Below are 228392 nucleotides of genomic sequence, written 5' to 3'. Positions count from 1 at the left end.
CCAGCATGCCGGCACTGATCTGGCGGGACAAAGGCCCGTCACCCAGCGCGGCATATGCAGCCCCCCGGTCGACCGGTTCAGCGGCGGCCGCCGGTGCAGCAGAAGCGCTGGCATCGGTGGCCCGGTACACCCCCAGCTGCCGGTACAACGCAGCCAGGTCGGCCGAGGCTGCGGGGCGCTCGCCCGGGTACGGTGGCATCAGTTGCCACAGGCGCTCGGTATCCAGCGTTTTGGCGATGGACAGCCGCGCAAACTCGTTGCCCCAGTTGCCGCCCAGGTCCAGCGCCATCATCAGCGCCCAGCCCACGCTGTCCTCGGGCTCCCACACCGCGCCTGCGGCTCCACCGGGCTGAACGCCCAGGATGTGGAACTCAGGCGGCAGCGCCTGGGGGCGGTTCTGGTGGAAGGCATGAATGCCTTGGCTGTAAGCCTGCAGGGCCTCCCGGGCATACAACGGCAGGCCTGCGTACTGCCGCTTGGCCGTGCCCATGATGTCCAGCGTGCGCATGAGCTTGTCGGTCTCCAGCGTGGCGGGCCCGAACACCTCGGACAGCTCGCCATGCATCACGCGGCGGTTGAACTCCAGCTGCCAAGTGCGCTCCTGCGCGTGCACGTAGCCCATGGCAAACCAGGCATCCTGCGGGCTCTGCGCGCGGATGTGGGTCACATCGGCGCCATCGCGCTGCACCTGCACGGCCTGGCGCAGGCCCTTGACCACCAGCTTGCCATCCAGCGTCGCAAAGCTGCGCTGCACATACACGGCAGCCCCCGTGCCAGCCAGCAAGGCCGCCACCACCAGCCCGACGGCCGTTCGCTTCATCCACGCCATGTCTCGTGTCTCCTGATTGTTCTGGGTTGTTTGTGTTGGTTCGGAAGTGAAATGGCTGCACGCTGACCAGGAGCCCGCCGCACGGCAACAGCCGTCGGCCCCGGCCCAAGGCCTCAGCCCAGATGAACGCTGGTGCCGGACACCTGAAAGTTCATGACCGGGGCACTGGACTCGGTGAAAGGAACGCCCAGCGCAATCTGCCCCGTGCCATGCAGGATGCAGGCATCGCGGCGCAGCCGCACGGGCGAGTCGCTGCCGTCAAACCGCACCCAGGTGCCGAAGCTGCTCATGTCGGTCAGCACAAAGCCGCTGTTGCGCCAGTCGATGCGCGCATGCAGCCTGGAGACGCGGGGGTCGTTGATGCACAGCTGGGCATGGGTGGCACGCCCCACATGCACGGGCGCATCCGACGAGGTGAACGACATGTCCACGCCATGCCAGGAAAACTGGATCTGCCCCAGTATGGAATCGGCCGGTGCGAAGCTGCTGACCAGCGCCGCCTGCATGGTGAGCGAGTCAGGCTCTTCGTTCTCGCGCCATTCCACCTGGTAAAGCATCTGCAACTCGGCCTTGCCACGGATCTCCATGAGGCCGAGCTTGCGGTACCACACATCGGCCGCCGCCCCTGCCAGCAGCACCGCTGTCTCGGTGGCCCAGATTTCAGCCGGGCCTGCGCGCTCACACAGGCGGGAGGCCACATTGACGGCATCGCCATAGCAGTCACCGTCCACGTCCACCACCTCGCCACTGGCCACCCCCACACGGATGTCCATGCGCAGCGGCTGCGGCCACCGGTCCAGGCGCGCCTGGTGCTGGCGCAGCATGTGGGTGGTGGCGGTGACGGCACTGGCCGCGTCACCAAACACGCACAGCACCCCGTCGCCCAGCTTTTTGACGACGCGGCCCGCATGCGCCTCGATGGTGTCACTGATCCACTGCGTGACCTGGGTCACAGCCTCGGTGGCACGCTCGTTGCCCAGCGTTTCATACAACGAGGTGCTGCCCGAGATGTCTGCGAAGACCACCGTCGACAACACACTCATGAACGATGGCCGATAAGTAACATCATGTGAATCAGTTTAGTGCAAGCTCAACGAAGACGCACCTAACAAAGCGTCAACAATCCTTTGCCAAGGTCTTTGCAAGCCTGAGAGGCCTGCCGCCGCGACCCGGGCATCGGTTCGGAGGCGCTCTATGAGGGTGCCGGAGCGGCCACCTTCCTGCGCTCCCACCCTCGCCTTTGGCTGCACAACGGCTCGGCCGCCCCAGCCACGCTTGGCCCCCGCGAACGTTCGTGCGGAATGCGTAAAAGTTCGCAACAAACCGGGGCATCGTGTTGTCTTTATGCAAAAACAGGAGCGCCACCCTTGCGTCAATCCTGAGTCCCGCTTACTTTGATCGACCCTGTTACAAAAACCGCACTTCCCTCCGCACATGCGCTGGAACAAGCCCAATCTCCGCAACAACCTGCACGACCTGCTGGGCCGTGACAAGCCGTCTTCGACGGCGTGGGTGCGCGACCAGGGTCTGGAAGAGGTGCGGCGTGCCATGCTGCACAGCCTGATGGGGCTGACCGGGTGCGAAGTGGCGCGCATGAACATGCGCCTGCGCTACGCGGGCGATATTGAAGCGCTGTGGTACCTGCGCAGCGATTTGCTCGACACACTCACCCTGCTGCGCGGCGAGGCCATCGCGCAAACGGTGCTGGACCGGATCACACCGATGTTTCAGGGACAGTTGCCCCTGTCGCTGCGGGTGCCGCAAATGCCGCACACACCCCGCGCGCACCTCTGACATTCTGAAATTTCGGCCCTCAGTGCCTGGGCCCGTTCACCTTTGGCACCACGGTCAGGGCCGCCCCAGCGGAGGCCCTACCCCCTCAGTGCTGGTGCCCCCAATAGATCAGCGCGTCCCGCTCTTCCACTGACAACGACACCGTAGCGCCCACGGGCAGCAACACCTTGGTCTCGACATGCCCGAACGGCAGGTTGGTCAGCACGGGGGCCTTGATCTGGGTGCGCAGCCAGTCCACCACCGACTGCAGCTTGTAGCCCTTGTCATGCGGCGCCAGCTTGAAATTGGTGAACTGCCCCAGCACCACGGCCTTTTGCTGGGCCAGCACACCGGCGTGCAGCAGTTGGGTCAGCATGCGTTCAATGCGGTAGGGATGCTCGTGCACATCCTCTACAAACAGCACTCCGCCCTTGACCTGCGGGAAATAGGGCGTGCCCACCAGCGATGCCAGCACTGCGAGGTTGCCGCCCCACAGGGTGGCGCTTTTCACATAGACGTTGGGCACAGCCGGCTTGCCAGTGGTGGCATGGGGCTTTTCCTTGTGCATGCGCCAGCCAGTGCCCTCGCCGTGGCCGGTCAGCAGGTCGTCAAAGCAGGCTTCCATGATGTCGTCGGGCTCGCCCTCTACCCCAAAATCGGCCCCCAGTGAGGGCCCTGCCCAGGTGGTGGCCCCGGTTTTGGCCAACACGGCGGTCTGGAAGGCGGTGAAGTCGCTCACGCCCACAAAGTGCGTGCCCTTTTCGATGGCCTTGGCCACCACCTTGTAGCGGATGCCCGGCAGGATGCGCGTGAGGCCATAGCCCCCGCGAGAGATCAGCGCCACATCGGCGCCGCTGGCCGCTGCACGGTGGATAGCAGCCAGCCGGGTGGCGTCGTCACCCGCAAAACGCGTGTGCGTGGCCAGTGCGTCCACATCCACCTCCACCTCATGGCCCTGGGCCTTGAGCCGGGCAATGCCCCGCTTGAAGGCCGCCTTGTCGCGCACGGCGCTGGAGGGCGAATAAATGTAGATGTGCTTGGGACCGTGGTCGTGGTCGCACTGGGAGTGGTCGTGATGGTGGTCGTGCAAAGCGCTCAGGCCCCGATGGGGTCTGCTCCGTAAACAGGGGGAATGCCCGGCGCCCCATGCAGTCAGGCGGCACCAGCGGGCAGATCAGTGGGTGAAGTATTCCACAGCCCGTGCTGCGATGGCCTCGCCATGCTCCTGAACAAAGTGGCCCGCATGGGGCAGCACCACCGGTTCGGGGCATCCACGGATGTGGTGTTGCAGCGCCCGCATGGTGGGCAACCCCAACACCGGGTCTTGCGCCCCCACCGCCATCAGGCTGCGGCCTTGCCACTGGTGGTGCCAGAAATCGCGGGCTGCACGCGACAGCGCCGCGCCGGGGTCGTCCAAAGCGGCGGGGACACGTTCGGGAAACGCCCGCAGCGCGGCACGGTAGCCCTTGTCGGGAAAAGGTGCATCGTAGGCCGCGCACTCAGCGGGGCTGAGGTGCGGATTGCCGCGTGCCAACAGGCGCCCTACCCCGTACAGCGGCTTGTCGCGGCACATGGCGCGCCAGTCGACAAAGCCCTGCGGCAACGGCGCATCGCCCGTGGCCAGCAACGTGTTCATTACCAGCAGGCCGCCAAACCGCTCAGGCATCGCCATGGGCAGCGTGAGGCCCAGGATGCCGCCCCAGTCTTGCACCACCAGCACGACATTGCGCAGGTCCAGCCGCTCGACCAGCTCCAGCAGCACTTGGCGGTGCCATTCGAACTGGTGCGCACCCTCCTTCTTGGGCTTGTCGCTTTTGCCAAAACCGATCAGGTCGGGCGCCACCACGCGGTCGCCCGCAGCCAGAAAGGCGGGCAGCATGCGGCGATAGAGGTAGCTCCAGGCGGGGTTGCCATGCAGGCACAGCCAGGTGCGCGATGCGTCGCGAGGGCCCTCGTCCAGGTAGTGCAGACGCAAGCCCGCCAGACTGGGCAGGTCGCTGATGTAATGGGGAGCCCAAGGGTAGCCGGGCAGGTGGGCAAACGCCGCATCGGGCGTGCGCAAGGCGTCGTCACGCAACGGGTGGCGGGCCAATGCCTCGGCGCGCTGCTGGCGGCGGCGCTGCGCAAAAAAGCGGCTCAGCAGACCGCCACATTCTTCGGCCAGCACCCCGCCCTGCACCTCGGTCTGGTGGTTGATCTCGGCATGCCCGAACAGGTTGAGCACTGACCCAGCCGCCCCGGTCTTGGGCTCCGGCGCGCCATACACCACCCGCGCCAGCCGCGCGTGCAGCATGGCGCCACTGCACATGGCGCAGGGTTCCAGCGTGACGTACAGGCTGCAGCCGTCCAGCCGGTAGTTGCCCAGCCGCTGCGCAGCCGCACGCAGGGCGACGATCTCGGCATGGGCCGTGGGGTCGTGGCCCTCTACCGGGGCATTGCGGCCGGTGGCGATGACCTGACCGTCCTTGACCACGATGGCGCCCACAGGCACCTCGCCCGCGCTGGCTGCGGCTTGCGCCTCGGCCAGGGCCAGTCGCATCCAGTGCGCGTCGTCGACCATCTTCATTACTATATTTTCAATAGCATCCAAGGCATGAAATATGTGCGCTTAGCAGCAATTTGGCTTATTTTTTCTCGTCTTCGGGCATGGGGCGTGCCTGTTGCATCAGGCCTTCTACCTGCTGCTTGACCTGCTGCTGCATCTGCTGGCTCTGCTCACGCACCGTGCCGGTGGGTGCCGAAGCAGGGGCCGCCGCACCCGTGGCGGTCTGTAGCGCAGGCACGGGGGCACGCGTGGCCGCGAGTTGCTTCTTGGCCAGCAGGCCCACGATGGCCAGCACCACCACCAGTCCAACCAATCCAAACAGTGCGCGCATACCTGGGCTCCTTGGCGGGCACCGGCGGCCCGCGGGTTCTTGCAATGGGGCCTGACTGTAAAGCCAAACGCCGCATGAACGCCGAATGCAAAAACGGCCGCACAAGGCGGCCGTTGGGGCAAGAGTCGTTCGAGCCGCCGAGGCGAACGGCCTCAGTTCAACGCCACGCGGCTGCCGTCCTTGAAGGTATAGAGCGTCACGGCGGGCGTCGTCAGCTCGCCCTTGGCGGTGAAGGCGATGTTGGCGGTCACGCCCTTGTACTCGGTCTTGGCCAGGAAAGGCGTGAACACCTTGGGGTCCACCGAGTTGGCGCGCTTCATCGCGTCGGCCAGCACCATGGCAGCGTCATAGGCGTAGGGGCTGTAGATCTGGAACTGGCCGGGGAACTTGGCGTCGTAGCGCTTCTTCCAGTCCGAGCCGCCCTGCATCTTGTCCACCGATGCACCGCCGGTGGCGCAGGTCACGTTCTTCAGCGCGGGCGTCTTGCCCGACAGTTCGGGCAGCTTCTCGGTGCACAGGGCATCGCCGCCAAAGAACTTCACGTTGCCCAGGCCCAGCTGCTCCATCTGGCGCAGCATGGGGCCCGCCTGCGCGTCCAGGCCGCCGTAGAAGATCGCGTCGGGCTTCTTGTTCTTGATGGCGGTGAGGATGGCCATGAAGTCGGTGGCCTTGTCGTTGGTGAACTCCTCGGCCACCACCTTCAGGCCCTTTTGCTGTGCCGTGGCCTTGAAGACCGAGGCCACGCCCTGGCCGTAGGCCGTGCGGTCGTCGATGATGGCCACGTTCTTGAGCTTGAGGTGGTCCGCGCCAAACAGCGCCAGCGCAGCGCCCAGCGCGTTGTCGTTGGCGATCAGGCGGAAGGTGGTCTTGTGGCCGGGCTTGGTCAGGTCGGGGTTGGAGGCCGAGGCCGTGATGTGGGGCAGGTCGCACTTGGCGTAGACGGCCGACGCGGGAATGGACGTGCCCGACTGCAGGTGGCCCACCACGCCTGCCACCTTCTGGTCGCACAGCTTCTGCGCTACGGCGGTGGCCTGGCGTGGGTCGCCCGCGTCGTCTTCGGCCGCGATTTCAAACCTGATCTTCTTGCCGCCGATGACGAGGTTCTGGGCGTTCAGGTCGTCAATGGCCAGACGCACGCCGTTTTCCGTGTCCTTGCCGATGTGGGCAATGCCGCCCGACACCGGTCCTGCGTGGGCGATCTTGACGGTTTGCACGTCCTGGGCGGAGGCCAGGTTGGCCGCCAGCGCAAGGGCGGTCAGGGCAGAAATACGGAACAGGGGCGAAGAAGCGAAAACGGGGCGCAGCACAGTACAAAGTCTCCTGGGTCAGTCAAAGCATCCTGTTGTGCACCGAACTTGTACACAACAAACCCCGCATCGTAGCCACCTCAACCCTCATTTTCGCAAAATTACTAAGCAAACTTAGTAATTTGCTCCAGCATTAACCGGGCTAATGAGTCCGGCGCCCACCGCCCGGCAAGGCAGGCTGGGATAATCACGCCCCATGTCCCTCCTGCCCCACCAGCTCGAACTGCTCTCGCCTGCGCGCGACGCAGACATTGGCATCGAAGCCATCAACCACGGCGCCGACGCCGTATATATCGGCGGCCCGGCCTTTGGCGCGCGGGCCAGCGCGGGCAACGACATCCGGGACATTGAGCGCCTGGTCAAGCACGCGCACCGCTTCAACAGCCGCATCTTCATCACGCTCAACACCATCCTGCGCGACGATGAGCTGGAAGCCGCGCGCCAGATGGCCTGGCAGGTGTACGAGGCGGGCGCGGATGCATTGATCATCCAGGACATGGGCCTGCTCGAAATCGACCTGCCCCCCATCCAGCTGCACGCCAGCACCCAGACCGACATCCGCACGCCTGAAAAGGCGCGTTTTCTGCAAGACGCGGGCCTGTCGCAAATCGTGCTGGCGCGCGAGCTGACGGTGCAGCAGATAGCAGCAGTCCACAAAGCGCTGGGCCCGGTGGATGCGCCGGGCCGCGCCAACATCGAGTTCTTCATCCACGGCGCGCTGTGCGTGGCCTACAGCGGCCAGTGCAACATCAGCCATGCGCAAACGGGCCGCAGCGCCAACCGGGGCGACTGCAGCCAGGCCTGCCGCCTGCCCTACCAGGTGACGGACGCGCAGGGCCGCTTCATCGCGCATGACAAGCACGTGCTGAGCATGAAGGATAACAACCAGAGCGACAACCTGCGCGCCCTCATCGACGCAGGCGTGCGCAGCTTCAAGATCGAGGGGCGCTACAAGGACATGGGCTATGTGAAGAACATCACCGCCCACTACCGCACGCTGCTCGACGAGATCATCGAAGAGCGCGAGGCGCAAGGCCGGCCGCTGTCGCGCTCGTCCAGCGGGCGCACCACTTTCACATTCAAACCCGACCCGCTCCAGAACTTCAACCGCGAGTTCACCGACTACTTTGTCACCGGCCGCAAGGAAGACATCGGCGCCTTCGACACCCCCAAGAACCCCGGCCAGGCCATCGGCTGGGTGACCAAGGTGGGCCCCGACTTTGTGGAGTTGGAAGTGAGCGACCCCGCCACCGTGCTGCACAACGGCGACGGACTGTGCTACTACGACCTGCACAAGGAGCTGGTGGGCATGGCCATCAACGTGGCCGAGCCCGTGTCGGCACGCAGCGTCGGCCAGTGGCGGGTGTACCCCAAGGACCCAATGGAAGGCTTCAAGGACCTGCGCAAGGGCACCGAAGTCAACCGCAACCGCGACATGGACTGGGTGCGCACGCTGGAGAAAAAATCCAGCGACCGCCGCATCGGCCTGTGGGCGCACCTGAGCGAAACGCCCACCGGCTTTAGCCTGATGCTGACCGACGAAGACGGCAACGTGGGCAGTGCCGACGTGCAGCAGCCCCACCAACCCGCCACCGATCCGGCCAAGGCCGAAGCCAGCCTGCGCGAGCAACTGGGCCGCTTCGGCGCGACGGTGTTTGCGGTGCACGACATTGCACTGCAGCTGTCGCAGCCCTGGTTTGTGCCCGCCTCGGTGCTCAACGCGCTGCGCCGCGATGCCGTGGCCGACCTGGAGGCCAACCGCGCCCGCAACTTTGCCCGCCTGCCGCGTGCCACACCGGTGGAGCCCCCTGTGCCCTACCCCGAGGACACGCTCTCCTTCCTGGGCAATGTGTTCAACCACAAGGCCCATGACTTCTACGTGCGCCACGGTGTGAAGGTGATCGCTGCGGCCTACGAGGCGCATGAAGAAGAAGGCGAAGTCAGCCTCATGATCACCAAGCACTGCGTGCGCTTTTCCATGAGCCTGTGCCCCAAGCAGGCCAAGGGCGTGACGGGCGTGCAGGGCACCATCAAGGCCGAACCCTTGATGTTGATCAACGGCAAGGAGAAGCTGACCTTGCGCTTTGACTGCAAGCCCTGTGAAATGCACGTGGTGGGCAAGATCAAGCGCCAGGTGCTGAACCAGGTGCCAGAAGCCCCGCTCCAGTTCTACAAAGCCCGGCCGCAAGTCGCGCACTGATGCGAGGGCGTGCGGCCCGTTTCACCGTTCGCCGCATGTCCCCATCCACCGCGCCGCACCTGCACCCCACCGAGGCCGTCGCCCAGGCCCATGGCGTCGACCCTGACGCGGGCCTGCATGCCGACGAAGCGCAGCGCCGCAGCGCCACCCATGGCGCCAACGAGTTGGCCGCATCGCAGGACCGCCCCTGGTGGCGCCTGCTGGCCGACCAGTTCAAGGACTTCATGGTGCTGGTGCTGCTGGGCGCGGCCGTCATCTCGGGGCTGGTGGGTGAGGTCACCGACACGCTGGTCATCCTGATCATCGTGGTGCTCAATGCCGTCATCGGCTTTGTGCAGGCCTGGCGCGCCGACCAGGCCATGGCGGCGCTGCGCCAGCTGGCGGCGGCACACGCCACCGTGCTGCGCAGCGGTGCGGTGCAGGTGGTGCCTGCTACAGAGCTGGTGCCCGGCGACATCGTGCTGCTGGAGGCGGGCAACCAGATCCCGGCCGACCTGCGACTCATTGAGATTGCGCAGCTGCAGGTGGATGAATCGGCTCTCACGGGCGAGTCCGTCACCGTGGCCAAGCAGACCGAGGCCCTGGCGGCCGAAGACGTGGGCGCGCTGGGCGACCGCACCAACATGGCCTTCAAGGGCACCACGGCCACCCATGGCCGAGCGCGCGGGCTGGTGGTGGCCACCGGCATGCACACTGAGCTGGGCAAGGTGGCCACGCTGCTCGACGCAGGTGACCGCAGCACGCCGCTGCAGCTGCGGCTTGCGGCCTTTGGCAAGCGCCTGGCGATTGCGGTGCTGGGTATTTGTGCGGTGATCTTTGTGGTGGGTGTGCTGCGCGGCGAGGCACCGTTGCTCATGGCCCTCACCGCCATCAGCCTGGCCGTGGCTGCCATCCCCGAGGCCCTGCCCGCCGTGGTGACCGTGCTGCTGGCCCTGGGCGCACGCCGCATGGTGGCGGTGCGTGCGCTGGTGCGGCGCCTGCCGTCGGTGGAGACGCTGGGCTCGGTCACCACCATCTGCTCCGACAAAACCGGCACCCTGACCCAAAACCGCATGCACGCCGAGCTGCTGCTGGCCCACGGTGTGCGCTGGGTGCCCGGCGACCCCCTGCCCGGCCCCGCCCACGCCGAGGCCCTGCGCGCCGCCGCACTGTGCAACGACGCCACGCTGCAGGCAAAGAACGAAGAGGGTCCGTCAGGCACCCAGTGGCTGGGCGACCCCACCGAAACCGCGCTGGTGCTGGCCGCCCACGCGGGCGGGCTGGACAAGGCCCTGCTTGACGCCGCCAGCCCCCGCGTGCAGGAGCAGCCCTTTGACTCCGACCGCAAGCGCATGACGACCTTCCACCGTGCGGCGCAAGGCTTTGTGGCCTACACCAAGGGCGCACCCGAATCCGTACTGCCCCGCTGCACCGCCCACTGGACGCCCGAAGGCGCTGCCGCACTCGACACCGCCCAGGTCCTCGCCACCGCCCAGCAGCTCGCCGCCCAGGGCCTGCGCGTACTGGCCCTGGCCCGCCGCAGCCACGCCCGCCTGCCCGACACCAACGACATCGACGCGGTAGAAAACCAGCTGGAGCTGCTGGGCCTGATCGCCCTCATCGACCCACCCCGCCGTGAGGCCCAGGCCGCAGTGCGCGATTGCATCAGCGCGGGCATCACGCCAGTGATGATCACGGGCGACCACCCCGCCACCGCGCGCGCCATTGCGCACCGGCTGGGTATCGTGCGCAGTGCCGATGCTCCGGTGCTGACCGGCGCCGACCTGGCCACATTGGAAGATGCCGCGCTGCGGGCCAAGGTAGAGCAGGTGCAGGTCTACGCCCGCGTGGACCCGGCGCAGAAGATCCGCATCGTCGAGGCCCTGCAGGCCCAGGGCCACTTTGTGGCCATGACGGGCGATGGCGTGAACGACGCCCCGGCGCTCAAACGCGCCGACATCGGCGTGGCCATGGGCCAGGGCGGCACCGACGTGGCACGCGAGGCATCCAGCCTGGTGCTGCTGGACGACAACTTCGCCACCATCGTCGCGGCGGTGCGCGAGGGCCGCCGCATCTACGACAACATCCGCAAGTTCGTGCGCTACGCCATGACGGGCAACTCGGGCGAGATCTGGACGATCTTTCTGGCGCCGCTGCTGCTGTTGCCCATTCCGCTGCTACCCATCCACATCCTGTGGGTCAACCTCGTCACAGACGGCCTGCCCGGCCTGGCGCTGGCGGCCGAACCGGCCGAGCGCGGCATCATGCAGCGCCCGCCCCGCGCGCCGCGCGAGAGCCTGTTTGCCCACGGCATGTGGCAGCACATTCTGGGCGTGGGCCTGCTCATTGGCGGGCTGTGCCTGGCGGTGCAGGCCTGGGCGCTGCACACCGGCCATGCGCACTGGCAGACCATGGTGTTCACCGTGCTCACGCTGGCGCAGATGGCGCACGTGATCGCCATCCGGTCCGAGTCCGAGCCCATCTGGCGTCTGGGCCTGTGGAGCAACCGCCCGCTGCTGGGCGCCGTGCTGCTGACCTTTGCGCTGCAGTTGGCGACCATCTATGTGCCCTGGCTCAACCCCATCTTCCGCACCGAGCCGCTGAGCCTGGGCGAGCTGGCGCTGTGCATCGGCGCCGCGCTGGTGGTGCTGGTGGTGGTCGAGATCGAGAAGGCCTGGCGACGCAGCCACCCACAGCGGCGCACCACGCCAGAGTCCAGCGACAGCGCCCTGGACGAGCCTGCGACCTGAGGGCACTCCCGGCACGCAAGAACGTCATAAGCACATAGCCAACGATTCGATGACGCCGTGGGCCAGCGGTGCCAGAATGGCCCGCGCCATCGGCACATTCGGCTCCGCCCCAGCATGGGTGGAGGCCGGTTGCCCCAACTCCCTTCCCTTCAACGAAAGAGACAAGCTGCATGAAAATCGAAACCCTGGCCGTCCACGCTGGCTACAGCCCCGACCCCACCACCAAGGCCGTGGCCGTGCCCATCTACCAGACGGTGGCCTACGCGTTTGACAGCGCCCAGCATGGCGCGGACTTGTTCGACCTGAAGGTGCCGGGCAACATCTACACCCGCATCATGAACCCCACCACCGACGTGCTCGAAAAGCGCGTCGCGGCGCTCGAAGGTGGCATCGCCGCGCTGGCCGTCGCCTCGGGCATGGCGGCCATCACCTACGCCATCCAGACCATTGCCGAGGCGGGCGACAACATCGTGTCGGCCAGCACGCTGTATGGCGGCACCTACAACCTGTTTGCCCACACGCTGCCCCAGCAAGGCATCACCACCCGCTTTGCCGACCCGCGCGACCCGGCCAGCTTTGCGCAGCACATCGATGCGCGCACCAAGGCGATCTTCATCGAGTCCATCGGCAACCCGCTGGGCAACGTGACCGACATCGCGGCCATCGCCAAGGTGGCGCATGACCACGGCGTGCCGCTGATCGTGGACAACACCGTGCCCAGCCCCTACCTGCTGCGCCCCATCGAGCACGGCGCCGACATCGTGGTGCACTCGCTCACCAAGTACCTGGGCGGCCACGGCAACAGCGTGGGCGGCGCGATTGTGGACAGCGGCAAGTTCCCGTGGGCCGAGCACAAGGCGCGCTTCCCGCGACTGAACGAGCCCGATGTGAGCTATCACGGCGTGGTCTACACCGAAGCCCTGGGCCCTGCCGCCTTCATCGGCCGTGCGCGCGTGGTGCCGCTGCGCAACACCGGCGCGGCGCTGTCGCCGCAAAGCGCGTTCCTGATCCTGCAAGGCATCGAGACCCTGGCCCTGCGCATGGACCGCATCTGCGACAACACGCTGGCCATTGCCAAGTACCTGCAGAGCCACCCCAAGGTGGAATGGGTGCGCTACGCGGGCCTACCCGACCATCCGGACCACGCGGTGGTGCAACGCCAGTCGGGCGGCAAGGCCTCGGGCATCCTGAGCTTCAGCGTGAAGAACAACGATGCAGACCCGCGCGCGGCCGGTGCGCGCTTCCTGGATGCTTTGCAGCTCTTCACGCGCCTCGTCAACATTGGCGACGCGAAGTCGCTGGCCACGCACCCAGCCTCCACCACCCACCGCCAGCTCAACCCCGAAGAACTGGCCAAGGCCGGTGTGAGCGAAGGCATGGTGCGCCTGTCGGTCGGCATCGAGCACATCGACGACCTGCAGGCCGACCTGGCGCAGGCACTCGACAAGGTCTGATGTGCAAAGGGCCATGCGCCTCCCAAGCGCATGGCCAGGCACCCTTCAGCGTAGTTTTGAGGCTTTTTGCGTCCAAGCGCTAGTGGAATATGCGCTGCAAGCTACATATTTCATAGCAAACAGGTTCACAGCGCATGGCGACATCGTCATGCCTGCTCCAGCGCGACAGGTCGATGGCGGTCAGCGCCGGGCGCTGGCCGCCTTCACCCGAGGTCGCGTGCCAGCCGAATGCCCGTGAACTGCCAGCGCGCCGTGGCCGGGAAGAAGTTGCGGTAGGTCAGCCGCTCATGCCCTGGCGGCGTCGCGCTGGACGAACCCCGCAGCACGTACTGGTTTACCATGAACTTGCCGTTGTACTCACCCACGGCGCCTTCCGCCACCCGAAAGCCCGGGTATGGCGCGTAGCTGGACTGCGTCCACTGCCACGCAGCGCCGTGCCACTGCGCCATGCCTGCGGTACCCTGCGCGGCCGCATGCTCCCATTCGGCCTCGGTGGGCAGGCGCGCGCCAACCCAGCGCGCGTAGGCATCGGCCTCGTAGTACGACAGATGTACCACTGGCTGGTCGCCCTGCAGCGGCTGCAGCCCCGCCAGCGTGAAGTGGTGCCAGGCCCCGTCGATGCGGTGCCAGTACAGCGGCTGCTCCAGGCCCTGCGCCGCCCGCCAGTCCCAGCCTTCGGCCAGCCAGAGCAGCGGGTTGCGGTAGCCGCCCGCTTCCACAAACGCGAGATATTCAGCCTGCGTCACCAGCCGCGAGGCCAGTGCATACGGGTGCAGATACACCCGATGGCGCGGACCCTCGTTGTCAAAGGCAAAGCCGCTGCCAGCGTGGCCGATGTCGGTCAGCCCCGCGTCAAACGAGTGCCACGCCAGCGCCCCGGCGGGCTCCGGCGCCACGGCGTCAGACGCCTTGGCATAGGCGGGAAACAAGGGGTTGCAGGACAGCAGGTGCAGGATGTCGGTGAGCATCAGCTCCTGGTGTTGCTGCTCATGCTGCAGGCCCAGCTCGATCAGGCCGCGCAGCGCGTCGTCGTGCGCCACGGTGGGCACCCAGCGTGCCATGCGGGCGTCCACGTTGGCCCGGTAAGCGAGCACCTCCTCCAGCGATGGCCGCGTGAGCAGCCCGCGCTGCGGGCGCGGGTGCTTGGCGCCCACGCCGTTGTAGTACGAGTTGAACAGCACCCGGAACGCCGGTGCAAACGGCTGGAAACCGGGCTCGTGGGCTTCGAGCACAAAGGTTTCAAAGAACCAGGTGGTGTGGGCCAGGTGCCATTTGGTGGGACTGGCATCGGGCATGGACTGCGCGGCGCAGTCCTCGGGCGATAGCGGTGCCGCCAGGGCCAGCGAGCGGCCGCGCACAGCGGTGTAGCGCGCCAGCAGCGTATCGATTGCGGGGGATGTCACGACCATGAATACCACCGGTCAAGGACGGGCGTGGACCACGGCAAACCAGCCCCGCTCGTCCGTCCACGCCTGGGCCTGCGCAAAGCCGGCGCGCGCGAGCATGTCGGTGAACACGGGCAGCGGGTACTTGTAGCTGTTCTCGGTGTGGATGCGCTCACCCCGGTCGAACCTCCGGCCGCCGCCGGGCCAGCACACCTCGGTGTCAGTGGCCGCCTCCAGGTGCATCTCGATGCGCGACGCCTCGGTGTTGAAGAACGCGCGATGCTGCCACTGCGCTACGTCAAAGTCGCTGCCGATCAGGCGGTTCACATGCCGCAGCACATTGCGGTTGAACTCGGCAGTGACCCCTGCGGCATCGTCGTAGGCGGCTTCGAGCACCGCCACGTCCTTGGGCAAATCGATGCCGATCAGCAGACCACCATCATCGTCCACCAGTTCGCGCATGTGGGCCAGCAGATCCAGCGCGTGCGGCGGGTCGAAGTTGCCGATGGACGAGCCCGGGTAGAACACCAGGCGCCCGGTGCGGGGAATGTCGTCGGGCAGTGACACACCCAGCGTCATGTCACCCGCCAGCGCGCGGGCATCCAGCGCCGGAAACTCATCGCGCAGCCCCTGCACCGCCTGCTCCAGAAAATCCGCCGAAATGTCCACGCCCACAAAACAGGCCGGCTGCACCAAGCGGCACAGGGTGCGGGCCTTCTGGCAGTTGCCTGCGCCCAGCTCGATCAGGGTGCGCCCCGGGCCAATGGCATGGGCAATGCTGTCCGCATGCGCCTGCATCAGCGCCATCTCGGTGCGCGTGGGGTAGTACTCCGGCAGGCGCGTGATGGCCTCAAACAGCTGGGAGCCGTGCTGGTCGTAAAAGTACTTGGGGGAGATGCGTGCGGGCCGCTGAGTAAGCCCGTGCGTGATGTCGGAATAGCGAGGCAGGAGCATGGGTCGTCAAGACGTTGGTGCGGCAGCGCCGCCGGTGGGTCAAAAGCAGAGGCGCCTGGGATGCCCGCCTTGCGGCACACCCCACGCGCTCCCCTGCCCCTCTCCCCATTGTGCGTTGCCTCGCTGACAGCCGTGTGTAGGCCATTTCCGCACCTGCCAAAAAAAAGGGCTGGCGCAGGCGCCAGCCCCGCAGAGCCTGTTTACGATCTACCAGGGGTCGCGTTGGAACGCAATCGGGATGAGTGGACGCTTCGGGTGCGCCGCATGGGCTCATGCCCATGCAAGCAGCCGAGGCATTCAATCACCCGATTTCGCTCCAACCCTTCGGGCAGTGGTCTTTGCGGGCGGTCTGCGGCGTTGCGGCGCTTGCCAATAGCGGGGCTATTGGCGGCGCAACGTGCCTTGCATCCCATCCCGCAAAGACCACTGCGCGACCCCTGGTAGATCGTAAACAGGCTCTCAAACCCTTGGAGAACTTTATCGTCAGGAACGCAGGGCCCGCCTGGGCCCTGTGCCCTTAGAAGCGCCAGCCCAGACCCACGCCCACCAGAACGGGGTCTACCTTGAAGGTGCCCAGCTTGGCACCGCCTGCGCTCACGTCGGTCTTGATGAAAACCTTTTTCACGTCGAAGTTGAGGTACAGGTTCTTGGCCAGCGGAATGTCCACGCCCACTTGCAGCGCGGGGCCGAAGCTGTTGCGGTCAATGCTCACGCCTGCGGGCAGGTTCACGCTGGAGAAGCGCGTGTAGTTCAGGCCCGCGCCCACATAGGGCTTGAAGCCAGGGGCGTCAAAGTGGTACTGCGCCAGCAGTGTGGGAGGCAGGTGCTTGAGGGTGCCGATAGCGGCGCCACCAGCGCTGAGCGTGTGCTTTTGCGGCACCGTGAGGATCAGCTCGGCCGCGATGTTCTTGTTGAAGAAGTAGGTCACATCCACTTCAGGGATGGTCTTGTTGTTGACCGACAGGCCCAGCGGCGTGCTGTCCTTGTTGGCGCTGTCCAGGTGCACCGCGCGTGCACGGACCATCCAGGGGCCTTCAGCCTGTTGCGCCAGGGCAGCGCCAGAAGAGAGGGCACAGAGAACGGCGACAGCCAGCAGGTTCTTTTTCATGGTATTTCGCATCGGTTGGACGGGGACGACCCCCGTGCATGCATTGAACCGCTGCGGCCCCCACCCGGCCTTGCCTTACCTCAAGCCATCGGTAGTAACCCTTAGACCTAGATCAAGGAATACCCACTATCAGGCTGTGGACTTGCCCCGCAGGCGCTGCACCAGCGTCACCCCGGCCAGCACCAGGCCACCCGCCACGATGCCCACCACGGCGTTCAGCAGGTTGGGCACCAGCACCGCCCACAGCCCGCCCAACGGCCACTGCGCGGCCGCCGTACCTGTAGCCTCGACCGCGTGGTGCAGCACCGGCACTCCGTGCACCAGAATGCCGCCGCCCACCAGGAACATGGCAGCGGTGCCTGCAATCGACAGCCCCTTCATCAGCCAGGGCGCCGCGCGCAAGATGCCCGCGCCCAAGGCACGCGCCGCGCTGCTGGCCTTATTGCTGAGCCACAGGCCCAGGTCGTCCAGCTTGACGATGCCCGCCACCAGCCCATACACACCGATGGTCATGATGACCGCGATGCCCGACAGCACGGTCAACTGCTGCACAAAGGGCGCGGAGGCCACGGTGCCCAGCGTGATCGCGATGATTTCGGCCGACAGGATGAAGTCGGTGCGCACGGCGCCCTTGATCTTGTCCTTTTCAAACGCCACCAGATCCACCGCTGGGTTGGCATTGGCCTTGGCATGGCTCTCGCGTTCGGCCTCGTCCTCGTGCTGCGCGTGCAGCAGCTTGTGCGCCACCTTTTCAAAGCCTTCAAAGCACAGAAAGGCGCCCCCCACCATCAGCAGCGGCGTCACGGCCCAGGGCGCAAAGGCGCTGATCAGCAACGCGGCAGGCACCAGGATGACCTTGTTGATGAGCGAGCCCTTGGCCACCGCCCACACCACCGGAATCTCGCGCTCGGCGCGCACGCCGGTCACCTGCTGGGCATTGAGTGCCAGATCATCCCCCAGCACGCCCGCCGTCTTCTGCGCGGCCACCTTGGTCATCACCGACACATCGTCGGCCATGGCAGCGCTCTTCTTGGCCGCCACCTTGGTCATCAAGGCCACGTCGTCGAGGATGGTGGCGATGTCGTCGAGCAAAGCAAGCAGGCTGCCAGTGGCCATGAAGAGTCCTTGGGATGGGTCGTAAAAAAGCGGCCAACATGCCGCCGGTGTGCGCCGCACTATAGCAACGCACAGACACCCCAAGCGCCAGCAGCGGCGCCAGGTGTGCGTAGGAGAGCAGGAAAGCGCAGGCGACGTGCCCGCTCTGCCGCACCTCACCCAACGCGAGAAGGATGGTGCTAACCCTTGGCGCCTTTGGAAGCGTCCGCATGGAGGTCAAAAACCAGCGAGCGCAGCCACTGGTTCGCCGGGTCCTTGTGGAACTTGGCGTGCCAGAACATGTTGATGGCGATTTTGGGCAGCTTGACCGGGTGCGCCAGGTACCGCAGTTCAAAGGGGACGGCCATGCGCTCGGCCAGCCGCTCCGGCACCGTGGCCACCAGATCGGTGGACTGCAAGATGTGGCCCACAGCAACGAAGTGAGGCACTTTGAGTTTCACCTGCCGCTGCGGCGAGTGGTTGTCCAGTATCTCGTCCACCTGCCCATGGCCAGTGCCCGCAGAGACGATGGCCACATGGTCCGCACCGAAGAAGTCCTGCAGGCGGATCTTTTTCTGATCCAGCCGATGGCCTTTGCGAAACATGCAGACGTAGTTCTGCTCGAACAGACGGCGCTGAAAAAAGCCCGCCTTCAGCTGCGGCAGCAGGCCCACGGCCAGGTCCACCTGGCCCGACTCCATGGCGTCCTTCAGGTTGGTGGCCGTATTGCGCACGGTGCTGATGGTGACCGAGGGCGCGACTTCTTCGATGCGCTGCATCAGTTGCGGCAGAAAGTAGATCTCGCCAATGTCCGTCATGCCGACGGTGAAGCTGCGTTTGCTGGTGCGCGGGTCGAACGTGTTTCTGGCGTTCACGGCTCCATGAATCATGCCCAGCGCATACCCCACCGATTCCGCCAGTTGTTCTGCAAACGGCGTGGGCTGCATGCCGCTGGCCGTGCGGGTGAACAGCTCGTCGTCAAACAGCTTGCGCAGCCGCGCCAGCGCATTGCTCACCGCAGGCTGGCCAAGGCCCAGGTTTTCCGCCACCTTGGAAACCTTGCGTTCGGCCAGGAGCTGGTTGAAGACCACCAGAAGATTCAGATCAATGTCCTTCAGCTCCATCGATTGCCTCCGTAACTATTGATTTGGATGATATTCAACATTCACATCATCGCGTTGACTGATTTTCTCGCCGATCTGATCATCGCCTCCATCGACCCCTTCCCGGGGAATCGACCCACAAAAACATCAGAGACAACACCCGAGACAACGGACGATGGAAATCCACGTACGCCCCTTGCAGCGCACGCTCAACGTCGCTCCTGGCGCCAATCTGCTCGACGCGTTGCGCAACAACGATGTGCCGATTTCGCACAGCTGCATGGCCGGGCGGTGCGGCACCTGCCGCTGCAAGATCGTGGCAGGACAGGTGCTCGACTCAGGGCGCGAGGTCCAGCAACCGCTGACGGCACAAGACTCCTACGTCCTGGCCTGCCAGACCTTCGTGACGGAGCCCTGCACGGTAGAGATCCCCGAACCCGACGAAGTGGTCGTGCACACGGCACGCATCATCAAGGCCACGGTGGTGGCCATAGAAGATCCCACCCACGACATCAAGCGGCTGGTTCTCCAGCCCGCTAAAGCACTCGATTTTTCGCCCGGCCAGTATGCGCAGCTGCAGTTCACGCCAGCGCATGTGCGGCCCTATTCCATGGCGGGCACAGCCCAGGACGACATGCTGGAGTTCCACGTTCGACTGGTCCCGCAAGGCCGTGTCACCGGCTATGTGGCGAACGAGCTTCGCGTGGGCGATACGGTGCGCGTGAGCGGTCCGATGGGCTCTGCCTACCTGCGCCGCCAACACACAGGGCCCATGCTGTGCGTAGCAGGCGGCACAGGGCTGGCGCCGATTTTGTCCATCGTTCGCGGCGTGGTTGCCGCCGGCATGGGCAACCCCATCCACCTGTACTTCGGCGTGCGGTCCGAGCGCGATGTCTATGGCGTGGAATGGCTGCAAGCGCTACAGCGCCAGCACCCACAGCTTCAGGTGCACGTCGTGGTCGCGTCCGGCCCGGCACAAGGGCATCGCACCGGCCTGGTGACCGACGCCATTGCCCGGGACTGGCGCAGCCTGGAAGGCTTTCGCGCCTACCTCTGCGGCGCGCCGCCGATGGTCGAGGCCACTGCCTTGCTGGTAAGGCAAATGGGCGTGTTGCCAGAGCAGGTGTACGCGGATGCGTTTTATGCCAGTGGCACGTGAGCCCCACAAAACAACCCAGGAGACAGCAATGAGCACACCCGCCAAGGAAGTCTTTCCCAGCCAGATGCGATGGGAAACCGAAGGCAGCAGCCGAATACCGTTCATGGCCTACACCGGTGAAGACCTGCACAAGAAGGAGCTGGAGCGCTTCTTCTACCGGCAGCACTGGAACTATGTCGGGCTGGAGGCCGAGGTGCCGAACGTGGGCGACTTCAAGCGCACGGTAGTGGGAGAACGCTCGGTCATCATGGTCCGCGACGCGAGCGGCATCCAGGTGGTCGAGAACGTGTGCGCCCACCGCGGCATGCAGTTCTGCCGCGAGCGCCATGGCAACAAGAAGGACTTTGTCTGCCCCTACCACCAGTGGAGCTACACGCTACAAGGCGATCTGCAAGGGGTGCCCTTTCGCCGTGGCGTCAAGCAGGACGGCAAAATCAACGGGGGCATGCCAGCAGATTTCCAGACGGCGGACCATGGCCTCAACAAACTCAAGGTGGCCACCCGGGGCGGCGTGGTGTTTGCCAGTTTTGACCACGATGTGGAATCGCTCGAAAACTTTCTGGGGCCGGACATCCTGTCGTACTTTGACCGGCTCTTCAACGGCCGGCGCCTGACGATACTGGGCTACAACCGCCAGCGCATTCCGGGCAACTGGAAGCTCATGCAGGAGAACATCAAGGACCCCTACCACCCCGGCTTGCTGCACACCTGGTTTGTGACCTTTGGCCTCTGGCGGGCAGACAACAAGAGCGAGCTGAAGATGGATGCACGCCACCGGCATGCCGCCATGATCTCCACCCGGGGCCAAGCGGGAAAGGCCGAACAGGTCACCCAGGTGTCCAGCTTCAAGGAGAGCATGCAGCTCCACGACGCGCGGTTTCTGGACATCGTGCCCGAGCCCTGGTGGGGCGGGCCCACAGCGGTCATGATGACGGTGTTCCCCAGCGTCATCTTTCAGCAGCAGGTCAACAGCGTCTCCACGCGGCACATCCAGCCGGACGGGCACGGGGCCTTCGATTTCGTATGGACGCACTTCGGGTTTGAGGACGACAGCGCGGAGATGACACAGCGCCGTCTGCGGCAGGCCAACCTGTTCGGCCCGGCGGGGTTTGTGTCTGCCGACGACGGGGAGGTGATCGAGTTTTCGCAAGAAGGTTTTGAAAGCAAGCCCTACCACCGCGCCCTGGCCGAGTTGGGGGGAAAGACGGTGGAGAACACCGATCACATGGTGACCGAAACACTCATCCGCGGCATGTACGCTTACTGGCGTGAAGTGATGGAGGGCTGACCATGAGCACTACGCCCCACATTGCTTTTGATGATTACCTGGCCATCTCGCGCCTGTACTCCGAGTACGCACTGGCAGTGGACTCTGGTGACTGGGACCTGTGGCCCGAATTCTTCACGGAGGACTGCACGTACAAGCTGGTGCCCCGCGAGAACCACGAACGCGGATTCCCCCTCGCAACACTGCTGTTCGAAAGCAAAGGGATGCTCAAGGACCGCGTCTACGGCATCCGCGAAACGCTGTTCCACGACCCCTACTACCAGCGCCATGTGGTCAGCGCGCCCGTGGTCCTTGCCGCGAGCGAGAACCGTTTCGAGGCCCAGGCGAACTACGCAGTGTTCCGCACCAAGCTCTCGCGCGAGTCCACGGTGTTCAACGTGGGGCGGTACATCGACGTGATCGAACGCACCCCGGCAGGGCTCAAGTTCGCGACGCGCCTTTGTGTGTACGACAGCGAAATGATCCCCAACTCCATCATCTACCCCATCTGAACCACCATGAACGAATCATCCTGGATCGACGCCGCCAGCGAAGCCGAAGTACCCGACGACGATGTCATCGGGTTGCAGGTGGGTGAGCACAACATTGCGCTGTACAAGGTGGATGGCAGTGTGTTTGCGACCGACAACATCTGCACCCACGGGCACGCGCGCCTGTGCGATGGCTTTCTGGACGGCCATGAAATCGAGTGCCCCCTGCACCAGGGGAAGTTCGATGTCCGCAATGGCAGCCCCACCTGCGCACCGGTCACCGAGCCATTGAAGTGTTACCCCGTGCGCATCGACGGAGGGCGCGTGTTTCTTCAGATGGACGACAGGGCATGAACCCCACCTGAAGAAAACTGTAGCCGCTGAACCTGCGGTGTTCAGCGGCTACTGATATCAAGCATGAGCACCCTGCAGCGCAGGGTGCCTCAGCCCATCACCCCACCCACTTGCGCGCGTTGCGCCAGATGCGCATCCAGCCGCTGTACTGGGCCTTGTCCTCGCTGGTCCAGCTCATCTGCACGTTGCGGAACACGCGCTCGGGGTGCGGCATCATGGCCGTGAAGCGGCCGTCGGCCGTGGTCACTGCCGTCAAGCCACCCGCGCTGCCGTTGGGGTTGAACGGGTACTGCTCCGTCGCGCGGCCGTGGTTGTCCACGTAGCGCATCGCAGCAATGGCCTTGTCGGCGTTGCCCCGGTACTTGAAGTTGGCATAGCCCTCGCCGTGCGCCACCGCAATCGGCAGGCGGCTGCCTGCCATGCCTTGCAGGAACAGGCTGGGTGATTCCAGCACTTCCACCAGCGACAGGCGGGCCTCGAAGCGCTCGCTCTGGTTGGTGGTAAAGCGTGGCCAGTCTTGTGCACCGGGGATGATGTCCGCCAGCTCAGCAAACATCTGGCAGCCGTTGCAAACGCCCAGGCCGAACGTGTCGGTGCGACCGAAGAAGCCCTGGAACTGTGCGGCCAGCACCGGGTTGAAGGTGATGGACCGCGCCCAGCCAATGCCAGCGCCCAGCGTGTCGCCATAGCTGAAGCCGCCGCAGGCCACCACGCCCTTGAAGTCTTCGAGTTGGACGCGGCCGGTCTGCAGGTCGGTCATGTGCACGTCGTAGGCCTCGAAGCCCGCCTCGGTGAAGGCGTAGGCCATCTCGATGTGCGAGTTCACGCCCTGCTCGCGCAGGATGGCGACCTTGGGTTTGGCCAGGTTGAGGTAAGGCGCGGCCACGTTGTTGGCCGCGTCGAACGTCAGGTGCACGTGCAGGCCCGGGTCGGTGGGCTCACCCGCTGCAGCGTGCTCGGCATCGGCGTTGGCGGGGTTGTCGCGCTGCTGGCAGATCTTCCAGCTCACCGCATCCCACACCTGGTGCAGGTCGGCCAGCGAGGCACTGAACACGGCCTTGGCATCTCGCCAGACCTGGAGTTCGCCCTTGCCTGCGTCGATTTCGGACGACACTGGGCGCGTCTTGCCCACGAAGTGGCTGAATTTGGACAGGCCATGCTCGCGCAGCACCTGCATCACATCGTTGCGCTCGGCGGTGCGCACTTGCAGCAGCACACCCAGCTCTTCGTTGAACAGCGCCTTGAGCGTCAGTTCTTCACGGCGGGCACTGACCTGCTGCGCCCAGTTCTTGGCGTCACCGGTTTCCATGCGGCTGTCGCTGATGCCGTCGCCTTCAGTCACCAGCATGTCCACGTTGAGCGCCACGCCCACGTGGCCTGCAAAGGCCATTTCGGCTGCTGCGGCCAACAGGCCGCCATCGCTGCGGTCGTGGTAGGCCAGGATTTGGCCCTTGGCGCGCAGTGCGTTCACGGCGTTGACCAAGTTGACCAGGTCTTTGGGGTCGTCCACATCGGGCACCACGTTGCCACTTTGCTCCAGCGTCTGGCCCAGGATGCTGCCGCCCATGCGGTTCTGGCCCTTGCCCAGGTCGATCAGCACCAGCGTGGTGTCGGCCTCGGTGGCGTTGAGCTGGGGTGTGAGCGTGCCGCGCACGTCGGACAGTGAAGCGAATGCGCTCACGATCAGGCTGACGGGGGATGTGACTTTCTTCTTGTCCGCGCCTTCACTCCACTGCGTGCGCATGGACAGGCTGTCCTTGCCCACGGGGATGGAGACGCCCAGCGCCGGGCACAGCTCCATGCCCACGGCCTTCACGGTTTCGTACAGCGCAGCGTCTTCGCCCGGTTCCCCGCAGGCGGCCATCCAGTTGGCCGACAGCTTCACGCGGGGCAGCTCGATGGGTGCTGCCAGCAGGTTGGTGATGGCTTCTGCCACGGCCATGCGGCCCGAGGCGGGTGCGTTGATGGCGGCCAGCGGCGTGCGCTCGCCCATGCTCATGGCCTCGCCTGCAAAGCCCTTGTAATCGGCCAGCGTCACGGCGCAATCGGCCACGGGCACCTGCCAGGGGCCGACCATCTGGTCGCGGTGGCTGAGGCCGCCCACCGTGCGGTCGCCGATGGTGATGAGGAAACGCTTGGACGCCACCGTGGGGTGGGCCAGCACGTCGATCACGGCCTTTTGCAGCGGCACGCCGGTCAAGTCCATCGGTGCAAATTCGCGCACCACGGTCTTCACGTCGCGGTGCATCTTGGGCGGCTTGCCCAGCAGCACGTTCATCGGCATGTCCACGGGTAGCTTCTGGTCGTCGGCCGTGGCAGCGGGGTCGTGCAGCACCAGCTGGCGCTCTTCGGTGGCCGTGCCGATCACGGCAAACGGGCAGCGCTCGCGTTCACAAAAGGCTTTGAACTGCTCCAGCGATTCGGGCGCAATCGCCAGCACGTAGCGTTCTTGCGACTCGTTGCTCCAGATTTCCTTCGGGCTCATGCCGGACTCTTCGAGCTGCACGGCACGGAGGTCAAAGCGCGCGCCGCGGCCAGCATCATTGGTCAGCTCGGGGAAGGCGTTGGACAAACCGCCCGCGCCCACGTCGTGGATGGCCAGGATGGGGTTGTTCGTGCCCTGTGCCCAGCAGTGGTTGATGACCTCTTGTGCACGGCGCTCGATCTCAGGGTTGCCGCGCTGCACCGAGTCAAAGTCCAGCTCGGCCGCATTGGTGCCGGTGGCCATGGAGCTCGCCGCGCTGCCGCCCATGCCGATGCGCATGCCGGGGCCGCCCAGCTGAATCAGCAGCGAGCCGGCGGGAAACTCAATCTTCTTCGTCAGCTCGGCATCGATCACGCCCACGCCGCCCGCGATCATGATGGGCTTGTGGTAGCCGCGCTGCACGCCGCCCACGTTCTGCTCGTATTCGCGGAAGTAGCCGTTCAGGTTGGGGCGGCCGAACTCGTTGTTGAACGCGGCGCCGCCCAGGGGCCCTTCGACCATGATCTGCAGCGGGCTGGCAATGTGCTCAGGCTTGCCCACGGTGCTGCCCCAGAGCTTGGAGACGGTGAAGCCCGTCAGGCCCGCCTTGGGCTTGGAGCCCCGGCCGGTGGCGCCTTCGTCGCGGATCTCGCCGCCCGCGCCGGTCGATGCGCCTGGGAAGGGCGAGATGGCAGTGGGGTGGTTGTGCGTTTCCACCTTCATCAACACATGCTGGGTAACGCTACTTTTTTGATAGCTATTAGCGCTTGATTCACTAGCGCTTGCGGCCATTTTTGCCACAAAACGCTCCACCTGATGGCCTTCCATGACCGAGGCGTTGTCCGAATACGCGATCACCGTGTGCTGGGGCGCCAGCTGGTGCGTGTTGCGGATCATGCCGAACAGGCTCTTGCTCTGCGCCACGCCGTCAATGGTGAACTGGGCGTTGAAGATCTTGTGGCGGCAGTGTTCGCTGTTGGCCTGCGCGAACATCATCAGTTCCACGTCGGTGGGGTTGCGCTTCAGGCCCGTGAAGGCGGTCACGAGGTAGTCGATTTCATCGTCGGCCAGGGCCAGGCCGAAGCGGGTGTTGGCCGCTTCGAGTGCCGCGCGACCACCGGCCAGCACATCCACATGCTCCATGGGCGCGGGCTGCAGTTCGGTGAACAGGGCAGCTGCGGCGCTGCGGTCGGCCACCACCGATTCGGTCATGCGGTCATGCAGCAGGGCCGCGATCTGGCCCAGTTGCTCGGCCGTCAGCTCGGGTGTCTTGCCCAGCAGGCCGGATTTCAGGCTGATGCGGTACTCGGTGATGCGCTCGACACGGCGGATGGCGATGCCGCAGTTGCGCGCAATGTCGGTGGCCTTGGAGGCCCAGGGCGACAGCGTGCCCAGGCGGGGCGTGACGATGAGGACGGCGCCATCTTCGGGGCCTGCGTAGGGGTCGCCGTAGGTCAGCAGCGCGGCCAGACGTTCTTGTTCGGCGGGCGTGGGGGCCGCATCGGTGGCGACCAGATGCACGAAACGCGCTGCAATGCCACTGATCTTGGGGTGGATCGCCTCCAGGGCGGGTTGAAGTTGCTGAGCGCGGAAGGAGCTGAGGGCGTTGCCGCCCGCCAGCGTGGTCATGTGCAAGGTCACGGTAGCGGCCTGTTGGGGGGTGTCAGGGGTAGAGGGTGGCTCCGGGCGCCAGCGTGCAACCAGCACCGGAGCCCTCCATTTTACCGGGCATGGCCGGGCCGCCTGCGCAGCCGGGGGGCCAATGGGATAATTGCGCCATGAGCATCACCATCAAAAGCGCCGAGGACATCGAGGGCATGCGCCTGGCCTGCCGTCTGGCCTCCGAAGTGCTGGACTACATCACACCGCACATCAAGCCCGGCATCACCACCAAAGAAATCGATCGCCTGGGCGCCGAATGCATGGCCCAGCAGGGCACCATCTCGGCCACCGTGGGCTACCAGCCACCGGGCTACCCGCCCTACCCGGCTTCGCTGTGCACCTCGGTCAACCATGTGGTGTGCCACGGCATCCCCAACGACAAGCCGCTCAAGAAGGGCGACATCGTCAATGTGGACGTGACCGTGATCACCAAGGACGGCTGGTACGGCGACAACAGCCGTATGTTCCTGATCGGCGAATGCTCGATCGCCGCCAAGCGACTGTCAGCGCTGACCTTTGAAGCCATGTGGCACGGCATCGTGCAGGTCAAGCCCGGCGCACGGCTGGGGGATATCGGCCACGCAATCCAGAAGTTTGCCGAAGGGCACGGTTTTTCGGTGGTGCGCGAGTTCTGCGGCCACGGCATTGGCAAGAAGTTCCATGAAGAGCCGCAGGTGCTGCACTACGGAAAGCCTGGCACGCTCGAAGAGCTGGTGCCCGGCATGGTGTTCACCATCGAGCCCATGATCAATGCGGGCCGCCGCGAGGTGAAGGAACACGGCAACGACGGCTGGACCATCGTGACCAAGGACCACAGCCTGTCGGCCCAGTGGGAGCACACGGTGCTGGTCACTCCCACGGGGTATGAGGTGATGACGCTGTCGGCTGGATCGCCCCCCCTGCCGTCCTTTGTGACAGCCACCAAGACCTGAGGCGACGGCGGGGCCACCGGGTCCCGCGCCGCCGGCTGCCGCTTGCACAACTCTTGCATGGCTTTTTCATGGCCTCCCACGATACTTACCGACCATGACTGAACTCCATGCCCTGCGCGACGCCTATCGCAGCGACAAGGCTGCGCTGCTGGCTGCCATGCAATCCACCGGCGCATCAACGCGCAGCATCCGCGTGCTGCTGCGCAAGCTGTCGTCGCTGGCGGGCAACCTGCTGCAAACCCTGTGGCAACGCGCCCAGCTGCCCAATGACATGGCCCTGGTGGCGGTCGGCGGCTTCGGGCGTGACCAGCTGTTCCCCTACTCCGATGTCGATGTCCTGCTGCTACTGCCCGACGGCACGGCACCCGAGGCCGGCAGCGCCTTGCGCACCAAGCTCGAAGGCTTCATTGGCAGCTGCTGGGACACGGGCCTGGAGATCGGATCGAGCGTGCGCACGGTGGCCGAATGCCTGGCCGAGAGCGCGGGCGATGTCACCGTGCAGACCTCGCTGCTCGAATCCCGTCTGGTGTGCGGCAATGCCGCGCTGTTTGCAGAGTTCCAACGCCAGTACCGGGCGCAGATGAACCCCCAGGCGTTTCTGGTCGCCAAAACGCTCGAGATGCGCCAGCGCCACACCAAGTACGAGAACACCCCCTATTCGCTGGAGCCCAACTGCAAGGAGTCGCCCGGCGGGCTGCGCGACCTGCAGATGATCCTGTGGGTGTCCCAGGCGGCCGGGCTGGGCAGTAACTGGAAGGAGCTGGCCGCCAGCGGCATGGCCACGGCCTTCGAAGTGCGCCAGATCGAGCGCAACGAAGCGCTGCTCTGCCTGATCCGTGCCCGCCTGCATGCGGCGGCCGGGCGGCACGAAGACCGGCTGGTGTTCGACCTGCAGACGGCCGTGGCCGAGTCGTTCGGCTACCGCTCGCAGGCACCCGACGGATCGCGCCTGCCCATGCGGGCCAGCGAAAGCCTGATGCGCCGCTACTACTGGGCAGCCAAGGCGGTGTCGCAACTCAGCCAGATCCTGCTGCTCAACATTGAAGAGCGCCTGAACCCATCGACCCACGAGCCGCGTCCGATCAATGAGCGCTTCTTCGAGAAGGCGGGCCTCATCGAAGTGGCGAGTGACGACCTGTACACCCGCGACCCGCATGCGATCCTGGAAACCTTTCTGCTGTACCAGACCACGGTCGGGCTCAAGGACCTGTCGGCGCGCACCCTGCGCGCGCTGTACAACGCACGCGGCGTGATGGACAGCGCCTTCCGGCGCGACCCGGTCAACCGCGATGCCTTCATGCGCATCCTGCAGCAACCCTCGGGTATCACCCATGCCATGCGGCTGATGAACCAGACCTCGGTGCTGGGGCGCTACCTGTGGCCGTTTCGCCGCATCGTGGGACAGATGCAGCATGACCTGTTCCACGTCTACACGGTGGACCAGCACATCCTGATGGTGCTGCGCAACGTGCGCCGCTTCTTCATGGCCGAACATGCGCACGAATACCCGTTCTGCTCGCAGCTGGCGGGCGGCTGGGACAAGCCGTGGATCCTGTACGTGGCCGCGCTGTTCCACGACATTGGCAAGGGGCGCGGCGGCGACCACTCACAAATCGGCGCAGAGGAAGTGCGGCGCTTTTGCCGCCAGCACGGGGTGGACCGCGAAGACGGCCGACTCATCGAGTTTCTGGTGCGTGAGCACCTGACCATGAGCACCGTGGCGCAAAAGCAGGACCTGAGCGACCCGGATGTGATCGGCGCCTTTGCGCACCGTGTGGGCAACGAGCGCAACCTCACGGCGATGTACCTGCTCACCGTGGCGGACATCCGCGGCACCAGCCCCAAGGTCTGGAACGCCTGGAAGGGCAAGCTGCTGGAAGACCTGTACCGCGCCACGCTGCGCACCCTGGGTGGCCGCGCGCCCGACGCAGCCGCCGAGATCGAGGCCCGCAAACGCGAGGCACTGGTGCTGCTGGCGCTCAACGCCCTGCCCTTTGAAGCGCACAAGGCGCTGTGGGCCACGCTCGACGTGAGCTACTTCATGCGCCACGACGCCGCCGACATCGCCTGGCACACGCGCCACCTGTCGCGCTACGTGGGCGCGGCCAAACCGGTGGTGCGCGCCCGGCAGTCACTGGCGGGCGATGGCCTGCAGGTCATGGTCTACGCCGCTGATCAAGCCGACCTTTTCGCACGCATCTGCGGCTACTTCGATCGCGTTGGCTTCAGCATCCTGGACGCGCGGGTGCACACCGCCAATAACGGCTATGCGCTGGATACCTTCCAGGTTGTGGCCTCTTCCGCGTCTGAACAGCCCGGGCACTACCGCGAGCTGACCCACATGGTCGAGAGCGACCTGATGCGCGTGATTGAGGAAGGCGGCCCTCTACCCGAGCCCACCCGCAAGCGGGTATCACGCCGGGTCAAGAGCTTCCCGGTCGCCCCCCGCGTGACCCTGCGACCCGACGAAAAGGCGCAGCGTTGGCTGCTGGCCATCTCTGCCAGCGACCGTGCGGGCCTGCTGTATCTGGTGGCCCGCATCCTGGCGCAGCATCACCTGAGCGTGCAACTGGCCAAAGTGAGCACCCTGGGCGAACGGGTGGAAGACACCTTCCTCATCCAGGGCCCTGAGCTGCAGAACAACGCGCGCCAGATCCAGATCGAGACCGAGCTGCTGCAGGAACTGTCATCCTGACTTGGCGGGCGTGAGCCAAGGGTGGTGGGTCTGGCTCAGTCGTCCTCGTTGGCGCTGATCTCCGGGAACAGCACCTCGGTAAACCCGAACTGCGTGAAATCACGCACCCGCATGGGATACAGCTTGCCGATCAGATGGTCGCATTCGTGCTGTACGACGCGCGCATGAAAGCCGTCTACCGTGCGGTCAATGGGATCGCCATACAGGTCGAAGCCTGTGTAGCGGATGCGTGACCAGCGGGGCACCTTGCCACGCAAACCCGGCACGGAGAGGCACCCTTCCCAGTCTTCTTCCTCTTCTGTCCCCAGAGGCGTGATCACCGGGTTGAGCAGGACGGTGGGTGGCACCAGCGGCCGGTCCGGGTAACGCGGGTTGCGGTCGTTGGAGCCAAAGATGACCAGTTGCAGATCCACCCCGATCTGCGGTGCGGCCAGCCCCGCCCCATTCACCGACGCCATGGTCTCGAACATGTCGCGCACCAGCTGGTGCAATTCATCGGTATCGAATGCGGTCACTGGCTGGGCCACGCGCAGCAGGCGGGGGTCGCCCATTTTCAGGATGGTGTGGATGGTCATATCGTGAGGGAGTTGGATGCAACACAAGCCGCTCGCTGGGCAGGATACCGTTCAGCATAACGCGCAGTACGACTCCACGGCGCTGCACGGGCTTTTGAATGGACAGGGCTGTTTTTCGATTCGGGCCCAATTTTGTGTATATAATCTAAGTCTTGTTCCTCGATAGCTCAGTCGGTAGAGCGCCGGACTGTTAATCCGTAGGTCCCTGGTTCGAGCCCAGGTCGAGGAGCCAAGAATTTGCAGGCCCTGCATGAGTAAAGCGGGGCCTTTCAATTAGTTAGTCGATAAATACCGATCATTCCTCGATAGCTCAGTCGGTAGAGCGCCGGACTGTTAATCCGTAGGTCCCTGGTTCGAGCCCAGGTCGAGGAGCCAATCAAAAAAGCCCTGCACTTCCAAAGTGCGGGGCTTTTTTTTCGCCATCCCTGCCGCGGCGTGGCAAACGCTGCATGCCAGACAATGGTGGCTTTGCGCACCCAGCATGCCCCCGCAACTACCCTGGCTCGAACCCCACGCCCCCTTTCCCGCACCGACCCTCGCGTGGGGGGAAGACGATCCCGCGCCGGGCCTGCTGGCAGCAGGCGGCGCGCTGGATGTGGCCAGCCTGTGCGCTGCATATGCACAGGGCACCTTTCCCTGGTATGGCCCCGGTCAGCCCATCCTGTGGTGGGCACCTGATCCTCGCATGGTGCTGCCGGTGGCTGAGTTCAGGTTGCGCCGCTCGCTGCGCAAAAAGCTGCAGGCATTTCGCAGACAGGCGCGCTGCGAAATCCGCATCGACAGCGCGTTCCGGGACGTCATCACCGCCTGCTCCACCAAGGAACGCGAAGGCCAGGCTGGCACCTGGATCGTTCCGGAGATGGTCGACGCCTACACCGAACTGCATCTGGCAGGACATGCCCACAGCGTGGAAACCTGGGTCGATGGACAACTCGTGGGGGGCCTGTACTGCGTGGCGCTGGGTCGCGCGGTGTTCGGAGAGTCCATGTTTGCACATGAAACCGACGCCTCCAAGATCGCCCTGTCGGCCCTGGTCTGCCTGTGCCGCCGTCATGGCATCACCTTGATTGACTGCCAGCAAAACACGCAGCACCTCGCATCCCTGGGTGGACGGGAGATACCCCGGGCCGAGTTCCTGCGGCATGTGGACAGCGCGCGACAGCAGCCCCCCATCACATGGCAATTTGAGCCCGTATACTGGGACGAGCTGCTGCCACCCAAGACCGATCCGGCATGACGCAACTCAACGACCTTCCGCTGCAAACCCTGCAGTTTTACGCGACAGCGCCCTACCCCTGCAGTTACCTGCCGGACCGGCAGGCACGGTCTCAGGTCGCCACCCCCAGCCACCTGATCCAGAGCGATCTTTACTCCGATCTGGTCGCCAAGGGGTTTCGCCGCAGCGGCATGTTCACCTATCGCCCCTATTGCGACGGCTGTCAGGCCTGTACCCCGCTGCGGGTTCTTGTCAACGAGTTCAAGCCTGACCGCAGCCAACGGCGTGCTGCTGCGCGCCACGGCCAACTGCAGGCACGGGTGTTGCGGCTGTGTTTTGTGCCCGAGCACTACCAGTTGTACCTGCGCTACCAGAACGGTCGCCACGCGGGCGGCGGCATGGACCACGACAGCATCGACCAGTACACACAATTTCTGCTGCAAAGCAGGGTGAACTCCAGGTTGGTGGAGTTCCGCGAGACCGACGCGTCCGGCGAACCCGGCGCGCTCAAAATGGTCTCCATCCTCGATGTGCTCGATGACGGCCTGTCTGCCGTGTACACGTTCTACGAGCCAGAGCCCCATTGCAGCTACGGCACCTACAACGTCATGTGGCAGATCGCGCAAGCCCATTCACTGGGTCTGCCCCATGTGTACCTGGGTTACTGGATCGAAACCAGCCCCAAGATGAGCTACAAGGCACGCTTTCTGCCCCATGAAATCCGCACCGACGGGGCTTGGCACCGGGTCACAGGTACCGTGCAAGCGAGCCCCTGAACGCACATTCATATTTCACAAGATAAAATGCAGCGGCCCTTGCACCATTGCCGCTCATGAAAAAAACCGATCCCAGCATCTCCCCCAAACCCAGCGTTCAGGTGCTTGAGCGCATGTTCACACTGATCGACGTTCTGGCCTCACGGGAAGAAGCGATTTCCCTCAAGGAGATCAGCGAAAAAACCGGGCTGCATCCCTCCACCACACACCGCATCCTCAACGACCTGACCATCGGCCGTTTTGTTGACCGCCCCGAATCAGGCAGCTACCGATTGGGCATGCGACTGCTGGAGCTGGGCAACCTGGTGAAGGCACGTCTGAGCGTTCGTGATGCGGCGCTCACCCCCATGCGCGCGCTGCACAAACTGATCCAGCAGCCCGTGAACCTGAGCATGCGCCAGGGCGATGAGATCGTGTATGTAGAGCGTGCCTACAGCGAACGATCAGGCATGCAGGTGGTGCGCGCCATTGGCGGCAGAGCGCCTCTGCACCTGACCTCGACAGGCAAGCTCTTCCTTGCGCTGGATGACCCCCAACGCGTCCGCGCCTATGCCACCCGTACCGGTCTGGCAGGCCACACCCGCAACAGCATCACGCAGCTTCCGTTGCTGGAACGAGAACTGGCCAAGGCCCGCCAGTACGGTATTGCTCGCGACAACGAAGAGCTGGAGCTGGGGGTGCGCTGCATGGCCGCGGGCGTGTATGACGACCAGGGCAAACTGGTCGCAGGCCTCTCCATTTCGGCGCCTGCGGATCGTCTGGATGAAGGCTGGCTGCCCAAACTGCAGGCTACAGCGAATGAGATTTCACTGGCCTTGGGCTATACGCCACCGAGTGTCGAAGCCGGTCACCCATCCCTCACCAGTCAACGTACCGAATTGCGCTGACGCCCCAAGGAGGGCTAGGCAACGCCGCTCTGAGCGAGGCATCGGGAATGCATTGATGCAACCGGCCCAATAGCCGGTGCCGTCTGGCCGTCACGACTACACACCCTCGTATCAGCAAGGCGCACACAGCCCCGGCCTTCAGCTGCCGGCATAAGCGCATACCTGCCAAGGAGTCGCAAACGCAAAATAAAAACGCCTGACAGAACAGGCCTGTCAGGCGTATGCCGTGAATTCAGCAGATCAGCCGTTGGTGCTACGTGCTGCCTGCAAAGGGGCGGCCAACGCAGGGTTGGACTCCACCCAACGACGAACACGCTCAGCATCGCCCAGTCGGCTGAACTTGCCCGCAGAGTCAAGGAACACCATGATCAACTTGCGCCCCGCCACTTGGGCCTGCATCACCAAGCAACGGCCCGCCTCGGAGATATAGCCGGTCTTTTGCAGGCCGATATCCCAGGTGGGGTTCTTCACAAGTCCGTTGGTGTTGTTGTACTGGAGCGTCTTGTGCCCCACGGCCACCTCAAAGCCGGGCGATGTTGACAGTTCGCGCAGCAAGGGGTCTCCGTGCGCCACGCCCACCAGCGTCGCAAGGTCGCGGGCACTGGACTGGTTGCGGCTGGACAGGCCGGTGGGCTCGACGTAGTGGGTGTCGTTCATTCCCAGCGACTTGGCCTTGGCGTTCATCAGGGCCACAAAAACGTCCAGGCCACCCGGGTAGGTGCGGCCCAGCGCATGGGCGGCGCGGTTCTCACTGGACATCAGCGCCAGGTGCAGCATTTCGCCACGCGTGAGCGTCGTGCCCACTGTCAGGCGAGACCGGCTCCCCTTTTCGGTATCCACATCATCCTGGGTGATCGTGACAGGCTCATCCATGGGCAACTTGGCCTGGGAGATCAACATACCCGTCATGAGCTTGGTCAACGACGCAATCGGAAGCACCGCCTGATCGTTCTTGCGCAGCAAGACCTCGTGCGTATCTTGGTCTACCACCAAAGCCACGCTGGACTTGAGATCCAGGGGGTCATTGACTTCATGCAAGCCCGCCATCTGACCAAAAGAAGGCTTGGCAGGCACATACGCTACCTTGGTGGGTGCTTTGGCTGTGCGGGCGGCGACACGGGTAGGCTTGACGCTGGCAGCCACCTTGCGCTGTGCGACAGTACGCTTGGCGCTGGCTGCACTGACCTGCTGCTTTTTGGTCCCTTGTTTTTTGACATCTGCCGCGTGCGCGGCAGGCGAAATGAGGGCAGCGCTCACGAGCGCGAAACCCACCCACTGGAAAAATCGATTCACTGCAACGTTGCGGCGATGGTGCATCAAAGTGCTCCAAACGGTAAGAATTATGGGGCAGTGTACAGAATCAAAAAAAGTCGCGCAAGATCAATACCTTGCGCGACTTTCCGAGAAAGTGAGTGAATTATAAAGAGATCGTTCAGCCTTGTGCGGCCACGCGATCTGCTTTACTTTGTAACTTGTTCAAAGCGCTGAGATAGGCCTTCGCCGATGCCACGACGATGTCCGGATCTGCGCCCACCCCGTTCACGACACGCCCGCTGTTCTGCAACCGCACAGTGACCTCGCCCTGGCTCTCGGTGGAGCCACTGATGGCGTTGACGGAATACAGCACCATCTCGGCACCGCTTTTCACGTGCGATTCGATGGCCTTGAGCGAGGCATCAACCGGGCCGTTGCCCTCCGCCTCGCCGCGCACCTCTTGTCCATCCACCGTGAACACGATGCGCGCACGCGGCTGCTCTCCGGTTTCACTCTGCTGGAACAACGAGACAAAGCCGTATTGCTCCTTCTCTGCCGTCACGCTCTCGTCGCTGACCAGTGCGAGGATGTCCTCGTCAAAAATCTCGCTCTTGCGGTCGGCCAGTTCCTTGAACTTGGCAAAAGCCACATTGATTTCGGTTTCGCTGTCGAGCTGCACGCCCAGCTCCTGCAGGCGCTGCTTGAACGCGTTGCGGCCGCTGAGCTTGCCCAGCACGATCTTGTTGGCACTCCAACCCACGTCCTCGGCGCGCATGATTTCGTAGGTGTCGCGGGCCTTGAGCACGCCGTCCTGGTGGATACCGCTGGCATGCGCAAACGCATTGGCGCCCACCACGGCCTTATTGGGCTGCACCACGAAGCCTGTGGTCTGGCTGACCATGCGGCTGGCGGCCACGATGTGCTGGGTGTCGATCCCCAGATCCAGCCCGAAATAGTCCTTGCGGGTCTTCACAGCCATCACGATCTCTTCGAGCGAGCAGTTGCCAGCGCGCTCACCCAGACCGTTGATCGTGCACTCCACCTGGCGTGCGCCACCGATCTTCACGCCGGCCAACGAGTTGGCTACGGCCATGCCCAGATCGTTGTGGCAGTGCACGGACCAGATGGCCTTGTCGCTGTTGGGAATGCGTTCGCGCAGCGTCTTGATGAAGTTGCCGTACAGTTCGGGCACGGCATAGCCCACGGTGTCGGGTACGTTGATGGTGGTGGCGCCTTCGGCGATCACCGCTTCGAGCACGCGGCAGAGGAAGTCTGGGTCGCTGCGGTAGCCGTCTTCGGGGCTGAACTCGATGTCGGCAACAAGGTTGCGGGCAAAGCGCACGGATTGTTTGGCCTGCTCCAGCACCTGCTCCGGCGTCATGCGCAGCTTCTTCTCCATATGCAGTGCGCTGGTGGCAATGAACGTGTGAATGCGCGCGCTGTTGGCACCTTTGAGCGCTTCGGCCGCCCGCGAGATGTCGCGGTCGTTGGCGCGCGAGAGCGAGCAGATGGTCGAGTCCTTGATGGCGTTGGCAATGGCCTGCACCGCCTCGAAATCGCCGTTGGAGCTGGCGGCAAAACCGGCCTCGATCACATCCACCTTCAGACGCTCCAGCTGGCGCGCAATGCGCAGCTTTTCATCCTTGGTCATCGAGGCGCCGGGGGACTGCTCGCCATCGCGCAAGGTGGTATCGAAAATGATCAGTTTGTCTGCCATGTTGTTCTCCTGGTATCGGTGGGTGGGGACCCGCAACGTCAAAAATCTGTCGCCCAAAACAAAAGGCCCGTTGCGGGTGCATACGGGCCTTTGTGGAAAAAGTGTGCGCGTGCGCCTACTGTCTCCGCCCGTGGGGAGGTAGCAGTAGAGCCAATGCAAACTTGTTCATGCAACGCAATGTAGCACAACTGCGCGGCAGCGGAGGCGATGGTCACTTGTGCAACCCGCGCTCGTCGGGCTCATCGGTCGAGGTGCTGATCACGCTGCTGTGCTGGCCCTTGGCCTTGCGCCAGGCATACACGGCGTAACCAGACAGCCCATAAAAAACAAACACGCCAAACAGCACGATGGGAGGATGGATGTTGATGACGGCAATGCCCAGCGCAATCAGCACGATGGCGGCAAAGGGCACGCTCTTTTTCATCTGCACGTCCTTGAAGCTATAGAACGGCACATTGGTCACCATGGTGAGTCCTGCATACAGCGTGAAGGCAAACATGATCCATGTCACCTGACTCCAAGTCAGCCAGTGGTCTTCGCCTGGACGCACGCCCAACTCAGTCATCAACCAGATGAACCCGGCCACCAGAGCCGCGGCCGCCGGCGAAGGCAACCCCTGAAAGTAGCGCTTGTCCACCACGCCAGTGTTCACGTTGAAGCGAGCCAAGCGAAGCGCTGCACATGCACAGTACACAAAAGCGGCAATCCAGCCCCAGCGGCCCAGGCCCTGAAGTGACCACTCATAAGCAATCAGGGCCGGCGCAGCGCCAAAAGACACCATGTCCGACAGCGAATCCATCTGCTCGCCAAACGCACTCTGGGTGTTAGTCATGCGGGCCACGCGGCCGTCAAGGCTGTCGAGCACCATGGCGCAGAAAACGCCTACAGCCGCTTGGTCAAAGTGGCCATTCATCGCCATGACGATGGAATAAAAGCCACCAAATAGAGCCGCCAGCGTGAACAGGTTGGGAAGGATGTAGATGCCTTTGCGCCTTTTGCGCACCATCACACCGGGGTTCTCGGTGGACTCATTGCCGTCATGCATCAAACAGACCTCCAGCGCCCACGCACATTACGCAAGCAGCTATAAAATTTATAGTATTAAGCGAATTGTCGCAGGGACACAAGTCGCCCTGCGCGCAAAAGGCGAAGGCCGCAGTGTAGCGCCTGCGCATGGGCCGCCTGGCAACGAAAAAGGCCACCGAAGTGGCCTTGGGATGCTTCGCTCGGAAGTATCAGTTGCGGGTCTGGTCGACCAGCTTGTTCTTGGCGATCCAGGGCATCATGGCGCGCAGCTGGCTGCCCACCTTTTCGATGCTGTGGTCGGCCGTGTTGCGGCGGCGGGCCGTCATCGATGGGTAGTTCAGGCGGCCTTCCTGGATGAACATCTTGGCGTAGTCGCCGTTCTGGATGCGCTTCAGGGCATTGCGCATGGCGGCGCGCGACTGCTCGTTGATCACTTCAGGGCCGGTCACGTACTCGCCGTACTCGGCGTTGTTCGAGATCGAGTAGTTCATGTTGGCAATGCCGCCTTCGTAGATCAGGTCCACGATGAGCTTGAGCTCGTGCAGGCACTCGAAGTAGGCCATTTCAGGAGCGTAGCCAGCTTCGACCAGGGTTTCGTAACCCATCTTGATCAACTCGACGGCACCGCCACACAGCACGGCCTGTTCGCCGAACAGGTCGGTCTCGGTTTCTTCCTTGAAGTTGGTCTCGATGATGCCGGCCTTGCCGCCGCCGTTGGCAGCTGCGTAGCTCAAGGCCAGGTCACGGGCCTTGCCGGACTTGTCCTGGTGCACAGCGACCAGGTGGGGCACGCCGCCGCCTTGGGTGTAGGTGTTGCGCACGGTGTGGCCTGGGGCCTTGGGGGCCACCATCCACACGTCCAGGTCAGCGCGGGGCACGACCTGGTTGTAGTGCACGTTGAAGCCATGGGCAAAGGCCAGCGAAGCGCCTTGCTTGATGTTGGGTTCCACGTTGTTCTTGTACACGGCTGCGATGTCTTCGTCGGGCAGCAGGATCATGACCACGTCAGCGGCCTTCACGGCGTCGTTGACTTCCATCACCGTCAGGCCAGCCTTGCCAACCTTGTCCCACGATGCACCGCCCTTGCGCAGGCCGACCACAACCTTCACGCCACTGTCGTTCAGGTTTTGTGCGTGGGCGTGGCCTTGGCTGCCGTAACCAATGATGGCCACGGTCTTGCCCTTGATCAGGCTCAGGTCGGTGTCTTTGTCGTAGAAAACTTTCATGGGTCGCTCCGGTTGAAATGCGTTGTTGGGGGTTGAAATGGGGAAAAAACGGGGTGAATTGTCTTACACGCGCAGAATGCGCTCGCCGCGGCCGATGCCGCTGGCACCCGTGCGCACGGTTTCGAGGATGGCCGTGCGGTCAATGGCCTGCAGGAAGGCGTCGTTCTTGGACTGGTCGCCCGTCAGCTCGATGGTGTAGCTCTTCTCGGTCACGTCGATGATGCGGCCACGGAAGATGTCGGCCATGCGCTTCATCTCCTCGCGCTCCTTACCCACGGCACGCACCTTCACCATCATGAGCTCGCGCTCGGTGTAGGCGCCTTCGGTGAGGTCCACTACCTTCACGACTTCGATCAGGCGGTTCAGGTGCTTGGTGATCTGCTCGATCACGTCGTCGGAGCCCGTGGTCTGGATGGTCATGCGCGACAGCGATGCATCCTCGGTGGGCGCCACGGTGAGCGATTCGATGTTGTAACCACGGGCCGAGAAGAGGCCCACGACGCGGGAAAGAGCGCCAGGCTCGTTTTCCAGCAAGACAGCAATGATGTGTTTCATGGTGAAGAGATTCCTCTTTTCGCTGCCCTCCCCCATGCACGGTAATGCATGGGCTTGGCAGGCAATAGATTCGTCAAAAAAATGGACGCTATCTATTCGATAGCTGATAGCGCATGAAAAACGTGCGCTTGGGGCTGATTTGGCTTAAAGGTCTTCCGACCCCAGCAGCATTTCGGTGATGCCCTTGCCGGCCTGCACCATCGGGAACACGTTCTCGGTGGGGTCGGTGCGGAAGTCCATGAACACCGTGCGGTCCTTGAGCTTGCGGGCCTCGCGCAGCGCCGGCTCCACGTCTTGAGGACGCTCGATCAGCATGCCCACGTGGCCATAGGCCTCGGCCAGCTTCACGAAGTTGGGCAACGCATCCATGTAGCTGTGGCTGTAGCGGCCGGAGTACTCGATCTCTTGCCACTGGCGCACCATGCCCAGGTAGCGGTTGTTCAGCGAGCAGATCTTGATCGGCGTGTTGTACTGCAGGCAGGTAGACAGTTCCTGGATGTTCATCTGCACCGAGCCTTCGCCGGTAATACAGAACACTTCGGACTGCGGCTTGGCCAGCTTGATGCCCATGGCGTAAGGAATGCCCACACCCATGGTGCCCAGGCCACCGGAGTTGATCCAGCGACGGGGTTCGTCAAAGCGGTAGTACTGCGCCGCCCACATCTGGTGCTGGCCCACGTCGGATGTGATGTAGGTATCACCATCCTTGGTCATGTTCCACAGCGTTTCGACCACGTACTGGGGCTTGATGACGTCGCCGCTGCCCATGCTGTACTTCAGGCATTCACGCTTGCGCCAGCCCTCGATGGTGTCCCACCAAGCAGCCAGGGCACCGGCGTCGGGGCGGGTGCTGCTCTCGCGGATCATGGAGATCAGCTCGGTGAGCACATCCTTCACGTCACCGACGATCGGAATGTCCACCTTCACACGCTTGGAGATGCTCGATGGATCGATATCAACGTGGATGATCTTGCGGTCGTTCTGTGCGAAGTGCTTAGGATTACCGATCACGCGGTCGTCAAACCGGGCACCCACAGCCAGCAGCACGTCGCAGTTCTGCATGGCGTTGTTGGCTTCGATGGTGCCGTGCATCCCCAGCATGCCCAGGAACTTGCGGTCGCTGGCAGGGTAGGCGCCCAGGCCCATCAGCGTGTTAGTGACGGGGTAGCCCAGCATGTCCACCAGCGTACGCAGCTCGTTGGTGGCATTGCCCAGCAACACACCGCCACCGGTGTAAATATAGGGGCGCTTGGCCGCCAGCAGCAGCTGCAGGGCCTTGCGGATCTGCCCACCGTGGCCTTTGCGCACGGGGTTGTACGAGCGCATTTCCACCGTCTGGGGGTAGCCGGTGTAAGGCACCTTCTTGAACGACACGTCCTTGGGCACGTCCACCACCACAGGGCCGGGGCGGCCAGTGCGTGCGATGTGGAAAGCCTTTTTCATCGTCGCGGCCAGATCGCGCGGTTCCTTGACGAGGAAGTTGTGCTTGACGATGGGACGGGTGATACCGACCGTGTCGCACTCCTGGAAGGCGTCCAGCCCGATCGCGGGCGTGGGCACCTGGCCAGAGATGATCACCATGGGGATCGAATCCATGTACGCGGTGGCGATACCGGTCACGGCATTGGTCAGACCGGGGCCCGAGGTCACCAGTGCTACGCCCACCTCGCCTGTGGCTCGGGCATAGCCGTCCGCAGCATGCACGGCAGCCTGTTCGTGGCGCACCAGCACGTGCTGGATGGTGTCTTGCTTGTACAGCGCGTCATAGATGTACAGGACCGCACCACCGGGATAGCCCCAGATGTACTGGACGTTCTCGGCCTGAAGCGACTTGATGAGGATCTCGGCACCCATGAGGTCCTGAGATGCGGAAGCGGGGGATGCGTTGCCCTGCGAAGCAGCGGCTGCTGAAGAGATTTCAGCTTTGGAGATTTCCATGATCGATCAACCTTTGTGAATTTCTCTGACGAAAAACCTTGGGTGCCCCTCGCACGCGCTCTTGTGAAGCCAGCTTGGGACTTGAGGCCAAGGACATGGGCGGGATGATTGCCGCGCCGGACCGTGACCCGTTTGCCTTTTGAATTGCAAAGCCAATTATCGCACTGCAACACACACAAAATGCAGCGCCGCCGAAAAAAACTCCGGCGGGTGCGATAATCAGTGGTTTTACGGCGCCATGCAGTTGCAAAACTGCGGACTTTTGCGTCGATCTCCTCCCGGGCTGACCCGTCTTGGCAACCGAACAAGAACTCTCCGATTTCCTCAAAAGCGTAGAAAAGCGCGCATTCAAGCGCTCGGTCTACCACGTTCGCAACGAGGAAGCGGCGCTGGACATTGTGCAAGACAGCATGCTCAAGCTGGCAGAGCACTACGGCGACAAGCCGGCAAGCGAATTGCCCATGCTGTTCCAGCGGATTCTCTCCAACTGCACCCTGGACTGGTTCAGGCGCCAGAAGACACGCAATGCACTGTTTTCGAGCATGAGCGACTTCGAGGGCCCGGGCGAAGATGGCACGGATTTTGATCTACTCGAAGCGTATTCAGGGACAGAGGACGGGGACAAGGCCGAAAGCGCGGAAGACCTGACCCGCCGCGCCCAGATATTCCAGGGCATTGAGGAAGAAATTGCCGAATTGCCTCCACGTCAACGGGAAGCGTTCCTGATGCGTTACTGGGAGGAAATGGACGTCGCAGAGACAGCCGCCGCCATGGGCTGCTCTGAAGGCAGTGTCAAAACCCACTGCTTTCGCGCCATACAAACCCTCAGCAAGGCACTGAAGGCCAAAGGAATCGAGCCATGAAGAACACTGCACAGACACCATCGACCCAAGCTGAAGCAGCCGCAGAGCGCTTTGCGCTGCGCGTCACGGCCCGACTGTCCAGCGGGACCGAGGCTCTGCCCTACGACATTTCTGAGCGACTGCGTGCCTCGCGCATGCAGGCCTTGGCCAAACGCAAGGTCACCGTGCCGGTGCGCCGTACGGCGCCGGCTGCCGTAGTGGTCAACGCAGGCAGCACCGCCACCCTGGGGCGTGGCGGCGAAGGCGGCGGCTGGTGGAATGCCCTGGTTTCGGCTGTTCCGCTGCTGGCCTTGGTGGTGGGCCTGGTGGTCATCAACATTGCCCAGGACGAACGCGCCGCCAATGACGTGGCCGAAGTCGATGCCGCGTTGCTGACCGACGACCTGCCGCCTGCCGCCTACTCGGACCCAGGCTTCGTACAATTCCTCAAGACTTCCGCGCAGTCGAACTGACTGCCCGACTCTGGACTGCATGCACCCAAGCCCCACCGAAGCCCCCTCCACGCTGCCAGCCTTTGTGCTGGCATTGGCGCTTCTGGGCGCCCTCACCGCGGGTGGCTGGCAGGCATGGGTGCAGATGCGCATGGCTCCGAGCACCGTGCTGCAGGCGGGCGCCGAGGCTGCCGTGGCACGCCCCAACAATGCCCGTGCGGACTTGTCTGCCGTCAACTTGCCTCCCGCCACTGAATCGGGACCGGGCTGGGGCACGCTCAACACAGCACAAAAGCTGGCGCTGTATCCGCTGGCAGAGCGCTGGGCGCTGATCAGCGAAGCCCAAAAACGCCGCTGGCTCGATCTGGCCGCCAACTACCCCAACCTTTCGGAAGAGGAACAGCGCAAGTTCCATGACCGCATCACCGACTGGGCGAGCCTGAGCGCCCAGCAACGCAACCAGGCGCGCCTGAACTACGCCGTCACCAAACGCCTGGCCGGCGATGACAAGCGAGCCCAGTGGGAGGCCTACCAGGCACTGTCGGACGAAGAGCGCAAGGCCCTGGCTTCCAAGGCAGCCCCCAACCCGCATGGTGCAGCCCCAGCCCTGCGCCCGGTGTCTCCCAAGAAGCTGGTGCAGGTGCCAGCGGCCACCCAGGCCAGCCCTGACCGGCCGAATGCCCCCAAGATTCCACCGGTCGTAGACCATTCGCCCCGCGTTGCAGCGCCCGTACCTGCGCCAGCAACCGTTGCTGCCCCGGCATCCCCAGCGCCAGCGGCCTCTACAGCCGGGGTGGAAACGGCCCCCGTGGCGATCCCCAGCGCGGTGCCTGCTGCGCTCCCCCCTCTGGGTAGCAGCGGCACGGAAGGCTCCAGCTCGCCAACGCCTCCCCCGGTGACCCCTGACACCTCCGGCCTGTATCCTCAGTAGGTTTGCAACCTGCCCCCGGCCCGACGGGCCTGACCTGGAATGTCCGCTTCTCCACCTCCCCTCACGCCGCAAGCGGCGGCCCCCGCCTCCTTCGGCACCACCCTCGCGGGCGCCCCTACGCCCAATCTGTGGCGGCGCATGGCTTGCTGGCTGTATGAAGGCATGCTCATGTTCGGTGTGGTCTTCATTGCGGGCTACCTGTTCGGCACATTGAGCCAGACCCGGAACGCGATGGACAACCGGCATGCGCTGCAGGCCTTTCTGTTTGTGGTGTTCGGCATTTATTTCACCTGGTTCTGGGCCAAAGGGCAGACCCTGGCGCAGAAAACCTGGCACATCCGCGTGGTCAGCACCGCCGGTCAACCCATCAGCCAGCCGCGTGCCTTGCTACGCTATGTCTTGAGCTGGCTGTGGTTTTTGCCGCCTCTGGCGGCGATTGCACCGTTCTCCCTGTCGGGCGGTGAGTCTGCGGTGATCGTGCTGGGCTGGGTGGCCGTCTGGGCGTTGCTCAGCCGCTTCCACCCCACTCGGCAGTTCTGGCACGACGCATTGGCCGGCACGCGTCTGGTGCACTACGAAATCCCCAAAAAATAAGCGCATGCAACCCTCTCCCCCCCCATCGGCGGCCCCTGCCAACCCCCAGAAGGCCCGCACGGGCCTCAACCGCATCTGGCACGCGGCAGGCTATTCCCTGGAAGGGCTGCGGGCCGGCTGGAACGAGAAAGCCTTCCGCCAGGAGGCCATCGGCGCCATGGTGCTGCTGCCCCTGTCGCTCTGGCTGGGCCGCAGCTGGGTCGAAGTGGCCCTGCTGGCGGGCTCCGTGGTCATCGTGATGATTGTGGAACTACTCAACACTGGCATCGAAACCGCCATCGACCGCATCGGGCCCGAGTGGCATGACCTGTCCAAGCGTGCCAAGGACATGGGCAGTGCGGCAGTTTTGCTGGCTTTGCTGCTGTGCATCGGCATCTGGGCCGCCGCGTTATTTCAGAGGTTTTTCCATGGCTGAACCCGCTTTTTCTGTGTGCGTGTACTGCGGCTCGCGCCCCGGTGACAACCCGGCCTATACCCAGGTTGCGCAAGCGGTGGGCCAGTGGATTGGTGCGCACCACGGGCAACTGGTGTACGGCGGCGGTCGCAGCGGCCTGATGGGCACCGTGGCCGAAGCCACGCGGCTGGCGGGTGGCCGGGTGGTGGGTGTGATCCCGCAGGCGCTGGTGGACAAGGAACTGGCCAACCGACAGTGCGACGAGTTGCACATCGTGCAGACCATGCACGAGCGCAAGGCCATGATGGCCGAGCGCAGCGATGCCTTTCTCGCCCTGCCCGGGGGCATTGGCACGTTTGAAGAACTGTTTGAGGTGTGGACCTGGCGCCAGCTGGGCTATCACGACAAGCCGCTGGGCTTGCTGAACGTGGCGGGCTACTACGACGGCCTGCTGGGTTTTCTGCAGACCAGCGTGGCCAGTGGCTTCATGGGCGAGTGGCAGATGGGCCTGCTGCACTCTGGCAGTGACGCCAGCGAGCTGCTGCAATCCCTAGTGGAACAGGCCGGCACCAATGCCCGCCAGATCCCCCTGCGCTCAGTGATCTAATTTTCCAAAAAGCTGGCTTGTGCTGGCGCGCCCCACGCCAGCGAGTGCAGCTCATGGGCGGCACCGCTGTATGAGCGATGTCCCCTCTTCCCGGATGGCGCAACCCGATGCGAAGGAGGAACGCGCCAAGCGGCTCAGAGGGTGACCACCTCAGACCGCAGCGTCATCCAGATCGCCCGTGCGGATGCGCACGGTGCGCTCCACGGCGGTCACAAAAATCTTGCCGTCACCAATCTTGCCCGTGCGCGCCACGTTCACGATGGCGTCCACGCAGCGGTCCACATCCTCGGACTTCACGACGACCTCAACCTTCACCTTGGGCAGAAAGTCCACCACGTATTCCGCGCCACGGTACAGCTCGGTGTGGCCCTTCTGGCGGCCAAAACCTTTCACTTCGGTGACCGTGAGGCCGGTCACGCCGCATTCGGCCAGGGCTTCGCGGACTTCTTCGAGCTTGAAGGGCTTGATGACGGCGGTGATCATTTTCATGGCGGGTCTCCTGGAGGATGTAAAAAAGGGGGCTGAAGGCACGGCGCGAATGCGTCACGCCCTGAATTTGCTGGTGATAGGGTAACGCCAGTCCTTGCCGAAGCTGCGGCGCGTGACGCGAATCCCTACGGGAGCCTGGCGGCGTTTGTACTCGTTGAGCTTGATGAGCCGTGTCACGCGCTCCACATCGGCGCGCGCAAAGCCGCTGGCAATGATGGATTCGATGGGCTCATCGTTCTCCATATAGCGGGCCACGATGGCGTCCAGCACCTCGTACGGCGGCAGGCTGTCCTGGTCTTTCTGGTCGGGCCGCAGTTCAGCGCTGGGCGGGCGGGTGATGATGCGCTCCGGAATGGGATTGGCACCCGTGCCATAAGGATCGTTGGCATTGCGCCAGCGGGCCAGGTCGAACACCCGGGTCTTGGCCACGTCCTTGATCACCGCAAAGCCGCCGGCCATGTCGCCGTACAGGGTGCAGTAGCCGGTGGACATTTCGCTCTTGTTGCCCGTGGTCAGCACGATGGCACCGAACTTGTTGGACAGCGCCATCAGCAGCGTGCCCCGGATGCGCGCCTGCAGGTTTTCTTCGGTGGTGTCTTCAGGCAAGCCAGCAAACTCGGTGGCCAGCGCGGCCTTGAAGGCCTCGAACTGCGGCTTGATGGAGATTTCGTCGTAGCGCACGCCCATGCGCGTGGCCATGTCACGCGCGTCGATCCAGCTGATGTCGGCGGTATAAGGCGACGGCATCATCACCGTGCGGACCTTGTCGGCACCGAGCGCGTCTACCGCAATCGCCAGCACCAGCGCCGAGTCAATGCCGCCCGACAGCCCCAGCAACGCGCCCGGGAAGCCGTTCTTGCCCACGTAGTCGCGCACGCCCAGCACCAGGGCATCCCACAGATCGGCCTCCAGCGTGCGCTCGGGGGCCACCTCTGCTGTAATTTTGATAGCACCTTGGGCAGGTTCCACTAGCGCATAGACCAGTTTTTCCACAAAAGCAGGCGCCCGCGCCGCCACCGAGCCGTCGGCCGCCAGCGCAAACGACCGGCCCTCAAACACCACCTCGTCCTGTCCGCCCACCAGATGGGCGTAGACCAGCGGCAGGCCCGTCTCGACCACACGGGCGCGCATCGTGGCCTCGCGCTCCGTGCCCTTGCCCAGGTGGAAAGGCGATGCATTAATGACCGCCAGCAGCTGCGCCCCGGCGGCGGCCGTGTCGCGCGCGGGTGTGGCAAACCAGGCGTCTTCGCACACCAGCACGCCCACCTTCACGCCCTCCACCTCGAACACGCAAGGCTTGCTGCCCGGCACGAAGTAGCGCCGCTCGTCAAACACCTGGTAGTTGGGCAGCTCGCGCTTGGCGTACGTCTGCTCGATCGTGCCGTCGCGCACCACGCTGGCGGCGTTGAAGCACACGCTGAAGGCCTGCGCGCCAGGGGCCATGGCCTGCGGGTGGCCCAGCACGATAGCGAGGCCTTTCAACCCCGCAGTCTCGCGGGCCACGGTTTTCACGGCATCATCGCAGGCCGCAATGAAGGCGGGGCGCAGGAACAGGTCTTCGGCCGCATAGCCGCAAATGGCCAGCTCCGGCGTCAGCAACAGGCGAGCCCCTTGGGCATAGGCTTCGCGGGCTGCCGCAATGATCTTTTGGGCGTTGCCGGGCATGTCGCCCACAACAAAGTTGAGCTGCGCAGTGCAAATGGAGAGCGTCATGGAACTGGAATCGGCCCCTGCGGCCGGGTTGAATACCGCCGTTGCAGGCCCGCCATCAAGGGAGCATCACAGGGGCCTGCATGGCTGAAGCTGACATTATCGCCCGCGTGCTCCCCTCCGCGCTGGACGTGGACGCTGCGGCCTGGAACCGCCTGCTGGCGCAGCAAAGCCACCCCACGCCCTTCATGCGGCATGAATACCTGGCGGCGCTGGAAAGCAGCGGCAGCGCTACGCCCCGCACCGGATGGACGCCCTGCCTCATGACGCTGTGGCAAGGCGACACCCTGGTGGCGGCCTGCCCGCTGTACCTCAAGAGCCATTCGTACGGCGAATACGTCTTCGACTGGGCCTGGGCCAGCGCCTACGAGCAGCATGGCGTGCCCTACTACCCCAAGGCCGTCATCGCCGTGCCCTTCACGCCCGTGCCGGGCAGCCGCCTGCTGGCGCGGGATGCAGCCACGCGGGCCCTGCTGGTGCAGGCGGTGTGCCAGTGGTGCGAGCAAGAGAACGTGTCATCCGTGCACGTGCTGTTTGCCAGCGATGACGATGTGCAGACCAGCGTGCAGCAAGACCTGATGCTGCGGCACACCGTGCAATTTCATTGGAAGAACGAGCCCCCCACGCTGGCTGCTGCGCAAGGGGAGGCGGCCACGGCTGGGCAGCCCCCGCGCTACCGGGACTTTGACCACTTTCTGGCCAGTCTGTCGCAGGACAAGCGCAAAAAGATCCGCCAGGAGCGCCGCCGCGTGGCCGATGCGGGGGTGACCTTCCGCTGGTCGCGCGGGGCTGACATCAGCACCGCAGACTGGGACTTTTTCTACCGCTGCTACGAGCGCACCTACCTGGAGCACGGCAACCCGCCCTACCTCACACGCGACTTCTTTGCCCGCATGGCCGCGCACATGCCGGAGGCCTGGCTGCTGTTTGTGGGAGAGCGGGACGGGCGGCCTATTGCTAGCAGTTTGATAGCTATCGGCGCATATGAATCTAGCGCTACAGGCCCAAATGACTCTGATTCAGGCTCTGAATCAGGCTATGAGCCAAGCTCCAGACTGGTGGCCTACGGCCGCTACTGGGGGGCCCTGGAGCGTGTGGACTGCCTTCATTTCGAGGCCTGTTACTACCAGCCGCTGCAGTGGTGCATCGCCCACGGCGCCGTGCGGTTTGAGGGGGGCGCCCAGGGCGAACACAAGATGGCCCGCGCGCTGCTGCCCGTGCAGGCCACCAGCGCGCACTGGCTGGCGCACCCCGCGTTTGCAGAGGCGGTACAGCGTTTTCTGGACCGCGAAGGGGCCGGGGTGGAGAACTACCTGGAGTCCCTGCACCAGCGCCTGCCGTTCAAGCAAGCGCCGTAAGAATCTGTTCAAAGGCTTCGCCACACGCCCCCTTGCCCGCACAGCGCAAGGGGCGGCGCGGCTCGACGGCTCAGAACGATTCCCAATCGTCGTCCCCCACAGCACTTGTGACCTTGGGGCGCGACGCACTGGCCAATGCCACAGGCTGCGCAGGCCGGGGCGCCGCCGCCTGGGAGGAGCCCGCCAGGCGCACCTTGAGTTCCTTGGCCAGCTGGATCACCGCCGTGGCGACCTTTTGCGAAGCACGGGAGAACGCGGTGTCGTTGGCCAACTGCTTTTCTGCGTGGTCATAGGCACCCTGATTGATCATGCGCGCCACCTTGCCCGCCTCTTCGTGGAACTGGCGGTGTGCACCCAACAGGTTCACAAAAGACGGCTTGCCACCATATTGCGAGCTGCCCGCGCCATGCAGCCATTGGCCCAGTTCGCAGCAGTCGTCGCGGCCCACTGTGTCCGCATCCAGCCGCTCCTTCTGGGTGACGGCGGTGCGCAGCTTGGCGCGCCAGTTGGCGTGAGCCTGGATGGCAGTGTCCAGGTTGATGCCCAGCGCTGCGCCCGCGTTGCCCGCAGGCACAGCGCCAAGGGCGCGCTGGGACGGCAACGGTGCATAGGCCGGTGTGGTGCCCACACGCGCCGCTGGAGCAAAGGAAGCACGCTGCGTGCTGCCGCTGGCCGCCTGCGTTGCCACTGCACTCTGGGCGCCCAGCTTGAAGAACGCCACCGTGCTCACCAGGTCCTGCGCCTGGGTGTTGAGGCTGCTGGCGGCTGCGGCCATTTCTTCCACCAGTGCGGCGTTCTGCTGAGTAACCTGGTCCATCTGCGTGACGGCCTCGCCCACCTGGGCCACGCCCTGGCTTTGTTCGGAGCTGGCGGCACTGATCTCGCCCATCAGGTCCGTCACCCGCTTGATGGCGCCCACCACCTCGGTCATCGTTGCTCCGGCCTGATCGACCAGTGTGGTGCCTGCGGTCACGCGCTCCACGCTGTCGTTGATCAGGGCCTTGATCTGCTTGGCTGCGTCGGCCGAACGGCCCGCCAGGCTGCGCACCTCGGACGCCACCACCGCGAAGCCCCGGCCCTGCTCGCCGGCACGCGCCGCTTCCACGGCCGCGTTCAGCGCGAGGATGTTGGTCTGGAAGGCGATGCCATCGATCACGCCGATGATGTCGGCGATCTTGCTGCTGCTGTCGTGGATGCCCTTCATGGTGTCCACCACCTGGCTCACCACCTCGCCCCCATGCACCGCCACGGTGGACGCACTTTGCGCAAGCTGGTTGGCCTGCCGAGCGTTGTCGGCGTTCTGGCGCACGGTCGAATTGAGCTGCTCCATGGATGCCGCCGTTTCCTGCAGTGCGCTGGCCTGCTGCTCGGTGCGCGCACTCAGGTCGTTGTTGCCCTGGGCGATCTCGGACGATGCCGTGGCCACGTTCTCGGAGCCCGAGCGCACATGCCCCACGATGCGCGACAGGTTCTGCTGCATATCGTTCAGCGACCGCAGCAGGTGCGCCATCTCATTGCGGCTTTCACCCATATCGGGAATGTGGACCGACAAGTTGCCATGGCTGATTTCATCGGCCGCGTGCACAGCCCGCTGCACCGGCCCCACGATGGAGCGCGTGGTCCACAGCGCAAACAAGGCGCCCAGCACCAGCGATGCCACTGCAGCCAGCGCCAGCACCCATTGGCTGGTCACCGCGTCCTGGAGGATGGCGCCTTCAAAGTCATCGAGCTGCTTGTGCGTGTTGTCTGCCACATCGGCCAGCGATTGCAGGTAGGCGGTGGCCAGCGGCTTGAGGTCGCTGTCCACCAGCGCAAACACATCCTCGCCCGCCTTCTTGCGGTCCAGCAGCTTGGCGCGGGCATCCACATAAGCCTTGCGGGTGACAGCCACGCGCTCCATCAGCGCCTTTTCGGTCGGGTCGTCCACCAGCGCTTCCAGCTTTTTCTGCGCCTCGCTGGCACGCTGCGACGTGGCGGCCATGTCGGCCGACAACGACTGGATATAGCCCGCGTCCGTGGCCTTGAGCGATGCCGACGCCCGCACCCAGTTCAGGTCAATGGCGGCCTTCCATTCCTGCGCGAGTGCGTTGCGCTCCATCTCGACAGTGGCGATGCGGCTGCTGGCCTCCTTGAGTACCGCCAGCCGCCACACGCCGGTGGCAGCAATGGCGGCGGTGATCAACAGGATGAGGCCAAAGGCCAGACTCAGGCGTGCTCCGATTTTGAGGTTGTTCATGGACTCTTTCGTGGGACTTGTAGGTTTTTGCCAGCCGTTAGGCCATGTCGGCCGGGGCGTGCTCATGCACGGGTGGCCGGTCAGGACGATGGCAAGGTCTGGATTGGCGTCAATTGTATCATTTTTTGATAAAAATGATTTTATCAATTTATAACTATGACGCGTGGGCAGGGACGGGAGAGGGAAAGGCGCCCGTGGTGTGGCGCGCTGGCGCAGCCAAGGGTGGACACCCCTGCCCGATTGCCCGGAAAGAAACGCAATCAGACGCACGCACCGCCCGTTGCGAGCCATGCGCAGCCTACGGTCTCTGTGCCTTGAGTAGCGGACGCTTTGGTTGGCCCGCTTTGATGAAGAAGTTTATGCCCCAACAAGGGGCATAAACCTTACAACCGACCCCTCTGCCTGCGCCACATCAAAAGCTCTCCCAATCGTCCTCCGCACCTGCGGCAACAGGTTGGGCCAGCTTGGGCGGCGCACTGGCCGATTTGGCGGCGGAAGGCGCTGCAGCAGCAGACGCTTTTTTGCCAGCAGGTGCGGGCGTGGCCGTGGACCGCAGGGTAGAAGTCTCCCTGACGGGCGCGCCTGTCGATGCAGGCTTGCCTGCAGGTGCAGCGGGCACGGGGCGCTGCGCCCCGGTGGCTCCGCCGCCCGGCTGCGCTGCACGCGCCTGGTCGGCTGTGAGCTTGAACACGGCCACCGCCCCCACCAAGGCCTGCGCCTGATGGCTCAGACTGCTGGCGGCCGCCGCCATTTCCTCCACCAGCGCGGCGTTCTGCTGGGTGACCTGGTCCATCTGCGTCACGGCCTCACCCACCTGCGACACGCCGGTGCTCTGCTCGCTGCTGGCGGCGCTGATCTCGCCCATGATGTCCGTCACGCGGCGAATGGCGCCCACAACCTCGGTCATGGTGGTGCCAGCCTTGTCCACCAGCTGCGAGCCCTGCTCCACACGCTCCACGCTGGCTGTGATGAGCGACTTGATCTCCTTGGCCGCCTCGGCGCTGCGCTGGGCCAGATTGCGCACCTCGCCCGCCACCACGGCAAAGCCCCGGCCCTGCTCGCCCGCGCGGGCGGCCTCCACGGCAGCGTTCAGCGCCAGGATGTTGGTCTGGAACGCGATGCCGTCGATGACCGAGATGATGTCAGCGATCTTCCTGCTGCTGTCGTTGATGCCCTTCATGGTCGTCACCACCTCGGCCACCACATCACCGCCCTGCCCCGCCACGGTGGATGCGCTCATCGCCAGCTGGTTGGCCTGGCGCGCGTTGTCGGCGTTTTGTTTGACGGTGGAACTCAGCTCCTCCATCGACGCTGCGGTCTCCTGCAGTGCGCTGGCCTGCTGTTCGGTGCGGATCGACAGATCGTTGTTGCCCGAGGCGATTTCGGCACTGGCAGACGCCACCCCCTGGGCGTTACTGCGCACGCCCGACACTACATGCGCCAGGTTGTCGCGCATGGTAGTCAGGCCGCTGAGCAAATGGGCGATCTCGTCCTTGCCCCGGGCGTGGATCGCCACGGTCAGGTCGCCCTGGGCCACCGCGTCGGTGATCTGCACCGCATCGCCCAGCGCGCGCGAAATCTGCCGGATCATGGCGCCGCCCATCAGCACCGCCAGCGCGATGCCCGCCACCACCGCCGTGACTGCCAGCGCGCGGATGGTCTGGTAGCTGGCGGCCGCGCTGTCGTACTCGGCCTTGGCACGGTCCAGCTGCACCTGCATCAGCTGGCCCAGCACCGCCTGCAACGGGTCGATGGCGGGGTACATCTCCTTGGCGGCAAACGCGGTCAGCGCCGCCACATCGCCCGACTTGAAGTGCCCCGCCAGCACTTCGGTCGCCGCATCGGCCTTGGCCTGCAGCGGCTTGAAGCGCTCGACCAGCTGCGTTTCCTCCGGCACCAGTTGCGTGGCGAGGTAGGCCTTCCAGTTGGTAACGATGGCCTTGCGCGCGTCGGCCACGGACTGCAGGCCTTGCGCAGGGGTCAGCGCGCCGTCGCGCACCTTGTGGGCCGTGTCCACCACGTTGACGGCATACATGTCCGCCACCACCTTGATCTGCTTGAGTGGCACCACCCGGTCGTCGTAGACCGTTTTGAGCCCGGCATTGGAGTTGCCCATGCCATACAACCCCGCCATGCCCACCAGCAGGACCAGCAGGCACAGCGCCGCAAGCAGACCCGCCAGGCGGGTGGAAATCTTGAACTGGTTCATGACAACACTCCTGAGGGAAACGATGCACACGGCTGAGCCCCGCTGGCTGCGCGCCAGCGGTGGGAAAAGAGCACAGAGAAAGTGGCAACAGCAGCCAGAGCGGCCCGGGGCGGCGGCCTTGGTGGTGCCAGAGTGCGCATTGCAACCCCTTGCGCCCAAGCCCGGCGGGCCGCGTCAGCGGCCGGGGGCTGGTGCGTGCGCAAGCGTGTGCGCACAGCGGTGAAACCACGGTCCATTGCGGAACTCCTGGGGAGAACGGCGCAAAAAGAAATGCCCACCCATGCAAAGACCGCGCGCCGTGGCGGTCGCGCCCAGCATAGCGCTTTCCGTTACGTTTGCGTACGAGTCGCATCGTTGGGGCTGGGACGACGGCCCCGGTTGGCAACCAGCCAACTTCACCAGCCGCTGATGCCAGTCGCACATCCGCCAAGTAAAAAAAGCACGCAGAAGGTGCCCCCTCTGCGTGCTTCTTCACTTCTGTTTTGATAGCTGTCAGCGCATGTTCCACCTGCGCTTGCAGCCGTTTTGACCTGAACTCTGCATCTCGAGGCCTGTCTGGCCCTCGTCAGAAGCTCTCCCAGTCGTCGTCGTTGCCCCCTGCCTTGGCCGGGGCCGGGCTGGGCGCTGCCGGTTTGGGGGCTGCGGCGCTGGCTGCTGGGGCCGCTGGCGCTGCGCTGCCGGTCTTGGGCGCTGCCAGGCTGGCGGCGGGTTTGCTGCTGCTGCTCTTGGCGCTGCTGCCCAGGCTGCTGCGGGCCGGGGCTTTGTAGCTGGGCGCTGCCATGGGAGGGCGGACGGGGGCAGCGCTGCTGCGCGCCGGGCTAGGGCTTGACGTGCCGTTGGCGTCGAGCTTGAACACGGCCACGGCGTTGACCAGTTCGCCGGCCTGGGCGTTCAGTGCGCTGGCAGCCGCTGCCATTTCTTCCACCAGGGCGGCGTTTTGCTGGGTGGCCTGGTCCATCTGGGTGACGGCTTCTCCCACCTGGCCGACTCCTGCGCTTTGTTCGCTGCTGGCAGCGCTGATCTCTCCCATGATGTCGGTCACGCGGCGGATGGCGCTGACGACTTCGGTCATGGTGGCTCCGGCTTTGTCCACCAAGGCGGTGCCTTGTTCCACGCGTTCCACGCTGGCGGTGATGAGGGCTTTGATTTCTTTGGCGGCTTCTGCGCTGCGTCCTGCCAGGTTGCGTACCTCGCCCGCCACCACGGCAAAACCACGTCCTTGTTCGCCAGCGCGGGCGGCTTCAACGGCTGCGTTGAGGGCGAGGATGTTGGTCTGGAAGGCGATGCCGTCGATGACGCTGATGATGTCTGCGATCTTGTTGCTGCTGGCGTTGATGCCTTTCATGGTCTCGACGACTTCGGCCACGACGTCTCCGCCTTGGACGGCCACGGTGCTGGCGCTGACGGCCAGCTGGTTGGCGGCGCGTGCGTTGTCGGCGTTCTGGCGCACGGTGGAGCCCAGTTCTTCCATGGAGGCTGCGGTTTCTTCCAGGGCACTGGCCTGCTGTTCTGTGCGCGCACTCAGGTCGTTGTTGCCGGAGGCTATCTGCGCGCTGGCTGAGGCTACGCCTTCAGCGTTCTGGCGTACCGTGCTGACGGTGTTGACCAGGCTTTGCTGCATGCGTTGCAGGGCGCTGAGCAGGTGCCCGGTTTCGTCCTTGGACTGCACGACGATCTGGCCGCTCAGGTCGCCACCGGCCACGCGGTCGGCCGCCTCCACCGCCTGCGCCAGGGGGCGGGTGATGGAGCGGATGATGGTGATGGCCAGAAAGATTGCGATGCCGATGGCAAGTGCGGCCGCAATGAGCACGTCCCGCTGCAATGCCAGCGCGGCAGACTCTGCGAGCGCGCCCGCTTCCACCGTTCGCTTGGATTGAAATTCAAACTGCTCATCGATCGCGGCCATGTAGGCCCGCTGCGCAGGGCGAAGTTGCTCCTCCAGCAACTTCAGGGCTTCGTCCCGTTGGCCTTGCTGGAGTGCCGCTAGGTATTGGTCTCGCAGCTTCAGGAAGTCACCACGCCGCTGCTGCATGCGCGCCATGAGTTCCTTGCCCTTTTCGGAGCTGACCAGTGTGTTCAGCGTTTTGTATTGCGCATCCACATCCGCCGCCGCAGCAGCTATCTGGCTGGTCGCCGACTTCACAATCGCCTCCGACGTGAAGATCGCCAGGTTGCGAAGCTGAATCGCCTGCTCGTTCACCCCGTCGTTGAGGGCCCCCAGCGCTTTGATGATGGGTATTCGGACATCGACCACGTCCTTGAGCTCTGCGCGCTGGTGGGCCGACCGCACCAGGCTCACAGCCCCCAAAGCGACCAACAGAAGCACCATGACGGCAAATGCCACAGCCAGCCGGGTTGAAATCTTGAGCTGATTCATCCTTCTTCTCCTCTGTGTGTTGATCTTGTGTAGTGGGTTGTCACATTACCTGTGCGAAGCCGATCTCACCAGTCCTATTTCGTCACTGCTCAGCAACGCCTCGATGTCCATCACGATCAGCATGCGCTCGCCCAGGCTGGCAATGCCGGTGACAAAGGCGGGGTCCACATGGCCTTGCCGCTCGAACTGGGGGGTGGGCTTGATGAGGTCGGGGGTGAGCGAGACCACATCGGCCACCGCGTCCACCACCGCCCCCACCACGGTAGAGCCGATGTCCAGAATGATGACGACGGTGAAGTCGGTGTAGCTGGCTTCAGGGCACTGCAGCTTCACGCGCAAATCCAGGATGGGGACGATGCGACCGCGCAGGTCGATCACCCCTTTGATGAAGTCGGGCGAATGCGCCAGGCGCGTGGGCCGTTCGTACGAGCGGATTTCCTGCACCCGCAGGATGTCGATGCCGTACTCCTCCGCGCCCAGGCGAAAGGTCAGGAATTCACGCACGGCGGCCGCCGCGCTGGACACCTGCCCTGGCGTTGCAGAGTGGGCGTTGGCAGGGACGGCGGAGTCGACAAAAGCGGTCATGGCACGGGGCTTTCAGGCGATGGGGGGCTGCGAGGGGCGCCAGAACGCGGAATGCGCAAAAGCTATTCAAAGCATAGCAGTCATAGGTTTCATTTCGTGACATTTTTTGAGAATCTCCCACGCCAATGCAAGGGGACTGAGGCCGCGACCGACCGGGCAATTGGAGAGCTTGCTCCATTTCGTGCCCCGCCCTGGTGCGCAAAAACTGCTACCGTCGCACCACCCGTGTGCCTTGCCTGGCACGCGCCGTTTTGGAACGACGAATCGATGCCCCTCTTCTCCGACCGCAAATCCGCCGCCCCCGACCACATGCCACCGCCGAGCCTGCCCCTGCTGGCCCTGGAGCTGCGGGCCCCCTGGGAGTTTGGCGCCGTGCTGCCTGCCTGGCCTGTGCTGCAGCGCGCCCCGCTGGGGGATGGGCACACGGTCATCGTGTTCCCGGGCCTCACGGCGGGTGACACCACCACCCTGCCCCTGCGCCGCTACCTCGAATCGCGCAACTACAACCCGCTGGGCTGGGGCCAGGGCCTGAACCTGGGGCCCCGCGAGGGCGTGCTGGAAAACGCCAAGGCCCAGTTGCAGCAAGCGGCGGATGCCAGCGGCAACAAGGTCAGCCTGGTGGGCTGGAGCCTGGGCGGCATCTACGCCCGCGAGCTGGCCAAGGAAATGCCCGACCTGGTGCGCTGCGTGGTGACCCTGGGCACGCCCTTTGCCGGCCCCCACACCTCTACCAACGCATGGCGCATCTACCAGTTCGCCAGCGGCCGCAGCATCGAGCGCGAAACCGAGAACTACAACCTGCCCGAAGCGCCCCCGGTGCCCACTACCAGCATCTACTCGCGCACCGACGGCGTGGTGGCCTGGCGCGGCAGCATCCAGGCGCCCGCAGACCACAACCCGCACACCGAGAACATCGAAGTGGTGGCCAGCCACTTTGGCATCGGCCTGAACCCCAGCGCCTGGTGGGCTGTGGCCGACCGGCTGGGCCAGCCGCTCGGCCCGGGCGTGGTGTGGCAACCCTTCCAGCGCCCGCAACTGCCAGGGCTACATCTGGTGTATCCCAACCCGCACCGCTGAGAGCAGTACGGAAAAGTCCCCTGCCGTACCCGAAGGGACGGCGGATTCCCAAGTGCTACGCAAAAAAAGCACGCAGAAGGTGTCCCCCTCTGCGTGCTTCTTCACTTCTGTTTTGATAGCTGTCAGCGCATGTTCCACCTGCGCTTGCAGCCGTTTTGACCTGAACTCTGCATCTCGAGGCCTGTCTGGCCCTCGTCAGAAGCTCTCCCAGTCGTCGTCGTTGCCCCCTGCCTTGGCCGGGGCCGGGCTGGGCGCTGCCGGTTTGGGGGCTGCGGCGCTGGCTGCTGGGGCCGCTGGCGCTGCGCTGCCGGTCTTGGGCGCTGCCAGGCTGGCGGCGGGTTTGCTGCTGCTGCTCTTGGCGCTGCTGCCCAGGCTGCTGCGGGCCGGGGCTTTGTAGCTGGGCGCTGCCATGGGAGGGCGGACGGGGGCAGCGCTGCTGCGCGCCGGGCTAGGGCTTGACGTGCCGTTGGCGTCGAGCTTGAACACGGCCACGGCGTTGACCAGTTCGCCGGCCTGGGCGTTCAGTGCGCTGGCAGCCGCTGCCATTTCTTCCACCAGGGCGGCGTTTTGCTGGGTGGCCTGGTCCATCTGGGTGACGGCTTCTCCCACCTGGCCGACTCCTGCGCTTTGTTCGCTGCTGGCAGCGCTGATCTCTCCCATGATGTCGGTCACGCGGCGGATGGCGCTGACGACTTCGGTCATGGTGGCTCCGGCTTTGTCCACCAAGGCGGTGCCTTGTTCCACGCGTTCCACGCTGGCGGTGATGAGGGCTTTGATTTCTTTGGCGGCTTCTGCGCTGCGTCCTGCCAGGTTGCGTACCTCGCCCGCCACCACGGCAAAACCACGTCCTTGTTCGCCAGCGCGGGCGGCTTCAACGGCTGCGTTGAGGGCGAGGATGTTGGTCTGGAAGGCGATGCCGTCGATGACGCTGATGATGTCTGCGATCTTGTTGCTGCTGGCGTTGATGCCTTTCATGGTCTCGACGACTTCGGCCACGACGTCTCCGCCTTGGACGGCCACGGTGCTGGCGCTGACGGCCAGCTGGTTGGCGGCGCGTGCGTTGTCGGCGTTCTGGCGCACGGTGGAGCCCAGTTCTTCCATGGAGGCTGCGGTTTCTTCCAGGGCACTGGCCTGCTGTTCTGTGCGCGCACTCAGGTCGTTGTTGCCGGAGGCTATCTGCGCGCTGGCTGAGGCCACGCCTTCGGCATTGCTGCGCACGCCGGACACCACCCGCGCCAGGTTGGCGCGCATGTCGCCCAGTGCGTTGAGCAGCTGGCCCATTTCATCCTTGCCACCCGAAGGCACTTCGGTCGCCAGGTCGCCATCTGCAATGGCGCGGGCAGCCTGCACCGCATGGTGGGCCGGACGGGTCACGGCGCGGGTGATGGCCACGCCCAGCACGGCGGCCAGTGCCACGCACAGCGCAAGCGTGCCAAGCACCCAGGCGCGCGCCACATTGAACACCTTCATCGCTTCCTCGTTGGCCTGCAAGGCCGCGTCCGCATTGATCTTTTGCAGCTCGCCCAGCGTCTCGGCCGTGGCCACAAAGGCCGACTCCGATTCGCCCGCATACAGCATGCTCAAGGCGTCAGCGGTCAGCTCCATGGTCTCGGCGGTACTGAAGTCCACGCCCTTGGCAATGTCTGCCAGCTTGTCCTGCAGGGCCACATAGGCCGCCTTGCGGGTCTTGTAGGCGTTGAATACCTCACGTTCCTTGGGCATGTCGATGAGCGGCTCGTAGACCGCCTCGACGCGGCTGAGGTCCTTGTGGCGCGCGGCGACTTGCTCGGCAAACGCCTTGACCTCGGCCGCGCTGCGCGCGCCGACCATGCCCGCCTCTGCACGGCGCATGCGGTTGAGCAGCACGCGCAGCTCGCCCGTTTGCGTGACGCTGGGCAGCAGGTTGGTGGCGATCTCCTCGGCGTTGGCGTGGATGCGGGACATTTGCACCAGCGCAATGGCGCCGAGCAAGGCGGTCAGCAACACGACCGCCAGGAAACCCGCCGCCAGCTTGACGCCAATGCGCAGATCAGAAATTTTCATGAATCACCTCAAAGTACCTCGAAACACCGGGACAGCCGCAGCCATGTAACAAAATGCAGTCTATCAGCGCGCCCAGCCGCACATGGCGCGGCTTTTCCCTACCCTGGCAGGGTGCTACCCACAAAAAAACACGCCACCCGAGATGGATGGCGTGCTTTTATTTTGATAGCATCTGGCGCATATCGCACCAGCGCTACGGGCAGAAATCGCCCAAAGGCTATCAGGCTTGCGACTTCTTGTAGTTGTCGATGCCGTCGGTGATTTCCTTCTTGGCAGCGTCGATGCCTTCCCAGCCCAACACCTTGACCCACTTGCCCTTTTCCAGGTCCTTGTAGTGCTCGAAGAAGTGGGCGATGGCGTTGCGGCGCATGGCGTTCACGTCATCGATGGTCTTCCAGTGGTCGTACATGGGCAGGATCTTGGAGGTGGGCACGGCAATCACCTTGCCATCCACACCGGCCTCGTCTTCCATCATCAGGATGCCCAGGGGGCGGCAGGGCACGACCACGCCGGGGAACAGCGGGTAAGGCGTGATCACCAGCACGTCCACCGGATCGCCGTCGCCCGACAGCGTCTGTGGCACGTACCCGTAGTTGGTGGGGTAGTGCATGGCGGTGGTCATGAAACGGTCCACAAAAATGGCGCCCGATTCCTTGTCCACTTCGTACTTGATCGGGTCGGCGTTCATCGGGATCTCGATGACGACGTTGAAGCTGTCAGGAACGTTCTTGCCTGGGGGGACGTTGTTGAGGGACATGTCTTTGGATAGTGGTTTGTTGACGATAACCCGCGAGGCCTTCGGCACTGATGCAGCGCAACGAAGCGTCGGGATTAACCCTGATTTTAGGCGCACGCCCCTTTCTGCCCGCTTGCAAACCGGCGTTTGCCTGTAAATTGGGTCTGTTGGCCAATCGGCTCCTGCGCGAAACGCATGGGTAGCACGAGGAAGCAACGCAGCGGGGAAACCACCGATGCGTTGGTCCCCCTCCGTGCAACACACCAAGGAGAATTGAATGGCTGCAAGCTCAGCACTGACATCCCCTCTCATCCTGGCCCTCGTTTGCGGGCTCATCGCGGTGGCCTACGGCATCTGGGCCCGGGGCTGGATCCTTTCCAAAGACCCGGGCAACGCCCGCATGCAGGAGATTGCCGCCGCCATCCAGGCGGGCGCAGCCGCCTACCTCGCCCGCCAGTACAAGACCATTGCCCTCGTGGGCGTGGTGCTGGCCGTGCTGATCGGCGTGTTTCTGGACGGCACCACGGCCGTGGGCTTTGTGGTGGGCGCCGTGCTCTCGGGCGCGTGCGGCTTCATCGGCATGAATGTGTCGGTGCGTGCCAACGTGCGCACCGCGCAGGCGGCCACCCACGGCATCGGCCCGGCGCTGGACGTGGCGTTTCGCGGCGGCGCCATCACCGGCATGCTGGTGGTGGGCTTGGGGCTGCTGGGTGTCACGGGCTTTTACTGGTTCCTGGCGGGCAACGGCAACCACACGCCCACGGCGCACCTGGCCACCTTGCTCAACCCATTGATCGGCTTTGCATTCGGCTCGTCGCTGATCTCGATCTTTGCGCGCCTGGGCGGCGGCATCTTCACCAAGGGCGCTGACGTGGGTGCCGACCTGGTGGGCAAGGTGGAGGCCGGCATCCCTGAGGACGACCCGCGCAACCCGGCCGTGATTGCCGACAACGTGGGCGACAACGTGGGTGACTGCGCGGGCATGGCGGCCGACCTGTTCGAGACCTATGCAGTGACGCTGATCGCCACCATGGTGCTGGGCGCCCTGATGGTAGCCACGGCCCAGGTCAATGCCGTGGTCTACCCGCTGGCGCTGGGCGCCGTGTCCATCGTGGCGTCCATCATCGGCTGCTTTTTTGTGAAGGCCTCGCCCGGCATGAAGAACGTGATGCCCGCGCTGTACAAGGGGCTGGCGATTGCGGGCGTGCTGTCACTCATTGCCTTCTACTTCGTCACGCTGTGGATCATGCCGGACAACGCCGTCACGGCCACGGGCTCGCAGCTGCGGCTGTTTGGCGCTTGCGCTACCGGCCTGGTGCTGACGGCCGCACTGGTCTGGATCACCGAGTTTTACACCGGTACGCAATACGCGCCCGTGCGGCACATCGCCCAGGCATCCACCACCGGCCACGGCACCAACATCATTGCGGGCCTGGGCGTGTCGATGCGCTCCACGGCCTGGCCCGTGGTGTTTGTGTGCACCGCCATCATCGTGGCCTACAGCCTGGCCGGCCTGTATGGCATTGCGGTGGCGGCTACGTCCATGCTGAGCATGGCGGGCATTGTGGTGGCGCTGGATGCGTATGGCCCCATCACCGACAACGCGGGCGGCATTGCCGAAATGGCCGAGCTGCCCAGCAGCGTGCGCGACATCACCGACCCGCTGGACGCCGTGGGCAACACCACCAAGGCCGTGACCAAAGGCTACGCCATCGGCTCCGCCGGCCTGGCCGCACTGGTGCTGTTTGCCGACTACACCCACAAGCTGGAAACCTATGGCCGGGCGGTGAGCTTCGACCTGTCAGACCCGATGGTCATCGTCGGCCTGTTCATCGGCGGGCTGATTCCGTACCTGTTCGGCGCCATGGCCATGGAAGCGGTGGGCCGCGCCGCAGGCGCCGTGGTGGTGGAGGTACGCCGCCAGTTCAGCACCATCAAGGGGATCATGGACGGCACGGGCAAGCCCGAGTACGGCAAGGCCGTGGACATGCTGACCACCGCCGCCATCAAGGAAATGGTGATTCCTAGCCTGCTGCCCGTGGTGGTTCCAATTGGCGTGGGCCTGCTGCTGGGCCCGAAGGCGCTGGGCGGCCTGCTGATGGGGACCATCGTCACCGGGCTGTTTGTGGCCATCAGCATGTGCACCGGCGGCGGCGCCTGGGACAACGCCAAGAAGTACATCGAAGACGGCCACCACGGCGGCAAGGGCTCCGAGGCGCACAAGGCCGCCGTGACTGGCGACACCGTGGGCGATCCCTACAAGGACACGGCTGGCCCGGCCATCAACCCGCTGATCAAGATCATCAACATCGTGGCGCTGCTCATCGTGCCGCTGGTGGTCAAGTTCCATGGCGGGTGAATCCACGCCACCGCTAGCAGAAAGGGGCCTCGGGCCCCTTTTTGACGCGTAACATCGCTCCCATTGCAGCAGTTTCCGGTCCTCCGTCCTACTGAAGATGGCCTTGACACACAACACCCCGTCCGCCACGGCCCCGACCGGCAGCCTCGTTGCCCCCCAGCAGCGCATCGTCCAGATCGCGCTGACCCAGGCCCGGCCTGTGGTGGAACGCGTAATGGAGACCACGCGCATGTCTCTGCAAGCGCGCCTGGACAGTGCCCGCACCCCGGGCGAGCACCACGCCATGCAGGAGGCCCGCCAGCAACTGGTGCGACTGGCCTCGGTGATGGCCGAGCGTTACCCCGATGCACTGCGCAAGGCCCTGGACGAGGACACCGCGCAAGGCGACGACAAGCCCACGCGCTCCCTGTTCACCGTGCACTTTGACGACCTCGAACTGATGGACGAGGCGCAGATCAACGACAGCGTGGAGCGCGCCCGCGCACGGCAGGTGCTCGTTACGGCCGTGGAAGGTCCCCTGGCTGACCTGGACGCACTGGTCTGCGCCGCACAAGGCCTGCCCCGGGTGCAGCCAGAACACAACCCGCTGCGCCCCGACGTCTTCTTGCAGGCCCTGCAGTCCGTGGTGTCGCAGATGCAGGTCACGCCCCAGGTGCGCCACGACTGGATGGGGTTGATGGCCCAGGCACTGGGCGCCGAGCTGCGCAGCCTGTACCTGGCGCAGATCGACCAGCTCAAGCAAAGCGGCGTGAAGCCGGTGGGCTATGCCATGCGGCAGGCCACGGGCGAGGTGGTCTATGTGGCGCCTGCCGAGGCCGGGGTGTCCCCCGGCTTCGCCGCCGACAACGATTTGCACGTGGCGTCCACCAGCGCGGGCGACCCGCTGCTGACGCTGGACCGCCTGCGCCGCCTGCTGCTGGGCGAGTTCAATGACGCAGCCGCACCTGCAGAAACACATGCCCCGGCCAACGACAGCCAGGAATCGTTTGCAGAGCGGTTTGCGCGGGAGTTTGAAGACCCGGCACAAGGCTTGCCGCACATCGACCCACCGGCCACTGACTTTGCGATGACGGTGCCTGCAGCGTTTGAGGCGCTGCAAGAGATGAACCAGGTGGGCCAGATGATGGAGCGCCTGGGCACGCCACGCACGCCAGCAGCCCCTGGCGCAGACGGCCACCCTGCTACCGCGCAGCGGGCGCAGGTGCAGGGCCTGGGCCAGGCCTTGAGCATGGAGGTGGTGGCGCTGATGGTGGACAACATTGCGCGCGACACGCGGCTGCTGTGGCCGGTGCAACAGTTCATCCGCGCGCTGGAGCCGGCGCTGATGCAGCTGGCACTGTCCGACCCGCGCTTCTTCAGCCACAAGGAGCACGCCGCACGCCGTCTGTTGCAAGACATCACCGACCGCAGCCAGGCCTTCAACAGCCCCGAAGTCCCGGGTTTCCAGAGCTTCATGCGGTCGCTCATGCACATTGCGGGGCCGCTGGCCACCGCCACCATTGAAAGCGCTGATGACTTTGAGCAGGTGCTGCAGCAGCTGCACGCCAAATGGGCCGAGAAGGACCAGGCGCTCAAGCAGGAGCGCCAGCGCGCGATCGAGGCCCTGCAGCACGCCGAGCAGCGCCACCTGCTGGCCGCACAGATATCCCGCGAGCTGTGGTTGTTGCCCAGCATGGGCAAGGTGCCCGATGCGATCTCCCGCTTTCTGCTGGGCCCCTGGGCCCAGGTCATGGCCGAGGCCCGGCTCTCAGCCAAACCCGGCACCACAGACCCGGGCCGCTATCAGGAGCTGGTGGAGGCGCTGATCTGGAGCGTGCAACCCGAGCTGACACGCGCCAACACCGGCCAGCTCGCCCGCCTGCTGCCCAAACTGCTGCCCAAATTGCGCGAGGGCCTGGCATCCATCGACTACCCTGCCGACCGCACAGAGGCTGTCTTCGCGTTGCTGATGCAACTGCACCAGCAGGCCTTCACCCCCGGGCCCAGGGTTGCGGCGCCAGCCCCTGCTGCGCCGACCAGTGCAGCACCGATGGCAACGCCCGCTGCAGAGCCAGCACAACCAGCCCCCCTCGACGACGACGATCCCTGGGTGGCACCCTCCGAGGCCCGGGAGTCCGGCTATATCGATATCTCGCAATCCCCCGAGAGCGAAGGCGCAGACTCTGCACCCGAGACTGCACCCAGCAACGTTGCGCCCCTGCCGCTGCCCGCGTCCACCATCACCGTGGGCACATGGGTCAACCTGCAGGTGGCGGGCCAGTGGGAGCGCACGCAGCTCTCCTGGATCGGCTCGCACGGCAACCTGTTCCTGTTCACCAGCGCCTCGGGCCGCACCCAGTCGATGACGCTGCGGCTGCTGGACCGGTTGCTGCAACAAGGCGCCCTGCAGGTTCTGGCCGAGCAGACTGTGGTGGACAACGCCCTGAACGCCGTGGCCCAGACCGCCATGCAAAACAGCGTGGAAAGCCGGCACTGAACGCCGCTTGCACAACAGGAGTGGTCAAACACCGCAGACGGTGATAACCTGTTTTCATTACTCCAAGGCTTTGCAGAATTCAGGGGAATTTGTCAGGGCCTTAGCCCGCTTTGGCGGGCTTTTTTCATGGATTTCCGCTTTGGCGGGCTTTTTCTGGGCATCCCGCTTTGGCAGTTTTTTTGGGCACTTCGCAGCGAGGGTCGCTGCGGCTCAATGAGCGTTTGCAGCCGGCAGGGTGAGCGTCGCCCGCAAGCCGCCAAGGCCTGCGGGCTCCAGATCCAGCCGCCCCCCATACAAAGCTGCCAGGTCCTGCACGATGGCCAGGCCCAGTCCGGTGCCGGGCACGGTTTCATCCAGGCGCACGCCGCGTTCCAGCGCCTGATCACGTTGCGCGGCATCAATGCCGGGGCCGTCGTCGTCCACCGCAACCACCAGTTGGGGCTGCGCAGCGCCCGATCCGGCGGGCAGCAGTTGCATCTGCAGCCGCACCGCAGCCTGCGCCCACTTGCAGGCGTTGTCCAGTAGGTTGCCCAGCATTTCCTGCAGGTCCTGCGCTTCGCCCGCAAAGAACAGCGACACAGGAGGCTGTACAACGCTGATGTCCAGCGCCCGGTCCGCATGCACCTTGTTCATCACGCGCACCAGGCCCTCCACCACCGGCTGGAGCGCGGTGCGCTGCCCGGGCAAATGTGCAGACGCCGCCACCCGCGACCGCGCCAGGTGCCAGTCGATGTGCCTGCGTGCCACCACCACCTGCTCGCGCACCAGCGCCCCCAGCTCCGGGCCATGGGTGGGTGTTTGCGCACGGGCCGCGTTGTCCAGCACCGTAAGGGGTGTCTTGAGCGCATGGGCCAGGTTGCCCGCCTGGATGCGTGCGCGCTCCACCACCTCGCCATGACGGCGCAGCACGGCATTGAAGTCGTCGACCAGTGGCTGCACTTCGGCAGGGAAGCTGCCTTGCAACTGCCAAGCCCGAGCCTCTTGCACGTCTTGCACCGCACGCTGCAGCGCCTGAAGGGGTTTGAGCCCTACGGCCACCTGCGCCCAGGCGGCGGCGGCCAGCAGCACCAGCAGCACCGCCAGCGACAGCGCCAGCACGCCCGTGAACCGGGCGGTGGCCGCCTGGGTGGTCTGCAGGTCGGCGGCCACCATCAAGCGCCAGCGCGCTGCATGCACGCCCTCTGCGCGCACCGTGCGCTCCAGCACCAGCAAAGGCGCGCCCTGCGGTCCGGGCATCTCATGCACATGCACGGCGCCATCGGCCAACGCATCCACCTGCAGCGCCAGGCTGGTGTCCCACAACGAGCGCGAGCGCAACACCCCTGCCCGCTCCCTCCCGTCGGGCGCCATGGCATCCACCTGCCAATACAGGCCAGAGTAAGGCTTGAGCCAGCGCGGGTCCGACAGTGCTTCGGCCGCAATCACCGGCTGCCCCTGGGCATCAAACTCCAGCCGCGCCGTGATCTGGTCCAGCTGCAGCTGCAGCGCGGCTTGAAACTGCTGCTGCACATGCTCGCGGAACAACCCGCTCAGCACCAGCCCAGCCAGCACCATGGCCACGGCCACCCCCGCCAGCGTGACGGCCAGCAGCCGCACCCGCAACGACCGGGACCAGTGCACAGGCGGCGCAGGTGACGTACCAGGCACGCTCATGGCGGCACCAGGCGGTAGCCCATGCCACGCACGGTCTCGATGCGGGCCGAAGCGGCCGGGTCCGCCGACGAACCGGCAGAGGGCGACATCTTTTTGCGCAGGCGCCCCACAAACACCTCAATGGTGTTCGAGTCCCGGTCAAAGTCCTGCGCGTAGATGTGTTCGGTCAGTTCCGCACGGGAGACCAGCACGCCGGGACGGTGCATCAGGTAGTCGAGCACCTTGTATTCATGGGCTGTCAGCGTCACCGGCTGGCCCGCGCAAGTCACGCGGCCGCTGCGGGTGTCCAGCGACCAGTCTCCGCACTGCAGCACGGCCGATGCCTGCCCGCTGGCGCGGCGGATGAGTGCGCGCAGGCGCGCCAGCAGTTCTTCGAGGTGAAAGGGCTTGGTCAGGTAATCGTCGGCACCGGCGTCGATGCCCGCGACTTTTTCGTGCCAGTTGTCGCGCGCGGTGAGGATCAGCACTGGCATGTTGCGCCCCGCAGCCCGCCAGCGCTTGAGCACTGTGAGCCCGTCCACCACCGGCAGGCCCAGGTCCAGCACCACGGCATCCACCGCCTCGGTCTCGCCCAAGAACTGCGCATCGCGGCCGTTGTCCGCCTCGTCCACGGTGTAGCCCGCGCCTTGCAGTGCCGTGCGCAGCTGGGCGCGCAGCAGGGTGTCGTCTTCTACCAGCAGGATGCGCATGGGGGTGTTGGGGTCGGCAGGGTGTCAGCGATTGTCCCGGCTTCTCGACTGATCTTCGCGCGATTCTCGCGACCGCACACGCAGCACCTCGGCCGTGCGCGCATCGAGCTTGACCTTGGTCAACTGCCCGGCAGGCGTCAGCAGCTTGATCTCGTAAATCCAGCGCTCGCGCTCCTGCTCCAGCTCCACTTCCAGCACCTGCCCCGGCACCTCGCGCTGCAAGCGCTCCAGCACCGTGGGCAGCGGCAGCACCTGGCCCGCCTGCACGGCCTGCCGGGCGCGGTCATGGTCGTCCTTGCCGCTGGCCCCGGCAGACGGCACGGCCAGTGCGGCAGCGCACAACACACAAGCCGCCAGGCGCCATCGCTTCACGTGGCTGTGCGAGGAAGCGGGTTGGAGAGAGAAAAACATGACCGCATTGTCCCGCGCGAAATCTGAACGACTGATGAACAGGCCTTTCACGCGCCGTTCAGGCAGGGATTTCAACAATGGCCCCACAAGACAAAACCCACGAGGACCCTGGCATGACTTCCCTTCGCACACTGACCTTGGCCGCGCTCTGCGCACTGGCAGCCGCTGGCACGAGCCACGCCGCCGACACCACAGCCGCCCAACAGCTTGCCCACTGGAGCGCGCAGGCCGGCAGCCCCGGCAACGCCGACAAGGGCAAAGTGTTCTTCAACACGCGCCATGGCGGCGAGTGGTCTTGCGCGTCCTGCCACGGCACACCGCCCACCGCGCAGGGCAAACATGCCAGCACCGGCAAGCCGATTGCGCCCCTGGCCCCAGCCTTCAACCCCAAGGCCTTTACCGACACCGCCAAGGTGGACAAGTGGTTCCGCCGCAACTGCAACGACGTGCTGAGCCGTGAATGCACTGCGGTGGAAAAGGCCGACGTGCTGGCCTACCTCAACGCCCTCAAGCCCTGAGACCGACACCATGAAAAAACCTGCCCCCCTGCGACCTGCAGCCCTGGCCGCCGCTGCGTGCGCACTGACCCTGCTGTCCCTCTCCAGCGCCCACGCGGACAGCGGGCGTGCCATGCCCCGCAACGTGCCCAACGCCTACACGCAGGAATGCGCCGCCTGCCACACCGCCTACCCGCCCGGCCTGCTGCCCGCAGCGTCGTGGAACCGCGTGATGACGGGCCTGGGCAACCACTACAGCACCGACGCATCGCTGGACGCCGCCACCGTACGCCAACTCAACCAGTGGCTGCAGGCCCACGCAGGCACCTACAAGCGGGTGAACGAGGAGCCACCCGAGGACCGTATCACCCGCTCGGCCTGGTTTGAACGCAAGCACCGAAAGATCGAACCCACCACCTGGAAGCTCGCCAGCGTGAAAAGCGCTGCCAACTGTGCAGCCTGCCACACGGGCGCGGACAAGGGGCAGTTTGACGAACACAACCTGCGCATGCCGGCGGGGCTGGATGCCCGCTCACGCCGCGCCTGGAACGACTGAGAGCGGTGAATCTGAACTGCGCCCCATCAAGGAAAACACGATGAACAACACACCTACCCTCCATCCCGCCGATGCCTCGGCGCAACCCGCCCCCGCCAAGGCCCCCAGCCGCCGGGTGACCGATGCGCCCACGCGCATGTTCCACTGGCTGTTTGCACTGTGCTTTGCCGGGGCCTACGCCACGGCCGACGGGGAACACTGGCGGCTGCTGCACGTCACGCTGGGCTACACCATGGCGGGGCTGCTGGGCTTTCGGCTGCTGTACGGCATCTTCGGGCCGCGCACCTCGGGCCTGGGCCTGCTGTGGCGCAAGCTGGCGGGGGCGCCCGCATGGCTGCGCTCCCTGCCCCAGGCCCCATCGGTCACGCAAATCAACTGGCGCCAGGGCCAGAACCTGCTGGTGGCGCTGGCCATCGTGTTGCTGCTGGCGCTGGTGGTGCCCCTCACCCTCAGCGGATATGCCACGTACAACGACTGGGGCGCTGCGCTGGGTGGCAACTGGATGGGCGAGGCGATGGAAGAAGTGCATGAGTTCTTCGGCAACGCCCTGCTGTTTGTGGTGCTGGCCCACATCGCGCTGATTGCAGGCTTGAGCGTGCTGCGCCGCAAGAACCAGGCCCTGCCCATGCTCACCGGCCGGGTGGAAGGCAAGGGACCCGACCTGGTCCCCAAGAACCGCACCTGGCTCGCCGCCCTGCTGCTGATCGCCACCCTGGCCTTTGGCGCCTGGCAGTGGCAGCAGTCGCCCAGCGGATGGGTGGCCAACGGCACATCGACCGAACGCCAACGGCACCACGATGACGACTGACGCACAGCCCCAAACAGAAGGAACCACGCCATGAAAATCTACATGTGTGCCGTTTGCGGCTGGATCTACGACGAGGCTGCCGGCGTGCCCGACCACGGTATCGCGCCCGGCACCCTCTGGGCCAACGTGCCCGACGACTGGCGCTGCCCCGAATGCAATGTTGGCAAGGCTGACTTTGTGATGTGCGAGGTGTGAAGGAGAGGTATCGGGTGCGGCCCACTGCGCTGCGTCAGGGCTGCAGACATCGCTGCGCGGTATAACCGTTACACCATTGCATCCTGTGTGCAACGCAGCCTCACACACCCCATGCCACCTACCGACTCCCCCACCGGGCTCGACCCGGCCCTGGCCGCCCAGCGCCTGCGCGACGAGGGGCCCAACGAACTGGGCATCACCCAGCGCCGCACGCTGCGCGACATGGCCTGGGACGTGGTCACCGAGCCCATGTTCCTGCTGTTGCTGGGCGCGGGTGCCATCTACCTCGCCATGGGCGATGCGCATGAGGCGCTGATCCTGCTGGGCTTCGTCGTGATCATCATGGCGATCACGGTGCTGCAGGAGCGCCGCACCGACAACGCGCTGAACGCCCTGCGCGACCTCTCCAGCCCCCGCGCGCTGGCGTTGCGCGGCGGTACCTTGGTGCGCATTGCAGGCCGCGACGTGGTGCGCGAAGACCTGCTGATGATTGCCGAGGGCGACCGCATCCCCGCCGACGGCACGCTGCTGCAAGCCCACGAACTGGCCGCTAACGAATCGATGCTGACCGGCGAGTCCGAGCCCGTGGCCAAACAACCAGCGGACAAGGTGTTTGCAGGCACGCTGGTGGTCAGCGGCCAGGGCCTGCTGCAGGTGACCGCCGTGGGCCGCCACACGGAGCTGGGCCGCATTGGCCAATCGCTCGACACCATTGCCCTGCAGGCTTCGCCGCTGCGCGAAGAAATGGCGCGGCTCACACGCAAGCTGGTGGCCATCGGCCTGTCGCTGTGCGCGCTGCTGGTGGCCCTGTTCTGGGCGCTGCGGGGCGACTGGCTGCAGGCCGTGCTGGCGGGCATCACGCTGGCCATGGGGGTGCTGCCGCAAGAGCTGCCCGTGATCATGATCATCTTCCTGGCTCTGGCCGCGCGGCGGCTGGCGGCGCAGCAGGTGCTCACGCGGCGGCTCAACGCCATCGAGACGCTGGGGCAAACCACCGTGCTGTGCGTGGACAAGACCGGCACCCTGACGCAAAACCGCATGGCCGTGGCGGCGCTCTGCATTGCGGGGCAGGAGCTGGATGTGCAGAACCTGCCCGCCGCAGCAGATGGCAGCGCGCTGCCCGATGCCTTCCACGAGCTGCTCGAATACGCCGTGCTGGCCAGCGAGATCGAACCGCACGACCCCATGGAGCAGGCCTTTCACCGCATGGCGGCCGACCACCTGGTGGACACCGAGCACCTGCACCCCGCATGGGCGCTGGCGCGCGAATACGAGCTGTCGCCCCAGCTGTTGGCCATGAGCCACCTGTGGCGCGACGGCACCTCGGCACACGACACGGTGGCCACCAAGGGCGCACCCGAAGCCGTGGCCGACCTTTGCCACCTTCCCGACGCCGAGCGCGCCGCCGTCAGCGCCCAGGCCGCACGCCTGGCCGACCGGGGCCTGCGGGTGCTGGGCGTGGCCAAGGCCCGGCACCGCACGCAAGACACTTGGCCCGACGCCCAGCACGACTTTGACTTTGAATGGCTGGGCCTGGTGGCCCTGGCCGACCCGCTGCGCCCCGAGGTGCCCCAGGCCGTTGCGCAGTGCCGCCAGGCGGGCATTCGCGTGGTGATGATCACCGGCGACCACCCCCGCACCGCGCGCGCCATTGCTGCCCAGGCGGGCATCGCCAACGACCGCGTGATCACCGGCGACGAGCTGGCACAGATGCCGCCCCAGGAGCTGGCCGACCAGGTGCGGCAGGTCAGCGTGTTTGCACGCATCAAGCCGCACCAGAAGCTGGCACTGGTCGAAGCCCTCAAGGCCCAGGGCGAGGTGGTGGCCATGACCGGTGACGGCGTGAACGACGCCCCCGCCCTCAAGGCCGCCCACATCGGCATCGCCATGGGCCAGCGCGGCACCGACGTGGCGCGCGAGGCCGCGGCCCTGGTGCTGCTGCACGACGACTTCGCCGCCATCGTGCTGGCGATTCACCGGGGGCGGCAGACCTTTGCCAACCTGCGCCAGGCCATGGTCTACACGCTGGCGGTGCACGTGCCCATCATTGGGCTGGCGTTGCTACCGGTGCTGTTCGGGCTGCCGCTGGTGCTGGCGCCGCTGCACATCGCGTTTCTGGAGCTGGTCATCGACCCGGCCTGCTCCATCGTGTTCGAGGCCGAAGAAGGCGCTGCCGACCTCATGCAGCAGCCGCCCCGCGCGGCCAACGAGCCACTGCTGTCCGCCCGCCACATCCTGCTGAGCGTGCTGCAGGGCAGCGTGGTGACGGCCGCCGTGGTGGGCCTGTATGCCTGGCTGCTGAGCCAGCCCGCACATGCCGCCACCGCCAGCACGGCCGCGTTTGTGGTGCTGGTGGCCGCCAATGCCGCACTAATCCTGCCCAGCCGCAGCAGCCAGACAAGCTGGCGCAGCCTGTGGGCAGGCCTCACCCCGGTCAGCCTGTGGGTGGCAGGCGGCACGCTGGCCGCGCTGGCGGCCATTACCACCGTGCCGTGGCTGGCCAACGCTTTCCGGTTTGTGCCGCTGTCGCCCCTGCACTGGTTCATGGCCTTGCTGGCCGGGCTGCTGCTCACGGTGGTGTTTGCTGCCAACAAGCGGTGGCTGCAGCCCACGGCACCGGCGCTCCATCCTTCACCGGCCTGACTCTGCCCCACACCATGCCCATCGTCCTGGATTCACTCGACCACGTCGTGCTCACCGTCGCCAGCATCGACAAAACCATTGCGTTTTATGAGCGTGTGCTGGGCATGACCGCGCGGGAGTTCAAGCCCCAGCGGTACGCGCTGCACTTCGGCACGCAAAAGATCAACCTGCACGAAGTGGGTACGGTGGTGGACCCCAATGTGCGCCATGCCACGGCGGGATCGGGCGACCTGTGCTTTCTCACCCGGATGCCGCTCGAAGACGTCATCGCCCACCTGCAGGCCGAAGGCGTCGCCATCGTGCAAGGCCCGGTGGGCGCAACGGGCGCCCGCCACCGGCTGCGCTCGGTCTATATCTACGACCCGGACGACAACCTGATCGAGATTGCCAACGAGGTGTGAGGCGCTGGCTGCGCGGGCAGCGGTAAGCATTACCCCAACAGATTCAAAACTCCGCAGAGATTGCCGCCCGCAACAACGTGGAAGCGGGCTCCACCAGCTCTTGCAGCTGCCCGGCCCGGTCCTGCTCGATGGAGTGCAGCACCATTTCATTGATGCCCCCCACCACGGCCATGGCCATCATGGGTTGCAGCGGGGCTTTGCGTTTGCGCTCGCCCGGGCGGTTGTTCACCACGTCCAGCATCAGGTCGGCCAGTTGCTGGTTGGCGCGGCGGCGCGCGGCAAGGCCCGTGGGGCCCAGGCCCAGGATGTCGATGAACAAGGTGCGCAGCAACACGGGGTTGCGCGCCAGCACGCCAAAGTAGGCCGCCATGGCCTGCTCCACCTGGGCCTCCCAGTCGCTGTGCGGGTCAATGGCTGCGCGCAGCACCGCTATCGCGTTGCCGCTGGCCGCCTCATACAGTGCGGTCAGGCATTCGGCCTTGTCGGCAAAGTTTTCATAAAAGGTGCGGCGCGACACGCTGGCTTCGCGCACGATGTCGGCAATGGTGGTGTCGGCATAACCCTTGGCGGCCACGGCGCGCGCCATGCCTTCCAGCAGGCGGGCGCGGTGTTCGGTGCCTGCAGCGGGCGCAGCGGGCGCAGCAGTTGGGGCGGTGACTTCACTCATGGAGGCAGATCGCAAGGCAGAAAATTCAACAAGGTACTTGACAGTACCATAGTTGATCTGCATCATACAAACCCAATCGGTACTGCAAAGTACCAAACCTGTGCACCACCGTGCGGCCCCCTTTGCGCCAGGAGCCTTCTTCATGACCGAACTCGTTGTCCGTCGCCTGCTGATCGACCTGGAGACGCCGTTTGCGCGCCACTGGTGTGGGGGCGATGCGTTTCGCTCGGCGCTGTTCAATGCGCTGTCGATGAGCTTTCCGGTGGGCGAGCAGTTCTTTATCGACGCCGTGCGTGACGGCCACAAGGCCCTGCCCCCTGACCAACAGGCGCAGTTTGCCGAAGAGGTGCGCGGCTTTATCGGGCAAGAGGCCACCCACCGCCGCATCCACGCGCTGTTCAACGGCCACCTCGACCAGCAGGGCCTCGCCAACGAATGGGCCCCGCGTGCGCAAGAGCGCATGAAGCTGTTTGCAGGCGCCGACCCGCGCCATCCGCTGGCCGTGACCGCTGCCAACGAGCACTTCACAGCCCTGCTGGCCGAATGGCTGCTGGCCCACCCCGAGGCACTGCAGGGCGCCGAGCCGCGCCTGGCCACCATGTGGCAATGGCACTGCGCCGAAGAGTCCGAGCACAAGAACACCGCCTTCAACCTCTACCAGGCGCTGGGCGGCAACCATGAGTGGCGCATCACCTGGTTCCGCCGCATCACGGTGGTCTTCCTCGGCGATGTGCTGCGCCAGACGTTACTGAACCTGCGCCGCGATGGCTCGCTGTGGAAATGGAGCACCTGGACCAGCGCCGCACGCACGCTGTTCGGCAAGGGCGGCCTGGTGCGAGAGACCTGGCGCCCCTGGCGCGAATACCTGCGCCCCGACTTTCACCCCAGCCAGCACGGCACCGACCTGTCGGCACGCTGGCTGGCAGAGCACAGCAACGCCTACACCCCCGTGGGTGCGCGCTGACAACCACGACCTGACACCATGACCCATCCCACCACGCCCCGGCACACAGGCCGGGCAGGCACGGCTTTGCTCTGCCTGCTTGCATCGACCGTCTTGGCCCCCTTGACCCTGCTGCCCCTGCAGGCCCACGCTGGCCCCTTGGCATTTGACGCCGCTCTGCAGCAGCTGCAGCAGCGCTCCGACCAGCTGGCCGCATCGCGCAACGCTGTCGAAAGCGCCCAGCTGCGCCGCGACGCCATGCAGCGCCTGGGCGGCCCGGTGGTCAACCTGAGCGGCGCCGCCTACACCTACAACGCCAACCTGGACGTGGACCTGAACCCGCTGAACCGCGCCCTGCCCGGCGTGCTGTCGCAGCTGCCGCCCCAGCTGGCGGGCTCGCTGGCCCAGTTGCCCCACCTGCCGTCCAGCTACACGCTCAACCGCAGCAAGAGCGACACCACGGCCTCGGTCTCCGCCATCTGGCCCATCTACATGGGCGGCGCCAGCAATGCCGCCCGGGGCCTGCTGGATGCCCAGGCGCAAGAGGCCCAGGCCGACGCTACCAAAACCAGCCACGAGGCCACCACCTTGCTGGTGCAGCGCTACTTTGGCGCCCAGCTAGCGCAGCGCGCTGCCGTGCTGCGCGAATCGGCCCTGGCCACCATCGAACAGCACGACGCTGCCGCGCAGAAGATGCTGGACGCCGGCGTGATCGCGCGCGTCGAACGCCTGCAGGCCCGCTCCGCACTGGAAGAGGCCCGACGCAATGCCCGCAAGGCCCGCGACGATGCCGAGCTGGCCGCCACGGCGCTGACCCGCACCCTGAAGGCGTCCGACCCTGTCACGCCCACCAGCCCCCTGTTTGTGCTGAGCCAGCCGGTCGAACCCCTGCCCCACTTCATCGACACCGCTTTGGCCCACCACCCCGGCTTGGACAAGGTGGCCGCCAAGAGAGAACAAGCCACGCAACTGCACGCCGCCCAGGAGGCACTGCGCAAGCCCCAGGTGTTTGCGTTTGGCCAGCGCCAGCTCAAGACCGGCCGCGACGCCGACTGGGTGGCCGGTGTGGGCGTGCGCTGGACGCTGTGGGACTCCATCGACCGCAATGCGCTGGCCGAGTCGTCCAACCGCCAGATCGAGCAGGCTGAGCGCACTGGCGCGCAGGCGCAGAACGACATTGCCCTGCTGGTAGAGAAACGCTGGCTGGCCCTGGAGCAGGCGCGCCGCGCCTACTTTGCGCTGCAGCCTGGGCTGGAGCTGGCCGACGAAGTGCTGCGCCTGCGCATCTCAGGCCTGAAGGCGGGCACCAGCACCACGCTGGACCTGATCGACGCGCAGGTCAACCAGGCCAAGGCCCAGACCGAACGCGCCCAGGCCGCCCACGACTACGTGAAGGCGCTGGCCGACCTGTTGGAGGCCTGCGGCCTGTCGGAAGACTTTGGCAAATACATGGCGCGCGCTGATGCGCTGAAAGTGGAGTGAAGAGCATGAGCAAGAAAACAGCAGCCGTCGGCGCAGTGGCCTTTGTGGCCGTGGCAGGCTTCGTGGGCTTTGGCCTGTGGAAGGCCTCGCAGCCCGCGCCCGAAGTCTTTCAGGGCCAGATCGAAGCGCAAGAGGCCGACATCGCCCCCAAGGTCACCGCGCGCATCGCGCAGATCCTGGTGAAGGAAGGCGACCAGATCGCTGTGGGCGCGCCCCTGATCCGCATGGACAGCCCTGAGGTCAAGGCCAAGCTGGCACAGGCCACCGCCGCCCAGGAGGCCGCCCAGGCCGTGGCCGCCAAGGCTGAAAGCGGTGCCCGCCCACAAGAGGTGGAGATGGCCCGCCTGAACTGGCAGCGCGCCGTGGCCGCCGCCGACCTGGCCGAGTCCTCCTTCAAGCGCGTCGATGGCCTGGCCCGCGAGGGCCTGGTGGCGGCGCAAAAACGCGACGAGGCCGAGGCCAACTTCAAGGCCTCGCGCGACCAGGCACTGGCCGCCAAGGCCCAGTACGACCTGGCCCGCGCCGGTGCCCGCAGTGAAGACCGATCCGCCGCCAGCGCCCAGGCGCGCCAGGTGGCGGGCGTGGTCGCCGAGGTGCAGGCCGCCCAGGCCGAGACCGAGCTCAAGAGCCCCGTGGCCGGCGAAGTGGCCAAGGTGCTGGCCCGCACGGGCGAACTGTCGCCGCAGGGCGTGGCCGTGGTCACGGTGGTGGACCTGAAGGATCAGTGGGTGGTGCTGAACGTGCGCGAAGACCGCCTGCAGCGCTTTGCCATCGGCAATGAGTTCGACGCCACCCTGCCCGCGCTGGGCGGCAAAACCGTGAAGTTCAAGGTCTATCACACGGCTGCGCTGCCCGACTTTGCCACCTGGCGCGCCACGCGCGCAGGCCAGGGCTTTGACGCCCGCACGTTTGAAGTGCGCGCTCGCCCGGCGGCCCCCATCGAAGGCGCACGCCCCGGTATGACGGTGCTGGTGCAGTGACATGCGCCTGATGCACAGAGATTTCACCTAAAAGTGCCGGTAGCGCCAGTGCAATATGCGCAAACAGCTATGAATTCAATAGCAAACAGCTTCCGCCGAGAGGCCCGCCGTCTGGCGGCCGACCCGTGGGACCTGGCCATGGTCACCTGGGTGCCGCTGCTGGGCGTGGCGCTCTTGTGGTGGATCTTTTCGGCCGGTCTGCCGCGCCACCTGGCGGTGGGCGTGGTGGACGACGACCACTCCAGCCTGTCGCGCCAGCTGGTGCGCATGCTGGACGCCACGCCGGGCGTACAGATCACCCAGCACTTCACCAACGCGGCCGAGGCCGAACGCGCGCTGCGGGCGGTGGACGTGTACGCCGTGGTCTCCATCCCGCGCGACTTTGCGCGCACCGTGAAGGAAGGCCGCGCCGCGCAGGTCACGCTGCTGCACAACGCGCAGATGTCCACCCACTCAGGCCTGCTGCAGCGCGATGTACGCACGGCCGTGGGCACCTTGTCGGCGGGTATCGAAATGGCCGCACGCAACAAGCGCGGCGAAAGCGCCCAGGCCGTGCACGTGAGCATGGAGCCCATCCACACGCAGATGGTGGCGCTGTTCAATGTGTCCAGCAATTACGAGCAGTTTCTTGGCGCGGCGCTGATCCCCGCCCTGCTGCACATCCTGGCCATGACGGCCGGTGCCTGGACGGTGGGCCGCGAACTGCGTGATCGCACGCTGGGCGAATGGCTGGGCGCAGGGGGCTGGGTGCGCACGGCAGGCGCGCTGGCGGGCAAGCTGGCCCTGCCCTGGGTGTCTCTCACGCTGGTGGGCCTGTTGGCACTGGTGGGCATCACCTGGGGCCGGGGCTGGCACCCGCCGGGCAACCTGTGGTGGGTGGCTGCGGCACTTGCGCTGCTGATGGCCGTGTCGATCACCGCTGGCGCTGCGCTGGCGGGTATCACGCGGTCGCTGCGCACTGCGCTGTCGGGTGCGGGCTTTTTTGCAGCACCGGCGTTTGCGTTCAGCGGCGTGGCCTTCCCACTCGCGGGCATGCCCGGCAGCGCCCGCGCCTGGGCCGAGGCCATGCCGTTCACGCACTACATCCGTCTGCAGATCGAGCAGCTGCAAATGGGCGCACCCGTGGCCACCAGCGTCTCGACCGTCGTGGCGCTGATCCTCGCCACCGCCGTGCTGTGGCTGCTGGGCGCCACTGCACTCACGCTGGCACACCAGCGCCCCGACACGTGGGGAGGCCGCTGATGAACACGACAACACAACCCGTGCCCGTGGCAACTCCCTCGCAGCGAGGCCTGCTGGGCGCCTGGCTGCACGCGCTGGCCACCGTGGTGCGCGACAAGGGCGTGCTGCTGCTGTTGGTAGGCGCACCCGTGCTCTACGGCTTTTTCTATCCCTGGTTCTATGCCGACGAGGTGCTGACCCGCGTCCCCGTGGCCGTCGTGGACCTGGACCACACCAGCCTGTCGCGCCAGATCACCCGCTTTGCCGACGCCGACCCACGCATCGAGGTGCATCTGGTCACCGGTAGCGAGCGCGAGGCGCAGGAGGCCCTGTGGCGCGGCGAGATCGAGGGCTACGCGGTGATCCCAGCCGGGCTCAAGCGCAACGTGGTGCGCGGCGAAAACGCCGTGGTCAGCATCGAGGCCAACGGCGCCTACGCGCTGCTGAACAAGGCGGTGCAATACGGCTTTGCAGAAGCCGTGGGCACGGTGTCTGCCGGGGTCGAGATCCGCAAGCTGCAGGCCAGCGGCCAGAGCGCCCCACAGGCCCGCGCCAGCCGCGCGCCGGTGCAGCTGCAGATGGTGGCGCTGTTCAACCCCACCGAAGGCTACGGCAGCTTTGTGGTGCCCGCCGTGGCGCTGCTCATCCTGCAGCAGACCCTGCTGATGGGCGCTGCGATGCTCACCGGCACCTGGGTCGAAAGCGGCCAGCACCGTGCCCGCGCCACCACCTGGCTGGGCCGCCTGCTGGCGCTGTGCACACTGGGCTGGGCCAGTGGCCTCTTCTACTTCGGGTGGATCTTTGTGCTGCACGACTACCCGCGCGGCGGCAACCCGCTGGGGGCACTGGCGCTGCTGGCCTGCTACATCCCGGCCATCGCGGCGCTGGGTGCGCTGCTGGGCCTATGGTTTGGCAACCGCGAACGCGCGCTGCAGGTGCTGCTGTTCACCACGCTGCCCATCGCGTTCGTCGCAGGCTTCTCGTGGCCCGTGGAGGCCCTGCCCGAGCCGCTGCAGTGGCTGCGCTGGCTGCTGCCCAGCACCTCGGGTGTGCAAGCATCTCTGCGGCTCAACCAGCTGGGCGCGCCGCTGTCGGCTGCGTTGCCGTACCTGTATGCGCTGGTGGCATTGGGGGCGGTGAGCGCAGGGGCTGTGCTGGCCCTTGCGAGGCCGTCAAGTCCCGATGCGCGGCAGTGAACGAGCAGAGCGCGAAAGCAGCGCTTACTGAGGATGGGCAGCAGCCTGTTGCCCCGTACGCAGACGCACCGGGCCGCTGCGCTCTTCCACCGCCGCCTGCACCTCTTTGCGCAGGCCCAGTGCAAACGCCCACTCGGCCACCACAAACAGCGGGCCGACGATCAGGCCCACCAGGTCGTCCACAAACGCGGGCTTGCGGCCTTCGTAGTAGTGGCCCACAAACTGGATCACCCAGCCCACGGCAAACAGGCCGATACCCGTGACCAGCCACACGGCCAGGGTCTGTGCGGCCACCCATTGCCCGCCCACCAGCATGGCGGCCAGCAGCGCAGCCATGGCCAGGCCAAAACGCATGTCCAGGCGGAAGTAGAAGACGCTGGCCGCCAGCGCTGCCAGCAGCGCCGGGCTCACTGGCACCGCCCCCACCATCCAGGTCGGGCGCGACAGCAGGATGACGACGGCGAACATGATCATGGGCACGCCCACAAAATGGGTGTGGATGTTGCGCGGGTCGCGGTGGTAGTCGGCGTATTGGGAGAGGTGGTCGATCAGGGTTTTCATGGGTGTCTCCAGCATGTGTTTTGCGCAGCATCAATACTCGCTCTGGGGCTGTGCCAGCGTCTGTCGTGCAGACGACAAAAACCCCGCCGCCCTCCTGCCCCGTTCACTCGCATCCCATGTCCACCCCTTCTGCCTATTTACCCGTCCTCCAGACAGGCCGCTGGTTTGCCCACCTGCCGCCCGACTTTGCCCAACCGCTGATTGCCATGGCGCAGTTGCGCCATCTGGCGACGGGCGAGGTGCTGTTCCGGCGTGGTGATGCGCCCTGTGGCCTGTATGCGGTGGTGCGCGGCGCGGTCAGCATCTCGGGCACCCGGGGGCGGGCCGACGAGGCGCGTGCGGCGCTGCTGATCCGCCTGGAGCCGCCGCACTGGTTTGGCGAAATCTCGGTGTTTGACAACTCGGCCCGCACGCACGATGCGCAGGCCACCGACCCCACGACCCTGGTGCACATCCCGCACGAGCGGCTGCAGCACTGGCTGCAGGCCCACCCGCAGCACTGGCATGCGCTGGCTTTGTTGATGACCGACAAGCTGCGCTCGGCCTTTGTGGCGATGGAAGAGCTGGCGCTGCTGCCCGCCCCGCAGCGCCTGGCGCGGCGCCTGGTGATGATGGCCGAGGGCTACGGGCAGTGGACGGCCGAAGGGCAGTCGCGCCGGGTGATCGAGATCTCGCAAGAGCAGCTGTCGCTGATGCTGGCGATCTCGCGCCAGACCACCAACCAGATCCTCAAGGACCTGGAGTCGCGCCAACTGGTGCGCGTGCAGCGCGGCGAGGTGGAGATTCTGGACCTGGCCGGCCTGCGGGGCGTTTGCGCTTGATTACTATCAAATCAGTAGCAACCAAGGCATGATGTACTGGCGCATCGGCCGGTTTTCGCACAAATACTAAGCACACATTCCATTTCCGGGCAAAATGGCGGCCATGCAACTCAACTACATCGCCAACGCCTCGGTGCCTTCGTCCTCGGGCCGCACGATCCCTGTGATCGACCCGTCCGACGGCCAGCCCTTCGACGAGATCCAGCGCAGCAACGCCGACGACATCGACGCGGCGGTGCATGCAGCCCGCCAGTGCTACCACGCGGTGTGGCAAAAGTTGGCCCCGGTGGAGCGCGGCCGCCTGCTCCAAAAGCTCTCAGCCAAGATCCTGGAGCATGCAGACGAGCTAACGGCGCTGGAGCAGCGCGACTGCGGCAAGCCCACCAAGCAGGCACGCGCCGACGCGATTGCGCTGGCACGCTACTTCGAGTTTTACGCGGGTGCGTGCGACAAGTTCCACGGCGAGACCATTCCCTACCCCGACGGCTACAGCGTGCTGACCTGGCGCGAGCCCCACGGCGTCACGGGCCATGTGATCCCCTGGAACTACCCCATGCAGATCTTTGGCCGCAGCGTGGGCGGCGCCCTGGCGGCGGGCAATGTGTGCGTGGTCAAGCCGGCCGAAGACGCCTGCCTCTCGCTGATCCGCGTGGCGCAGCTGGCGGCCGAGGTGGGGTTCCCCGCCGGGGCGCTCAACATCGTCACCGGCTACGGCCACGAGGTGGGCGACGCACTGGCGCGCCACCCCGGCATCGACCACATCAGCTTCACCGGCAGCCCCAAGATCGGCACGCTGATCCAGCAGGTAGCGGCAGAGCGCCACTGCCCCGTGACGCTGGAGCTGGGCGGCAAGAGCCCGCAGATCATCTTTGCGGATGCCGACCTGGACGCCGCCATCCCCGTGGTCATCAACGCCATCGTGCAGAACGCCGGGCAGACCTGCTCGGCCGGCTCGCGCGTGTTGATCGACTCGCTGATCTACGAACCCCTGCTGGAGCGCCTGGGCAAGGCGTTTGAAAAGCTGCGCGTCGGCCCCGCCGCCATGGACCTGGACGTGGGCCCGCTGATCCGCCAGACGCAGCAGCAGCGCGTGTGGGACTTCCTCTCCGACGCGCAAGTGGCTGGCATCCCCATGGTGGCCCAGGGCGTGGTGGTGGACGAAGCCCCCGAGACCGGCTACTACCAGGCTCCCACCTTGCTGCGCGATGTGCCCGTGGGCCATCGCCTGGCGCAGGAAGAAGTCTTCGGCCCCGTGCTGTCGGCCATGGCCTTCCAGGACGAAGACCACGCCGTGGAACTGGCCAACGCCACGCAGTTCGGCTTGGTCGCGGGCATCTGGACGCGCGACGGCGCGCGCCAGTTCCGCATGGCCAAGCGCGTGCACAGCGGCCAGGTGTTCATCAACAACTACGGCGCGGCCGGCGGTGTGGAGCTGCCGTTTGGCGGCGTCAAATCCAGCGGCTACGGGCGCGAAAAGGGCTTTGAGGCGCTGTACGGCTTCACCACCTTGAAGACGGTGGCCATCAAGTACGGTTGAAGAGGCATTGCAGGGTGTCTCGCCTGCGCACGACAGCGCAGGGAGGCCCCAGTAACCTTGGCCGCTTCTGCACGACGATTTTTCTTTTTCCATGCCCCTGAGTCCCCCCGCCCCCCGCACCCTGAAACATGTCCGCCGGGTGAACTACCAGGGCTTTGAACGCGACGATGGCCTGTGGGACATCGAAGGCGAGCTGCACGACAGCAAGGCCTATGACGCCACCTCCTTTCGCGATCCCACCAAGCAACGCCTGGCAGGCGAGGCCATCCACCACATGTGGCTGCGCGTGACCGTGAACCGCCAGCTGGTGGTGCAGGCGGTGGACGTGGCGATGGACTCGCACCCGCTCAAGGGCTGCACCGAGGCCCAGGCCGCGCTGCAGCGCATGGTGGGCTGCAGCATGGCGCGCGGCTGGCGCCAGGCCATCCAGAAGCATCTGGGCGGCGTGGAAAGCTGCACGCACCTGCGCGAGCTGCTGTTCAACCTGGCCACGGCAGCGTTCCAGTCGGTTCCTGCGGTGTTTTCGTCTGCCAACCCGGACGAGCCGCCGCGCCACCTGGGCCAGTGCACGGGATGGGACTTCAACGGCCAAGGCGTGAAAGAGTTTTTCCCCCAGTTCTATGGCCGGCAGCCCAAGGCACCCGCCCCGGCTCCCTCTACGGCCGATACGGGTTCGGCCACTGAAATTTCAGCCCCATCGGGCGCTAGCGCTAGTTGAATATGCGCTGGTAGCTATCAATTTTGATATATCACCCCAACCCATCGGAGACACCCATGCGTGTGCAGAACAAATCCATCATCGTCACCGGCGCCGGCAACGGCATTGGCGAGGGCATTGCCAAGCGCCTGGCCGCCGAGGGCGGCCAGGTCATCGTCAACGACATCAACGAAGCCGGCGGCCAGCGCGTGGTGGCCGAGATCACGGCCGCGGGCGGCACGGCCGCCTTCTTCAAGGCCGACGTGACGAAGTCCGCCGAAGTGAAGGCCATGGTCGACGAAGCCGTGCGCCTGTACGGCCGCCTGGACGTGGTGGTGAACAACGCGGGCTGGACGCACCGCAACCGCCCCATGCTCGAAGTGAGCGAGGAAGAGTTCGACAAGGTCTATGCCATCAACATGAAGAGCATCTACCTCTCGGCCATCCACGCCGTGCCCGCACTGCGCCAGGCGGGCGGCGGCAGCATCATCAACATCGCCTCCACCGCCGGGCTGCGCCCCCGCCCGGGCCTGACCTGGTACAACGGCTCCAAGGGCGCCGTGATCATCACCAGTAAGTCCATGGCCGCCGAGCTGGGCCCCGACAACATCCGCGTGAACTGCATCAACCCCGTGTTCAACCCCGACACGGGCCTGGCAGCCGAGTTTGCAGGCGGCCCGGTGGACGATGCGCGCCGCGCCAAGTTCCTGGCCACCATTCCGCTGGGCCGCTTCTCCACCGCACTGGACGTGGCCAACGCCGCGCTGTACCTGGCGAGCGAAGAGGCGTCGTTCATCAGCGGCGTGTGCATTGAGGTGGATGGCGGGCGCTGCGTTTAAGTCAGCAAGCAAACAAACAGGCGTCGCGGCATGCTCTGTGAAGCAGCCACCACGCCCCTTTTTGAGCGGCCCAATCCGCACCAGGGCAGTGCGGATTGATTTGACGGTGCAGGCCCTGCTGCCTATAGTGCCGCCGATGTTTGCGAGCCAGCCCCACACCACAGCTGCCAGCGCCACCGCGCCGCTGCGCCGTGGCGTGCGCTCGCAGGCCACGCTCCAGGCCGGTGACCACGCTCTCTGCACCCTCGCTGCAGATTCCTGAGCCCGGCGACAACCCCTCCCCTCCGCATTCTTTTCGCGCACCTCCTGTCGCCGGGCCCCACGCCCAGCGCCAGCTTGCGCCTTGGCCACGGCCGGGGCGCGGACGTCAGGAGTGTCCATGCCCCCGTTTCCTTCGGGCGAGATTTCGCTCGCCCCATGCGCGCCCGCGCACCCCCTTTCTGCCCAAGCGCTAACGCGTGCAGTTCCTGTTGACCAGGCCGTGGCCCAAGCGGCGGCCGCCGCCGATATCACCCGCCAGTTCATCCGTGCCAAGCAGCCTTGTGCCGACGGCTACCGCTGGTATCTGCGCCGCCAGGAGGGCGCTAGCAACTACCAGGCGCTGCTGGACGACCTGGTGCGCGAGGGCCGCGTGGAGGACGCGTGCTGGATGCTGGACCAGTTCGGCCCCACCAACGATGTGCTGGAGGTGGACCACCTGGAGGCCGACGCGCTGGTGTTTGCCGGCAGCGTGCGCTGCCGGGGCCATGCCGACGTAGAAGGTGTGCTGCGCACGGGCCGCAGCCTGAGCGTGCTGGGCGGCCTGCGGGTGGGTGGTGCACTGCGCGTGGGCGAAGACCTGCGCGTGGCAGGCGCGGTGCGCTGCGAGGGCAGCGCGCGGCTGCAGGGCGATGTGCGCGCGGGCTGGTCGCTGACCGTGGCTCAGCGGCTGCAATGCACGGGCAGCCTGCGCGTGGGCGGAGATCTGGACTGCGGCGCCGCCGTCCAGATCGGCGGCCACTGCCGGGTGGCCCAGGATCTGCGCGTGGCGGACGACCTGGGCTGCGAAGGCGGCCTCAAGGTGGGCGGCCACCTGCATGCCGGCGCGGCCCTGCAGGCGGCCCGGGGCCTGTGGGTGATGGGCGATGTGGACTGCAAGGGCCACCTGCAGGTGGGCTGGGGGGTGCGGGCCGGTGGGCATATCCACGCCGGTGGCACCATCCGCGCGGGAGAGAGCCTGTGGGCGGGCGACACGATTGCCGCGGGCGAAGCCTATGGCGTGTATGCGGGCCTGGATGTGCCCTTGCCCGACTGGCCCCACAGCGCCCAGGTCAGCGCCCGCGAACACCCCGCGCGCCTGCTGAGCGGCTGCTGGGCAGGCGGCCCGGGGAGCACGCCATGACGGCCAACACCTTCTGCCTGCACCTGCCAGGCCATGCCACAGCCACCAAAGCGCAGTCCAGCCCAGGCCTGCGGGGCCGCTGGGCCCAGTGGCTGACCGAGCTGCGCATCGACGTGGACCTGTCGGGCCGCGACATCCAGCGCGAGTTCGATGCGCTGTACGACCGCATCCGCACCAACCATCGCACACGCGATGCGATGCAACCGCTGACCCTGCACCTGCGCGGGCTGGTGTTTCGCCTGCGCGAGGCCGATGGCGAATATTTTGTGTACGCGATCGATCCACTGCGCAACCGCATCGTGGCTTACACCGTGTTCAACCGGCTGGTGGAGGTGGACCGCCGCACCGACCGCCACCTGCGCGCGCCCCACACCAAGGTAGCGCACGGCTACCGTCGCATGGGCATTGCCACGGCCATCTACCGCTGGTGGCTGGACTCGGGCCGTTGCCTCATGACCGGGGCGCGACAGTCCGCCGGCGCGCACGGACTGTGGATGGCCCTGGCGCGCGACTATGAGCTGGCCGCCGTGCGCATCGATGCAAACAAGCGTGTGCAGCGCCTGCAACTGCCCCCACCGCCAGGATTTTTTGACGCGCTGGACACGCGGCTGGTACTGGTGGGGCGCGATTGCCGCTTGGCGGACTTCACGCAGCCCGCTGCCTGCAACGGCCAGTGACCCGATGGGCCGAGCCGCGCGGAGCCGATCAGCCCAGCACCTCGCGCAGGGCGGCCTCGTACAGGCCGGTGAGCTTGTCCATCACACCCAACAGGCGCTCGCTGGTCGTTGCCACCGCGTTGAGCCCGGCGTCGTCGGCCGGGCGGCGCAGGGCCGCGTCGAAGAACAGCCATTGCGAGTCGGCCAGCTCCAGCTCGCTGCGGATGGCGGGCGTGGACACTGGCGCTGACTTGAGCGTCTGCAGCGCCTGCCGGAAGTCGGCCGCATCGGCCGCCAGTTGCGCGTGCACCACCTTCGACTCCACCTTGGCAGCACTCAAGAAGTAGTTTTTGGCCAGGCGCTGCGACAGCATGCGCTGGCGGCCCGCCAGGTTGACCAGGCGGGCGCTGGGCGCCTGCGCCATCTTCTCGATGGACTCGGTCACAGCCTGGGCCACCAGCAGCGTGCGGTCAGCCTGCTCGGAGGCCGCAACCACCAGGGCGGTCTGGGTGGCCGGCGCTGCAGTCAGCTGGTTGAGCAGCGCAAACTGCTTTTGCACATCTTCCAGCTGGCGCCCCACGTCGGCGGGCCAGCGCCCGGTCTGCATGCCCCGGGCCAGCTCGCTGCTGCCCGACTGCGCCATCTTGCGGGCCAGCCCCATCACATCCACCGCCGCGCCGGGCAGCACCTGCAGGTACTGCTGGCAATAGGCCTTGGCCATGCGTTGCGACAGCGCACGGAACCAACCCGCATAGTTGATGGCGCCGGACAACCCCATCTGTGCCTGGGCCCCAACGGCCCCACTCGCCCAGGTGGGCAGCAGGATGCCTGCCGCCACCCACTGAACCGCCACACGGCGCTGGCAGGGCATGGCGTCTGCGGAGAAGCTGTTCAATACCTCGCGAACTGGCATGGGAACCCTTTGAAATCGGATGCCTGCATTGTTGCGACGCAGCATTTCCATGCCCTGCGCCAGATCAAAGCGCACCGCCATCCGCCGCAATCGTTTGCGCTGCCGCAACAAATCCGCCTTCAAGGTCATTCGCAGCAGGGCCTACACCTCCCCGCCAAACCTGACACACTGCACCGCTCAGGAGACGAACATGTTGATACAACTGACCTACGCCAGCCGCACCTCCCGCGTGCTCGGCCCTGCGGACATCAAAGACATCTTGAGCGCCTCGCAGCGCAACAATGCCCGCGCGGGCATCACCGGCGCGCTGTGCCTGAACAACGGCATCTTCCTGCAGCAGCTCGAAGGCGACCGGGCTGCCGTCAACGCGCTGTACCACCGCCTGCTCAAGGACACGCGCCACAAGGACACGGCTGTGCTGGACTTTGGCGAGATCCCGCACCGCCGCTTCACCAGCTGGTCCATGGGGCTTCTGGGCTCGGTGGATGCCAACCGGCAGCTGTTCCTCAAATACTCCAGCACCCCGGATTTCGACCCGTTCAGCATGAGCACCTTGATGCTGCGCAGCTTCTTCGACGAGATCCTGCAGAACGTGCGCTGGCTGGAGTGAGAAAATGCGGGCCATGTGCCCTCCCGCCCTGCTGAACGAGCCCACCCATGTCTGAACGCGTGATTCCGCTGGTCGACGAGCGCCTAGCCTCGCTGGCGGCCAAAGTGCCAGCGCAGCTGGTCAACCCCACAGGGCTGCTCACCGATGCCAGGGGCCGCCCGCTGCGCGATCTGCGCATCAGCGTGACGGACCGCTGCAACTTCCGCTGCAACTACTGCATGCCCAAGGAAGTGTTCGACAAGGACTACCCCTACCTGCCGCACGGGGCGCTCCTGAGCTTTGAGGAAATCACGCGGCTGGCGCGGCTCTTTCTGGCGCATGGCGTGCGCAAGATCCGCCTGACGGGCGGCGAACCCCTGCTGCGCAAGAACCTCGAAGACCTGGTGGCGCAACTGGCCCAGCTGCGCACCGTTGATGGCCTGGCGCCCGACCTCACCCTCACCACCAACGGATCGCTGCTCGCGCGCAAGGCCCAGGCCCTGAAGGACGCGGGCCTGAACCGCGTGACGGTGAGCCTGGACGGCCTGGACGACACGATCTTTCGCCGCATGAACGATGTGGACTTTCCGGTGGCCGATGTGCTGGCCGGCATCGAGGCCGCGCATGCAGCAGGCCTGTCGCATATCAAAGTCAACATGGTGGTCAAGCGCGGCACCAACGACCACGAGATCTTGCCCATGGCGCGGCACTTTCGCGGCACAGGCACCACCCTGCGCTTCATCGAATACATGGACGTGGGCGCCACCAACGGCTGGCGCATGGACGAGGTGCTGCCGTCGGCCGAACTCATCGAACGCCTGCGTGCTGAACTGCCGCTGGTGCCGCTGGACCCGAGCAGCCCCGGCGAAACCGCCGAACGCTGGGGCTATGCCGATGCGCAGGGCAAGCACGATCCCGCACTGGGCGAGGTGGGCGTGATCAGCAGCGTGACCCAGGCCTTCTGCCACGACTGCAACCGCGCGCGCCTGTCCACCGAGGGCAAGCTCTACCTGTGCCTGTTTGCCAGCCAGGGCTACGACCTGCGCAGCCTGCTGCGCGGCGGCGCAAGCGACGCCGACATTGCCTCGGCCATCGCCCCCATCTGGCAGCAACGCAACGACCGCTATTCGGAGCTGCGCAGCAGCCTGCCCGCCGATACCGGCCAGGGGGCGCGGCGCATTGAGATGAGCTACATCGGCGGATGACCTCGGACAACCCCCTGAGCGACTGCGTCGCTTCCCCCTTCTCTCGCACCGCTGCGCGATGCGGGAAGGGGGACGCAGCCCTCGCTGCGGGGCGGCCCTTGCTTGGCTGCCCTGGTCTGGACGGCGCTCGCTGCACAAGCCTTAACCCTTCAAAACATGATTGACATCCAAGACATCACCGGCCTGGTCCTCGCAGGGGGCCGAGGCTCTCGCATGGGCGGGGTGGACAAAGGCCTGCAGAACTTTCGCGGGCTGCCACTGGCCCTGCACACGCTGATGCGGCTGCAGATGCAGACGGGCAACGTGATGGTCAACGCCAACCGCAATCTGGCCGCGTATGAAGCGTTTGGCACGCCAGTGTGGCCCGACGTGCTGAGCGACTACGCAGGGCCCCTGGCAGGCTTTCTGACCGGGCTGGAGCGCTGCGAAACGCCCTGGCTGCTGACGGTGCCCTGCGACACGCCGCTGTTTCCGCTGGACCTCGCCCAGCGCCTGGCGGCTGCGGCAGACGCCGAGGGTGCCGACATTGCCATGGCCGCAGCGCCCGAAAACGACGGCAAGGGCCACATCACCGTGCGCCCGCAGCCTGTGTTCTGTCTGCTGCGCGTGGACCTGCTCGAAAGCCTGGTCGCCTTCACCCAGGCCGGTGGCCGCAAGATCGACGCGTGGACGGGCCAGCACCGCTGCGCCATCGTGCCCTTCGACCAGCCGGGCGACGACCCCCAGGCCTTCTTCAACGCCAACACGCTGGCCGAGCTGCACGCGCTGGAAAGCAGCAGTGCGCCCCAGGCCTGAGCTGCCCGCCCACCCCATGAACCATCGCCCTCCCGTGGAAGCAGTGGACCGCGTGGAACCAGCGGATGCTGGCGCGGTACACATCCGCCCCCTGGTCGCCGCCGATGCGGTGGCCTACAAGGCCCTGCGCGACGAGGCACTGCGCACGGCGCCGGATGCCTTCACCTCGGACTACGAATCCTCTGTGGGCCGCGATGCCAGCGAGTACGTGGCGCGGTTTGGCGCGCTGGAGTCCGGCCAGTTCTTTCTGGGCGCCTTTGACACGGCGGGCCAGTTGCTCGGCTGCCTAGGTTGCGAGCGCGAACAACGCACCAAGCAGCGCCACTGCGCCGTGGTGGTGGGCATGATGGTGTCGCCCGCTGCACAGCGCCGGGGCATTGGCCGGATGCTGGTGGAGGCCTGCGTGCGAGCCACCAGCCAGGTGCCGGGGCTGACCCAGCTGGTGCTTACTGTCACCGCGTCCAACCCGCACGTGGTGCGCCTGTACGAGCAGGCCGGGTTCCGCGCCTGGGGCCTGCTGCCCAACGCCATCGTGGTGGATGGCGTGGGTTACGACAAGCTGCACATGGTGCGGCTGCTCTCCCACTGAATTCAAGCCAATCCCACCCATGAAAACCATTGCCCAGATAGCCGCCGAGCTGCAAGGCTACGACCCGCAGGCCCTGAGCGCTGCCGATGTGAACCAGTTTCTGGACCGGCTGGTCGAGCCCGTCACCGCCACCGAAGTGCTGCCGCTGTTCAGCGCGCTAGGCCGCGTGCTGGCGCAGAACGTGATCTCGCCCGTCAGCGTGCCGCCCCACGACAACTCGGCCATGGACGGCTACGCCTTTGCGGGTGCGCAACTGGTGGCCGGGCAGCCGCTCACGCTGCGCGTGGTGGGCACTGCCCTGGCAGGCAAGGCCTGGGCGGGCACCGTGGCAGCGGGCGAATGCGTGAAGATCATGACCGGCGCCATCATGCCCGCCGGGCTGGACACCGTGGTGCCGCAAGAGTTCACCACCGCCGCTGCTGACGGGCACATCACCATCGCCGCCGATGTGCTGCGCGCCGGCGACAACCGCCGCTTCAAGGGCGAGGACATCATGGAGGGCCGCGTGGCCCTGGCCCGTGGCGAGCTACTGACGCCTGCCGCCCTGGGTCTGGTGGCCAGCCTGGGCCTGCCCACCGTCACGGTGGTCCGCCGCCTGCGCGTGGCGTACTTCTCCACCGGCGACGAGATCCTGAGCCTGGGCGAGGCTCCGCGCGAAGGCGCGGTGTACGACAGCAACCGCTACACCGTGTTCGGCCTGCTCACGCGCATGGGGGTGGAGGTGATCGACCTGGGTGTGGTGCGTGACGAGCCCGCGCTGCTTGAAGCCGCCTTCCGCCAGGCAGCCCAGCAGGCCGACGCCATTATCACCAGCGGCGGCGTGAGCGTGGGCGAGGCCGACCACACCCGCACCATGATGAAAAAGCTGGGCGACGTGGCCTTCTGGCGCATCGCCATGCGCCCGGGCCGCCCCATGGCCGTGGGGCGCATCAACAATGCAGAAAATCAAGCCATTTCCGCCTCAAGCGATAGTGGATCAAGCGCTGACAGCTATCAAAATGATATCAACACACCCACCGGTGGCGCCGTGCTGTTCGGGCTGCCCGGCAACCCCGTGGCGGTGATGGTGACCTTTCTGGCCTTTGTGCGCCCCGCCCTGCTGCGCATGATGGGGTGCACCCGCGCGGCGCCCCCGATGCTGCGCGCCATCAGCACCGAGCCCATGCGCAAGAAGCCCGGCCGCACCGAATACCAGCGCGGCCTGGTCACCACCGCCGCCGACGGCACGCTGCAGGTACGCACCACCGGCAACCAGGGCTCGGGCGTGCTCAGCTCCATGGTGCAGGCCAACGGGCTCATCGTGCTGCACCACGGGCAAGGCAATGTGGCGGTGGGCGATACGGTGGACGTGATGGTGTTTGAGGGCGTGATCTGACACGGACATGCGCCGCCAGCCGGTGCATGGCATCGGCCGCCAAGGTAACCTGAAACCAGCTTCTCGCCCTGTTCACAAACCGCAAATCACGCCATGCCCTACGCCGCACAACACCTTACACAACCCCCATCCCGAGACGATGTGGACCGCCTGCCCGGCGCCACGGTGGTCGAGTTCGGCACTCCCTGGTGCGGCCACTGCCAGCGCGCCCAGCCGCTGATCGAGGCCGCGCTGAAGGACCGCGCGGACATTGCCCACGTAAAGGTGGAAGATGGACCCGGCCAGCACCTGGGCCGCACGTTCGGCGTGAAGCTTTGGCCCACGCTGGTGTTCCTGAAAGACGGTCTGGAAGTGGCCCGCCTGGTGCGCCCCCAGGGCGGGCAAGAGCTGCAGGACGCGGTGCAGTCGGTGCTGGCCTGAGTCGCCCGCGCCGCCAACTCGACCCACACATCGTTGACGCATGTACGGAAAAGCAGAAAGGGCCCGACGGGACCCTTTCCTGCCTTGTATGGTCTGTGTGGTTTTAACTGCCGGGCTTGTCAGCCCGCGCCATACTGAAGACTACTTGGCCACATAGTCGTGCGGGTGCAGCGGGTGTGCCGGCGCGTCCAACGCCACCGCCGTGTTGGCCCCCGGCACCGCCTTGCGGGCGAACAGTGTGTACATGGTGGGCACCACAAAAATGGTGAGCAGCGTGCCCAGCGACATGCCGCCCACAATCACCCAGCCGATTTGGGTGCGCGTTTCGGCGCCAGCACCCGTGGCAAGTGCCAGCGGGATGGCTCCCAGGACCATGGCCCCAGTGGTCATCAGGATAGGCCGCAGGCGCTGGGCCGAGGCCTTGACGAGCGCGTCCACCATCTCCACGCCCTCTTCGCGCAGCTGGTTGGTGAACTCTACGATCAGGATGCCGTGTTTGGTGATCAAGCCCACTAGGGTGATCAACCCAATCTGCGAATACACGTTGAGCGAGCCGCCGCTCCACTTGAGCGCCAGCAGCGCACCAATCATCGACAGAGGCACCGACACCATGATGACGAGCGGGTCGATGAAGCTCTCGAACTGCGCCGCCAGCACCAGGAAGATGAACACCAGCGCCAGCACAAACACCACGCCCAGCGCGCCTTGCGAGCTCTTGAACTCGCGCGAGGTGTCGTTCAGGTCGGTGGTGTAGCCGGGCCTGAGCACCTTGGCGGCCGTCTCGTTCATGAAGGTGATGGCCTGGCCCAGCGAGTAATCGGACGACAGGTTGGCCGTGATGGTGGCCGAGCGGCGCTGGCCAAAGTGGTTCAGCTCACGCGGGCTCACGCTTTCGCGCACGTTGACCAGGCTGGTCAGCGGGATCATCGCGTCGTTACGGCCGCGCACGTAGATGGTGTCGATGTTCTCGGGCGTGGTGCGGCCCCGGGCCTCGGTCTGCACGATCACGTCGTACTGCTCGGCATCACGCTTGTAGCGGGTGACAGTGCGGCCGCCCAACATGGTCTCGATGGCCTTGGCCACCACTTCCACACTCACGCCCAGGTCGGCGGCGCGTTCGCGGTTGACCTCGATGCGCAGCTCGGGCTTGTTCAGGCGCAGGTCCACGTCGGGGGACACGATGCCGGGGTTCTGCGCAATCTCGGCCATGAACGCGGCCACCACCTTGCTCAGGTTTTCGTAGCTGTCCGAGGTCTGGATCACGTAGGTGAGGGGCCGCGAGCGAAAGCCCTGGCCGAGCGACGGCGGTGTGATCAGAAAAGCATTCACGCCGGGCAGGCCCGCCACCTTGGGCTGCAGCTCCTTGGCCAGGGCCAGCGTGGTACGGTCGCGCTTTTCCCAGTCCACGGTGCGGTAGATGACGCTGCCCTGTGCCACCGTGGGGTTGCCGATGTTGGCAAACACGCGGTCGAATTCGGGGTAGGTGTTGCCGATCTTTTCCAGCTCCAGCGCATAGCGGTTGGTGTAGTCCAGCGTGGCGCCGTCGGGTGCGGTCACGCTGGCCAAAATGGTGCCTCGGTCTTCCAGCGGCGACAGCTCCTGCCGCATGCTGGGAAACACGAGTACCAGCGCCGCACCGCTCAAGGCCATGACGCCCAGCACGATCCAGCGGGCCTGGACCAGCGCACCCCGCACACCGCCCCGCCCAGAACCCGTGCCGCCCCAGCGGGCCGTGACGATCCAGCGCAGCAAACGGCCATACGCGTCCGACAGGGCCGTGAGCCAGCGCTCCATGGAGCGGTCGAACCAGTTGGGATTCGGGTTGTGCTTGAGCAGCAGTGAACACATCATGGGCGAGAGCGTCAGGGCCACAAAGCCCGACACCACCACGGCCCCGGCCAGCGCCAGTGCAAACTCCACAAACAGGCGCCCCGTGCGGCCTGGCGTGAATGCGAGCGGCGCAAACACCGCCACCAGCGTGAGCGTCATGGCCACAATGGCAAAGCCGATTTCACGGGCACCCTTGATGGCGGCCGAGAACGGGTCGAGCCCCTCTTCGATGTGGCGGTAGATGTTCTCCAGCATCACGATGGCGTCGTCCACCACCAGGCCGATGGCCAGCACCAGCGCCAGCAGCGTGAGCGTGTTGATCGAAAAGCCCGCCAGTGCCATCAGCGCAAAACTGCCCACCAGGCTGACCGGGATGGTGATGATGGGGATGATGGACGCCCGGAAGGTGCGCAAGAACACAAAGATCACCAGGGCCACCAGCACAACGGCCTCGATGATGGTGGAGTACACGCTCTTGATGGAGCGGTCGATGAACAGCGAGTTGTCGTTGGCAATATCGATGCCGATGTCTGGCGGCAGGTCAGCCTTGAGCAGGGGGATCATGGCGCGCACGCCCTTGGACAGCTCCAGCGGGTTGGCCGTGGCCTGGCGGATTACGCCCACCGAGATGGCATCGCGGCCGTTGAGCCGCACGCGGCTGCGGTCGCTGGCAGGGCCTTCTTCCACCCGCGCCACATCGCGCACACGCACCGAGAACCCGTTGACCGTGCGAATCACGATGTCGGAAAACTGCGCCGGGGTTTTGAGGTCGGTCTGCGAGGTCACGCTGAACTCACGCTGCTGCGACTCGATGCGGCCCGCGGGCAGTTCCAGGTTGTTGCGGCGGATGGCGTCTTCCACGTCCTGCGTGGTCAGGCGGTAACCGGCCATGCGTTCGGGGTCCAGCCACACCCGCATGGCGTATTTGCGCTCGCCGTAAATCGGCACGTCAGCCACACCGGTCACGGTCTGCAGGCGGGGCTTGACGATGCGATTGATGAGGTCGTTGACCTCCAGCGGGGTGCGCGTGTCGCTGCTAAAGGCCAGCCACATCACGGGCGAGGCGTCGGCCTCGACCTTGGCAATCACGGGCTCATCCACCGCGAGTGGCAGGCGGTTGCGCACACGGGCCGTGCGGTCGCGCACCTCAGCCGCCGCATTGTCGGCATCTTTCTCCAGCCGAAAGCGCACGCTGATCTGGCTTTGTTCGGCCCGGCTGATGGAGGTGATCACATCCACCGCGTCGATCCCGGCGATGGAGTCTTCCAGCGGCTTGGTGACCTGCGATTCGATCACCTCGGCCGACGCGCCCGCGTAACGCACGCTGACGGTGACCACGGGTTCGTCGATCTTGGGGTATTCGCGTACCGACAGGCGCGTGAAGCTCACCGCACCAATCAGCAGCACCAGCAGCGACAGCACGGTGGCAAACACCGGCCGGCGGATGGAGATTTCAGCGAGTTGCATGGCAGTCCGTAGGCATCAGAGGGTGACGACAGGCAGCCCGTCAGACAGGCGCACGGTGGCCCGGGGCCGTTGATCGGGTCGAGCTTCCAGCCAGCTGACAAGGGTTGGGACCTGGCAGGGGTTGGGCCTCACTGCGAACCGCCATCGCGCTCGGCACCGAGGAGGCTGTAACGGGAGATGGAGATGCTGGCGCCGCAGAGGTGCTCGGCGCAGGCGCATCAGCCACTGCTGCAGCCTTGGGGCCCACCCCACCCGCAGCACCCGCAGCACCCGCAGCACCCGCAGCACCCGCAGCGCCCGACGCCGGGCGCGCAGCTGAGGCCGCCGCGCCACCGTTGCCCTGCTTGCCCAGTTCCACCACGCGCACCTCGGTGCCGTCCTTGCGGATGCGCTGCTGGCCCGCCGTGACCACCAGGTCACCAGCGCTCAGGCCGTCCAGCACCTCCACCCATCCGGGCGAGCGCACGCCCAGCTGCACCGGGGTGCGGCGCGTCACCTTGCTGCCGGGCTCCTTGCCCTCCACCACCTTGAGCACATAGGGGCTGGAGCCGTCGGGCACGATGGCTTCTTCGGGCACCACGCGCGCGTCGCTGCGTTCGGAGAACACGGTCGTCACCCGCGCGAACATGCCGGGGCGCAATTGCAGTCGGCGGTTGTCGATGCAGCCGCGCACCGCAATGGCCCGCCCATCCGCATCGATCTGCGGGCTGATGGCCTGCACCAGGGCGGCGTAGCGCACGCCCGGCAGTGCGTCAAACGTGACTTGCGCGGTCTGGCCCGGGCGCACCTTGCTCTGCAACCGCTCGGGCAGACGGAAGTCCACATACACCGCATCGAGGTCTTCAATGTTGACGATGTCGGCCCCGTCCTTGAGGTAGTCGCCCACGTTGACGCCCCGAATGCCCGCAATGCCATCGAACGGGGCCACGATCTTGAGGCGCTGGGCGGTGGCCTGGGCCAGCGCCAGCTTGGCCTGGGCCACTTCCAGGTTGGCAGCACTCTCATCCACAGAGCGTTGGCTGATAAAACCCTGGGCCACCAGCTCCTGGTTGCGCTTGTGGTTGGCCTGCGCAATCGACAACTCGGCCTGGCTTTGCTGAATCTGCGCACGGGGCAACTGGTCGTCCAGCTGCACCAGCACCTGCCCACGCCGCACGCGCTGGCCATCGTGAAAATTGAGCTGGGTGATGCGCCCCCCCACCTCGGGGCGCAGCATGACGCTCTGGCGCGACTTGAGGCTGCCCACGGCTTCGGCATCGTCGCGCAGCGCCATCTTCCGCACGGTCACGGCCTCCACGGCCACGGGGCGGCCGGCCCCGGCAGCGGCGCCACCGCCCGCTGGCGTGCCCGCACCGCCCTCGGAACGCTGCGGTGGCTGGGCTGGTTTCTGCAACCACCAGGCGGCGCCCGATGCCGCCGCGATGCCGATGACAGCGAAAACGAGGTACTTGTTCTTGGACGCCATGGGTCAGTCAATCCGTTGAGGTGGGGAGTGCAGTCACACAATGTAACAGTGGGTGTATGCAGCCGCAGCCATGCGCTGCAATATCCCAGGGCATTGGCCGCAAGCGGCAGTCCCCGGCACGGCCATGAAAAAAGCCTCCGAAGAGGCTTGTGTGAAACGCTGAGTCGACTTTCAGGCTATCTGCGGCCCAGGGCCTGGTCCACGCCCCGGTTGGCCAACTCGTCGGCACGCTCGTTGCCCGGGTCGCCCGAGTGCCCCTTCACCCAGCGCCACTCAATGCGGTGACCGCCGGTGCTGACCAGCGCATCCAGCCGCTGCCACAGCTCCACGTTCTTGACGGGCTGCTTGGAGGCGGTGCGCCAGCCCTTGGCCTTCCAGCCATGGATCCACTCGGTGATGCCCTTGCGCACGTACTCGCTGTCCAGGTACAGCGTCACGGCACAGGGGCGCTTGAGGGCCGAGAGCGCTTCGATCACCGCCATCAGCTCCATGCGGTTGTTGGTGGTGCCCAGTTCGCCACCAAACAGCTCTTTTTCGGTCGCGCCGGAGCGCAGCAACACGCCCCATCCGCCGGGTCCGGGGTTGCCCTTGCAGGCGCCATCGGTGTAAATCTCTACCTGGTTCAAACTCTGTTCCTGACAATGTGATGGATGGTTGCAGCACCGGGGATGGATCTGCCGGGCAACCGGATACGAATGGGCTCAAGGCTCGTGCCGGGCTGCCGGCGGGGCGGCCCGCGAAGAACTCACCCCGCGTTGTGACGCCCGGTTGGCGATGGGCACGGTGCCCGCCGCACGCTGACGATGGGTGCGCCAGGCAGGCTCCAGCAAACGCATGCCATGCACCCGTTTGACGGCCACCAGGAAATACGCGGCGCCCAGGATGGGCCACCATCTTTCACCCAGAGGGTCCATCCAGCCAAAACGCTCCAGCCAGTGCGCGGTACGCACCGCTGGACGATAACAGCCAAAACGGGCCGATTCGACCTCGAAATTCAAAAGCCGCAGCCAATCGCGTAGGCGGCGGTAACCAATGAACTCGCCCACGTCAGGCAGGTACAGGTTGCCCCGCCCCAGCCGCTGGTACAGCCGCGCACGCCGCTGCCGCAGGCCCCACAGGCTGGTGGGGTTCAGGCCGCTGATGACCACGCGCCCCTCGGGCACCAGCACCCGTTCCACTTCACGCAGCGCGGCATGGGGGTCGATGCTCAGCTCCAGTGTGTGCGGCAGCACCAGCAGGTCCAGGCTGGCGGCGGGGAAAGGCAGGGCCACGGGCTCGGTGAGCAAGTCCACCGCGCGACGCTGCAGCGGGCCATCGACACCCCCAGTCTCGACAAAGGCGATGGAACCTTCCACCGCCTCCTGGCCCATGGCCAGCCATTGGTGGGGCATGCGGTTGGCACGCAGGCCGTCCAGCAGCGGCATGCCGAGCTGCAGGCTGTGGTAGCCAAAAATGTTGGCCACCGCCTCGTCAAAGCGCGCCTGTTCCCAAGCGAGCAGATAGCGGCCGGGGGGGGAGTCGAACCAGTGGTGCAAACCTATAATTTGATCGCTCATGAACTTGCTACCGCTGCCCGCCTTTACCGACAACTACATCTGGATGCTGCACGACGGCCGCCAGGCCATCGTGGTGGACCCGGGAGAAGCCGCGCCGGTGGAGCAGGCCTTGCACCGCTGGGGCCTGACATTGCAGGCCATTCTAGTCACGCACCACCATGCCGATCATGTCGGTGGAGTCGATGCCCTGCGCGCCGCCACAGGCGCACAGGTGTATGGCCCTGCACGGGAGCGCATCCCAGAGCCGCTGTCGCGGCTGGCGCAGGGCGATACCGTCAACGCGCTGGGGCTGCAGTTCCAGGTCATCGATGTGCCGGGGCATACGGCCGGCCACATCGCCTACTACTGCGCCGACATGGACGGCGAGCCCCTGCTGTTCTGCGGAGATACGTTGTTCTCGGGCGGCTGCGGGCGGCTGTTCGAAGGCACGCCTGCGCAGATGCTGGAGTCGCTGGACCGGCTGGCTGCGCTGCCCGGCAACACCCGGGTGTGCTGCACCCACGAGTACACCCTGTCGAACCTGAAGTTTGCACGTGCCGTGGAACCTGGCAACGCAGCCCTGCTCCACTACAGCAGCCAATGCGAGGCCTTGCGGGCCCAGAACCAGCCCACCCTGCCCTCGCAGATGGCACTGGAGCGAGACATCAACCCCTTTCTGCGCGTGCGGCAGGGCCAGGTGGCACAAGCCGCCCAGGGCTACGACGCGCAGGTGCCCCTTGACGACGCTGTAGCGGTGCTGGCCGCGCTGCGTCAATGGAAAAACGAGTTCCGATGAAAATTTTGCACATTGCCTGCCTGGCTGGCCTTTTGTGGCTGACAGGTTGCGCCACCACGGGGTCAGTGCCCGACCAGGCCGCTGCTGGCGGCAGCACCACCAGCACCAAAGCCCCTATCGCCCCCCACACTCCTGTCATCCCCAACGGCCCGCTCAAACCCATCACCGCCGCGCAAGCCGCGAGTGGCGAGGTGGCGTCGCTGTCGGCCCCGGCCGACCTGTGGGACCGCATCCGGCGCGGCTTTGCCATGCCTGACCTGCAGCACGAGCTGGTGCAGGACCGCGAGCAGTGGTATGCCACCCGCCCTGACTACATGCAGCGCATGACGGAGCGGTCCAGCAAATACCTGTTCCACATCGTTGAAGAGCTGGAACGCCGGGGCATGCCCACCGAGCTGGCACTGCTGCCGTACATCGAGAGCGCGTTCAATCCCCAGGCCGTATCGAGCGCCAAGGCCGCAGGCATGTGGCAGTTCATGCCTGCCACGGGCAACTATTTCGACCTCAAGCAGAACGCATTCCGCGACGACCGCCGCGACGTGCTGGCGTCCACCCGCGCAGCGCTGGACTACCTGCAAAAGCTCTACGGGATGTTTGGCGACTGGCACTTGGCTCTGGCTGCCTACAACTGGGGCGAAGGCAGCGTGGGCCGCGCCATTGCCCGCAACCAGAAGCTGGGGCTGGGCACGAGCTACACCGACCTGAACATGCCGGCAGAGACCCGGATGTATGTGCCCAAGCTGCAGGCAGTGAAGAACATCGTGGCCAACCCAGAGGCGTTCAACACTGAATTGCCGCTGATCGAAAACCACCCCTACTTCCAGACCGTGGACATCACGCACGACATCGACGTGTCGCTGGTGGCATCGCTGGCAGGTATCCGGGAGGAAGACTTCCGTGCGCTCAACCCTTCGTTCAAGCGGCCTGTGATCCTGGCGGCAGGCACACCACAAATCTTGCTGCCCTGGGACAACGCCAAGGTCTTCCAGCGCAATCTCGAAGCCAAGCGCGAAGGCCAGTACGCCAGCTGGACCGTGTGGTCCGTGCCCACGACCATGAGCGTGGCAGAGGCGGCCCAGCGTGCGGGCATGAGCGAAGCCGACTTGCGGAGCATGAACAACATCCCGCCGCGCATGCTGATCAAGGCGGGCTCGGCCCTGATGGTGCCGCGCTCCACAACCACACGGCAAGACGTGTCGTCCCACTTGGCCGACAACGGCCAGCTGAGCCTCACCCCCGAGATCGTCACCCGCCGCACCACCGTGCGCGCCGGCAAGGGCGACACGGTGGCCAGCATCGCGCGGCGCTACAAGCTGGCAGCCGCCAGCGTGGCCGACTGGAACGACGTGCGGGCGAATGCCGCATTCAAGGTAGGCCAGCAGGTTGTGGTGTACCTGCCGGTGCGCCAGGGCCAAGCGCGGAGTAGCAGTAGCGCCCGTGCCTCGGTCGGCACCGCGGCCAAACGCCAGGCACCCGCGCCCTCGCGGCGCGGAGGCACGCCCTCCAAAGTCAAGCGCCGCTGACCCGCGCCCCTGCCGGCCGCGAAGGCTGGCAGGACATCGCAGGGCTGAGTGGCTGGGGCCGTGCTCAGAAACGGAGCGTGTGCAGGCCCAGCAGCCCCAAAATGCCCATGATGATCAGGTAGAGCGCCACGATGGTGCTGAGCAGGCGCGGCATGACCAAAATAAGAATGCCTGCGATCAGGGAAACGAGCGGGCCGATGCTGAGGCTCAGCGACATGGTGAAGGGTCCTTGAAAAATGGCTCGGGAATGGCGCAGCACAAGCGCTGCATGCGAAGCCTGCGCAATGCCGGTTGCGCGGAGTGATCGCGGTGCAGTGGTGGCATCTGTGCAGGCGGCTAACACTGTAGTCGATGCCAGAAGCCTCAGCCGCCCCCACCCACAACCGTAATTCGTCAGACGCTGTACTTCTGGCGTGCCTTGCGCACGAAGTCGCTGGTGGAGGTGCGGGCCAGTTCGATCTTGGCCTCGGCCAGTTCGGGCAACACCCGCGACAGCACCCGCAATGCGGTAGCAGGGCCTTCGTCCGGCATCAGGCCATTGGTGGAGTAAGTCTCACGCACGCGGCTGAACGCCGCCAGGTACAGCCCCCGGTCGCCCATCAGATAGGCAGGTGGCACCGTTTTAACCAGATCGGCTGGCGCCGCCGTCTGCAACCATTTGAGCGCATGCACAACGCCATTGACCAGGGCCTGGGCCTGGGCAGGCTGCTTCTGGATGAACGCCTGGGGCGCATACAGGCAACTGGCGGGCATCGTGCCGCTGAACATGTCCTGCGCGGCCTTGAGCGAGCGCAGGTCCCCCACGATACGGGTGTCCGCCTTTTGCTCCAGCAGGGTCATGATGGGATCGGCATGGCACAACGCCTGCACCTGGCCGGAACGCAGCGCGTTCATGGCATTGGTGCCCGAGCCCACGCCCACAAACGACACCTCCCGCAAAGGCACACCTGCGCGCATCAGCATCAGGCTGGCGGCCAAGTGGGTGGAGGAGCCCACCGACGACACGCCCACCTTGCGCCCTGCGAGGTCGCCCAGATCTTTGTACGCCGGTACCGACCGCAGGGACACACCAAGCGCCAGTTGTGGCGCCCGACCCTGCACCACCAGCGCACGGTAGGCATGACCGCGCGCCTGCGCACGCAACACATGCTCGAACGCACCGGAACAGACATCGGCCGCACCGTCCTGCACCGCCTGCCAGGCCAGCGCTCCCGCTGAGTAGTCCCGCACCACCACGTCCAGGCCTTCCAGGCGGAAGTACCCCAGCGCATCGGCCAGCGCCAGCGGCAGGTGGTACAGAACGCCCTGGCCGCCAACCGCCACGGTCACCCGCCCCAGCGCCGCGCCATCGGTCTGCGCACGCACCCCGATGGCAGGCGCCCACACCGCAGCCGCCGACAAGGCAGAAACGGCGCCAAAGGCGCGGCGGGTGAGTGGAGGCAAGGACATGGAATCAGGCAAAAAGACAATGCTGCATTGCAACAATCGTGCCGCAGCGCAGGCAAAACCGCATCAGGGTGAATCCCTGCGGGTTACTACGTACCGCCCTGTGCAGGCGCCCACTGCGGGGCACCACCGGTGGTGCAAAACGCTCCCGGCGCGCCTAACGGTAACCGATGAATAGGATGGCGATATTGACCAGAAAACCACCGGCCCAGACCGCGCTGCGCGCCGTTGGCATGTCCGCCACATACATCATCACGTAGAAGATGCGCAGAAACACATACAGCAGCGCCAGCAAGTCCAGCAGCGTCTGGCCTGCCCCCAGCAGGTGGGCGATGATGACCGCACCGATGAAAAATGGCAGCGCTTCAAAGCTGTTCGCCTGCGCTGCGTTGGCGCGGCCACGCCAGTCGGACTGCCGCGAGAGCCAGCCGCGCGGGTCGTGGTTGTCAAAACCGCCCTCTTTGCGGGACTTGCCCAAGTTGCCGCTTTTGGCCAGCCAGGCGCAGGCAATCGGCAGCAGTGCGGCAAACAGCACACACCAATAGGCCACGGTAAACCGTGCGACGTGCAGGGTGGTATTCATTTTTTGATGCTTTTGAGGCCCCAGCGCAGCAAACACAAGCACTGGCAGCTATTAAATTGAGAGTATTTTAGCTGCAGACCTTTGCCAGCCAGCGGACTGGCTCACAGGCAGGTAGGCACATCCAGGTCACCGGCGATCCACCAGCGCATGCGCAATCGTGCCCAGGTCCACATACTCCAGCTCGCTGCCCACTGGCACGCCGCGCGCAAGCCGCGTGACATGGAGCCCCCGGCTCTTGAGCGCCTCGCTGATCACATGGGCCGTGGCCTCGCCCTCGGCATTGAAATTGGTCGCCAGGATCACCTCCTGCACGGTGCCGTCCGTGGCGCGGTCCATGAGCTTGTGCAGGCCTATCTCCTTCGGCCCCACCCCATCCAGCGGACTGAGCCGCCCCATCAGCACAAAGTACAACCCCTTGAAGGCGCCCGTGCGCTCCAGCGCCGACTGGTCCGCAGGCGTCTCGACCACACACAGCCGCGTGGCATCGCGCTCGGGGTCCAGGCAGGTGCTGCACACCTCGGCCTCAGTGAACGTATGGCAACGCGCGCAGTGATGCACGGTGCCCACCGCCTCCCCCAGGGCGCGCGACAGCGCCAGCGCCCCTTCACGGTCATGCTGCAGCAGATGAAACGCCATGCGCTGCGCAGACTTCACCCCCACCCCCGGCAGCCGGCGCAGCGCCTGGATCAGAACATCGAGGGAGTTGGTGGTGGACATGGGATGAGAGGCGATCCGAGAATTGGAGTTGGCGGTATGTGGAACGAGGCTTCGACAAGCTGCGCCCGAAAGGCAGTCAGGGCGCGGGCCAGTTTCTACCTGCCTTTCACCCCCCGCCCTCCAGGGCGTAGCGAGCGGGATGAGCTGCTAGGCGGCCGGAGCACAGGAACCGGAACGTACTTGAAGTACGTGAGGATTCCGAGCACCGCCCAACGACGCATGGCGGGCGCGCATTAGCCAGTCCTCAGAAAGGGAATTTCATGCCGCCGGGGAGGCCTGGCATGCCCGCTGTGAGCTTGCCCATCTTCTCCGCCGAAGTCTCCTCGGCCTTGCGCACCGCCGCATTGAACGCAGCCGCCACCAGGTCTTCCAGCATGTCCTTGTCTTCGGCCAGCAGGCTGGGGTCGATGGTGATGCGCTTGACGTCGTGCTTGCAGGTCATGACCACCTTCACCAGGCCCGCGCCCGATTCGCCTTCGACTTCGATGAAGGCCAGTTCGTCCTGGGCCTTCTTGAGGTTGTCCTGCATGGCCTGGGCTTGCTTCATCAGGCCGGCGAGTTGTCCTTTGTTGAACATGGTGTAGTTTCCTTTTCGGTTTCTAGTCTAGTGAATGGGTAACAGAGCTTGTGAGGGCTTCAGGGTCGGTCACGCAGGCTTGATGCTGCCCGGCACGATTCTCGCGCCATAGTCCCGCATCAGCGATTGCACGAAGGGGTCGTTGTGCACGATTTCCTCGGCGCGGCGCTGGCGCTCGGCCGCAGCAGCGGCATTGCGGCGGGCGGGGCTGTCGATGACCACACCCACCTCGACGCTGATCTGCGTGGCATGGCCGGCCGTCTCCAGCGCAGCGCGCAGGCGTTCGCGCGCCGTGGGCTGGTTGAGCGACTCACGCTCCACCCGCAGCAGCCAGTGCCCCCCATCGCGCGCCACCAGCTGCGACTGCAGGGCTAGCTCGCGCACCAGCGCTGTGATCGCTTCGGCTGCGATCAGTTGCTGCACGGTGGTGTGCCAGACATCGCCCTCTTCGGTGGGCGTGTAGCGGACGGAGACCGGGGTAGGTGCAGACAGCGGAAGCGGCTGCAGCCGCTCGCCAGGCTCCGGCGCTTCGCGCACCGGAATTGCTACATATTCAGGAGCGCCTTGCGCTTTGACGGATTGCACTGCACCGGGGTTTTGCCCCAACCTCTCGGGGGTGCGCACAGGCAAAGCCATCGCGGCAGGCGCTGGCGCCGTAGCCACCTCACCCGGTTCATCAGATCCTGGCCATGGGGGTGGCTCGGAATCGTGCACCGATGCAGCCGCAGGGTCATCCGCTGGAGCGGGGACAGGGCGCGCCACCGCAGTAGACGCTGGCGCGGCCACCGGAGCGGGCGCAGGGACTTTGGGTGCAGGTGCTACAGACGAGGCCTGCGGAGCCGCAGCGACCGGCGCAGCCAGGGCGGCCGATGCACCCACGGTACCTGTCAAAACAGGGCTGGAGGCTGTCGTTTCAGCCCGCGTCAGAGTTTTTTTTTCAGCCGATTCGCCAGCGCCACCTGCACCGCCGGTCGGCTTGAAAGCCAGCAGGCGCAGCAGCACCATGGTGAGCGCCGCGTACTCGTCGGGCGCCAGGCCTAGCTCGCCGCGCCCGTGCAGGCACAGGCTGTAGAGCAATTGTGTTTCGTCGGCGGGCATCAGCGCAGACAGGCGGGCGGTTTCGGCGGCCTCGGGGTCGTCGGCGTCCACCGCACCAGCCATCTGCGGCACAGCCTGGAACACGGCCATGCGCTGCAGCACGGCACTCATTTCTTCCAGCGTGGAGGCGGCCGACAGGCCGTTCATGCGCAGCGCGTCCGAGGTTTCGACCACGGTCTTGCCATCCCCCTGGGCCAGCGCATCAATCAAGCGGAACACATAGGAGCGGTCCACCGCGCCCAGCATCTGGCGCACACCCGCTTCCTGCAGCTGGCCGCTGCCAAACGCGATGGCCTGGTCGGTCAGCGACAGAGCATCGCGCATGGAGCCCCGCGCGGCACGCGAAAGCAAGCGCAAGGCCTGCGGCTCGGCGGGCACGTTCTCGTTGGCCAACACACGGGTCAGGTGCTCCAGCACCGTCTCGGGCGCCATAGGGCGCAGGTTGAATTGCAAGCAGCGGCTCAGCACCGTCACCGGCACCTTTTGCGGGTCGGTCGTGGCGAGCACAAACTTGAGGTATTCGGGCGGCTCTTCCAGCGTTTTGAGCATGGCGTTGAACGCCGTGTTGGTGAGCATGTGCACTTCGTCGATCATGAAGACCTTGAAGCGCCCCTGCACCGGCTTGTAAACCGCCTGCTCCAGCAGGCTTTGCACCTCGTCTACGCCCCGGTTTGAGGCAGCGTCCAGCTCGGTGTAGTCCACAAAACGGCCGCTGTCGATGTCGGTGCAGGCCTGGCACACGCCGCAGGGCATGGCAGTGATGCCGCCGTTGCCATCCGGCCCCTGGCAGTTGAGCGACTTGGCCAGAATGCGCGACACCGTGGTCTTGCCCACACCGCGCGTGCCGGTAAACAGGTAGGCGTGGTGCAGGCGCTGCTGGGTCAGCGCATTTGACAGGGCCTGGACCACATGCTCCTGCCCCACCATCTCGGTGAAATTGCGAGGGCGGTACTTGCGGGCGAGCACGAGGTAGGACATGCGGGCGATTCTACGGGTTGGGCCAGGCGCCCATGGCACCGTCAGGGCAAACAAAACAGCCACTGAAAAATCAGGGCCTTCATCCGACGTACAATCAGCGGTGACGGGCCTCCTCGCATGGTGAAGCGGCCAACCGGGTCAGGTGGGGAACCAAGCAGCCCTAACCGTGGAGTCAGTGCCGGGGGTAAGGCTCGTCAACTTCTTCTTTCTTTTTGCGCGGTCGCGCAAAAATCCCCTCTCTTTAGTATTTCCGCAGCACGCAGTGGCAGGCCGTATTGGCTTGCGCAAGGCCCTGCTTGCCACAGCGGCTCTAGCGTCAAGCCGACAAGCCACGCAGCCAGCGCAGCGCGCCTTCCCCCGCCACCCGGCCGCTGGCCATGCTGGCGGTGAGCAGATAGCCACCGGTAGGCGCCTCCCAGTCCAACATTTCCCCTGCGCAGAACACGCCCGGCAAGGCCGTTGCCATGAGGTGCGCGTCCAGCGCCTCAAACGCCACACCGCCCGCCGTGCTGATGGCCTCGTCCAGCGGGCGTGCAGCCACCACGGTGATGGGCAGGGCCTTGATCGCGTGGGCCAAGGCCACGGGGTCGTTCATGCCGTCCTTGCCAAGGTGCTCGTACAGGATGCCCGCCTTGATTCCGTCCAAGCCCAAACGGCTCTTAAGGTGGCTGGATAGCGAGCGCGATCCGCGCGGGTGGCGCACTTCCACCAACACACGCTCGGCACTGTGGTCAGGTAACAGATCGAGGTGGAACGTGGCATGGCCGTGGGCTTGCACCTCGTCGCGCAGCAGGTGCGACACGGCATAGACAAGGCTGCCCTCCACCCCCGTGGCCGTGACCACAAACTCGCCCCGGCGGCTGAAGCTGCGGCCCTGGCTGTCAGTGAAGCTCAGCGCCACCGTCTTGAAGGGCTGGCCCACGAACTTCTCGGAAAAATGCGGCGTCCAGCCCACCGTGGGCTTGGGCGTGCGGCCCAGCAGCTCTTGCAAAAAGGCGCGGCGCGTTTCGCCCACCGGGGCGTCAGCGCGCAACACGTCAAAACCGCAGTTGGACGGGCGCAGCGGCGCCACCGCCACCCCGCGCTGCGCCAGCAACGGCAACCAGGCACCGTCCGACCCCAGGCGCGCCCAGCTGCCGCCGCCCAGCGCCAGCACCACTGCCTGGGCGGTCACGCGCACCTCGCCAGCCGGAGCCGCAAAACGCAGCGCGCCCTCGTCGGCCCAACCCAGCCAGCGGTGGCGCATGTGGAACAGCACCCCCTGCCCGCGCAGGCGCTGCAGCCAGGCGCGCAGCAGCGGCGCGGCCTTCATGTCGGCGGGGAACACGCGGCCCGATGTGCCCACAAAGGTCTCCATCCCCAGCCCCTGCGCCCAAGCGCGCAGCTCGGGGCCGCCAAAGGCGCGGACCAGCGGCTCGATCTGCTGCTCGCGCCCGGCATAACGTCCCACAAAGGGCTCGTGCGGCTCGGAATGTGTGAGGTTGAGCCCGCCCTTGCCTGCCAGCAAAAACTTGCGGCCCACGGACGGCATGGCGTCAAACACATGCACGGCCACACCCGCCTGGGCCAGCACCTCGGCAGCCATCAGGCCCGCCGGGCCGCCGCCGATGACGGCCACATCGCACTGCAGGGTCTCCGCAGACAGGGTGGGTGTATCGGAAGGAGAAAGGGTGTGGGACACGTAAGGACCTTGCTGAAAATGAGGAACGCTGCGCTGCCAGAGGGTTGAAAAAACGACTCAGAACAAAGAGCCTTGGGGTGAATCCTCGGGCCCGGGCACAGTGCGGGCGCGTGCGGGTTTTACCGGGGCGACCGGCGCAACGGGGGCCGAAGTATGCCCCACCGCAGAAGGCGTTGCGACCGATACCCCCGCAACATTCGGCGCATCGCCCACCGTCACCAAACGCCCATCGCCGGTCAGGAAGGCCGCGTGCACTGCCTCGCCCGGCATCAACGCAGATACAGCATCGCGGTAGCGTTCCAACTGCGCCACCAAGGCTTGCTGGCGCTGGGGCTGCGCGGCACTCTTGTAGTCCAGCACCCACCAGCCCGCCAAGGCGTCATCGGCCTGCACGGCGCGGCGCTGCACCAGCCGGTCGATGCGCAGGCTCTGGCCCTGGTAGTGCAGCGGGGCCTCGTTGATGGCGGTCTGGACCAGCGCCGGGTCCCATGCCCAGGCGCCCTCGCCCCCCAGAATGGCCTGTGCCATGCGGGCGGCCTGCTCGGCGGCGACGGGGGTGATGTCGTGGTCTGCAGCCAGGCGGGCCAGGCGCGCGGCGGGCCAGCCATGGGCACGCACTTCGGCCAGCGGGGCACCGGCCACACCGGCCTGCTCCAACAGCTGGTGCATGGCATCGCCTTGGCGCGACAGCGGGGTAGATTCCGCATCGCCCGGCATGGCCACGGGGGCATCGCCCTCCAGCCCGTCGGCGGTGTGCACACGGGCGGTTTGCAGGGCCTCGGGCAGCGCGGGCAGGCTGGGGATGGTGAAGGTTTCCGGTGCATCAGCGGGGGCAGCGGCTTCTGCGCCATGCTCTGCCGGGGCTTGGGCTTGCGGATCAACCTCGGTGACCAGGGGAGCCAGCCGGTTCCACCAGCTGCCGGGGGCCGAGTTGCTGGGCTGCACCGACGACAGCGCCAGGCAGTGCTTGGCGCGCGTCATGGCCACGTAGAGCATGTTCAGCTCCTCCCGGCTGCGGGCCTGCTGCTCGGCGGCCAGCGTGGCCTCGGCACTGGGGGGCGGGTTGGATTCGCTGGCCAAAAAGATGAAGGCCGAGGGCGCGGGCTGCTCGCCGGGCCAGTCCACCAGCACGCCCATGGTTTCGGCCTTCTGCGGGCGGGTGTCGGTGTCTAGCAGCAGCACGCAGTCGGCCTCCAGCCCCTTCGCACCGTGCACTGTCAGCAGGCGTATGGCCTGCGCATCGGCCCGGCCGGGGGCGCGCACGCCGCCCTTCTTCATGGCGCGCACAAACGCATAGGGCGTGAGGTAGCGCCCCCCGTCGTGCTGCAGCGCGGCGGCCAGCAACGCACGCAGGTTGGCCTGCACGGCCTGGCGCTGGGTGACGGGCGCGGCGGCAGCAAAGCGGGCCAGCACATCGCCATGCTCATAGATGGCGTGCAGCGCATCGTGCGGGGGCAGGCGCTGCACCCAGCCCTGATATTGAATCAAAACGCCCCCTAGCGCTTGAATTTCATGCGGTAGAAGCTCACTTTTTAATAGCAAATCAAACCAACTGCAGCCCGCATGCTCGGGCTGGCGGCGCAGCACGGCCAGGGCCACCAGGGCATCGTCGCCCAGGCCAAAAAACGGCGACTTGAGTGCGCGCGCCAGCGACAGGTCGTGCGTGGGCGAGACCAGCGCATCGAGCAGCGCCACCATGTCCTGCACCTCGGGGGCGTCAAACAGGTCGGACTTTTCGGGCTGCACGCAGGGCAGGTGCAGAGCGCGCAGGGCCTCTTGCATGGTAGCTAGACGGTCGCGCTTGCGGGCCATCACCAGCACCTCTTTGGGCGGCGTTCCGTTGGCAATCTGCGCAGCTACCCAGGCGGCGGCCTGCGTGCATTCGCGCATGCGCTGGGTTTCTTCGGCTTCGTGGCGGGGTTCGGTCAGGCTGTCGCGCCAGGCCAGCGGGTCGCGGGCGGAGCTGCTTCCATCGCTCGCATCGTCGTCATCGGTGATGGCGGGCAGGCGCAGCAGCTGGCCCGTGTGTTTGGATTCGGTGGTGTGGTCGCGAAAGCCTGTGGTCTCGTGCTGCGCCTGGGCCTGGCCCATGACGGCGTTGACGGCGGCAATTACGCCCTGCGCGTTGCGGCGCGTGTGGTCGCAGCTGAGCAGATCGCCGCCCAGCCCGTCGCGCACAAAGGCCTGCGCGGCGATAAAGACCTGCGGCTCGGCACGGCGAAAGCGGTAGATGCTCTGCTTGGGGTCGCCCACGATGAACACGCTGGGCGCGGCAGAGCCGCCGCCCGAGCCCGCATAGCCCGCCAGCCACGCGTGCAGCGCCTGCCACTGCAGCGGGTTGGTGTCCTGGAACTCATCGACCAGCAGGTGGCGGATGCGCGCATCGAGCCGTTCTTGCACCCAGCCGGAAAGGACGGGGTCGGCCAGCATGACCAGGGCCGTGCGCTCCACATCGTTCATGTCCACCCAGCCGTGCTGCTGCTTGACGACGGCAAACTGCGCAATCAGGCAGCGCGCCAGCCGGGCCATGCGCTGCTGGTGCTGCCAGGCCTCGTGCTGGCGGCGGGCCACCAGAAGGCGCTGTAACTCGGGCTCGGCCTCTTGCGCGGCGGGGAACTTCTCCAGGTTCTTCGACAGGCGGTCTTCCTTGGCGACGAACATGGCCTTGCGCAGCATGTCCAGGCGCTGGTTCAGGTCGGGACAGGCCAGCGCGTCGATGATGGCGTCCGCTGCCTTTTGCGGGGTCTTGTTGGACTCAGCACCCAGAGCGCTGGCACGGCTGCGCCAGCGTTGCAGGGCGGCTTCGGTCTGCAGAGCCTCGGCAGGCTCGGCAAAAGCAGCCAGGTCGGGGTAGACCTGCTGGAACGGTGGCACCGACGCATCCACCACACCTGCCGCGTCGGCCAAGTCGAACTCCACGCGCTTGGCCAGTGCCGCTGCCAGCGCCTTGTGCGTTTGCGAGCGGCCGTGGCGGGCCACCACGGCTTCGTAGTCGGCGCGCAGGCTGGCGCTCTCAGCCACGGTCTGCAGGAAAGGCGGCCAAACCTCGCGCACGGCCTCGGCATCGTCCTCCAGCAGCTCAAAGTGCGCGGGCAGGCCTTGCTGTTGCAACAGCGCCAACGGGGCCGTGCCCAGCAGCGCGGCAAACCAGCTGTGGAAGGTGCGGATCTGCACCGGGCGGCCAGCCTCCAGAAGTTGGCGATATAAATTTTGTAGCGCCTCGCGCTTTTCCAGTGCGCCCTGGGGGCTGATTCCGCGTGCAATCAGCTCTGCCGTCAGCTCCTCCAGCGGCTTGCGGCTGAACTGCTCCAGCCACTCCTGCAGGCGCTGGCGCATTTCGCCCGCAGCCTTTTTGGTGAAGGTGATGGCCAGGATTTCGTGCGGCGCGCACCCGTCCAGCAGCGCCCGCAGCATGCGCGAGACCAGCATCCAGGTCTTGCCCGCACCTGCGCAGGCTTCCACCGCCACGCTGCGCGCGGGGTCGCAGGCAATGGCGTAGAAGGCCTCGCGCGAGACGGGGCGGCCGTTGTGTTCGTAAGCGGCCTGCATGGTTGAGGAATGGCTCTCGGTCATGGCGTCTCTGGCGCGGGCAATGCCTGTTCGGCATCTGCCCAGTAGTCTTTGCGGCACAGGCCGCGCACGGCGCAGAACTCGCACACCGAGCCTTCACCCAGCGCGGGCAGCGGCGCCCCGGCGGCGATGCGGGCCATGTCGTGCTGGATGCCTTCAATCAGCACATCGCGAAGGTGCACGACCTCGTCCTGCTCATGCAATTGCGTCTCGCCGCGTTCGCCCACATTGACGTAGGCGGCACGCAGCGTGTCGTGGTGCAGCAGGGCGGCGTAGAACGGCAACTGCGTGTCTTCCGCCCCGCTCTTGATGCGCTGGCGGGTGACGCTGTCGCTTTCGGTCTTGTAGTCGATCACCAGCACCGTGGGCTCGCCGGTGCTGGAGACGCCGTCGATGCGGTCGATGGTGCCGATCAGCTCCAGGTCACCCAGCGGCTGGCGGGCCTTGACCTCGGCCTGGCGGAACATCGCCCCTTGCTGCTCGTGCCCGGCCAGCCAGTGCAAATAGCCGTCACGCAGTTGCGCCCAGCCTGCGGCAAAGGGCAAAAAGTCGCCGTCTTGCAGGCGCTGCTCGCGGGTGATGGCCTCGGCGGCGGCGTCCATGCGGGCGCTGCGCTCGCCCGCATCGTCGGTGGGTTGATCGCGCAGGTCTTCGTGAAAGCGCTGCAGCACCGCATGCAGCCAGTTGCCAAAGTCGCGCTTGTCCACCGCGGCGTCCAGCTCGTCGGCCTCGCGCAGTCCCAACTGGCGCTGGGCAAAGAAGCGGTAGGGGCAGTGGCGCAGGTCGGAATACGCGGTGGACGAGAGCTGCTGCACGGGCAGCGCCTGGCCCACGGGCTGAGGGCGCAGCGTGGGGGTTGCCACCACATCACGTGCAGTGCGGTGATCGGCGCCGGATGAGGCTGCGCCATCCAATTGCAGTGCCAACACCAGGGCACTGGCCAGCAGGGGCTCACCGCCTTCGTCGCCCGTGCGCCACAGCACATCCACCACGGGCACGCGCAGGGCATAGGCCCAGGCGGCCCGCTGCGCGGCCTCCAGCGACTGGCGTGTGGGCAAACCCCAGGCCTCGCGCTGGGCCTGGGACCAGTCTCCGGTGGGCTCTGGAGCGGCCTGCAGTCGTTTTTCATCACAGCCGGGGAGCACGGCGGCCGCGAAGGGACGGCCCAGCAGCTGGGGCAGCGGCAACACCACCACGGGCGCATTAGCGGCCTGCGAGGCCACGTAGCGCCCAGCCTCCAGCACGTCCTTCACCCACCGGGTGAACTCCGCCAGCGTCATGCGGCGGCCCGCGCTGTCGCCCCAACTTTGCAGCTCCGCCTGCTGGCCGTCTTGCAGGCGCAGCGCCGCCAGCACACGCATGCCTGCAGGGTCGGCCTGCAGGCCCTGCCATTGCCCGGCTTGCTCCAGCACGGCGCGCAGAGCGGGCAGCCACTGCGCCAGGGGGCGCGCAGCACGCAAGGTGTCGCGCCAGGTCTCCACCGTGGCCACGGTGCGGGCCAGGTGGGGCTGGGTGCTCAGGTCCTGAGCGGAGGCTGCGCTCCAGTGCTGCAGCACGCCTTTGCGCAGCCACTGCTCCAGTCGGTTGATCTCGCCCGGCGTCAGCGCGGGGGTGTGCTTGAGCCAGTCCAACACGTCGTTGGACGAGGCATTCCACGAGGCGGCCTGCAGCGCGGCAATGACGCGAGACGCCGCACGGGTGGTGGACAGAATCCATCCACTTTCATCGCGCACCAGCACACCGCTGCTGTCCAGATGGGCCAGCACACGGCGAATGAGCGCGCGGTCGGTGGCCGCCAGCGCAACAGGCACCCGGCCATCGCGGATGTGGCTGAGGACACAGGCGGCTGCGCGGTGGGCTTCGTCTTCGGCGTCGGTGGCAGCGTGCAAGGCACGCTGGGGTGGCGCCAAAGCGTCTTCCAGCAGCGATGGCAGCTTGATGCAAGCGCCCCGTTCGCCCCAATGGGCCAACAGGGCCTGGGGCAAAGCATCTGACTGAAAGCCCTCCAGCACCACCAGCGCATCCACGACCTCACGCACACCGGGCTCAAACAACACATCGGTGGCGTGCCGTGAGGCCAGCACCCATTCCAGCGCCAGACGCGCTACCAGGGCTTCGTAGTGCAGGCTACCGCCTTCATCCGCAGTGGTCAAGAGTTTGCGGGCCTCATCGCCCCAGGCCGCCCGCTGCGCGGGGGGCACGGCCGCTACGGCGGGTGCCAGCTGGGCGGCGGCTTCTTGCAGTGGCGTGGCCAGCATTTCACGCAGGGCGCCCTGCCCCACGCGGTCCAGCAGGGCGCGGGCCGTGAGGGTGTCGCGCGCAGCGTCGCCCGCAAAATCATCGGCCGACGGCTCAAAACCCTGCAGCTGGCGCGCCCAGTTGCGGGTCGTCTCGAAACGCGGAGCAAAGCCCTGCGGGAATTGCTGCCCCCACAGGCGTTGCCCCCAGGGCATGAGCTGGGCATAGGGCACCAGCACCACGGTGCGGGCCAGATGAGCGCACCGGGCACTGGCATGGGCCGCCACCTGGGCCAGAGTGCGTTGCCACAGGTGCAAGCTCCAGCCTGCGCCATCATCGCTTTTCGCTATGACAGTCATAGCGTCGCAGGCCCCGGCCATACCGGTGAATGGGGGATTGGTTTCTGTCACAATGCCCAGACTTTATACGTACACCGGTCCCAACCTGATCAAAAACAAGGAATCCGCCATGGCCAGCGAACTCATCAAACATGTCTCTGACGCCAGCTTCGAAGCCGACGTGCTGAAAACAAGCACCCCCGTGCTGGTGGACTACTGGGCCGAGTGGTGCGGCCCCTGCAAGATGATTGCCCCCATCCTCGACGAAGTCGCAGGCACCTACCAGGGCAAACTGCAGATCGCGAAGATGAATGTGGACGAAAACCGCGAGATCCCCGCCAAGTTCGGCATTCGCGGCATTCCCACCTTGATGCTGTTCAAGGACGGCCAACTCGCCGCCACCAAGGTCGGCGCGATGAGCAAGGCCCAATTGACCGCCTTCATCGACCAGCAACTGGCCTGACCCACACCCCAAGCCCCTCGGCAACACCGCCGCTGGGGCTTTTTTCGTTGAGCGATAGACCTGCGGGTAAATAACAAGCGGACAGCCGTGCAAGGCAAGGCGTTGCGCCTCTGAAGCCCCCGCATTTTTTCCTGTCATAATTCCCACAGATCACCGGGCTGCACGCATTGGCAGCCGGACCAAGATCCCTGGCGAGCCGGACCTGCAAACAGCAGCCCATCCGGCATCAGCCCACCTCCCCCAAGATTCATACCAGCTCCGCCAAGGAGTCAATCCATGCACTTAAATGAACTCAAGGCACTGCACGTGTCTGAAGTCCTGAAGCAGGCCGAAGAACTCGAAATCGAAAACACGGGCCGCATGCGCAAGCAGGAGTTGATGTTTGCAATCATCAAGAAGCGCGCCAAGGCGGGCGAGCAGGTGTTTGCGGATGGTGTGCTGGAAATCCTGCCCGACGGTTTTGGCTTCCTGCGCAGCCCTGACACCAGCTTCACGGCCAGCACCGACGATATCTATATCAGCCCCAGCCAGGTGCGCCGCTTCAACCTGCACACCGGCGACATGATCGAAGGTGAAGTGCGCACGCCCAAGGACGGCGAGCGCTACTTTGCCCTGACCAAGCTGGATTCGGTCAACGGCGGCCCGCCGGAGCAGAACAAGCACAAGGTGATGTTCGAGAACCTGACGCCCCTGTTCCCCAAGGAACAGATGCGCCTGGAGCGCGACATCAAGGGCGACGAGAACATCACCGGCCGCATCATCGACATCATCGCCCCCATCGGCCGTGGCCAGCGCGCGCTGATCGTGGCGCCGCCCAAGAGCGGCAAGACGGTGATGATGCAGCACATCGCCCACGCCATCACGGCCAACAACCCCGACGTGCACCTGATGGTGCTGCTGGTGGACGAGCGCCCTGAAGAAGTGACCGAAATGCAGCGCACGGTCAAGGGCGACATCATTGCCTCCACCTTCGATGAGCCCGCTGCCCGCCACGTGCACGTGGCCGAGATGGTGATCGAGCGCGCCAAGCGCCTGGTCGAGCTGAAGAAGGACGTAGTGATCCTGCTGGACTCCATCACCCGCCTGGCCCGCGCCTACAACAACGTCGTGCCATCGAGTGGCAAGGTGCTGTCGGGCGGTGTGGACGCTGCTGCACTGCAACGCCCCAAGCGCTTCTTTGGCGCAGCCCGCAAGGTCGAAGAAGGCGGCTCGCTCACCATCATCGCCACCGCGCTGGTCGATACCGGCAGCCGCATGGACGAAGTGATCTTTGAAGAGTTCAAGGGCACGGGCAACTGCGAAATCCACCTGAACCGCCGCCTGTACGAAAAGCGCGTGTTCCCCGCCATCGAACTCAACAAGAGCGGCACGCGCCGCGAAGAGCTGCTGCTGGCGCCCGAGATCCTGCAGAAGACCCGGATCCTGCGCCAGTTCATGTACAACATGGACGAGATCGAGTCGATGGAGCTCATGATCAAGAACATGAAGGCCACCAAGACCAATGTGGACTTCTTCGACATGATGCGTCGCGGGGGCTGATTCTCAGCCTGTGCAATAATAGAGGGCTTTTTCTTGCGGAAAGTACATTGGACTGGCCGGTGCGGCTCCCGCAGTTGACTCAAAGGAAGATCATGAAAGAAGGCATTCACCCCAACTACCGCGAAGTTCTGTTCGTGGACCTGTCCAACGGTTTCAAGTTCGTGACCCGCTCGTGCGTGAACACCAAGGAAACCGAAACCCACGAAGGCAAGGAATACCCGCTGTTCAAGCTGGATACTTCTTCTGAATCGCACCCCTTCTACACCGGCACGCAAAAGTCGGTGGACAACATGGGTGGCCGCGTGGAACGCTTCCGCAACCGTTTCGGCAAGACCGCAGCGAAGTAATTCGCCCCTGCGATCCCGCCAAAAAGGCAGCCCGGGCAACCGGGCTGCCTTTTTTCATGGGTTTTGCCTTTATTCTCGGTGGCTCCTTTGCCCAGCCGCCCACTGCCGCGTGACTCCACCCACCCCCGCCATCGTTACCCAGAACGCCGTCAGCCCGCTGCCCCGCTGGGCGCTGCTGCTGCTTTGCATTGCCTACGTAGTGCCCGGCTTCGTGGGCCGCGATCCGTGGAAAAACGCAGACGTCACCGCCTTTGGCTACATGCTGGAGCTGGCCCAGGGACGCACTCCCTGGCTGAGTCCGCTGCTCGGTGGCATGCCCCCCGAAACCGAAGGGCTGCTGCCCTACTGGCTGGGTGCCTGGGCCGTGCAGATGGCACCGGCCTGGCTGTCGCCGGAGATGGCGGCCCGCATGCCGTTCATCGCGCTCCTGGTCATCACCCTGATGGCCACCTGGTATGGCGTGTACTACCTGGCCCGCAGCCCGGGTGCCCAACCGGTTGCGTTTGCTTTTGGCGGCGAGGCTTCCCCACTGGACTATGCGCGTGCTATTGCCGATGGCGCCTTGCTGGCGCTGATCGCCTGCCTGGGCCTGGCGCAGCTGTCGCATGAGGTCACAAGCTATCTGGCGCAGCTGGGCTGCACCGCTTTGCTGTTTTTTGCGGTGGCCGCCATGCCGCACCGCACCGTGGCGCCAGCCGTGGCATTGGTGCTGGGTATGGCCGGGCTCACGCTGTCAGGAGCCCCCGCCCTCACGGCCTTGCTAGGCGTGGGCGGCGCGGCGCTGGTGTTGTTTGCGCCTGCAAGCAACACCGACCGCCGCTGGCGCTGGGCTGCCGTGTTGGCAGCTTCAACCCTGGTAGCGGCCGCCCTGGCCCAGGGCCTGGACCTGTGGCGCTGGCGAGTTGTGGGGTTCGATGGGGGCGGCAAGGACTGGCTGAGTCTTGCGCGCCTGCTGCTGTGGTTTGGCTGGCCGGCTTGGCCACTGGCCCTGTGGACTTTGTGGCGCTGGCGCCAGCAGATCTTCAGCCGCTCGGGCCAACGGCACCTGCTGGTGCCCCTCTGGTTCACCCTGGTGTCCATCGGCGCCACCATCACCACCCAGCCGGCAGACCGGGCCTTGCTGCTGGGCCTCCCCGCCCTGGCTGCGCTGGCAGCTTTTGCCCTGCCCACGCTGCGCCGCAGTGTGGGGGCTTTGATTGACTGGTTCACGCTGCTGTTCTTCACTGCCTCGGCCCTCGCGATCTGGGTGATCTGGATCGCCATGCAGACCGGGGTGCCTGCCAAGCCCGCCGCCAACGTGGCCAAGCTGGCGCCCGGGTTTGTGCCCCAGTTTTCGGTGCTGGCCTTGCTGGTGGCCGTGGCGGCCACGGTGGGCTGGTGTGGCCTGGCTTGGTGGCGCGCGTCCCGCAACCGGGCCCCCATCTGGAAAAGCCTGGTGCTGCCCGCAGGCGGCGCCGCCCTGGGCTGGCTTTTGCTGATGACCCTGTGGCTGCCCCTGCTGGACTACGCACGCAGCTATGGCCCGCAGGTGCGCAGTGTGATCACCGCCCTTGGGCCAGAGCCCGGCTGCATTCAGACCGTGGGGCTGAACCGCGCTCAGGTGGCGGCACTGCAGTTCCATGGACAGCTGTCGCTGCAGCGCGCGGGCCTGCAGGATGAATGCCAGTGGCTGCTGGTGGACAGCGCCTCCTGGCCCGCATCCGAACGCATGGTCCGCGCTGAACTGTGGGAGCCCCAGGCCACCCTGCCCCGCCCCACCGACAAGAACGAAAACCTGCTGCTGTTCCGCCGCGTGGCCCCGGCTCGCTGATGTCGGAGCTGTCCACCATCACCCGGCACGCCTTGACCGTGCTGGCGGGGCAACTGGCGGTCATGGCCTTCGGGGTGACGGACACCATTGTGGCGGGGCGCTACAGCGAATCGTCGCTGGCCGCGCTGTCCGTCGGGTCGGCCATTTTCATCAGTGTGTACGTTGCCCTGATGGGCGTGCTGCAGGCCCTGCTCCCCGTGTGGGCCGAACAGCGCGGGGCGCAACAGCCTGAGGCCGTGGGCCGATCGCTTCGACAGGCCCTGTACCTGTGTTCTGCGGCGGCAGTGCTGGGCATGGCGGTGCTGCTGTCGCCGGGCCCGCTGCTGCGCTGGACGGAGGTGCCGCCTGCGCTTCGCCCCCAGGTCGAAAACTATCTGGCCGTGCTCGCACTGGCACTCCCGCCCGCCCTGCTGTTCCGCATCTACAGCACTCTCAACCAGGCCCTGGGCCATCCGCGTCTGGTCACCTGGCTGCAGGTGGGCTCGCTGCTGATCAAGCTGCCGCTGTCGGTGTGGTTCACCTTTGGCGGCGGGGGCCTGCCCGCGCAGGGGGTGGTGGGCTGCGCCTGGGCCACGCTGGTCGTCAACTGCAGCATGCTGGCCTTGGCCGTGTGGCTGCTGCGCTCGCAAGACATCTACACCCCTCTGGGCCTGTGGCGCCGTATGGAGCTCCCCCACTGGCCCACCATTGCAGGCTTTGCCAGGCTCGGCATTCCGGCAGGCCTGGCCGTGATGGTGGAGGTGACGTCCTTCACCCTGATGGCCTTGTTCATCGCGCGCCAGGGCGCCACGTCAGCGGCCGCCCACCAGATCGCCACCAACATGGCCGCCGTGCTTTACATGGTGCCGCTGTCGCTGTCCATCGCCACCAGTGCGCGGGTGAGCTACTGGCTGGGCGCACAGCAGCCGCAGCGGGCCCGCCAGGTGGTTTTGATGGGTTTTTCGCTGGCTGCGCTAGTGGGTGTTGCCCTGGCAGCTACCTTATTGATAGCAAGACACTCGATCAGCCAGATTTACACCGACAACGCCAGCGTGGCGGCCGTGGCCGGCGCGGTGCTCGGCTGGGTGGCGGCGTACCACGCTGCCGATGCGGTGCAGACGCTATGCGTATTTGTGCTGCGCTGCTACCGCATCACGCTGGCGCCACTGGTGGTGTACTGCGCGCTGCTGTGGGGCGCGGGTCTGGCCGGCGGCTACTGGTTGGCTTATGGAGGCAGCGGGCCTTGGTCGGATGTGGCTTCGCCCACCCCCTTCTGGGCGGCCAGCGCTGCGGCACTTGCAATCACCGCACTGCTGTTCGCCGCCATGCTCTGGCGAGCCATCAGCCCGGCAGGGCAAAACCCCGCAAGCGGTTGGCCGGGAAGGTGACCGAAAACACCGAGCCCTTGCCCAGCGTGCTCGCGATGTCCAGCGTGGCGCCGTGGCGCTGCAGCACATGCTTGACGATGGCCAGGCCCAGCCCGGTGCCCCCAGTCTCGCGCGAACGGCTGCGGTCCACCCGGTAGAAGCGCTCCGTCAGGCGCGGGATGTGCTCGGGCGCAATGCCAGGACCGGTGTCATGCACGGAGAACACGGCACTGCCGTCCTCCTTGCGCAGCCACTGTACCTCGATGGAACCACCGCCGGGCGTGTAGCGCACCGCGTTGTTGACGAGGTTGGACAAGGCGCTTTGCAGTTCGGCAGGCACGCCCGCAATCTCGCCTTCGGCCCGCAACAGGTCAGCCGCCGGAAAGCGCATCGCATGCGGGCGCTGCTGGTTCTGCGTAAGCAGTGCCGACAGGGCGCGACCCTCCTCCTCGCAGCGCTGCATCAGTGACTGCACAGGCGTCCATTCGGCCATGCCGGGCAGCGGGCTGCCCTCCAGACGCGACAGCGTGAGCAGGTCCTGCACCACGCTTTGCATGCGCTGTGCCTGCTGCGCCATCATGCCCAGGTAGCGCGAGCGCTCGTCGGCGCTCAGCGGCAGGGTCTGCAAGGTTTCGACAAAACCGGTCAGCACCGTGAGCGGTGTGCGGATTTCGTGCGACACATTGGCCACAAAGTCGCGCCGCATCGCATCGGCCTGCTCCAGCGCCGTCACGTCACGCGACAGCAGCAGCGTGCGGCTATCGCCATAGGGGTGCAGGTGCACCGAGATGCGTACGGGCCGGGACGGCGTGCTCAGGCGCCCTTCCAGCACAACGTCGCTGGTGAAGTCCTTGGCGGCGAAGTAGGCCGTGAATTCCGGGTTGCGCAGCAAGTTGCCGATGGACTGCATGACGTCGCGCTGCGCGTCAAAGCCAAACTGGTTGGCCGCCATCTGGTTGCACCATTCGATGCGGCCCTGTGCATCGAGCAGCACAACGCCGTTGGGGGAGGCCTGCAGGGCGGCCAGGATCTCCTGCAGCCGGTCCTGGCTGTCCCGAATCTGCGCCTCCTGCTTGCGCAGCAGCCGCCGCGCACGGTCCGCTGCCTCGCCCCAGATGCCACGCATGGACGGCACCGATGCCAGGTCGCCGGTGCGCAACCAGCGCAGCACCCGCACGCCCCGCAGCAGGTCCCAGACGAACCACGCCCAGGCTGCAATGGCAGCCCCCAGCGCGGCGCCCCAGGGCCCACCCTGCCACCACCCCAGGCCACCACCCGCCAACTGCCACAGCAGGAAAAACGAAATACGCCACAGCATGCGGATTGCAAAGCCTTCTCAGAAACACCAGGGGCGCGACACGCGCGCCCATTGATCCATCACATCCATCCGTCGCCACTGCCGATGCATGCCGGCCGCGGTGGCCCGCTGCACAACAGCCATCGAGCACGTCGCATCACTCACCGGCGGCTGCCCGCCTGCCCGATCAGGCGGACAGCGGTACCTGCGGCTGGGCGGTGAGCCGGTAGCCCGCGCCGCGCACCGTTTCCACCATCACCGACGCTGCCCCCAGGGCCTCGCGCAGGCGCTTGACGTGCACGTCCACCGTGCGCTCCTCGATGAAGACATGGTCACCCCACACCTTGTCGAGCAGCTGTGAGCGGCTGTGCACGCGCTCGGCATGCTTCATCAGGAAATGCAGCAGCTTGAACTCGGTGGGGCCCACCTTCAGGGGCTGGCCCTGGAAGGTGACCCGGTAGGTCGCGGCGTCCAGCACCAGCTCGCCAATGCTCACGCTGTCGCTCACCTGCTCGGGTGCACGGCGGCGCAGCACCGCACGGATGCGGGCCAGAAGCTCCTGGGTGGAAAAAGGCTTGGTGATGTAGTCGTCCGCACCAGCGTCCAAGCCGGCCACCTTGTCAGGCTCATCACCACGCGCAGTGAGCATGAGGATGGGGATGGGCTTGGTGCGGCTGTCGGCACGCCACTTGCGCGCCAGCGACAGACCACTCTGCCCGGGCAACATCCAGTCCAGCAGGATCACGTCGGGCAGCACGGCATCCAGCTCGCGCTGCGCGCTGTCGCCGTCTTCCGCCCAGAAGGGCTGGAAACCGTTGTGGCGCAGGTTGACCGCAATCAGCTCGGCAATCGCGGGTTCGTCCTCCACGATGAGGACACGGGGAAGCTTTCTCATGGTGAATCAGCGCCCCGTACTTACAGCACTGCCGACTCGATCTCGTCGAGGGCCGTGTGACGCACGTCCTTGCCCTTGACCAGATAGATGATGAGTTCGGCCACGTTCTTGGAATGGTCGCCAATGCGCTCGATGGCCTTGGCGAGGAACAGCAGGTCCAGGCTGGGGGAGATGGTGCGGGGGTCTTCCATCATGTAGGTAATGAGCTTGCGCACGAAGCCGTCGAACTCCTTGTCGATGAGGTCGTCCTCCTTGAGGATGGCCACCGCCGCCTTCACGTCAAGCCGCGCAAATGCATCCAGCGTCTTGCGCAGCTGGCCCGAGGCCAGCTCGGCTGCCACACGCAGGTCGCTCGATGGCAACGAACGCGGCGCACCGCCTTCAATGATGGAGCGCACCATGCGCGCCATCTTGTTGGCTTCGTCGCCCATGCGCTCCAGATTGGCAGTGGCCTTAGAGAAGGCCAGCAGCAGGCGCAAATCGCGCGCAGTGGGCTGGCGGCGGGCGATGATGGAGGACAGCTCCTGGTCGATCTCGACCTCCATCGCGTTGATGCGGGTCTCCATCGAGGCCACCGTCTCCACGGCTTCCAGGCTGAATTGCGACAGCGCGTACACCGCCTGGCGAATCTGAGACTCCACCAGGCCGCCCATTTCCATGACGCGGGCAGAGACGCTGTTGAGTTCGCTGTCGAACTGGGACGAAAGATGTTTATCGGGCATCTGCTGTCTCCTTAGCCGAAACGGCCGGTGATGTAGTCTTCGGTTTCTTTGCGCTCGGGTTTGAAGAAGATCTGCTCGGTGGCACCGAACTCGATCATCTCGCCCAGATACATGTAAGCGGTGTAGTCGCTGCAGCGGGCGGCCTGCTGCATGTTGTGGGTCACGATCGCAATGGTGTAGTCGTGCTTGAGCTCGTCGATCAGCTCTTCGATCTTGGCCGTGGACAGCGGGTCCAGCGCCGAGGTGGGCTCGTCGAGCAACAGCACCGAAGGCTTCACCGCCACACTGCGCGCAATGCACAGACGCTGCTGCTGGCCGCCGGAGAGTGACAGGCCACTCTGGTGCAGCTTGTCCTTCACCTCGGTCCACAAAGCCGCCTTGGACAGCGCCCATTCCACGCGATCGTCCATCTCGCTCTTGCTCAGCGTCTCGTACAGCTTCACACCAAACGCGATGTTGTCGTAGATGGACATAGGGAACGGCGTAGGCTTCTGAAACACCATGCCGATGCGGGCGCGCAGCAGGTTGATGTCCTGCTTGGGGTCCAGGATGTCCTGGCCGTAGAAGCTGATGGAACCCTCGGCGCGCTGGCCGGGGTACAGGCTGTACATGCGGTTGAGCGTGCGCAACAGCGTGGACTTGCCGCAGCCCGAGGGGCCGATGAAGGCGGTGACCTTGTGCTCGGCGATGTCCAGGCTCACGTTGCGCAGGCCCTGGAACTTGCCGTAGAAAAAGCTCAGGTTACGCAGCTCCAGCGCGTTCTTGCTGGCGGTGGCGGTAGCAGTGGCGTTCATTGTCAATTCCTGAAAATGGAGGCAGTCTTGTCGATGGCGTTGACCGGATCAGCAACCGGAATCACACGCGGTTCTTTTCGCGCAGGAACACCCGCGCCACGACGTTGAGGATCAGCACCGACAACGTGATGAGCAGCGCACCGCCCCAGGCCAGGCGCACCCAGTTTTCGTAAGGGCTCAGCGCAAACTGGAAGATCACGACTGGCAGGTTGGCCATGGGCGCATTCATGTTGGTGCTGAAGAACTGGTTGTTCAGCGCGGTGAACAGCAGAGGCGCGGTCTCGCCGCTGATGCGGGCCACGGCCAGCAGCAGACCGGTCATCACGCCGCTGCGGGCAGCGCGCAGGGTGACCATGGTGGACACCTTCCAGCGCGGAGCACCCAAGGCAAAGGCGGCTTCGCGCAGGCTGCCGGGCACCAGGCGCAGCATGTTCTCGGTGGTGCGCACCACCACCGGCACGGCGATGAGCGAGAGCGCCAGGCTACCCGCCCAGCCCGAGAAGTTGCCCACGGTAGCCACCGCGATGGCATACACGAACAGGCCCAGCACGATGGAAGGAGCAGACAGCATGATGTCCGTCACAAAGCGGGTCAGTTCGGCGGTCTTGCTCTGGTCACCGTACTCGGCCAAGTACACGCCCGCCAGCACGCCGATGGGTGTGGACACCAGCACGGTAAAGCCCACCATCAGCAGGCTGCCCACGATGGCGTTGGCCAAACCGCCGCCATCGGAACCGGGCGCTGGGGTGGACTGCGTGAACATGTTCCAGTCCAAGGCAGCAAAGCCGTTGGACAGCAGCACGCTCAGAATCCAGAGCAGCACGAACAGGCCCAGTGCCATGGCGCCCAGTGACAGGGTCAGGCCAATGGCGTTGGAGCGGCGGCGCTTTGCGTAGAGTTGTTGGTTGAATTCCATGGAGCTTGTCTCTGAAGAGGGTCGGGAGCGGGCTGCAGGGCTTACAGGCCCTTGGCCTTCTCGGCGCGCAGCAGCATGATCTTGGCGGCCGACAGCACCACAAACGTGATCACGAACAGCAGGAAGCCCAGGGCGAACAGTGTGGACAAGTGGAAGTCCGCCGCTTCGCCAAACTCATTGGCCAGCGTGGATGCGATGGAAGTGCCGGGCGAGAACAGCGAGGTAGGCATGCGGTTGGCGTTGCCGATCACGAAAGTGACGGCCATGGTCTCGCCCAAGGCCCGGCCCAGGCCGAGCATCACGCCGCCGATCACGCCCTTTTGCGTGTAGGGCAGCACCACCCGGCGCACTACCTCCCAGGTCGTGCAGCCCAGGCCGTAGGCAGACTCGCGCAAGATGGGGGGAACGATCTCGAACACATCGCGCATCACGGCCGCCACAAAGGGCAGCACCATGAAGGCCAGCACGATGCCAGCAGCCAGGATACCAAAGCCGTTGGTACTGCCGCCAAACAGGAAGCCGATCAACGGCATGGACCCGAGCAGCTTTTGCACCGGTACCTGGAAATGGTCTGCGAACAACGGCGCAAACACAAACAGACCAAACATGCCGTAGATGATGGACGGCACGGCCGCCAGCAACTCCACCGCTGTGCCGAGCGGGCGGCGCAGCCATACGGGGCAGGTTTCTGTGAGAAAGAGGGCAATGCCAAATGCCAGCGGCACGGCGATCAGCAGTGCTATGCCGGCGCTGGCGAGGGTGCCGACGATGGCGATCGCCGCACCGAATTCTTCATTGATGATGTCCCACTCAGCGCGCCAGATGAACTGGATGCCAAACTTGTGGAAAGCGGGCCACGCGTAAATGAACAGCGAGACGATGATGCCCAGCAGCGCCACCAGCACCAGCAGCGACAGGCTCTGGGTCAGCCGATGGAAAACGATATCCTGCAGCCGCTGCCGTTTGGCAATCGACACCATGGACGGTGTGGGGGCGTCCGTCGTCTTGACGGACACGGGTTGCGAACTCATGGTGGTTCCCACGCTCATGTTGACTCCCATCTGGCTTCTGGAGACCCCACAAACCAGCGCCCACCGGCCAGACCTGCCGGCCGATGGGCACTATTCTGGGGCAAACCGCTTTACTTCTTGATTTGCGACCAGACCTTGGAGCGGATCTGTGCCGTCAGGGTGTCAGGCAGTGGCACGTAGTCCAGGTCTGCTGCCATGGTCTTGCCGTTCTTGAAGGCCCAGTCAAAGAACTTCAGAACTTCGGCCGACTGGGCCTTGTCTGCAGGGTCGGCGTACATGAGGATGAAGGACGCCGTGCTCACGGGCCAGCTGTTGGCACCCTTGGCGTTCACCATCGAAATCCCCATGCCCGGCACGCTGAACCAGTCAGCGCTGGCGGCTGCCGCAGCAAAGGTGGCATCGTCAGGCGACACATACTTGCCATCGGCGTTCTGCAGCTGCAGGAACGTCATGTTGTTCTTCTTGACGTAGGCGTACTCCACGTAGCCCAGGGCACCCTTCACACGGGTCACGTTCGCCGCAACGCCTTCGTTGCCCTTGCCGCCCACGGAAGACTGCGCAGGCCACTTCACCGCAGCGCCCTTGCCCACCGTATCAGCCCACTCCTTGCTGACGGAGCTCAGATAGTCGGTCCAGTTGAACGTGGTGCCAGAGCCATCGGCGCGGTGCACGATGGTGATGTTCTGGTCGGGCAGCGTCTTGCCGGGGTTCAGGGCTGCCAGCTTGGCATCGTTCCACTTGGTGATCTTGCCCAGGTACATTTCGGCCAGCACGGGACCGGTAACGCGCAGTTCGCCGGGCTTGAAGCCGTCCAGGTTCACCACAGGCACGGTGCCGCCGATGATGGCAGGAAACTGCACCATGCCGTCTTTTTCCAGCTCAGCGCCCGACAGTGGGGCATCGGTCGCGCCAAACGCCACGGTCTTGGCGCGGATCTGGCGAATACCGCCCGAGGAACCGATGGACTGGTAGTTCAGACCCACGCCGGTTTCCTTCTTATAGGCTTCCGCCCACTTGGCATACATCGGGAAAGGGAACGTGGCGCCGGCGCCGGTGATGTCTGCCGCAAAGGCGTTGCCCACTGCCAGGGCGGCCAGTGCTACTGCGACGGTTTTGAGAAATACGCGTTTCATGAGGTACCTTTCGGCGGGGGTTAACAGGAACACAGCGAACTCTAGAGACCTATCGTGACAATTCAGTGACACAAAAGACCACTCTCGGAGCATTGCGACAACCGCCATGACGCCGTGCACCGACGTCATGGATGTGTCACACAACCCCATCACACTCCCTCCACACCCCGATCCGTGCCTGCCCAGGCATTTGCGGCCTACACCCCGGATCGGGGCACGCGCATCGCGGTACGATGCCGCACGCAGCTCCCACCCAACACACATGCAGAACGGCACACGCCTCGCCGCAGTCGACCTCGGCTCCAACAGTTTTCGCCTGGAAATCGGGCGCTATGAGTTCGGACACATCCAGCGGGTGGAATACCTCAAGGAAACGGTGCGCCAGGGCAACGGACTGGACGAAGACCGCAACCTGACCCGCGACGCGATGGAGCGGGGTTGGGCTTGTCTGGCCCGCTTTGGGGAGCGTCTCGCGGGTTTTCCCCGCGCCCAGGTGCGCGCTGTGGCCACACAGACGCTGCGCGATGCGCGCAACCGCGAGGAGTTCCTGTCACGCGGCAGTGAGGTGCTGGGATATCCGATTGACGTGGTGTCCGGGCCCGAAGAGGCCCGATTGATCTACCAGGGCGTGGCGCGACTGTTGCCCCAGTCCGACGAGCGCCGCTTGGTCGTGGACATCGGAGGACGGTCCACCGAACTCATCCTTGGCGAGCAGTTCACGCCCCACGCGGTGGCCTCTTTCCGGGTGGGCAGCGTGGCCTGGTCACAACGCTATTTTTCCAACGGAGAGTTCTCCTCTCAGGCCTTTCTGGCGGCAGAGATTGCGGCCAAGGCGGTGCTGGACGAGGCGCTCGCGACCTTTCGCCCCGATGAATGGGACATCGCCTACGGGTCGTCGGGCACAGCGGGCGCCGTGGGTGACATTCTGTCCGCCGCTGGTGGATCGCCGGGCCTGATCACCCGAGATGGACTCAACTGGCTGCGGGAGCGTTTGCTCCGCGCCCAAAGTGCCGACCGCCTCCGCCTCGACGGGCTCAAGGAAGAGCGCCGAGCAGTCATCGGGGGGGGCATCAGCGTGCTGCGTGCCGTGTTTGACCTGCTGGATATCCACGAAATGCAGGTTGCACAGGGGGCCCTGCGCCAAGGGGCTTTGTATGACCTCCTGGATCGCGAACAACCCGGCACCGACCTGCGCACCGCGACGGTCCAAGGGTTGATGCAGCGGTTTGGCGTGGACATGGAGCATGCAGACCGTGTTGCGCGCACTGCCTGCGCATTGTTTGACCAGGCTGCCCCGGCCGGTAGCGAACGCGCCAGCCGCAAGCTGGACTGGGCCGCTCGGTTGCACGAGATTGGCTGCCGCATTTCGCACAGTGACTACCACCGTCACGGTGCCTACATCCTGGACAACACGGATGCCGCTGGTTTTGCTGTGCCCGAACTGCACCGCCTTGGAGTGCTGGTGCAGGGGCAACGGGGCAAGGTGCGCAAGCTGGGGGTGGAACTGGACGATCCGATTTTTGTGCTGCAACTGCTGTGCTTGCGCTTGGCCGTGGCCCTGTGCCACGCTCGCCGGGAGCCTGATAGCAAAGGGCTGTCATTGCAGGCGGACGGGCAGCGATTTCAGGTCAGCGCGCGCCCGGGATGGGCCATCGCATACCCCCAGTCGGCCCACCTTCTGCGCGAAGAAGTTCAAGCCTGGCAAAAAACCCCCTGGGAGCTGGCTGTGGACATGCCTTGAGGGGAAACAACAAACGGTATAAACTGTTTATACCGTTTATCAATCTTCTGCCATGACCACTGCCACCACAACCCCCAGCCCCATCGTCACCCCCGCCGCTGAGCCAGTCAAAGCTGCCAAGCCAACCAAGCCAGTAACGGCACCCAAGGCTCCAAAGGCATCCAAGGCTGCAAAGCCCGCCAAAGAAGCTGCGGCAGAAAAGGCGCCAGCCTCCAAGCCAGCCACCGCGACCAAGCCTGCCAAGGCAGTGGTGGCAGTGAAACCCACCAAGGCCACCGAGCCCAAGGGCAAAAAGCCCAAGCTGGTCCGTGACAGCTTCACCATCCCCAAAGACGAGTACGTGGTACTCGACACTCTGAAAGACCGCGCCACGGCACTGGCCCACCCTGTCAAGAAAAGCGAGCTGCTGCGCGCAGGGCTCAAGGTGCTCGCGGGTCTGTCAGACAGCGCGTTGCGCAGCGCCTTGCAAGCTGTGCCGTCGATCAAGACCGGGCGCCCCAAGGCCGATGCGGCAGAACCCGCGCCAACAACCCCAGCCAAGCCAGCGACCAAGGCCAGCGGCAAAGCAGGCCGCAAGTAAATCTGCCCCAAGAGACACGGCGCGTCCAGAGCGAGCGCCTTCGCACTCGGACATCGCCGGGCAAGTTACAGAAATTCGGGGGACTGCACCGCTATCAGGACGGTCTGGCTATGATCCCAGCGCTGGCGCTGGCGCAACCACCACACAGAGCCCTTGCGCACGGGGCATTCAGGTGCCTGGAGTTGCAGCAAGTGGGCAATGGTCTGGCCTAGCATGGGCTGGTGGCCCACCACCAGCACCGCCCCTTTGGCACGAGGCCACTGCACCAGCTCCAGCAAATCCTGGGGCGTTCCTCCAGGCAACAGCTCAGCGCGCATCTTGAATTTTCGTCCCAGGGCATGGGCCGTCTGCTCAGTTCGCCGCGCGGGACTCGCCACCACCCTCAGGCCCTCCGGCAACTGCCGATCCAACCAAGCGGCCATCCGCGCTGCCTGCTTCTCGCCCCGGGGCGTGAGCGGGCGGGCCAGGTCATCCCCGCCGTCCTGGGCTTCCTCCGCCTCGGCGTGACGCCAGAGAATCAAGTCCATCATGCGGCCCCTGGCTCCTTGCGGCCAAGGGCTGGGCGCGGCCCGTAGCGCACCATCAAGGCGTTCTGTGCGCCATGACCGTCCACAGGATGTGCTGCGCGGTCGTAAGTGCCGGCTGCGTTCAACGTCCAGGCATCCCGGTCATCACACAGGTACGCCACCAAACATTCGTCAATGATCTGCTGACGCAGCTTGGCGTCCGTGACGGGCCACGCCAGCTCCACGCGACGCATCATGTTGCGGTTCATCCAGTCGGCGCTCGACAGGTACAGGTCTTCTTCATCCCCCGCGCAGAAGTAGAAAACGCGCGTGTGCTCCAGAAACCGCCCAATCACCGAGCGCACGCGGATGTTGTCAGTCACTCCCGGCACCTGAGGGGCCAGCATGCAGGCCCCCCGCACAATCAGATCGATGCGCGCACCGCGCTGCCCGGCGAGGATCAACGCGCGCATGAGTCCCTCATCTGTCAGGGCGTTCATCTTGGCCACGATCCGCGCTTCTTCGCCACGGCTTGCCGCCAGACCCACGCGCTCGATTTTTTCGATCATGCGGCGGTGCAGATGGAACGGCGCCAGCATGAGCTTACGCAGCTTGGGAGGCCGGTTCTGGCTCGCTAGGTGATTGAACACACCATCCATGTCGGCCGTGGTTTCTTCATCGGCCGTGAGGTAGCTCAGGTCGGTATACAGCTTGGCTGTGCGCACGTTGTAGTTGCCGGTGGACAGGTGTCCATAACGGCGCAACTGCCGCCCCTCGCGTCGCGTGACGAGCAGCATCTTGGCGTGGGTCTTGAGGCCCACCACGCCATAGACCACCTGCGCCCCGATTGACTCCAGCGCCTCAGCCCAGTTGATGTTGGCCTCTTCGTCAAAACGTGCCTTCAACTCCACCACGGCCATCACCTCTTTGCCCCGGCGCACTGCCTCGCTGAGCAGGTCCATGAGCTCCGAGTCAGAGCCGGTGCGGTAGATGGTCTGCTTGATGACCAGCACCTGCGGGTCGTTCACGGCCTCCCGCAAAAAGGCAAGCAACCCATCAAAGCTCTCGAAGGGCTGATGGATCAACACGTCGCGCTCGCGCAGCTGCCCCATGATCGATACCCCTGGTTGGAGCTGACGCGGCCAGGCGGAACTCCAGGGCGGAAAGAGCAATGCGGGCTCGTTCACCAAATCCACCAGCTGATTCAGGCGCACCAGGTTCACAGGACCATGCACACGGTACAGGGCCGCGTTGGGCAGATCGAACTGCTGCAGCAGGAAGTCAGACAGAAAGCGAGAACATCCCGCCGAGACCTCCAGGCGCACCGCCTGTCCGTAATGGCGTTGCTGAAGGCCTTGCCGCAAGGCGGTGCGCAGATTCCGTACATCCTCCTCGTCCAGTGCCAAATCGGAATGACGCGTCACCCGGAACTGCGAGAACTCCGTCACCTCCCGGCCAGGGAACAGATCCTCCAGATGCGCACGCACGATGCTGGACAAGCTGACAAACAACATCCCGTCGGGCGCCACCTTCTTCGGCATGCGGATCAGACGGGGCAAGGCACGTGGCACCTTGACGATGGCGATTTCATTCTCGCGGCCAAAGGCATCATGTCCCTTGAGACGCACAATGAAGTTCAACGATTTATTGGCCACCTGCGGAAACGGATGGGCCGGATCGAGCCCCACCGGGATCAACAGGGGGCGGACCTCGCGGGCAAAATATTCATGAACCCAGCGCCTCTGCTCTGCGGAACGGTCGCCATGCGCCACGATATGGATGCCATGCTGCGCAAACGCAGGGACCAGCACTTCGTTGTACAGCGCATATTGACGCTCCACCAAGTCATGAACCTGGGCGGACAGCGCCTCAAAAGACGCTGCGGTGTAGATGCCCTTGGTCTCGCCTTTCTTCGCCGCCGTGATATGCGCTGCCGCACGCACCTCAAAGAATTCGTCGAGATTGGACGAGACGATGCACAGATAGCGCAGCCGCTCCAGCAGCGGCACATCCGTACGGACCGCCCAGTCGAACACGCGTTCATTGAACGCGAGAATGCTGTGGTCACGATCCAGAAACATATGGGGAGCACCGCCTGTGACAGGCTCTGCCACCCCAGGATCGCTGTCATGTGACACGGAGTGCAAGGAGTTTCCGGCGGCATCGGGGTGCTCGCGCTGCAAAGGGATGGAATCGGCGGTAGGCAGGGGCGGCATGGATACGCGGGTGCAGCAATTGCGGAATCGCTGCAGTATTTAACGCCCAGATGACAACTGCGTGACAGACTTTGTGACAGACACAGGAGCTCCCTGTGAGCTGGAGCGGGCAGGCACCAAATACTGTTGAAACAGCCGGGCTGCATGTGCCCAAGTGAATTCCAGTGCCCGGGTTCGTGCCTCGGACCTCGGTATAGACAACGCTTGCTGCGTGGCCGCCAAAAGGCTGTCATGCAAAACGCCGCCCAGGGGCGCCCCACCCTCCCCAGCCCCCAACACTTCCCGCGGCCCATCTTCAGGAAATGCCGCCACCGGCGTGCCGCAAGCCATGGCCTCCAGCATGACCAGCCCAAAGGTTTCGGAGCGGCTTGGAAACACAAAGACATCGGCCGAGGCGTAGACCTGTGCCAGCGAATCCCGGTCCAGGATGCCAAGCCACCGCACTTGCGGGTACTTGGCTTTCAGCCGTGCTTCGAGCGGCCCCACACCACACACGACCTTGGTGCCTGGCATGTCCAACTGCAAAAAGGCGTCAATGTTCTTTTCATACGAGATACGGCCCACATACAGCGCCACCGGATGGGCCAGGACGCCCGTGAGCGGGCTCTGGCAGACCTCGCCATGGAATCGGAACACCTGGGTATCCACACCATGTGTCCACAAACGCAGGTGGCGAAAGCCCCGCTGCTGCAGCATCTGCAAGACCCCCTGTGTGGGCACCATCACCCCGGACGAGGGACGATGAAAATGCCTGAAAAGCGCATACCCCCAACGCAGCGGGATGCGCAGGGCAGCCTGCAGGATCTCAGGAAAGCGCGTGTGAAAGGCGGTGGTGAAAGCCAGGCCACGCTTGAGGCAATAGCTACGCCCCGCCCACCCCAGAGGCCCCTCGGTCGCCAGATGAATGGCATCTGGCTGCAAGGCATCCAGCTTATGGGCAAGCACCTTGTAGGGCCGCACAGCCAGGTCAATGCCCGCGTAACCGGGACACGGGCGGGTTGCAAACTGTCCGGGGTGGAGCACGTGAACATCATGCCCGGCATCTTCAAGCTCGCGAACCAACTCCACCAGCGTGGTCACCACGCCATTGACCTGGGGCAGCCATGCATCGGTCAGCAACGCGATCCTCATGCGGGCACCTGTTCGGTCTGGTGGGAGACATGGGTCGCAGGAGTGGCGGGCCAGTACAACAGCTCCAGCCGGCCATCCAGGTGTTCGACCAGCGCCGTGTGGCTCTCCACCCAGTCGCCATCGTTGCAATACAAGGTCCCGTTGATCTCGCGCATCTCCGCGCGGTGGATATGTCCGCAAACCACCCCGTCGTGCCCACGGCGGCGGGCCTCTGCAGCCACTGCCACCTCGAAGTCGGTGACATAGTTGAGCGCTTTTTTCACTTTGCCCTTCAGGTAAGCAGACAGCGACCAGTACGGCAGCCCCATGCGGGCTCGCCAGGTGTTCAGATGGCGGTTGAGCTTGAGCGTGAATTCATACAGGTTGTCGCCCACGTAGGCCAGCCATTTGGCGCACTGGATCACACCGTCAAAGTGATCGCCGTGGGTGACCCAGAGGCTGCGCCCATCGGCAGTGGTGTGCACCGCATCGGACACTACCTCAATGCCCCCAAAGGAATGCCCCACAAACGCCCTGGCAAATTCGTCGTGGTTGCCAGGAACAAACACCACGCGGCACCCCTTGCGCGCGCGGCGCAGCAACTTTTGCACCACGTCGTTGTGGGCCTGTGGCCAAAACCAGCGGCGGCGCAACTGCCATCCGTCCACGATGTCCCCCACCAGGTACAGATGGTCGCTGGGATGGTGTTTCAGAAAATCCAGCAGCGCGTCAGCCTGGCACCCCGGCGTGCCAAGGTGCAAGTCCGAAATGAACACCGCACGAAACCGCCGCTGACCCGCGAGTGCTGCAGGTGCGTCAGGCTCGGCATCCTGAGCCACCGGAGACTCGTTCAACCAAGGGCCCAGAGCGTCGAACGCGGCACGCACCGGTCAAGCCCCCAGAAAATGCTTGCGGTAGCGGGGATGTAGGTCGGCCAGCCGCATCAGCATGGGCAGGTCGGCGGTATTGAAGTCCGGATCCCAGGCCGGCGCGCCCAGCACACGGGCGCCCAGTCGCAGATAGCCTTTGATCAGGGCCGGCGGGTCCACGGCAATCGAGCCGTCCAGATGCTCCACGGGCAGCGGCAAGCGCGGCAGCACGTGGTATTCGATGGGCGCCAGATGGGTCTTGCGCACTTGCTGCCAGATGCTGGCGGCCGCATCGCCACTGACCACGCCGTTGTGAAGCATGGGAATGCTGGCACAGCCGATCATCGTGTCGAGTTCGTTGCGCACCATAAAGTCTGCCAGCGCGCTCCACAGCGCCATGATCACGCCGCCGTGGCGGTGATCGGGGTGCACACAGCTACGGCCCAGTTCCACCATCCGGGGGCGCAAGGTGCGCAGGCGCGTCAAGTCAAATTCGGTATCGCTGTAGGTTCCGCCCACCCGCTTGGCCTGCGCAGGCGTCAGCACCCGGTAAGTCCCAATGACTTGCAGGCTCTGGGCGTCGCGCACCAGAAGGTGCTCGCAGTAGTCGTCGAAGAGGTCCACGTCGTGGCCAGGAACGGGGGTCGTCAATCGAGCGCCCATCTCTGCCGCAAACACCTCAAAGCGCAGGCGCTGCGCCTCGCGGACTTCATCCAGATGCCTGGCCCAGGTCACCTCAATGGCGCCACGCGCCGGGGCAACCTGCGCCGCGCCCGGGACAACGGCAGGGCGTTGAACAATGCCGGTGCCGGCCGCCTCAGGCGATGTGGACAACTGCATCAGAGTGGGCAGGTCGTTCATGGACAACGTCTCCTTCGGTTAAAACGGGCTCAGCTGGCATCTCCAACCGAGGCGGGAATCCGCTTCCCTGGCCGGGAGTGTGAAAGCCGCGCGTGACATGCCCGTGTCCACCGCATGTCAGCGTCGTGACATGTTTTTCCCTCGCCCTTGGGGCCCTCCCGCCCACCGAGGGCCTGCATAATGGATTGAGGAACTTCGTCGTGTCTTCAGCCGCCCCGCCCTCCACCCGCAGCCCTCTTGCCGCCTTTGCCGCTGTTTTTTTGCTGGCAGCGGCCTGCGCTGGAGCACTGGTCTGGACCTTGGAGCGGCAGGAACGCGCGCAGCAGCGCACCCAGGCGGCAGATGTGGCGGGCGACCATGTACAGGCCCTGCAGCGCGCCATCGAGTTGGCCTTGTCGGCCAACAACACCCTGGTGGCCCTGGTGCGGCAGGGCCATGGCAACGTTCCCCAGTTCGAAGAAATCGGCATGCAGATGCTGCCGTTCTACCCGGGCATCGCGGCCATGGGCCTGTCCCCGGGAGGGGTGGTGCAGCAAGTCGTTCCCCGTGCGGGCAACGAAAATTCAATTGGTTTTGACCAGCTCAACGACCCCCGCCAAGGGGTGGAAGCCGCCCGCGCCCGCGAGTCCGGTCTGCTGACGCTGGCAGGGCCCATGGAGTTGGTGCAGGGAGGCCTGGGCGTTGTGGGGCGCCAACCGGTGTATCTGGAGGATGACTTGGGGCGCCGCAACTTCTGGGGATTCACGTACGTCACCATCCGCCTTCCAGAGGTGCTGGCGACTGCGCGCCTGCCACAGCTCACCGAGCGAGGCTTCCACTATCGACTGTGGCGTGTTCGCCCGGACAACCATCAAGAGCAGACTATCGCGGCGTCTGCCCCCCCGCCGGCCGACGACGCTGTGGGTCGCTCACTCACCCTGCCCAATGGCCAGTGGACGCTCAGTCTGTCCCCTGCCCAAGGATGGGGGGCGCCCGGCGTGCTCGCCCTGCGCTGCGCCTTGGGTTTACTGTTTGCATTGCTGATGGGCTATCTCGCACGCTTGCTGGTCGAACTAAAGGCGCATGAACGCGGTCTCGCGACGCAAGTGGCACAGCGCACGTCCGAGATCCAGGCCACACAGCAACAGTTGCGTGCCACCATCGACGCGATTCCCGATCCGCTATTTGAAATCGATCAAGACGGCCGCTATTGCAGCGTACACAGCCCGCGCGCCGAGTTGCTCATGGGCCCTGCGGATCAATTGATCGGCCGCAATGTCACAGACGTGCTGCCCGCGCTGGCTGCGCTGACCGTGATGGACGTGCTCAACGAAGCACAGTCCCAGGGGTGGTCCACAGGGCGCCAGATCATGTTGGACCTGCCCGGCCTGGGGCCCACCTGGTTCGAGCTTTCTGCAGCCCGCAAGGCAGGATCCGCAGGAGGAAAACCCCGATTCATTGTGCTGTCCCGCGACATCTCCGAACGCAAGCGGTCCCAGGAACAGTTGCAGCTGACAGCCCAGGTGTTTGACCAGAGCGGCGAGGCCATCGTGATTGCCGATGCAGCCCAAACCATCGTGCGCATCAACCGGGCATTCAGCCGCATCACCGGCTACTCCGAAGCAGAGGCGGTGGGGCAGTCCATGCGCCTGCTGACGGTGGCAGAGTCCACCCGGGACTTCGATGCCGACCTGGTGTACACCCACCTCTCCAAGGACGGACACTGGGAAGGTGAAGCCTGGGGTCGGCGCAAGGACGGGTCCACCTACCCCCAGTGGTTGTCCGTCAGCCGTGTGCGCGACGGCAACGGCAGCACCACCCACTCCATCACGCTGTTCCGCGACATCACGCTCCAGCGCGAGGCGCAGGACCGTATCCAGCGGCTCGCGCATTTCGACCCCCTCACCGATCTGCCCAATCGTGCGCGCCTGGCGGAGCGCGCCCAGCGCCACATTGAACAAGAGAAAGCGCGGGGCGGTACGCTGGCCATGCTGTTCCTGGACCTGGACCATTTCAAGAACGTCAACGACTCGCTGGGACATCGCATCGGCGACATCCTGCTGGTGGCCGTGGCGCGGCGGCTGGAGTCGCTGCTGGGCACGCAGGACACTGTGTCGCGCCTGGGGGGCGATGAGTTTCTGCTGCTGTTACCCGCCGCCTCCGCGATGCAGGCGGCTGACTTAGCACAGCGCCTGCTGATTGCGGTGGCCCAGCCTTTTCAGGTCGAGCCTTACGAACTCACCACCACCCTGTCCGTGGGCATTGCCATGTATCCGGCGGACGGAGACTCGTTCGACACCCTGTACCAGCGTGCCGATGCCGCCATGTACCGCGCCAAGCAAAGCGGGCGCAACCGCTTTGGCTTTTTCACTGCCGATCTGGAGGCGCGCACCGCCCGGGCCTTGCAGATCGAAAACGCGCTGCGCCGCGCGTTGGAACGCAACCAGTTCGAGTTGCACTACCAACCCCAGGTGTCACTCGCCACGCGTCAGGTCGTCGGGGCCGAAGCACTGCTGCGCTGGAAGCATCCCGAACTGGGCATGGTGTCTCCGGCGGAGTTCATCCCCGTCGCAGAGAGCAGCGGCATGATCGTGGCGATAGGCGAGTGGGTGCTGAACACCGCCGTGCACGACGCCAAGCGCTGGCTGGACCTGCAGTTGCCCCTGCGGGCGGTGTCGGTCAACCTGTCGGCGGTGCAGTTCCGCCACCCCCAGTTGCCCGAGATGGTGACGCGCTGCCTGCAACAAGCCGGACTGCCTGCGCGCCGGCTGGAGCTGGAGCTGACCGAGGGGGCTGCGGTAGACGACCCCGCGGCTGCACTGGCCATGATGGACCAATTGCATGACCGGGGTGTTCGGCTGTCGATGGATGACTTTGGCACCGGATATTCGTCGTTGAGCTATCTCAAACGCTTTCAGATCTACAAGCTCAAGATCGACCAGTCGTTTGTGCGCGACCTCGACGATGACGCCAACGACCGGGCCATCGTCAGCGCCATCATCCGCATGGCGCAGGCCTTGGGCATGCAGACGACTGCCGAAGGGGTGGAGACGGATGGCCAGCTGGAGTTTCTGCGCGCGCAGGGCTGCGATGAGGGGCAGGGTTACCTGTTCAGTCGCCCCCTGGCGGCCGATGCGTTTGAGGCCTACCTGCGGGAACACCTGGGACGCTAGGAACCTGTCCAAAGAAACCGGGTGACGTGTCTCAGCCCCTTCTCGGGCCAGGCCTCCAGACAACTGCGCCGGCGCCAGCCGTACGGCAGAACCTGCAACGCAGTACCTGAGGCATACCCTCAAACGGCTTGTAAGCTGCCACTGCTACACTTTGGCACAATTTTTGAGGCCGTCTGGCCCTGCCGCCTGTACTGGTCTTATGTATTCGCTGTTCAGCACTCCGCCCTCGCAGCGCGCAGGAGTGCCTACCGACACCCCACTGCAACGCACTCTGCGTGAACAACAGATCCTGCTGGATAGCGCGGGCGTGGGCATCGTGTTTCTTCGCCAGCGCAGTGTGGTGCGCTGCAACCAGCGGTATGCCGAAATTTTTGGCTACGCGAGCCCAGCCCACCTGGTAGGGCTCAACACAGAAGCCTTCTACCCAGACCGGGATGCCTTCCGAGACCTTGGGCGCACTGCCTATCCTGCGCTGGCCCGGGGGCAATCCTTCCGGATTGAACGCCAGCTCCGTCGCCAGGACGGCACGCTGTTCTGGGGCAGCCTGACGGGGCGCCTGATCAATCCGCACGACACCGGCGAAGGCTCGATCTGGATCGTGGACGACATCGACGAGCAAAAGCGTGCCCAGGCCGCGCTGAATGCCGCTGTGCGTGAAAAACAGTTGCTGTTTGACAGCGCAATGGTGGGCATCGTGTTTTTGCGCGACCGGCACTTGACCCGCTGCAACCACCACTTTGAGCAGATGCTAGGCTTTGAGCCGGGCGAACTCATGGGCTGTTCGTCCCGCCGCTGGTATGCCAGCGATGCCGCGTGGCAAGAAGTGGGGGACCGCTGCTACCCCACGCTGGTGGCGGGGCAGTCGTACGAGGGCGAAGTGGAGCTGTGCCGCAACGACGGCACCCCGGTCATCTGTGAAGTCCGCAGCAAATGCATCGATCCGGCGGACCCAGCCCAGGGCACCATCTGGATCACCATGGACATCACCGACCGCAAACGCGCACAGGCGATGCTGGCCCAGGCCCATGAGGAGCTTGAGCGACAGGTGCAAGACCGCACGCGCGAGCTGCGCGAAACCGTGGCCAACCTGCACCGTGAAATCAATGACCGCAAGGCCGACCAGGAGCGCATTTACTGGCTGGCCCACTACGATGCACTCACGGGACTGCCCAACCGGGCCCTGCTGGCAGAACGCGCGCAGCAGGCCATTCGGCTGGCGCAGGACAACCAGACACCCCTGGCCGTCATCTTCCTGGACCTGGATCACTTCAAACATGTGAACGACTCTCTAGGCCACCGGGTGGGCGATGTACTGCTGGTCGAAATTGCAAAAAGGCTGCGCGCCGTGGTGCGCGACAAGGACACGGTCTCTCGCCTGGGCGGTGACGAGTTCATCCTGCTTCTGCCCGGAGCAGATGCGCGGGGCGCAGCCCGGGTCGCCAGCAAGTTGCAGGAGGCGTCGCGCCAGCCGTACCAGATCGATCACCACGAGCTCACAATGGCCCCGTCCATGGGCATTGCGCTGTTTCCGCAAGACGGACACGACTTCGACACGCTGACCCAGTCGGCCGATGTGGCCATGTACCGCGCCAAGCTGGATGGGCGCAATACCTTCCGCTTCTTCACCCCCGAGATGCAGGCCCAGTCGGTGCGCGCCTTGCAGCTCGAAAACGCATTGCGCCGCGCCCTGGAACGAGAGCAGTTCCACCTGCACTACCAGCCGCAGATGAACCTGGCCACGGGAACCGTGCGCAGTGTGGAAGCCCTGCTGCGGTGGCAACACCCCCAGCTTGGTCCCATCTCTCCTGGAGAGTTCATCCCGATTGCTGAAGACAGCGGGCAGATTCTGCAGATTGGCGAGTGGGTGCTGCGCACGGCGCTGGCCCAGCTCAAGGCATGGCGCAGCTGCGGGTTTCCCGAACTCACGATGGCTGTGAACCTGTCGGCGATCCAGTTTCGCCAGCCACAGCTGCCTGAACTGGTGAGCCGCGTGCTCGTGGAGTTTGACCTCCCCCCCGATTCGCTGGAACTGGAGCTGACGGAAGGTGTGGCCGTGGACGATCCCCACGCGGCCGTGGCGACCATGGACCAGCTGCATGCACGGGGCGTACGGATGTCGATGGATGACTTTGGCACAGGCTACTCGTCACTCAGCCAGCTCAAGCGGTTCCAGATCTTCAAGCTGAAGATCGATCAATCCTTTGTGCGCGACCTGGGCAACGACAGCAACGACCGCGCCATCGTCAGCGCCATCATCCGCATGGCGCAGGCGCTGGGGATGCGCACCACCGCCGAGGGCGTGGAAACCGAAAGCCAGCTGGCCTTTCTGCACGAACAGGGTTGCGACGAGGCGCAGGGCTACCACTTCAGCACACCACTGCCCGCAGAGCAGCTGGAGCGCTTCATGCGGCAGCACACCGCCGCGCACTGAGCCGGCTCAAGACCACTCGGGGTGCGGCGGACGCTGCCGCGCTCCGCCGAAAGACCAGATACTTAGCCCGCACGAGCGGCATCTGCCAGCCGCTGCGCACAGGAGCTGGCCACTTGCGCGTCGCGCGCCTCCACCATCACACGCAGCAGAGGCTCGGTACCACTGGCGCGGATCAAGACGCGACCCGAGGAGCCCAGTTGCTGCTCGACCGCCTGCGTGGTCTCAGCCAGCAGGCGGTTGGCCTTCCAGTCCTGCCCGGGGGCCAAGCGAACGTTGAGCAACACCTGCGGATAGAGCGTGATGTCTGCCAGCAACTGCGCCAGCGTGCGGCCGCTGCGCACACAGGCCTGCAGCACCTGCAGCGCACTCACCAAACCGTCGCCGGTGGTGTGTCGGTCCAGTGCCAGCAGATGGCCGGAGCCTTCCCCGCCCAACACCCAGTGGTGGCGCGCCAGTTCTTCCAGCACGTACCGGTCACCGACCTTGGCGCGCACAAATTTCACACCCTTGGCCTGCAATGCCACCTCCACCGCCATGTTGGTCATCAGCGTGCCCACCACACCCGGCACATGCTCGTCACGGCCCATGCGGTCTGCGGCCATCAGGTACAGCAGCTCGTCGCCGTTGTACAGCCGCCCTGTGGCGTCCACGATCTGCAGCCGGTCTGCGTCGCCATCCAGCGCGATGCCATAGTCGGCACGGTTCGCGCGCACGGCGCGGATCAGAGCGTCGGGGTGCGTGGCGCCCACTTCGTGGTTGATGTTGAGGCCGTCGGGCGCGCAGCCAATCGACAGCACTTCTGCACCCAGCTCGTGGAAGACCTTGGGCGCCACTTGGTAAGCGGCACCGTGGGCAGCATCCACCACGATCTTCAGGCCCTTGAGCGTCAGGTCCTGGGGAAACGTGCTTTTGCAGAACTCGATGTAGCGCCCGGCGGCATCATCCAGGCGTCGCGCCTTGCCCAGGCTGGCAGAGTCCACCCAGACCGGTGGTTCGGCTAGCGCGGCCTCCACCGCCAGCTCCCAGGCGTCCGACAGCTTGGTGCCTTGCGCACTGAAGAACTTGATGCCGTTGTCGGGATAGGCGTTGTGGCTGGCGCTGATGACCACACCCAGACTGGCGCGCTGGGCACGGGTCAGATACGCCACGCCAGGCGTAGGCAACGGCCCCAGCAGCACCACATCCACCCCAGCCGAGTTGAAGCCAGACTCCAGCGCGCTTTCAAGCATGTAGCCCGAGATGCGCGTGTCCTTGCCAATGAGCACCGTAGGGCGCTCTTCCGTACGGCGCAACACGCGGCCCACCGCGTGGGCCAGGCGCAACACGAAGTCCGGCGTGATGGGGGGCTGTCCGACAGTGCCACGGATGCCGTCGGTTCCAAAGTATTGGCGTGTCATGTTCTGGCGTCTCCTCGTACGGATCTCTGTATGTTGTTCTCACAGGCGAGGACTTGGCGCCCCACAACCTGCTCTCAAATCACTGGCCCCTCAGCCAGATCGCTGCATCGCAGACCACACGGCCAGTGCCGCCACCGTCTCGCGCACATCGTGCACACGCACCACCGAAGCGCCCCGCTCGACCGCCAGCACGGCGGCGGCCACGCTGGGCACCATGCGCTGATCCACCTCCAGCCCGGTCACCGCGCCCAGCGACGACTTGCGTGACCACCCTGCCAGCAGCGGATAGCCAGCAGCCAGCAATTCAGAATGCCGCGCCAGCAAGGCAAAGTTTTGTTCCACCGTTTTGCCGAAGCCAATGCCCGCATCCAGCAGGATACGAGTCTTTTCGACCCCAAGCGCTAGTAGATTTTGCGCCTGCAGCTTCAAAAATGATAGCACCTGGGGCACCACATCCCCGTCCATGGGCGCCTGCTGCATGGTCTGCGGGTCGCGGTGCATGTGCATCAGGCACACGCCGCACAGCGGGTGCGCAGCCACCGCCGCCGCAGCGCCTGGCTGCCGCAAGGCCCAAATGTCGTTGACGATGTCGGCCCCCAGGTCCAGCACCGCGCGCATGACCTCGGGCTTGTAGGTGTCCACCGAGATCGGGACACCCAGGGTGACCGCCTCACGCACCAGAGGCACCACACGAGACAACTCCTCGTCCAAGGGCACAGCGGGGCTGCCCGGCCGGGTGGACTCGCCACCGATGTCCAGGATGTCGGCCCCCTCCTTCAGCAGCTGCTCGCAATGCCGCAGCGCAGCAGCCGTGGAGTCGTGCCGCCCCCCGTCGGAGAAAGAGTCGGGCGTCACATTGACGATACCCATGATCTGGGGACGGGCCAGATCAATGGCGAAGCGAGAGGTTTGCCAGATCATGTGTCGATCGAACCCATGCAGATTTGCAAAAGAGAGGCCAAGCCAACAAATTCGCAGTGAAAAAATGGAACGCCACAAAAAACGGGGCACAAGGCCCCGTCTGAACGACTGTACCGAGAGCCTGGTCAGGCTGCTGTCGGCGCGGTGTCCGTAGCTACTGCAGGAGTACCGCCGCTGGAGTTGTCGCCACCCGAGGGCGGAGTGCGCGGTGTCCAGTCCTTGGGAGGACGGGGCTCCTTGCCGGCCATGATGTCATCCAGTTGCTCGGTATCGATGGTTTCCCATTCGAGCAAGGCCTTGGCCATGGCGTGCATCTTGTCGCTGTTCTCTTCAATCAGACGACGTGCCAGGTTGTACTGGTCATCGATGATGCGGCGCACCTCCATGTCCACCTTTTCCATGGTCTGCTCACTCATGGTGGTGGTCTTGGTGACCGAGCGGCCCAAGAACACTTCGCCTTCGTTCTCGGCATAGACCATGGGGCCCAATGCATCCGTCATGCCGTAGCGGGTGACCATGTCACGGGCGATGTGCGTGGCGCGCTCAAAGTCATTGCTGGCGCCAGTGGTCATCTGGTTCATGAACACTTCTTCAGCGATACGGCCACCGAACAGCATGCTGATCTGGTTGAGCATGTATTCGCGGTCGTAGCTGTAGCGGTCCTGCGCAGGCAGGCTCATCGTCACGCCCAAGGCACGGCCACGGGGGATGATGGTGACCTTGTGCACCGGGTCGCACTTGGGCAGCAGCTTGCCGATCAGGGCGTGGCCAGCTTCGTGGTAGGCCGTGTTGCGGCGCTCTTCCTCGGGCATGACCATGCTCTTGCGCTCGGGGCCCATGAGGATCTTGTCCTTGGCCTTCTCAAAGTCCTGCATCTCGACGGTGCGCGCATTGCGGCGCGCAGCCATCAGGGCAGCTTCGTTGCACAGGTTAGCCAGGTCGGCGCCGCTCATGCCGGGCGTGCCACGGGCGATGATCGCAGGGGCTACGTCCTGGCCGATCGGGATCTTGCGCATGTGCACATTCAGGATCTGCTCGCGGCCGCGGATGTCGGGCAGCGTCACATACACCTGGCGGTCAAAACGACCAGGGCGCAGCAGGGCTGCGTCCAGGATGTCGGGACGGTTGGTGGCAGCCACCACGATCACACCCAGATTGGTCTCAAAGCCGTCCATCTCAACCAGCATCTGGTTCAGGGTCTGCTCGCGCTCATCATTGCCGCCGCCCAGTCCAGCACCGCGCTGGCGGCCCACGGCGTCGATTTCATCGATGAAGATGATGCAGGGGGCGTTCTTCTTGGCGTTGTCGAACATGTCGCGCACGCGGGCCGCACCCACGCCAACGAACATTTCCACAAAATCCGAGCCCGAGATGCTGAAGAACGGCACCTTGGCTTCGCCCGCAATGGACTTGGCCAGCAAAGTCTTACCAGTACCGGGAGGGCCGACCAGCAGCAGGCCACGGGGAATACGGCCACCCAGCTTCTGGAACTTCTGCGGGTCCTTCAGGAAGTCCACGACTTCCTTGACTTCTTCCTTGGCCTCGTCACAGCCGGCCACGTCCGCGAACGTGACCTGGTTGTTGTTCTCGTCCAGCATGCGCGCCTTGCTCTTGCCGAAGCTGAAGGCGCCGCCCTTGCCGCCGCCCTGCATCTGGCGCATGAAGTACACCCATACGCCAATCAGCAGCAGCATGGGGCCCCAGCTGACCAGAAGGGTCATGAGCAGGGAACCTTCCTCACGGGGCTTCACGTCGAACTTGACGTTATGGTTCAGCAGGTCGCCCACCAGACCACGGTCCAGCACCGAGGCATTCGTGCGGATCTTGCGGTCATCGGTCGTGACCGCCACAATCTCGCCGCCGCTCAGCCCTTCGGGGATGGTGGCGCTTTTGATGCGGTTGTTGCGGACTTCGTCCAGAAACTCGGAATACCCGACGTGGCCCGCACTGGCGCCGCTGCGGGTGTCAAACTGTTTGAACACCGTGAACAGCACCATGGCGATGACCAGCCATACGGCAATTTTTGAAAACCACTGATTGTTCAAGCGGGGCTCCAGTTGCGGGGAACAGAAAACGGACACACTGCCGTCATGGCACGCATGTGCGGCCCATTTTAGGTCTTTCAAGCCACGGGGCCAGCCCTATTCCCCCTCACGCCCATGGAATCAGCGCGGGCTTTGGCGCCAAAATTCACGGATTCTTGACCTGAGGCAAGCCTAAACAGGCTACTTTTTAAGCCCCATCCCCACCAGGAACGTTTCGGAGGACTTGTCGCGCGAAGCCTTGGGTTTCAGGGGCTTGACGACCTTGAAAGTCTGCTTGAACAAGGTGACCAGATCACTGTATCCACTGCCATGGAACAGCTTGACCACCAGGGCGCCCTCCGGTTTCAAATGGTTGCAAGCGAAATCCACAGCCAACTCCACCAGGTGCGCAATCCGCGCTGCATCGGCAGACTCGATGCCCGACAGGTTGGGCGCCATGTCCGACACCACCACATCCACCACCCGGCCGTCGAGCGCCTGCTCCAGGCGCTCCAACACTTCGGGCTCCCGAAAATCGCCGTTCAGGTAGGTGACACCTTCAATCGGCTCCATGGGCAAGATGTCCAACGCAATGATCGCCCCGTTGAGCTGCCCAGCTGCAGCACCCGAGGGTGACATGCGCCGGCGCAGATACTGGCTCCATGCCCCCGGGGTAGAGCCCAGATCGACGACCGTATATCCCGGCTTGATAAGGCCCAGTTGCTCGTCAATCTCCTTGAGCTTGTAGGCGGCACGGGCGCGGTAACCCTCCTTCTGTGCCAATTTGACATAGGTGTCGTTCACGTGGTCGTTGAGCCACGCCTTGTTCACCTTTTTGCTCTGGGTTTTGACTTTCATATGGCGGTATTGTCTCTCGACAATCACTGCAGTGGCTGACCTGCCCCCCAGCGCTGCGCATGTCAGCCGGAATAACGTGCAGCCGGGCCGCAGACATAATACGGGGATGCCCCAAATTCAACTGACTCCTGCCGAGCGCCGGGAACAACGCGCCGCTGCCCACCACCTGGACCCCGTGGTCCTGATTGGCGGCGATGGCCTTACCCCCGCCGTCAAGAAGGAAATCGACGCAGCCCTCAACGCCCACGGTCTCATCAAGGTGCGTGTTTTCAACGATGACCGCACCGCGCGCGAGCTGATGTATCAGGAACTGACCGCTGAACTCAACGCTGCTCCCATCCAGCACATCGGCAAGCTGCTGGTGCTGTGGCGGCCTCAGCCCGTCAAAGAGCGCGCCGTCGATGAAGACCGGATGCCCGGCCCCCGCGACGTCAAGGTGCTCAAGTACAGCAAGCGGGGTGGCCAGCGTCCCGAGATCAAGCAGTTGCGCGTGCTCGGTAACCAGCGCCTCACCTCGGGCGGCCAGATCAAGCGGGCCAAGCCCAAGCAAAAATCCATCAAGAAGCGTCAGGCCGACTGATGAGCCACGATGCAGGCTCGGCAGTACCTGCAACCGTTGCAGCACCTGCCAGCAGGGTGCCCACGCGCCACATCCTCTGCATGAAATGGGGCACGAAATACGGCCCTGAATACGTCAACCGGCTGTATGCCATGGTGCGTCGGCATCTGAACGGCGATTTCCGTTTTGTCTGCCTCACCGATGACAGCACCGGCATCCGCAGCGAAGTGCAATGCATGCCCATTCCCGCACTGGATCTGCCGCCCGGCATTCCCGAGCGGGGCTGGACCAAGCTGGCCACCTTCAGCGCAGATTTGCATGGGTTGCGCGGCATCGCCCTGTTTCTGGACGTGGATGTGGTCATCACCGGCAGCCTGGATGATTTCTTCACCCAGCCCGGCGAATTTCTGATCATTCACGATTACAAGCGTCCGTGGCGCATCACCGGCAACTCGTCGGTATACCGCTTTGAACTGGGTGCACACCCCGATGTGCTGGCGTATTTTCGCGAGCACTTCGCCGAAATCCGGGCACAGTTCCGCAACGAGCAGGCCTACCTGTCAGCCTTCTTGCACAAGCAGGGCAAGCTGCAATACTGGCCCGCCGCGTGGTGTCCCAGTTTCAAGTACCACGGGATACCGCCCTGGCCTACCAACTACTGGCGCGCGCCGTTTGTGCCGGAAGGTGCACGCATCGTAATTTTTCATGGGGAATGCAACCCCCCGGATGCCCTGGCGGGCCGGCGCAACCGGCGGTTTCGCTACATCCGCCCAGCCACCTGGGTGGCGGAACACTGGCACGAATAGGCGCGGCGGCGGGCCGGCTTGTTCTCAAAAAAAATCTATGCCGCAGTAGATCTGTCAGCGAGTCGCTTGCTTGACCGTCAATCGCTGACGGACCGCTCTTGCTCTGCCGCGTGAGCTCCCGGCCGCAGCGTTTGCCACAGCACTGCCAAGGCGCAGCCCCATTGCGCTGCATACATCACCGTCCCCACGCTGTGCCACAGACGCAAGTCCTGCCGGGCCACAATGCGGGGCGCAACGCCAAACTGGTTGAGCAACGCCAGCAGCAGGCCGCCCAGAACGAACAGCATGGCAGCGCGTGCCCAAGGATATTGGGCCAGTCCATGCCGAGGCCTGGACACAAGCAGCAGCACCACACAACACACCACCGCCACCCAGGTCTGCGCCGCAAACAACTTGGCCGCCATGTTGCCCGCCACGGTGGGCGAAGGAAGATGGGCAAACAGCATGGGCACGACCAGAAACCCGGTGGTGGTCAAACTGCCCCACCAAAGCGCGGCGACCAGGGCAGGAAGGCGGTGGGACATGCCGTGCAGGTTCACTGGTAGCTGACCGCCACCACTTCGTAGCGACGAATGCCGCCAGGGGCCTGCACCTCAGCAGTATCGCCCTCTTCCTTGCCAATCAGCGCACGCGCGATGGGGCTGGAGATATTGATCAGGCCTTGCTTGAGGTCCGCCTCGTCTTCGCCCACGATCTGGTACTTCACCATATCACCAGAGTCTTCGTCCTCCAGTTCGACCGTGGCACCAAACACCACCTTGCCGCCACCGTCGACCGCACTGGGGTCGATGACCTGGGCTACCGAAAGCTTGCCCTCGATCTCTTGAATGCGGCCTTCGATAAAGCCCTGGCGGTCCTTGGCCGCGTCGTAGTCGGCGTTTTCGCTCAGGTCGCCCTGCGCGCGTGCTTCGGCAATCGCTGCGATCACTGCGGGACGCTCCACAGTCTTGAGGCGGTGCAGCTCTTCCTTGAGCATTTCAGCGCCGCGCTTGGTAATGGGAATGGTGGCCATGCGATTGAGTCTCCACAAGTCAAAACGGTGAAAGTGCAAAGCACTTCCACCGATCTATCGCCACGCTACTCCCTTAAACAACACAGGGAAGCACGTAGCACATCTACAAAAGGAAACCGCCGCACGTTGCCGCGCGGCGGTGTTAGTTCAGCAGCAATTATGCCGTGTTTGCAGCAGCAAAAGCCACCGCAAAAACCCGGTCAGGCCGCCAGCTGGGCGTGCAGTTCCTGCACGGAATACACGTCGAGCTTGTCCAGATACTTCATGCCTTCCACGGCCGCCTCCGCACCAAAGATGGTGGTAAAGGTGGTCACCCGGGCCAGCAGCGACGAGGTACGGATGGCACGCGAATCGGCGATCGCGTTGCGACGCTCTTCCACGGTGTTGATGACCATGACAATCTCGTTGTTCTTGATCATGTCCACGATGTGCGGACGGCCTTCCGTGACCTTGTTGACTAACACCACCGGGACGCCCGCTTCGGCAATGGCTGCAGCCGTGCCCTTGGTAGCGACCAGATCAAAGCCCAGTGCCACCAGTTGGCGGGCAATGTCCACCGCGCGGGGCTTGTCGTTGTTCTTCACGGTGAGGAACACCTTGCCCGACGTCGGCAGCTTGGTGCCCGCGCCCAGCTGGCTCTTCACGAAGGCTTCGCCGAAGGTCTTGCCCACGCCCATCACTTCGCCGGTGGATTTCATCTCGGGGCCGAGGATGGTGTCCACACCGGGGAACTTGACGAAGGGGAACACGGCTTCCTTCACGCTGAAATACGGCGGTGTGACTTCCTTGGTGATGCCTTGCGAAGCCAGCGTCTGGCCGGCCATGCAGCGTGCCGCCACCTTGGCCAGCTGGATGCCCGTGGCCTTGGAGACAAACGGCACCGTGCGCGAGGCGCGGGGGTTCACTTCCAGCACGTAGATCACGTCCTTGCCATCCACTTCCTGGATGGCGAACTGCACGTTCATCAGGCCCACCACGTTCAGGCCTTCGGCCATGGCAGCCGACTGGCGCTTGAGCTCGTCCACCGTGGCTTGCTTGAGGTAGTAAGGCGGCAGCGAGCAGGCCGAGTCACCCGAATGCACACCGGCTTGCTCGATATGTTCCATCACGCCACCGATGAAGGTCTTGCCCTCGGGGTCGCGCAGACAGTCCACATCGCACTCGATGGCGTCGTTCAGGAAGCGGTCCAGCAGCACGGGCGAGTCGTTGCTCACCTTTACGGCCTCGCGCATGTAGCGCTCCAGGTCACGCTGTTCGTGGACGATTTCCATCGCACGGCCGCCCAACACGTAGCTGGGGCGCACCACCAGAGGGTAACCCAGCGTGGCAGCCTTTTCCAGGGCCTCGGCCTCGGTGCGTGCAGTGGCATTGGGCGGCTGGCGCAGGCCCAGGTCACCCAGCAGCTTCTGGAAGCGCTCGCGGTCTTCCGCCGCATCGATCATGTCGGGGCTGGTGCCAATGATTGGCACGCCTTCGGCTTCCAGGCCCAGTGCGAGCTTGAGCGGAGTCTGGCCGCCGTATTGCACGATCACGCCATGTGGCTTTTCCTTGTCCACGATTTCGAGCACGTCTTCGAGCGTCAGCGGCTCGAAGTACAGACGGTCGGATGTGTCGTAGTCGGTCGAAACCGTCTCAGGGTTGCAGTTGACCATGATGGTTTCGTAGCCATCCTCGCGCATGGCGAGTGCGGCATGCACGCAGCAGTAGTCGAACTCGATGCCCTGGCCGATGCGGTTCGGGCCACCGCCCAGGACCATGATCTTTTTCTTGTCCGTGGGCGCGGCTTCGCACTCTTCCTCGTAGGTCGAGTACATGTATGCCGTGTTGGTCGCAAACTCTGCAGCGCAGGTGTCCACGCGCTTGTAGACCGGGCGCACGTTCAGCGCGCGGCGTGCTTCGCGCACCGATTTCTCGGTGGTCTTGAGCAGCTTGGCCAGGCGGCGGTCGGAGAAGCCCTTCTTCTTGAGCGTACGCAGCGTGTCGGCATCCAGCGTAGCCAATGCCACATCACCCTTGTCGGCGGCGAGCTGGTCGAGCTCCAGCTCGATTTTCACGATCTCTTCGATCTGCACCAGGAACCACTTGTCGATCTTGGTAAGGTCGTACACCTCGTCCACCGACAGGCCCATGGCAAACGCGTCGCCCACGTACCAGATGCGCTCGGGACCGGGCTCGCCCAGTTCCTTTTCGAGCACTTCGCGGTCCTGGGTCTTTTCGTTCATGCCATCCACGCCCACTTCCAGACCACGCAGGGCTTTCTGGAAGGACTCCTGGAAGGTGCGGCCCATGGCCATGACCTCGCCCACAGACTTCATCTGGGTGGTCAGGCGGCTGTCGGCCGTCGGGAATTTCTCGAACGCAAAACGTGGGATCTTGGTGACCACGTAGTCGATCGAAGGCTCGAACGAGGCAGGCGTGGCGCCGCCGGTGATTTCGTTCTTGAGCTCATCGAGCGTATAGCCCACGGCCAGCTTGGCCGCGACCTTGGCAATCGGGAAGCCCGTGGCCTTGGACGCCAGCGCCGACGAACGCGACACGCGCGGGTTCATCTCGATGACGATCATGCGGCCGTCCTTCGGATTGACCGAGAACTGCACGTTGGAGCCGCCCGTGTCCACGCCGATCTCGCGCAGCACCGCGAGCGACGCGTTGCGCATGATCTGGTATTCCTTGTCGGTCAGCGTCTGCGCGGGGGCCACCGTGATCGAGTCGCCCGTGTGCACGCCCATGGGGTCCAGGTTCTCGATGGAGCAGATGATGATGCAGTTGTCCGCCTTGTCGCGGACCACTTCCATCTCGTACTCCTTCCAGCCGAGCAGCGACTCTTCGATCAGCAGCTCGTTGGTGGGCGAGGCTTCCAGGCCGCGCTTGCAGATGGTCTCGAACTCTTCAGGGTTGTAGGCGATGCCGCCGCCAGTGCCGCCCAGCGTGAAGCTGGGGCGGATCACGGTGGGGAAACCCACGCTCTTCTGCACGGCCCAGGCTTCGTCCATGCTGTGGGCGATGCCCGAGCGCGCGGAGCCCAGACCGATCTTGGTCATGGCGTCCTTGAACTTCAGGCGGTCTTCGGCCTTGTCGATGGCTTCGGGCGTGGCACCAATCAACTCAACCTTGTACTTGTCGAGCACGCCGTTGCGCCACAGGTCCAGCGCGCAGTTCAGCGCAGTCTGGCCGCCCATGGTGGGCAGGATGGCGTCGGGACGTTCCTTGGCGATGATCTTCTCGACCGTCTGCCAGGTGATGGGCTCGATGTAGGTGACGTCGGCGGTGGCCGGGTCGGTCATGATCGTCGCAGGATTGCTGTTGATCAGGATGACCTTGTAGCCCTCTTCACGCAGGGCCTTGCAGGCCTGCACGCCGGAGTAGTCGAACTCGCAGGCCTGGCCAATGATGATCGGGCCAGCGCCAATGATGAGGATCGATTTGAGGTCTGTGCGCTTTGGCATTATTTCTTCTCCATCAGCGCGGTGAAGCGGTCAAACAGGTAGGCGATGTCGTGCGGGCCGGGCGATGCCTCGGGGTGGCCCTGGAAGCAGAACGCAGGCTTGTCGGTGCGCTCCAGGCCTTGCAGCGTGCCGTCGAACAGACTGATGTGCGTGGGGCGCAGCGTGGCGGGCAGCGAGGCCATGTCCACGGCAAAACCGTGGTTCTGGCTGGTGATGCTCACGCGGCCGTTGTCCAGGTCCTTCACCGGGTGGTTTGCACCATGGTGGCTGTTGTCCATCTTGAAAGTCTTGGCGCCGCTGGCCAGGGCCATGATCTGGTGGCCCAGGCAGATGCCGAAGGTGGGCACGCCCGCTTCAACGATCTGGCGGGTGGCTTCGATGGCGTAGCCGCAGGGCTCTGGGTCGCCAGGGCCGTTGGACAGGAACACGCCATCCGGCTTCATGGCCAGCACGTCGGCCGCAGGCGTCTTGGCAGGCACCACGGTCAGCTTGCAGCCACGCTCGGCCAGCATGCGCAGGATGTTTTTCTTGACGCCAAAGTCGTACGCCACCACATGGAAGCGCGGCGCAGCCTGTGTGCCATAGCCTTCACCCAGCTTCCACTCGGTCTGTTCCCAAGTGTAGGTCGCAGGGGTGGTCACCACTTGGGCCAGATCCAGGCCCTTCATGCTGGGCGCAGCCTTGGCAGCCGCCAGGGCTTCGTCGATGCGCGCCTGCGTCACAGCCTCACCAGTTGCGAGGCCCAGGATGGCGCCGTTCTGCGCACCCTTGTCACGCAGCAGGCGGGTGAGCTTGCGGGTGTCGATGTTGGCAATGGCCACCGTTTTTTCGCGCACGAGGTACTGCGAAAGCGTTTCGGTGGATCGGAAGTTGCTGGCCAGAAGAGGCAGGTCTTTGATGATCAGACCTGCTGCATGGACCTTGTCGGCTTCGATGTCTTCCGCATTGACGCCGTAATTGCCGATGTGCGGATACGTCAGGGTGACGATCTGCTGGCAGTAGCTGGGGTCGGTGAGGATTTCCTGGTAGCCGGTGATGGCGGTGTTGAACACCACTTCACCGACCGTGGTGCCGGTGGCACCGATCGAGTTACCGATAAAGACCGTGCCGTCTGCGAGCGCCAGGATGGCGGGCGGGAAGTTTCCCTTGAGAGACAAAAGCACTGGGTTCTCCGGATGGTTACGGTCGCCCGGCGCCTGCAGACCACTCGCACACTCGAAGCGCGATGGTGCCAATGGCTGCTCTCAGATGGGTTGTTGCTTTGGGTGCGGTCGGGCGACGCTGTTGCGAGAAAAGCTCCCGATTATACCCTCCGTCGCTGACACCTCTGCAATGCACGCCTTGCATAACCCTGATACCAGCGTCTATGACCTGCGAGCCCCAAGCTCGCCTTGGACGCCCACAGCACCGATGCGGGCGCAGACAGCGTCAGCGCCCTGCTCCGCTCGCGTGCAGGCAGATGGCCGCAGCCGCCGCCACATTCAGCGATTCCTCGCCACCGGGTTGGGCAATGCGGATGCGCAAAGAAGCCCTATCTTCCAAAGCCGGGCTGACGCCCTGCCCTTCGTGGCCCATCACCCAGGCGCAGGGCCAGGGCAAGGCAGCGCGGTGCAAGAATTCACCCGCGTGCGAGCTGGTGACCAGCAGCGGCACCTGGAGGGCGGCGAGGTCGTCCAGCGCCAGCCCCTCGATCAGGTCAAGTGCGAAATGCGCCCCCATGCCCGCCCGCAAGACCTTGGGCGACCACAGCGCGGCACTGCCCTTGATGGCGGCCACCTGGCGAAACCCGAACGCCGAGGCGCTGCGCAGGATGGAGCCCACATTGCCCGCGTCCTGCACCCTGTCCAGCACCACGGTGGCGGCATCGGGCCGGAGTGATGCCGGTGCGGGCAGGTCCAGGATGAAGCCCATCGCGGCGGGCGACTCCAGCCCGCTCACGTCTGCAAACAGTGCATCCGCAAGAACTATGAATTTTGTAGCTGCCCGGGCATATTCCACCTGCGCCTGCGGCCAAAAAGACTCAGAAAACACCGCCACCGATGCCCGCAGCCCCCGCGCCAGCGCGGCGCGGCACAGATGGTCTCCTTCGAGCCAGACACGGCCCTGCTTGCGGTACGCCGTCGTGTCCTGGGCCAAACGGCGCAAATCCTTGACGAAGGCGTTATCGCGGGAGTGGATGGCGGTGACGGACGAGGAGGTCATGGCAAATTTTCAGCGCCCGGTCAGGATCCGGCGCGCAGGTTCTGGGCCACAGGCGCAAACGAGCGCCGGTGGTGAATGCAGGCACCGTGCTCGCGCAAGGCTGCCATGTGCACGGCGGTGCCGTACCCCTTGTGTCCGGCAAAGCCGTATTGGGGAAATTCGTCATGCATCTGCGCGCACCAGCGGTCGCGGTGCACCTTGGCAAGGATGGAGGCTGCCGAGATGGCCGGCACCAGCGCATCGCCCTTGACGATGGCCTCCGCCGGAACATCCAGCACGGGCAGCCGGTTGCCATCCACCAGCACCATCGCCGGTTTGAGCCGCAGCCCCATGACGGCACGGCGCATGGCCAGCAGCGTGGCCTGCAGGATGTTGAGCTGGTCGATCTCTTCGACACTGGCCTCGGCAATGCTGCAGCACAGGGCCTTGGCGCGGATCTCGTCGTAAAGCTTTTCACGCCGCGCGGCCGTGAGCTTCTTGGAGTCGGCCAAGCCTGCAATCGGGTGCAGGTCGTCCAGGATCACAGCCGCTGCCACCACGGGCCCGGCCAGGGGACCACGGCCGGCCTCGTCCACGCCAGCCACGAGGCCGGGCGGATGCCAGGGCAGGCGGGCCTGCTCAGGCAGCGGGAGCGAGGATTTTCTGGATCGCATCGGCAGCCAGTTGGGGAGTGTTGCGCAGCAGGCTCTCGTGCAGCGCCGTAAAGCGCTGCTCCAGGGCCGCAATTTTGGGGGGATCTTGGCGCTTTGCATCCAGCCAGTCCAAGGTGGCTGCGCAGAGGGCCTGGGGCGTCGCGGCGTCCTGGATCAGCTCGGGCACCACAAACTCGCGGCACAAGATGTTGGGCAGGCCCACCCAGGGCTGCAGCTGCTTGCGGCGCATGAGCCACCAGCTCAGGGGGTGCATGTGGTAACCGATGACCATGGGCCGCTTGAAGAGCGCGGCCTCCAGCGTCGCGGTGCCGCTGGCGATCAAGGTGGCGTCACAGGCCGCGAGCACCGTGTGCGACTGGCCTGTGGTGATCTGCAGGGCATCACCCAGACCACAGGCGCGCGCCACCTGCTCGATGCGGTCACGCAGTGCAGGCACCGCAGGTACTATCAATTTAATAGCTGGTCGCGCTTTAAGCACCAGCGCTGCAGCCTCAAAGAAGGGCCGCGCGATGTACTGGATCTCGGAAGAGCGGCTCCCCGGCAGGATGGCCAGAACTTCGTCCTCATCCCTCAGGCCCAGCTGAGCGCGCGCGGCCGTACGGTCCGGCACCATGGGAATCACGCCCGCCAGAGGGTGGCCCACGTAGGTGGCGGCTATGCCGTGCTGCGCGAGCAACTCTGGCTCGAACGGGAAGATGCAGAGCACATGGTCCGCGCTGCGGCGGATCTTTTCGACGCGGTCTGCACGCCAGGCCCAGATGGACGGACACACGAAATGCACGGTCTTGATGCCCGCAGCGCGCAAATCGGCCTCCAGGCCCAGGTTGAAATCCGGCGCATCCACGCCGATGAATACATCGGGGCGGTCTTTGAGCAGGCGTTCGCGCAGCTGCTTGCGGATGCGCAGCAACTCCCGCAACCGGCGCAGCACCTCCATGCTGTAGCCGTGTACCGCCAGTTTGTCACTGGGCCACCAGGCAGCAAAGCCACGGCGCGCCATCCGCGGCCCGCCAATGCCGCTGGATTGGAGCCCCGGCCAATGCGCCTGCATGCCGTCGATCAGCAAGCCCGCCAGCAAGTCGCCCGACGTCTCGCCCGCCACCATCGCGACGCGGGGGGAATCTGCCATCGCCCAGCCCTCAGCGCGCAATGCCGCGCGTGGCGTCGGCCAGGAACTGCTCCATCATCGCCGCGTCGTCGCTGGCCTGCGGCGCGGACTGCGCCAGCTCTGCAATGGCTGCGCGCGCGGCCTCCAGCGTGAGGCCCTGGCGATAGATCAGCTTGTGCATCTGCTTGACCGCCGCAATGCGCTCGGCCGAAAAGCCACGCCGGCGCAGCCCCACCACGTTGTAGCCGCGCACGGCCAAGGGGTTGCCATCCACCAGCATGAAAGGTGGCACGTCCTGCGACACGGCGCTGGCAAAGCCCACCATCGCATGGGCACCAATCTTGACGAACTGGTGAATGCCGGTGAGCCCGCCCACCGTCACCCAATCGCCCAGGTGCACATGCCCTGCCAGCGTGGTGTTGTTCGCCAGCGTAGTGTGGTTGCCCACATGGCAATCGTGGGCGATGTGGGTGTACGCCATGATCCAGTTGTCATGGCCCACGGTGGTGATGCCACCAGCCTGGGGCACGCCCAGGTTCAGTGTGCAGAACTCGCGGATGGTGTTGCGGTCGCCGATGACCAGTTCGGTCGGCTCGCCCGCGTACTTCTTGTCCTGCGGGATGGCGCCGATGGAATTGAACTGGAAGATGCGGTTGTCAGCACCAATCGTGGTGTGCCCATCGATCACACAGTGCGCGCCGACCGTGGTGCCCGCACCAATGGTCACGTGTTCGCCAATGACCGTGTATGGCCCCACCGTGACCGTAGGGTCCAGGCGGGCACCGTCCGCAACAAGGGCTGTGGGGTGGATATTGCTCACGATCCAACAGGTCTGAACCGGTCAACCCACAGCGCGCATGGTGCACATGAGTTCGGCCTCGCAAGCCACCTCTTCGCCCACGCTGGCCACGCCCTTGAACTTCCAGATGCCGCCGCGCACGCGGTCGATGGTGATGGTCAGGACCAGCTGGTCGCCCGGCTCCACGGGGCGCTTGAAACGCGCGCCATCGATACCGACAAAGTAGTAGATGTTGTTCTCATCGGGCACCTTGCCCATTGCGTCAAAGGCCAGCAAACCGGCGGCCTGGGCCAATGCCTCCAGGATCAACACACCCGGCATCACCGGACGGCCGGGGAAATGCCCCATGAAATAGGGCTCGTTGAACGTGACGTTCTTGATGGCCTTGATGCGGGTGTTGCTCTCCAACTCGATCACCTTGTCCACCAGCAAAAACGGGTAGCGGTGGGGCAGTTGTTTGAGAATTGCGTGAATATCCATCATCGAGTTGTTCTTCCGTTCATGCTGCCTTGAGGGCCAGCTCCAGCGCCTTGATGCGCTCGCGCAGGCTGTGCAATTGTTTGAGTGTGGCAGCGTTTTTTTCCCAGCGCGCATTGTCGTCGATGGGGAACATGCCGGTGTACTGGCCAGGCCGGGTGAGAGAGCGGGTAACCACCGTCGCGGCCGAGATATGCACGTTGTCGGCCAACTCCAGGTGCCCCAACACGATGGCGCCACCGCCCACGGTGCAATGTGCCCCGATGGTGGCACTGCCCGCGACACCCACGCACCCGGCCATGGCCGAGTGCTTGCCGATGCGCACGTTGTGGCCGATCTGGATCAGGTTGTCGAGCTTCACGCCGTCTTCGATCACCGTGTCTTGCAGCGCACCCCGATCAATGCAGGTGTTGGCCCCGATCTCGACATCGTCTCCGATGCGCACGGCACCGAGTTGCTCGATCTTGACCCATTGCCCGTTCTCCGGCGCAAAACCAAAACCATCGGCCCCGATGACCACGCCCGCATGGACGATGCAACGCGCACCCACATGGCAATCCTCGCCCACGGTGACGCGGGACTTGAGCACAGTGTCCGCACCGATGCTCGCCCCGCGCTCGACCACGCACAGCGGACCAATGGTGGCCGAAGGGTGCACCTGCGCCGTGGGATCGACCACCGCACTGGGGTGCACACCCGATGGCCGCGCGGGCGCATTGCGCTGGCGCCACAACTGGGTGGCGCGGGCAAAGTACACATACGGGTTGTCGGCCACGATGCATGCGCCGCGCGCCAGTGCGGCATCACGCATGGCAGGCGCCACAATGACACAGGCCGCCCGGGAGGCGGCCAGTTGCTGTTGGTAGCGCGGGTTGCTCAGAAAACTGAGGTCTCCCGGGCCTGCAACCTCCAGTGGCGCGATGCGGGCGATGGCGGTTTCCCGCGCTCCCCCTTCCAGCGAACCACCGAGCGCATCAACGATGTGCCCGAGAAGCAAGCTGCTCACGCGCCACCTGTCCTGCGCAGCGGCTTACTTGGTTGCAGCAGCGGCATTCAGGGCCTTGATCACCTTGTCGGTGATGTCGTGCTTGGGGTTGATGTAGACGGCCTCTTGCAGGATCACGTCGTACTTCTCGGCCTCAGCCACCTGCTTGACCACCTTGTTGGCACGCTCCAGCACTTGCGACAGCTCTTCGTTCTTGCGGGCGCTCAGGTCTTCTTGGAATTCACGGCGCTTGCGCTGGAAGTCACGGTCCTGGTCTACCAGCTGGCGTTGGCGCGCGGTACGCTGGCTCTCGGCCATGGTGGGCGCTTCACGTTCAAACTTGTCGCTGGCGGTCTTCAGGGTGTTGCCCATGTCCACCAGTTCTTTCTCGCGGCGGGAGAACTCCTGCTCCAGCTTGGCCTGCGCAGCCTTGGCTGTGGTGGCTTCCCGGAAGATGCGATCGGTGTTGACGAAACCGGCTTTGAACTCTTGCGCTTGTGCAGGCGCTGCGAAGGCAACGGTGCCGAGCAGCAAGGCCACGGAGAGATGGCGAGAAAAGGATTTCATTAGAAAGACGTTCCAATCTGGAATTGCAGTTTCTGGATTCTATCGCCGGCGAACTTGCGCACTGGCTGCGCAAACGCCAAACGCAAGGGGCCAAGTGGCGAAATCCAGCTCAGACCCAAACCTACGGAGGCACGCATGTCACTGAAGGTAACTTTGTCGTTTTCGCCGTACACATTGCCCACGTCCAGGAACGTGAACACACGCAGGGTACGGTCATTGCCCGCCCCTGGGAACGGAGCAATCAGCTCGGTGTTCAGTGTGATCTTCTTGGGACCGCCCAAGGAGGCACCAGTCACATCACGCGGGCCGAGGGTGCCCTGGTCGAAACCACGCACCGAGCCCAGACCGCCCGAGTAGAAGTTCTTGAACACCGGGAATGGGCGGCCGTTCAAGCCCTTGCCGTAACCGGCCTCACCATTGAAGGCAATAGTGAAGCGCTTGTTGAGCGGGATGTATTGCTGGTACTGGTAATTGGCCCGCACATAGCGCGCGTCGCCCGCCACAGACCATTCGGAATTGAGGCGCTGATAGCGACCGGAGTTGGGCGCCAGAGCGCTGTCCCGATCGTCGCGGGACCAGCCCACGGTCAACGGAATCGACGTGCTGCTGTAGCCGAACTTGTCGGCATAGAACAGGTAGGTGGCGGGGATGTTCGTGCCGGGCTTGATGCGGGTCTGCTCCAGCCCGCCGCCAAAGAACACCGTATCGGTCTCGCTAAAGGGCACGCCAAAACGCACGGAGGTCCCAGTGGTAACCAGTTGATAGTTGCCCCCTTGGTCTTCGTACGGCTTGTCGGTGCGATAGTACACATCGAGCGTGCGCGAGATGCCTTCTGGCGTGAAGTACGGGTTGGTGGTGCTGAACACCAGCGTACGCCGGTACTTGCTGGTATTGACATCGATGCCCAGATAGTTGCCCGAGCCAAAGATGTTCTCCTGCTTGATGCCGAAGGAGAGGGATGCCTTCTCGGCGCTGGAGAAACCCACGCCCAGTTGCAACGAGCCGGTGGGCTTTTCAGCCACGTTGATCACCAGATCAACCTGGTCGGGAGAACCAGGCACTTCCTGCGTTTCCACGTTCACTTCCGTGAAGAAGCCCAGGCGGTCCACGCGGTCGCGGGACAGGCGGATCTTGTCGCCGTCGTACCAGGAGGCCTCGTATTGGCGGAACTCACGGCGAATGACTTCGTCACGCGTGCGGTTGTTGCCACTGACGTTGATACGGCGCACATAGGCGCGGCGTGCCGGTTCGGCTTGCAGGACAAAATTGACGCGATTGTTCTCGCGGTCGATTTCGGGCACCGCCTCCACGCGGGCAAATGCAAAACCAAACCGGGCGAAATACTCGGAGAAGGCCTTGGTGGTTTCGGTCACCTGATCGGCGTTGTAAGGCTCGCCGGGGCGGATGGTCACCAGCGACTTGAACTCGTCCTCACGGTCCAGGTAGTTGCCTTCGAGTTTGACACCCGACACCACATACCGCTCACCCTCCGTCACATTGACGGTGATGGAGATGTCCTGCTTGTCCGGAGAGATGGCGACCTGCGTCGAGTCCACACGGAACTCCAGGTAGCCGCGCTGCAGATAATACGAGCGCAGGGTTTCAAGGTCGGCATTGAGCTTGGTACGCGAGTAGCGATCAGACTTGGTGTACCAGCTCAGCCAGCCCCCCGTGTCCTGGTCGAACAGGCCCTTGAGTGTGGATTCGCTGAACGCCTTGTTGCCCACAATGCGCACTTCCTTGATGCGTGCAGGCTCACCTTCCGTGATCGTGAAGGTCAGGTTCACCCGGTTGCGCTCGATCGGCGTGACCGTGGTCACCACCTCGGCGCCATACAGGCTCTTGTTGATGTACTGGCGCTTGAGCTCTTGTTCAGCGCGGTCGGTCAGCGCCTTGTCATACGGGCGGCCTTCCGTCAGGCCCACTTCACGCATGGCCTTTTTGAGGGCATCTTTGTCGAATTCGCGGGCACCGGCAAAGTCCACATCAGCAACGGTGGGGCGCTCTTCGACCACCACCACCAGCACGTTGCCGCTGGCCTCCAGGCGCACATCCTTGAAGAGTCCCAGACCGAACAACGCACGGATTGCGGCAGCGCCTTTTTCGTCGTTGTAGTCGTCACCGACCCGCAGGGGCATGGATGCAAACACGGTGCCGGGCTCCACACGCTGCAAGCCTTCCACGCGAATGTCCTGCACCTTGAATGGCTCCAGAGCCCATGCCGCATTGGCGACAAAAATCATGGCTGCAACGGCCGATGCAGTACGCACGCCCAGGCGATTAATGTGTTTTTTCATGAATGAAGCGGGAGCCGCAGTTGCAGGGCAAGCGCGGCAAAAGTGTTAGCCAAAGAGCCGGGTGATATCGTTGAACAGGGCTATGGACATCATGACCAGCAGGACTGCAACGCCTCCACGCTGCAGCCGCTCCATCCATGCGTCCGACACGCCCCTGCCCGTGACACCCTCCCAAAGATAATACATCAGGTGCCCACCGTCCAAGACAGGCAGCGGCAGCAGGTTCAGCACCCCCAGGCTCACGCTGATCAGGGCCAGAAAAATGAGGTATTGCGTGAGCCCCATGCTGGCCGAGCGGCCTGCATAGTCGGCGATGGTCAAGGGCCCACTCAGGTTCTTGAGCGACGCCTCGCCGATCACCATGCGCCCCATCATGCGCAAGGTGAGCAACGACACGTCCCAGGTCTTCACCACGCCGCCCCACAGGCCATCGACCAAGCCGTAGTCCACCGTCACGAACTCCGGCGCAGCCCCTACGTAGGCACCAATGCGCCCCACCGTGTTGCCGGGTTCGATCACGGCATCAGGCAACACGTCCAGCGTGATCACCTGGCCGCCGCGCTCCACGCGCCAGGGCTGCGCCACCGGCTCATTGCCACGAACCGACTGCCGGATCAGCTCACGCAGCTGCTGGCCGTCCACCACATCGGTCTGGCCCACCTTGAGTACCAGATCGCCGGAGCGCAGGCCAGAACGCTCGGCAGCGCTTTGCGCCATGACCTCGCCGAGCACGGGGCGCGTCCAGGGCCCCAGGATGCCGACCTTGCGGAACAGCTGGGCATCGGCCTCACGGCTGTCGATGCGGGACATGTCGAGGACCACCTCTCGGTGGCCCGTGCCCTGGGCGGACTGCACGTCAAGGCGAACATTCAGTCCCTCGAGTGCACCACGGGTCAGCAGCCACCGCAGGTCTTCAAACGAACGCACCGGCTCCAGGTCTTCTGCCCCTAATGCGGCGCGCTCTACCAGTTCACCGCCCCGCAAGCCGGCACTTTGCGCCACCGAACCCGCGACCGGGCTTGCCAGAATGGCCCGGGGTTCTTCCACCCCGTTCCAGTTCACCACCGAATACAGCAGCACAGCCAGCAACAAATTGGCAATGGGTCCGGCGGCAACGATGGCTGCACGCGACCGCAGGGGCTGGGTATTGAAGGCCAGGTGTCGCTCCTCTGCGGCGACAGGCGCTTCACGCTCGTCCAGCATGCGCACATAGCCCCCCAGGGGAAACGCACCGATCACGAACTCCGTGGAAGACCCTTGCGGCTGCCAGCGCAGCAACGGCTTGCCAAAGCCCACCGAAAACCGCAGCACCTTGACCCCACAGGCCACCGCCACGCGGTAGTGCCCATATTCGTGCACCGCAATCAACAGACCGAGGGCCACAATGAAGGCAGCGATGGTGAGCAGCATGGATGGATAGTTCCTGAACGGGACCGTAATCAGGCAGCCAGACGGCCCGCCACATGTTCTGCCGCATGGCGGGCCTGGGTATCCAGATCCAGCAATGCAGCCAGCGAATCGGGCTTGGAGGGCGAAACGGCGTCCAAAGTTGCAAGGTTGACCGCGTGAATATGGTCAAAACGCAGCCGTCCGGACAAAAAGGCGCCCACAGCCACCTCGTTCGCCGCATTCAGCACGGCAGTGGTCCCCTCGGCCGCCTTCAGCGCCTGCCAGGACAGGTGCAGACCTGGGAAGCGAACGGCGTCCGCGTCTTCAAACGCGAGGGCGCTCAGGGTCGAGAAATCCAGCTTGCTGGCCCCGCTGGTGATGCGCTCGGGCCAGGACAGGCCGCAGGCAATCGGCACGCGCATGTCAGGGGTACCCAACTGCGCCAGGATGGAGGCATCCTTGAACTGCACCATGGAGTGGATGATCTGCTGCGGGTGGATGACCACCTTGATCTGGTCTGGGTGCAGGTCAAACAGCCAGCGGGCCTCGATAACCTCCAGCGCCTTGTTCATCATCGTGGCCGAATCCACGGAAATCTTGCGTCCCATCGAGAAGTTGGGGTGCGCACAGGCCTGGTCAGGGGTGATCTGTGACAGCGTGGACGGGTCCCGCTGGCGGAACGGGCCGCCCGAAGCCGTTAGCAGGATGCTGTCCACGCGGTCAGACCAGGTGGCAGGGTCTTCTGGCAGGCACTGAAAGATGGCCGAGTGTTCGCTGTCAATGGGCAGCAACGTGGCGCCACCGTCGCGCACGGTCTGCATGAACAACCCGCCGCCCACCACCAGGGCCTCCTTGTTCGCCAGCAGCAATCGCTTGCCCGCACGCGCCGCAGCCAGACAGGGCGCAAGACCGGCCGCCCCCACGATGGCAGCCATCACGGCATCCACATCATCGTGCGACGCTATCATTTCAAGAGCATCTTGCGCTTGAATGACTTGCGTTGAAAGGCCGTTTGCCTGCAATTTTTCAGCCAAGACAGCCGCATGCGGAGCGCTGGCCATCACCGCATAACGCGGGCGAAACTGCGCGCACTGCGCCAGCAAAAGATCCACTTGCGTCGCCGCACTCAGGGCAAACACCTCGAAGCGCTCGGGGTGGCGGGCCACCACATCCAGCGTGCTGGTCCCGATTGAGCCGGTGGAACCGAGAACGGTGAGTCGTTGTTTCTTCATAGGGTTGTCAGGCTCGTGAGCATCATGGCCAGGGGCAGTGTGGGCAACAAGGCATCCACGCGGTCGAGCACGCCGCCGTGCCCTGGCAACAGGCCACTGCTGTCCTTGACTCCTGCGCTGCGCTTGATGAGCGACTCCACCAGGTCACCCGACACGCTCATGGCCACCATGAACAACGCCGCAATCACCAGCAACCACCAGCCCTGCTGCGCCATGCGGCTGTAAAAACTGGGCACCGACGCCTGCCAGTGGGCATCCGCCGCTACCCAGACGAAGGCCATCACCATCACCCCTGCCAGGCCGCCCCATACACCTTCCCAGCTCTTGCCGGGACTGATCGAGGGCGCCAGCTTGCCCTTGGTAAACCGCAACCCAAAAGCGCGCCCCGCAAAGTAGGCAAAGATGTCGGCCACCCACACCAGCAGCAGCACCGACAGCAAAAAGTTGATGCCCACATTGCGGGCCTGCACCACGGCCAGCCACGCGAGCCACAAGGCGAGCACGCCAGCCACCAGACGCACACCGGCTGGTATGCGGGGCCAGCCGGGCACTCCGGCCTTGAGCAGCCAGGCAGTCGCCAGGACCCACAGCCCGCCACCCACCACCCAGAGGGCTGTCAACGGACGATCCACCCAGCCCAACGCCCACGACCCGGCGCACAAGGCCACACAGGCCACCCCCACGGCCACGGAGCCCGCCTGGCCAAAACCGCTCAGACGCCCCCATTCCCAGGCACCGGCAGCCATCAGAACCAGCACAACCAGCGTGAACGGAACGGTGTTGGCATAGAAAAGCGCCGGCAGCAAAATGGCCAGCAGAACCAAGGCGGTGATGACGCGCTGTTGAAGCATGGGGGCTTTCAGAACCTGTTCAGGTTCTCAACCCGGCATCGGATCAGGATGCGCGGACAGAATCTGTTCAGAGGTTTTGCCAAAACGGCGCTCGCGGCGGCTGAAGGCGTCGATGGCTTCGTCCAGGGCGGACTCATCGAAATCGGGCCACAACCGGTCGCTGAAGAAGAACTCGGAGTATGCCGACTGCCAGAGCAAAAAGTTGCTGATCCGCATCTCTCCCCCGGTACGGATCATCAGATCGGGATCTGGCACATGGGCCAGCCCCATCGCGCTGTGCAGACTGGCCTCCGTGATGGGCTCACCCCGCGCAGCCAGCGACGCAGCCGCCTGGGCGATGTCCCAACGGCCTCCGTAGTTGAAGCAGACGTTGAGCACCAGGCGTGTGTTGTCCGCCGTGGCCGCTTCGGCCTGACCCAGACCGTCTCGTACCTTGGGCGAAAGGCTGTCCCGCTCGCCCACAAAATGAAGACGCACACCGTCCTTCTTGAGCTGCGGCACCTCGCGCGCCAGGGCCATCGCCAGCAGTTCCATGAGGCCGGAGACCTCGTCGGCAGGGCGATTCCAATTTTCAGAAGAGAACGCAAAAACGGTGAGCACACGCACGCCGCGCTGCACGCAAGCGCGTGCGCAGCGGCGCAGTGAATCAACCCCTTGCTTATGGCCCGCCAGGCGCGGCAAAAAGCGGCGCGTGGCCCATCGGCCGTTGCCATCCATGACGATGGCAATGTGGTGTGGCACCACCGGAGATGCAGACATGGAAATGTTCAAGCCCTGGGGGCTCAAACCGCCATGATTTCCTGCTCTTTGGCGGCCACCAGCGCATCGATCTCGGCGATGTGCTTGTCGGTGAACTTTTGCACGTCGGTTTCGGCGCGCTTCTGATCATCTTCGGACGCGAGCTTGTCCTTGACCAGTTTCTTGACGGACTCGTTGGCATCGCGGCGCAGGTTGCGCACGGCGATCTTGGCGCTCTCGCCCTCGTTGCGCGCGAGCTTGGTCATTTCCTTGCGGCGCTCTTCGCTCATGGGGGGCATGGGCACGCGGATCAGGTCGCCCATGGAGGCCGGGTTCAAACCCAGGTCGCTTTCGCGGATGGCCTTTTCAATCTTGGCGCCCATGCCCTTTTCCCAGGGCTGCACGCTGATGGTGCGCGAGTCGATCAGCGCCACGTTGGCCACCTGGCTCAGAGGCACCATGGAGCCGTAGTACTCCACCTGCACCGTGTCGAGCAGTGCGGGGTTGGCGCGGCCCGTGCGGATCTTCTGCAAGTTGTTCTTGAACGCTGTGATGGACTGATCCATCTTGGTTTCAGCGGTTTTCTTGATGTCGGCAATCGTCATGTTTTCTCCTGGGGCCGACCTGCATCCGGTACAGGTCCATCCATCGTGATCAAGCGTAAACCAGCGTACCCTCGTCCTCGCCCATCACCACGCGCTTCAGGGCGCCATGCTTGATGATCGAGAACACCTTCACCGGCAGCTTCTGGTCGCGGCACAGGGCAAAAGCGGTCGCATCCATGATGCCCAGGTTGCGGGACATGGCCTCGTCAAAACTCAGCTTGGTGTAGCGCGTGGCCGCAGGGTCCTTCTGGGGGTCGGCAGTATAAACGCCGTCCACCTTGGTAGCCTTGAGTACTAGCTCGGCGCCGATCTCTGCACCGCGCAAGGCTGCGGCGGTGTCAGTGGTGAAAAAGGGATTGCCCGTGCCTGCGGCAAACACAACGACCTTGCCCTCTTCGAGGTATTGCAAGGCCTTGGGGCGCACATAGGGCTCAACCACCTGCTCGATGGCGATGGCGGACATCACGCGGGCCACCAGGCCCTGCTTGTCCATGGCATCGGCCAGGGCCAGCGCGTTCATCACGGTGGCCAGCATACCCATGTAGTCGGCAGTAGCACGGTCCATACCGACCGAGCCCCCGGCGACGCCACGGAAGATATTGCCCCCACCGATCACCACGGCCACCTGGACACCCAGGCGGGTCACTTCGGCGATCTCCTCGACCATGCGCACGATGGTGGCGCGGTTGATACCGAAGGCGTCATCCCCCATCAGCGCCTCACCAGACAGCTTGAGCAAAATGCGCTTGTGGGCTGGTGCGGCGTGGGACATGGGAAATTTCTCCGGTAAGTGGTGCGAGGCTTGGGTGGGGTGGTTACTGCAGGGAACGATCAGGCAGCGGCCTTGGCGGCAGCCACCTGGGCAGCCACTTCAGCAGCGAAGTCGTCGACCTTCTTCTCAATGCCTTCGCCCACCACGTACAGGGTGAAGCCCTTCACATTGGTGTTGGCGGCCTTGAGCATCTGGGCCACGGTTTGCTTGCCGTCAGCAGCCTTCACGAAGACCTGGTCGGCCAGCGAGACTTCCTTGAGGTACTTCTGCACAGCGCCGTCGATGCGCTTGGCCGTGATTTCGGCGCTTTGTGCGGGCTTGCCAGCGGCCACGAGTTCCTTGTTGGCTTCGTCAGCCTTGCCTTCGGCGACCGAGCGCTCCTTGGCGATCAGGTCGGCTGGCACATCGGCGCTGGTCAGGGCCACGGGCTTCATGGCGGCCACGTGCATGGCGACATCCTTGGCGGCGGTGGCGTCACCGTCGAATTCGACGACCACACCGATGCGCGAGCCGTGCAGGTAGGCAGCCAGGTTGGAGCCGCTGAAGCGCTTGAAGCGGCGGAACGACATGTTTTCGCCGATCTTGCCGATCAGGCCCTTGCGCACGTCTTCCAGCGTGGGGCCGAAGCTGTCTTGCTCGTAGGGCAGTGCACCCAGGGCTTCCACCGTGGCGGGGTTGTGCAGTGCCACCAGCTTGGCAGCCGCGTTGGCCATGGCGATGAAGCTGTCGTTCTTGGAAACGAAGTCGGTTTCGCTGTTGACTTCGACCAGAGCACCGGTCGTGCCGTCGATGTAGCTGGCGACCACGCCTTCAGCCGTCACGCGCGATGCAGCCTTGCCAGCCTTGGTGCCCAGCTTGACGCGCAGCAGCTCTTCCGCCTTGGCCATGTCGCCGTCGGCTTCGGTCAGCGCCTTCTTGCATTCCATCATGGGGGCATCGGTCTTGCCACGCAGTTCAGCCACCATGCTTGCGGTAATTGCAGCCATCTTTATTCCTTCAGTGTTCAGTTCAGTCAGTTCAGATTCGGGCTAAAAAAAAGGGGGCTCACCAGGGGCCCCGCTTTTGTTCGCGACGGATCGCGCAGCCGGGCTATCAGGCAGCGGCTTCTTGCACTTCCACGAATTCGTCGGTGCTCTCGCCAGCGGCGGCCTTCACAACTTCGTTCACGGCGTTGGCGCGGCCTTCGATGATCGCGTCAGCGATGCCACGGGCGTACAGCGTCACGGCCTTGGCCGAGTCGTCATTGCCGGGGATCACGTAGTCGATGCCTTCGGGCGAGTGGTTGGTATCCACCACACCGATCAGCGGAATGCCCAGCTTCTTGGCTTCGGCCACGGCGATCTTGTGGAAGCCCACGTCGATGATGAAGATGGCGTCGGGCAGAGCAGCCATGTCCTGGATGCCGCCGATATCCTTTTCGAGCTTTTCGATTTCGCGGGAGAACGTCAGTTGCTCCTTCTTGCTCAGGTTTTCGAGGCCAGCTTCTTGCTGGGCCTTCATGTCCTTCAGGCGCTTGATCGAAGTCTTCACGGTCTTGAAGTTCGTCAGCATGCCGCCCAGCCAGCGCTGGTCCACGAAAGGCACGCCAGCGCGTTGCGCTTCGGTGGCCAGGATTTCACGGGCTTGACGCTTCGTGCCGACCATCAGGATCGTGCCGCGGTTGGCAGCCAGTTGCTTGGCGAACTTTTGGGCTTCCTGGAACAGTGGCAGCGACTTTTCCAGGTTGATGATGTGAATCTTGTTGCGATGGCCGAAGATGTAGGGGGCCATCTTGGGGTTCCAGAAGCGGGTTTGGTGACCGAAGTGGACACCGGCTTCCAGCATTTCGCGCATGGTAACGGACATAAAAATACTCCAAAGGTTAGGTCTAAAATCAGCCCCAATATTTGCAGTGCCGTGATCCTCACGAACACCGCAACACCTTGACAGGGCTGCTTTGCGATTGGTCTTGCCGCAGCGGCCACGCGGGTTGTGCAAACTTTGCACCACTGCGCTACTGCTCCCAGCAAAACCCAAAGATTCTAGCACACCCATGCTCCCTGACCTGATCGCCACCCGTGAGCAACTGCGGGACGGCACCACCACCGCGCCCGCCGAGCTGGAGCGCTGCATCGACGCCGCCCAGGCTGCCTCCAACGCCCACAGCTTTGTCCGCACGCTGTTTGACGAAGCGCGCACCACGGCGGTGCAGCCGGGTGTGACTCAGTTGCCTCTTGCCGGACTGGCCGTGTCGGTGAAGGACTTGTTTGACATCGCCGGGCAACCTACCCCAGCGGGCTCCACTGCGCTGGCCGATGCTCCCGCAGCCGCCGAGGACTGCCCTGCCGTGGCCCGACTGCGCGCAGCGGGTGCCAGCCTGATGGGCCGCACCAACATGGTGGAGTTCGCCTTCTCCGGCGTGGGCGTCAATCCCCACTACAGTACGCCCGCTGCCTGGGACGCCCGTTTCGGCGCCCTGCCCGGCGCGCCGCGTGTGCCCGGCGGGTCGTCGTCCGGCGCCGGGGTGTCGGTGGCCACCGGCGCGGCGTTCATCGGGCTGGGGTCGGACACAGGTGGTTCCATCCGCATTCCTGCGGCGCTCAACGGCATTGTGGGTTTCAAGAACACGGCCCGCCTGGTGCCTACGGCCGGCGCCGTTCCGCTGTCTACCACCCTGGACACTGCCTGCGCCATGACGCGCACCGTGCGCGACGCCATCGTGGCGCACGAGGTGCTGGCCGCCCGGCGCGTGACGCGCAGTCTGGCGCCGCTGTCGCAATACCGGCTGGCTGTGCCGTCCACCCTCTTCCTCGACGGACTGGACGCCACCGTGGCCCGCGCCTTTGAGCGCAGTGTGGAAGCCTTGCGCCAGGCGGGCGCCCAGATCGACACCATCGCCCTGCCCGCTGTGCTGGAGCAGCCCGCCTACGGCTTCGCCGCCCCCGAAGCCTACGCGTGGCACCGCGCGCTGCTGCAGCGCGCAGGCGACCGCTACGACCCCCGGGTGCGCATGCGCATCGAAAAAGGCGCCACACTAATGGCCTGGGAGTACATCGACCTGCTGCAGGCGCGCCAGCAATGGATTGCGCGCATGCTCGCCGACATGGAGCCCTACGACGCCCTGCTCTCCCCCACCGTGCCCATCGTGGCGCCACTGCTGGCCGATGTCGCCCCCGCAGATGGCGTGGACAAGGCCCAGGACGCAGCCCGCGATGCCGAGTTCTTCCGCGTCAACAACCTGCTGCTGCGCAACACCAGCGTGGTCAACCTGCTGGATGGCTGCGCGCTGTCGCTGCCTTGCCATGTTCAAGGGGAACTCCCGGTCGGGCTGATGGTATGGCACGGGGCGCTCCGGGATGACACGGTGCTCAACATCAGCCTGCAGATCGAGCAAACACTACAAAAATAATAGCTACCAGCGCACGATTCACTAGCGCTTGAAGCCAAAAACACCCAAATTCATGAAGATTGCCATCGTGGGCGCCGGCATTGTCGGCGTCACCACCGCGTACGAACTGGCCAGCGACGGCCACGAAGTCTCGGTGTTTGAACAGCGCAGCGCGGCCGCCGAGGAGGCCAGCTTTGCTACCGCCGGGCTCCTGGCGCCGCACCTGCTCAGCCCCTGGGCGCTGCCGGGCTTCGGCCAGCCGCTGCGGCTGATGGGCGCACAGGCCACCCTGCGCGTCGCAGGCGGCCTGACCCGTGCCAACTGGTCCTGGCTGCGGCGCTGGCGCAGCACGGCGCGCAGCAACAGCGCCCCGGCCGCCGCTGTCGAGCGCCTGGCGCAATACAGCCAGGCGCGCCTGCAAGCCATCGCCAGCCAGCACGAGCTGGACTTTGAAGCCAGCGACGGCCGCCTGGTGCTGCTGCGCACCGAAGAAGACCGCGCCCGCCTGCAGCCCGCGCTGCAAGTGCTGCGCGACAGTGGGGTGGCCCTGCGCGAGATCGACGCCGATGCGGCGCGCCAGATCGAACCCGGCCTGTCGCCCGAGGCGCCGCTGGCGGGCGCCATCCACCTGCCCGATGCGCGCGCGGGCAACTGCCGCCTGTTCGCGCAGCTGCTGCGCCAGGGCATCCAGGGTGCGGGGGTGCAGTTTGTGTTCAACACCCGGGTGGACCGCGTCGGCACCAGCCCCACCGGCGTGGTGCTGCAGGGCGAAACAGACCTGCGCCGCTTTGATGCCGTGGTGCTGTGCGCGGGCATGGCATCGGCCACGCTGCTGCCCGCACTGGGCCTGGGCCTGCCCATGGCAGCCGTCTATGGCTACTCCGTGAGCGCCCCGCTGCGCGAATCCACCCACGCCCCGCGCGCCAGCGTGGTCGATGCGGGCCAGCAAATCTCCATCACCCGCCTGGGCCAGCGCGTGCGCATTGCCGGCGGCGCCGAACTGGCGGGGGCCGAGGCCGAGCACCACACCCCCACGTTGCAGCGTCTGTACCGCACGCTGAACGACTGGTTCCCCGGTGGCGCCCAGCTGTCATCCAACCTGCAGATCTGGCGCGGCGCGCGAACCATGCTGCCCGACGGTGCCCCGGTGGTGGGCGCCAGCGGCGTGCCGGGCCTGTGGCTCAACACCGGCCACGGCGCAGGGGGCTGGGCCCTGGCCTGCGGCAGTGCGCGGGCACTGGCCGACCTGATCGCGCAGCGCGAACCCGAGGTGCCGCTGGACGGGCTGGGCATGCGGCGGTTCTGACCCCACCTGGGATATTTTCAAAGCGGGAAGCGGCGGCGCACAATGGCAGGCGCCTGCCGTTTGCAGCGCCCCTGCCCTCGCCCCATGCACCGCATCGCCCCCCACCAGCCTCATCCCCTGTTCAACACAGCCGCCACACGCCGCCTGGAGAAAGCGGCGGCGGCCACCCTGCCCCCACACACCCTCATGCAACGTGCCGGCCTGGCCGTCGCACAACTGGCCCAGGCGTTGGCACCGCACGCACGCACCGTGTGGATTGCCTGCGGCCCCGGCAACAACGGTGGTGACGGGCTGGAGGCCGCGATGCACCTGCAACGCAGTGGCCGCAAAGTGGTCGTGACCTGGCTGGGCCAGCCCGATACGGCCCCGGCCGACGCCAAGGCATCGTGGCAGCGCGCGCGGGATGCAGGCGTGGCCTGGGCAGACACAGCACCCGACGACCTGGATGCCAACGACTTGTGCATCGATGCACTGCTGGGCATTGGCGTCTCGTCCTCACCCCACAGCCCTGCACGCGCACCCGATGCCCGACTCCAGGCCTGTCTGCAAGCTCTGCACCGCTGCTCGGCGCCCGTGCTGGCCGTGGACCTGCCCAGCGGGCTGGACGCAGACACAGGCCAGTTTGCTGCAGGCCTCGCGCCCGATACCGCACCCCACCCGCACTACCTCCTCCACCACCGCACGCCCCCGCCACGTCACACGCTGAGCCTGCTCACCCTCAAGCCCGGCCTTTTCACCGCCACCGGGCGGGACTCAGCAGGCCATGTCTGGCTGGACGACCTGGGCGTAGAACCCGGGCATGAGCCGCCCAACGCCTGGCTATCCGGCCCCGCCCTGCCCGCCCCCCGCGCCCATGCCAGCCACAAGGGTAGCTATGGCGATGTCGCCGTGGTGGGTGGCGAGGGTTTGGCAGCACGCGGCATGGGCATGGCGGGCGCCGCCTTGCTGGCCGCATCGGCCGCCCTGCACAGCGGTGCGGGCCGGGTGCTGGTGGCGCTGCTGGACGACGGGCATCTGCAACTGGACCCGCAGCAGCCTGAACTGATGCTGCGCCGCTTTGACGCGCTGGCGCTGGAGCAGCTCACCGTGGTCTGCGGCTGTGGCGGCGGCCAGGCCATCGCACACGTGCTGCCCGAAGTCATCACCCGCGCAACGCGCCTGGTGCTGGACGCCGACGCACTCAGCACCATCGCCACCCAGGCCGCATTGCATGCGCTGGTGGTGGCGCGTGGGCAGCACGGGCAGCCCACGGTCATCACCCCCCACCCACTGGAGGCAGCGCGCCTGCTGGGCCTGACCACCGCCGAGGTCCAGGCCAACCGGCTGGATGCGGCGCAACAACTTGCAGACCAATTCAACTGCGTGGCCGTGCTCAAGGGTTCGGGCACCGTGATTGCCGCGCCCGACCGCGTCCCCGCCATCAACCCTACGGGCAACGCGCGGCTGGCCACGGCGGGCACGGGCGATGTGCTGGCGGGCATGGTGGGCGCGCACCTGGCCGCTGGCGCCAGCGCATTGCGTGCAGCGAGCGAAGCGGTGTACCAGCACGGACAGGCTGCAGATGTGTGGCCCGCAGGCCTGGCCCTTACCGCCAGCGCACTGGCGCGGCGCGTGGGCGGGTGACAGGGGTCAATCCAACAGCGTGACCTGCTTGAGCGGCTTGAGCACGCTCGACGGTGTCATGCCAAAGGTCTGGCGGAACATGCGGCTGAAATGCGCCGAGTCCACAAAGTCGCCGTGCAGCGCCGCATCCGTCAGGCGCGGGCTGACCGCCAGCCCGGCCATGGCCAGCCGCACTTGCGACCATACGCGGTAGCTGCGCAGGCTCACACCCATTTCGGCGCGGAACAAATGGTTGAAGCGCGAGGCCGACAGCTGTGCCTCGGACGCGAGCCCCGCCCGCGCCAGGCGCCCCTGCTCGTGCTGCGGGCGGCGCAGGGCGTGCAGACTGCGGGCCACGCGCAGGTCCAGCGGGGGCGCCGCCTGCAGCAGGTGGCGGTGCAGCAGGGCCGGCAGATCGAAGGTGCGCAAATGGCCTTCCATGGCCGCACGCGCCCCCACCGGCGCCGCCACATCCAACAACACGCCACCCTGCTGCAGGAACACACTGCGCAGGCTGCGCGCCTCCGGCGAGTCGGGCTCCAGGTACACCAGCGCCACCACTTCACCGCAGGGGTCGAACAGATGCTCCACCCCGGCATCCACCAGCGCGCTGTGACAGGTCTCCACCAGCCCCGCACCCCAGTGCAACGCAAACCGGCCCGAGAGCCCCATCAGCAGCACGGGCGACGCATGGCAATGCCAGCCCGTGGCCGGGATCTCGCCCACGTACAGCGCACGGTCAGTGCCCAGCGTCAGGGTGTTCGTGCGCTGCGGCATAGCCCAAACCTACAAGTCTTGCAGCACGGTTCTCGGTAGCCTTGCCGGGCCCCGGCGCGCGCCCACAGTTCAGCGCCACGGCATCCCATCGTTCTTTTGGAGACTGGTTCTTGAAACGCATTGCCTTCTTTTCTATTGCCGCCGCCCTCGCCCTGGGCGGCGCAGGCCTCTACTACGGCGCCCCGTCGCTGCTGAAGGAGCCCCTGCTCCACCTCAACCGCAGCCTCTCGGGCATGGAAGAAAAAACCACCACCGCCGCGCTGCACACCATCCACTACCTGGACAGCAATGCGCCATCCCAACCGGCACCCGGCAACCCAGGCGCTACACCCCTGGTACTGCTGCACGGCATTTTTGCGGAGAAAGACCATTGGGTGGATTTTGCGCGCCCCCTCACCGGCCAATACCGGGTGATTGCCCCCGATTTCCCCGGTTTTGGCGAGAGCACGCGGGTGAACGACCAACCTTACGACTACGCCGCACATGTCCAACGCCTGGGCGCGCTGCTGGATGCGCTGGGCATTGAGAAGGCCCACCTAGCGGGCAACTCCATGGGCGGCACCATTGCCGCGCTGTTTGCGCTGCAGCACCCCGAGCGTGTGGCCAGCGTGGCTTTCATCGGCGCGCCCCATGGCATCCGCTCACCACAGCCCAGCACCATGGACCGCCTTATCGATGCCGGGCAGCGCCCACTGGTGGCCCACGACGCCGCAGCCTTCGACGCCATGATGGAGCTGGTGTTTGAAAAACGCCCGTTCCTGCCGTATCCCATCCTGCACGCCACGGAGCAGGCAGCACTGCGCAATGCCCCATCCAACTCCCGCCTGTGGGATGCGCAGCTCAAAGACCGCTATCTGCTTGAACAAAGACTGGGCGAACTGCAAAAGCACCCCGTGCTCGCTTTGTGGGGCGATAAAGACCGCGTGTTTGACCGTTCGGGCCTTCAGCCTTTGCAAAAGCTGTTGCCCCAAGCGCAACTGGAGGCCCTGCCCGGCATCGGCCATCTGCCCATGATGGAAGCGCCCGCCGACACGGCGCGCAGATATGCGCGCTTTCTGGATCAAACGAAGCCCGCTCACCTATAAAAATAGCTGCTAGCGCATGTTCAATATGCGCTAGCAGCTATCAATTAAGTAGCAATTTGCAAGCTGAACTGGAAGCCATCACGCCCACCAGCACAGGGCCGTCAGCCGCGGCGTGGCTTGCGCGCCTTGCCCTTGCTGGACTTGCCCGCCACTGCCTTCTTGACCGACGCCTTCAGCGACTGGATGGGCGAACGCGCCGCGCGCTCGCGGGTCAGGCCCGCCTTTTCGGTGGCTGACATCGCAGCACCCTTGTCTGCTTTGCGGCCACCCGCACGGCCACTGGCCTTACGCGCCCCGCCACCCACACCATCAGTGCCAACACCCTTGTCCTTGAGCGCACGGCCCAGCAGCTCTTCGCCTTCGCGCACCAGGCGGAAGTCGATCTTGCGGCCATCCAGGTCCACACGGCTCACCTGCACCCGCACGCGGGCACCGATGGCGTAGCGGATGCCGGTGCGCTCGCCGCGCAGTTCCTGGCGTGCCTCGTCGAACTTGAAGTATTCGCCGCCCAACTCGGTGATGTGCACCAGGCCTTCGACGTACATCGCATCGAGTGTCACGAAGATGCCGAAGCTGGTCGCGGCGCTCACCACGCCGCTGTATTCCTCGCCCAGGTGCTCGCGCATGTACTTGCACTTGAGCCAGGCTTCCACGTCGCGGCTGGCCTCGTCGGCGCGGCGCTCGTTGGCGCTGCAGTGCAGGCCAGCAGCCTCCCAGGCCTGCGTATCGCGGCTGGGCGGCTTCACATCCTTGCGTGGCTTGGTGCCGGGGGCAGCCACGCGCGCAGCCAGGCGCTTGGCCAGCTTGGCATGCGCCTCGCCCGGTGTGGGCAGCGCAGGCAGCTTGTACTGCGTCTTGTTCAGAATGGCCTTGATGACCCGGTGCACCAACAGGTCGGGGTAGCGACGGATGGGGCTGGTGAAGTGGGTGTAGGCATCAAAGGCCAACCCAAAGTGGCCGCTGTTGATGGGCGTGTAGATGGCCTGCTGCATGGAGCGCAGCAGCATGGTGTGGATCTGCTGCGCGTCGGGCCGCTCCTTGGTCGCCTCGGCAATCGCCTGGAAGTCGCCCGGCTTCGGGTCGTCACCAATCGTCATGCCCACGGCCATGGCCTTGAGGTAGTTGCGTAGGATCTCCTGCTTCTCGGGCGTTGGGCCTTCGTGCACGCGGAACAGGCCAGGCTGGCCGCCCTGCGCGATGAAGTCAGCGCTACACACGTTGGCGGCCAGCATGGCTTCTTCGATGAGCTTGTGTGCGTCGTTGCGGGTGCGGGGCACGATCTTCTCGATGCGGCCGTTCTCATCGCAGACGATCTGCGTCTCGGTGGTCTCGAAATCCACGGCGCCGCGCGCCTGGCGGGCAATGAGCAGCGCGCGGTACACGTCGTGCAGGTTGAGCAAGTCCTTGACCCGGTCCTTGCGCTTGCTGGCCTCGGGCCCGCGCGTGTTGGCCAGGATGGCTGCCACCTCGGTATACGTAAAGCGCGCGTGGCTGAACATCACAGCCGGGTAGAACTGGTAGGCGTGCACCTCGCCTTTGGCCGTGACCAGCATGTCGCAGACCATGCACAGGCGCTCCACCTCGGGGTTGAGCGAACACAGGCCGTTGGACAGCTTCTCGGGCAACATGGGGATCACGCGGCGCGGGAAGTAGACGCTGGTAGCGCGGTCGTAGGCGTCGATGTCGATGGCGCTGCCGGTCTCCACGTAGTGGCTCACGTCGGCAATGGCCACCAGCAGGCGCCAGCCCTTGCTGCGGCCGACCTTGGCGGGCTCGCAGTACACGGCATCGTCGAAGTCGCGCGCGTCTTCGCCGTCGATGGTGACCAGGGGCACGTCGGTCAGGTCTACGCGGCGTTTCTTGTCCTGCGCACGCACCTTGTCGGGCAGGGCTTTGGCCTGGGCCAAGCATTCCTCTGAGAATTCGTGTGGCACGCCGTACTTGCGCACGGCAATCTCGATCTCCATGCCCGGGTCGTCGACTTCACCCAGCACCTCGGTGATGCGGCCCACAGGCTGGCCAAACAGCGCGGGCGGCTCGGTCAGCTCGACCACCACGACCTGTCCCGGCTTGGCGGCGCCGGTGGCCCCCTTGGGGATCAGCACATCCTGGCCGTAGCGCTTGTCCTCCGGCGCCACCAGCCAGACACCGCTTTCCTGCAGCAGGCGGCCGATGATGGGCTGTGGCGGGCGCTCGATGATTTCCACAACGCGGCCTTCGGGCCGGCCACGGCGGTCCTGGCGCACGATGCGCACACGCACGCGGTCCTTGTGCAGGACGGCGCGCATTTCATTCGGGGGAATATAGATATCGCCTTCGCCATCGTCGCGGATGACGAAACCGTGTCCATCACGGTGCCCTTGCACGCTGCCTTCGATCTCTTGCGACAAATGTGGAGCGGGCTGCGTGCCGGGGGTGGATTTTTTGTTATACAATCTTAGTCTTTCCTGAAATGCCCAGGTGGCGGAATTGGTAGACGCACTAGTTTCAGGTACTAGCGAGTAACATCGTGGAGGTTCGAGTCCTCTCCTGGGCACCAAGTTTAACGAGAACCAGCCAAGGTTTTCAAAATATCGAAGCCGCTGCACATACAGCGGCTTTTTTATTTTCCGGCGCGTCATGCACACGCAAAAACACCCAGCCCTCCCGGGCCAGACCCGGCGCGGCGGTCGGGCCATGCGGGAGGTTGTGGTGACCGCGACAAGCCAGCCACCGCGCCTGGACCTTCGCACAAAATTTTCAAAAAAATGAGCAAGTTCTCCGGATGCCCCAAAAAACATCCTATAATTCGAAGCTGATCTGAAAGCCCAGGTGGCGGAATTGGTAGACGCACTAGTTTCAGGTACTAGCGAGTAACATCGTGGAGGTTCGAGTCCTCTCCTGGGCACCAAACACATAAAAAGCCGTTGCATTCGCAACGGCTTTTTTGTTTTCCAGGCCCACGCACGCACACCCAAAAGAAAAAACGAGACCGCACGCGATCTCATTTTTCTGTCGGATGCCGTGTCTGCATGCGCACCGCAGTGCGCACACTCCCTGCGTTTCGTTTATTTGCGCAACAGCGTCTTGAGGACGTTCTGCAAACGGCGTGCGCTGGCCGCATCGCTGGGGCCTGCCAACACACGCGCCACATCCTGCCCCCAGGTTTGGGCCGGTGCGGGATCATTGCGGCGTGTCAGGAGTTGCAGCTGCAGCATGCGCCGTGCAGCAATATGCTCCGCCGGCGTTGGTGCCTCTGCCGCCATCTCGAGCCGCAACATGGCTTCCGCAGCATCGCCCTTGGGCGCCGCAGACAACGCCTGGGTCCAGGCGCTGCGCACCGACGCCGTCACACCCGAGCCCAGTTCTTGCGCACCGGGCACCAGCGCTGCATCGCGCTTTTCCCAGGCGGTCAGCAACTGGGTCAGCGCTTCCCCGTGGGCTTGGGCCGCCAGCTTCTTCAGCGCCAGCTGCGCATGCTCCATCGCCTCTCGCTGGGCACGGAATGCCGTGTCACCCAGGCGCGGGCCACGATCCTCGAACGCAGGGCGATCACCAAAGCGGCCTCCTCGGTCGCCACGATCCGCCATGCGGCCATCCGCACGCGGGCCGCGGGCACCGTCACGGTCGCCCGGACGGCCATCGCGGCGATCACCGGGTCGGGCACCTCGGCCAGGAGCCGCCGGAGCATCCTTCTTCATGCCGGGGCGGTCATCCCCGCGCACCGCCACCACGGGCCGCGCGGCAGGCTTGGGAGCAGCAGGTGTTGCGGGGGCCGCAGCCGCTGCATCGCCACCCTCCACCGCCTCCACCCCCCCTTCAGCCGCGGCTGGCGCCGCAACCGACTGCGCTTCAGCCTGCGACTGAGCGTCTTTGTTGGCCGTGGCAACCGCTTCCGCCGCCTGGGCCTGGCCGCGCAACGCGGCTTCCAGTGCCTGCATGGCAGCGCGAATCTGCTGCGCATCACCGGTGGCGTTAGCAGCCTCCAGGGCCTTGGACGCGTCCAGCACCACGCGGTCCCGCGCACTCAGTTCAGTGACAGCGCGCTCGCGGTCCGCAGACTTGCGGTTGAACGCCTCATCAATGGGCTTGCGGAAGGCATCCCACAACTTCTGTTCGTGCTTGCGATCCAGAGGCACCGTCTGAGCTTCTGCCTGCCAGCGCTGCTGCAGCGCCTTGACGGCATCGATGCGCAGCGAAGGCGCAGCGCCCAGTGCCGTGGCTTCTTCGATCATTGCGTGGCGACGTGCCAGGCTTTCTTTCTGCGCTGCCTCCAGCGGCGCTGCGGCCAGAGCGATTGCCTGCTTCCACAGGGGCTGAAGTTCGGCAAAGATTTTTTCACCCACATGGCCGCCTTCGCGCCAGCGGTCGCCGAACTGGTACAGCGCGCGGTTGATGGCCTTCCAGTCGCCCGACGCAGCATGCTCCTGCGCCCAGGCCTTGACCTCTTCGATCAGCGCGAGGCGCTGGGCCTTGTGCTCAGCCGCTTCAGCGCGGATCTTGTCCAGCCAGGCCTCGACCACCTTGTGCGCTGCGTTGCAGGCCTCGTCAAATTTCTTCCACAGCGCGTGGTTGGGCGCACCGCCCTGGTCCGCTTGCTTCCACTGCTCACGCAGGCTGCGCAGAGTCTCTTGCATCTTGCGACCACCCAAGGCCTGACCTTCAGGGCGGTTGAGCAGCGCTTCGGCCTTGGCCACCAGCTCTTCACGCACCTGGTCGGCACTCCAGCGTTGCCAGCCTTCCAGCTCACCGGCAGCCACCAGCGCCGTGTGCACCTGTTGCTCCAGCGCGTTGTCAATGTGCTTGCCATGCACCTTGAGCACGGCGCGCAGCGCAGCGGCAGCGCCGGCACTGGCCTTGCCGTGGCCTTCGGCCGTTTCTTTCTCCAGCGTTGCCAAGGCATCGCGCACCAGTTGGTGGGCTTTTTCAATCACCTCCGGCGCCACCTTGGGCTTGGCAGCACGCGCGGGCTTGCCGGCAGCGGCAGAAGCGGCAGCCGCCTCCGAGGCAGCAGTGGGCAAGCCACGTGCAGCGCGCAGTTCGTCCGCCCACACCGGCACAGGTGGCAGGGGTGCAGCAGCATCTTCTGCGGCTGCAGCAGCTTGCGCTACGGCAGGCTGGAAAGCCTCCCACACCACCAGCAGCTGGGTGCGCGAGGCATCGAGCAACGGCGGGAACCTGGCTTCCACACTCGCCCAGCTGGCATCACCCGTCAGCTCCTGGGCCTGTTCCTGCCAGCGCGCCACATCGGCGCGCAGCAGTTCGAGCGCAGCCTGCGCATCGCGCCAGGGCTTGGTCGAGAGCACTTCGATGCGCTGTGCCAGCAACACAGCGGCCTCGCGCTGCACCTGAACCCGGTGCTGCAGGTCTTCGATGACCTTCACGCGGTCGGCCAGCTTTACCTTGAGCAGGGACAGCGGCTCGCGCGACAACGGGGCACCAGCCTTGGCGGCATCCCGCTGCCAGGCCAGGGCATCTGCAATATTGAGCTTGGGGGCCGCCAGCAGGGCCTGGGCTTTTTCAGCCCATTCGGCCGCAATGGCCTCCTGCCCCTTGGCGCGACGGATTTCGTCCAGGCGTTCGCGCACTGCACGGGCCGCGCCCTTGTCGCGCCCGCTCAGCTCCTTGAACACCTCTTGCAGTTGTTCAGGTGATGGCTGCGTGGCCAGCCAGTCGCGGATGCGGGAGGCACGCTCGCCCGAGGTGGCGGCAGAGAAAGCGCCACCAGTCAGCGCATCGAGCGGATGCGGCTCATGGGTTTTGGCCGGGGCCGGATTCACTTCAGGTGCGTCGGACATTTTGCTGCGGGAAAAAAATGGAAACATGGATCCAATAGATTACGAAGGCATCCCGGGCGCAGAGCCTGGGGCCGTGCCCGAACGACCGCGCCAAGCGCGCGCCAGGGCAACAAAAGGGCTATTTTCACCGGATTGGGCCAGAGGCCGTAGCGGCTTGCCTCCTCAACACCTGCAGGGTGATCTGGAGCAAGGCATCCGGCGAGGATGTCGCCCGGCAATCCGGGCGAAGGGTCGCCGCTCTAGGGAACAGCCCCCATTATCTATATATAAGACTGTGCCGCCCACCCACAAGGCGACACCCCAATAAGAAAGCCCGACGAGCAGTGCCTGAAGGGCCTGCCCGCCGGGCTTGACGGCTGACACAACGGTCTTTGCCATCGGTCGCGATGCGGAGAGAAAGGTCCGCATGGCGCGGAGGCAAGGTATTGCCTCCAGGGGTTGCCATGGAAGCGGCATCTGCTGCACCTTGGCACTGAATGCCCTCGGAGGGAGACTTCGCTTCGTCTGGCGATGCCTGAAATCTACAGGCGCCTCCACCTTATCAAACTCGCTTCGCCAACTCAAATCGGATTCTCAATGGCGGCGAAAAGCCCGATTGAATTTGATATGCGGATGTCAGCCGCTGCACGGCCGCTCCCAACGAAAAACAGCGCTTGGCTCAGAAAAACTGTGATTTTTTACAGATTTTTCATAATTTATATGTCTTAAATATTGAATTGTTAGTATTGACTATGCATTTAGTGAGCTTCTAGAATCCGCCAGCCCCAAAAACGGGGCTAGTACAAACCCCAATCGCTGCCGAACCCGGCTAAGTCAATCCAGGGCGCCAAGCACTCCACAGACGTGCAGCCCGGATTTGATGGCGTACCAATCCAGGCGATCTGCCAGCAAAGCACCGTCCACCGCGACGGCTCCGCTCCGCTGGCCCGCCTCAGAAAGGAAGAGCTATGACAGCGTCAGGAAAAATACTCTCCGGCGTGCGAACTTTCGCGGCCGATGTGACCGAAGGTTTTCTTGAAATCACCCACAACAGCTTTGCCCTCATAGGCCTGGCCGTTGCCTTTGTCGTCATTGCACTCACAGCACGGCCCGATCTGCGCCAGGCAGGTGAAGAGCAACTGATGAACTGGCTGCAAGCCCGCCAGGTAGAAATGTTGGGCATGCCCATCGAACCCGAAGCCAGCGAGCGCGCTACGGCAGTGAACCCCAAAGACCTGCCCAAAGAGCAGGCTGCCGTGGCCTTCTGGCTCAGCAAGAAGTACCGTGTGGCGCCAGAGCCCCTCAGCGCCCTGGTGGCCGAGGCCTACGAGATTGGCACCCGCGCCAAGATCGACCCCACGCTGATCCTGGCCATCATGGCCATCGAGTCCAGCTTCAACCCGTTTGCCGAAAGCGCTGTGGGCGCCCAAGGGCTGATGCAGGTGATGACCCGCGTGCACACCGACAAGTACCAGAACTTTGGCGGCCACTTTGCCGCCTTTGACCCGGTGAGCAACCTGCGGGTTGGCGTGAAGGTGCTGCAAGAGTGCATCGCCCGCGCAGGATCGCTGGAAGGTGGCCTGCGCTTTTATGTGGGCGCGGGCAACATGGCCGACGATGGTGGCTACGCCGCCAAGGTGATGGCGGAACATTTCCGCCTGCGCCAGGTGGCCGGTGGTCGCGCAGTGCCCTTCAATCCCCCTCCCTCCCTGTCTACCCAGGCTCCTGTGCAGAGCATCCCTGCAGCGGCACCTCGCACCCCAGCACCGGCTGCGGTCAGCGACAAGGTGGCTTTGCTGACACCGGGCCTGTAACAGGCAGGCTCCCGGCGCCCGGGTAACAACCTTGGCCCCCGGCGGTTTCGGCGGTGTAGCAGTGCCGTGTCGGCTACACTAAAGAGGTACGCGACTGGCGATAGGCGCTGCATTCAGCCACTGGATGTAGCCGCTGACGTGGAAACCAGCAAGAACCTACTTCTTGTGAACCACTGGGAAGCGTGCCGCAGGGGCCCTGCCCCGTGCGTTCAGCCGTTCGCCTGGGCAGCCCTTGTTTCAAGGGACACAAGTTCATAGGACTGCCAATCATGTACGACCGCAAAATTCTTGTCGAACAAACCGACCCCGAGCTGTTTGCCGCCATCCAGGCCGAAAACGCCCGCCAAGAACACCACATCGAGCTGATCGCCAGCGAGAACTACGCCTCCCCCGCCGTGATGTGGGCGCAAGGCACCCAGCTCACCAACAAATACGCCGAAGGCTACCCCGGCAAGCGCTACTACGGTGGCTGCGAGCATGTGGACGTGGCCGAGCAGCTGGCCATCGACCGCGTGAAGAAGATCTTCGGCGCCGACGCCGCCAACGTGCAGCCCCACTGCGGCGCATCTGCCAATGAGGCCGTGTTCCTGGCCTTCCTCAAGCCCGGCGACACCATTATGGGCATGAGCCTGGCCGAAGGCGGTCACCTGACCCACGGCATGCCGCTGAACATGTCGGGCAAGTGGTTCAACGTGGTCAGCTACGGCCTGGACAAGAACGAAGCCATCGACTACGACGCGATGGAAGCCAAGGCCCGCGAACACAAGCCAAAGCTGATCGTGGCCGGTGCCTCTGCCTACAGCCTGCACATCGATTTCGCCCGCTTTGCCAAGGTCGCCAAGGAAATTGGCGCGATCTTCATGGTGGACATGGCCCACTACGCCGGCCTGATCGCTGCGGGCGTGTACCCCAACCCCGTGCCCCACGCTGACGTGGTGACATCGACCACCCACAAGAGCCTGCGCGGCCCCCGTGGCGGCATCATCCTGATGAAGGCCGAACACGAGAAAGCCATCAACAGCGCCATCTTCCCCGGCCTGCAAGGCGGCCCGCTGATGCACGTGATCGCAGCCAAGGCCGTGGCCTTCAAGGAAGCGATGCAGCCCGAGTTCAAGGCCTACCAGGAACAAGTGGCCAAGAACGCCAAGGTCGTGGCCGAGACGCTGACCGCACGCGGCCTGCGCATCGTGTCCGGCGGCACCCAAAGCCACGTGATGCTGGTGGACCTGCGCGCCAAGGGCATCACCGGCAAGGAAGCCGAGGCCGTGCTGGGCGCCGCCCACATGACCATCAACAAGAACGCCATCCCCAACGACCCTGAAAAGCCGATGGTGACCAGCGGCGTGCGCATTGGCACCCCCGCCATGACCACGCGCGGCTTCAAGGAAGAAGAAGCCCGCATCACGGCCAACCTGATCGCCGATGTGCTGGACAACCCTCGCGACGAAGCCAACATCGCCGCCGTGCGCGCCAAGGTCAACGCCCTGACCGCACGTTTCCCGGTCTACCGCTAAGCAAGCCGGTTCTCTGCGCCCATGAAGTGCCCCTTCTGCAGCCACCTCGAAACGCAAGTCGTTGAAACGCGGGTGTCTGAGGATGGGGTCTTCATCCGCCGCCGCCGCCAGTGCGGCGCGTGCGACAAGCGCTTCACTACGTACGAGCGGCCGGAAGTGAACTTCCCGGCCATCGTGAAGAAGGACGGCCGGCGCATTGAATACGACCGCAGCAAGTTGCTGGGCTCGTTCAACCTGGCATTGCGCAAGCGGCCCGTGAGCACCGACCAGATCGACAGCGCCATTGAGCGTATCGAAGAGAAACTGCTCAACCTGGGGCAGCGCGAGGTGATCTCCAGCCGCATTGGCGAGCTGGTGATGCGCGAACTCAAGAAGCTCGACAAGGTGGCCTACATCCGCTTTGCCAGCGTGTACCGCAGCTTTGAAGACATCGACGACTTCCGCGCCATGGTCGATGAAGTGCGCAAGTAGCGCGCGCACGTTGGGCCAGCCCTTACGGTAACGCCTGCCGTTTCCCGTCCTGAGCCCCACGCGGCTACTGGGTCTGCCCGATGCAGGCGCTGTAGCTACCGACACATTTTGCAAATCCCCGGCTTCGGCACTGGCCCTGGAGCATGTCGCACAAGCTACTTTGTGAAAGCTATTAATTTCATAGCTATCACGACATGATGCACTAGCGCTTCAGGCGGTTTTTGCATCAAAACGGCTCTACCACACGCCAGCACGCACCACGAAGGTGCCTGACAATGCGCGCGGTGAAAACCCGCCATTTCCTGCAGCTGGTGCTGCTGTCTGCCCTTTGGGGCGCTTCCTTTCTTTTCATTCGCGTCGCCAGTCCGGTGCTGGGCCCCAATGTGATGGCCGCGCTGCGCATTGGCCTGGCCACGCTCACGCTGATGGGCATCATGCGCTGGGCGGGTGAGCCCTGGCCCTGGCGCCACTGGCGAGAGCTGCTGGGGCTGGGCACGCTGACGGTGGCAGCGCCTTTTCTGCTGTACGCCTGGGCGGCCCTGCACCTGCCAGCGGGCTACAGCTCGCTGCTCAACACCATGGCCGTGCCGTTTGGCGTGATCGCTGCCGCGTGGATGAAGGAAGACACACTGAGCGCACGCAAATGGGCCGGCTGCCTCTGCGGCTTTGCCGGGGTGGCGCTAATCGTGCAGTTGGGTCCCGTCGAGCCCAACTCAGCCGTACTGCTTGCGGCAGGCGCATGCGTGACCGCTGCAGCGTGCTACGGCCTGTCTCTCACCTGGATGAAGCGTGCGACGAAACGCATGTCGCCGTTGTCCATCGCAGCAGGCATCCACGCAGCGGCCCTGGTACTGCTGCTGCCTGGGGCGGCGTGGACCATGCCCACCGCGCGCTTCACCCCAGAGGCGCTGGCCGCCGTGGCCGTGATGGGCATCGTGACCTCGGGCTTGGCGTACTGGCTCAACCTGCGGGTGCTGAAGCATGTCTCGCCCGTGGCCGCCATGAGCTCCGCTTTCATGATCCCGCTGTTTGGTGTGGCCTGGGGCCATATCTTTCTGGGTGAGGCCCTGGGGCCGGGCATGCTCTGGGGCGGCGCGCTGGTGCTGGTGGCGACCGGGCTGGTCACCGGCTTCAACCCGCTGCAATGGCTGGGCGCGCTGCGCCGCACAGCCGACTAGTGTGGTGTTGCGCGCTGGATGGCACATTGAAAACCGATGGATTTTTGGTCAGGGCAAGGCGCAAATCGCAGCGATACCCGGAGGTATCGCGAGGATTTGCAACACAGCCCTGGCCGAAAAGACGCGGTTTTTAAGTGCCAGATAGCGTGCAACACCACACTAGGCCCCTCCGAGCAAGGGTGCCCGGTGGGCACGCCTCAGCGCGCAGAAGGCGCAACGCGGGTGATGCGGTTGGTGGCGGGCGGTGCCACCGGGCTCTGCAGACGGAAGTACGCCTCCAGCGCATCCAGGTCCAGCTCGCCCACGCGCCGGTCCTGGCCTTGCGTCAGCACCGTGAAGTTGTCGCCGCCGCTGTCCAGAAAGCTGCTCATCACCACACGGACCGATTGCGTATCGCTAACTGGCGCACCGTTCAGCACCATGTGGCTGATGCGCGCCCCGGCGGGCTGGCTCAGGTCGTAGCGGTAGCTGAAACCGCTGGACACCGACAGCACCCGGGGCCGCTGCACCGTGTTGCCGCCGCTGGCGAACTGCTGCTCCAACACGGCGCGGATCTGCGCGCCCGTGAAGGTCTTGATCACCAGCTGGTTGCCGAAGGGCTGCACCGCATACAGCTGGCCGTAACGCACCAGCCCTTGTTCATCTGGCACCAGGTCCGCACGCAGGCCGCCGGGGTTCATGAACGACAGCTGCGCGCCGCCGTCTTCGGGCGCCCGCGTGGCCAGCAGCTGGGCGTCTGCCACCAGATTGCCCAACACGCTCTCCAAAGCCGCATTGGGCTGGCGGCGCATGGCCCCCTGGGCCTGGCCCACCGGGCGCTGGGCCAGCGGAATGGCGGCGGCGCGGTAGGTATCGATGATCTTCTGCACGCCAGGGTCCGCAGGAAACGTCGGCACGGCAGTGGTCAGCGGCACAGGCCCCTGGGCGCCCGTGAAGGCCTCGCCTTGCACCACCACATTGCGCGCCGTTTTACGGACCACGCGGCGGGTCTGCGTGTCCACGCGCAGCTGAATGTCGGTGAGCAGCGTGCCGTACTGGCCTGCGCTGGTCAGCAAGAAGGGTTTGGCCGGGTTCACGCGGCTGTAGTCGCACACATAGGCCTGGTGCGTGTGGCCGGAGACCACCACATCTACGGCCGGGTCCAGGCGCTCCAGGATGGGCACGATGTCGCCCGACAGGCCTGCGCAGCTGGTCTCCTGCACGCCCGCTGTGGTGCCGCCACCTTCATGGATGGCCACCACGATCACATCGGCGCCCTGGGCCTTGAGCTGCGGAATCAGCGCATTGGCCGTGGCCGCTTCGTCCTCAAAACGCAGCCCGGCCACGCCCGACGGGCTGACCATGGTGGGTGTGGCCTGCAGCGTGAGGCCAATAAACCCCATGGTGACGGTGACACCGCCTTCTGTGAACCGCTTGAGCCCCGTGGCGGGCAGGAGGGTGCGCCCGTCCTCGCGCAGCGTGTTGGCGGCCAGCAGGCCAAACTTTGCGCCCTCGAACGGTTTGCTGATGCGACAGGGCTCGCGCGAGGTGAATTTTTCGCAGCCGCCGTTCTGCAGCCGCAGCAGCTCGCGCCAGCCCCGGTCAAACTCGTGGTTGCCGACCGCATTGAAGTCGATCTGCATGCGGTTGACCGCCTCGATGGTGGGCTCGTCCAGGAACAACGACGACACCAGCGGCGAGGCGCCCACCATGTCACCCGCAGACACGACCGCATGGTGCGGCGACTGGGCCTTGAGGGCGGCCATGGCGCTGGCAAAGTAGGCCATGCCCCCGGCAGGCGCCAGCACTGGGCCTGTGGGCCCTTCCACCCGGTGCGCCATGTGGGGCGGCTCCAGGTTGCCGTGGAGGTCGTTGAAGCCGATGAGGGTGATGTCGATGTGGGCCGGCGCGCTGCCCGCCGCAGGGGCGGTGGGCGAAATGGGTGTCATGCCACCACAGCCAGCCAGCCACAGCGGTACAACCAAGGCGGCCAACGCCCGGCAACGGAAGGCCCGGAACAAGCGCTTGCTCATACAGAGGCACCGCCCCTGGGACGGTGGGAGTTGGTGTTACAGAAACGAGGCCTGGATCGGCGGCACAGGGGGCACCACGTCGCCACACTGGGCGCGGTGGCGCAGCGCGTGCTCCATCACCACCAGCGCCAGAAGCGCTTCGGCAATCGGCGCGGCCCGGATGCCCACACAGGGGTCGTGGCGGCCCTTGGTGATCACTTCGGTGCTCTTGCCATGGATGTCGATGGACTCGCGCGGGCTGATGATGGAACTGGTGGGCTTGATGGCGATGCTCACCTCCAGATCCTGCCCGGTGCTGATACCGCCCAGCACGCCGCCGGCGTTGTTGGTGCGGAAGCCCTGTGGCGTCATGGAGTCGCCATGCATGGTGCCCCGGTGGGCCACGCTGGCAAAGCCAGCACCAATCTCCACGCCCTTCACGGCATTCAGGCCCATCATCGCGTGGGCAATGTCGGCGTCGAGCTTGTCATACAGCGGCTCGCCCAGGCCCACCGGCACGCCCGTGGCCTGCACCCGGATACGCGCGCCGCACGAGTCACCGGCCTTGCGCAGGGCGTCCATGTAATCCTCGTACTGCTGCACGTCGGCCACGGGGGCGAAGAAGGGGTTGCTGCGCACATGGTCCCAGCTCTCGAACGGGATGGGCAGCTCGCCCAGCTGCGTCATGCAGGCGCGGAACTCGGCGCCATATTGCTGCGCCAGCCACTTCTTGGCCACTGCGCCTGCGGCCACCGTGGGCGCCGTCAGGCGGGCGGAAGACCGGCCGCCGCCGCGCGGGTCGCGGATGCCGTACTTGTGCCAGTAGGTGTAGTCGGCATGGCCCGGGCGGAAGCTCTCGGCGATGTTGCTGTAGTCCTTGCTGCGCTGATCGGTGTTGCGGATCAGCAGGGCAATGGGAGTGCCGGTGGTCTTGCCCTCGTACACGCCGGAGAGGATTTCCACCGCATCGGGCTCGTTGCGCTGCGTGACGTGGCGGCTGGTGCCAGGGCGACGCCGGTCCAGGTCGGTCTGGATGTCAGCCTCGGTGAGGGGCATGCCGGGCGGGCAGCCGTCAATCACGCAGCCAATGGCCGGGCCGTGGGATTCACCAAAGTTGGTGACTGCGAATAGGGTACCGATGGTGTTGCCGCTCATGGGGCGGGATTATCCCAGAGCTCCCGGGGAGCCCCGAGCAGCAACACCGGTTTGCTGCGGCGCACCACCACGCACCTCAGCCATATTCCGCCGCGCCAGGGTCCCCACGGGCCGAATATCGGGTGCGTGGCGCCGAGGCACGGGCAGGACATATCTCGCTTGGCAGGCCCCTGAGCGCTTGTTAGCATGTAACCATCGATTTCTGGGATCTACATGCCCGCCCTCGCGCCCCCCTCTCCGGGTCCAACATCTCCGTCCCGCACCCTTTTGACTGCCACCCTGGCAGACGCGCCCCTTCGCCGGGCGCTGGATGCCAGCGACAACGCCGTGGTGATGACCAACAGTTCCAAGCGCGTGGTGTATGTCAACGAAGGGTTTACACGCCTGTTTGGCTACCAGCCCGCTGAGGTGCTGGGCAAGCTGCTGAGTGAGGTCTTGCTGGGCCCCCACTCCGATCCGGACCTGCTCGAGAGCATCCGGGGCAATGTGCTGGTACAGGGCAGTTTTCATGGAGACACCCTGCTGTACAGCAAGGCGGGGCAACCCCGCTGGGTGTCACTGGTCATCAATGCGTCCGACGAAAGCTCGGGCGGACCGGGGGGCAGCATCTCGATCCTGACCGACATCACGCTCACCAAAATGCACGAGGTGCTGCAGACGCATGTGCTGGAGGGCATGGTCAACGAGTTGCCCCTGCACGAGCTGATGGCCCTGGTCTGCCGCGAGGTGGAGCGCATTGCGCCCGAGGTCACCGCCACCATCCTGGCGGTGGATGCCCAGGGCCGACTGCACCCACTGGCAGCCCCCAGCCTGCCCGCCAGCATCAGCCGTGCGCTGGACGGACTGGCCATTGGCCCTACCGCAGGGTCATGTGGCACCGCAGCTTTCCGCAACGAGCCCGTAGTGGTCACCGACATGGCGACGGACCCGCTCTGGGACGACTACCGGGAACTGTTTGCCCCGAGCGGAATGCGCGCCTGCTGGTCCAGCCCGATCCGCGACCACCGGGGCCAGCCGATTGGCACCTTTGCGTTCTACTTCCGCGAGCCACGCGCGCCCGACGCGTTGCACCAGCGCCTGGTCGATGTGTGCCTGCACCTGTGCGCATTGGCCATTGAGCGCGACAGCACGCACCAGCGCATCCACCAGCTGGCGTTTTTTGATGTACTCACGGGCTTGCCCAACCGCGCCCTGTTTCGCACCAGCGCAGAGCGCGCGTTGGGTGACCTGCGCCGGGGCAACCACACAGGTGCCCTGCTGTTCCTGGACCTCGACCGGTTCAAACAGGTCAACGACACCCAGGGGCATGCCGCTGGCGATGCGCTGCTGAGCGAGGTGGCCCAGCGCCTCACGCAAGGCCTGCGCGCCCGCGACCTGATCGCCCGCCTGTCAGGCGACGAATTCGTGCTGCTGCTCTCCGAATGCACCACCGAACAGGCCGTGCAAAGTGCCCACCGCGTGCTGCACGACATCGCCCAGCCGCTGGACATTTTTGGGCAGACCCATGTGCCGCACGCAAGCATCGGCATTGCGATGTTTCCGAACGATGGGGACACCATCGACACCCTGCTGCGCCATGCCGACCAGGCCATGCACCAGGCCAAAAGCGACCACCGCCACAGCCTGCAGTTGTTCAGCGCCGAGATGAACCGCCGAGCCCAGGAGCGCGCCTCGCTGGAGCGCGCGCTGCAACAGGCGCTGTCAGACCGCAGCCTCATGCTGCACTACCAGCCGCAGGTGCTCAGCAGTTCTCCCGGCACGTTGCACGGGGTGGAGGCGTTGGCGCGCTGGAACCACCCGCAGTGGGGCATGGTGCCGCCGTCGCAGTTCATCCCTGTGGCGGAGGACGCCGGGCTGATCCATGAGCTGACCCTGTGGCTGCTGGACGAAGCCTGCCGCCAGCTGGCGGCCTGGCGCGCTGCGGGCCACGATGTGCCTTGTGTCGCCGTCAACCTCTCGGGCCGCAGCTTTCACCGGCCGGAGTTTGCGCAGGAGATCAGCGGCGCACTGCAACGCCACGGCCTGCGCGCCAGCGATGTGCTGCTGGAGATCACGGAGAGCGTGATGATGGATGCGCGGCCCGTCACGCTGCAGAACATCGAGGCCCTGCACCACCAGGGCTTCAAGCTGTCGCTCGATGACTTTGGCACCGGCTACTCCAGCCTGAGCTACCTGCACCGCCTGCCCATCAGCGAACTCAAGCTCGACATGGCTTTCGTTCAGGACCTCACCACCAGCGCCACCGCGCGCGCCCTCACGGTGTCGGTACTGAGCATCGCCCACAGCCTGGGCATGGTGGTGGTGGCCGAAGGGGTGGAGACCACCGGCCAGCAGCAGTGGCTGCAGGCGCACGGCTGCCCGGTGATGCAGGGTTACCTGTTTGGCAAACCGCTACCACCCGATGAGATCGAAGCCTGGCTCTGCGCACAGGCGCCGCGCCCCTATCGCTGATGTGGCTCGGAGCACATCGGTGGTGCCCCGTCAGGGCCTGGGCCTTGAGCATCAGGCCCTGGCCATGACCTCAGAAACTCAGGTGCGGGGTTCTTCTTCCGGCCAGTCGCGGATGTAGGCCTTGAGCATCTTGTTCTCAAAGTTCTGGCTGTCCACCACGGCCTTGGCCACGTCATAGAAGCTGATCACGCCCATCAACATGCGGCGGTCCATCACGGGCATGTAGCGCGCGTGGCGGTCCAGCATCATGCGGCGCACTTCGTCCATGTCGGTTTCGAGCGTGCAGGTCAGGGGCGCATCGTCCATGGCCGTGCGCACCAGCATCGTGCCCACGCTGCCGCCGTTCTTGACCAGCGCCTGGATCACTTCGCGGAAGGTGAGCATGCCCACCAAGTCACCATGCTCCATCACCACCAGCGAGCCGATGTCGCGCTCGGCCATCAGGCTCACGGCACCCGCCAGCGGCTCGTCCGGCGATGCGGTGTACAGGGTGTTGCCTTTGACGCGAAGGATGTCGCTGACTTTCATGGTGCGGAGTCTCCGGGGGATCGGGAAGAATCGGAAAGAGTAGGTGTGGGCCCGCAGCAACCAGCACACCGGCTGGGGCTGCCCAGGTGCTGCAGGCTGTTTGTCAGCAAATATAGCCCACAATGCCCGCCTGCATTGACAACATGGGAGACACACAGATGCCCGGTTACTCCGACCCCGGCTTTGACACGCTGGCGCTGCACGCAGGCGCCAGCCCCGACCCCGCCACCGGCGCGCGCGCCGTGCCCATCCACCTGACCACCTCGTTCGTCTTCGAGTCGAGCGACCACGCAGCGTCCCTCTTCAACCTGGAGCGCGGCGGCCATGTGTACAGCCGCATCAGCAACCCGACCAACGCGGTGCTGGAGCAGCGCGTGGCTGCCCTGGAAGGTGGCGTGGGCGCCATTGCCACCGCCAGCGGCCAGGCCGCACTGCACCTGGCGATTGCCACGCTGATGGGCGCGGGCAGCCACATCGTGGCGAGCACGGCGCTGTATGGCGGATCGCAGAATCTGCTGCACTACACGCTGTCGCGCTTCGGCATTGAGACCACCTTCGTCAAGCCCGGCGACATCGACGGCTGGCGCGCTGCGGTGCGCCCCAACACCAAGCTGTTCTTTGGCGAGACCGTGGGCAACCCCGGCCTGGATGTGCTGGACATCCCGACGGTGTCTTCCATCGCGCACGATGCGGGCGTACCGCTGCTGGTGGACTCCACCCTCACCTCGCCCTGGCTCATCAAGCCGTTTGAACACGGCGCCGATCTGGTCTACCACTCGGCCACCAAGTTCCTCTCGGGCCACGGTACCGTCGTGGGCGGCATCGTGGTGGATGGCGGCAGCTTTGACTGGGACGGCCCGAAGTCTGCCGGCAAGTTTGCTGAGCTGACCCAGCCCTACGACGGCTTCCACAAGATGGTGTTCACCGAAGAAAGCACCGTGGGTGCCTTTCTGCTGCGCGCGCGGCGCGAGGGCCTGCGCGACTTTGGCGCCTGCATGAGCCCGCACACGGCCTGGCTCATCCTGCAAGGCATCGAGACCCTGCCGCTGCGCATGGCGCAGCACATGCGCAACACCGAGAAGGTGGTGGAGTTTCTGGCCGCGCAGCCCTTTGTATCGCGCGTGGGCCACCCCTTGCTCGACTCGCACCCCAGCCATGCCTTGGCGCAAAAGCTGCTGCCACGCGGTGCGGGCTCGGTGTTCAGCTTTGACCTCAAGGGCAACCGCGAGCAGGGCAAGAAGTTCATCGAAACCCTCAAGGTCTTCAGCCACCTGGCCAACGTGGGCGATTGCCGCAGCCTGGTGATCCACCCAGCCAGCACCACGCACTTCCGAATGAGCGACGAGGCGCTGGCGGGCGCAGGCATCAGCCAAGGCACGATCCGCCTGTCCATCGGCCTCGAAGATGCCGACGACCTCATTGACGACCTGAAACGCGCGCTCAAAGCCGCAGAAAAGGCGGGGGCCTGACCATGCACATCCAAGTCAACGGCGCCGCCATCTACTGCTACACCGGCGGCAAGGCATTCGACGCCGCCAAGCCCACGGTGGTATTCATCCACGGCGTGCTGAACGACCACAGCGTGTGGGCCCTGCAAAGCCGCTACATGGCCAACCACGGCTGGAACGTGCTGGCCATCGACCTGCCCGGCCACTGCCGCAGCGGCGGCGATGCCCCTGCCACAGTGGAGCAAGGCGCGGACTTCATCGGCGCGCTGCTCGATGCCGCGGGCGTGCAGCGCGCGGCGCTGGTGGGCCACAGCTGGGGTTCGCTCATTGCCATGGAAGCCGCTGCGCGGCTCAAGGACCGCATCAGCCATCTGGTGCTGGTGGGCACGGCGTTTCCGATGAAGGTGTCGCCCGCACTCATCGAGGCCTCGCAGACCGACCCGGAGAAGGCGATGCGCATGGTCAATGTGTTCTCGCGCAGCACCCTGTCCGCGCCACCGTCGGCCCTGGGCCCGGGCACCTGGGTGTTTGGCGCGGGCATGGCGCTGGGGCGCAAGGTGCTGCGCAGCAACACAGCAGTCAATGTGTTCCACCGGGGTTTTGTGGCCTGCGACAGCTATGCGGGCGGCGAGGCAGCCATGGCGCAACTGACCTGCCCCGTGCTGTTTGCGCTGGGCAGCCAGGACCAGATGACGGCGCCCAAGGCGGCTCAGGGCCTCGTCAAGGCCGCGCAGGCCGCTGGCAAACAGGTGCAGATCGCCCACCTGCCCGTGGGCCACAACCAGATGACCGAGGCGCCCGAAGAGACACTGGCCGCCATCCGGGACTTCCTGGCCCGATGAGCCCCCAAACCCCGGCGCGCTGGCAGGCACGCCGGGGGCTTTCAGAACGGGTTCAAAGCGGCAGACCCGTTGGCGACAGCACACCCGCACTGCCCCGCTGGTGCGCGCTGGCGCTGCAGCGTATAACGCGGGCAGAGCCCCAACGCCGCCCGGAGACAACGCCATGACCACCCAGACTGCCGCCTCGCAACCCGCGCCCGCCACCGACCCTCGGGTCTTCAAAAGCTTTGCGGACTTCTACCCGTTCTACCTCAGCGAACACAGCAACCGCACGTGCCGCCGCCTGCATTTTGTGGGCTCCACACTCACGCTGGTCTGCCTGGCCATGCTGGTGGCCACGGGCAAGCCCCAGTACCTGCTGTACGGCCTGCTCTGCGGCTACGGCTTTGCCTGGGTGGGGCACTTCGGCTTTGAGAAAAACAGGCCCGCCAGCTTCAAGCGCCCGCTGTACAGCTTCATGGGCGACTGGGTGATGTACAAGGACATCTGGACGGGCAAAGTGCCCCTGTGAGTTGATTTAAAGCCTCAGAGGCATGAAGCACTAGTGCAGCATGCCTGAGTAGCTATTATTTGTATAGCATAAGATTGCTGCTTGAAGGCGACCATCGACCCCGGTCAGCGCGCCTGCAGCACATCGGCCATGCGCAAGGTTTCCAGCTTAGCGTTGGTCCACAGCGGCCCCAGGCTGTCCACCCGCTGCAGCAGCAGGCGCTGCACCAGGGGCACCAGCAAGGTGGTGTCCGGGTCGGCCAGCAGCACGTACCGGGACTCGGGAACGTCGGCCGCACTCACGGCGGCATCGCTCACCTGCCCCACCCAGTCCAGCGCGGTCAAGGCTTCCAGCACCGGCTGCAGCTGCAATCCATCCACGCGCAACAGCTGGGCCAGCTGGCTGGGGCGGAGGCCTTTGGCAGGCTGCTGGCGCGCGCGGTGCAGCGCCTGCAGCACCTCCACCGCTAGCTGGAACGTCCAGCCCGCCACGGTGCCACGCCGCGCCACGCCCGCCAGCAGGCTGGGCAGGTAGGCAGTGACCACGGCCCCCAGCAGCACAATGACCCAGGCCACATAGATCCACACCAGCAAGATGGGCAGCGTGGCAAACGCGCCGTACACCACCGAGTAGGTGGGCACCTTGCCCAGGTACACCGCCAGCACCTTCTTGGCCAGCTCGATGCACACCGCGACAAAAAAGCCGCCCGTCCAGGCGTGCCGCCATTTCACCGACGTGTTGGGCACATAGTGATACAGCGACGCCATGCCGCCCGCCAGCACCACAAACTGGATCGAATCGAACAGCAACTGCACGCCATCCGGCAGGCGCTTGACCAGCCCGCCGGAGGCCGACATCACATACGAGGTGAGCGCCAGGCTTGCGCCCATCAGCAACGGCCCCAGCGTGATGGCCGCCCAGTAGATCAGCACCCGCTGGCCCAGCGGCCGCAGGCGCTGCACGCGCCAGATGTCGTTGAGCGTGCGGTCGATGGTCAGGATCAGCGCCAGCGCCGTGGCCAGCAGGATGCTGAACCCCGCCACCCCCAGACTGCTCGCCTTGGCAGCAAATTGCGTAAGGTAGCCCAGCACTTGGCGCGAGATGCTGTCGGGCACCAGGCTGCTGACCAGCCAGCCCTGCAGCGCGTCCTGCAGCTTGCCGAAGATGGGGAACGCGGTGAACACCGCCAGCGCCACGGTGAAAAACGGTACCAGCGCCAGAATGGTGGTGAAGGTGAGACTGCTGGCCGTGAGGCCCAGGTGGTCCTCGCGGAAGCGCTCACGCAGCGTCTGGGCCGTGGTCTTCCACGGGAAGTTCGACAGCTCGTTCATCAACGCCTCAATGCGGGACGCTGCTGTCTGTAAGGAGAAAGGCATGGCCGATATGATGCCACCCCAATGACTGCATCCCCCGCCACCCCTTCATCACCCACCGCCCACTCCGCACTGTCCGACCATGGGGTGGCCGCCACCCGCTGGGTGGCCACCAGCAGCCTGCTCGCCCTGATTGTTCTGTGCCTGGCCTGGGAACTGGTGCTGGCACCGGTCCGGCCTGGCGGCTCGTGGCTGGCCATCAAGGCGCTGCCGCTGTGCATCCCGCTGGCGGGCATCCTGAAGAACCGCATGTACACCTACCGATGGGTCAGCCTGGTGATCTGGCTGTATTTCACCGAAGGCGTGGTGCGTGGCTGGGGCGACAAGCCGCCATCGCAGTGGCTGGCCTGGGGCGAAGTGGCCTTGTGCCTCATGCTGTTCACCGCCTGCACACTGCATGTGCGCGTGCGCCAGCGCAACGCCAAGGCAGCAGCCAACGCGGAGACTCCCGCCCCCTGAAGCCAGTAGCGCCCCCGCCACCCGATCAACGCACTGAACACACCGTTTTCACCATGACCACCTTGCTCGACACCCTGCGCGCCATCGTCGGCCCCGCCCATGTGCTCCACGAAGGCGACCTGACCGCCTGGGAACAGGACTGGCGCCGCCGCGTGCGCGGCAAAGCCCTGGCCGTGGTGCGCCCCGCCAACACGCAAGAAGTGGCCGCCGTGGTCAAGGCCTGCGCGGCAGCGGGCACCGCCATCGTGCCCCAGGGCGGCAACACCGGCCTGGCTGTGGGCTCGACGCCCGATGACAGCGGCACGCAGATCGTGCTGAGCCTCACGCGCATGAACGCGGTGCGCAGCGTGGACACCGACAACCTGACCATGACCGTGGAAGCGGGCTGCATCCTGCAGAACCTGCAGGACGAGGCCGAGAAGGCTGGCGTGCTCTTCCCCCTGAGCCTCGCAGCCGAAGGCAGCTGCACCATCGGCGGCAACCTGGGCACCAACGCGGGCGGCACGCAGGTAGTGCGCTACGGCAACGCGCGCGACCTGTGCCTGGGCCTCGAAGTGGTCACGCCCCAGGGCGAGGTGTGGGACGGCCTCAAAGGCCTGCGCAAGGACAACACGGGCTACGACCTGCGCGACCTGTTCATCGGCAGCGAAGGCACGCTGGGCATCATCACCGCCGCGACGATGAAGCTCTACCCCCAGCCCGCCGCCAACCTCACCGCGTGGGCGGCTGTGCCTTCGATGGAACACGCTGTGGCTTTGCTGGGTCTGGCACACAAGCAGCTGGGCGCGGGCCTCACGGGCTTTGAGGTGATGGGCCAGTTTGCGCTGAGCCTGGTGGGCAAACACATGCCACAGCTGCGCGTGCCGTTTCTGGGCGACGACAACGCGCCGTGGTGTGTGCTGCTCGAAAACTCCGACAGCGAATCCGAAGAGCACGCCCGCGCTCGATTCGAGTCGCTGCTGGAAACCGCGTTTGAAATGGGCTGCGTGACCGACGCCGTGGTGGCCGAGAACCTTACCCAGGCGCACCAGCTCTGGCACATCCGCGAGAGCATTCCCCTCGCCCAGGCCGAAGAGGGCCTGAACATCAAGCACGACATCTCGGTGCAGATCTCGCGCATCCCCGCCTTTGTGGCGCACACCGATGCGGTGCTGCAGCGCGAGATCCCGGGTGTGCGCCTGGTCAACTTCGGCCACCTGGGCGATGGCAACCTGCACTACAACGTGCAGGCACCGGCAGAAGGCGACCCCAAGGCCTTCCTGCGCGAGTACGAGGCGCATGTGAACCACCTCGTGTACGAGGCCGTGGCCCAGTTTGGCGGCTCATTCTCGGCCGAGCATGGCATCGGCGAACTCAAGGCCGACAAGCTCGCCAAGTACCAATCGCCCGTGGCGCTCTCCATGATGCGCGCCATCAAGCAGGCGCTCGACCCGCAGGGCATCATGAACCCCAAGCGCGTGCTGCAGTAAACCCACAGAAAGCTGCTTCATGACCGCAGCCATCACCGTGCGCCCGGTTCAACCCGAAGACTACGCCGCCTGGCGCCCACTCTGGGACCGCTACAACGCGTTCTACGGCCGCTTTGGTGCCACCGCGCTGCCAGAGCACATCACGCAAACCACCTGGCAGCGCTTTCATGACGCGGCAGAGCCCATGTTCTGCCTGGTGGCACAAAACGATGCCAGCGGCGAGCTGCTGGGCCTCACGCACTATGTATCCCACCGCAGCATGACGCGCATCGAACCCGTGTGCTACCTGAGCGACCTGTTCACCCGCGAGGCCGCGCGCGGCCGGGGTGTAGGGCGGGCGCTGATCGAAGCGGTGTACGACTCAGCGCGCGCCGCAAAGTCGTCGCGCGTGTACTGGCAAACCCATGAGAGCAACACCGCCGGGCGCCAGCTGTACGACAAGCTGGCCAAGCACCACGGCTTCATCGTGTACGCCCAAGAACTCTGACCGCTGCCCCAAGGACCTGCGATGACCCTGCCCGACCTGCACCGCGCCATTGCCGAACACACCGGCACCTTCCTCTGCGAGCGCATCAACAAGCCGCAAGACACCAAAACGGTGAACTTCCAGCACCACATCCAGCCGCCTGCAGCGCTGGATGCGCCACTGCCCGACGTGGGCCAGTTGCCAGCGTTCTACGCCACGATGGGCGGCGTTTTGCTGTACCACGACGCCAACACCGGCGATGCCGCCCGCTACATCGCCCCGCCCGCTGAATGGCCCACATTGCAGGAGGCGTTTGAGGGCTGGACGGAGCACCTGAGTGACGAAGAACGCGAAGAGATCCTGCCCGACTGGATCCCACACTGCCTGGTGATTGGCGAAACGCCGCATTCAGGCAACTACATCCTGATGGCGACCGATGGCGAGTGCGCCGGCCAGGTGTTCGAGTTTGACCACGATGGCTTTGAGTTCACCCACGCGGCTGACGACCTGGTGGACTACGTGCAGCGCCTGCTCCACCTCGAGAGCCAAATGCTGGCCAATATCGCCTCGCACATGCGCTTCATCGACAGGAACACGGGGGCCCAGTGGTGGATTCTGGAAATGAACGACAACCAGGGCCACCGGGTGCGTACCGACGTGTGAGCTGCGTCAGGGGTGAGGGCACCAATTGCTATTAAATTGAGAGCTACTAGCGCATACAGATTGAGCGCTAGAAGCTCTTTTTGGGCTCTCTTCCGTTTCGGGTGGAACACTACAGTTCAAATAAATCCATTGACACCCCCTGAACAGGAGCCCTCCCGATGCAAGAAGCGTTGTTCTGCCAAGCGTTGGGGCTGGCCGCGCCCTGGGCTGTGGAGCGTGTTGCACTGGACGTCGAGCGCAGCCGCATCGACCTGTACGTGGTCTGGCAATCCGGCAGTGCAGCCTGTCCCGTTTGCGCCGCAGCTGACCAGAGACTGCATGACCACCGCCAGCGTAGCTGGCGGCATCTGGATTTCTTTCAGTTTGAAGCCTACGTGCACTGCGCTCTGCCTCGGGTGTCGTGCAGCGCCTGCGGCTCTACGAGCCAGCTGAGTGTTCCCTGGGCGCGAGAGGGCAGCCGCTTCACGCTCATGTTCGAGGCGCTGGCTCTGACGCTGGCCCGTGAGATGCCGGTGGCCGCGTGTGCGCGCATCCTGCGCTGCGCGGACAACGCCTTGTGGCGCCAGATCGATGCCCATGTTGGCTTGGCGCGCGCCAAGGAGAGCTACGCGGGTGTGGCGGTCATTGGTATCGATGAGACCAGTTGCGCCAAAGGCCATAGCTATATCACCCTGGTGCACGATCTAGAGCGAGCGCGACTGATCTACGCCACATCCGGCAAGGATGCCAGCACGGTTCAGAGATTTACCGAGGACTTCAAGAGCCACCAAGGCAAGGCCGAAGCCATCCAAGTGGTGTGCATGGACATGTCCAAGGCCTTCATCGCAGGAGCTGGCCAGCACTTGCCCCAAGCGGCCATTGCCTTTGATGGATTCCATGTGGTGCAACTGGCCAACCGGGCCGTGGACGCAGTGCGGCGGGATGAGGCCCGGGGCGAGCGCTGGCTCAAGAAGACGCGTTGGTGCTGGCTCAAGGACAAAGCCAAGTGGACGGACAAAGAGCAGGCAAAGATGGATTGGCTGCCCCGCACCCGATTGAAGACCGCCAGGGCGTGGCGGATGAAGGAGGCGCTGCGGGACATCTACCGCAGTGCGCTCGCTCAGACTCAGGCTGCACAAAGCGAGCTGGCAATCAAAAAGTGGCTGCGATGGGCACAGCGCAGCCGCTTGCGGCCCTTCACTGATCTGGCCAAGACCATCCAGCAGCACTGGGCGGGAATACTCCAGGCGTTTGATGCCTCTCACCTGCACACCGGCTATGTGGAGGCGGTGAACTCACTGCTGCAAGCAGCCAAGGCCAAGGCGCGTGGTTATGGCACCACCGATCACTTCATCGCCATGGCGTTCCTGATCGCGGGAAAGCTCACTCACCTGCCGGGCTGTCCTTTGCAAAAAGCAAGGGCCTGACCATGGCTCTGGTGGGGAATGTGGCTTTCCACCCGAAATGGAAGAGAGCCTATTTTTGTTATAAAAATCGCTAACTCGCCCGTGACCCGAGGGTTGACGCCACCGCAAACAAGGTGACGTCACAACACCTTGCGCATGGGCTGCGCCTGTAGCCCGGCCCACGTTTGCGCCACGCCATGCGGCACGTAGCCATGGCGACGGTAAAAGGGCTCTGCCGTGCGCGTGCTCTCCAGGTCCAGCGTGGCGAGCCCCACATCGCGGGCGTAGGCCTCAACGTGCTGCAGCAACGCACGCCCTACCCCCCGATGCAATGCCTCCGGCACCACGTAGCACAGCGCCAGCGTGGCCTGCGCCCGCAGCGCAAAGCCCACCATCGTGTCGCCCCGGTATGCGCCCCATGCCGCAGCACCCGGCGCAGCCATCCACACGGCCAGGTTCTCGGGTGTCTTGTTGGCCAGCCAGGCTGTCAGGATGGCGGCGTCGTTGGCATGGTCGAGCACGCAGCACTGGGTGATGGACTGGCGGGTGACCGTGCAGGCGGCTTCTGCCGCATCTGCCCCCACAGGCATGATGCAAAGGGTTTCGGCGGCAGCGTCGGCGGGCGTCATGCCGATGCGGCCCGCGACAGACCAACCAGCAACACCGCCAGCACGGCATAAAACGCGGATCCCGCGATGTACACCCCGGTCGCAGTCACCACGCGTTGACCATCGCGCCGAAACGACAATGCCCCGGCGGGAGCAAACATGCGGGCTTCCCTGTTGCGCGCATCTTCCGTGCGCCAGCGCCCCAGGCTGAGCGCACGCACCAGCAGTGCGCCGGTGGCTATCAGCAGCACATCCACTGCCGACCACAACACCGCAACCACAAGATCAGTCATGGGCATCCCCGGCGAATTGACGATGTTTGATCATAGACATGCCGCTCCCAGGGGGGCGAACACAAGCCCCATGTCAGTGCGGGTCTTGGGCGGCGGGATGCTGCTCGCTCCATGCGCGTGCAGCCGCCCAGCCCGGCGGCACGCAGCCCTGCTCCATCACGCACAGGCTGGCGCTGGCCAGCGCATGGCGCAGCGCCAGCTGGCAGGCGTCGGCCGTCAGCCCGTCCACAAACTGCGCAAAACTCGCAACCCCGGCGGTCTGCGACTGCCGCAGCAAATGCGCCAGCAGCCCGGCCAGAAAGCTGTCGCCTGCGCCCACGGTGTCCACCACCTGCAGCGGATGGGCCTCTTTGGCAAAACACCGCGCGCCGTTGCGGTGCAGCAGCCAGGCGCCGTCCGCGCCCAGCGTCAACGCCAGCATGTGGGCCTGTGGGTTCGCGGCGAGCAGGTGCTGTGCGCGGGCCAAGGCATCCCCACCCGGCACGGCCAGATGCTCCAGGTCTTCGTCGCTGGCCTTGATGATGTGGGCGTGGGCCAGCGCGGCGTGCACCGTGGTGCGGTAGGCCGGCAGGTCGGGCATGACGGAGGGGCGCAGGTTGGCATCGACCACCACGCAGCGGCCTGCGGCGCGCTGGGCGGCCAGCCACGGCAGGTAGATGGCCGTGTCGCGCGCGTCGAGTGCCAGGGCGCCGGTGCAGACCAGCTGCAGCGCGGGCAAGGCGGCGCAGCTGTTCCCCAAGCCTTCGGCAGTCACGGCACGGTCTGCGACGCCTTCGCGGTAGAAGGCGTAATCGGGGTGGCCTTGCGCATCGAGGTTGACCACGGCCAGGGACGTGACTTGCTGCACAGGCTCGGGCTGGGCCAGCACCACGCCGTCGGCCACCAGCTGCGCTGCCAGCTCGCGGCCAAAGCGGTCGCGCGACAGGGGGTTGAGGTACTGCGTGCCAACCCCTTGCCGGGCCAGCGCGCGGCACAGGTTGTAGAGCGCGCCGCCCAGGCATGGCAGGTAGCTGCCATCGGAGCGGCGGATGAGGTCTATGAGGGCCTCGCCGGCAATGGCGGCTTGGATGGACGTCGTAGCGGTAGAGGTGTTGGGTGCAGAAGTCATGGTGGCTTGTTGGGCAGCGGATCAGAACTGCGATTGCAGCGCGGGGTACAGCGCGATAAAGCGGGCATAGCGTTCGGCCAGCAGGGCCTGTTGCGCAGGCTGTGGCACGAAGGTGGCGTCAGCGGGCAAGGTTTGGCACCAGTGGGCTTCATCACCACCGCAGGCCATGGCCGCCAGACGTGCAGCGCCTAATGCGGCTGCAGCATGTGCGCCCTGTGGGCGTTGCAGTGGCGTGCCCAGCGCGCTGGCCAGCAGCTGCGCCCAGGTGTTGCTGCGGGCACCGCCACCGACCAGGGCCAGGGCTGCGTCATCCCGAGTGGCAGCACCGCCCTGCCCGGCCCCAGCAGCGCGCATGGCATTGAGGCCATCCAGCAGGCCAAAGCCCACGCCCTCCATCACCGCATAGGCCAGGTCGGTAGCTTCGTGCTCAGCGCGCAGGCCCATGAAGACACCGGTAGCAGCCGCGTTGTTGTGCGGGGTGCGCTCGCCGCTCAGGTAGGGCAAAAACAGCGGTGCCTGCGCCTGGCGGGCGGTGCTGAGGGCGCCCACAGCGTCCGACAGTTGCGCCTCGCCGCTGCGCCCCGTGAGCCGCGTGACCCAGCCAAACGCACTGGCTGCGCTGAGCATGACCGACATGTGGTGCCAGCGCTGCGGCAGCGCATGGGCAAAGGCGTGCACGGCACGCTCGGTGGCGGGCGCAAAGGCATCCGTCACGCGAAAGACCACACCCGAGGTGCCCAGCGATACAAAGCCCTGCCCGGCGGTGCGGGCACCCACGCCCACGGCACTGGCGGCGTTGTCGCCCGCGCCAGCAGCCACGACGATATTGCCACCAAGCCCCCAGCGGCCTGCCACATCGCTGCGCAGCGTGCCCGTGGGAGCACTGCCCTCGGCCAGCGCGGGCATGTGCGATGTATCCAGCCCGCAGGCCTGCAGCATGGCCGGGCTCCAGGCGCGAGCCTGCACGTCCAGCCACAGCGTGCCCGATGCGTCAGACATGTCACTCACGGCATCACCGGCGAGCTGCAGGCGCAGCCAGTCCTTGGGTAGCAGCACAGTGCGGATCTGGTCAAACACGGCGGGCTCGTGCGTTCGAAGCCACAGCAACTTGGGCGCAGTGAAGCCGGGCATGGCGAGGTTGCCGGTGATCTGGCGTGAGGTGGGCACGGAGCCTTCCAGCTGCGCACATTCGGCGCTGGCGCGGCCATCGTTCCACAGGATGGCTGGGCGCAGCACCTGGCCCTGCGCGCCCAGCACCACGGCGCCATGCATGTGGCCCGAGAGGCCGATGCCCCGCACCTGCGCCCACGCAACGGGCACCTGGGCACGCAGCTGCGCCACGGCGGCTTCCACCGCCGCCCACCAGTCGGACGGGTGCTGTTCGCTCCAGGTGGGCTGGGGGCGGTGCTGGGGCACGGTCGCATCGGCCGTGGCGACCACGGCGTGCGCGTCGTCCAGCAGCAGGAGCTTGACACCCGAGGTGCCCAAATCGATTCCGAGGTACATGAAGGATGGACCGATGTCAGTGATTCACAGTGAAAGACAAAGCCCTGGGCAGTGCGTCTGACGGGCTGCAGGCCGGGAGTCCACAACCAGGGACACCTCTTCACAGAGGCCATCCCTGCTGGGCTCAGGAGGTCTTGCCAAACCTTCCCGCACCCTGTTTGCGGTACTCGCTGGGCGTCATGCCCTTGATGTCCAGAAAGCGGCGGTTGAAGTTGGCCATGTTGTTGAACCCCACGTCGTACGCGATGTGCGTGATGTAGCGCTCGGTCTCCATCAGCAGCTGGCACGCGCGGTTCACGCGCACTAGGTTCACAAAGTCGGTGAAGGTGTTGCCCGTGGCCCGGCGGAAGAAGCGGGAGAAGCGGCTCTCCGTCATGCCCAGTTCCTGCGCCAGGTCGGCGGCCGACAGCGGCTCGGCCAGGTGGTCGGTGATGCGGCTCACGATGGCGTTGATCTGGTCGAGCTGCGTGTCGTCGTCCTCGCTTTGCAGCTGCGTGCTCGACAGCAGGCGAAAGTCGGTGCAGCGCGCCAGGTCGCTCAAGAACTCGCAGAACGCGCCAAACCGTGCGAGGCCCTGGCGCGCCTTGATGCGGTGCCAGTGCTCTTGCGCCTGCGCCTCCATGCCGAAGAACTCGATGCCATGGCGTGCGCGCTCCAGCAGGGGCAACATCTCGCGCAGCTCAGGAATGCTTTCGCTGCTGGCGATCAGCGGCGCGTGCGAGAACTGGATCACCAGGTCGCGCAGCGGCACACCGCCTTCGGGCAGGTCCATGCTGATCCAGTTGTGCGGCAGGCGCGGGCCGGTCAGCACCAGCTGGCCGGGCTGGAACTGCCCGATCCAGTCGCCCACAAACACCTTGCCCGAGGTGGCGGTGATCAGGTGCAGCTCGTACTCGTCGTGGTAGTGCCAGCGCGCCAGCGGCGTGGGAAAGCCATGCGACAGACAGCGGATGAACCCCGCCGTCTCGGGCGGCTCGTAGCCCAGCGCGGGCGAGCGCACATAGTCGTGCTCCAGCTCGGGCTTGGTCTGGCGCGGGGCGGTGGGCATTTTCACGGTCATGGCAGTGGGTGGGCCGAAGTTACACCAGCATCAGGCGCCTGTCCGCTGCGCTACAAAGGCCAGCACGCGGGCATAGGCTTTGCGCAGGGTGTCCACCAGCTCGGGGCGGCCGACCATCTCGCCCCACAGGGTCGTGTCGGCCGCGAAGGCAGCCACCGGGTCGGTGGCCTCGCAGATGGCGTGGGCCACGGCCGGGTCCATGGCCTGGTCCTGGTAGGTGTAGGGGATCTGCCCGGCGTGCCAGCGCTGCAGGTAGGCCAGGAACAGTGCGGGCAGCATGGCGACGCTGTCAAACGACGCATTGCGCGCCAGCTTGTCGCGGATGGTGGGCGCGATCATGCCGGGGATCTTGGAGAACGCATCCATGGCCACACGCTGGTTGGTGTCTGCGATGGCGGGGTTGCCGAAGCGGTCCAGCACCACGTCGCGGTAACGTTCCAGATCGATGGGGCACGGCAGCAGCACGGGGATCGCGTCGTCGGTCACGTAGTCGTAGGCCATCTGGCGGATGGCGGCATCGTGCGTGCCTTCGTGGATGTACTGGTAGCCCGCCAGCGTGCCCGCCCAGGCAATGCAGCTGTGGGTGGCGTTGAGCAGGCGGATCTTGGCCTCTTCGTGAGCCTGCACTGATTGCACCATCTCCACGCCCACCGTCTCCCACGCAGGACGGCCGGCGATGAAGTCGTCTTCGATGACCCACTGGATGAAGCTCTCGCCCATGAGCGCGGCCTTGTCGTCCCAGCCGGTGGCGGCGCGCACGCGCTCGGCCACATCGGGTGTGGGGCGCGGCGTGATGCGGTCCACCATGGCGTTGGGGCTGGTGGTGTTCTGCTCCACCCAGCCTTTCAACGGCGCGTCGCCCAGGGCGTCGATGAACTGCAACAGGCCGCCACGCGACCGCTCGCCGTTGTGGCGCAGGTTGTCGCAGTTCATCAGCGTCACGGGGCCCGCACCCGCAGCCATGCGCGCGCGCAGGATGCTGACCAGGCCGCCGTAAATGGTGTGGCCCGCTTGGCCTGCCTTGACTGCCGCGAGGTCGGCGCGCAGGTCGGCAAAGGTGGGCCAGTCGAGCTGGTTTTTCGCGTCGAGGTAGTAGCCTGCCTCGGTCACCGTGAAGCTGATGATGCGTGTGGCGGGGTCGGCACCCATGGCAATCAGCGGGGCCAGATCGTCCTGGTAAGGAATCACGCGCTGAATGGACTCGATCACGGCGTAACTGCGCTCGCCCTGGGGCGTGACCGTCTCCAGCGTGTAGCGGCCACCCTGCGCCTGCAGGGCAGCGATGGTGTCGGCCATGTCGGGGCGCAGGTTGCCGCCCGCGATGGCCCACCCCGTGTCACCTTGCTGGCGCAGCTGGTGAACGTAGACGGCCTGGTGGGCACGGTGAAAGGAGCCCAGGCCCAGATGCAGGATGAAATTCATGGTGCGTGACAGCGGGTTTCTAAAGATCAAAATTCGTGGGCATCATCACGACGTCGCGGATGGTCATGCCGCGTGGGCGGGTGAGCATGAACAGCACCACCTCGGCCACTTCAGAGGCCTCGATCAGGCTGCCGCTGGCCTTGGCCTCGGCGAGCTTTTCTGCGGGCCAGTCGGCCAGCAGCGAGGTGATGACAGGTCCGGGCGAGATGGAGCCCACGCGGATGCCGTGCTTGAACACCTGGCGGCGCACGGTCTGCACAAAGCAGTTGACCGCCCACTTGGACGACGCATAGACGGGCTCCCACGGCGTGGGGAAATGCGCGGCCAGCGAGCTGGTCACGACGATGTCCCCCGCGCCGCGCTCGATCATGTGGGGCAGCACGTTGTGCACGTTCTTCATCACCACATTGACATTGAGCTGCAGCATGCGGTCGATGGCGTCAGGGTCGGCATCGACGAGATCGCCGCCCACATACAGCCCCGCGTTGGCATGAAAGATGTCCAGCGGTCCTGCAATGGCCAACGCGCGCTGCAGCAGGCTGGCGCACTGCCGGGCATCCAGCAGATCGAGCACCAGCGGCGAAGCGCGTTCGCCAATGGCCGCGCAGGCCTTGGCCAGCGCGGCCTCGTCGCGGTCGATCAGCACCACGCGTGCGCCCGCATTGGCCATGGCCTGGGCGCTGGCAAAACCGATTCCAGAAGCCGCGCCAGTGATGGCCGCCACCTTGCCTTGGAGTGGGTATTGCAGGCTCATGACCATCATGCAGCCTGCCGGGCCACCACGCGGCCTTGGGGGTCGAACCAGTGGGCTTGTGAGGCATCGATGTCCAGGCTCACCGCATCGCCCGCGCGCAGGCCTGTGCGGTCGTTCTGGCGGGCCACAAACTGCGCTCCGCCGGGGGTGCTCACGTAGATCAGGGTTTCGGCGCCCAGCGCTTCCACCAGGTCCACCTGGCCCGGCACCGGCGTTGCGCCGGTGTTGCGCACCGTGATGTTCTCCGGGCGCAGGCCAATAGCGCCGCCCATCGCGCCTTCCGGCGCCTGCTGCTGCACGGGCGGTGGCAGCTGCGGCAGGGGCACCACGTTCATCTGCGGCGTGCCGATGAACTGGGCCACGAACTGGTTGGCGGGCCGGTCGTACAGCTCTAGGGGCGTGCCCACCTGCTCGATAATGCCGTCGCGCAACACCACCACACGGTCGGCCAGCGTCATGGCCTCGACCTGGTCGTGGGTCACATAGATGGTGGTGGCGCCCAGGTCGCGGTGCAGCTTGGCGATCTCCACGCGCGTCTGGCCGCGCAGCGCTGCGTCGAGGTTGGACAGTGGCTCGTCGAACAGGAAGACTTTGGGCGCGCGCACGATGGCGCGGCCGATGGCTACACGCTGGCGCTGGCCGCCCGACAGCTCCTTGGGCGTGCGCTGCAGGTACTGCGTGAGGTTGAGGATGCGCGCGGCGTTCTGCACCTTCTCATCGATCACCTGTTTGTCCACCTTGGCCAGCTTGAGCGCGAAGCTCATGTTCTCGTACACGCTCATGTGCGGGTACAGCGCATAGCTTTGGAACACCATGGCCAGGTCGCGCTTGCTCGACGGCTGGTCGGTGATGTCGCGGCCGTCCAGCATCAGCGTGCCACCGTCGATGTGCTCCAGCCCTGCAATTAACCGCAGCAGCGTGGACTTGCCGCAGCCCGAAGGACCCACGAAGACGATGAACTCGCCCTTCTGGATGGAGAGGTCGATGCCCTTGATGGCGCGGTGCTCGCCAAAGAATTTCTCGATGCCGCGCAGTTGAAGGTAGGCCATGGAATCGGGTTCCTGAATGCTTGAAAACTGGGGAGATGAACGCTGCGCTTTACTTGACCGCGCCGAACGTAAGACCTTGGACGAGCTGCTTCTGGCTGAACCAGCCAAACACCACGATGGGCGCGATGGCCATCAGCGATGCCGCAGACAACTTGGCCCAGAACAGGCCCTCGGGGCTGGAGTACGAGGCGATCAGCGTGGCCAGCGTGCCCGCCTTGGCGGCGCTCAGGTTCAGGCTCCAGAACGCCTCGTTCCATGACAGCACCAGGCACAAGAGGCCGGTGGATGCGAGCCCGCCCATGCCCAGCGGCAGCAGCACCAGGCGCACCTCTTGCCACAGCGTGGCCCCGTCCATGCGCGCGGCCTCCAGGATCTCGCGCGGGATGTCCTTGAAGTGCGAGTACAGCATCCAGACCATGATGGGCAGGTTGGACAGCGCGAACACGATGATCAGCGCGAGCTGTGTGTCGAGCAGGTGGCTCTTTTGCGCCAGCACGTAGATGGGCACCAGCGCGCCCACGGCGGGCATCATCTTGGTTGAAAGCATCCACATCAGGATGTCCTTGGTGTACTTGCCCTTGAAAAAGGCCATGGCATACGCCGCAGGTGCGGCCAGCATGAGCCCCAGCACGGTGGAAAGCACGCTGGTGATGACCGAGTTCTTGGCGTACAGCAGGTAGTCGCTGCGCTCTTGCACTTCGTGAAAGTTTTCGAGCGTGGGCGTGAAGACGAACAGTGGCGGCACGGCAATGGCCTGCAGCTCGGTCTTGAACGCGGTGAGAAACAGCCAAGCCAGCGGAAACACCAGCAGCAGGGCCACGGCCCAGGCCGCAGCGGTGCGCAGGGCCAGCATGGCTAGGGGAAATTGGGAACGGCGTCGTGCGGTCATAAAAATGCGAGCCTTACTTGTCGAGGTTTTTGCCGACCATGCGGATGAGGAACACGGCCGCGATGTTGGCCAGCACCACCGCAAACAGCGCTCCAGCCGAGGCCACGCCCGCATCAAAATTGAGCAGCGCCTGCTTGAAGATCAAAAAAGTGACGTTGGTGCTGGCATCGCCCGGCCCCCCACCGGTGGTGGTGTAGATCTCGGCAAAGATGCTGAGCAGGAAAATGAGTTCGATCATCACCACCACGGCCACCGAGCGCGCGAGGTGCGGCACGTACAGGTAGCGCAGCTGCTGCAGGTAGTTGGCGCCGTCCATGCGCGAGGCTTCGAGCTGCTCGTGGTTCATGCTCTGCAGCGAGGTCATGAAGATCAGCGTGGCAAAGGGCAGCCATTGCCATGACACCATCACGATGACGGAGAACAGCGGGTAGTCAGTGAGCCAATCGACCGGCTGCGCGCCGAAGAACATCCACACCTGCGCGAGCACGCCGTAGATGGGGTTCATCATCATGTTCTTCCACATCAGCGCGTTCACCGTGGGCATGACGAAGAACGGCGAGATCAGCAGCACCCGGACAATGCCCCGGCCCGCAAACGGCTCGTTGATCAGCAGTGCAATCGCAATGCCAGCCACCACCGTGATGAGGATCACGCTGCCCAGCAGCAGCAGCGTGTTGACCACTGCCGTGGCAAACGAAGGGTCGGTGACGAAATACTCAAAGTTCTCCAGCCCGGCAAAACCGGTCTGGTCCGGCTGCATCAAGTTGTAGCGGATGAGCGAGAAGTAGATCGTCATCACCAGCGGCACGATCATCCACAGGCAGAGCGTGGCCATGGCTGGCGTGAGCAGCAGGCGGGGGAGCAGGCGGCGATTCATGGAGGCCTCAGAAAAAAAAGTCCAGCAGAAATAGGCGTTCAGTCGGCGTCGCGAGCGGGCCGAGGCGGGGTCGCTGTACCGCAGCCGTACTCTCGTACGGCGAGGAACACCGGCCCCGGATCGGCCCGCGCAGTAGCCGAATGAATGCCTATTTGTAGTAGCCGGCCTTTTTCATTTCGCGGTCCGCCGTCACCTGGCTGGCCTTGAGCGCGGCGTCCACCGTTGTCTTGCCTGCCAGGGCTGCACTCATCTGCTGCCCCACCGCAATGCCGATGGCCTGGAACTCAGGAATCGCAGCGAACTGCACACCCACGTACGGACTCTTGGGCAAGGTCGAGTCGGTGGGGTTGGCCGAGTCGATCGCGGTCTTCTCTGCCGCCGCAAAGCGCGCTGCCTTCTGGAACTCGGGCGACGCATACGTGCTCTTGCGCGTGCCGGTCGGCACGTTGGCCCAGCCGTTGGTCTTGGCAACCAGCTGGATGTAGTCCTTGCTGGTGGACCAGGTGATGAACTTCTGCGCGGCTTCCACCTTCTTGGACCCTGCGGGGATCGCCAGATTCCACGACCACAACCAGTTGGCGCCCTTGGGCGTGTTCATGGTGGGCGCCTGGGCAAAGGCCATCTGGTCGGCCACCTTGGACTGCTTGGGGTCGGCCACGAACGACGCGGCGATGGTCGCATCCACCCACATGCCACACTTGCCCGAGTTGGTCAGTGCCAAAATTTCGTTGAAGCTGTTGGCGGACGAACCGGGAGGGCCGTAGTTCTTGAGCAGGTCGACATAGAAGGTGATCGCATCCTTCCAGGGCTTGGACTCGAGCTGCGGTTTCCACTGCATGTCGAACCACTGGCCGCCAAAGGTGTTGACCAGCGTGGTCAAAAAGGCCATGTTGTCGCCCCAGCCCGGCTTGCCGCGCAGGCAGATGCCGTACACGCCGTTCTTGGGGTCGTGGATCTTGGCGGCCAGGTCCTTGATCTGCGGCCAGGTAGGGCGCTCGGGCACCTGCACGCCGGCCTTGTCGGCCAGGTCCTTGCGGTACATGAGCATCGAGCTTTCGCCATAGAACGGCGCGGCAAACAGCTTGCCGTCGATGGACAGGCCATTGCGCACGGCGGGCAGCAGGTCGTCCACGTCGTAGGCGGCGTCGGTTTTCAGCTCCTGCAGCCAGCCCTTCTTGCCCCAGATGGGCGCCTCGTACATGCCGATGGTCATCACGTCAAACTGGCCGCCCTTGGTGGCGATGTCGGTCGTCACGCGCTGGCGCAGCACGCCCTCTTCCAGCGTCACCCACTTGAGCTTGATGTCGGGGTTGGCCTGCTCGAAGTTCTTGCTGAGCTTCTGCATCTCGATCATGTGGCCGTTATTCACGGTGGCAATCACGAGTTCGGTCTGCGCATGCGCAGCGGCGCCGCACAGCGATGCCGCCAGGGCAGCAACGGCCAGGGCCAGGCGGGTGTGTGGACGGGTGGAACGGGGCATCGGAACGTCTCCTGCGTAGTTGGTATGGATCTGCCATTCAACGCCAGTCGGATCGCGGCATTGATGGACTGAACGATACCGATGCTCTGATGCTCAGTTGATACTTTGAAAAGCCATACACATACTAAATTTCGCCAGAATCTCAGGATTTACACCTAGATCCATCAATTGGGTATGTGCATTGCGGGCCCGGGATGCCTGCCTTAGTGCTGAGTTGCCCAGAGCAAATTCCGCACGGTGCACACTTCGTGCGCGCCCACTGTTTCCAAAACTGGAACAGTCAGTTTGCGACTGCGTAGTTTTTCTCTGAAGACCATCGGCGTACAGTTCAACCCATCGATGAGCCGAACCCGCAAGGCGACTCACCGAACCCGGTTCAGGAATGGTTTTTGACCCGGCTTTTTTGAGACGCTTTTTTTTTTAGCTTCAAGGACTTATCAATCATGAACAACACCGCACGTTTCCTCTCCATCGCCGCTGTCGCTGCTTTCGCTTCTTTTGGTGCCCAGGCTGACGAAGCCGATGCTTCGCAATTCGCCACCAAGTTCGAAACCAACCGCACCCGCGCTGAAGTGCAAGCCGAAGCCGCTACCGTGGCTCAAACACGCAGCATCGAACCCGCTGGTTCGCGTGTGGTGACTTACAAGTCCACGGCCGACCGGGCTGCTGTGCGTGCCCAGGCTGCTGAAGCTGTGCGCACCGGCAAGATCCCATCGGGCGAAATCAGCGCTATGTAAGAACGCAGAGCTTCCCGGGGGGTGGCCTCGCACGTTGCTGGCCTGGACCCCGGACTCTGAAAGGGCTCCCACTTGGGAGCCCTTTTTGCGTGGGCAACCGGCTCAGGCCACCAGTGTCTTGAACATCACATGGGCATCGACATAGCCCAGCGTGTGGTGCCTGAAGGCCCTAGGCAACGTGCCCACGATCGCAAAGCCCAGGTGCTGCCACAGCCGCACGGCGCGCACGTTGCTGGCCACCACCAGGTTGAACTGCATGGCCCGAAAGCCCATGGCCACAGCCTGCTGCTGCGAGTGCTCGCACATCAACGACGCCACACCCTGCCCCTGCGCAACCGGCGCCACCACATAGCCGCAGTTGCACACATGGGCGCCCTGCCCAGGCTGATTCGGCTTGATGAAGTAGGTGCCCAGAATCTCCCTGCCCGCACCGAGGGCGACAAAGGTTGCTGCAGGCAGCTCTACCCAGGCTTTGTGGATCTCGGCCTCGCTGCTGTCGGGGGCAAAGGCATACGTGTCTCCCGCCTGGAAGGTCGTGCGCAGGATGGGCCACACGGCGGGCCAGTCGGCAGCCTGGAGGGGGCGGATGGTGACGGGGGTGTCGGAAGTCGTCATGGGAACTGCAGTGGATGGAAGGCGAGTCCCGCATTGTCCCGCTCCGCATAAAATCCGCCGTCGGCAACGGCCACCCCTTGATGGCGGCGCCCCACCCTGAGTGATCCATCCCATGACCCAGCCTTCTGCCGCTCCGGCAGCCTCTGCCCTGCCTGCCCGCCCTGTGCGCTCCCAGTACGAAGACTTCATGCGCCATGTGTTCACGCACGGCGTGGACAAGTCGGACCGCACGGGCACCGGCACCAAGAGCGTTTTCGGTCACCAGATGCGGTTTGACCTGAAGGAAGGTTTTCCGCTGGTCACGACCAAGAAGGTGCACCTCAAGTCCATCATCCAGGAGCTGCTGTGGTTCCTGACCGGCTCCAGCAACAACAACTGGCTGAAAGAGCGCGGCGTGACCATCTGGGACGAATGGGCACGCGAGGACGGCGACCTGGGCCCCGTGTATGGCGTGCAGTGGCGCAGCTGGCCCACACCAGACGGCGGGCACATCGACCAGATCAGCGACGTCATCAAGACATTGAAAACCAACCCTGACTCGCGTCGCATCATCGTGAGCGCCTGGAACGTGGCCGAGCTGCACAAGATGGCGCTGATGCCCTGCCACGCATTCTTTCAGTTCTACGTGGCCCCGGCGCAAGAGCCCGGTGGGCGCGGCACGCTGAGCTGCCAGCTGTACCAGCGCAGCGCCGACATCTTTCTGGGCGTGCCCTTCAACATCGCCAGCTACGCGCTGCTGACCCATATGGTGGCGCAGCAATGCGACCTGGATGTGGGCGATTTCATCTGGACGGGCGGCGACTGCCACATCTACAGCAACCACCACGAACAGGTGCAAACACAGCTGGCACGCACGCCCTACCCCTACCCCGTGCTGAACATCAAGCGCAAGCCGGACAGCATCTTCGACTACGAGTACGAAGACTTTGAGGTGCTGGACTACCAGTGCCACCCGGCCATCAAGGCGCCCGTGGCGGTCTGATCACCGCCCCGGTGCGCCAGCTGCACCCGCCCTGCCTTCCCCCATAACCAATACAACGAGTTTCTATCCATGTCTTCCGGCGGATTCCACGTACACGGCCCCCACGACCACGCGGTCGAACATGCCACCCACGGCCACGATGCTGCACACCACGGCGCGGACCACGGCGGCGGCTCGTCCACCAACAAGATCGCCATGTTCACGGCCATTGTGGCCACGGTGGGCGCCATCTTTGCCTACATGGGCGGCGCCACGCAGGCCAATGCGGGCCTGATGAAGAACGACGCGGCCATCAAGAAGACCGAGGCCTCCAACCAGTGGAATTACTTCCAGTCCAAAAGCACCAAACAAAGCCTGGCCGAGCTGGCACGTGACCTGACCCCGGCCGAGACGGAAAAGGCCAAGTACCAGGCCAAGATCGACCGCTACGAAAAAGAAAAGAACGAGATCAAGACCGTGGCCGAAAAGCTGGAAGCCGACGCCCACGCGTTCGACCAGCAAAGCGAAGCCCAAATGCACCAGCACCACCGCTGGGCCCAGGCCACCACCGCGCTGCAGGTCGCGATCGCCCTGGCCGCCATTGCGCTGCTGACCAAGAAGAAGTGGCTGGAATACGGCATGTACGGCGTGGCCGCCGTGGGCCTGGGCGTGGGCGCGCTGGCGTTCCTGCACATCTGATCCCATCCACCTCCCAAGCACCGAGCGAGCCCTATGCCCCTGCACCTCATATACGCCCGCGCGGCCAACGGCGTCATCGGCAAGGACAACCGCCTGCCCTGGCACATCCCCGAGGACATGGCGCACTTCAAGCAGCTCACGCAGGGCTGCCCGGTGGTCATGGGCCGCAAGACCTGGGACTCTTTACCCCCGCGCTTTCGCCCCCTGCCCGGCCGCACCAACATCGTGGTGACGCGCCAGGGCGACTGGCAGGCCGAGGGTGCGCACCGCGCTGGCAGCCTGGCCGAGGCCCTGGCACTGTGCGACGCGGGCCAGACCGTGTGGATCATCGGTGGCGCGCAGATCTATGCCGAGGCCCTGCCCCTGGCGGACTGCGTGGAGGTGACGGAGATTGCGCAAGACTTTGACGGCGATGCCTATGCCCCCGTGCTGGGCCCAGAATGGGTAGAAACTGCCCGCGAGCACCACGTCAGCACCAATGGACTGCCGTTCAGCTTTGTGACCCGTGTGCGCCGCAGCTGACGGCGCAGCTCCACCACTCTTTTACTCACATTTTGATAGCTGCTAGCGCATGATTCACTAGCGCTACCGGCCAAAAACCATGCAAATTGCCACCTGGAACGTGAACTCCCTGTCGGTGCGCCTGCCCCAGGTGCTGGCCTGGCTGGCCGCCAACCCGGTCGATGCCCTGTGCCTGCAGGAGCTCAAGCTCACCGACGACAAGTTTCCGCACGACGCGCTGAAAGAGGCAGGCTACGAAGCCGTCGCCTTCGGTCAGAAGACGTACAACGGCGTGGCCATCCTGAGCCGCCACCCGTTGCGCGACGTGGTGCGCAACATCCCTGACTTTGGCGACGAGCAGGCCCGCGTCATTGCCGCCACGCTGGACACGCCCACAGGCCCGCTGCGCCTGCTCAACGGCTACTTCGTCAACGGCCAGGAGCCGGGCTCGGAAAAGTTTGCCTACAAGATGCGCTGGCTGCAGGCCCTGCAGGACATGGTGCGCGCCGAGATGGCGGCCCACCCCCGCCTGGTGCTGGTGGGCGACTTCAATGTGGCGCCGGAAGACCGCGACTCGTACGACCCCGAAGGCCTGCGCGAAACCATCCACCACACGACCGAAGAGCGCAACCACTTCCAGGCGCTGCTGGCGTTGGGACTGACCGATGCCTTCCGCATGTTCGAGCAGCCCGAAAAAAGCTATTCGTGGTGGGACTACCGCATGCTGGGCTTCCAGAAAAACCGGGGCCTGCGCATCGATCACATCCTGGTGAGCGAAGCGCTCAAGCCCACAGTGACGGCCTGCGTGGTGGACCGCGCCCCGCGCAAGAACCCGCAGCCCAGCGACCACGCGCCCGTGGTGGTCACGATGAGCGCCTGATGCACCCTTGAGCCGCTCCGCACGCGACGTAAAAAAAGGCTGCCAGAGGAATGCTCTGGCAGCCTTTTTCTTGGGGTCAGCCCTCAGCGCAGCAACCGGCGCCCGGTCAGGCGCGGTATACCCAAGGGTCGCCCTTGGCACCTGGGATCAGGGCCGGGGCGAGAACCCGTCGCGCAGTGCACGCACCTCGTCGTGGTTGCTCTGGGCGCCTTGTGCCTGGCGCTCCACCAGCGCTCGCACATCGGCAGGCAGTGCGGCCTTCAAGGCCTTGCGGTAGCGGGCTACCGCAGCGTCCTCGCCACGTTCGCATTCTTCGAGCACGGCCTTATCGTCCTGGGTGGACAGCGCGGTCTTCACCGACACCCAGCCCCGGTGCAACGCACCTGCCACCGTGCCGCCCTGTGCAGGGTCGCCATTCAGGCGGCGGATCTCATGCTCCAGTTCGACAGCGGCAGCGGCGCATTCACGCGAGTGGCGCTGGAAAATGCCCTTGAGCTGGCCCGACTCGACATGCTCTGCACAGGCATGGAAGCCGTACTCGCCGTCGCGTGCAGACTCCAGCAGGTCATTGAGTACATCGACCACATCTTCGGCGTCGATCACGTCCATGGGGCGGTCGGTGGCAAGCGCAGTGCGGTTGGCGGCGCGCTCCCACGCCGCACGCGTGGCGGGGCGCACATCGGTCCAGGCCAGGCCGTCGCTGCCGTGGCGTGCGCGCCAGTCGTCCGCCAGGCGCGGCTCGATGGCGTCAAAGTCGCCCTCGTAGCGGCCCACGGACGACCAGCCCAGCTCATAGGCCGGACGGTATTGGTCGTACGTGCGGCCGCCCACGTAGTAGGGCTCGCGGTGGTAGGTTTCGCGCCAATAGGCGTCTTCTTCGGTGGGGTTGACGGCCTCGGCAGCCGCCTTGCCAGCCAGGCCGCCGGCCACAGCCCCCGCTACGCCACCAATGGCAGCGCCGACCGGGCCGCCGAAAGCACCGGCAGCAGCGCCGGCTGCAGCGCCACCCAGGGCAGCACCCACGCCCGTTCCGACAGGGTGAGCACCCGGCTCATTGGTCAAAGGGTCACGGTTGGCATCGTTGAAATCCGACATAGGAACATCTCCGGTTGGTTGACAGTGACTTCATTGTTGAAGCCACCTCCGAAGTGCCGGGTCGGCCCAGGGAGGGCCTGCATGTAGGACGTGGCCCGCCATGCAGTGCGATGCGCAGCGCGCATCCGGGCCGGGTTACAGCGATGCCACCAGCGATGTAGTGGCACTTTGCATCGCTATTATTTCAATAGCTGCAGAGGCATGATCAACATGCGCCTGCGGCCATTTTCACGCCTCATCCGGCGCATCCAGGCCCAGCTCCTGGATCTTGCGGGTGATGGTGTTGCGCCCAATGCCCAGACGCTGCGCGGCCTCCATGCGGCGGCCGTGGGTGGCCACCAGGGCCGTACGAATCAGGCGCGACTCAAAGCGCCGCGTGAGCGCGTCCCACACCTCGGGCTGGCCGCCTGCGAGCAGTTTTTGCGCTTCTGTTTCGAGTGCCTGTTCCCAGCTGTGGGCGGCAGCCACAGGGGCTGCCACAGCGTCGGCCGACCAAGACGCAGCGGCCGCAGGTGCAGACGCGGGCACGGGGATCGACACGGGCGCTGCGGGGTGCAGCCCCCCCACCAGCTCGGGTGCAGGCTGCGCCACCGGTGCGACAGGCGCCAGCGGGGCCACCGGCATGGATGTCACCGTCGCTGCCGCAGGCTCGGCACCCGCGGTAGCGCGCACGGGCGGCTGATACACCGGGGCCTCCAGCACCTCGGGGGGCAGGTCTTGCAGCGAGATCACCTGCGCGGGTGCCATCACCGTGAGCCAGTGGCAGATGTTCTCCAGCTGGCGCACATTGCCCGGGAAGGCAAACTGCTCCAGCCGCGCGAGCGCAGAGTCGGCAATGCGCTTGGGCTCCACACCCAGCTGCCGCGCGCTTTGCTGCAGAAAGTGGCGCGTGAGCATGGGCACGTCCTCGTGCCGCTCACGCAGGGCCGGCAGGCGCAGACGGATCACGTTGAGGCGGTGGAACAAGTCTTCGCGGAAGCCACCCTCTTTGACGCGCTGCTCCAGGTTCTGGTGGGTGGCGGCAATCACGCGCACATGGGCCTTGACGGCCGCGTGGCCGCCCACCCGGTAGAACTGGCCGTCAGACAGCACGCGCAGAAGACGCGTCTGCAGGTCAAATGGCATGTCGCCGATTTCATCGAGGAACAGCGTGCCGCCCTCGGCCTGCTCAAAGCGGCCGCGCCGCTGCGTCTGCGCACCGGTGAAGGCGCCGCGCTCGTGGCCGAAGAGTTCGCTCTCCAGCAGGTCCTTGGGGATGGCGGCGGTGTTGATGGCCACAAAGGGGCCGTCCGCCACGGGCGAATGCTTGTGCAGCGCGCGCGCCACCAGTTCCTTGCCCGAGCCGGATTCGCCGGTGATGAGCACCGTGACCTGGCTTTGCGACAGCCGCCCGATGGCGCGGAACACGTCCTGCATGGCGGGCGCCTGGCCCAGCATTTCGGGGGTTGCAGTCTGGCGCTCTTCGGTGACTTCTTCGCGCTGGCTTTCTTCGACCGCGCGGCGGATCAGCTCCACCGCCTTGGGCAGGTCAAAGGGCTTGGGCAGGTATTCGAACGCGCCGCGCTGAAAGGCCGACACCGCGCTGTCAAGGTCGGAGTACGCCGTCATGATGATGACGGGCAGGCCGGGCTGCAGCTCGCGCACCTTCTCCAGCAGTTGCAGGCCCGAGCCTCCGGGCATGCGGATGTCGCTCACCAAGACCTGGGGGCCCTGGCGGGCGGGGTCGCCCGCAGTGACATCGGCCAGTGCGTCCAGCACTTCGCGCGGGTGCGTGAAGCTGCGCGTGGGCAGGTTCTCGCGGGCCAGCGCCTTTTCCAGGACGAAGCGGATCGAGGGGTCGTCATCTACTATCCAGATCGGCTTCATATATTTTTCTTACCTTCCCTGTGGTTGCGTGTCAGGGACCGTCGTGCGCTGTCAAGGCAAGGGGATCAGGATTCGGAAGTCGGTGCGACCCGGTACGCTGTCGCATTCGATCAACCCGTGGTGTCGCTGCACGAAGGTTTGCGCCAACGTCAGCCCCAGCCCTGATCCGCCGTCCCGACCCGACACCAAGGGGTAAAAAATCCGCTCCTTGATGGCATCGGGTACGCCCGGTCCGTTGTCGATGACATGCAATTCCAGTGCCAGCCGATAGCGTTGCCGACCGAACGTGACCTGGCGGGCCACGCGCGTGCGCAGTGTGATCACGGCATCGCCCTTGGCAATGCGCTCTGACAGCGCCTGGGCCGCGTTCTGTACGATGTTCAGCACCGCCTGAATGAGCTGCGCACGGTCCCCACGAAACTCGGGGATGGAGGTGTCGTAGTCGCGCTGTACCTTGAGGCCCTGCGGGTATTCGACCAGCACGAGCGAGCGCACCCGCTCGCACACCTCGTGGATGTTCACGTCGCCCACCAGATGCGGATGGCGGTGGGGAGCTAGCAACCGGTCCACCAGGCTTTGCAGGCGGTCAGCCTCGTGGATGATGACCTGGGTGTACTCGGTGAGCTCGCGGTTGTCGAGTTCCATCTCCAGCAGTTGCGCCGCGCCCCGAATGCCGCCCAGCGGGTTCTTGATCTCGTGGGCCAGGTTGCGGATCAGCTCCTTGTTGGCCTGGGCCTGGTCGCGCAGGCGCTCTTCGCGGTCTTGGCGGGCCTGCTGCTCCAGCGGCCACAGCTCTACCAGGATTTCGCCCACCTGTTCAGCATCGGCCACATTGACATGCACGGGCACCGGGTCCTGGTGCAGGCGTTTCAGGCTGGCCTCGTAGCGCAGCGCGGCAAAGTCTTTGCCCCGGGCGCCCGCCAGGGCGGTCTGCAGCAATGCGGGGTCGGTGAAGAAGGTGGAAAAGTCCGCCCCTTCCAGGGTGCGGCGCGACAGGCCCAGCGTGTTTTCCAGGGCGGCGTTGGCAAACTGCACGGCACCATCATCCGCACGCAGCACCGCCACCAGGGTGGACATCAGGTCCAGGGAATGAAAACGCCCGGTGTCAGTGCCGGGCAGGTCGGAAAAGGAAGGGGCACTCACGCGCTGTCGCCGTGGTCAGTTGGTGGGCGCTGCGGGCGCGGGCAGGCGGGCAATCTCGCGCTTGATCCCCGCAATGTCGCTCTCGCTGCGGGCCAGGCTGGCCTTGAGTTCGGCCGTGCGCTCGGTGTAGCGCTGGGGGTTGCGCAGATCGAGCGCGTTGCGCTCGGGGGCGCCGTTGTTGTATTCCTTGAGCAGTTCGGCATGGCGCGTTTCCGCCTTGCGCAGCTCGGACTCCAGAATGGCGCGAGCATCCGAGTCGCGGGACTTTTGCTCGTTGTTGCTGACGCGCGGAGCGTTGGCGGGCGAGGTCGCAGACGACGGGGCTGCTGCACCACCGCCACCGGCGGCAGGGGCTGCGGCAGACGCTGGGCGGGTGCCTTGCACCACGGTGACATTGCCCCCTTCGACCAGCTTGCAGCCACGCTCCTTGGCCTGCTGCGCGTTATTGGTGTATTCGTTGCCGCAACGGTAGATGCGGTCTTGCGCCTGGACTGCGGGAACGGCGGCGGCGATGAGAAGCAGGGTGATGAGCGTTTTTTTCATTCGGTTTCCTCGCACAGACATGCAGGGGTCGGGGGAGTATCCCCCAATCACCCCACATCTCCAATCCAACAAAGACAGACCCTTGCAGGGCTGTGTATACGGATGCAACACCTGACGCCTTGGTTCCACCGCGTGCACTCAGCGCGCCCGCCCGCTTCGCCCGCCCATGAAAAAAGGCGGCTTGCGCCGCCTTTTTGAGCCATGGTCTGCAAGCAGACGATTACAGCGAGTAGTACATGTCGTACTCGACAGGGTGCACGGCCATGCGGAAGCGGGTCACTTCGTTCATCTTCAGATCGATGTAGGCGTCGATCATGCTGTCGGTGAACACGCCACCCTTGGTCAGGAACGCGCGGTCCTTGTCCAAGTGCTCCAGGGCTTGGTCCAGGCTGTGGCACACGGTGGGCACCAGCTTGTCTTCTTCTGGAGGCAGGTGGTACAGGTCCTTCGTGGCGGCTTCGCCCGGATGGATCTTGTTTTCCACGCCGTCCAGACCGGCCATCAGCAGTGCAGCGAAGCCCAGGTAGGGGTTCATCAGTGGATCGGGGAAGCGGGCTTCCACGCGACGGCCCTTGGGGTTGGCCACATAAGGAATGCGGATCGAGGCAGAACGGTTCTTGGCCGAGTAGGCCAGCTTCACCGGGGCTTCGAAGTGAGGCACCAGGCGCTTGTAGCTGTTGGTGCCGGGGTTGGTGATGGCGTTCAGGGCACGAGCGTGCTTGATGATGCCGCCGATGTAGTAGAGCGCGAAGTCCGACAGACCGGCATAGCCGTCGCCAGCGAACAGGTTCTTACCGTCCTTCCACACGGACTGGTGCACGTGCATGCCGGAGCCATTGTCGCCGTGGTAAGGCTTGGGCATGAACGTGGCGGTCTTGCCGTAGGCGTTGGCCACGTTGTGGATCACGTACTTTTGCAGGATGGTCCAGTCGGCGCGCTCGACCAGCGTGCTGAACTTGGTGCCGATTTCGTTCTGGCCAGCGCCCGCCACTTCGTGGTGGAACACTTCGACCGGGATGCCCAGGGATTCGAGGATCAGGGACATCTCGGCGCGCATGTCTTGCGTGCTGTCAACGGGAGGCACTGGGAAGTAGCCGCCCTTGACGGTGGGACGGTGGCCGCGGTTGCCGCCTTCGAGCTTGGCGCCGGTGTTCCAGGGGGCTTCGTACTCTTCGATTTCGTAGAAGGTGTTGTTGGGCTCGGTGCTCCAGCGCACGCCGTCGAAGATGAAGAATTCTGGCTCGGGACCGAAGTAGGCGGTGTCACCCAGGCCGGAGGCCTTCAGGTAGGCTTCAGCGCGCTTGGCGATGGAGCGTGGGTCGCGGTCATAGGCCTTGCCGTCGGCGGGCTCGATCACGTCGCAGGTCAGGATCAGCGTCGTTTCTTCGAAGAAAGGATCGATGTTGGCCGTGCTCGGGTCGGGGATCAGCTGCATGTCGGAGGCTTCGATGCCCTTCCAACCGGCAATCGACGAGCCGTCAAAGGCGTGGCCCGAAGTGAACTTGTCTTCGTCGAAGTGAGAGACGGGCACCGTGGTGTGCTGTTGTTTGCCACGGGTATCGGTGAAACGGAAGTCAACGAACTTGACTTCGTTCTCCTTCACCATCTTCATCACGTCTGCAACGGTCTTGGCCATCAGGTTCTCCTGGATAAAGCGCTTGTTGAAAAAAGAGTTTGCTGAAACAAAAGCAGTTTGCGTGCCAGCCGAGTGCAGCACCGCACTATGAAGGAGCGCTACTGGCAGCAGGTCGGCGTGGCATACGCCCAAAAGCACCAATACGGTGCAATCCATCTTTCTAATCTGGGTCTCAGAGGTTGCGCACCAATTCAGGGCCACAATTTGCACCAAATTCGTGCAAACCTGTTTTTAGTGCCTGCCATGCTGCGGGCACGGAAGACGCTGGCCCTTTGACACCCAGTTCGATATGCCGCCCGTATTGTGGATGATCTACGCTGGGCAAACTGAACACCCGCACATCAGGGTGCGATTTTTCAATCTGCTCCATGAGGGGCGTCAACGATGCCTCCATCGCGCCAAAGACCACCACTGACTGCTCGGTCTGCGGCGCGCGGTTGAAATGGGCTGCGTAATGGTGCTCCAGCACCCACTCGATCATGGGCCAGGCCATCACAGGGAACCCAGGAACGAAGTGCACGGATCCACCGCCAGGCCCGTCGCAGCTGAAGCCGGGGATCTTGTTGTAAGGATTGGGGATGATGCGCGCGCCCACCGGGAACATGCCCATGTTGAGGCGGTGCACGTTGTCAGAGCGATCAGGCTCGTAGGGCACGCCCTGCTCTCGCGCCACATCCTGCATGCGTTCGCGGATCAGCGCCTCGGCCTCTGGGTGCAGTGCCAGATCCTGGCCCAGGGCTCGTCCAGCGCACTGCCGCGTGTGGTCGTCAGGCGTTGCACCAATGCCACCACACGAGAACACAACATCGGCCGACGCGAACGCCCGCTGCAAGGTGGCTGTGATCCGGTCCGGGCTGTCCCCCACATAGTCGGCGTAGGCCAGGGACAGGCCGCGTGCCGACAACAGTTCGATCACCTTGGGCATGTGCTTGTCGGCACGTTTGCCTGACAAGATCTCGTCGCCCACGATGATGAGGCCGAAGGTAGGTGTCATGGTGCGTTGTCTCCAGAGGGCGAAATGGCAGGGGGTGGTAGCACGGCCGCAGCAGGGGCCGCAGTTTCCAGCGCCGGCGTGTCAGCATGGCGTGGGGTCAATGCAGACGAGGCCGACGAAGGGGCGGGCTCGGCCATGGGCATATTCGTCCCCCGCTCGGCCCGCAAGCGTTGCAAGGCGGCCAGGCCATAGTGCGTGAACCACAGCGAGGAAAACGCGAACACCAGGGTGTAGATCCAGATCGCCAGTGGCACCAGCACAAAAAACGCGGCGGCAAACACCACACCCGATGCCCACACGATGCTGGGTGCCGCCCCCAGGTAACCCGTGACGATGCCAATACCCAGCAGGCTGCTGCGATGGCGCCGGAAGATCTCCTGGCGCTCCTCCTTGCTGGCGTGGTCCGCCAGCGCATCAAACACCATCACCCGGTAAGTCAGCCACCCCCAGATCAAGGGCGGCAGAACGAGCACCAGCGGCGGAACCAGCCACAGCGGAACCGAAACCACCAGCGCCACGAGCGCCAGCACCGTGGAGCCCACGGACCAGGCAACACTCGCGATGAAAGACCCGCCTTTTTTGCGCTCCAGGTCCGGAAAACGCCGGGCAGCCACCAAGGCCACCAGGGCAGGCGTCATCAGCACCGCCACGGCCAGCAGCGACACCACCACCAGCACAGGGGCCACAGCCAGCACCACCATCAGCGGCGCCATGACGGCCGTCACATCCCCCAGACCCCAGCCCTGGAGCCAGCCCCATACGCTGGCCAGCAACGAGGAGGCGTCGAGCAAGGTGCGCATCGCCTGCACTGCTGCGTCCCAGTAAAAGTGACCCAGGCCCATCGCCAATACGGCCATCAAGACCAGGGGCAGGAGCGACAGCGCGATCACGCGCGGACGCAGACAGTAGGCGGCGGCACGCCAGAAAGAATCAAGCAGTAATCCCATGGCGGCAAGCATACAGGCAGCGCCCGCCGGGCCGCTCACGCCTTGCCCAGCAACCTCAGTACGCCCCGCCATTGCTGGGACCAGAAGCCTCTACCGTAGTCGCGCACCCGGCCATCAGGCCCCGGCTCCACCTGGTCGCGCACGCCGGTCGGGTCAAACCGCTTTTCGAAGTTGGCCGTGCCCATCAGCATGTCCCACCAAGGCAGAAGCACCCCGAAGTTATGCCCGCCGAGCACCACGCGCGGTGGGGTTGCGGGTTGGCCCGATGTCGCCTCAGTCGAGGGCTTGACCGTCTCGTGGCCAATGCCAATGCTGTGGTGCCGGCGGTGAAACCGGGGGCTGATCCAGAGCCGCTCCCCCACCTGACCAAACCACAGCCGCACGTTGGCGTGCTGAAAGCTCTCGCTGAGCTGGGTGATGGCCACGATGGCAATGAACTGCCCCGGCGCAACACCAATCAGCTGCGCCACCGTCACCAGAATCACGTCGCGCAGCAGGTCATCGAGCAGGTGGTTGCGGTTGTCGCTCCACATCGTCATCTGCTGCTGTGCATGGTGCAGCGAATGCAGGCGCCACCACCACTCAAAGTGATGCTGCCCCCGGTGGATCCAGTAGTCCACAAAATCGAACACCACCAGATAAAGCAGCAAGCTGACCCAGGAGATGTCCGTCACACCCGGCCAGAGGCCATCGAGCTGGAACGTGCTGACACCCGCCACACGCAAGGCACCAAACAGTGAATCCGCCAGCGGATCCACCGTGAAAAACAGCGCCAGCCGGAACAATCCCAGCCGGTGAATCAGGGTGTAGAGGATGTCAGTGCGAATGGTGGCGCGGTCATTGATCTGCTCCACCGGCCACCAGCGCTGCATGGGGCCAATCACAGCCACGATGACCACCAGCTGCAGCAATCCCACCAGCAGCCAGCCGGATGCCTCATAGCCGTTCTCCAGCAGGCTGGCCAGCCCTGTGGTGAACATCATCGGCTGCAGCACGCTCTCAAAAAGCCATTGCTGCACGCTGTCAAATACGCCGCCTAGCCATCCCATCGTGTTGCGCTCCCTGGCACCCGTTTATTCATGCACCCATCCGGCAACTGCGCCCTGCGCCACTGCATCCATGGTCACACTGGCCCCCACAGCCCCTCTAGCGAACCTGAGCCACTGCGGCTGCATAGTCCGGATGGTCCCGCAGGGTGCGAAAGCAAAACCCTCGCTGCTTGAGCCCTTCAATCAAAGGCTCCAGCACGGCGGGCGCCCAGGCGTCCTTGCGCGACCAGATCCCCAGGTGAGCCAGCAGAATGTCGCCACTGTGCACATCGCGCAGCGCCTTGTTCAGCAACGCGGTGTTGCTGGCCGTCTCACTGGGCAGCTCATCGCCCAAAAAGCCGGCGGGCGACCAACCCACATGCGCGTAGCCACAGGCCTTCGCGCTGGCAATCAATTGTGCAGAGGTCTTGCCACCCGGCGCGCGGAACAGGGGCAAAGGCGTTTTGCCGGTAATGGCCTTCAAACGATCCGCTGCGTGGGTGATTTCTTCGCAGTATTCAGCCGCCGACATCACAAAACTCTGCCCCTCACGCGGTCCCGCCGAGGGGCGAACCCGAAACGCCGGGTGTTGTGCGTTGCCAGCATCGGTGCGCCAGTACGTGTGGTTCCAGGTATGGGAGGCAAACTCATGCCCCTCCGCAGCGCGTGCACGCCACCACGGAGCCCAATGGTCTCCCAGGCTTCCATCGCCTTCCTTCGTGCGCTCGTTGGCGGCAAAGAAGGTCACGTGCACCTGCTGGCGTTTGAGGACCTCCGCCACCAAGGGCGCCACTTCCATGTGGCCCGTATCAAAGGTCAGGTAGAGAGGCTTTTTGCAGTCATTTTGCGCAGTAGCGCTAGTGAAACATGACCAAGCAGCTATCAATACAATAGCATTGCGGCGCCTGCCGTGAGGTACACGAAGAGCGCTGAGAAACATACCTCTGACCGGCTGTGCAACGCTCAACGCGGTGCGTGCTGCAAGGTCCAAACACCGTGGGGCGATTTACCCACGTTGACCTGACGCACCACCTTCTTGGCCTGGGTGTCCACCACGGACAGCTTCCTTGCCCAACGCGAACTGACGTAGATGTAGCGTCCGTCCGCCGAAACATCCATGCAATCAGGTCCGCCAGGCACAGGGTACGACTCGACGACCTGCTGGGTGTTCATATCGATCTTGCTGATCGAATTGGCTACGCGATTGCTCACATACAGATGGCGCCCGTCGCCAGCGGCACGAAAGGCGTGCGCACCGTTGCCTGTTTTGATCCGCTTGACGCTGACTGCTTCACGCCCGGAGATATCGAACACCTCCACGCTGTCACCGCCCGTGAGGCCCACAAACAGATGTTTGCCATCGGGACTGCCGTAGACATCCGCAGGCATGGGGCCTGTTTTGACGCGCCATTTGATGGTCTGAGTGGCAATGTCAATCGCCACCAGTTCGTCACTGTCCTGCATGGTCGAGTAGACGGTGGTGCTGCGGCTATCGATCCACAGATGGCTGGGCGTGCGGGAGGTGGCCACACGCTGCACCAGCGTCAAGTCCTTGCCATCCCAGCGGTAAAAATCCACATGGTTCAGGCGGTTAGCGGCCGTGATGAACCATTTCATGTCCGGGCTGAAGCGCAGGTGGTAGGGGTCCACAATGCCACGCACCGTACGCTGCACCTCGGCGGTACGAGGGTCCACAAAAGTCAGGGTATCGCCGAGCGCGTTGGCCACGATGATCGATTTTTCATCGGGCGTCAGGTACAGATGGTGCGGCTCTTTGCCTGTCGGTATGCGGGCCGTCTCAGTCCAAGTCACCGGGTCGATGACGCTGACGTTGGCCTCCAGCGAATTGAGCACAAAAAGAGGCGGCGCACCCGATGCGACACTGGCAACGGAATACCACAACCCACCGAGGGCCACAACGCAGGTGCGTGCAATCGAGAGAATCTTCACAAAACCACTTTCAACACAGCCTTGGAGTGTAGCGCTGCACCTGCCGCGGTCTTGAGCGACAACACGTAACATCAGGGTGATCGTGCACTCTTTGACCAAAGTCATGTCGGCACTGGAACGAGCAAGGATGCCGGGTGCGCTGAGAGATGACGTCGCACTACACCAGGAGGGCCGAATTCGCTTGGATGGCCGGACCTTCAAGGATAGGAGCACCATGTATCGGCCGCAGGCTTGGCGCCAAACAATGACGGCTACCCCCGAAGAAAGACTCAAGCGTTGCTGTTCAAAAGCTCAAGATCCGACGCACTGAGCCATCGCCATTGCCCGGGCGCCAAATCAGCCGGCAAGTCCATGCCTCCAATGCGAGAGCGGTGCAGCCCTTCCACCCTGTTACCAACAGCTGCAATCATCCGTTTGACCTGGTGGTACTTACCTTCGGTCAGTGTCATATCCAAGCGATGGGTGTCCACCATGGTGCAATGTGCTGCACGCACTGGCTTGGGGTCGTCGTCCAGAACAACTCCTGCCAACAGTTTCGACACCTGCGCCTCATCCACAGGGTGTTTGGTCGTGACTTGATAGACCTTCGGCACATGCTTCTTGGGCGAACTCAAGCGGTGGATGAACTGCCCGTCATCGCTCAGTAGCAGCATGCCGGTGGTGTCCTGATCAAGACGCCCCACCGCCTGCACGCCTTGCACGGCACTCTTTGTGGGCCGCTGGCGCAACGGCGGAGGCAATAGCGTGTAGATGCTGGGATAGGTAGAAGGCTTTTGAGAGCACTCCGTACCGGCGGGCTTATGCAGCAGTACGTAAGCCTTGGCGTGGAAAGGCCAGTCCACCCCTTGCACGCGAAGCAGCAGCCCTTCGGGTTCGAAATCGGCCGTTGCCTCCGTGCAAAGCACGTAGTCCGAATTGGGCAACGACGCATCACACACCGAAACCCATCCCTGCTGAATCAGCCCCGCGCAGACACGTCGCGTACCAAAGCCCTGGGAATAGAGAATGTCTTGCAGTTGCATGGCCAATAGTTGCAGAAGATGCGGGGACAGCGGTGATTAACTTCCGCCTTTCCAAAGCAAAAAACCCCAGTCTTTATGAGACTGGGGTTTTCTGGGCTGTAAGAGCCTGACGATGACCTACTTTCACACGGGAACCCGCACTATCATCGGCGCAAAGTCGTTTCACTGTCCTGTTCGGGATGGGAAGGAGTGGGACCAACTTGCTATGGTCATCAGGCATAACTTGTTGTCGTGCTGCTTTTGTGGCAACACAACGAATTCATAGAGTCTGGAATCAGATTTTGTGTCTTTTGACTGCGTCTAACTTGGCATAACAGACTTTGAGCTTTTCACACAACCATTGTGGTGTGCGTGTTGGCTATCAAAGTTATAGGGTCAAGCCGCACGAGCAATTAGTACTGGTTAGCTTAACGCATTACTGCGCTTCCACACCCAGCCTATCAACGTCCTGGTCTTGAACGACTCTTTAGGGGGCTCAAGGCCCCGGCAGATCTCATCTTGAAACGAGTTTCCCGCTTAGATGCTTTCAGCGGTTATCTCTTCCACACTTAGCTACTCGGCAATGCCACTGGCGTGACAACCGATACACCAGAGGTGTGTCCACTCCGGTCCTCTCGTACTAGGAGCAGGCTTCCTCAAATCTGCAGCGCCCACGGAAGATAGGGACCAAACTGTCTCACGACGTTTTAAACCCAGCTCACGTACCTCTTTAAATGGCGAACAGCCATACCCTTGGGACCGGCTACAGCCCCAGGATGAGATGAGCCGACATCGAGGTGCCAAACACCGCCGTCGATATGAACTCTTGGGCGGTATCAGCCTGTTATCCCCAGAGTACCTTTTATCCGTTGAGCGATGGCCCTTCCATACAGAACCACCGGATCACTATGTCCTGCTTTCGCATCTGCTCGACTTGTCAGTCTCGCAGTTAAGCACGCTTATGCCATTGCACTATCGTCACGATGTCCGACCGTAACTAGCGTACCTTCGAACTCCTCCGTTACGCTTTGGGAGGAGACCGCCCCAGTCAAACTGCCTACCATGCACTGTCCCCGATCCAGATAATGGACCTAGGTTAGAACCTCAAACACACCAGGGTGGTATTTCAACGTTGGCTCCATGAGAACTAGCGTCCTCACTTCAAAGCCTCCCACCTATCCTACACAGATCTGTTCAAAGTCCAATACAAAGCTACAGTAAAGGTTCATGGGGTCTTTCCGTCTTTCCGCGGGGAGATTGCATCATCACAAACATTTCAACTTCGCTGAGTCTCAGGAGGAGACAGTGTGGCCATCGTTACGCCATTCGTGCAGGTCGGAACTTACCCGACAAGGAATTTCGCTACCTTAGGACCGTTATAGTTACGGCCGCCGTTTACTGGGACTTCAATCAAGAGCTTGCACCCCATCATTTAATCTTCCAGCACCGGGCAGGCGTCACACCCTATACGTCCACTTTCGTGTTTGCAGAGTGCTGTGTTTTTATTAAACAGTCGCAGCCACCGATTTTTTGCAACCCCGTTGGGCTCCCTCTGTACGAGTTCACCTACTTGGGGCATACCTTCTCCCGAAGTTACGGTATCAATTTGCCGAGTTCCTTCTCCTGAGTTCTCTCAAGCGCCTTAGAATACTCATCTCGCGCACCAGTGTCGGTTTGCGGTACGGTCGTCAATAGCTGAAGCTTAGTGGCTTTTCCTGGAAGCAGGGTATCACTCACTTCGTCTGCAAGCAGACTCGTTATCACCCCTCATCTAAGCCCGGCGGATTTGCCTACCAGGCACGACTACAGGCTTGAACCAACATATCCAACAGTTGGCTGAGCTAACCTTCTCCGTCCCCACATCGCACTATTGATCGGTACAGGAATATTGACCTGTTTCCCATCAGCTACGCATCTCTGCCTCGCCTTAGGGGCCGACTCACTCTACGCCGATGAACGTTGCGTAGAAAACCTTGCGCTTACGGCGAGGGGGCTTTTCACCCCCTTTAACGCTACTCATGTCAGCATTCGCACTTCTGATACCTCCAGCATCCGTTACCAGACACCTTCACAGGCCTACAGAACGCTCTCCTACCACTTGCAATAAATTGCAAATCCGCAGCTTCGGTAACTGGCTTAGCCCCGTTACATCTTCCGCGCAGGACGACTCGATCAGTGAGCTATTACGCTTTCTTTAAATGATGGCTGCTTCTAAGCCAACATCCTGACTGTTTTAGCCTTCCCACTTCGTTTCCCACTTAGCCAATTTTAGGGACCTTAGCTGGCGGTCTGGGTTGTTTCCCTCTTGAGTCCGGACGTTAGCACCCGGTGCTCTGTCTCCCAAGCTGTACTCTGCGGTATTCGGAGTTTGCATAGGTTTGGTAAGTCGCCATGACCCCCTAGCCTAAACAGTGCTCTACCCCCGCAGGTAATACTTGAGGCACTACCTAAATAGTTTTCGGAGAGAACCAGCTATTTCCAAGTTTGTTTAGCCTTTCACCCCTATCCACAGCTCATCCCCTAGTTTTGCAACACTAGTGGGTTCGGACCTCCAGTACCTGTTACGGCACCTTCATCCTGGCCATGGATAGATCACTTGGTTTCGGGTCTACACCCAGCGACTGATTCGCCCTATTCGGACTCGATTTCTCTACGGCTT

193 protein-coding genes, 4 tRNA genes, 2 rRNA genes, 1 other RNA gene and 1 riboswitch (2 of these 201 cut by a window edge) are annotated in these 228392 nt (G+C 64.8%); of the genes, 86 read left to right on the top strand and 114 right to left on the bottom strand.

Annotation, left to right across the window (positions count from 1 at the left end; genetic code table 11):
* On the bottom strand, positions 1-829 hold the beginning of the coding sequence (locus ACOYR4_RS09300) for a penicillin acylase family protein (protein ID WP_422849332.1). Its footprint begins 1724 nt before the window's first position; the window shows 829 of its 2553 coding nt (coding positions 1-829); its start codon is at positions 827-829; the stop codon falls past the left edge of the window.
* A gap of 113 nt (positions 830-942) precedes the next feature.
* The gene (locus ACOYR4_RS09295) at positions 943-1872 is read right to left on the bottom strand and encodes an adenylate/guanylate cyclase domain-containing protein (RefSeq protein WP_209819322.1); all 930 of its coding nucleotides are present in this window, start codon (positions 1870-1872) and stop codon (positions 943-945) included.
* A gap of 391 nt (positions 1873-2263) precedes the next feature.
* Here ACOYR4_RS09295 and ACOYR4_RS09290 point away from each other — a divergent pair, with 391 nt between their 5' ends.
* Complete coding sequence (locus tag ACOYR4_RS09290) at positions 2264-2623, top strand: hypothetical protein (RefSeq protein ID WP_110958982.1); 360 nt, start codon at positions 2264-2266, stop codon at positions 2621-2623.
* Between the two features lie 85 nt (positions 2624-2708).
* On the opposite strand, the gene ACOYR4_RS09285 is transcribed toward ACOYR4_RS09290, so the two are convergent.
* The 4 genes from ACOYR4_RS09285 to ACOYR4_RS09270 form a co-directional block, all read right to left on the bottom strand.
* On the bottom strand, positions 2709-3692 hold the full coding sequence (locus ACOYR4_RS09285; RefSeq protein ID WP_422849331.1) for an LD-carboxypeptidase: 984 nt from the start codon (positions 3690-3692) through the stop codon (positions 2709-2711).
* An 84-nt stretch (positions 3693-3776) separates the two neighbouring features.
* On the bottom strand, positions 3777-5168 hold the full coding sequence (gene tadA, locus ACOYR4_RS09280) for a tRNA adenosine(34) deaminase TadA (RefSeq protein WP_422849330.1): 1392 nt from the start codon (positions 5166-5168) through the stop codon (positions 3777-3779).
* Positions 5169-5226: 58 nt separating this feature from the next.
* Positions 5227-5478, bottom strand: a complete 252-nt coding sequence (locus ACOYR4_RS09275) for a hypothetical protein (protein ID WP_060985300.1) — start codon at positions 5476-5478, stop codon at positions 5227-5229.
* Positions 5479-5630: 152 nt separating this feature from the next.
* Positions 5631-6785, bottom strand: a complete 1155-nt coding sequence (locus tag ACOYR4_RS09270) for a branched-chain amino acid ABC transporter substrate-binding protein (RefSeq protein WP_422849329.1) — start codon at positions 6783-6785, stop codon at positions 5631-5633.
* A gap of 196 nt (positions 6786-6981) precedes the next feature.
* Between ACOYR4_RS09270 and ACOYR4_RS09265 the strand changes: the two genes are divergently transcribed.
* The 3 genes from ACOYR4_RS09265 to ACOYR4_RS09255 all read left to right on the top strand — a co-directional run bounded on the left by ACOYR4_RS09265 (position 6982) and on the right by ACOYR4_RS09255 (position 13168).
* The gene (locus tag ACOYR4_RS09265) at positions 6982-8985 is read left to right on the top strand and encodes a peptidase U32 family protein (protein ID WP_422849328.1); all 2004 of its coding nucleotides are present in this window, start codon (positions 6982-6984) and stop codon (positions 8983-8985) included.
* A 35-nt stretch (positions 8986-9020) separates the two neighbouring features.
* Entirely contained in the window at positions 9021-11714 is a 2694-nt protein-coding gene (locus ACOYR4_RS09260) for a cation-translocating P-type ATPase (RefSeq protein WP_422849327.1), read from the top strand.
* Between the two features lie 170 nt (positions 11715-11884).
* Complete coding sequence (locus tag ACOYR4_RS09255; RefSeq protein ID WP_422849326.1) at positions 11885-13168, top strand: O-acetylhomoserine aminocarboxypropyltransferase/cysteine synthase family protein; 1284 nt, start codon at positions 11885-11887, stop codon at positions 13166-13168.
* A gap of 203 nt (positions 13169-13371) precedes the next feature.
* Here the strand turns inward: ACOYR4_RS09255 and egtB are convergent, their stop codons facing one another.
* The 5 genes from egtB to ACOYR4_RS09230 form a co-directional block, all read right to left on the bottom strand.
* Positions 13372-14577: an ergothioneine biosynthesis protein EgtB gene (gene egtB, locus ACOYR4_RS09250; RefSeq protein WP_422849325.1), complete on the bottom strand. Its 1206-nt coding sequence runs from the start codon at positions 14575-14577 to the stop codon at positions 13372-13374.
* Positions 14578-14589: 12 nt separating this feature from the next.
* Entirely contained in the window at positions 14590-15507 is a 918-nt protein-coding gene (gene egtD, locus ACOYR4_RS09245; RefSeq protein WP_422849324.1) for an L-histidine N(alpha)-methyltransferase, read from the bottom strand.
* Between the two features lie 517 nt (positions 15508-16024).
* Positions 16025-16615, bottom strand: a complete 591-nt coding sequence (locus ACOYR4_RS09240) for an OmpW/AlkL family protein (RefSeq protein ID WP_015013729.1) — start codon at positions 16613-16615, stop codon at positions 16025-16027.
* Positions 16616-16744: 129 nt separating this feature from the next.
* Positions 16745-17731 carry a DUF808 domain-containing protein gene (locus tag ACOYR4_RS09235; protein ID WP_015013728.1) on the bottom strand — a complete coding sequence of 329 codons (987 nt, stop codon included), beginning with the start codon at positions 17729-17731 and terminating at the stop codon, positions 16745-16747.
* Positions 17732-17910: 179 nt separating this feature from the next.
* Positions 17911-18834 (bottom strand): LysR family transcriptional regulator, encoded by a 924-nt coding sequence (locus ACOYR4_RS09230; protein WP_015013727.1) that lies wholly within the window; start codon positions 18832-18834, stop codon positions 17911-17913.
* A gap of 154 nt (positions 18835-18988) precedes the next feature.
* On the opposite strand from ACOYR4_RS09230, the gene ACOYR4_RS09225 reads away from it, so the two are divergent.
* The 4 genes from ACOYR4_RS09225 to ACOYR4_RS09210 are packed head-to-tail and all read left to right on the top strand — an operon-like array spanning position 18989 to position 22084.
* On the top strand, positions 18989-19972 hold the full coding sequence (locus ACOYR4_RS09225) for a 2Fe-2S iron-sulfur cluster-binding protein (protein ID WP_060987730.1): 984 nt from the start codon (positions 18989-18991) through the stop codon (positions 19970-19972).
* A 28-nt stretch (positions 19973-20000) separates the two neighbouring features.
* The gene (locus tag ACOYR4_RS09220; RefSeq protein ID WP_015013725.1) at positions 20001-21260 is read left to right on the top strand and encodes an aromatic ring-hydroxylating dioxygenase subunit alpha; all 1260 of its coding nucleotides are present in this window, start codon (positions 20001-20003) and stop codon (positions 21258-21260) included.
* A 2-nt stretch (positions 21261-21262) separates the two neighbouring features.
* Complete coding sequence (locus ACOYR4_RS09215) at positions 21263-21751, top strand: aromatic-ring-hydroxylating dioxygenase subunit beta (RefSeq protein WP_203422186.1); 489 nt, start codon at positions 21263-21265, stop codon at positions 21749-21751.
* 6 nt (positions 21752-21757) lie between these two features.
* On the top strand, positions 21758-22084 hold the full coding sequence (locus tag ACOYR4_RS09210; RefSeq protein WP_291446027.1) for a non-heme iron oxygenase ferredoxin subunit: 327 nt from the start codon (positions 21758-21760) through the stop codon (positions 22082-22084).
* Between the two features lie 97 nt (positions 22085-22181).
* On the opposite strand, the gene purL is transcribed toward ACOYR4_RS09210, so the two are convergent.
* Complete coding sequence (purL, locus tag ACOYR4_RS09205) at positions 22182-26189, bottom strand: phosphoribosylformylglycinamidine synthase (RefSeq protein WP_422849323.1); 4008 nt, start codon at positions 26187-26189, stop codon at positions 22182-22184.
* Positions 26190-26326: 137 nt separating this feature from the next.
* Between purL and map the strand changes: the two genes are divergently transcribed.
* Complete coding sequence (gene map, locus ACOYR4_RS09200) at positions 26327-27142, top strand: type I methionyl aminopeptidase (protein ID WP_422849322.1); 816 nt, start codon at positions 26327-26329, stop codon at positions 27140-27142.
* Between the two features lie 94 nt (positions 27143-27236).
* Positions 27237-29837 carry a [protein-PII] uridylyltransferase gene (locus ACOYR4_RS09195; RefSeq protein WP_422849321.1) on the top strand — a complete coding sequence of 867 codons (2601 nt, stop codon included), beginning with the start codon at positions 27237-27239 and terminating at the stop codon, positions 29835-29837.
* A gap of 35 nt (positions 29838-29872) precedes the next feature.
* Here ACOYR4_RS09195 and def read toward each other — a convergent pair whose 3' ends face one another.
* Positions 29873-30412 (bottom strand): peptide deformylase, encoded by a 540-nt coding sequence (gene def, locus ACOYR4_RS09190; protein WP_422849320.1) that lies wholly within the window; start codon positions 30410-30412, stop codon positions 29873-29875.
* Between the two features lie 156 nt (positions 30413-30568).
* Here def and ACOYR4_RS09185 point away from each other — a divergent pair.
* The 5 genes from ACOYR4_RS09185 (at position 30569) to ACOYR4_RS09165 (ending at position 33291) form a co-directional block, all read left to right on the top strand.
* Positions 30569-30644, top strand: a tRNA-Asn gene (locus ACOYR4_RS09185).
* 67 nt (positions 30645-30711) lie between these two features.
* A tRNA-Asn gene (locus tag ACOYR4_RS09180) sits at positions 30712-30787 on the top strand.
* A gap of 106 nt (positions 30788-30893) precedes the next feature.
* The gene (gene aat, locus ACOYR4_RS09175; RefSeq protein ID WP_422849319.1) at positions 30894-31649 is read left to right on the top strand and encodes a leucyl/phenylalanyl-tRNA--protein transferase; all 756 of its coding nucleotides are present in this window, start codon (positions 30894-30896) and stop codon (positions 31647-31649) included.
* Positions 31646-32404, top strand: coding sequence for an arginyltransferase (locus ACOYR4_RS09170; RefSeq protein ID WP_295944121.1), 759 nt, complete (start codon positions 31646-31648; stop codon positions 32402-32404). Before aat ends, ACOYR4_RS09170 begins: the two co-directional genes overlap by 4 nt.
* A gap of 56 nt (positions 32405-32460) precedes the next feature.
* The gene (locus tag ACOYR4_RS09165) at positions 32461-33291 is read left to right on the top strand and encodes an IclR family transcriptional regulator (protein WP_422849638.1); all 831 of its coding nucleotides are present in this window, start codon (positions 32461-32463) and stop codon (positions 33289-33291) included.
* A 240-nt stretch (positions 33292-33531) separates the two neighbouring features.
* On the opposite strand, the gene pbpG is transcribed toward ACOYR4_RS09165, so the two are convergent.
* The 6 genes from pbpG to ACOYR4_RS09135 all read right to left on the bottom strand — a co-directional run bounded on the left by pbpG (position 33532) and on the right by ACOYR4_RS09135 (position 41007).
* Entirely contained in the window at positions 33532-34608 is a 1077-nt protein-coding gene (gene pbpG, locus ACOYR4_RS09160) for a D-alanyl-D-alanine endopeptidase (RefSeq protein ID WP_422849318.1), read from the bottom strand.
* 115 nt (positions 34609-34723) lie between these two features.
* Complete coding sequence (locus ACOYR4_RS09155) at positions 34724-36262, bottom strand: 2-isopropylmalate synthase (protein ID WP_060985654.1); 1539 nt, start codon at positions 36260-36262, stop codon at positions 34724-34726.
* A gap of 211 nt (positions 36263-36473) precedes the next feature.
* Positions 36474-37307, bottom strand: a complete 834-nt coding sequence (gene pssA, locus ACOYR4_RS09150; RefSeq protein ID WP_422849317.1) for a CDP-diacylglycerol--serine O-phosphatidyltransferase — start codon at positions 37305-37307, stop codon at positions 36474-36476.
* Positions 37308-37497: 190 nt separating this feature from the next.
* On the bottom strand, positions 37498-38514 hold the full coding sequence (gene ilvC / locus ACOYR4_RS09145; protein WP_015013660.1) for a ketol-acid reductoisomerase: 1017 nt from the start codon (positions 38512-38514) through the stop codon (positions 37498-37500).
* A 63-nt stretch (positions 38515-38577) separates the two neighbouring features.
* Positions 38578-39069, bottom strand: a complete 492-nt coding sequence (ilvN, locus tag ACOYR4_RS09140) for an acetolactate synthase small subunit (RefSeq protein WP_015013659.1) — start codon at positions 39067-39069, stop codon at positions 38578-38580.
* A 144-nt stretch (positions 39070-39213) separates the two neighbouring features.
* Positions 39214-41007, bottom strand: coding sequence for an acetolactate synthase 3 catalytic subunit (locus ACOYR4_RS09135; RefSeq protein ID WP_422849316.1), 1794 nt, complete (start codon positions 41005-41007; stop codon positions 39214-39216).
* Between the two features lie 293 nt (positions 41008-41300).
* Between ACOYR4_RS09135 and ACOYR4_RS09130 the strand changes: the two genes are divergently transcribed.
* From ACOYR4_RS09130 to ACOYR4_RS09105, 6 genes are read left to right on the top strand one after another with little or no spacing between them, the layout of a single operon-like run.
* On the top strand, positions 41301-41870 hold the full coding sequence (locus ACOYR4_RS09130) for an RNA polymerase sigma factor (RefSeq protein ID WP_015013657.1): 570 nt from the start codon (positions 41301-41303) through the stop codon (positions 41868-41870).
* A complete protein-coding gene (locus ACOYR4_RS09125) occupies positions 41867-42322 on the top strand; it encodes a DUF3619 family protein (RefSeq protein ID WP_015013656.1) in 456 nt (151 codons plus the stop codon). Before ACOYR4_RS09130 ends, ACOYR4_RS09125 begins: the two co-directional genes overlap by 4 nt.
* A 19-nt stretch (positions 42323-42341) precedes the next feature.
* Positions 42342-43232: a DUF3106 domain-containing protein gene (locus ACOYR4_RS09120; RefSeq protein WP_422849315.1), complete on the top strand. Its 891-nt coding sequence runs from the start codon at positions 42342-42344 to the stop codon at positions 43230-43232.
* A gap of 39 nt (positions 43233-43271) precedes the next feature.
* The gene (locus ACOYR4_RS09115; RefSeq protein WP_422849314.1) at positions 43272-43826 is read left to right on the top strand and encodes an RDD family protein; all 555 of its coding nucleotides are present in this window, start codon (positions 43272-43274) and stop codon (positions 43824-43826) included.
* A gap of 4 nt (positions 43827-43830) precedes the next feature.
* A complete protein-coding gene (locus ACOYR4_RS09110; RefSeq protein WP_015013653.1) occupies positions 43831-44241 on the top strand; it encodes a diacylglycerol kinase in 411 nt (136 codons plus the stop codon).
* Positions 44234-44827 (top strand): TIGR00730 family Rossman fold protein, encoded by a 594-nt coding sequence (locus tag ACOYR4_RS09105; RefSeq protein WP_015013652.1) that lies wholly within the window; start codon positions 44234-44236, stop codon positions 44825-44827. Before ACOYR4_RS09110 ends, ACOYR4_RS09105 begins: the two co-directional genes overlap by 8 nt.
* A gap of 150 nt (positions 44828-44977) precedes the next feature.
* On the opposite strand, the gene ACOYR4_RS09100 is transcribed toward ACOYR4_RS09105, so the two are convergent.
* A complete protein-coding gene (locus tag ACOYR4_RS09100) occupies positions 44978-45316 on the bottom strand; it encodes a P-II family nitrogen regulator (RefSeq protein WP_015013651.1) in 339 nt (112 codons plus the stop codon).
* Between the two features lie 54 nt (positions 45317-45370).
* Positions 45371-47029 (bottom strand): NAD+ synthase, encoded by a 1659-nt coding sequence (locus tag ACOYR4_RS09095; protein ID WP_422849313.1) that lies wholly within the window; start codon positions 47027-47029, stop codon positions 45371-45373.
* 80 nt (positions 47030-47109) lie between these two features.
* On the opposite strand from ACOYR4_RS09095, the gene ACOYR4_RS09090 reads away from it, so the two are divergent.
* Complete coding sequence (locus ACOYR4_RS09090; RefSeq protein WP_422849312.1) at positions 47110-48384, top strand: GNAT family N-acetyltransferase; 1275 nt, start codon at positions 47110-47112, stop codon at positions 48382-48384.
* A 70-nt stretch (positions 48385-48454) separates the two neighbouring features.
* On the opposite strand, the gene ACOYR4_RS09085 is transcribed toward ACOYR4_RS09090, so the two are convergent.
* From ACOYR4_RS09085 to ACOYR4_RS09070, 4 genes are all read right to left on the bottom strand, one after another.
* Positions 48455-50620 (bottom strand): methyl-accepting chemotaxis protein, encoded by a 2166-nt coding sequence (locus ACOYR4_RS09085; protein WP_422849311.1) that lies wholly within the window; start codon positions 50618-50620, stop codon positions 48455-48457.
* Positions 50621-51032: 412 nt separating this feature from the next.
* Positions 51033-52829: a methyl-accepting chemotaxis protein gene (locus tag ACOYR4_RS09080; protein ID WP_422849310.1), complete on the bottom strand. Its 1797-nt coding sequence runs from the start codon at positions 52827-52829 to the stop codon at positions 51033-51035.
* 565 nt (positions 52830-53394) lie between these two features.
* Positions 53395-55206 (bottom strand): methyl-accepting chemotaxis protein, encoded by a 1812-nt coding sequence (locus ACOYR4_RS09075; protein WP_422849309.1) that lies wholly within the window; start codon positions 55204-55206, stop codon positions 53395-53397.
* Positions 55207-55251: 45 nt separating this feature from the next.
* Positions 55252-55791: a chemotaxis protein CheW gene (locus ACOYR4_RS09070; protein WP_422849308.1), complete on the bottom strand. Its 540-nt coding sequence runs from the start codon at positions 55789-55791 to the stop codon at positions 55252-55254.
* A 267-nt stretch (positions 55792-56058) separates the two neighbouring features.
* Here ACOYR4_RS09070 and ACOYR4_RS09065 point away from each other — a divergent pair, with 267 nt between their 5' ends.
* A complete protein-coding gene (locus ACOYR4_RS09065) occupies positions 56059-56868 on the top strand; it encodes an esterase/lipase family protein (RefSeq protein WP_422849307.1) in 810 nt (269 codons plus the stop codon).
* Positions 56869-57063: 195 nt separating this feature from the next.
* Here the strand turns inward: ACOYR4_RS09065 and ACOYR4_RS09060 are convergent, their stop codons facing one another.
* Together ACOYR4_RS09060 and ppa are read right to left on the bottom strand one after the other, a co-directional pair.
* On the bottom strand, positions 57064-58911 hold the full coding sequence (locus ACOYR4_RS09060; RefSeq protein WP_422849306.1) for a methyl-accepting chemotaxis protein: 1848 nt from the start codon (positions 58909-58911) through the stop codon (positions 57064-57066).
* A gap of 220 nt (positions 58912-59131) precedes the next feature.
* Complete coding sequence (gene ppa, locus ACOYR4_RS09055) at positions 59132-59668, bottom strand: inorganic diphosphatase (protein ID WP_015013642.1); 537 nt, start codon at positions 59666-59668, stop codon at positions 59132-59134.
* A gap of 256 nt (positions 59669-59924) precedes the next feature.
* Here ppa and ACOYR4_RS09050 point away from each other — a divergent pair, with 256 nt between their 5' ends.
* Both ACOYR4_RS09050 and ACOYR4_RS09045 read left to right on the top strand, forming a co-directional pair.
* Positions 59925-62006, top strand: coding sequence for a sodium-translocating pyrophosphatase (locus tag ACOYR4_RS09050; RefSeq protein ID WP_422849305.1), 2082 nt, complete (start codon positions 59925-59927; stop codon positions 62004-62006).
* A 97-nt stretch (positions 62007-62103) separates the two neighbouring features.
* On the top strand, positions 62104-64482 hold the full coding sequence (locus ACOYR4_RS09045) for a DUF1631 family protein (protein ID WP_422849304.1): 2379 nt from the start codon (positions 62104-62106) through the stop codon (positions 64480-64482).
* Between the two features lie 210 nt (positions 64483-64692).
* Here ACOYR4_RS09045 and ACOYR4_RS09040 read toward each other — a convergent pair whose 3' ends face one another.
* The 3 genes from ACOYR4_RS09040 to ACOYR4_RS09030 are packed head-to-tail and all read right to left on the bottom strand — an operon-like array spanning position 64693 to position 67235.
* Positions 64693-66135 carry a sensor histidine kinase gene (locus ACOYR4_RS09040; protein WP_422849303.1) on the bottom strand — a complete coding sequence of 481 codons (1443 nt, stop codon included), beginning with the start codon at positions 66133-66135 and terminating at the stop codon, positions 64693-64695.
* Positions 66132-66824 carry a response regulator gene (locus ACOYR4_RS09035; RefSeq protein ID WP_060984238.1) on the bottom strand — a complete coding sequence of 231 codons (693 nt, stop codon included), beginning with the start codon at positions 66822-66824 and terminating at the stop codon, positions 66132-66134. The genes ACOYR4_RS09040 and ACOYR4_RS09035 overlap by 4 nt, the downstream gene beginning before the upstream one ends.
* A gap of 24 nt (positions 66825-66848) precedes the next feature.
* Positions 66849-67235 (bottom strand): PepSY domain-containing protein, encoded by a 387-nt coding sequence (locus ACOYR4_RS09030; RefSeq protein WP_422849302.1) that lies wholly within the window; start codon positions 67233-67235, stop codon positions 66849-66851.
* Positions 67236-67348: 113 nt separating this feature from the next.
* Between ACOYR4_RS09030 and ACOYR4_RS09025 the strand changes: the two genes are divergently transcribed.
* The 6 genes from ACOYR4_RS09025 to ACOYR4_RS09000 all read left to right on the top strand — a co-directional run bounded on the left by ACOYR4_RS09025 (position 67349) and on the right by ACOYR4_RS09000 (position 72335).
* Entirely contained in the window at positions 67349-67753 is a 405-nt protein-coding gene (locus ACOYR4_RS09025) for a DUF1924 domain-containing protein (RefSeq protein WP_422849301.1), read from the top strand.
* A gap of 10 nt (positions 67754-67763) precedes the next feature.
* On the top strand, positions 67764-68288 hold the full coding sequence (locus ACOYR4_RS09020; protein ID WP_422849300.1) for a diheme cytochrome c: 525 nt from the start codon (positions 67764-67766) through the stop codon (positions 68286-68288).
* Between the two features lie 40 nt (positions 68289-68328).
* A complete protein-coding gene (locus ACOYR4_RS09015) occupies positions 68329-69096 on the top strand; it encodes a cytochrome b/b6 domain-containing protein (protein ID WP_288851828.1) in 768 nt (255 codons plus the stop codon).
* Between the two features lie 30 nt (positions 69097-69126).
* Entirely contained in the window at positions 69127-69291 is a 165-nt protein-coding gene (locus ACOYR4_RS09010) for a rubredoxin (protein ID WP_422849299.1), read from the top strand.
* Positions 69292-69402: 111 nt separating this feature from the next.
* Positions 69403-71934 (top strand): cation-translocating P-type ATPase, encoded by a 2532-nt coding sequence (locus ACOYR4_RS09005; protein WP_422849298.1) that lies wholly within the window; start codon positions 69403-69405, stop codon positions 71932-71934.
* Positions 71935-71948: 14 nt separating this feature from the next.
* Positions 71949-72335, top strand: coding sequence for a VOC family protein (locus ACOYR4_RS09000; RefSeq protein ID WP_422849297.1), 387 nt, complete (start codon positions 71949-71951; stop codon positions 72333-72335).
* A gap of 43 nt (positions 72336-72378) precedes the next feature.
* On the opposite strand, the gene ACOYR4_RS08995 is transcribed toward ACOYR4_RS09000, so the two are convergent.
* Complete coding sequence (locus tag ACOYR4_RS08995) at positions 72379-73002, bottom strand: TetR/AcrR family transcriptional regulator (protein WP_209820430.1); 624 nt, start codon at positions 73000-73002, stop codon at positions 72379-72381.
* 142 nt (positions 73003-73144) lie between these two features.
* Between ACOYR4_RS08995 and ACOYR4_RS08990 the strand changes: the two genes are divergently transcribed.
* The 5 genes from ACOYR4_RS08990 (at position 73145) to ACOYR4_RS08970 (ending at position 78824) form a co-directional block, all read left to right on the top strand.
* Positions 73145-73966 carry a metal-dependent hydrolase gene (locus ACOYR4_RS08990; protein ID WP_422849296.1) on the top strand — a complete coding sequence of 274 codons (822 nt, stop codon included), beginning with the start codon at positions 73145-73147 and terminating at the stop codon, positions 73964-73966.
* An 18-nt stretch (positions 73967-73984) separates the two neighbouring features.
* Positions 73985-75427 carry a TolC family protein gene (locus ACOYR4_RS08985; protein WP_422849295.1) on the top strand — a complete coding sequence of 481 codons (1443 nt, stop codon included), beginning with the start codon at positions 73985-73987 and terminating at the stop codon, positions 75425-75427.
* Between the two features lie 5 nt (positions 75428-75432).
* Positions 75433-76407: an HlyD family secretion protein gene (locus ACOYR4_RS08980; RefSeq protein WP_015013628.1), complete on the top strand. Its 975-nt coding sequence runs from the start codon at positions 75433-75435 to the stop codon at positions 76405-76407.
* Between the two features lie 69 nt (positions 76408-76476).
* Complete coding sequence (locus ACOYR4_RS08975; protein ID WP_291445656.1) at positions 76477-77649, top strand: ABC transporter permease; 1173 nt, start codon at positions 76477-76479, stop codon at positions 77647-77649.
* Positions 77649-78824: an ABC transporter permease gene (locus ACOYR4_RS08970; protein WP_422849294.1), complete on the top strand. Its 1176-nt coding sequence runs from the start codon at positions 77649-77651 to the stop codon at positions 78822-78824. Before ACOYR4_RS08975 ends, ACOYR4_RS08970 begins: the two co-directional genes overlap by 1 nt.
* 24 nt (positions 78825-78848) lie before the next feature.
* Here ACOYR4_RS08970 and ACOYR4_RS08965 read toward each other — a convergent pair whose 3' ends face one another.
* Positions 78849-79385, bottom strand: coding sequence for a DUF962 domain-containing protein (locus tag ACOYR4_RS08965; RefSeq protein ID WP_422849293.1), 537 nt, complete (start codon positions 79383-79385; stop codon positions 78849-78851).
* Positions 79386-79501: 116 nt separating this feature from the next.
* Between ACOYR4_RS08965 and ACOYR4_RS08960 the strand changes: the two genes are divergently transcribed.
* The 6 genes from ACOYR4_RS08960 (at position 79502) to ACOYR4_RS08935 (ending at position 85337) form a co-directional block, all read left to right on the top strand.
* Positions 79502-80206 (top strand): Crp/Fnr family transcriptional regulator, encoded by a 705-nt coding sequence (locus tag ACOYR4_RS08960; RefSeq protein ID WP_422849292.1) that lies wholly within the window; start codon positions 79502-79504, stop codon positions 80204-80206.
* Between the two features lie 103 nt (positions 80207-80309).
* A complete protein-coding gene (locus tag ACOYR4_RS08955) occupies positions 80310-81743 on the top strand; it encodes an aldehyde dehydrogenase family protein (RefSeq protein ID WP_056067777.1) in 1434 nt (477 codons plus the stop codon).
* Between the two features lie 91 nt (positions 81744-81834).
* Positions 81835-82461 carry a DUF2889 domain-containing protein gene (locus ACOYR4_RS08950; RefSeq protein WP_422849291.1) on the top strand — a complete coding sequence of 209 codons (627 nt, stop codon included), beginning with the start codon at positions 81835-81837 and terminating at the stop codon, positions 82459-82461.
* Positions 82462-82517: 56 nt separating this feature from the next.
* Positions 82518-83279 carry an SDR family oxidoreductase gene (locus tag ACOYR4_RS08945; protein ID WP_422849290.1) on the top strand — a complete coding sequence of 254 codons (762 nt, stop codon included), beginning with the start codon at positions 82518-82520 and terminating at the stop codon, positions 83277-83279.
* 379 nt (positions 83280-83658) lie between these two features.
* Positions 83659-84660 carry a hypothetical protein gene (locus tag ACOYR4_RS08940; RefSeq protein ID WP_422849289.1) on the top strand — a complete coding sequence of 334 codons (1002 nt, stop codon included), beginning with the start codon at positions 83659-83661 and terminating at the stop codon, positions 84658-84660.
* On the top strand, positions 84657-85337 hold the full coding sequence (locus tag ACOYR4_RS08935; protein WP_422849288.1) for a hypothetical protein: 681 nt from the start codon (positions 84657-84659) through the stop codon (positions 85335-85337). Before ACOYR4_RS08940 ends, ACOYR4_RS08935 begins: the two co-directional genes overlap by 4 nt.
* A gap of 28 nt (positions 85338-85365) precedes the next feature.
* Here ACOYR4_RS08935 and ACOYR4_RS08930 read toward each other — a convergent pair whose 3' ends face one another.
* On the bottom strand, positions 85366-86229 hold the full coding sequence (locus ACOYR4_RS08930) for a type IV pili methyl-accepting chemotaxis transducer N-terminal domain-containing protein (protein WP_148279934.1): 864 nt from the start codon (positions 86227-86229) through the stop codon (positions 85366-85368).
* Between the two features lie 190 nt (positions 86230-86419).
* Here ACOYR4_RS08930 and ACOYR4_RS08925 point away from each other — a divergent pair, with 190 nt between their 5' ends.
* The 6 genes from ACOYR4_RS08925 (at position 86420) to ACOYR4_RS08900 (ending at position 91202) form a co-directional block, all read left to right on the top strand.
* On the top strand, positions 86420-86839 hold the full coding sequence (locus ACOYR4_RS08925) for a BLUF domain-containing protein (protein ID WP_015013617.1): 420 nt from the start codon (positions 86420-86422) through the stop codon (positions 86837-86839).
* A 47-nt stretch (positions 86840-86886) separates the two neighbouring features.
* Positions 86887-88023 (top strand): GTP 3',8-cyclase MoaA, encoded by a 1137-nt coding sequence (moaA, locus tag ACOYR4_RS08920; RefSeq protein WP_422849287.1) that lies wholly within the window; start codon positions 86887-86889, stop codon positions 88021-88023.
* A 156-nt stretch (positions 88024-88179) separates the two neighbouring features.
* Complete coding sequence (mobA, locus tag ACOYR4_RS08915) at positions 88180-88818, top strand: molybdenum cofactor guanylyltransferase MobA (RefSeq protein WP_422849286.1); 639 nt, start codon at positions 88180-88182, stop codon at positions 88816-88818.
* 16 nt (positions 88819-88834) lie between these two features.
* Positions 88835-89407 (top strand): GNAT family N-acetyltransferase, encoded by a 573-nt coding sequence (locus ACOYR4_RS08910; RefSeq protein WP_422849285.1) that lies wholly within the window; start codon positions 88835-88837, stop codon positions 89405-89407.
* Positions 89408-89426: 19 nt separating this feature from the next.
* Positions 89427-90782, top strand: coding sequence for a gephyrin-like molybdotransferase Glp (glp, locus tag ACOYR4_RS08905; RefSeq protein WP_422849284.1), 1356 nt, complete (start codon positions 89427-89429; stop codon positions 90780-90782).
* Positions 90783-90875: 93 nt separating this feature from the next.
* Positions 90876-91202 (top strand): thioredoxin family protein, encoded by a 327-nt coding sequence (locus ACOYR4_RS08900; RefSeq protein ID WP_422849283.1) that lies wholly within the window; start codon positions 90876-90878, stop codon positions 91200-91202.
* A 141-nt stretch (positions 91203-91343) separates the two neighbouring features.
* On the opposite strand, the gene ACOYR4_RS08895 is transcribed toward ACOYR4_RS08900, so the two are convergent.
* From ACOYR4_RS08895 to ACOYR4_RS08880, 4 genes are all read right to left on the bottom strand, one after another.
* Positions 91344-94499: an efflux RND transporter permease subunit gene (locus ACOYR4_RS08895; protein WP_422849282.1), complete on the bottom strand. Its 3156-nt coding sequence runs from the start codon at positions 94497-94499 to the stop codon at positions 91344-91346.
* 40 nt (positions 94500-94539) lie between these two features.
* On the bottom strand, positions 94540-95964 hold the full coding sequence (locus tag ACOYR4_RS08890; RefSeq protein WP_422849281.1) for an efflux RND transporter periplasmic adaptor subunit: 1425 nt from the start codon (positions 95962-95964) through the stop codon (positions 94540-94542).
* Positions 95965-96140: 176 nt separating this feature from the next.
* A complete protein-coding gene (rnhA, locus tag ACOYR4_RS08885) occupies positions 96141-96590 on the bottom strand; it encodes a ribonuclease HI (protein ID WP_422849280.1) in 450 nt (149 codons plus the stop codon).
* Positions 96591-96665: 75 nt separating this feature from the next.
* A complete protein-coding gene (locus ACOYR4_RS08880) occupies positions 96666-97520 on the bottom strand; it encodes a class I SAM-dependent methyltransferase (protein WP_422849279.1) in 855 nt (284 codons plus the stop codon).
* On the opposite strand from ACOYR4_RS08880, the gene gloB reads away from it, so the two are divergent.
* Positions 97519-98295, top strand: coding sequence for a hydroxyacylglutathione hydrolase (gene gloB / locus ACOYR4_RS08875; protein WP_422849278.1), 777 nt, complete (start codon positions 97519-97521; stop codon positions 98293-98295). The genes ACOYR4_RS08880 and gloB overlap by 2 nt on opposite strands.
* Positions 98292-99818, top strand: coding sequence for a transglycosylase SLT domain-containing protein (locus ACOYR4_RS08870; RefSeq protein WP_422849277.1), 1527 nt, complete (start codon positions 98292-98294; stop codon positions 99816-99818). Before gloB ends, ACOYR4_RS08870 begins: the two co-directional genes overlap by 4 nt.
* A 64-nt stretch (positions 99819-99882) precedes the next feature.
* Here the strand turns inward: ACOYR4_RS08870 and ACOYR4_RS08865 are convergent, their stop codons facing one another.
* The 6 genes from ACOYR4_RS08865 to dnaX form a co-directional block, all read right to left on the bottom strand.
* On the bottom strand, positions 99883-100035 hold the full coding sequence (locus ACOYR4_RS08865) for a DUF3096 domain-containing protein (protein WP_422849276.1): 153 nt from the start codon (positions 100033-100035) through the stop codon (positions 99883-99885).
* 176 nt (positions 100036-100211) lie between these two features.
* Positions 100212-101267, bottom strand: coding sequence for an ABC transporter substrate-binding protein (locus ACOYR4_RS08860; RefSeq protein ID WP_422849275.1), 1056 nt, complete (start codon positions 101265-101267; stop codon positions 100212-100214).
* 154 nt (positions 101268-101421) lie between these two features.
* On the bottom strand, positions 101422-101847 hold the full coding sequence (locus ACOYR4_RS08855) for an MAPEG family protein (protein WP_015013603.1): 426 nt from the start codon (positions 101845-101847) through the stop codon (positions 101422-101424).
* 126 nt (positions 101848-101973) lie between these two features.
* Positions 101974-102564 carry a recombination mediator RecR gene (recR, locus tag ACOYR4_RS08850; RefSeq protein ID WP_209820408.1) on the bottom strand — a complete coding sequence of 197 codons (591 nt, stop codon included), beginning with the start codon at positions 102562-102564 and terminating at the stop codon, positions 101974-101976.
* Positions 102565-102808: 244 nt separating this feature from the next.
* Positions 102809-103141 (bottom strand): YbaB/EbfC family nucleoid-associated protein, encoded by a 333-nt coding sequence (locus ACOYR4_RS08845; protein WP_015013601.1) that lies wholly within the window; start codon positions 103139-103141, stop codon positions 102809-102811.
* Positions 103142-103210: 69 nt separating this feature from the next.
* The gene (gene dnaX, locus ACOYR4_RS08840; RefSeq protein WP_422849274.1) at positions 103211-105217 is read right to left on the bottom strand and encodes a DNA polymerase III subunit gamma/tau; all 2007 of its coding nucleotides are present in this window, start codon (positions 105215-105217) and stop codon (positions 103211-103213) included.
* Positions 105218-105319: 102 nt separating this feature from the next.
* Between dnaX and ffs the strand changes: the two genes are divergently transcribed.
* An RNA gene (ffs, locus tag ACOYR4_RS08835) (signal recognition particle sRNA small type) lies at positions 105320-105416 on the top strand.
* Positions 105417-105533: 117 nt separating this feature from the next.
* Here the strand turns inward: ffs and ACOYR4_RS08830 are convergent.
* The 3 genes from ACOYR4_RS08830 to ACOYR4_RS08820 form a co-directional block, all read right to left on the bottom strand.
* Complete coding sequence (locus tag ACOYR4_RS08830) at positions 105534-106802, bottom strand: TIGR03862 family flavoprotein (RefSeq protein ID WP_422849637.1); 1269 nt, start codon at positions 106800-106802, stop codon at positions 105534-105536.
* A gap of 153 nt (positions 106803-106955) precedes the next feature.
* Complete coding sequence (locus ACOYR4_RS08825) at positions 106956-110471, bottom strand: UvrD-helicase domain-containing protein (protein ID WP_422849273.1); 3516 nt, start codon at positions 110469-110471, stop codon at positions 106956-106958.
* Positions 110468-113065, bottom strand: a complete 2598-nt coding sequence (locus ACOYR4_RS08820; RefSeq protein ID WP_422849272.1) for a PD-(D/E)XK nuclease family protein — start codon at positions 113063-113065, stop codon at positions 110468-110470. Before ACOYR4_RS08820 ends, ACOYR4_RS08825 begins: the two co-directional genes overlap by 4 nt.
* Positions 113066-113174: 109 nt before the next feature.
* Here ACOYR4_RS08820 and trxA point away from each other — a divergent pair, with 109 nt between their 5' ends.
* From trxA to ACOYR4_RS08795, 5 genes are all read left to right on the top strand, one after another.
* Positions 113175-113507 carry a thioredoxin TrxA gene (gene trxA / locus ACOYR4_RS08815; protein ID WP_295941403.1) on the top strand — a complete coding sequence of 111 codons (333 nt, stop codon included), beginning with the start codon at positions 113175-113177 and terminating at the stop codon, positions 113505-113507.
* Between the two features lie 276 nt (positions 113508-113783).
* Entirely contained in the window at positions 113784-115046 is a 1263-nt protein-coding gene (rho, locus tag ACOYR4_RS08810; protein WP_060987513.1) for a transcription termination factor Rho, read from the top strand.
* Positions 115047-115138: 92 nt separating this feature from the next.
* Entirely contained in the window at positions 115139-115393 is a 255-nt protein-coding gene (locus ACOYR4_RS08805) for a type B 50S ribosomal protein L31 (RefSeq protein ID WP_015013594.1), read from the top strand.
* 109 nt (positions 115394-115502) lie between these two features.
* Entirely contained in the window at positions 115503-117203 is a 1701-nt protein-coding gene (locus ACOYR4_RS08800; RefSeq protein ID WP_422849271.1) for a hypothetical protein, read from the top strand.
* Positions 117203-118570 (top strand): MATE family efflux transporter, encoded by a 1368-nt coding sequence (locus ACOYR4_RS08795; RefSeq protein WP_422849270.1) that lies wholly within the window; start codon positions 117203-117205, stop codon positions 118568-118570. The genes ACOYR4_RS08800 and ACOYR4_RS08795 overlap by 1 nt, the downstream gene beginning before the upstream one ends.
* On the opposite strand, the gene phoR is transcribed toward ACOYR4_RS08795, so the two are convergent.
* From phoR to pstS, 7 genes are all read right to left on the bottom strand, one after another.
* Positions 118524-119867 carry a phosphate regulon sensor histidine kinase PhoR gene (gene phoR / locus ACOYR4_RS08790; protein WP_422849269.1) on the bottom strand — a complete coding sequence of 448 codons (1344 nt, stop codon included), beginning with the start codon at positions 119865-119867 and terminating at the stop codon, positions 118524-118526. The genes ACOYR4_RS08795 and phoR overlap by 47 nt on opposite strands.
* A gap of 166 nt (positions 119868-120033) precedes the next feature.
* The gene (gene phoB, locus ACOYR4_RS08785) at positions 120034-120741 is read right to left on the bottom strand and encodes a phosphate regulon transcriptional regulator PhoB (RefSeq protein ID WP_015013590.1); all 708 of its coding nucleotides are present in this window, start codon (positions 120739-120741) and stop codon (positions 120034-120036) included.
* 20 nt (positions 120742-120761) lie between these two features.
* Entirely contained in the window at positions 120762-121463 is a 702-nt protein-coding gene (phoU, locus tag ACOYR4_RS08780) for a phosphate signaling complex protein PhoU (RefSeq protein WP_010457902.1), read from the bottom strand.
* A gap of 11 nt (positions 121464-121474) precedes the next feature.
* Complete coding sequence (gene pstB, locus ACOYR4_RS08775; RefSeq protein WP_015013589.1) at positions 121475-122257, bottom strand: phosphate ABC transporter ATP-binding protein PstB; 783 nt, start codon at positions 122255-122257, stop codon at positions 121475-121477.
* Positions 122258-122318: 61 nt separating this feature from the next.
* Entirely contained in the window at positions 122319-123173 is an 855-nt protein-coding gene (gene pstA / locus ACOYR4_RS08770) for a phosphate ABC transporter permease PstA (protein WP_015013588.1), read from the bottom strand.
* Between the two features lie 41 nt (positions 123174-123214).
* A complete protein-coding gene (gene pstC, locus ACOYR4_RS08765; protein ID WP_015013587.1) occupies positions 123215-124234 on the bottom strand; it encodes a phosphate ABC transporter permease subunit PstC in 1020 nt (339 codons plus the stop codon).
* Positions 124235-124314: 80 nt separating this feature from the next.
* Positions 124315-125337 carry a phosphate ABC transporter substrate-binding protein PstS gene (gene pstS / locus ACOYR4_RS08760; protein WP_015013586.1) on the bottom strand — a complete coding sequence of 341 codons (1023 nt, stop codon included), beginning with the start codon at positions 125335-125337 and terminating at the stop codon, positions 124315-124317.
* A gap of 262 nt (positions 125338-125599) precedes the next feature.
* On the opposite strand from pstS, the gene ACOYR4_RS08755 reads away from it, so the two are divergent.
* Both ACOYR4_RS08755 and ACOYR4_RS08750 read left to right on the top strand, forming a co-directional pair.
* Positions 125600-127078: an exopolyphosphatase gene (locus tag ACOYR4_RS08755; protein WP_422849268.1), complete on the top strand. Its 1479-nt coding sequence runs from the start codon at positions 125600-125602 to the stop codon at positions 127076-127078.
* Between the two features lie 52 nt (positions 127079-127130).
* Positions 127131-127658, top strand: a complete 528-nt coding sequence (locus ACOYR4_RS08750; RefSeq protein ID WP_422849267.1) for a hypothetical protein — start codon at positions 127131-127133, stop codon at positions 127656-127658.
* Between the two features lie 65 nt (positions 127659-127723).
* On the opposite strand, the gene ACOYR4_RS08745 is transcribed toward ACOYR4_RS08750, so the two are convergent.
* Genes ACOYR4_RS08745 through ACOYR4_RS08725 form a run of 5 tightly spaced genes read right to left on the bottom strand, consistent with a single transcriptional unit; the run spans position 127724 to position 133220 of the window.
* On the bottom strand, positions 127724-128188 hold the full coding sequence (locus ACOYR4_RS08745) for a SixA phosphatase family protein (protein WP_309823402.1): 465 nt from the start codon (positions 128186-128188) through the stop codon (positions 127724-127726).
* Complete coding sequence (gene ppk1 / locus ACOYR4_RS08740) at positions 128185-130380, bottom strand: polyphosphate kinase 1 (RefSeq protein ID WP_422849266.1); 2196 nt, start codon at positions 130378-130380, stop codon at positions 128185-128187. The genes ACOYR4_RS08745 and ppk1 overlap by 4 nt, the downstream gene beginning before the upstream one ends.
* 39 nt (positions 130381-130419) lie before the next feature.
* A complete protein-coding gene (locus ACOYR4_RS08735) occupies positions 130420-131511 on the bottom strand; it encodes a glycosyltransferase family 4 protein (protein WP_422849265.1) in 1092 nt (363 codons plus the stop codon).
* Complete coding sequence (locus tag ACOYR4_RS08730; RefSeq protein ID WP_422849264.1) at positions 131508-132377, bottom strand: UDP-2,3-diacylglucosamine diphosphatase; 870 nt, start codon at positions 132375-132377, stop codon at positions 131508-131510. Before ACOYR4_RS08730 ends, ACOYR4_RS08735 begins: the two co-directional genes overlap by 4 nt.
* A gap of 3 nt (positions 132378-132380) precedes the next feature.
* Positions 132381-133220 (bottom strand): GNAT family N-acetyltransferase, encoded by an 840-nt coding sequence (locus ACOYR4_RS08725; protein WP_209820393.1) that lies wholly within the window; start codon positions 133218-133220, stop codon positions 132381-132383.
* Positions 133221-133420: 200 nt separating this feature from the next.
* Between ACOYR4_RS08725 and ACOYR4_RS08720 the strand changes: the two genes are divergently transcribed.
* Both ACOYR4_RS08720 and ACOYR4_RS08715 read left to right on the top strand, forming a co-directional pair.
* Positions 133421-136372 carry a bifunctional diguanylate cyclase/phosphodiesterase gene (locus tag ACOYR4_RS08720; protein WP_422849263.1) on the top strand — a complete coding sequence of 984 codons (2952 nt, stop codon included), beginning with the start codon at positions 133421-133423 and terminating at the stop codon, positions 136370-136372.
* A gap of 199 nt (positions 136373-136571) precedes the next feature.
* A complete protein-coding gene (locus ACOYR4_RS08715; protein WP_291445730.1) occupies positions 136572-138803 on the top strand; it encodes a sensor domain-containing protein in 2232 nt (743 codons plus the stop codon).
* A gap of 62 nt (positions 138804-138865) precedes the next feature.
* On the opposite strand, the gene glmM is transcribed toward ACOYR4_RS08715, so the two are convergent.
* The 4 genes from glmM to ACOYR4_RS08695 form a co-directional block, all read right to left on the bottom strand.
* Positions 138866-140200, bottom strand: coding sequence for a phosphoglucosamine mutase (gene glmM, locus ACOYR4_RS08710; protein ID WP_422849262.1), 1335 nt, complete (start codon positions 140198-140200; stop codon positions 138866-138868).
* Between the two features lie 90 nt (positions 140201-140290).
* Positions 140291-141121 (bottom strand): dihydropteroate synthase, encoded by an 831-nt coding sequence (gene folP / locus ACOYR4_RS08705; RefSeq protein ID WP_422849261.1) that lies wholly within the window; start codon positions 141119-141121, stop codon positions 140291-140293.
* Between the two features lie 125 nt (positions 141122-141246).
* Entirely contained in the window at positions 141247-143166 is a 1920-nt protein-coding gene (ftsH, locus tag ACOYR4_RS08700) for an ATP-dependent zinc metalloprotease FtsH (RefSeq protein ID WP_015013574.1), read from the bottom strand.
* Positions 143167-143346: 180 nt separating this feature from the next.
* Entirely contained in the window at positions 143347-144003 is a 657-nt protein-coding gene (locus ACOYR4_RS08695) for an RlmE family RNA methyltransferase (RefSeq protein ID WP_422849260.1), read from the bottom strand.
* Between the two features lie 106 nt (positions 144004-144109).
* Between ACOYR4_RS08695 and ACOYR4_RS08690 the strand changes: the two genes are divergently transcribed.
* Together ACOYR4_RS08690 and ACOYR4_RS08685 are read left to right on the top strand one after the other, a co-directional pair.
* A complete protein-coding gene (locus ACOYR4_RS08690; protein ID WP_015013572.1) occupies positions 144110-144583 on the top strand; it encodes a YhbY family RNA-binding protein in 474 nt (157 codons plus the stop codon).
* A complete protein-coding gene (locus ACOYR4_RS08685; protein ID WP_422849259.1) occupies positions 144583-145368 on the top strand; it encodes a glycosyltransferase in 786 nt (261 codons plus the stop codon). The genes ACOYR4_RS08690 and ACOYR4_RS08685 overlap by 1 nt, the downstream gene beginning before the upstream one ends.
* A 77-nt stretch (positions 145369-145445) precedes the next feature.
* Here ACOYR4_RS08685 and ACOYR4_RS08680 read toward each other — a convergent pair whose 3' ends face one another.
* The 20 genes from ACOYR4_RS08680 to rpsB all read right to left on the bottom strand — a co-directional run bounded on the left by ACOYR4_RS08680 (position 145446) and on the right by rpsB (position 166346).
* Complete coding sequence (locus ACOYR4_RS08680; protein WP_422849258.1) at positions 145446-145892, bottom strand: DUF4149 domain-containing protein; 447 nt, start codon at positions 145890-145892, stop codon at positions 145446-145448.
* Between the two features lie 11 nt (positions 145893-145903).
* Positions 145904-146380: a transcription elongation factor GreA gene (gene greA, locus ACOYR4_RS08675; RefSeq protein ID WP_110959064.1), complete on the bottom strand. Its 477-nt coding sequence runs from the start codon at positions 146378-146380 to the stop codon at positions 145904-145906.
* A 200-nt stretch (positions 146381-146580) separates the two neighbouring features.
* On the bottom strand, positions 146581-149826 hold the full coding sequence (carB, locus tag ACOYR4_RS08670; RefSeq protein WP_422849257.1) for a carbamoyl-phosphate synthase large subunit: 3246 nt from the start codon (positions 149824-149826) through the stop codon (positions 146581-146583).
* Positions 149826-150989 carry a glutamine-hydrolyzing carbamoyl-phosphate synthase small subunit gene (gene carA / locus ACOYR4_RS08665; RefSeq protein ID WP_422849256.1) on the bottom strand — a complete coding sequence of 388 codons (1164 nt, stop codon included), beginning with the start codon at positions 150987-150989 and terminating at the stop codon, positions 149826-149828. Before carA ends, carB begins: the two co-directional genes overlap by 1 nt.
* A gap of 265 nt (positions 150990-151254) precedes the next feature.
* Entirely contained in the window at positions 151255-152028 is a 774-nt protein-coding gene (locus tag ACOYR4_RS08660) for a TrmH family RNA methyltransferase (protein ID WP_422849255.1), read from the bottom strand.
* Positions 152029-152048: 20 nt separating this feature from the next.
* Positions 152049-152681: a ribonuclease HII gene (rnhB, locus tag ACOYR4_RS08655; RefSeq protein ID WP_422849254.1), complete on the bottom strand. Its 633-nt coding sequence runs from the start codon at positions 152679-152681 to the stop codon at positions 152049-152051.
* Positions 152647-153810 carry a lipid-A-disaccharide synthase gene (gene lpxB / locus ACOYR4_RS08650; protein ID WP_422849253.1) on the bottom strand — a complete coding sequence of 388 codons (1164 nt, stop codon included), beginning with the start codon at positions 153808-153810 and terminating at the stop codon, positions 152647-152649. Before lpxB ends, rnhB begins: the two co-directional genes overlap by 35 nt.
* A gap of 10 nt (positions 153811-153820) precedes the next feature.
* Positions 153821-154609 (bottom strand): acyl-ACP--UDP-N-acetylglucosamine O-acyltransferase, encoded by a 789-nt coding sequence (lpxA, locus tag ACOYR4_RS08645; protein WP_015013563.1) that lies wholly within the window; start codon positions 154607-154609, stop codon positions 153821-153823.
* A 21-nt stretch (positions 154610-154630) separates the two neighbouring features.
* On the bottom strand, positions 154631-155071 hold the full coding sequence (gene fabZ / locus ACOYR4_RS08640) for a 3-hydroxyacyl-ACP dehydratase FabZ (protein ID WP_015013562.1): 441 nt from the start codon (positions 155069-155071) through the stop codon (positions 154631-154633).
* Positions 155072-155087: 16 nt separating this feature from the next.
* Positions 155088-156071, bottom strand: a complete 984-nt coding sequence (gene lpxD, locus ACOYR4_RS08635) for a UDP-3-O-(3-hydroxymyristoyl)glucosamine N-acyltransferase (protein ID WP_060984097.1) — start codon at positions 156069-156071, stop codon at positions 155088-155090.
* A gap of 24 nt (positions 156072-156095) precedes the next feature.
* Positions 156096-156617, bottom strand: coding sequence for an OmpH family outer membrane protein (locus tag ACOYR4_RS08630; protein ID WP_209820379.1), 522 nt, complete (start codon positions 156615-156617; stop codon positions 156096-156098).
* The gene (bamA, locus tag ACOYR4_RS08625; protein WP_015013559.1) at positions 156617-158914 is read right to left on the bottom strand and encodes an outer membrane protein assembly factor BamA; all 2298 of its coding nucleotides are present in this window, start codon (positions 158912-158914) and stop codon (positions 156617-156619) included. Before bamA ends, ACOYR4_RS08630 begins: the two co-directional genes overlap by 1 nt.
* 45 nt (positions 158915-158959) lie before the next feature.
* On the bottom strand, positions 158960-160324 hold the full coding sequence (rseP, locus tag ACOYR4_RS08620) for an RIP metalloprotease RseP (RefSeq protein ID WP_422849252.1): 1365 nt from the start codon (positions 160322-160324) through the stop codon (positions 158960-158962).
* Positions 160325-160353: 29 nt separating this feature from the next.
* Positions 160354-161535, bottom strand: coding sequence for a 1-deoxy-D-xylulose-5-phosphate reductoisomerase (gene ispC / locus ACOYR4_RS08615; protein WP_422849251.1), 1182 nt, complete (start codon positions 161533-161535; stop codon positions 160354-160356).
* On the bottom strand, positions 161532-162386 hold the full coding sequence (locus ACOYR4_RS08610) for a phosphatidate cytidylyltransferase (RefSeq protein ID WP_422849250.1): 855 nt from the start codon (positions 162384-162386) through the stop codon (positions 161532-161534). Before ACOYR4_RS08610 ends, ispC begins: the two co-directional genes overlap by 4 nt.
* Positions 162387-162413: 27 nt before the next feature.
* Positions 162414-163145, bottom strand: coding sequence for a polyprenyl diphosphate synthase (uppS, locus tag ACOYR4_RS08605; RefSeq protein ID WP_110959074.1), 732 nt, complete (start codon positions 163143-163145; stop codon positions 162414-162416).
* Positions 163146-163168: 23 nt separating this feature from the next.
* The gene (gene frr / locus ACOYR4_RS08600; RefSeq protein WP_015013554.1) at positions 163169-163729 is read right to left on the bottom strand and encodes a ribosome recycling factor; all 561 of its coding nucleotides are present in this window, start codon (positions 163727-163729) and stop codon (positions 163169-163171) included.
* Positions 163730-163778: 49 nt separating this feature from the next.
* Positions 163779-164501 (bottom strand): UMP kinase, encoded by a 723-nt coding sequence (pyrH, locus tag ACOYR4_RS08595; protein ID WP_343734775.1) that lies wholly within the window; start codon positions 164499-164501, stop codon positions 163779-163781.
* Positions 164502-164560: 59 nt separating this feature from the next.
* Positions 164561-165487, bottom strand: a complete 927-nt coding sequence (tsf, locus tag ACOYR4_RS08590; RefSeq protein ID WP_015013552.1) for a translation elongation factor Ts — start codon at positions 165485-165487, stop codon at positions 164561-164563.
* A gap of 106 nt (positions 165488-165593) precedes the next feature.
* On the bottom strand, positions 165594-166346 hold the full coding sequence (gene rpsB / locus ACOYR4_RS08585; protein ID WP_015013551.1) for a 30S ribosomal protein S2: 753 nt from the start codon (positions 166344-166346) through the stop codon (positions 165594-165596).
* 187 nt (positions 166347-166533) lie between these two features.
* On the opposite strand from rpsB, the gene ACOYR4_RS08580 reads away from it, so the two are divergent.
* From ACOYR4_RS08580 to ACOYR4_RS08570, 3 genes are all read left to right on the top strand, one after another.
* Positions 166534-167889, top strand: coding sequence for an amidase (locus ACOYR4_RS08580; protein WP_422849249.1), 1356 nt, complete (start codon positions 166534-166536; stop codon positions 167887-167889).
* A gap of 52 nt (positions 167890-167941) precedes the next feature.
* A complete protein-coding gene (locus ACOYR4_RS08575; RefSeq protein ID WP_422849248.1) occupies positions 167942-169174 on the top strand; it encodes an FAD-dependent oxidoreductase in 1233 nt (410 codons plus the stop codon).
* Between the two features lie 84 nt (positions 169175-169258).
* On the top strand, positions 169259-170797 hold the full coding sequence (locus ACOYR4_RS08570) for an NAD(P)H-hydrate dehydratase (protein WP_422849247.1): 1539 nt from the start codon (positions 169259-169261) through the stop codon (positions 170795-170797).
* 6 nt (positions 170798-170803) lie between these two features.
* On the opposite strand, the gene ACOYR4_RS08565 is transcribed toward ACOYR4_RS08570, so the two are convergent.
* Complete coding sequence (locus ACOYR4_RS08565) at positions 170804-171553, bottom strand: AraC family transcriptional regulator (protein WP_295943444.1); 750 nt, start codon at positions 171551-171553, stop codon at positions 170804-170806.
* 110 nt (positions 171554-171663) lie between these two features.
* On the opposite strand from ACOYR4_RS08565, the gene ACOYR4_RS08560 reads away from it, so the two are divergent.
* A complete protein-coding gene (locus ACOYR4_RS08560; protein WP_295943442.1) occupies positions 171664-172638 on the top strand; it encodes an alpha/beta fold hydrolase in 975 nt (324 codons plus the stop codon).
* 101 nt (positions 172639-172739) lie between these two features.
* Here ACOYR4_RS08560 and rnr read toward each other — a convergent pair whose 3' ends face one another.
* The gene (gene rnr, locus ACOYR4_RS08555; RefSeq protein WP_295943440.1) at positions 172740-175073 is read right to left on the bottom strand and encodes a ribonuclease R; all 2334 of its coding nucleotides are present in this window, start codon (positions 175071-175073) and stop codon (positions 172740-172742) included.
* Between the two features lie 19 nt (positions 175074-175092).
* Here rnr and ACOYR4_RS08550 point away from each other — a divergent pair.
* Together ACOYR4_RS08550 and ACOYR4_RS08545 are read left to right on the top strand one after the other, a co-directional pair.
* A tRNA-Leu gene (locus tag ACOYR4_RS08550) sits at positions 175093-175177 on the top strand.
* A gap of 266 nt (positions 175178-175443) precedes the next feature.
* Positions 175444-175528 (top strand) — tRNA-Leu (locus ACOYR4_RS08545).
* Positions 175529-175685: 157 nt separating this feature from the next.
* On the opposite strand, the gene ACOYR4_RS08540 is transcribed toward ACOYR4_RS08545, so the two are convergent.
* Positions 175686-178442: a DUF349 domain-containing protein gene (locus ACOYR4_RS08540; protein WP_422849246.1), complete on the bottom strand. Its 2757-nt coding sequence runs from the start codon at positions 178440-178442 to the stop codon at positions 175686-175688.
* A gap of 920 nt (positions 178443-179362) precedes the next feature.
* Here ACOYR4_RS08540 and ACOYR4_RS08535 point away from each other — a divergent pair.
* The 4 genes from ACOYR4_RS08535 (at position 179363) to ACOYR4_RS08520 (ending at position 183371) form a co-directional block, all read left to right on the top strand.
* The gene (locus ACOYR4_RS08535) at positions 179363-180208 is read left to right on the top strand and encodes a transglycosylase SLT domain-containing protein (protein ID WP_422849245.1); all 846 of its coding nucleotides are present in this window, start codon (positions 179363-179365) and stop codon (positions 180206-180208) included.
* A gap of 80 nt (positions 180209-180288) precedes the next feature.
* Positions 180289-180442: riboswitch (ZMP/ZTP riboswitch) on the top strand.
* Positions 180443-180477: 35 nt separating this feature from the next.
* Positions 180478-181722 carry a serine hydroxymethyltransferase gene (gene glyA, locus ACOYR4_RS08530; protein WP_110959082.1) on the top strand — a complete coding sequence of 415 codons (1245 nt, stop codon included), beginning with the start codon at positions 180478-180480 and terminating at the stop codon, positions 181720-181722.
* A gap of 21 nt (positions 181723-181743) precedes the next feature.
* Positions 181744-182193, top strand: coding sequence for a transcriptional regulator NrdR (gene nrdR / locus ACOYR4_RS08525; RefSeq protein ID WP_015013541.1), 450 nt, complete (start codon positions 181744-181746; stop codon positions 182191-182193).
* A gap of 275 nt (positions 182194-182468) precedes the next feature.
* A complete protein-coding gene (locus tag ACOYR4_RS08520) occupies positions 182469-183371 on the top strand; it encodes a DMT family transporter (RefSeq protein ID WP_422849244.1) in 903 nt (300 codons plus the stop codon).
* Between the two features lie 197 nt (positions 183372-183568).
* Here the strand turns inward: ACOYR4_RS08520 and ACOYR4_RS08515 are convergent, their stop codons facing one another.
* Positions 183569-185383: a bifunctional metallophosphatase/5'-nucleotidase gene (locus tag ACOYR4_RS08515; protein WP_422849243.1), complete on the bottom strand. Its 1815-nt coding sequence runs from the start codon at positions 185381-185383 to the stop codon at positions 183569-183571.
* Positions 185384-185419: 36 nt separating this feature from the next.
* Entirely contained in the window at positions 185420-186517 is a 1098-nt protein-coding gene (aroC, locus tag ACOYR4_RS08510) for a chorismate synthase (RefSeq protein WP_209820360.1), read from the bottom strand.
* Positions 186518-186784: 267 nt separating this feature from the next.
* Here aroC and ACOYR4_RS08505 point away from each other — a divergent pair, with 267 nt between their 5' ends.
* The gene (locus ACOYR4_RS08505) at positions 186785-188968 is read left to right on the top strand and encodes a sensor domain-containing protein (RefSeq protein ID WP_422849242.1); all 2184 of its coding nucleotides are present in this window, start codon (positions 186785-186787) and stop codon (positions 188966-188968) included.
* A gap of 78 nt (positions 188969-189046) precedes the next feature.
* Here ACOYR4_RS08505 and ACOYR4_RS08500 read toward each other — a convergent pair whose 3' ends face one another.
* Positions 189047-189496 (bottom strand): CBS domain-containing protein, encoded by a 450-nt coding sequence (locus tag ACOYR4_RS08500; protein WP_015013536.1) that lies wholly within the window; start codon positions 189494-189496, stop codon positions 189047-189049.
* 158 nt (positions 189497-189654) lie between these two features.
* Here ACOYR4_RS08500 and ACOYR4_RS08495 point away from each other — a divergent pair, with 158 nt between their 5' ends.
* From ACOYR4_RS08495 to ACOYR4_RS08485, 3 genes are all read left to right on the top strand, one after another.
* Entirely contained in the window at positions 189655-190965 is a 1311-nt protein-coding gene (locus ACOYR4_RS08495; RefSeq protein ID WP_422849241.1) for an O-acetylhomoserine aminocarboxypropyltransferase, read from the top strand.
* Positions 190966-190967: 2 nt separating this feature from the next.
* Positions 190968-191786 (top strand): alpha/beta fold hydrolase, encoded by an 819-nt coding sequence (locus ACOYR4_RS08490; protein WP_008906693.1) that lies wholly within the window; start codon positions 190968-190970, stop codon positions 191784-191786.
* A gap of 163 nt (positions 191787-191949) precedes the next feature.
* Positions 191950-192297: an Mpo1-like protein gene (locus ACOYR4_RS08485; protein WP_422849240.1), complete on the top strand. Its 348-nt coding sequence runs from the start codon at positions 191950-191952 to the stop codon at positions 192295-192297.
* Positions 192298-192401: 104 nt separating this feature from the next.
* Here ACOYR4_RS08485 and ACOYR4_RS08480 read toward each other — a convergent pair whose 3' ends face one another.
* A complete protein-coding gene (locus ACOYR4_RS08480) occupies positions 192402-193652 on the bottom strand; it encodes a YihY family inner membrane protein (protein WP_422849239.1) in 1251 nt (416 codons plus the stop codon).
* 21 nt (positions 193653-193673) lie between these two features.
* On the opposite strand from ACOYR4_RS08480, the gene ACOYR4_RS08475 reads away from it, so the two are divergent.
* From ACOYR4_RS08475 to ACOYR4_RS08455, 5 genes are all read left to right on the top strand, one after another.
* Positions 193674-194108, top strand: a complete 435-nt coding sequence (locus ACOYR4_RS08475; protein WP_422849238.1) for a DUF2069 domain-containing protein — start codon at positions 193674-193676, stop codon at positions 194106-194108.
* A gap of 53 nt (positions 194109-194161) precedes the next feature.
* Entirely contained in the window at positions 194162-195577 is a 1416-nt protein-coding gene (locus tag ACOYR4_RS08470) for an FAD-binding oxidoreductase (RefSeq protein WP_422849237.1), read from the top strand.
* A 19-nt stretch (positions 195578-195596) separates the two neighbouring features.
* Entirely contained in the window at positions 195597-196064 is a 468-nt protein-coding gene (locus tag ACOYR4_RS08465) for a GNAT family N-acetyltransferase (RefSeq protein ID WP_422849236.1), read from the top strand.
* A gap of 21 nt (positions 196065-196085) precedes the next feature.
* A complete protein-coding gene (locus ACOYR4_RS08460; protein ID WP_422849235.1) occupies positions 196086-196706 on the top strand; it encodes an SMI1/KNR4 family protein in 621 nt (206 codons plus the stop codon).
* Positions 196707-196864: 158 nt separating this feature from the next.
* Positions 196865-198112 (top strand): ISL3 family transposase, encoded by a 1248-nt coding sequence (locus ACOYR4_RS08455; protein ID WP_422847186.1) that lies wholly within the window; start codon positions 196865-196867, stop codon positions 198110-198112.
* A gap of 119 nt (positions 198113-198231) precedes the next feature.
* Here the strand turns inward: ACOYR4_RS08455 and ACOYR4_RS08450 are convergent, their stop codons facing one another.
* The 11 genes from ACOYR4_RS08450 to ACOYR4_RS08400 all read right to left on the bottom strand — a co-directional run bounded on the left by ACOYR4_RS08450 (position 198232) and on the right by ACOYR4_RS08400 (position 209137).
* Positions 198232-198720, bottom strand: coding sequence for a GNAT family N-acetyltransferase (locus ACOYR4_RS08450; RefSeq protein ID WP_422849234.1), 489 nt, complete (start codon positions 198718-198720; stop codon positions 198232-198234).
* Entirely contained in the window at positions 198717-198992 is a 276-nt protein-coding gene (locus ACOYR4_RS08445; protein ID WP_015013526.1) for a hypothetical protein, read from the bottom strand. The genes ACOYR4_RS08450 and ACOYR4_RS08445 overlap by 4 nt, the downstream gene beginning before the upstream one ends.
* 73 nt (positions 198993-199065) lie before the next feature.
* Positions 199066-200100, bottom strand: coding sequence for a PfkB family carbohydrate kinase (locus ACOYR4_RS08440; RefSeq protein WP_422849233.1), 1035 nt, complete (start codon positions 200098-200100; stop codon positions 199066-199068).
* Between the two features lie 21 nt (positions 200101-200121).
* On the bottom strand, positions 200122-201606 hold the full coding sequence (xylB, locus tag ACOYR4_RS08435; RefSeq protein WP_422849232.1) for a xylulokinase: 1485 nt from the start codon (positions 201604-201606) through the stop codon (positions 200122-200124).
* Between the two features lie 124 nt (positions 201607-201730).
* A complete protein-coding gene (locus tag ACOYR4_RS08430) occupies positions 201731-202666 on the bottom strand; it encodes a helix-turn-helix domain-containing protein (protein ID WP_422849231.1) in 936 nt (311 codons plus the stop codon).
* Between the two features lie 30 nt (positions 202667-202696).
* The gene (dalD, locus tag ACOYR4_RS08425; RefSeq protein ID WP_422849230.1) at positions 202697-204088 is read right to left on the bottom strand and encodes a D-arabinitol 4-dehydrogenase; all 1392 of its coding nucleotides are present in this window, start codon (positions 204086-204088) and stop codon (positions 202697-202699) included.
* Between the two features lie 19 nt (positions 204089-204107).
* Complete coding sequence (locus tag ACOYR4_RS08420) at positions 204108-204842, bottom strand: SDR family oxidoreductase (protein WP_422849229.1); 735 nt, start codon at positions 204840-204842, stop codon at positions 204108-204110.
* Between the two features lie 5 nt (positions 204843-204847).
* On the bottom strand, positions 204848-205891 hold the full coding sequence (locus ACOYR4_RS08415) for an ABC transporter ATP-binding protein (protein WP_015013520.1): 1044 nt from the start codon (positions 205889-205891) through the stop codon (positions 204848-204850).
* 49 nt (positions 205892-205940) lie between these two features.
* Positions 205941-206744 carry a carbohydrate ABC transporter permease gene (locus ACOYR4_RS08410; protein WP_422849228.1) on the bottom strand — a complete coding sequence of 268 codons (804 nt, stop codon included), beginning with the start codon at positions 206742-206744 and terminating at the stop codon, positions 205941-205943.
* Positions 206745-206793: 49 nt separating this feature from the next.
* Entirely contained in the window at positions 206794-207657 is an 864-nt protein-coding gene (locus ACOYR4_RS08405) for a carbohydrate ABC transporter permease (protein ID WP_422849227.1), read from the bottom strand.
* A 148-nt stretch (positions 207658-207805) separates the two neighbouring features.
* A complete protein-coding gene (locus ACOYR4_RS08400; RefSeq protein ID WP_209820341.1) occupies positions 207806-209137 on the bottom strand; it encodes an ABC transporter substrate-binding protein in 1332 nt (443 codons plus the stop codon).
* A gap of 443 nt (positions 209138-209580) precedes the next feature.
* Between ACOYR4_RS08400 and ACOYR4_RS08395 the strand changes: the two genes are divergently transcribed.
* The gene (locus tag ACOYR4_RS08395; RefSeq protein WP_309823299.1) at positions 209581-209874 is read left to right on the top strand and encodes a DUF4148 domain-containing protein; all 294 of its coding nucleotides are present in this window, start codon (positions 209581-209583) and stop codon (positions 209872-209874) included.
* Between the two features lie 102 nt (positions 209875-209976).
* Here ACOYR4_RS08395 and ACOYR4_RS08390 read toward each other — a convergent pair whose 3' ends face one another.
* Positions 209977-210489, bottom strand: a complete 513-nt coding sequence (locus ACOYR4_RS08390) for a GNAT family N-acetyltransferase (RefSeq protein ID WP_422849226.1) — start codon at positions 210487-210489, stop codon at positions 209977-209979.
* Positions 210490-210601: 112 nt separating this feature from the next.
* Between ACOYR4_RS08390 and ACOYR4_RS08385 the strand changes: the two genes are divergently transcribed.
* The 4 genes from ACOYR4_RS08385 to xth all read left to right on the top strand — a co-directional run bounded on the left by ACOYR4_RS08385 (position 210602) and on the right by xth (position 213530).
* Positions 210602-211471, top strand: a complete 870-nt coding sequence (locus ACOYR4_RS08385) for a thymidylate synthase (RefSeq protein ID WP_110959107.1) — start codon at positions 210602-210604, stop codon at positions 211469-211471.
* Positions 211472-211540: 69 nt separating this feature from the next.
* Positions 211541-212149, top strand: coding sequence for a DUF4337 domain-containing protein (locus ACOYR4_RS08380; RefSeq protein WP_110959108.1), 609 nt, complete (start codon positions 211541-211543; stop codon positions 212147-212149).
* Positions 212150-212182: 33 nt separating this feature from the next.
* Positions 212183-212671 carry a dihydrofolate reductase gene (locus ACOYR4_RS08375; RefSeq protein WP_422849225.1) on the top strand — a complete coding sequence of 163 codons (489 nt, stop codon included), beginning with the start codon at positions 212183-212185 and terminating at the stop codon, positions 212669-212671.
* Positions 212672-212750: 79 nt separating this feature from the next.
* Positions 212751-213530, top strand: coding sequence for an exodeoxyribonuclease III (gene xth / locus ACOYR4_RS08370; RefSeq protein WP_015013437.1), 780 nt, complete (start codon positions 212751-212753; stop codon positions 213528-213530).
* 147 nt (positions 213531-213677) lie between these two features.
* On the opposite strand, the gene ACOYR4_RS08365 is transcribed toward xth, so the two are convergent.
* From ACOYR4_RS08365 to ACOYR4_RS08305, 13 genes are all read right to left on the bottom strand, one after another.
* Positions 213678-214625, bottom strand: a complete 948-nt coding sequence (locus ACOYR4_RS08365) for a ferritin-like domain-containing protein (protein ID WP_422849224.1) — start codon at positions 214623-214625, stop codon at positions 213678-213680.
* 228 nt (positions 214626-214853) lie between these two features.
* Positions 214854-216491 carry a nitrogen regulation protein NR(I) gene (ntrC, locus tag ACOYR4_RS08360; RefSeq protein ID WP_422849223.1) on the bottom strand — a complete coding sequence of 546 codons (1638 nt, stop codon included), beginning with the start codon at positions 216489-216491 and terminating at the stop codon, positions 214854-214856.
* 51 nt (positions 216492-216542) lie between these two features.
* Positions 216543-217568, bottom strand: coding sequence for a nitrogen regulation protein NR(II) (glnL, locus tag ACOYR4_RS08355; protein ID WP_043566259.1), 1026 nt, complete (start codon positions 217566-217568; stop codon positions 216543-216545).
* An 81-nt stretch (positions 217569-217649) separates the two neighbouring features.
* Positions 217650-218177, bottom strand: coding sequence for a hypothetical protein (locus ACOYR4_RS08350; protein WP_015013433.1), 528 nt, complete (start codon positions 218175-218177; stop codon positions 217650-217652).
* Between the two features lie 220 nt (positions 218178-218397).
* Positions 218398-219813, bottom strand: a complete 1416-nt coding sequence (glnA, locus tag ACOYR4_RS08345) for a type I glutamate--ammonia ligase (protein WP_015013432.1) — start codon at positions 219811-219813, stop codon at positions 218398-218400.
* 172 nt (positions 219814-219985) lie between these two features.
* Positions 219986-220807 (bottom strand): competence/damage-inducible protein A, encoded by an 822-nt coding sequence (locus ACOYR4_RS08340; RefSeq protein WP_060985994.1) that lies wholly within the window; start codon positions 220805-220807, stop codon positions 219986-219988.
* Complete coding sequence (locus ACOYR4_RS08335; protein WP_422849222.1) at positions 220804-221754, bottom strand: EI24 domain-containing protein; 951 nt, start codon at positions 221752-221754, stop codon at positions 220804-220806. The genes ACOYR4_RS08340 and ACOYR4_RS08335 overlap by 4 nt, the downstream gene beginning before the upstream one ends.
* Positions 221755-221789: 35 nt before the next feature.
* Complete coding sequence (locus ACOYR4_RS08330) at positions 221790-222803, bottom strand: sterol desaturase family protein (RefSeq protein ID WP_422849221.1); 1014 nt, start codon at positions 222801-222803, stop codon at positions 221790-221792.
* A gap of 97 nt (positions 222804-222900) precedes the next feature.
* Positions 222901-223581, bottom strand: coding sequence for a polysaccharide deacetylase family protein (locus tag ACOYR4_RS08325; protein ID WP_422849220.1), 681 nt, complete (start codon positions 223579-223581; stop codon positions 222901-222903).
* 164 nt (positions 223582-223745) lie between these two features.
* Positions 223746-224732: a YncE family protein gene (locus ACOYR4_RS08320; protein WP_422849636.1), complete on the bottom strand. Its 987-nt coding sequence runs from the start codon at positions 224730-224732 to the stop codon at positions 223746-223748.
* Positions 224733-225001: 269 nt separating this feature from the next.
* Positions 225002-225754, bottom strand: a complete 753-nt coding sequence (locus ACOYR4_RS08315) for a 16S rRNA pseudouridine(516) synthase (RefSeq protein ID WP_015013426.1) — start codon at positions 225752-225754, stop codon at positions 225002-225004.
* A gap of 104 nt (positions 225755-225858) precedes the next feature.
* Positions 225859-225971 (bottom strand): 5S ribosomal RNA (gene rrf, locus ACOYR4_RS08310).
* A gap of 154 nt (positions 225972-226125) precedes the next feature.
* Positions 226126-228392, bottom strand: a 23S ribosomal RNA gene (locus tag ACOYR4_RS08305) (it continues 612 nt past the right edge of the window).

This window comes from Acidovorax sp. M14 (assembly GCF_049331375.1).
In the GTDB taxonomy this organism is placed as follows: Bacteria; Pseudomonadota; Gammaproteobacteria; order Burkholderiales; family Burkholderiaceae_C; genus Acidovorax.
Note: the sequence above shows the minus strand (reverse complement) of the source record. Positions and strands in the feature narration are given on the sequence as shown.

Bases quoted from the DNA above. Each gene is read 5' to 3' on its own strand.
- ACOYR4_RS08445 (WP_015013526.1), bottom strand. From the start codon at position 198,992: ATGACTGATCTTGTGGTTGCGGTGTTGTGGTCGGCAGTGGATGTGCTG.
- ACOYR4_RS09085 (WP_422849311.1), bottom strand. From the start codon at position 50,620: ATGAACAACCTCAAAATCGGAGCACGCCTGAGTCTGGCCTTTGGCCTC.
- ACOYR4_RS08970 (WP_422849294.1), top strand. From the start codon at position 77,649: ATGAACACGACAACACAACCCGTGCCCGTGGCAACTCCCTCGCAGCGA.
- ACOYR4_RS09010 (WP_422849299.1), top strand. From the start codon at position 69,127: ATGAAAATCTACATGTGTGCCGTTTGCGGCTGGATCTACGACGAGGCT.
- ispC (WP_422849251.1), bottom strand. From the start codon at position 161,535: ATGAAGAAACAACGACTCACCGTTCTCGGTTCCACCGGCTCAATCGGG.
- ilvC (WP_015013660.1), bottom strand. From the start codon at position 38,514: ATGAAAGTTTTCTACGACAAAGACACCGACCTGAGCCTGATCAAGGGC.
- frr (WP_015013554.1), bottom strand. From the start codon at position 163,729: ATGACGATTGCCGACATCAAGAAAACCGCTGAAACCAAGATGGATCAG.
- glp (WP_422849284.1), top strand. From the start codon at position 89,427: ATGAAAACCATTGCCCAGATAGCCGCCGAGCTGCAAGGCTACGACCCG.
- ACOYR4_RS08870 (WP_422849277.1), top strand. From the start codon at position 98,292: ATGAAAATTTTGCACATTGCCTGCCTGGCTGGCCTTTTGTGGCTGACA.
- ACOYR4_RS09110 (WP_015013653.1), top strand. From the start codon at position 43,831: ATGCAACCCTCTCCCCCCCCATCGGCGGCCCCTGCCAACCCCCAGAAG.
- ACOYR4_RS08455 (WP_422847186.1), top strand. From the start codon at position 196,865: ATGCAAGAAGCGTTGTTCTGCCAAGCGTTGGGGCTGGCCGCGCCCTGG.
- pbpG (WP_422849318.1), bottom strand. From the start codon at position 34,608: ATGCACCATCGCCGCAACGTTGCAGTGAATCGATTTTTCCAGTGGGTG.
- rnhB (WP_422849254.1), bottom strand. From the start codon at position 152,681: ATGCGATCCAGAAAATCCTCGCTCCCGCTGCCTGAGCAGGCCCGCCTG.
- map (WP_422849322.1), top strand. From the start codon at position 26,327: ATGAGCATCACCATCAAAAGCGCCGAGGACATCGAGGGCATGCGCCTG.
- ACOYR4_RS08755 (WP_422849268.1), top strand. From the start codon at position 125,600: ATGCAGAACGGCACACGCCTCGCCGCAGTCGACCTCGGCTCCAACAGT.
- ACOYR4_RS08470 (WP_422849237.1), top strand. From the start codon at position 194,162: ATGACCACCTTGCTCGACACCCTGCGCGCCATCGTCGGCCCCGCCCAT.
- ACOYR4_RS08610 (WP_422849250.1), bottom strand. From the start codon at position 162,386: ATGCTTCAACAGCGCGTCATCACCGCCTTGGTTCTGCTGGCCATTTTG.
- lpxB (WP_422849253.1), bottom strand. From the start codon at position 153,810: ATGGCAGATTCCCCCCGCGTCGCGATGGTGGCGGGCGAGACGTCGGGC.
- xth (WP_015013437.1), top strand. From the start codon at position 212,751: ATGCAAATTGCCACCTGGAACGTGAACTCCCTGTCGGTGCGCCTGCCC.
- ACOYR4_RS08350 (WP_015013433.1), bottom strand. From the start codon at position 218,177: ATGAAAAAAACGCTCATCACCCTGCTTCTCATCGCCGCCGCCGTTCCC.
- ACOYR4_RS09060 (WP_422849306.1), bottom strand. From the start codon at position 58,911: ATGAAAATTTCTGATCTGCGCATTGGCGTCAAGCTGGCGGCGGGTTTC.
- ACOYR4_RS09235 (WP_015013728.1), bottom strand. From the start codon at position 17,731: ATGGCCACTGGCAGCCTGCTTGCTTTGCTCGACGACATCGCCACCATC.
- ACOYR4_RS08695 (WP_422849260.1), bottom strand. From the start codon at position 144,003: ATGAAAGTCAAAACCCAGAGCAAAAAGGTGAACAAGGCGTGGCTCAAC.
- ACOYR4_RS09100 (WP_015013651.1), bottom strand. From the start codon at position 45,316: ATGAAAATGATCACCGCCGTCATCAAGCCCTTCAAGCTCGAAGAAGTC.
- ACOYR4_RS08385 (WP_110959107.1), top strand. From the start codon at position 210,602: ATGACCCAGCCTTCTGCCGCTCCGGCAGCCTCTGCCCTGCCTGCCCGC.
- ACOYR4_RS08690 (WP_015013572.1), top strand. From the start codon at position 144,110: ATGCCCCAAATTCAACTGACTCCTGCCGAGCGCCGGGAACAACGCGCC.
- ACOYR4_RS09220 (WP_015013725.1), top strand. From the start codon at position 20,001: ATGAGCACACCCGCCAAGGAAGTCTTTCCCAGCCAGATGCGATGGGAA.
- ACOYR4_RS08535 (WP_422849245.1), top strand. From the start codon at position 179,363: ATGACAGCGTCAGGAAAAATACTCTCCGGCGTGCGAACTTTCGCGGCC.
- ACOYR4_RS09120 (WP_422849315.1), top strand. From the start codon at position 42,342: ATGCACCCAAGCCCCACCGAAGCCCCCTCCACGCTGCCAGCCTTTGTG.
- uppS (WP_110959074.1), bottom strand. From the start codon at position 163,145: ATGTCTGCATCTCCGGTGGTGCCACACCACATTGCCATCGTCATGGAT.
- ACOYR4_RS08735 (WP_422849265.1), bottom strand. From the start codon at position 131,511: ATGAGGATCGCGTTGCTGACCGATGCATGGCTGCCCCAGGTCAATGGC.
- ACOYR4_RS08945 (WP_422849290.1), top strand. From the start codon at position 82,518: ATGCGTGTGCAGAACAAATCCATCATCGTCACCGGCGCCGGCAACGGC.
- trxA (WP_295941403.1), top strand. From the start codon at position 113,175: ATGGCCAGCGAACTCATCAAACATGTCTCTGACGCCAGCTTCGAAGCC.
- ACOYR4_RS08830 (WP_422849637.1), bottom strand. From the start codon at position 106,802: ATGGCTGCCGAGGTGCTGGCCCAGGCGGGTGTGGCCGTGCATGTGTTT.
- ACOYR4_RS08805 (WP_015013594.1), top strand. From the start codon at position 115,139: ATGAAAGAAGGCATTCACCCCAACTACCGCGAAGTTCTGTTCGTGGAC.
- rseP (WP_422849252.1), bottom strand. From the start codon at position 160,324: ATGCTGCTCACCATCGCTGCCTTCATTGTGGCCCTCGGTCTGTTGATT.
- ACOYR4_RS08565 (WP_295943444.1), bottom strand. From the start codon at position 171,553: ATGCCGCAGCGCACGAACACCCTGACGCTGGGCACTGACCGTGCGCTG.
- ACOYR4_RS08895 (WP_422849282.1), bottom strand. From the start codon at position 94,499: ATGCAACTCGCTGAAATCTCCATCCGCCGGCCGGTGTTTGCCACCGTG.
- ACOYR4_RS08375 (WP_422849225.1), top strand. From the start codon at position 212,183: ATGCCCCTGCACCTCATATACGCCCGCGCGGCCAACGGCGTCATCGGC.
- ppk1 (WP_422849266.1), bottom strand. From the start codon at position 130,380: ATGCCGCCCCTGCCTACCGCCGATTCCATCCCTTTGCAGCGCGAGCAC.
- ACOYR4_RS08630 (WP_209820379.1), bottom strand. From the start codon at position 156,617: ATGAAATCCTTTTCTCGCCATCTCTCCGTGGCCTTGCTGCTCGGCACC.
- ACOYR4_RS08985 (WP_422849295.1), top strand. From the start codon at position 73,985: ATGACCCATCCCACCACGCCCCGGCACACAGGCCGGGCAGGCACGGCT.
- ACOYR4_RS08995 (WP_209820430.1), bottom strand. From the start codon at position 73,002: ATGAGTGAAGTCACCGCCCCAACTGCTGCGCCCGCTGCGCCCGCTGCA.
- carB (WP_422849257.1), bottom strand. From the start codon at position 149,826: ATGCCAAAGCGCACAGACCTCAAATCGATCCTCATCATTGGCGCTGGC.
- ACOYR4_RS08825 (WP_422849273.1), bottom strand. From the start codon at position 110,471: ATGACCGAGAGCCATTCCTCAACCATGCAGGCCGCTTACGAACACAAC.
- ACOYR4_RS09005 (WP_422849298.1), top strand. From the start codon at position 69,403: ATGCCACCTACCGACTCCCCCACCGGGCTCGACCCGGCCCTGGCCGCC.
- ACOYR4_RS08955 (WP_056067777.1), top strand. From the start codon at position 80,310: ATGCAACTCAACTACATCGCCAACGCCTCGGTGCCTTCGTCCTCGGGC.
- pssA (WP_422849317.1), bottom strand. From the start codon at position 37,307: ATGCATGACGGCAATGAGTCCACCGAGAACCCCGGTGTGATGGTGCGC.
- ACOYR4_RS09115 (WP_422849314.1), top strand. From the start codon at position 43,272: ATGTCCGCTTCTCCACCTCCCCTCACGCCGCAAGCGGCGGCCCCCGCC.
- ACOYR4_RS09295 (WP_209819322.1), bottom strand. From the start codon at position 1,872: ATGAGTGTGTTGTCGACGGTGGTCTTCGCAGACATCTCGGGCAGCACC.
- rho (WP_060987513.1), top strand. From the start codon at position 113,784: ATGCACTTAAATGAACTCAAGGCACTGCACGTGTCTGAAGTCCTGAAG.
- ACOYR4_RS08980 (WP_015013628.1), top strand. From the start codon at position 75,433: ATGAGCAAGAAAACAGCAGCCGTCGGCGCAGTGGCCTTTGTGGCCGTG.
- ACOYR4_RS08520 (WP_422849244.1), top strand. From the start codon at position 182,469: ATGCGCGCGGTGAAAACCCGCCATTTCCTGCAGCTGGTGCTGCTGTCT.
- ACOYR4_RS08325 (WP_422849220.1), bottom strand. From the start codon at position 223,581: ATGGAAGTGGCGCCCTTGGTGGCGGAGGTCCTCAAACGCCAGCAGGTG.
- ACOYR4_RS08500 (WP_015013536.1), bottom strand. From the start codon at position 189,496: ATGAAAGTCAGCGACATCCTTCGCGTCAAAGGCAACACCCTGTACACC.
- ACOYR4_RS09240 (WP_015013729.1), bottom strand. From the start codon at position 16,615: ATGAAAAAGAACCTGCTGGCTGTCGCCGTTCTCTGTGCCCTCTCTTCT.
- ACOYR4_RS08515 (WP_422849243.1), bottom strand. From the start codon at position 185,383: ATGAGCAAGCGCTTGTTCCGGGCCTTCCGTTGCCGGGCGTTGGCCGCC.
- ACOYR4_RS08865 (WP_422849276.1), bottom strand. From the start codon at position 100,035: ATGTCGCTGAGCCTCAGCATCGGCCCGCTCGTTTCCCTGATCGCAGGC.
- fabZ (WP_015013562.1), bottom strand. From the start codon at position 155,071: ATGATGGATATTCACGCAATTCTCAAACAACTGCCCCACCGCTACCCG.
- ACOYR4_RS09125 (WP_015013656.1), top strand. From the start codon at position 41,867: ATGAAGAACACTGCACAGACACCATCGACCCAAGCTGAAGCAGCCGCA.
- ACOYR4_RS09195 (WP_422849321.1), top strand. From the start codon at position 27,237: ATGACTGAACTCCATGCCCTGCGCGACGCCTATCGCAGCGACAAGGCT.
- phoU (WP_010457902.1), bottom strand. From the start codon at position 121,463: ATGCCCGATAAACATCTTTCGTCCCAGTTCGACAGCGAACTCAACAGC.
- ACOYR4_RS09095 (WP_422849313.1), bottom strand. From the start codon at position 47,029: ATGACGCTCTCCATTTGCACTGCGCAGCTCAACTTTGTTGTGGGCGAC.
- ACOYR4_RS08820 (WP_422849272.1), bottom strand. From the start codon at position 113,065: ATGACTGTCATAGCGAAAAGCGATGATGGCGCAGGCTGGAGCTTGCAC.
- phoR (WP_422849269.1), bottom strand. From the start codon at position 119,867: ATGCTGTGGCGTATTTCGTTTTTCCTGCTGTGGCAGTTGGCGGGTGGT.
- ACOYR4_RS09040 (WP_422849303.1), bottom strand. From the start codon at position 66,135: ATGAGCGTGCCTGGTACGTCACCTGCGCCGCCTGTGCACTGGTCCCGG.
- pstC (WP_015013587.1), bottom strand. From the start codon at position 124,234: ATGGGAGTCAACATGAGCGTGGGAACCACCATGAGTTCGCAACCCGTG.
- xylB (WP_422849232.1), bottom strand. From the start codon at position 201,606: ATGTACCTCGGAATCGATTTGGGCACCTCGGGTGTCAAGCTCCTGCTG.
- ACOYR4_RS08685 (WP_422849259.1), top strand. From the start codon at position 144,583: ATGAGCCACGATGCAGGCTCGGCAGTACCTGCAACCGTTGCAGCACCT.
- aroC (WP_209820360.1), bottom strand. From the start codon at position 186,517: ATGAGCGGCAACACCATCGGTACCCTATTCGCAGTCACCAACTTTGGT.
- tadA (WP_422849330.1), bottom strand. From the start codon at position 5,168: ATGAAGATGGTCGACGACGCGCACTGGATGCGACTGGCCCTGGCCGAG.
- ACOYR4_RS08405 (WP_422849227.1), bottom strand. From the start codon at position 207,657: ATGAATCGCCGCCTGCTCCCCCGCCTGCTGCTCACGCCAGCCATGGCC.
- ACOYR4_RS08845 (WP_015013601.1), bottom strand. From the start codon at position 103,141: ATGTTCAACAAAGGACAACTCGCCGGCCTGATGAAGCAAGCCCAGGCC.
- ACOYR4_RS08540 (WP_422849246.1), bottom strand. From the start codon at position 178,442: ATGTTTCCATTTTTTTCCCGCAGCAAAATGTCCGACGCACCTGAAGTG.
- ACOYR4_RS08580 (WP_422849249.1), top strand. From the start codon at position 166,534: ATGCTCCCTGACCTGATCGCCACCCGTGAGCAACTGCGGGACGGCACC.
- glnL (WP_043566259.1), bottom strand. From the start codon at position 217,568: ATGTCCACCCTGGTGGCGGTGCTGCGTGCGGATGATGGTGCCGTGCAG.
- ACOYR4_RS08365 (WP_422849224.1), bottom strand. From the start codon at position 214,625: ATGTCGGATTTCAACGATGCCAACCGTGACCCTTTGACCAATGAGCCG.
- ACOYR4_RS08715 (WP_291445730.1), top strand. From the start codon at position 136,572: ATGTATTCGCTGTTCAGCACTCCGCCCTCGCAGCGCGCAGGAGTGCCT.
- ACOYR4_RS09035 (WP_060984238.1), bottom strand. From the start codon at position 66,824: ATGCGCATCCTGCTGGTAGAAGACGACACCCTGCTGCGCGCCCAGCTG.
- nrdR (WP_015013541.1), top strand. From the start codon at position 181,744: ATGAAGTGCCCCTTCTGCAGCCACCTCGAAACGCAAGTCGTTGAAACG.
- ACOYR4_RS08680 (WP_422849258.1), bottom strand. From the start codon at position 145,892: ATGTCCCACCGCCTTCCTGCCCTGGTCGCCGCGCTTTGGTGGGGCAGT.
- ACOYR4_RS08400 (WP_209820341.1), bottom strand. From the start codon at position 209,137: ATGCCCCGTTCCACCCGTCCACACACCCGCCTGGCCCTGGCCGTTGCT.
- ACOYR4_RS09165 (WP_422849638.1), top strand. From the start codon at position 32,461: ATGAAAAAAACCGATCCCAGCATCTCCCCCAAACCCAGCGTTCAGGTG.
- ACOYR4_RS08950 (WP_422849291.1), top strand. From the start codon at position 81,835: ATGCCCCTGAGTCCCCCCGCCCCCCGCACCCTGAAACATGTCCGCCGG.
- ACOYR4_RS09090 (WP_422849312.1), top strand. From the start codon at position 47,110: ATGGCTGAAGCTGACATTATCGCCCGCGTGCTCCCCTCCGCGCTGGAC.
- ACOYR4_RS08975 (WP_291445656.1), top strand. From the start codon at position 76,477: ATGAATTCAATAGCAAACAGCTTCCGCCGAGAGGCCCGCCGTCTGGCG.
- ACOYR4_RS08745 (WP_309823402.1), bottom strand. From the start codon at position 128,188: ATGATGGACTTGATTCTCTGGCGTCACGCCGAGGCGGAGGAAGCCCAG.
- glnA (WP_015013432.1), bottom strand. From the start codon at position 219,813: ATGGCCAAGACCGTTGCAGACGTGATGAAGATGGTGAAGGAGAACGAA.
- bamA (WP_015013559.1), bottom strand. From the start codon at position 158,914: ATGAAAAAACACATTAATCGCCTGGGCGTGCGTACTGCATCGGCCGTT.
- aat (WP_422849319.1), top strand. From the start codon at position 30,894: ATGCCCCCGCAACTACCCTGGCTCGAACCCCACGCCCCCTTTCCCGCA.
- ACOYR4_RS08340 (WP_060985994.1), bottom strand. From the start codon at position 220,807: ATGACACCTACCTTCGGCCTCATCATCGTGGGCGACGAGATCTTGTCA.
- ACOYR4_RS09030 (WP_422849302.1), bottom strand. From the start codon at position 67,235: ATGTTTTTCTCTCTCCAACCCGCTTCCTCGCACAGCCACGTGAAGCGA.
- ACOYR4_RS09265 (WP_422849328.1), top strand. From the start codon at position 6,982: ATGTCCCTCCTGCCCCACCAGCTCGAACTGCTCTCGCCTGCGCGCGAC.
- pstS (WP_015013586.1), bottom strand. From the start codon at position 125,337: ATGAAACGCGTATTTCTCAAAACCGTCGCAGTAGCACTGGCCGCCCTG.
- glyA (WP_110959082.1), top strand. From the start codon at position 180,478: ATGTACGACCGCAAAATTCTTGTCGAACAAACCGACCCCGAGCTGTTT.
- ACOYR4_RS08485 (WP_422849240.1), top strand. From the start codon at position 191,950: ATGACCACCCAGACTGCCGCCTCGCAACCCGCGCCCGCCACCGACCCT.
- ACOYR4_RS09260 (WP_422849327.1), top strand. From the start codon at position 9,021: ATGTCCCCATCCACCGCGCCGCACCTGCACCCCACCGAGGCCGTCGCC.
- ACOYR4_RS09155 (WP_060985654.1), bottom strand. From the start codon at position 36,262: ATGGCAGACAAACTGATCATTTTCGATACCACCTTGCGCGATGGCGAG.
- ACOYR4_RS08925 (WP_015013617.1), top strand. From the start codon at position 86,420: ATGTTGATACAACTGACCTACGCCAGCCGCACCTCCCGCGTGCTCGGC.
- ACOYR4_RS08660 (WP_422849255.1), bottom strand. From the start codon at position 152,028: ATGACCTCCTCGTCCGTCACCGCCATCCACTCCCGCGATAACGCCTTC.
- recR (WP_209820408.1), bottom strand. From the start codon at position 102,564: ATGTCCACCACCAACTCCCTCGATGTTCTGATCCAGGCGCTGCGCCGG.
- ACOYR4_RS09075 (WP_422849309.1), bottom strand. From the start codon at position 55,206: ATGAATCAGCTCAAGATTTCAACCCGGCTGGCTGTGGCATTTGCCGTC.
- ACOYR4_RS09215 (WP_203422186.1), top strand. From the start codon at position 21,263: ATGAGCACTACGCCCCACATTGCTTTTGATGATTACCTGGCCATCTCG.
- ACOYR4_RS09105 (WP_015013652.1), top strand. From the start codon at position 44,234: ATGGCTGAACCCGCTTTTTCTGTGTGCGTGTACTGCGGCTCGCGCCCC.
- ACOYR4_RS08960 (WP_422849292.1), top strand. From the start codon at position 79,502: ATGTCCACCCCTTCTGCCTATTTACCCGTCCTCCAGACAGGCCGCTGG.
- ACOYR4_RS09020 (WP_422849300.1), top strand. From the start codon at position 67,764: ATGAAAAAACCTGCCCCCCTGCGACCTGCAGCCCTGGCCGCCGCTGCG.
- ACOYR4_RS09225 (WP_060987730.1), top strand. From the start codon at position 18,989: ATGGAAATCCACGTACGCCCCTTGCAGCGCACGCTCAACGTCGCTCCT.
- tsf (WP_015013552.1), bottom strand. From the start codon at position 165,487: ATGGCTGCAATTACCGCAAGCATGGTGGCTGAACTGCGTGGCAAGACC.
- folP (WP_422849261.1), bottom strand. From the start codon at position 141,121: ATGATCTGGCAAACCTCTCGCTTCGCCATTGATCTGGCCCGTCCCCAG.
- pstB (WP_015013589.1), bottom strand. From the start codon at position 122,257: ATGAACGCCACTGCTACCGCCACCGCCAGCAAGAACGCGCTGGAGCTG.
- dalD (WP_422849230.1), bottom strand. From the start codon at position 204,088: ATGAATTTCATCCTGCATCTGGGCCTGGGCTCCTTTCACCGTGCCCAC.
- phoB (WP_015013590.1), bottom strand. From the start codon at position 120,741: ATGAGAAAGCTTCCCCGTGTCCTCATCGTGGAGGACGAACCCGCGATT.
- ACOYR4_RS08315 (WP_015013426.1), bottom strand. From the start codon at position 225,754: ATGCAACTGCAAGACATTCTCTATTCCCAGGGCTTTGGTACGCGACGT.
- ACOYR4_RS09045 (WP_422849304.1), top strand. From the start codon at position 62,104: ATGGCCTTGACACACAACACCCCGTCCGCCACGGCCCCGACCGGCAGC.
- ACOYR4_RS08900 (WP_422849283.1), top strand. From the start codon at position 90,876: ATGCCCTACGCCGCACAACACCTTACACAACCCCCATCCCGAGACGAT.
- ACOYR4_RS08860 (WP_422849275.1), bottom strand. From the start codon at position 101,267: ATGTCCTTGCCTCCACTCACCCGCCGCGCCTTTGGCGCCGTTTCTGCC.
- ACOYR4_RS09210 (WP_291446027.1), top strand. From the start codon at position 21,758: ATGAACGAATCATCCTGGATCGACGCCGCCAGCGAAGCCGAAGTACCC.
- ACOYR4_RS08910 (WP_422849285.1), top strand. From the start codon at position 88,835: ATGAACCATCGCCCTCCCGTGGAAGCAGTGGACCGCGTGGAACCAGCG.
- ACOYR4_RS08480 (WP_422849239.1), bottom strand. From the start codon at position 193,652: ATGCCTTTCTCCTTACAGACAGCAGCGTCCCGCATTGAGGCGTTGATG.
- ACOYR4_RS08940 (WP_422849289.1), top strand. From the start codon at position 83,659: ATGCCCCCGTTTCCTTCGGGCGAGATTTCGCTCGCCCCATGCGCGCCC.
- mobA (WP_422849286.1), top strand. From the start codon at position 88,180: ATGATTGACATCCAAGACATCACCGGCCTGGTCCTCGCAGGGGGCCGA.
- ACOYR4_RS08930 (WP_148279934.1), bottom strand. From the start codon at position 86,229: ATGCCAGTTCGCGAGGTATTGAACAGCTTCTCCGCAGACGCCATGCCC.
- egtB (WP_422849325.1), bottom strand. From the start codon at position 14,577: ATGGTCGTGACATCCCCCGCAATCGATACGCTGCTGGCGCGCTACACC.
- ACOYR4_RS09230 (WP_015013727.1), bottom strand. From the start codon at position 18,834: ATGGAGCTGAAGGACATTGATCTGAATCTTCTGGTGGTCTTCAACCAG.
- ACOYR4_RS08335 (WP_422849222.1), bottom strand. From the start codon at position 221,754: ATGGGATTACTGCTTGATTCTTTCTGGCGTGCCGCCGCCTACTGTCTG.
- ACOYR4_RS09170 (WP_295944121.1), top strand. From the start codon at position 31,646: ATGACGCAACTCAACGACCTTCCGCTGCAAACCCTGCAGTTTTACGCG.
- ACOYR4_RS09135 (WP_422849316.1), bottom strand. From the start codon at position 41,007: ATGGAAATCTCCAAAGCTGAAATCTCTTCAGCAGCCGCTGCTTCGCAG.
- ilvN (WP_015013659.1), bottom strand. From the start codon at position 39,069: ATGAAACACATCATTGCTGTCTTGCTGGAAAACGAGCCTGGCGCTCTT.
- ACOYR4_RS08750 (WP_422849267.1), top strand. From the start codon at position 127,131: ATGACCACTGCCACCACAACCCCCAGCCCCATCGTCACCCCCGCCGCT.
- def (WP_422849320.1), bottom strand. From the start codon at position 30,412: ATGACCATCCACACCATCCTGAAAATGGGCGACCCCCGCCTGCTGCGC.
- ACOYR4_RS08495 (WP_422849241.1), top strand. From the start codon at position 189,655: ATGCCCGGTTACTCCGACCCCGGCTTTGACACGCTGGCGCTGCACGCA.
- ppa (WP_015013642.1), bottom strand. From the start codon at position 59,668: ATGTCCCTCAACAACGTCCCCCCAGGCAAGAACGTTCCTGACAGCTTC.
- ACOYR4_RS08440 (WP_422849233.1), bottom strand. From the start codon at position 200,100: ATGACTTCTGCACCCAACACCTCTACCGCTACGACGTCCATCCAAGCC.
- pyrH (WP_343734775.1), bottom strand. From the start codon at position 164,501: ATGTCCCACGCCGCACCAGCCCACAAGCGCATTTTGCTCAAGCTGTCT.
- ACOYR4_RS09275 (WP_060985300.1), bottom strand. From the start codon at position 5,478: ATGCGCGCACTGTTTGGATTGGTTGGACTGGTGGTGGTGCTGGCCATC.
- glmM (WP_422849262.1), bottom strand. From the start codon at position 140,200: ATGACACGCCAATACTTTGGAACCGACGGCATCCGTGGCACTGTCGGA.
- ACOYR4_RS08795 (WP_422849270.1), top strand. From the start codon at position 117,203: ATGTCGGAGCTGTCCACCATCACCCGGCACGCCTTGACCGTGCTGGCG.
- ACOYR4_RS09070 (WP_422849308.1), bottom strand. From the start codon at position 55,791: ATGACCGCTTTTGTCGACTCCGCCGTCCCTGCCAACGCCCACTCTGCA.
- gloB (WP_422849278.1), top strand. From the start codon at position 97,519: ATGAACTTGCTACCGCTGCCCGCCTTTACCGACAACTACATCTGGATG.
- ACOYR4_RS09050 (WP_422849305.1), top strand. From the start codon at position 59,925: ATGGCTGCAAGCTCAGCACTGACATCCCCTCTCATCCTGGCCCTCGTT.
- ACOYR4_RS09255 (WP_422849326.1), top strand. From the start codon at position 11,885: ATGAAAATCGAAACCCTGGCCGTCCACGCTGGCTACAGCCCCGACCCC.
- ACOYR4_RS09025 (WP_422849301.1), top strand. From the start codon at position 67,349: ATGACTTCCCTTCGCACACTGACCTTGGCCGCGCTCTGCGCACTGGCA.
- ACOYR4_RS08420 (WP_422849229.1), bottom strand. From the start codon at position 204,842: ATGAGCCTGCAATACCCACTCCAAGGCAAGGTGGCGGCCATCACTGGC.
- ACOYR4_RS08855 (WP_015013603.1), bottom strand. From the start codon at position 101,847: ATGAATACCACCCTGCACGTCGCACGGTTTACCGTGGCCTATTGGTGT.
- ACOYR4_RS08395 (WP_309823299.1), top strand. From the start codon at position 209,581: ATGAACAACACCGCACGTTTCCTCTCCATCGCCGCTGTCGCTGCTTTC.
- ACOYR4_RS08390 (WP_422849226.1), bottom strand. From the start codon at position 210,489: ATGACGACTTCCGACACCCCCGTCACCATCCGCCCCCTCCAGGCTGCC.
- ACOYR4_RS08575 (WP_422849248.1), top strand. From the start codon at position 167,942: ATGAAGATTGCCATCGTGGGCGCCGGCATTGTCGGCGTCACCACCGCG.
- egtD (WP_422849324.1), bottom strand. From the start codon at position 15,507: ATGCTCCTGCCTCGCTATTCCGACATCACGCACGGGCTTACTCAGCGG.
- dnaX (WP_422849274.1), bottom strand. From the start codon at position 105,217: ATGTCCTACCTCGTGCTCGCCCGCAAGTACCGCCCTCGCAATTTCACC.
- ACOYR4_RS08890 (WP_422849281.1), bottom strand. From the start codon at position 95,964: ATGGCGTCCAAGAACAAGTACCTCGTTTTCGCTGTCATCGGCATCGCG.
- ACOYR4_RS08450 (WP_422849234.1), bottom strand. From the start codon at position 198,720: ATGACGCCCGCCGACGCTGCCGCCGAAACCCTTTGCATCATGCCTGTG.
- ACOYR4_RS08430 (WP_422849231.1), bottom strand. From the start codon at position 202,666: ATGACCGTGAAAATGCCCACCGCCCCGCGCCAGACCAAGCCCGAGCTG.
- greA (WP_110959064.1), bottom strand. From the start codon at position 146,380: ATGGCCACCATTCCCATTACCAAGCGCGGCGCTGAAATGCTCAAGGAA.
- ACOYR4_RS08490 (WP_008906693.1), top strand. From the start codon at position 190,968: ATGCACATCCAAGTCAACGGCGCCGCCATCTACTGCTACACCGGCGGC.
- ACOYR4_RS08415 (WP_015013520.1), bottom strand. From the start codon at position 205,891: ATGGCCTACCTTCAACTGCGCGGCATCGAGAAATTCTTTGGCGAGCAC.
- ACOYR4_RS08330 (WP_422849221.1), bottom strand. From the start codon at position 222,803: ATGGGATGGCTAGGCGGCGTATTTGACAGCGTGCAGCAATGGCTTTTT.
- ACOYR4_RS08880 (WP_422849279.1), bottom strand. From the start codon at position 97,520: ATGAGCGATCAAATTATAGGTTTGCACCACTGGTTCGACTCCCCCCCC.
- ntrC (WP_422849223.1), bottom strand. From the start codon at position 216,491: ATGAAGCCGATCTGGATAGTAGATGACGACCCCTCGATCCGCTTCGTC.
- ACOYR4_RS08460 (WP_422849235.1), top strand. From the start codon at position 196,086: ATGACCCTGCCCGACCTGCACCGCGCCATTGCCGAACACACCGGCACC.
- ACOYR4_RS08725 (WP_209820393.1), bottom strand. From the start codon at position 133,220: ATGAACGACCTGCCCACTCTGATGCAGTTGTCCACATCGCCTGAGGCG.
- ACOYR4_RS08380 (WP_110959108.1), top strand. From the start codon at position 211,541: ATGTCTTCCGGCGGATTCCACGTACACGGCCCCCACGACCACGCGGTC.
- ACOYR4_RS09015 (WP_288851828.1), top strand. From the start codon at position 68,329: ATGAACAACACACCTACCCTCCATCCCGCCGATGCCTCGGCGCAACCC.
- ACOYR4_RS08990 (WP_422849296.1), top strand. From the start codon at position 73,145: ATGACCGAACTCGTTGTCCGTCGCCTGCTGATCGACCTGGAGACGCCG.
- ACOYR4_RS09000 (WP_422849297.1), top strand. From the start codon at position 71,949: ATGCCCATCGTCCTGGATTCACTCGACCACGTCGTGCTCACCGTCGCC.
- pstA (WP_015013588.1), bottom strand. From the start codon at position 123,173: ATGGAATTCAACCAACAACTCTACGCAAAGCGCCGCCGCTCCAACGCC.
- ACOYR4_RS08410 (WP_422849228.1), bottom strand. From the start codon at position 206,744: ATGCTGGCCCTGCGCACCGCTGCGGCCTGGGCCGTGGCCCTGCTGCTG.
- ACOYR4_RS09065 (WP_422849307.1), top strand. From the start codon at position 56,059: ATGCCCCTCTTCTCCGACCGCAAATCCGCCGCCCCCGACCACATGCCA.
- ACOYR4_RS08570 (WP_422849247.1), top strand. From the start codon at position 169,259: ATGCACCGCATCGCCCCCCACCAGCCTCATCCCCTGTTCAACACAGCC.
- ACOYR4_RS09080 (WP_422849310.1), bottom strand. From the start codon at position 52,829: ATGAACCAGTTCAAGATTTCCACCCGCCTGGCGGGTCTGCTTGCGGCG.
- rpsB (WP_015013551.1), bottom strand. From the start codon at position 166,346: ATGTCCGTTACCATGCGCGAAATGCTGGAAGCCGGTGTCCACTTCGGT.
- ACOYR4_RS08965 (WP_422849293.1), bottom strand. From the start codon at position 79,385: ATGAAAACCCTGATCGACCACCTCTCCCAATACGCCGACTACCACCGC.
- ACOYR4_RS08935 (WP_422849288.1), top strand. From the start codon at position 84,657: ATGACGGCCAACACCTTCTGCCTGCACCTGCCAGGCCATGCCACAGCC.
- moaA (WP_422849287.1), top strand. From the start codon at position 86,887: ATGTCTGAACGCGTGATTCCGCTGGTCGACGAGCGCCTAGCCTCGCTG.
- ACOYR4_RS08465 (WP_422849236.1), top strand. From the start codon at position 195,597: ATGACCGCAGCCATCACCGTGCGCCCGGTTCAACCCGAAGACTACGCC.
- ACOYR4_RS09290 (WP_110958982.1), top strand. From the start codon at position 2,264: ATGCGCTGGAACAAGCCCAATCTCCGCAACAACCTGCACGACCTGCTG.
- ACOYR4_RS08475 (WP_422849238.1), top strand. From the start codon at position 193,674: ATGACTGCATCCCCCGCCACCCCTTCATCACCCACCGCCCACTCCGCA.